This is a genomic window from Pseudidiomarina gelatinasegens (genome assembly GCF_004025325.1).
In the GTDB taxonomy this organism is placed as follows: Bacteria; Pseudomonadota; Gammaproteobacteria; order Enterobacterales; family Alteromonadaceae; genus Pseudidiomarina; species Pseudidiomarina gelatinasegens.
Genome location: NZ_RSFE01000004.1, coordinates 115,343 through 301,677 on the forward strand (window position 1 = coordinate 115,343; position 186,335 = coordinate 301,677).

168 protein-coding genes, 6 tRNA genes and 4 pseudogenes (1 of these 178 cut by a window edge) are annotated in these 186,335 nt (G+C 48.2%); 77 read left to right on the plus strand and 101 right to left on the minus strand.

The features are described from left to right. The 3 genes from pyrC to EGC76_RS06575 form a co-directional block, all read right to left on the minus strand. Positions 1–978: the 5' portion of a dihydroorotase gene (pyrC, locus tag EGC76_RS06565; protein ID WP_128352206.1), read on the minus strand. The gene continues 60 nt to the left of window position 1, outside the view; the window shows 978 of its 1,038 coding nt (coding positions 1–978); the start codon lies at positions 976–978; its stop codon lies off the left edge, out of view. A 40-nt stretch (positions 979–1,018) separates the two neighbouring features. Beyond that, positions 1,019–3,346, minus strand: coding sequence for a sensor domain-containing diguanylate cyclase (locus tag EGC76_RS06570; RefSeq protein WP_128352207.1), 2,328 nt, complete (start codon positions 3,344–3,346; stop codon positions 1,019–1,021). A gap of 121 nt (positions 3,347–3,467) precedes the next feature. Then, positions 3,468–4,046: a thymidine kinase gene (locus tag EGC76_RS06575; protein ID WP_128352208.1), complete on the minus strand. Its 579-nt coding sequence runs from the start codon at positions 4,044–4,046 to the stop codon at positions 3,468–3,470. Positions 4,047–4,171: 125 nt separating this feature from the next. Here EGC76_RS06575 and EGC76_RS06580 point away from each other — a divergent pair, with 125 nt between their 5' ends. Then, positions 4,172–5,401 (plus strand): adenosine deaminase family protein, encoded by a 1,230-nt coding sequence (locus EGC76_RS06580; RefSeq protein ID WP_128352209.1) that lies wholly within the window; start codon positions 4,172–4,174, stop codon positions 5,399–5,401. Between the two features lie 71 nt (positions 5,402–5,472). Here the strand turns inward: EGC76_RS06580 and ssb are convergent, their stop codons facing one another. Both ssb and EGC76_RS06590 read right to left on the minus strand, forming a co-directional pair. Next, entirely contained in the window at positions 5,473–6,045 is a 573-nt protein-coding gene (gene ssb, locus EGC76_RS06585) for a single-stranded DNA-binding protein (protein WP_128352210.1), read from the minus strand. 22 nt (positions 6,046–6,067) lie between these two features. After that, on the minus strand, positions 6,068–7,453 hold the full coding sequence (locus tag EGC76_RS06590; RefSeq protein WP_128352211.1) for an MFS transporter: 1,386 nt from the start codon (positions 7,451–7,453) through the stop codon (positions 6,068–6,070). A 117-nt stretch (positions 7,454–7,570) separates the two neighbouring features. Here EGC76_RS06590 and uvrA point away from each other — a divergent pair, with 117 nt between their 5' ends. Continuing rightward, positions 7,571–10,402, plus strand: coding sequence for an excinuclease ABC subunit UvrA (gene uvrA / locus EGC76_RS06595; RefSeq protein WP_128352212.1), 2,832 nt, complete (start codon positions 7,571–7,573; stop codon positions 10,400–10,402). Then, on the plus strand, positions 10,399–11,355 hold the full coding sequence (glsA, locus tag EGC76_RS06600) for a glutaminase A (protein WP_128352213.1): 957 nt from the start codon (positions 10,399–10,401) through the stop codon (positions 11,353–11,355). Before uvrA ends, glsA begins: the two co-directional genes overlap by 4 nt. Here the strand turns inward: glsA and EGC76_RS06605 are convergent. The 30 genes from EGC76_RS06605 to EGC76_RS06750 all read right to left on the minus strand — a co-directional run bounded on the left by EGC76_RS06605 (position 11,352) and on the right by EGC76_RS06750 (position 43,623). Then, entirely contained in the window at positions 11,352–12,116 is a 765-nt protein-coding gene (locus tag EGC76_RS06605; protein WP_128352214.1) for an ABC transporter substrate-binding protein, read from the minus strand. The genes glsA and EGC76_RS06605 overlap by 4 nt on opposite strands. A 270-nt stretch (positions 12,117–12,386) precedes the next feature. After that, positions 12,387–13,571: an elongation factor Tu gene (tuf, locus tag EGC76_RS06610; protein ID WP_128352215.1), complete on the minus strand. Its 1,185-nt coding sequence runs from the start codon at positions 13,569–13,571 to the stop codon at positions 12,387–12,389. A 59-nt stretch (positions 13,572–13,630) separates the two neighbouring features. After that, positions 13,631–15,754 carry an elongation factor G gene (fusA, locus tag EGC76_RS06615; protein WP_128352216.1) on the minus strand — a complete coding sequence of 708 codons (2,124 nt, stop codon included), beginning with the start codon at positions 15,752–15,754 and terminating at the stop codon, positions 13,631–13,633. A gap of 27 nt (positions 15,755–15,781) precedes the next feature. Beyond that, complete coding sequence (gene rpsG, locus EGC76_RS06620; protein WP_128352217.1) at positions 15,782–16,252, minus strand: 30S ribosomal protein S7; 471 nt, start codon at positions 16,250–16,252, stop codon at positions 15,782–15,784. A gap of 77 nt (positions 16,253–16,329) precedes the next feature. Further along, a complete protein-coding gene (gene rpsL, locus EGC76_RS06625) occupies positions 16,330–16,704 on the minus strand; it encodes a 30S ribosomal protein S12 (protein WP_128352218.1) in 375 nt (124 codons plus the stop codon). A gap of 226 nt (positions 16,705–16,930) precedes the next feature. Next, positions 16,931–21,175 (minus strand): DNA-directed RNA polymerase subunit beta', encoded by a 4,245-nt coding sequence (gene rpoC, locus EGC76_RS06630; protein ID WP_128352219.1) that lies wholly within the window; start codon positions 21,173–21,175, stop codon positions 16,931–16,933. Between the two features lie 35 nt (positions 21,176–21,210). Further along, complete coding sequence (gene rpoB, locus EGC76_RS06635; RefSeq protein WP_128352220.1) at positions 21,211–25,239, minus strand: DNA-directed RNA polymerase subunit beta; 4,029 nt, start codon at positions 25,237–25,239, stop codon at positions 21,211–21,213. A gap of 218 nt (positions 25,240–25,457) precedes the next feature. Further along, on the minus strand, positions 25,458–25,832 hold the full coding sequence (gene rplL / locus EGC76_RS06640; protein WP_128352221.1) for a 50S ribosomal protein L7/L12: 375 nt from the start codon (positions 25,830–25,832) through the stop codon (positions 25,458–25,460). A gap of 53 nt (positions 25,833–25,885) precedes the next feature. Further along, a complete protein-coding gene (rplJ, locus tag EGC76_RS06645) occupies positions 25,886–26,404 on the minus strand; it encodes a 50S ribosomal protein L10 (RefSeq protein WP_128352222.1) in 519 nt (172 codons plus the stop codon). 233 nt (positions 26,405–26,637) lie between these two features. After that, on the minus strand, positions 26,638–27,333 hold the full coding sequence (rplA, locus tag EGC76_RS06650) for a 50S ribosomal protein L1 (protein WP_128352223.1): 696 nt from the start codon (positions 27,331–27,333) through the stop codon (positions 26,638–26,640). 1 nt (position 27,334) lies between these two features. Then, positions 27,335–27,766 carry a 50S ribosomal protein L11 gene (gene rplK / locus EGC76_RS06655; protein WP_128352224.1) on the minus strand — a complete coding sequence of 144 codons (432 nt, stop codon included), beginning with the start codon at positions 27,764–27,766 and terminating at the stop codon, positions 27,335–27,337. A gap of 254 nt (positions 27,767–28,020) precedes the next feature. Beyond that, positions 28,021–28,560 carry a transcription termination/antitermination protein NusG gene (gene nusG / locus EGC76_RS06660; protein WP_128352225.1) on the minus strand — a complete coding sequence of 180 codons (540 nt, stop codon included), beginning with the start codon at positions 28,558–28,560 and terminating at the stop codon, positions 28,021–28,023. 3 nt (positions 28,561–28,563) lie between these two features. Continuing rightward, positions 28,564–28,944, minus strand: a complete 381-nt coding sequence (gene secE, locus EGC76_RS06665; protein WP_128352226.1) for a preprotein translocase subunit SecE — start codon at positions 28,942–28,944, stop codon at positions 28,564–28,566. 110 nt (positions 28,945–29,054) lie between these two features. Then, positions 29,055–29,131: transfer RNA gene (locus tag EGC76_RS06670), tRNA-Trp, on the minus strand. A 229-nt stretch (positions 29,132–29,360) separates the two neighbouring features. Beyond that, entirely contained in the window at positions 29,361–30,545 is a 1,185-nt protein-coding gene (gene tuf / locus EGC76_RS06675; protein ID WP_128352215.1) for an elongation factor Tu, read from the minus strand. A gap of 110 nt (positions 30,546–30,655) precedes the next feature. Beyond that, positions 30,656–30,731, minus strand: a tRNA-Thr gene (locus tag EGC76_RS06680). 15 nt (positions 30,732–30,746) lie between these two features. Then, positions 30,747–30,821 (minus strand) — tRNA-Gly (locus tag EGC76_RS06685). 64 nt (positions 30,822–30,885) lie between these two features. Further along, positions 30,886–30,970 (minus strand) — tRNA-Tyr (locus EGC76_RS06690). A gap of 17 nt (positions 30,971–30,987) precedes the next feature. Continuing rightward, positions 30,988–31,063 (minus strand) — tRNA-Thr (locus EGC76_RS06695). A gap of 89 nt (positions 31,064–31,152) precedes the next feature. Continuing rightward, on the minus strand, positions 31,153–32,451 hold the full coding sequence (locus tag EGC76_RS06700) for an adenylosuccinate synthase (RefSeq protein ID WP_128352227.1): 1,299 nt from the start codon (positions 32,449–32,451) through the stop codon (positions 31,153–31,155). A 76-nt stretch (positions 32,452–32,527) separates the two neighbouring features. Further along, positions 32,528–33,694, minus strand: a complete 1,167-nt coding sequence (locus tag EGC76_RS06705) for an aminotransferase class V-fold PLP-dependent enzyme (protein ID WP_128352228.1) — start codon at positions 33,692–33,694, stop codon at positions 32,528–32,530. A 93-nt stretch (positions 33,695–33,787) separates the two neighbouring features. Next, complete coding sequence (gene hflC / locus EGC76_RS06710; protein ID WP_128352229.1) at positions 33,788–34,675, minus strand: protease modulator HflC; 888 nt, start codon at positions 34,673–34,675, stop codon at positions 33,788–33,790. 3 nt (positions 34,676–34,678) lie between these two features. Next, a complete protein-coding gene (gene hflK, locus EGC76_RS06715) occupies positions 34,679–35,875 on the minus strand; it encodes an FtsH protease activity modulator HflK (protein ID WP_128352230.1) in 1,197 nt (398 codons plus the stop codon). 54 nt (positions 35,876–35,929) lie between these two features. Further along, a complete protein-coding gene (hflX, locus tag EGC76_RS06720; protein ID WP_128352231.1) occupies positions 35,930–37,225 on the minus strand; it encodes a ribosome rescue GTPase HflX in 1,296 nt (431 codons plus the stop codon). Between the two features lie 26 nt (positions 37,226–37,251). Continuing rightward, positions 37,252–37,503, minus strand: a complete 252-nt coding sequence (hfq, locus tag EGC76_RS06725) for an RNA chaperone Hfq (RefSeq protein ID WP_128352232.1) — start codon at positions 37,501–37,503, stop codon at positions 37,252–37,254. Between the two features lie 146 nt (positions 37,504–37,649). Further along, a complete protein-coding gene (gene miaA, locus EGC76_RS06730) occupies positions 37,650–38,606 on the minus strand; it encodes a tRNA (adenosine(37)-N6)-dimethylallyltransferase MiaA (protein ID WP_128352233.1) in 957 nt (318 codons plus the stop codon). Further along, positions 38,603–40,273, minus strand: a complete 1,671-nt coding sequence (gene mutL, locus EGC76_RS06735; protein WP_128352234.1) for a DNA mismatch repair endonuclease MutL — start codon at positions 40,271–40,273, stop codon at positions 38,603–38,605. The genes miaA and mutL overlap by 4 nt, the downstream gene beginning before the upstream one ends. A gap of 13 nt (positions 40,274–40,286) precedes the next feature. Further along, the gene (locus tag EGC76_RS06740; RefSeq protein WP_128352235.1) at positions 40,287–41,600 is read right to left on the minus strand and encodes an N-acetylmuramoyl-L-alanine amidase; all 1,314 of its coding nucleotides are present in this window, start codon (positions 41,598–41,600) and stop codon (positions 40,287–40,289) included. Continuing rightward, positions 41,600–42,079 carry a tRNA (adenosine(37)-N6)-threonylcarbamoyltransferase complex ATPase subunit type 1 TsaE gene (gene tsaE / locus EGC76_RS06745; protein ID WP_128352236.1) on the minus strand — a complete coding sequence of 160 codons (480 nt, stop codon included), beginning with the start codon at positions 42,077–42,079 and terminating at the stop codon, positions 41,600–41,602. Before tsaE ends, EGC76_RS06740 begins: the two co-directional genes overlap by 1 nt. Positions 42,080–42,117: 38 nt before the next feature. Continuing rightward, positions 42,118–43,623: an NAD(P)H-hydrate dehydratase gene (locus tag EGC76_RS06750; RefSeq protein WP_128352237.1), complete on the minus strand. Its 1,506-nt coding sequence runs from the start codon at positions 43,621–43,623 to the stop codon at positions 42,118–42,120. Positions 43,624–43,691: 68 nt separating this feature from the next. Here EGC76_RS06750 and queG point away from each other — a divergent pair, with 68 nt between their 5' ends. Then, positions 43,692–44,807, plus strand: a complete 1,116-nt coding sequence (queG, locus tag EGC76_RS06755; RefSeq protein ID WP_128352238.1) for a tRNA epoxyqueuosine(34) reductase QueG — start codon at positions 43,692–43,694, stop codon at positions 44,805–44,807. A 235-nt stretch (positions 44,808–45,042) separates the two neighbouring features. Here queG and EGC76_RS06760 read toward each other — a convergent pair whose 3' ends face one another. The 7 genes from EGC76_RS06760 to EGC76_RS06790 form a co-directional block, all read right to left on the minus strand. Further along, positions 45,043–47,721 (minus strand): cation-transporting P-type ATPase, encoded by a 2,679-nt coding sequence (locus tag EGC76_RS06760; protein WP_128352239.1) that lies wholly within the window; start codon positions 47,719–47,721, stop codon positions 45,043–45,045. 27 nt (positions 47,722–47,748) lie between these two features. Continuing rightward, the gene (locus EGC76_RS06765; protein WP_128352240.1) at positions 47,749–48,312 is read right to left on the minus strand and encodes a DUF1415 domain-containing protein; all 564 of its coding nucleotides are present in this window, start codon (positions 48,310–48,312) and stop codon (positions 47,749–47,751) included. Next, positions 48,309–48,719, minus strand: coding sequence for a VOC family protein (locus tag EGC76_RS06770; protein WP_128352241.1), 411 nt, complete (start codon positions 48,717–48,719; stop codon positions 48,309–48,311). Before EGC76_RS06770 ends, EGC76_RS06765 begins: the two co-directional genes overlap by 4 nt. 3 nt (positions 48,720–48,722) lie before the next feature. Next, the gene (locus EGC76_RS06775) at positions 48,723–49,085 is read right to left on the minus strand and encodes a DUF805 domain-containing protein (RefSeq protein ID WP_128352242.1); all 363 of its coding nucleotides are present in this window, start codon (positions 49,083–49,085) and stop codon (positions 48,723–48,725) included. A 104-nt stretch (positions 49,086–49,189) separates the two neighbouring features. Beyond that, a complete protein-coding gene (locus tag EGC76_RS06780; RefSeq protein ID WP_128352243.1) occupies positions 49,190–50,107 on the minus strand; it encodes a M14 family metallopeptidase in 918 nt (305 codons plus the stop codon). A 30-nt stretch (positions 50,108–50,137) separates the two neighbouring features. After that, positions 50,138–50,548, minus strand: a complete 411-nt coding sequence (locus tag EGC76_RS06785) for an MAPEG family protein (protein WP_128352244.1) — start codon at positions 50,546–50,548, stop codon at positions 50,138–50,140. Between the two features lie 67 nt (positions 50,549–50,615). After that, a complete protein-coding gene (locus EGC76_RS06790) occupies positions 50,616–50,849 on the minus strand; it encodes a YheV family putative zinc ribbon protein (protein ID WP_128352245.1) in 234 nt (77 codons plus the stop codon). 68 nt (positions 50,850–50,917) lie between these two features. Between EGC76_RS06790 and EGC76_RS06795 the strand changes: the two genes are divergently transcribed. Further along, a complete protein-coding gene (locus EGC76_RS06795) occupies positions 50,918–52,816 on the plus strand; it encodes an ATP-binding cassette domain-containing protein (protein ID WP_128352246.1) in 1,899 nt (632 codons plus the stop codon). Beyond that, positions 52,816–53,040, plus strand: a complete 225-nt coding sequence (locus EGC76_RS06800; protein WP_128352247.1) for a YheU family protein — start codon at positions 52,816–52,818, stop codon at positions 53,038–53,040. The genes EGC76_RS06795 and EGC76_RS06800 overlap by 1 nt, the downstream gene beginning before the upstream one ends. On the opposite strand, the gene cysQ is transcribed toward EGC76_RS06800, so the two are convergent. Together cysQ and nudE are read right to left on the minus strand one after the other, a co-directional pair. Next, entirely contained in the window at positions 53,015–53,860 is an 846-nt protein-coding gene (gene cysQ / locus EGC76_RS06805; protein ID WP_128352248.1) for a 3'(2'),5'-bisphosphate nucleotidase CysQ, read from the minus strand. The two genes, EGC76_RS06800 and cysQ, sit on opposite strands and share 26 nt — an antisense overlap. Continuing rightward, positions 53,857–54,405, minus strand: coding sequence for an ADP compounds hydrolase NudE (gene nudE, locus EGC76_RS06810; RefSeq protein WP_128352249.1), 549 nt, complete (start codon positions 54,403–54,405; stop codon positions 53,857–53,859). The genes cysQ and nudE overlap by 4 nt, the downstream gene beginning before the upstream one ends. A gap of 87 nt (positions 54,406–54,492) precedes the next feature. Between nudE and sthA the strand changes: the two genes are divergently transcribed. Further along, on the plus strand, positions 54,493–55,899 hold the full coding sequence (sthA, locus tag EGC76_RS06815) for a Si-specific NAD(P)(+) transhydrogenase (RefSeq protein ID WP_128352250.1): 1,407 nt from the start codon (positions 54,493–54,495) through the stop codon (positions 55,897–55,899). On the opposite strand, the gene envZ is transcribed toward sthA, so the two are convergent. From envZ to EGC76_RS06835, 4 genes are all read right to left on the minus strand, one after another. Beyond that, the gene (gene envZ / locus EGC76_RS06820; RefSeq protein WP_128352251.1) at positions 55,896–57,236 is read right to left on the minus strand and encodes a two-component system sensor histidine kinase EnvZ; all 1,341 of its coding nucleotides are present in this window, start codon (positions 57,234–57,236) and stop codon (positions 55,896–55,898) included. The two genes, sthA and envZ, sit on opposite strands and share 4 nt — an antisense overlap. Before the next feature lies 1 nt (position 57,237). Beyond that, entirely contained in the window at positions 57,238–57,975 is a 738-nt protein-coding gene (gene ompR, locus EGC76_RS06825) for an osmolarity response regulator transcription factor OmpR (RefSeq protein WP_128352252.1), read from the minus strand. Between the two features lie 81 nt (positions 57,976–58,056). Beyond that, a complete protein-coding gene (locus tag EGC76_RS06830; RefSeq protein WP_128352253.1) occupies positions 58,057–59,031 on the minus strand; it encodes a sensor domain-containing diguanylate cyclase in 975 nt (324 codons plus the stop codon). Then, entirely contained in the window at positions 59,028–59,825 is a 798-nt protein-coding gene (locus tag EGC76_RS06835) for an alpha/beta fold hydrolase (protein WP_128352254.1), read from the minus strand. The genes EGC76_RS06830 and EGC76_RS06835 overlap by 4 nt, the downstream gene beginning before the upstream one ends. Positions 59,826–59,976: 151 nt before the next feature. Between EGC76_RS06835 and greB the strand changes: the two genes are divergently transcribed. Continuing rightward, the gene (greB, locus tag EGC76_RS06840; RefSeq protein ID WP_128352255.1) at positions 59,977–60,456 is read left to right on the plus strand and encodes a transcription elongation factor GreB; all 480 of its coding nucleotides are present in this window, start codon (positions 59,977–59,979) and stop codon (positions 60,454–60,456) included. 84 nt (positions 60,457–60,540) lie between these two features. After that, complete coding sequence (locus tag EGC76_RS06845; RefSeq protein WP_128352256.1) at positions 60,541–62,865, plus strand: Tex family protein; 2,325 nt, start codon at positions 60,541–60,543, stop codon at positions 62,863–62,865. Positions 62,866–62,928: 63 nt separating this feature from the next. On the opposite strand, the gene EGC76_RS06850 is transcribed toward EGC76_RS06845, so the two are convergent. Next, positions 62,929–64,107: an acyl-CoA desaturase gene (locus EGC76_RS06850; RefSeq protein ID WP_128352257.1), complete on the minus strand. Its 1,179-nt coding sequence runs from the start codon at positions 64,105–64,107 to the stop codon at positions 62,929–62,931. Positions 64,108–64,293: 186 nt separating this feature from the next. On the opposite strand from EGC76_RS06850, the gene fabR reads away from it, so the two are divergent. Further along, complete coding sequence (fabR, locus tag EGC76_RS06855; protein WP_128352258.1) at positions 64,294–64,914, plus strand: HTH-type transcriptional repressor FabR; 621 nt, start codon at positions 64,294–64,296, stop codon at positions 64,912–64,914. Here the strand turns inward: fabR and EGC76_RS06860 are convergent. After that, entirely contained in the window at positions 64,883–66,661 is a 1,779-nt protein-coding gene (locus tag EGC76_RS06860; RefSeq protein ID WP_128352259.1) for an SLC13 family permease, read from the minus strand. The two genes, fabR and EGC76_RS06860, sit on opposite strands and share 32 nt — an antisense overlap. A 128-nt stretch (positions 66,662–66,789) precedes the next feature. Here EGC76_RS06860 and EGC76_RS06865 point away from each other — a divergent pair, with 128 nt between their 5' ends. From EGC76_RS06865 to EGC76_RS06875, 3 genes are all read left to right on the plus strand, one after another. After that, a complete protein-coding gene (locus EGC76_RS06865; protein WP_128352260.1) occupies positions 66,790–68,799 on the plus strand; it encodes a S9 family peptidase in 2,010 nt (669 codons plus the stop codon). 19 nt (positions 68,800–68,818) lie between these two features. Beyond that, on the plus strand, positions 68,819–69,919 hold the full coding sequence (locus EGC76_RS06870) for a GGDEF domain-containing protein (protein ID WP_128352261.1): 1,101 nt from the start codon (positions 68,819–68,821) through the stop codon (positions 69,917–69,919). A gap of 114 nt (positions 69,920–70,033) precedes the next feature. Continuing rightward, positions 70,034–71,758 carry a putative bifunctional diguanylate cyclase/phosphodiesterase gene (locus EGC76_RS06875; RefSeq protein ID WP_128352262.1) on the plus strand — a complete coding sequence of 575 codons (1,725 nt, stop codon included), beginning with the start codon at positions 70,034–70,036 and terminating at the stop codon, positions 71,756–71,758. A 13-nt stretch (positions 71,759–71,771) separates the two neighbouring features. Here the strand turns inward: EGC76_RS06875 and pckA are convergent, their stop codons facing one another. Then, positions 71,772–73,373 carry a phosphoenolpyruvate carboxykinase (ATP) gene (pckA, locus tag EGC76_RS06880; RefSeq protein ID WP_128352263.1) on the minus strand — a complete coding sequence of 534 codons (1,602 nt, stop codon included), beginning with the start codon at positions 73,371–73,373 and terminating at the stop codon, positions 71,772–71,774. 150 nt (positions 73,374–73,523) lie between these two features. Between pckA and EGC76_RS06885 the strand changes: the two genes are divergently transcribed. Further along, positions 73,524–74,849: a sodium-dependent transporter gene (locus tag EGC76_RS06885; protein ID WP_128352264.1), complete on the plus strand. Its 1,326-nt coding sequence runs from the start codon at positions 73,524–73,526 to the stop codon at positions 74,847–74,849. 8 nt (positions 74,850–74,857) lie between these two features. Here the strand turns inward: EGC76_RS06885 and coaD are convergent, their stop codons facing one another. Next, complete coding sequence (gene coaD, locus EGC76_RS06890; RefSeq protein ID WP_128352265.1) at positions 74,858–75,346, minus strand: pantetheine-phosphate adenylyltransferase; 489 nt, start codon at positions 75,344–75,346, stop codon at positions 74,858–74,860. A 127-nt stretch (positions 75,347–75,473) separates the two neighbouring features. Here coaD and EGC76_RS06895 point away from each other — a divergent pair, with 127 nt between their 5' ends. From EGC76_RS06895 to ubiA, 6 genes are read left to right on the plus strand one after another with little or no spacing between them, the layout of a single operon-like run. Continuing rightward, complete coding sequence (locus EGC76_RS06895) at positions 75,474–76,667, plus strand: glycine C-acetyltransferase (RefSeq protein ID WP_128352266.1); 1,194 nt, start codon at positions 75,474–75,476, stop codon at positions 76,665–76,667. Between the two features lie 24 nt (positions 76,668–76,691). Further along, a complete protein-coding gene (gene tdh, locus EGC76_RS06900; protein WP_128352267.1) occupies positions 76,692–77,717 on the plus strand; it encodes an L-threonine 3-dehydrogenase in 1,026 nt (341 codons plus the stop codon). A 28-nt stretch (positions 77,718–77,745) separates the two neighbouring features. Continuing rightward, on the plus strand, positions 77,746–78,069 hold the full coding sequence (gene glpE / locus EGC76_RS06905) for a thiosulfate sulfurtransferase GlpE (protein ID WP_128352268.1): 324 nt from the start codon (positions 77,746–77,748) through the stop codon (positions 78,067–78,069). Further along, complete coding sequence (locus EGC76_RS06910) at positions 78,070–78,909, plus strand: rhomboid family intramembrane serine protease (protein ID WP_128352269.1); 840 nt, start codon at positions 78,070–78,072, stop codon at positions 78,907–78,909. Between the two features lie 6 nt (positions 78,910–78,915). Continuing rightward, positions 78,916–79,521, plus strand: a complete 606-nt coding sequence (locus tag EGC76_RS06915) for a chorismate--pyruvate lyase family protein (RefSeq protein ID WP_128352270.1) — start codon at positions 78,916–78,918, stop codon at positions 79,519–79,521. After that, on the plus strand, positions 79,518–80,381 hold the full coding sequence (gene ubiA / locus EGC76_RS06920; RefSeq protein ID WP_128352271.1) for a 4-hydroxybenzoate octaprenyltransferase: 864 nt from the start codon (positions 79,518–79,520) through the stop codon (positions 80,379–80,381). Before EGC76_RS06915 ends, ubiA begins: the two co-directional genes overlap by 4 nt. Positions 80,382–80,390: 9 nt before the next feature. Here ubiA and plsB read toward each other — a convergent pair whose 3' ends face one another. Continuing rightward, a complete protein-coding gene (gene plsB / locus EGC76_RS06925) occupies positions 80,391–82,838 on the minus strand; it encodes a glycerol-3-phosphate 1-O-acyltransferase PlsB (protein WP_128352272.1) in 2,448 nt (815 codons plus the stop codon). Positions 82,839–82,984: 146 nt separating this feature from the next. Between plsB and lexA the strand changes: the two genes are divergently transcribed. From lexA to EGC76_RS06955, 6 genes are all read left to right on the plus strand, one after another. Continuing rightward, a complete protein-coding gene (lexA, locus tag EGC76_RS06930; protein WP_128352273.1) occupies positions 82,985–83,605 on the plus strand; it encodes a transcriptional repressor LexA in 621 nt (206 codons plus the stop codon). Then, a complete protein-coding gene (locus tag EGC76_RS06935) occupies positions 83,602–84,015 on the plus strand; it encodes an SOS-response cell division inhibitor (RefSeq protein ID WP_128352274.1) in 414 nt (137 codons plus the stop codon). The genes lexA and EGC76_RS06935 overlap by 4 nt, the downstream gene beginning before the upstream one ends. Before the next feature lie 303 nt (positions 84,016–84,318). Further along, positions 84,319–85,434: a cytochrome c oxidase subunit II gene (gene coxB, locus EGC76_RS06940; protein WP_246013928.1), complete on the plus strand. Its 1,116-nt coding sequence runs from the start codon at positions 84,319–84,321 to the stop codon at positions 85,432–85,434. A 12-nt stretch (positions 85,435–85,446) separates the two neighbouring features. Next, complete coding sequence (gene ctaD / locus EGC76_RS06945) at positions 85,447–87,033, plus strand: cytochrome c oxidase subunit I (RefSeq protein WP_128352276.1); 1,587 nt, start codon at positions 85,447–85,449, stop codon at positions 87,031–87,033. Positions 87,034–87,035: 2 nt separating this feature from the next. Further along, positions 87,036–87,629, plus strand: a complete 594-nt coding sequence (locus EGC76_RS06950) for a cytochrome c oxidase assembly protein (protein WP_128352277.1) — start codon at positions 87,036–87,038, stop codon at positions 87,627–87,629. Between the two features lie 11 nt (positions 87,630–87,640). Further along, a complete protein-coding gene (locus EGC76_RS06955) occupies positions 87,641–88,522 on the plus strand; it encodes a cytochrome c oxidase subunit 3 (RefSeq protein WP_128352278.1) in 882 nt (293 codons plus the stop codon). Positions 88,523–88,562: 40 nt separating this feature from the next. On the opposite strand, the gene EGC76_RS06960 is transcribed toward EGC76_RS06955, so the two are convergent. Next, complete coding sequence (locus EGC76_RS06960; protein ID WP_181950953.1) at positions 88,563–88,778, minus strand: DUF2909 domain-containing protein; 216 nt, start codon at positions 88,776–88,778, stop codon at positions 88,563–88,565. A gap of 38 nt (positions 88,779–88,816) precedes the next feature. Here EGC76_RS06960 and EGC76_RS06965 point away from each other — a divergent pair, with 38 nt between their 5' ends. The 5 genes from EGC76_RS06965 to EGC76_RS06985 all read left to right on the plus strand — a co-directional run bounded on the left by EGC76_RS06965 (position 88,817) and on the right by EGC76_RS06985 (position 92,702). Then, positions 88,817–89,542, plus strand: coding sequence for an SURF1 family protein (locus tag EGC76_RS06965; protein ID WP_128352279.1), 726 nt, complete (start codon positions 88,817–88,819; stop codon positions 89,540–89,542). 2 nt (positions 89,543–89,544) lie between these two features. Next, positions 89,545–90,087, plus strand: coding sequence for a hypothetical protein (locus EGC76_RS06970; protein ID WP_128352280.1), 543 nt, complete (start codon positions 89,545–89,547; stop codon positions 90,085–90,087). Between the two features lie 4 nt (positions 90,088–90,091). Further along, entirely contained in the window at positions 90,092–91,066 is a 975-nt protein-coding gene (locus EGC76_RS06975; RefSeq protein WP_128352281.1) for a COX15/CtaA family protein, read from the plus strand. Positions 91,067–91,134: 68 nt separating this feature from the next. Continuing rightward, entirely contained in the window at positions 91,135–92,058 is a 924-nt protein-coding gene (cyoE, locus tag EGC76_RS06980; RefSeq protein ID WP_246013929.1) for a heme o synthase, read from the plus strand. Positions 92,059–92,078: 20 nt separating this feature from the next. Then, positions 92,079–92,702, plus strand: a complete 624-nt coding sequence (locus EGC76_RS06985; RefSeq protein WP_128352283.1) for an SCO family protein — start codon at positions 92,079–92,081, stop codon at positions 92,700–92,702. A 3-nt stretch (positions 92,703–92,705) separates the two neighbouring features. On the opposite strand, the gene EGC76_RS06990 is transcribed toward EGC76_RS06985, so the two are convergent. After that, the gene (locus EGC76_RS06990; RefSeq protein WP_128352284.1) at positions 92,706–93,755 is read right to left on the minus strand and encodes a polysaccharide deacetylase family protein; all 1,050 of its coding nucleotides are present in this window, start codon (positions 93,753–93,755) and stop codon (positions 92,706–92,708) included. Here EGC76_RS06990 and EGC76_RS06995 point away from each other — a divergent pair. Next, positions 93,745–95,106: an MATE family efflux transporter gene (locus tag EGC76_RS06995; RefSeq protein ID WP_128352285.1), complete on the plus strand. Its 1,362-nt coding sequence runs from the start codon at positions 93,745–93,747 to the stop codon at positions 95,104–95,106. The genes EGC76_RS06990 and EGC76_RS06995 overlap by 11 nt on opposite strands. Here EGC76_RS06995 and EGC76_RS07000 read toward each other — a convergent pair. Together EGC76_RS07000 and nfuA are read right to left on the minus strand one after the other, a co-directional pair. Continuing rightward, positions 95,072–96,472: a DUF4397 domain-containing protein gene (locus EGC76_RS07000; RefSeq protein ID WP_128352286.1), complete on the minus strand. Its 1,401-nt coding sequence runs from the start codon at positions 96,470–96,472 to the stop codon at positions 95,072–95,074. The genes EGC76_RS06995 and EGC76_RS07000 overlap by 35 nt on opposite strands. A 100-nt stretch (positions 96,473–96,572) precedes the next feature. Beyond that, a complete protein-coding gene (gene nfuA / locus EGC76_RS07005) occupies positions 96,573–97,151 on the minus strand; it encodes a Fe-S biogenesis protein NfuA (RefSeq protein WP_128352287.1) in 579 nt (192 codons plus the stop codon). 151 nt (positions 97,152–97,302) lie between these two features. Here nfuA and EGC76_RS07010 point away from each other — a divergent pair, with 151 nt between their 5' ends. After that, the gene (locus tag EGC76_RS07010; RefSeq protein WP_128352288.1) at positions 97,303–99,927 is read left to right on the plus strand and encodes a M14 family zinc carboxypeptidase; all 2,625 of its coding nucleotides are present in this window, start codon (positions 97,303–97,305) and stop codon (positions 99,925–99,927) included. Here EGC76_RS07010 and EGC76_RS07015 read toward each other — a convergent pair. After that, positions 99,924–100,595, minus strand: a complete 672-nt coding sequence (locus tag EGC76_RS07015) for a ComF family protein (protein ID WP_128352289.1) — start codon at positions 100,593–100,595, stop codon at positions 99,924–99,926. The two genes, EGC76_RS07010 and EGC76_RS07015, sit on opposite strands and share 4 nt — an antisense overlap. A gap of 34 nt (positions 100,596–100,629) precedes the next feature. On the opposite strand from EGC76_RS07015, the gene bioH reads away from it, so the two are divergent. Then, positions 100,630–101,412 (plus strand): pimeloyl-ACP methyl ester esterase BioH, encoded by a 783-nt coding sequence (gene bioH, locus EGC76_RS07020; RefSeq protein WP_128352290.1) that lies wholly within the window; start codon positions 100,630–100,632, stop codon positions 101,410–101,412. Here the strand turns inward: bioH and mutM are convergent. Beyond that, the gene (gene mutM, locus EGC76_RS07025) at positions 101,409–102,224 is read right to left on the minus strand and encodes a bifunctional DNA-formamidopyrimidine glycosylase/DNA-(apurinic or apyrimidinic site) lyase (protein WP_128352291.1); all 816 of its coding nucleotides are present in this window, start codon (positions 102,222–102,224) and stop codon (positions 101,409–101,411) included. The two genes, bioH and mutM, sit on opposite strands and share 4 nt — an antisense overlap. Positions 102,225–102,367: 143 nt before the next feature. Between mutM and EGC76_RS07030 the strand changes: the two genes are divergently transcribed. Then, on the plus strand, positions 102,368–103,024 hold the full coding sequence (locus tag EGC76_RS07030) for a 2OG-Fe(II) oxygenase (RefSeq protein ID WP_128352292.1): 657 nt from the start codon (positions 102,368–102,370) through the stop codon (positions 103,022–103,024). A gap of 73 nt (positions 103,025–103,097) precedes the next feature. Here EGC76_RS07030 and rpmG read toward each other — a convergent pair whose 3' ends face one another. The 3 genes from rpmG to radC form a co-directional block, all read right to left on the minus strand. Next, on the minus strand, positions 103,098–103,253 hold the full coding sequence (rpmG, locus tag EGC76_RS07035) for a 50S ribosomal protein L33 (RefSeq protein ID WP_092857736.1): 156 nt from the start codon (positions 103,251–103,253) through the stop codon (positions 103,098–103,100). 11 nt (positions 103,254–103,264) lie between these two features. Next, complete coding sequence (rpmB, locus tag EGC76_RS07040) at positions 103,265–103,501, minus strand: 50S ribosomal protein L28 (protein ID WP_128352293.1); 237 nt, start codon at positions 103,499–103,501, stop codon at positions 103,265–103,267. A 158-nt stretch (positions 103,502–103,659) separates the two neighbouring features. Further along, entirely contained in the window at positions 103,660–104,337 is a 678-nt protein-coding gene (gene radC, locus EGC76_RS07045) for a RadC family protein (protein ID WP_128352294.1), read from the minus strand. Positions 104,338–104,526: 189 nt separating this feature from the next. Between radC and coaBC the strand changes: the two genes are divergently transcribed. Continuing rightward, complete coding sequence (gene coaBC / locus EGC76_RS07050; protein ID WP_128352295.1) at positions 104,527–105,765, plus strand: bifunctional phosphopantothenoylcysteine decarboxylase/phosphopantothenate--cysteine ligase CoaBC; 1,239 nt, start codon at positions 104,527–104,529, stop codon at positions 105,763–105,765. 36 nt (positions 105,766–105,801) lie between these two features. Beyond that, positions 105,802–106,386, plus strand: a complete 585-nt coding sequence (gene slmA, locus EGC76_RS07055; protein WP_128352296.1) for a nucleoid occlusion factor SlmA — start codon at positions 105,802–105,804, stop codon at positions 106,384–106,386. Positions 106,387–106,389: 3 nt separating this feature from the next. Here the strand turns inward: slmA and gpsA are convergent, their stop codons facing one another. Genes gpsA through EGC76_RS07070 form a run of 3 tightly spaced genes read right to left on the minus strand, consistent with a single transcriptional unit; the run spans position 106,390 to position 108,361 of the window. After that, entirely contained in the window at positions 106,390–107,391 is a 1,002-nt protein-coding gene (gene gpsA / locus EGC76_RS07060) for an NAD(P)H-dependent glycerol-3-phosphate dehydrogenase (protein WP_128352297.1), read from the minus strand. Positions 107,392–107,405: 14 nt separating this feature from the next. Beyond that, positions 107,406–107,903 (minus strand): protein-export chaperone SecB, encoded by a 498-nt coding sequence (secB, locus tag EGC76_RS07065; RefSeq protein ID WP_128352298.1) that lies wholly within the window; start codon positions 107,901–107,903, stop codon positions 107,406–107,408. Between the two features lie 29 nt (positions 107,904–107,932). After that, positions 107,933–108,361 carry a rhodanese-like domain-containing protein gene (locus EGC76_RS07070; protein WP_128352299.1) on the minus strand — a complete coding sequence of 143 codons (429 nt, stop codon included), beginning with the start codon at positions 108,359–108,361 and terminating at the stop codon, positions 107,933–107,935. A gap of 171 nt (positions 108,362–108,532) precedes the next feature. Here EGC76_RS07070 and gpmI point away from each other — a divergent pair, with 171 nt between their 5' ends. Genes gpmI through EGC76_RS07085 form a run of 3 tightly spaced genes read left to right on the plus strand, consistent with a single transcriptional unit; the run spans position 108,533 to position 111,986 of the window. Then, positions 108,533–110,068: a 2,3-bisphosphoglycerate-independent phosphoglycerate mutase gene (gene gpmI, locus EGC76_RS07075; protein WP_128352300.1), complete on the plus strand. Its 1,536-nt coding sequence runs from the start codon at positions 108,533–108,535 to the stop codon at positions 110,066–110,068. Continuing rightward, complete coding sequence (locus EGC76_RS07080; protein ID WP_128352301.1) at positions 110,065–111,198, plus strand: murein hydrolase activator EnvC family protein; 1,134 nt, start codon at positions 110,065–110,067, stop codon at positions 111,196–111,198. Before gpmI ends, EGC76_RS07080 begins: the two co-directional genes overlap by 4 nt. Next, entirely contained in the window at positions 111,198–111,986 is a 789-nt protein-coding gene (locus tag EGC76_RS07085) for a divergent polysaccharide deacetylase family protein (RefSeq protein WP_128352302.1), read from the plus strand. The genes EGC76_RS07080 and EGC76_RS07085 overlap by 1 nt, the downstream gene beginning before the upstream one ends. A gap of 39 nt (positions 111,987–112,025) precedes the next feature. Here the strand turns inward: EGC76_RS07085 and rpoH are convergent, their stop codons facing one another. The 4 genes from rpoH to ftsY form a co-directional block, all read right to left on the minus strand. Beyond that, positions 112,026–112,892, minus strand: a complete 867-nt coding sequence (rpoH, locus tag EGC76_RS07090; protein WP_128352303.1) for an RNA polymerase sigma factor RpoH — start codon at positions 112,890–112,892, stop codon at positions 112,026–112,028. A gap of 162 nt (positions 112,893–113,054) precedes the next feature. Beyond that, a complete protein-coding gene (gene ftsX / locus EGC76_RS07095; protein WP_128352304.1) occupies positions 113,055–114,035 on the minus strand; it encodes a permease-like cell division protein FtsX in 981 nt (326 codons plus the stop codon). 3 nt (positions 114,036–114,038) lie between these two features. Next, the gene (gene ftsE / locus EGC76_RS07100; RefSeq protein ID WP_128352305.1) at positions 114,039–114,710 is read right to left on the minus strand and encodes a cell division ATP-binding protein FtsE; all 672 of its coding nucleotides are present in this window, start codon (positions 114,708–114,710) and stop codon (positions 114,039–114,041) included. Next, the gene (ftsY, locus tag EGC76_RS07105) at positions 114,707–115,837 is read right to left on the minus strand and encodes a signal recognition particle-docking protein FtsY (protein WP_128352306.1); all 1,131 of its coding nucleotides are present in this window, start codon (positions 115,835–115,837) and stop codon (positions 114,707–114,709) included. Before ftsY ends, ftsE begins: the two co-directional genes overlap by 4 nt. A gap of 86 nt (positions 115,838–115,923) precedes the next feature. On the opposite strand from ftsY, the gene rsmD reads away from it, so the two are divergent. Then, positions 115,924–116,550 (plus strand): 16S rRNA (guanine(966)-N(2))-methyltransferase RsmD, encoded by a 627-nt coding sequence (rsmD, locus tag EGC76_RS07110; protein ID WP_128352307.1) that lies wholly within the window; start codon positions 115,924–115,926, stop codon positions 116,548–116,550. A gap of 23 nt (positions 116,551–116,573) precedes the next feature. Next, positions 116,574–116,867: a DUF1145 domain-containing protein gene (locus EGC76_RS07115; RefSeq protein ID WP_164876809.1), complete on the plus strand. Its 294-nt coding sequence runs from the start codon at positions 116,574–116,576 to the stop codon at positions 116,865–116,867. On the opposite strand, the gene EGC76_RS07120 is transcribed toward EGC76_RS07115, so the two are convergent. After that, the gene (locus tag EGC76_RS07120; protein ID WP_246013922.1) at positions 116,864–117,493 is read right to left on the minus strand and encodes a YjaG family protein; all 630 of its coding nucleotides are present in this window, start codon (positions 117,491–117,493) and stop codon (positions 116,864–116,866) included. The genes EGC76_RS07115 and EGC76_RS07120 overlap by 4 nt on opposite strands. Before the next feature lie 52 nt (positions 117,494–117,545). Here EGC76_RS07120 and EGC76_RS07125 point away from each other — a divergent pair, with 52 nt between their 5' ends. Further along, entirely contained in the window at positions 117,546–118,481 is a 936-nt protein-coding gene (locus EGC76_RS07125) for a threonine ammonia-lyase (RefSeq protein WP_128352310.1), read from the plus strand. A gap of 2 nt (positions 118,482–118,483) precedes the next feature. Here the strand turns inward: EGC76_RS07125 and EGC76_RS07130 are convergent, their stop codons facing one another. The 4 genes from EGC76_RS07130 to EGC76_RS07145 form a co-directional block, all read right to left on the minus strand. After that, positions 118,484–118,909 (minus strand): VOC family protein, encoded by a 426-nt coding sequence (locus EGC76_RS07130; RefSeq protein ID WP_128352311.1) that lies wholly within the window; start codon positions 118,907–118,909, stop codon positions 118,484–118,486. A gap of 33 nt (positions 118,910–118,942) precedes the next feature. Next, entirely contained in the window at positions 118,943–119,149 is a 207-nt protein-coding gene (locus EGC76_RS07135; RefSeq protein ID WP_128352312.1) for a hypothetical protein, read from the minus strand. A 90-nt stretch (positions 119,150–119,239) separates the two neighbouring features. Continuing rightward, complete coding sequence (locus EGC76_RS07140) at positions 119,240–120,403, minus strand: cystathionine gamma-synthase (protein ID WP_128352313.1); 1,164 nt, start codon at positions 120,401–120,403, stop codon at positions 119,240–119,242. A gap of 1 nt (position 120,404) precedes the next feature. Then, positions 120,405–121,376, minus strand: coding sequence for a PLP-dependent cysteine synthase family protein (locus EGC76_RS07145; RefSeq protein ID WP_128352363.1), 972 nt, complete (start codon positions 121,374–121,376; stop codon positions 120,405–120,407). A gap of 140 nt (positions 121,377–121,516) precedes the next feature. Between EGC76_RS07145 and EGC76_RS07150 the strand changes: the two genes are divergently transcribed. Next, positions 121,517–122,146 carry a hypothetical protein gene (locus tag EGC76_RS07150; RefSeq protein WP_164876810.1) on the plus strand — a complete coding sequence of 210 codons (630 nt, stop codon included), beginning with the start codon at positions 121,517–121,519 and terminating at the stop codon, positions 122,144–122,146. A gap of 46 nt (positions 122,147–122,192) precedes the next feature. Beyond that, complete coding sequence (ltaE, locus tag EGC76_RS07155) at positions 122,193–123,203, plus strand: low-specificity L-threonine aldolase (protein ID WP_128352315.1); 1,011 nt, start codon at positions 122,193–122,195, stop codon at positions 123,201–123,203. On the opposite strand, the gene EGC76_RS07160 is transcribed toward ltaE, so the two are convergent. The 3 genes from EGC76_RS07160 to EGC76_RS07170 form a co-directional block, all read right to left on the minus strand. After that, complete coding sequence (locus EGC76_RS07160; RefSeq protein ID WP_128352364.1) at positions 123,189–124,727, minus strand: YifB family Mg chelatase-like AAA ATPase; 1,539 nt, start codon at positions 124,725–124,727, stop codon at positions 123,189–123,191. The genes ltaE and EGC76_RS07160 overlap by 15 nt on opposite strands. A 202-nt stretch (positions 124,728–124,929) precedes the next feature. Beyond that, positions 124,930–125,253: a hypothetical protein gene (locus EGC76_RS07165; RefSeq protein ID WP_128352316.1), complete on the minus strand. Its 324-nt coding sequence runs from the start codon at positions 125,251–125,253 to the stop codon at positions 124,930–124,932. Between the two features lie 195 nt (positions 125,254–125,448). Continuing rightward, the gene (locus EGC76_RS07170; protein WP_128352317.1) at positions 125,449–125,910 is read right to left on the minus strand and encodes a hypothetical protein; all 462 of its coding nucleotides are present in this window, start codon (positions 125,908–125,910) and stop codon (positions 125,449–125,451) included. 180 nt (positions 125,911–126,090) lie between these two features. On the opposite strand from EGC76_RS07170, the gene EGC76_RS07175 reads away from it, so the two are divergent. Further along, entirely contained in the window at positions 126,091–127,191 is a 1,101-nt protein-coding gene (locus tag EGC76_RS07175; protein ID WP_128352318.1) for a hypothetical protein, read from the plus strand. A gap of 148 nt (positions 127,192–127,339) precedes the next feature. Here the strand turns inward: EGC76_RS07175 and EGC76_RS07180 are convergent, their stop codons facing one another. Both EGC76_RS07180 and EGC76_RS07185 read right to left on the minus strand, forming a co-directional pair. Continuing rightward, positions 127,340–127,762 carry a hypothetical protein gene (locus EGC76_RS07180; RefSeq protein WP_128352319.1) on the minus strand — a complete coding sequence of 141 codons (423 nt, stop codon included), beginning with the start codon at positions 127,760–127,762 and terminating at the stop codon, positions 127,340–127,342. Positions 127,763–127,913: 151 nt separating this feature from the next. Beyond that, the gene (locus tag EGC76_RS07185; protein ID WP_128352320.1) at positions 127,914–128,189 is read right to left on the minus strand and encodes a hypothetical protein; all 276 of its coding nucleotides are present in this window, start codon (positions 128,187–128,189) and stop codon (positions 127,914–127,916) included. 742 nt (positions 128,190–128,931) lie between these two features. Here EGC76_RS07185 and EGC76_RS07190 point away from each other — a divergent pair. Continuing rightward, a complete protein-coding gene (locus EGC76_RS07190; RefSeq protein ID WP_164876811.1) occupies positions 128,932–129,507 on the plus strand; it encodes a DUF4377 domain-containing protein in 576 nt (191 codons plus the stop codon). A gap of 32 nt (positions 129,508–129,539) precedes the next feature. Here the strand turns inward: EGC76_RS07190 and EGC76_RS07195 are convergent, their stop codons facing one another. Together EGC76_RS07195 and EGC76_RS07200 are read right to left on the minus strand one after the other, a co-directional pair. After that, the gene (locus tag EGC76_RS07195) at positions 129,540–130,835 is read right to left on the minus strand and encodes an NAD(P)/FAD-dependent oxidoreductase (RefSeq protein ID WP_128352322.1); all 1,296 of its coding nucleotides are present in this window, start codon (positions 130,833–130,835) and stop codon (positions 129,540–129,542) included. A gap of 20 nt (positions 130,836–130,855) precedes the next feature. Beyond that, on the minus strand, positions 130,856–131,596 hold the full coding sequence (locus tag EGC76_RS07200; protein ID WP_128352323.1) for a ferredoxin--NADP reductase: 741 nt from the start codon (positions 131,594–131,596) through the stop codon (positions 130,856–130,858). 127 nt (positions 131,597–131,723) lie between these two features. Here EGC76_RS07200 and EGC76_RS07205 point away from each other — a divergent pair, with 127 nt between their 5' ends. Beyond that, the gene (locus EGC76_RS07205; protein ID WP_128352324.1) at positions 131,724–132,437 is read left to right on the plus strand and encodes a hypothetical protein; all 714 of its coding nucleotides are present in this window, start codon (positions 131,724–131,726) and stop codon (positions 132,435–132,437) included. Between the two features lie 3 nt (positions 132,438–132,440). On the opposite strand, the gene EGC76_RS07210 is transcribed toward EGC76_RS07205, so the two are convergent. Beyond that, a complete protein-coding gene (locus EGC76_RS07210) occupies positions 132,441–132,686 on the minus strand; it encodes an accessory factor UbiK family protein (protein WP_128352325.1) in 246 nt (81 codons plus the stop codon). A 135-nt stretch (positions 132,687–132,821) separates the two neighbouring features. On the opposite strand from EGC76_RS07210, the gene rep reads away from it, so the two are divergent. Further along, the gene (rep, locus tag EGC76_RS07215) at positions 132,822–134,834 is read left to right on the plus strand and encodes a DNA helicase Rep (RefSeq protein WP_128352326.1); all 2,013 of its coding nucleotides are present in this window, start codon (positions 132,822–132,824) and stop codon (positions 134,832–134,834) included. Positions 134,835–134,841: 7 nt separating this feature from the next. Here the strand turns inward: rep and EGC76_RS07220 are convergent, their stop codons facing one another. Then, positions 134,842–137,442, minus strand: a complete 2,601-nt coding sequence (locus EGC76_RS07220; protein WP_128352327.1) for a sensor domain-containing phosphodiesterase — start codon at positions 137,440–137,442, stop codon at positions 134,842–134,844. Positions 137,443–137,664: 222 nt separating this feature from the next. After that, complete coding sequence (locus EGC76_RS07225) at positions 137,665–138,012, minus strand: c-type cytochrome (protein ID WP_128352365.1); 348 nt, start codon at positions 138,010–138,012, stop codon at positions 137,665–137,667. 173 nt (positions 138,013–138,185) lie between these two features. On the opposite strand from EGC76_RS07225, the gene dinB reads away from it, so the two are divergent. Further along, positions 138,186–139,256: a DNA polymerase IV gene (dinB, locus tag EGC76_RS07230; RefSeq protein WP_128352328.1), complete on the plus strand. Its 1,071-nt coding sequence runs from the start codon at positions 138,186–138,188 to the stop codon at positions 139,254–139,256. Here dinB and EGC76_RS07235 read toward each other — a convergent pair. From EGC76_RS07235 to EGC76_RS07245, 3 genes are read right to left on the minus strand one after another with little or no spacing between them, the layout of a single operon-like run. Then, entirely contained in the window at positions 139,226–140,077 is an 852-nt protein-coding gene (locus tag EGC76_RS07235; RefSeq protein ID WP_164876812.1) for a prephenate dehydratase, read from the minus strand. The two genes, dinB and EGC76_RS07235, sit on opposite strands and share 31 nt — an antisense overlap. A 37-nt stretch (positions 140,078–140,114) precedes the next feature. Further along, on the minus strand, positions 140,115–141,161 hold the full coding sequence (locus tag EGC76_RS07240; RefSeq protein ID WP_128352330.1) for a PepSY-associated TM helix domain-containing protein: 1,047 nt from the start codon (positions 141,159–141,161) through the stop codon (positions 140,115–140,117). After that, entirely contained in the window at positions 141,143–143,248 is a 2,106-nt protein-coding gene (locus tag EGC76_RS07245; RefSeq protein ID WP_128352331.1) for a TonB-dependent receptor, read from the minus strand. The genes EGC76_RS07240 and EGC76_RS07245 overlap by 19 nt, the downstream gene beginning before the upstream one ends. A gap of 137 nt (positions 143,249–143,385) precedes the next feature. Between EGC76_RS07245 and EGC76_RS07250 the strand changes: the two genes are divergently transcribed. Together EGC76_RS07250 and alr are read left to right on the plus strand one after the other, a co-directional pair. Continuing rightward, positions 143,386–144,759 (plus strand): Na+/H+ antiporter NhaC family protein, encoded by a 1,374-nt coding sequence (locus tag EGC76_RS07250; protein ID WP_128352332.1) that lies wholly within the window; start codon positions 143,386–143,388, stop codon positions 144,757–144,759. Positions 144,760–144,771: 12 nt separating this feature from the next. Then, positions 144,772–145,881 (plus strand): alanine racemase, encoded by a 1,110-nt coding sequence (gene alr, locus EGC76_RS07255; protein WP_246013924.1) that lies wholly within the window; start codon positions 144,772–144,774, stop codon positions 145,879–145,881. Here alr and EGC76_RS07260 read toward each other — a convergent pair. Both EGC76_RS07260 and EGC76_RS07265 read right to left on the minus strand, forming a co-directional pair. Further along, positions 145,878–146,378, minus strand: a complete 501-nt coding sequence (locus EGC76_RS07260; RefSeq protein ID WP_128352333.1) for a TIGR00645 family protein — start codon at positions 146,376–146,378, stop codon at positions 145,878–145,880. The genes alr and EGC76_RS07260 overlap by 4 nt on opposite strands. Before the next feature lie 83 nt (positions 146,379–146,461). After that, positions 146,462–148,549 carry a S9 family peptidase gene (locus EGC76_RS07265; RefSeq protein WP_128352334.1) on the minus strand — a complete coding sequence of 696 codons (2,088 nt, stop codon included), beginning with the start codon at positions 148,547–148,549 and terminating at the stop codon, positions 146,462–146,464. 177 nt (positions 148,550–148,726) lie between these two features. On the opposite strand from EGC76_RS07265, the gene EGC76_RS07270 reads away from it, so the two are divergent. Further along, positions 148,727–150,118, plus strand: coding sequence for an amidohydrolase family protein (locus EGC76_RS07270; RefSeq protein ID WP_128352335.1), 1,392 nt, complete (start codon positions 148,727–148,729; stop codon positions 150,116–150,118). Here the strand turns inward: EGC76_RS07270 and EGC76_RS07275 are convergent. Then, on the minus strand, positions 150,098–150,517 hold the full coding sequence (locus EGC76_RS07275; RefSeq protein ID WP_128352336.1) for a YqaA family protein: 420 nt from the start codon (positions 150,515–150,517) through the stop codon (positions 150,098–150,100). The two genes, EGC76_RS07270 and EGC76_RS07275, sit on opposite strands and share 21 nt — an antisense overlap. 130 nt (positions 150,518–150,647) lie before the next feature. Between EGC76_RS07275 and EGC76_RS07280 the strand changes: the two genes are divergently transcribed. The 5 genes from EGC76_RS07280 to EGC76_RS07300 all read left to right on the plus strand — a co-directional run bounded on the left by EGC76_RS07280 (position 150,648) and on the right by EGC76_RS07300 (position 155,585). Next, positions 150,648–152,042 (plus strand): cytochrome ubiquinol oxidase subunit I, encoded by a 1,395-nt coding sequence (locus EGC76_RS07280; protein ID WP_128352337.1) that lies wholly within the window; start codon positions 150,648–150,650, stop codon positions 152,040–152,042. A gap of 3 nt (positions 152,043–152,045) precedes the next feature. Next, the gene (cydB, locus tag EGC76_RS07285) at positions 152,046–153,047 is read left to right on the plus strand and encodes a cytochrome d ubiquinol oxidase subunit II (RefSeq protein ID WP_128352338.1); all 1,002 of its coding nucleotides are present in this window, start codon (positions 152,046–152,048) and stop codon (positions 153,045–153,047) included. Positions 153,048–153,168: 121 nt separating this feature from the next. Further along, on the plus strand, positions 153,169–154,251 hold the full coding sequence (locus tag EGC76_RS07290; protein WP_128352339.1) for a beta propeller repeat protein: 1,083 nt from the start codon (positions 153,169–153,171) through the stop codon (positions 154,249–154,251). Positions 154,252–154,274: 23 nt separating this feature from the next. Beyond that, positions 154,275–155,420, plus strand: coding sequence for a GGDEF domain-containing protein (locus tag EGC76_RS07295; RefSeq protein WP_128352340.1), 1,146 nt, complete (start codon positions 154,275–154,277; stop codon positions 155,418–155,420). 88 nt (positions 155,421–155,508) lie between these two features. Next, positions 155,509–155,585: transfer RNA gene (locus tag EGC76_RS07300), tRNA-Arg, on the plus strand. A gap of 602 nt (positions 155,586–156,187) precedes the next feature. Here EGC76_RS07300 and EGC76_RS07310 read toward each other — a convergent pair. Then, positions 156,188–157,263 (minus strand): IS3 family transposase gene (locus EGC76_RS07310; RefSeq protein ID WP_246013925.1). Its coding sequence is split into 2 segments (ribosomal slippage): positions 156,188–157,014 and positions 157,014–157,263, totalling 1,077 coding nucleotides; the frame shifts between segments, so codons are not numbered across the junction. 293 nt (positions 157,264–157,556) lie between these two features. Here EGC76_RS07310 and EGC76_RS12080 point away from each other — a divergent pair. Both EGC76_RS12080 and EGC76_RS07320 read left to right on the plus strand, forming a co-directional pair. Beyond that, positions 157,557–157,856 (plus strand): annotated as a pseudogene (locus EGC76_RS12080) (transposase); the annotation flags it as partial. Positions 157,857–158,149: 293 nt separating this feature from the next. Continuing rightward, a complete protein-coding gene (locus tag EGC76_RS07320) occupies positions 158,150–158,665 on the plus strand; it encodes a type 2 periplasmic-binding domain-containing protein (RefSeq protein ID WP_128352342.1) in 516 nt (171 codons plus the stop codon). 2 nt (positions 158,666–158,667) lie between these two features. Here EGC76_RS07320 and EGC76_RS07325 read toward each other — a convergent pair whose 3' ends face one another. Together EGC76_RS07325 and EGC76_RS07330 are read right to left on the minus strand one after the other, a co-directional pair. Beyond that, the gene (locus EGC76_RS07325; RefSeq protein ID WP_128352343.1) at positions 158,668–159,135 is read right to left on the minus strand and encodes a YybH family protein; all 468 of its coding nucleotides are present in this window, start codon (positions 159,133–159,135) and stop codon (positions 158,668–158,670) included. 29 nt (positions 159,136–159,164) lie between these two features. Then, positions 159,165–159,491: pseudogene (locus tag EGC76_RS07330) on the minus strand (YybH family protein); the annotation flags it as partial. 77 nt (positions 159,492–159,568) lie between these two features. Between EGC76_RS07330 and EGC76_RS07335 the strand changes: the two are divergent. From EGC76_RS07335 to EGC76_RS07350, 4 genes and pseudogenes are all read left to right on the plus strand, one after another. Then, entirely contained in the window at positions 159,569–160,075 is a 507-nt protein-coding gene (locus tag EGC76_RS07335; protein ID WP_034734407.1) for a transposase, read from the plus strand. An 86-nt stretch (positions 160,076–160,161) separates the two neighbouring features. Next, positions 160,162–160,419, plus strand: a complete 258-nt coding sequence (locus tag EGC76_RS07340; protein WP_128352345.1) for a helix-turn-helix domain-containing protein — start codon at positions 160,162–160,164, stop codon at positions 160,417–160,419. 60 nt (positions 160,420–160,479) lie between these two features. Then, positions 160,480–161,629 (plus strand): annotated as a pseudogene (locus EGC76_RS07345) (IS3 family transposase). A 113-nt stretch (positions 161,630–161,742) separates the two neighbouring features. Next, positions 161,743–164,076, plus strand: a complete 2,334-nt coding sequence (locus EGC76_RS07350; protein WP_072243341.1) for a heavy metal translocating P-type ATPase — start codon at positions 161,743–161,745, stop codon at positions 164,074–164,076. Between the two features lie 217 nt (positions 164,077–164,293). Here the strand turns inward: EGC76_RS07350 and EGC76_RS07355 are convergent, their stop codons facing one another. The 5 genes from EGC76_RS07355 to EGC76_RS07370 form a co-directional block, all read right to left on the minus strand. Then, positions 164,294–164,749: an integrase core domain-containing protein gene (locus EGC76_RS07355; RefSeq protein ID WP_128352346.1), complete on the minus strand. Its 456-nt coding sequence runs from the start codon at positions 164,747–164,749 to the stop codon at positions 164,294–164,296. Between the two features lie 43 nt (positions 164,750–164,792). After that, entirely contained in the window at positions 164,793–165,404 is a 612-nt protein-coding gene (locus EGC76_RS07360; RefSeq protein ID WP_128352347.1) for a Fic/DOC family protein, read from the minus strand. Next, complete coding sequence (locus EGC76_RS11900; protein ID WP_164876803.1) at positions 165,394–165,546, minus strand: hypothetical protein; 153 nt, start codon at positions 165,544–165,546, stop codon at positions 165,394–165,396. Before EGC76_RS11900 ends, EGC76_RS07360 begins: the two co-directional genes overlap by 11 nt. A 529-nt stretch (positions 165,547–166,075) precedes the next feature. Beyond that, a complete protein-coding gene (locus tag EGC76_RS07365; protein WP_157980884.1) occupies positions 166,076–167,038 on the minus strand; it encodes a HindVP family restriction endonuclease in 963 nt (320 codons plus the stop codon). A gap of 80 nt (positions 167,039–167,118) precedes the next feature. Continuing rightward, positions 167,119–167,304, minus strand: coding sequence for a hypothetical protein (locus tag EGC76_RS07370; RefSeq protein ID WP_006956204.1), 186 nt, complete (start codon positions 167,302–167,304; stop codon positions 167,119–167,121). Between the two features lie 210 nt (positions 167,305–167,514). Between EGC76_RS07370 and EGC76_RS07375 the strand changes: the two genes are divergently transcribed. The 6 genes from EGC76_RS07375 to EGC76_RS07400 all read left to right on the plus strand — a co-directional run bounded on the left by EGC76_RS07375 (position 167,515) and on the right by EGC76_RS07400 (position 175,356). Continuing rightward, positions 167,515–168,765: a TolC family protein gene (locus EGC76_RS07375; RefSeq protein WP_006956205.1), complete on the plus strand. Its 1,251-nt coding sequence runs from the start codon at positions 167,515–167,517 to the stop codon at positions 168,763–168,765. 3 nt (positions 168,766–168,768) lie between these two features. After that, positions 168,769–169,914 (plus strand): efflux RND transporter periplasmic adaptor subunit, encoded by a 1,146-nt coding sequence (locus tag EGC76_RS07380; RefSeq protein WP_055437779.1) that lies wholly within the window; start codon positions 168,769–168,771, stop codon positions 169,912–169,914. A gap of 11 nt (positions 169,915–169,925) precedes the next feature. After that, complete coding sequence (locus EGC76_RS07385; protein ID WP_092842010.1) at positions 169,926–173,123, plus strand: efflux RND transporter permease subunit; 3,198 nt, start codon at positions 169,926–169,928, stop codon at positions 173,121–173,123. A gap of 59 nt (positions 173,124–173,182) precedes the next feature. Then, the gene (locus tag EGC76_RS07390) at positions 173,183–174,070 is read left to right on the plus strand and encodes a cation diffusion facilitator family transporter (RefSeq protein ID WP_092857844.1); all 888 of its coding nucleotides are present in this window, start codon (positions 173,183–173,185) and stop codon (positions 174,068–174,070) included. A 299-nt stretch (positions 174,071–174,369) separates the two neighbouring features. Beyond that, positions 174,370–175,005: a cation efflux transmembrane domain-containing protein gene (locus EGC76_RS07395; RefSeq protein WP_034734464.1), complete on the plus strand. Its 636-nt coding sequence runs from the start codon at positions 174,370–174,372 to the stop codon at positions 175,003–175,005. A gap of 15 nt (positions 175,006–175,020) precedes the next feature. Further along, positions 175,021–175,356 carry a YnfA family protein gene (locus tag EGC76_RS07400; protein ID WP_126834663.1) on the plus strand — a complete coding sequence of 112 codons (336 nt, stop codon included), beginning with the start codon at positions 175,021–175,023 and terminating at the stop codon, positions 175,354–175,356. 51 nt (positions 175,357–175,407) lie between these two features. Here EGC76_RS07400 and merR read toward each other — a convergent pair whose 3' ends face one another. After that, positions 175,408–175,851 (minus strand): mercury resistance transcriptional regulator MerR, encoded by a 444-nt coding sequence (gene merR, locus EGC76_RS07405; protein ID WP_092857846.1) that lies wholly within the window; start codon positions 175,849–175,851, stop codon positions 175,408–175,410. Between the two features lie 74 nt (positions 175,852–175,925). Between merR and merT the strand changes: the two genes are divergently transcribed. Genes merT through merA form a run of 3 tightly spaced genes read left to right on the plus strand, consistent with a single transcriptional unit; the run spans position 175,926 to position 178,048 of the window. After that, positions 175,926–176,276 (plus strand): mercuric ion transporter MerT, encoded by a 351-nt coding sequence (gene merT, locus EGC76_RS07410; protein ID WP_034734507.1) that lies wholly within the window; start codon positions 175,926–175,928, stop codon positions 176,274–176,276. Positions 176,277–176,289: 13 nt separating this feature from the next. Then, positions 176,290–176,589 carry a mercury resistance system periplasmic binding protein MerP gene (merP, locus tag EGC76_RS07415; protein WP_126834662.1) on the plus strand — a complete coding sequence of 100 codons (300 nt, stop codon included), beginning with the start codon at positions 176,290–176,292 and terminating at the stop codon, positions 176,587–176,589. Between the two features lie 55 nt (positions 176,590–176,644). Then, positions 176,645–178,048, plus strand: a complete 1,404-nt coding sequence (gene merA, locus EGC76_RS07420; RefSeq protein WP_126772024.1) for a mercury(II) reductase — start codon at positions 176,645–176,647, stop codon at positions 178,046–178,048. A gap of 101 nt (positions 178,049–178,149) precedes the next feature. Here merA and EGC76_RS07425 read toward each other — a convergent pair whose 3' ends face one another. Both EGC76_RS07425 and EGC76_RS07430 read right to left on the minus strand, forming a co-directional pair. Further along, on the minus strand, positions 178,150–179,940 hold the full coding sequence (locus EGC76_RS07425; protein WP_128352349.1) for a GmrSD restriction endonuclease domain-containing protein: 1,791 nt from the start codon (positions 179,938–179,940) through the stop codon (positions 178,150–178,152). A gap of 222 nt (positions 179,941–180,162) precedes the next feature. Next, positions 180,163–181,101, minus strand: coding sequence for a hypothetical protein (locus EGC76_RS07430; RefSeq protein WP_128352350.1), 939 nt, complete (start codon positions 181,099–181,101; stop codon positions 180,163–180,165). Positions 181,102–181,205: 104 nt separating this feature from the next. Between EGC76_RS07430 and EGC76_RS07435 the strand changes: the two genes are divergently transcribed. From EGC76_RS07435 to EGC76_RS07450, 4 genes and pseudogenes are all read left to right on the plus strand, one after another. After that, entirely contained in the window at positions 181,206–181,976 is a 771-nt protein-coding gene (locus EGC76_RS07435; protein WP_128352351.1) for a competence protein CoiA family protein, read from the plus strand. A 27-nt stretch (positions 181,977–182,003) separates the two neighbouring features. Then, positions 182,004–182,345 (plus strand): annotated as a pseudogene (locus EGC76_RS07440) (IS30 family transposase); the annotation flags it as partial. Continuing rightward, the gene (locus tag EGC76_RS07445; protein ID WP_128352352.1) at positions 182,346–183,254 is read left to right on the plus strand and encodes an IS3 family transposase; all 909 of its coding nucleotides are present in this window, start codon (positions 182,346–182,348) and stop codon (positions 183,252–183,254) included. A 491-nt stretch (positions 183,255–183,745) separates the two neighbouring features. Next, the gene (locus EGC76_RS07450; protein WP_246013927.1) at positions 183,746–185,134 is read left to right on the plus strand and encodes an anti-phage deoxyguanosine triphosphatase; all 1,389 of its coding nucleotides are present in this window, start codon (positions 183,746–183,748) and stop codon (positions 185,132–185,134) included. Positions 185,135–186,335: the final 1,201 nt, after the last annotated feature.

Here is a 186,335-nt window from a genome sequence, read left to right on the forward strand (position 1 = left end):
AGTTGAGAGAGATTCTGGAACTCGCCAAGGTTTGCGCACCAAGGTTACTGTTGATGTTGCGCGCGCATAACCGTAAAAATCTGCACCAAAACCACTGGCAAAATTTTCCAGTTTATCCAGCGCATCCATTTGTTCAAAAAACTCTGCATACAACGGTAACGCTGCTGGGGCTGAGTAGCAACCAGCGCAGCCACAAGCGGTCTCTTTTTTCGACTGGGCATGCGGCGCAGAATCTGTTCCGAGAAAGAATTTAGGGCTTCCGGAAACTGCTGCACGACGCAGCTCTAGCTGATGTTCGCGACGCTTCAGTATCGGCAGGCAATAATTATGTGGGCGCACACCGCCCACCAAAAGATGATTACGATTCATCAGCAAGTGCTGCGGAGTAATGGTGGCGGCAACATTGTTACCGTGCTCTTCGACAAAGGCCACGGCATCGGCGGTGGTAATGTGCTCAAGCACCAGCTTTAAGGTTGAATGACGTTGTAAAAGAGGTCGTAAGTAATTGTCTATAAATACTTTTTCTCGGTCAAAAATATCAACGTCAGCTGTCGTTACTTCACCGTGAACCAATAAGGGCACCTGCAGTTTTGCCATTTCAGCAAATACCGCATCCAACCCATTTACATCGGTCACGCCAGCCGCAGAGTTTGTGGTGGCGCCAGATGGATAAAGTTTAAAGCCAATAACATGCGGATCGGCTGCAGCCGCTTGTACCGTTTCGATGTTGGTATCTTGAGTCAGATAAAGAGCCATCAGCGGTTCAAATGAATTACCGGCAGGCCGCGCGGCCTCAATACGTTCACGGTAAGCGCGAGCCTGCTCGACAGAGGTAACCGGTGGAACAAGATTAGGCATGATTACAGCACGCCCAAACACGGCTGCTGTGGCAGGAACTGTGGTGGCTAACAGCTCACCGTCGCGAAGATGAAGGTGCCAATCGTCGGGCGTTGGGATTGTTAGCTCAGTAACCTGCATATCTACCTCAAGTTGTGTTTCGATGGTTATTTCACCGCCATTATACCTCGTCTGCGGCAATACAGCGATTACGACCTTCAGATTTTGCTTGGTAAAGAGCCTTATCTGCGCGAGCGAACCATCTGTCTACATCATTATCGGTTGCCATCAGCTGCGCCACGCCGATACTAATCGATACCGGAATAACTTTGCCGTCCCATGAAAATTCAGTTTTTTCAATGGCATCACGAACACGCTCAGCAGCCAGCATGGCTTGATTGATATCTGCATGTGGCAGTAAAATACCAAACTCCTCACCCCCCTGACGCCCCAGCAAATCACCATCTCGTAGCACTTCTTTGGCAACGTCTGTGAATTGCTTTAGCACTTTATCGCCCGCGGCATGACCAAATGAATCGTTCACCTTTTTAAAATGATCCAAATCGATAATTGCAACGCTTACAGGCATGTCATAGCGCTGCTGTTCAACAAATCGCTGCTCTGCAGCTTCGATAAACACACGACGATTGGCAATTTGGGTCAGCTCATCAATGGTCGCCATACGGCGCAGTTCATCCACAGCGAACTGGCGCTCTTCGTCCATGCGCCGTATATGCATCAAGGTACCAAGCGTGTTCAGCATCGGTTTCAAGGTGGCTAACTGCTCACGTTGATAACCATTTTCTGAGTTTGCGAGCAGCAACATACCCACCACGTGTTGTTTGAAATAAAGCGGCAAAATAAGGGCGTTTTTCAACTCGGGTAATTCAAGTGGGTGAAAGACTGCTTCCTCGGGTTGCACGGGGTTGGGACACAATTGCGGTTCACCGCGCACTAAAACGTGCAGCGCCAATTCACCACTTACTTCAACATCGAGGCCTTGCTTAATTAATTTTTGGTAGGCTGAATTTTTTGTTTCGTCCTCGAGAATACGTAAGCCGTGTAACCACAACATATTTCGTGATCGCGAATTATCCGGTAATTCACCAATTAGCCCAGCTTTGCTGTCGGTTAATTCCATTAACTTTGGCAGGGCAACATCACAGACTTCACTAAAGTCGTTTACAAATAAAAACTCATGCTGCACCGAGCTGACCAAACTCAATACGGCTTCTTGCTGACGACGGCGCTGCTCATTCATGACTTCAGATGTAATGTCATGATGAATACCGACCATGCGCTGAGCTAAGCCTTGTTCATTTGTCTCGATAACCTTACCAATGCTGTGCAGCCAGATATAATGACCGTCTGCATGTAAAAGACGAAACCGCGACTCGAAACGCTCTGATTTGCCTTTGAGGTGTTGTTGCAACGCTGAACGCACACGTTGATAGTCTTGCGGATGAATGAGTTCAGCCCATTTGTTGTTGCGCGCATAAGTCTCATCGCGCCCCAACAGTTCCTCCCAGGTGTGGTCAACCTCGACCCACTGGTCAAACAAATACCATTCCCAGGTGGCTAAGTTTCCGGCTTCAAGCGCCATAGCAATGCTTTGATTGGCGTGCTGTAAACTCAATTCTAAATTTTTACGCTTGGTACTGTCATGCAAATAACCGCGCACTCGCACAATTTTCCCGCTGTGATCACGGTCAGCCCGGGCGAAATGATGCACCCAACGGATATCTTGTGATGGCGTAACCACGCGGTACTCAATTTCTAACGACTCTTGCTTACCATCAAGAACTGCTTGCATGCGTTTTAATAATTCTTGTCTATCGGCGCTATGCACGATGGTTTCATAGCGCACCTCGGGGTCGAGCAAATAAGTCTCTGAATAACCCAGCACCCGCTCAACATTCTCCGCCACGTAAATGAGGTGCGCTTCCGGTTCAACTTGCCAAACCACTGCTGCTACTGGACCTTGCGCCAATACCTGACGCTCCTGCTCGTAGTTACTCATAGCAAAGCGCCCGAGCAGCTCATTCTTGACCCACTCGGCTAAGGTTTCCAGCCATTGCTGTTGTTGCGCAGTAAATACATGCGGTTTTGAATCAATGACACAGAGCGTGCCGATATAAGTTTGGGGAGCTATCTCAATAGGAGCGCCAGCATAGAAACGTATCCCTCCACTGGCGGTAACAAGCGGGTTGCCAATGAAGCGCGGATCTTCTCGTGTGTCGTTGATAACCATGGTTGAACCCTGTGCTATGGCATGGGCACACATGGAAACTTCGCGCGGTGTTTCACTTGCGTTGAAGCCAACTTTGGATTTGAACCATTGTCTATCGCTATCAATCAGACTAATCAGTACCGTCTCAACACCGAATAACTGCTTGACCATCAGTGTTATTTTTTCAAATATCGGCTCCGGCTCGGTGTCTAAGATATCGAGCTCGTGCAGCAAATGCAGACGTTCCAATTCATTGTTTGGTACCGGTGCTGACTTCATCGACTCTCCGAACAGGTTGATTATTGTTCTGTATCAAATAGTAGCAGACTTTTATCTAGATCATTGACGTGATTACGCAAAGTAACTTTTTGATTTCGGGTAATTAGGGCACCGATAATGCTTACCAGTCGAGCTTTTCTTTCCAATGCTTACGGCAGCAAGAGATGTAACGATCATTGCCGCCAATGGCTATCTGGTCCCCTTCTTTTACGGCGTTACCTTGTGCATCAATACGCAGATTCATGGTTGCTTTACGCCCGCAAAAGCAGATGGTTTTCATTTCCGCAACTTTATCTGCCACCGCCAATAAAACACCGCTGCCCGGAAAAGCCTTGCCGAAAGCGTCGCTGCGAATGCCGTAACACATGACTGGAATATCCATACGATCAACCACTTCAGTGAGCTGCCAAACTTGCGCTTCGGTCAGAAACTGTGATTCATCAATTAGCACACAGTCTATAGGCTGACGTTGGTGCCGCGCGTCAATCAGCGCTGCTAAGTCGGTCGTATTTGAAAATGCCAATGCTTCACGGTCAATTCCGAGGCGCGATGCAATACGGCCATGCCCCGCCCGATCGTCAATCGATGGCGTTAATAGCAGAACGCGTTGGTCACGTTCTTCGTAGTTATGTGCCACTTGCAGCAATGAAGTGCTCTTGCCAGCGTTCATTGCCGAGTAGGTAAAATAAAGTGAAGCCATAGGTTCCGTTAATCGTTAGTTTAATCGTTATAAGTGTCTATGTTTTTGGAAGTAACGACAAGTGTTAGCGTTCGAATAACTGCAGTTAAATGGTATACTTCGTCAACTTAATCAAGGAGAAGTCAATGACCACAACATACTCCCACGCCTTTCTAAAAGCCATGCCAAAAGCTGACCTGCATCTGCATTTAGATGGCAGTTTACGCCCACAAGGTTTAATTGAAATGGCCAAGCGCAGTGGCGTTGAATTGCCATCCTACACGGTAGATGGCTTGTATGATCTGGTATTTAAAGAGTCCTACCAGAATTTAGGCGAGTACTTGAATGGTTTTCAGTACACCTGTGCGGTGTTGCGCGACATGGAAAACCTTGAACAAGCAGCCTACGAATTAGCGCAAGACAACCTTGCCGAAGGCGTTATTTACATCGAAGCGCGTTTCGCGCCACAGTTGATGATGGACCCAGCTCGCGGTATTGATTTTGATACGGTTATGCATGCCACTAACAAGGGCCTTGCGCGCGCTAAACATGAATACAATTCGCAAACAGCTGTGCGCGAAGGGCATAAGCCTCCGTTTGACTATGGCATCATTAATTGCGCCATGCGCATGTTCGGCAAAAAAGGCTTCTCACCTTATTACACGCAGTTATTTCAAATGTTGCGCGACCATGAGCCAAAGCAAGTTATCAAAACTGCTGCCATGGAAATGATTCGTGCCAGTGTGCGCTTACGCGATGAAGAAGGTTTGCCAATAGTTGGCCTTGATATTGCCGGACAAGAAATGGGCTACCCGGCGCACGATTTCAAAGAGGTTTATGAATATGCGCACCAAAACTTCTTGCTGAAAACGGTTCACGCTGGCGAAGCATATGGCGCCGAAAGTATTTTTGAAGCTTTAACACAGTGCTATGCCGACCGACTCGGCCACGGCTACTCGTTGTTTTCGCCCGAAATGATTCAAGACCCGAAAATATCTGATAAAGAAGACTATGCACGACGCTTGGCCTCGTTTATTGCTGACCGACGTATTGCCGTAGAAGTGTGTATTACCAGTAATTTGCAGACGAATCCGGATATCGGCGATGTTCGCAATCACAACTTCAAGCATATGTTCAATCACCGTCTTGCCACCGTTATTTGTACGGACAACCGATTGGTTTCGCGCACTACGGTTACCCAAGAGTATGAACTGGCGTTAAGCGCTGTGGATGTCCCGTTGAAGCGGCTAAAAGATATGGTTGCCTATGGCTTTAAGAAAAACTTTTTTGCTGGCGATTACATTGAAAAACGCGCTTACGCAAAAAAAGCGTTGGAATATTTTGATACTGTGGCAGCCGAGCACGGCATAAAATAATTTTCTCGGCGGCGCTCGCTTACTTTCTTCCCCCATAAAAAAAACCCCTAAAAAGGGGCTTTCGTAAAAGGCTAGAACGGGATATCGTCATCAAAATCTTGATCTGGGATGAACGGTTCTTGTTCTTGCTTCGGCTGTTGGGCCGGCTGTTGATTGAAGTTTTGCGCAGGCGCTTGGCGCTGTTGAGCACCCGGCTGAGCTGCTGGCTTCTGACCACCTTGTTGGCCGCCTTGCTGACCACCAAAACCGCCAGCTTGTTGTCCGCCACCATAGCCACCTTGGCCACCGCCTTGGCCGCCACCGGGACGCCCGTCTAACATTTGCAGATCGTTAATTACGATTTCAGTTGTGTAGCGCTCAACGCCGTCTTGGCCCTGCCATTTACGTGTCTGCAAACGCCCTTCTACGTAGACTTTTGAGCCTTTCTTCAAGTACTCACCAGCGATTTCAGCTAACCGGCGATACGCGACACAACGGTGCCATTCTGTTTGCTCGCGCGGCTCGCCGGTTTGCTTGTCTTTCCATGTTTCGCTAGTCGCAATTGACAAGTTTGCAATGGCAGTATTATTTTGTGTGTAGCGCACCTCTGGATCAGCGCCTAAATTACCGATGAGAATTACTTTATTTATACCGCGACTGGCCATGCCATCTGCTCCTTCAATATTCTTATGTTCTGTACGGCGCTAACTGCGCCTCTACGTCCGCATCATTGTAATCTGTTTTGTGTACTTTTAAATACACCGTATGTTCTGCTGCGACTATGCGCACTTCTTCCACGCCAGTAACGCGACTGAGCTGCTCGGCAAGCCCATCTGACTGTGCTGCCGACAACTTCGGCAAGGTATAACTGACACTTTGTTGCTGCGGTGGAGGCTGCATGCCAAAACTAACCACGAACCAGCATAGTAGCAGCACCACACAAAAAATCCCAACACCTAAAAGCCCAAAATGTTGGTAAATTGAGCCGCCGGCGGCACCGCCAATAAACGCCCCTAAAAACTGAAAGGTTGAGTAAATTCCACTGGCACTGCCCTTTCGGCCTGCAGGTGCGAAGCGCGTCAACGAAGACGGCAACGTTGCTTCAAGGAAGTTAAACCCAGTAAAAAATAATACAACAGCAATAGCCAAGTACGCCCAATGCGCCGGCACAAATGCGATAACACCTACCGCAATAGCAACCAAAGCAATCGCAACACGGAAATAGTGCGGCTGCTGACGTTGCCGCTCAGCTCTAATTAACATGGGTATCATTAAAGCAAACGAGAATAATAGCGTTGGCAGGTAAAGCCACGCATGTTCATCCGCAGCCAAACCACCGCGCATCAATTGCAGCGGTACCACCACGAAAAATGCGGTAAGTACGCAGTGCAATACCAGCACACCAAAATTAAGACGAGCCAGTTGCGGATTCTTAAAAAGTTGCCCTAATTCACTCGAAAGCGGGATTAAGTCGCCCCGCGCTGATTTCTGCGACACACTTGGTACGGCCGCCAATAACACCACAATACCGAACACTGCGCTCACAGCTGTAAAATAGAACAGGCCGGACAGCCCTATTTGTGCACCCAGTAACGGCCCGAGTACTAACGCCAAGGCAAACGATAGGCCAATAAACATGCCAATAGTTGCCATAACTTTTGGGCGCTGCGAGTCGCGCGTGATATCGGCCGCAAGTGCCAAAATAGCTGCAGCTATCGCCCCGGTGCCCTGCAACGCGCGACCAATGACAACGCCAACAAGGGTATCGGCCCATGCCGCCACTAAACTGCCTAAAGCGAATAGAATTAAGCCGCCGACAATAACAGGTTTGCGGCCGATTCGATCAGACAGCATGCCCAAAGGGATCTGCAGCAAGGCTTGGGTTAAACCGTATGCACCAATGGCAAGACCAATCAGTAACGGCGTGTAATCTGGGTACTGTTGGCCATAAATTGCAATAACGGGCATGATCAAAAACAGGCCCAGCATACGTAATCCAAACACAGCAGCTAAAGCACCGGAGGCGCGCCGCTCTATGGGTGTTAGTCGGTTGTCTTGGTTTTGCTGTCGCATGAAATTCTCATTGCTGCAGGAAAAAATCGCTGGCCATTGTACCAGAAGGTATCGGTTGTGCGATAATACTCGTTTCATTCAATCGCTTGTTATTGGCAACGGAGAGTTGTAGTTCTCATGGATAAAATAGAAATCCGCGGTGCCCGCACCCACAACCTGAAAAACATCAATGTGACCATACCGCGTGACAAATTGGTGGTTATTACGGGGCTGTCTGGCTCGGGTAAGTCGTCGCTAGCGTTTGATACTCTTTATGCTGAAGGTCAGCGTCGCTACGTTGAGTCCCTGTCGGCCTACGCACGTCAGTTTTTGTCACTCATGGAAAAACCTGATGTTGATAGCATTGAAGGGTTGTCACCCGCCATTTCCATTGAACAGAAATCAACGTCTCACAACCCACGTTCAACCGTGGGTACCATTACCGAAATTTATGATTACTTGCGCTTAATGTTCGCACGGGTCGGTGAACCCCGTTGCCCAACACACAATGTTGCGTTGGCGGCACAAACGGTTTCGCAAATGGTCGACCAAGTATTGGCTTTACCTGAAGGTGAAAAGCTGATGATTGTGGCCCCGATCATTCAGGAGCGTAAAGGGGAACACACCAAGGTACTTGAAAACCTTGCCGCGCAAGGTTTTATCCGCGCCCGCATTGATGGCGAGCTCTGCGACTTGAGCGATCCGCCAAAACTGGAGCTGCAAAAGAAGCACACCATTGAGGTGGTCGTCGACCGAATTAAAGTGCGTGAAGGCTTAGGGCTACGGTTAGCTGAGTCATTTGAAACGGCATTGGAATTAAGTGGTGGCACGGCCTTGGTGGTGCCCATGGAAACTGATTCAGATGTTGCTGATATTGTATTTTCGGCCAACTTTGCCTGCCCGCATTGCGGTTACAGTATGCAAGAATTGGAACCACGGTTGTTTTCGTTCAACAACCCGGCCGGCGCGTGCGGTTCGTGCGACGGGCTGGGTATTGAGCAGTTTTTTGACCCGGCAAAAGTGGTAACGAACCCGGAACTCAGTTTAACTGGCGGCGCAATTCGCGGCTGGGACAAACGTAATTTTTATTACTATCAAATGCTGCAGTCACTGTCGCGCCACTATAAATTTGACCTCAACAAACCTTTTGCAAGTATCAGTGAAGAACACCAAAAGGTTGTGCTGTTTGGCAGTGGCAAAGAGGAAATTGAATTCACCTATATGAATGACCGCGGCGACCGCGTTGCCCGCACGCACGCATTTGAAGGGATTATTCCCAACATGCAGCGCCGTTACCGTGAAACCGACTCCATGGCGGTACGTGAAGACTTGTCGAAATATTTAGCGTCACAACCCTGTAAGAGTTGTAACGGTGCTCGTTTGCGCCAGGAAGCGCGCCATGTGTATGTGAACGACACCACGTTACCTCAAGTGGTTGAGCGCTCAATAGGCGATGCCCTCGCCTTTTTTGAACAGCTTGAACTGGAAGGTCAGCGCGCACAAATTGCCGAAAAAATATTGAAAGAAATCAACGACCGGCTTGGCTTTCTTGTCAACGTCGGCTTGAACTACTTAAGCCTTTCGCGCAGCGCTGAAACTTTATCCGGCGGCGAAGCACAACGCATTCGACTTGCCTCACAAATCGGGGCCGGTTTGGTTGGCGTGATGTACGTACTGGACGAGCCGTCGATTGGTTTGCACCAACGTGATAACGAACGCTTGTTAGGAACCTTGACGCGTCTACGCGACCTCGGCAACACAGTCATCGTGGTCGAACACGATGAGGATGCGATACGCGCAGCCGACCATGTTATCGATATTGGCCCTGGTGCTGGTGTGCACGGCGGTGAGATCATTGCGCAAGGCCACTATGAAGATATCATGGCCAATGAAGCGTCACTGACCGGCGACTACCTGTCGGGTCGCAAAGCCATAGAGATACCTAAAAAACGCAATAAACCCGGTAAGCACTGGGTTCACCTTAAGGGCGCCTCCGGGAACAACCTGAAAGACGTCGACGCGAAGATTCCTACGGGATTAATGACCTGTGTAACGGGCGTTTCCGGCTCCGGTAAATCGACCCTGATTAACGACACCTTGTTCCGCATTGCACACCGTGAGCTGAACAAAGCAACAGCTAATGAGCCAGCACCATACGCAAGTATCGATGGCATGCAGTTCTTAGATAAAGTGGTGGATATCGACCAAAGCCCTATCGGCCGTACACCGCGTTCAAATCCAGCGACTTACACTGGCATTTTTACCCCCATTCGTGAACTCTATGCGGGTACGGAAGAAGCACGTTCGCGTGGGTATAAAGTTGGACGCTTCAGCTTTAACGTGCGCGGCGGACGCTGCGAGGCCTGCCAAGGTGACGGCGTGATTAAGGTTGAAATGCACTTCTTACCTGATGTGTATGTGCCATGCGATGTCTGTAAAGGCAAACGCTATAATCGTGAAACATTAGAAATTAAATACAAAGGCAAAAGCATTCACGAAGTGCTGGATATGACCGTTGAAGATGCGCGCGAGTTTTTCGCACCCATTCCAGCTATCGCGCGCAAGTTACAAACACTTATCGACGTAGGTTTGTCTTATATTCGTTTGGGGCAATCTGCAACGACCCTTTCTGGCGGCGAAGCACAGCGGGTTAAATTGGCGCGCGAACTGTCGAAACGCGATACCGGTAAAACTTTGTATATCCTTGATGAGCCGACCACCGGCCTGCATTTTCATGATATTCAACAGTTGCTTACCGTATTGCACCGGTTACGCGATCACGGCAACACCATTGTCATCATTGAGCACAATCTTGATGTGATTAAAACGGCTGATTGGATCATCGATTTAGGCCCAGAGGGCGGCTCAGGTGGTGGTGAGATTTTGACGGCAGGTGCGCCAGAAGATATCGTTGATTGTGAACGTTCGCATACCGCACGCTTCCTAAAACCATTATTGAAGGCGAAATGAGCAAAGATGTGATCAGCGGCGGGCAATCGATTCATGCCCCAGACAACCTGAAGCCCTTGTTGGAAAAGATTTTGCAGCAAGCCTTGAGCGTGAACGAAGGAAAAGTCGCTGATTACATTCCGGCTTTAGCTGAAGTGAATCCAGAGTATTGCGCGCTGACGGTAGCAACGCTCGACGGGAATGTCACTTCGGTTGGTGATACTACGACGCCCTTTTCTATTCAGTCGATTTCTAAAATATTCGGACTCATGTTAGCCATGGAACGTTTGGGCGATCCGCTTTGGGACCGCGTACAAATGGAACCCTCTGGCCAACCGTTCAACTCAATTGTGCAGTTAGAGTGGGAGAAGGGCATCCCCCGTAATCCAATGATTAACGCGGGTGCCATTTTAGTGAGCGACGTACTTGTCAGTCACTACTCCGCCAGTAAATCAGCCTTATTGAGCATGGTACGTAGCTTATGTGGCAGTGATAATGTATGTGTCGACTCGCGGGTTCACGAATCTGAACGCGAACACGGCTCACGCAACTCGGCTTTAGCCTATTTGATGAAGAGTTTTGGCAATATCGAATCGGATGTGGAAGAGGTGCTTGATCATTATTTTTGGCAATGCGCCTTGACCATGACCACAGAAGACCTGGCACGCAGTCTAGCGTTCTTAGCGAACCGAGGCGTGTGTCCGCGCACCGGCGCTCAGATAACATCACACAGAGACGCTCAGCGCGTTAATGCGCTATTGAGCACCAGTGGCATGTACGATCAATCAGGACAGTTCGCCTTTACAGTCGGGTTACCAGCTAAAAGTGGCGTTGGCGGAGGAATTATTGCGATTGTACCGGACTACGGCGTGATATGTGCCTGGAGTCCACCCTTGAATGCCTTCGGCAACTCGGCGCGCAGCATGTTTATGATTCGCGAGCTGGCCAATAAGTTAGGTTTAAGCGTCTATTAAGACAAGCCTGGTTCCGTTTTTACGTGAAAACGCTGAAAGATTTCCATCAATTTACCTTGTTGCTTCAATTGCTTGAGAAAGCGCTTAAACTCGCTCGGTTTTACCGTTTTCCCAGCACTAATCACAGCCCGTAACTTATAAACTCCATAAGGCTTGTCCGACAACAGCAGCTGTTCGCGTTCTGTTTCCGTCAACATGGTCTGAATAAAGTCATCTGCCAACATGATGAGATCAAGACGTCCATTCATAAGCATGCGTAAGTTTGCGTGGTGCGAATGGGTTAAGTAAATCCCGTATTGCTCTTCGAGTACACGGTTATCCTTTTCGTTGGCAGCAAATGGATAGTGATAGCCAACAATACCGCCGAATCGAAGCCCCTTAGTTTCAAAAAACTGCTGGCCTCTATTGATTTGCTTCATAGCAACAAAGCGTTCGCGACCTATCAATAAGGGTTCAGTAACTTCTACCGGATATTCAGCGTCCTGCCAGCCCCAACTTGGGTCTTCAAATAGCATCAAATCACAACAGCCTTTTTCGCTTAAAGCAAAATAGCGGCCGTTTGGCGCAACGCGCTCAAGTGTGAACAGGTACTTATCTTGAATATTGTTAAGCTCATTCAACACCTCGCCAATAAGATGGCTATCCATGGTGTCGGAATAATACGGCGGAAATTCAAACGCCGCTACACGTACATTGATGGGGTCTGCGATCGCTGGAAGGGCAAAGCCCAAAGCTATTATTATTTTAATTAGATGCTTCAACGGTAATTGCACTCCATTTTCATTGCAACTATCGTTTACGTTAACGGCAGTAATGTCAAGTTCGTTAATCGCTGTTCGTTATTCGTTATTCGTGCGCTACGCTGTTCGTCCGCTTCGCTGTTCGGCAAAATACTTCGAATAGTGAGGCGAAGCCGAACGGACGAACAGTGAACGCAGTGAACGCACGAATAACGTTTAACGCTTTTGCAATTAAAAAAGGGAGCCGAAGCTCCCCTTTCATCAATATCCGTAAACGGATACCTCTGCACATTAAGCGATGATCTTAGATACTACGCCTGCGCCTACTGTACGGCCACCTTCACGGATTGCGAAGCGTAAACCTTCGTCCATCGCGATTGGGTGAATCAGTTCAACAACAAATTTCAAGTTGTCGCCTGGCATTACCATTTCTACGCCTTCTGGCAACTGTACTGCACCAGTTACGTCAGTAGTACGGAAGTAGAACTGTGGACGATAGCCTTTGAAGAATGGAGTGTGACGTCCGCCTTCTTCTTTGGTCAATACATACACTTCTGCTTCGAACTGCGTGTGTGGAGTGATTGAACCTGGCTTCGCCAATACTTGGCCACGTTGAATTTCGTCACGCTTCGTACCACGCAACAACGCACCAATGTTCTCACCTGCACGACCTTCGTCAAGCAACTTACGGAACATCTCTACACCAGTTACGATTGTCTTCGTAGTATCTTGGATACCTACGATTTCTACTTCGTCACCAGTACGAACGATACCGCGCTCTACACGACCTGTTACTACTGTACCACGGCCTGAGATTGAGAATACGTCTTCGATTGGCATGATGAACGGCTTATCGATATCACGCTCTGGCTCTGGAATGTATGAATCCAATGCTTCTGCCAATTCTACAATCTTCGCTTCCCACTTCTCTTCGCCTTCCAATGCTTTCAATGCTGAACCTTGGATTACTGGCAAATCGTCGCCTGGGAAATCGTATTCTGAAAGAAGTTCACGAACTTCCATCTCTACCAATTCCAACAACTCTTCATCGTCTACCATGTCACATTTGTTCATGAATACGATGATGTATGGAACGCCTACCTGACGTGACAACAAGATGTGCTCACGCGTTTGTGGCATTGGGCCGTCAGTCGCAGCTACTACCAAGATAGCGCCGTCCATCTGCGCAGCACCGGTGATCATGTTTTTCACATAGTCAGCGTGTCCTGGGCAGTCTACGTGTGCGTAGTGACGTGCCGGAGTATCATACTCAACGTGTGACGTTGCGATGGTGATACCACGTGCTTTTTCTTCTGGTGCGTTATCGATTTGATCGAACGCACGTGCTGAACCACCGTAGGTTTTCGCCAATACCGTGGTGATCGCAGCGGTCAGAGTAGTTTTACCGTGGTCAACGTGGCCGATTGTACCTACGTTAACGTGCGGTTTGGAACGTTCAAATTTTTCTTTAGCCATGACTTTTCCTTAACTTAAGTTAAAAGTCCGGTCCCTTAAAGAACCGGACCAGACTCTACTTAATCTTTAGTTTGACGAGCAGAAATAACCTGCTCAGCAATGTTGTTTGGTGCTTCAGCGTACTTCAAGAATTCCATTGCATAAGATGCACGGCCCTGAGTCTGCGAACGCAGGTCAGTAGCGTAACCGAACATTTCTGATAATGGAACTTGTGCACGTACCTCTTTCAGTCCACCAGGGCCATCTTCCATACCCTCGATGATACCGCGACGACGGTTCAAGTCACCAACCACGTCACCCATGAAGTCTTCAGGGGTAACTACTTCAACTTTCATCATTGGTTCAAGAAGCGCTGGGCGAGCTTGTTGGGCACCTTTCTTAAATGCCATGCTACCTGCGATCTTAAATGCCATTTCTGATGAGTCGACATCGTGGTATGAACCATCGTACAAGGTCGCTTTCACGCCAAGTACTGGGTAACCAGCAATTACACCATTCTGCATTTGCTCTTGGATACCTTTATCTACCGCAGGGATGTATTCCTTCGGTACTACACCACCAACGATTTCGTTCACGAACTGATAGTTCGGCGCGTCATCATCGTTTGCGTCAAATTCCATTGGTTCAATTTTCAACCAAACGTGACCAAACTGACCGCGACCACCTGATTGACGTACGAACTTACCTTCAACTTCCACTGCTTGGCGGATAGTTTCACGGTACGCAACCTGTGGTTTACCAACGTTACATTCAACTTTGAATTCACGCTTCATACGGTCAACGATGATGTCTAAGTGAAGCTCGCCCATACCAGAAATAATGGTTTGGCCTGATTCTTCATCAGTTTTAACGCGGAACGATGGATCTTCTGCAGCCAATTTACCTAAAGCAATACCCATTTTTTCTTGGTCAGCTTTAGTTTTTGGTTCTACAGCAACAGAGATTACTGGCTCTGGGAACTCCATACGCTCTAGCGTGATGATGTTGTTCGGGTCACACAAGGTGTCACCGGTAGTTACATCTTTCAAACCGATAGCTGCTGCAATGTCGCCCGCCAAGATTTCTTTGATTTCTTTACGGTCGTTTGCGTGCATCTGTACCATACGGCCGATACGCTCGCGCTTGCTCTTCACTGGGTTATACACGGTGTCGCCCTGAGACAGAACGCCCGAGTAAACGCGCAAGAAGGTTAAAGTACCTACGAACGGGTCAGTTGCAATCTTGAACGCCAACGCTGAGAACGGCTCGTCATCAGATGACTTACGCACGCCTTCAGATTCGTCGTCAAGAATACCGCGGATCGCCTTAACTTCAGTTGGTGAAGGTAAGTATTCGATAACCGCGTCAAGCATTGCTTGAACACCCTTGTTCTTAAATGCAGAACCACATAGGCACAAAATGATTTCGTTGTTCAGAGTACGTGCACGCAAACCAGCTTTGATTTCAGCTTCAGTCAAATCACCTTCTTCAAGGTACTTGTTCATCAACTCTTCGTTAGCTTCGGCGGCTGCTTCAACAAGCTCTGCGTGATACGCATCTGCTTCTTCACGTAGTTCTGCTGGAATCTCTTCGTAGCTGAAAGTCATACCCTGGTCTTCTTCATTCCAGTTGATAGCTTTCATTTTGATCAAATCAATAACGCCTTTGAAGTGGTCTTCCGCGCCAATCGGTAAATGGATTGGTACAGGAACCGCTGCTAAGCGGGTTTTGATTTGGCCTACTACGCGCAAGAAATCTGCACCAGCACGGTCCATTTTGTTTACGAATACCATACGCGGTACTTCGTATTTGTCCGCCTGACGCCAAACTGTTTCAGTTTGCGGCTGCACACCAGAAGATGCACACAACACCACTACAGCGCCATCAAGTACACGCAGTGAACGTTCAACTTCGATAGTGAAGTCAACGTGTCCTGGAGTATCGATAACGTTGATACGGTGTTCAGGGAACTGCTGGTCCATACCTTTCCAGAAAGCAGTTACAGCAGCAGAGGTAATAGTAATACCACGCTCTTGTTCTTGCTCCATCCAGTCGGTAGTCGCTGCACCGTCATGTACCTCACCTAATTTGTGAGACAAGCCGGTGTAGAACAACACACGTTCAGTGGTGGTTGTTTTACCTGCGTCTACGTGAGCACAGATACCGATATTACGGTAGCGCTCAATCGATGTTTGTCGAGCCATAAATTCCTCTTTGGGTTAACTGTGAATTTACCAGCGATAGTGTGCGAACGCTTTGTTCGCTTCGGCCATACGGTGGACGTCTTCACGCTTCTTCACAGCAGAGCCTTTATTTTCTGATGCATCTAGCATTTCACCTGCCAGACGCTGAGCCATGGATTTTTCACCCCGAGTACGCGCAGCATCAACTAACCAGCGCATAGCCAGTGCATTGCGGCGAACAGGACGTACTTCTACTGGTACTTGGTAGGTTGAACCACCAACACGACGAGATTTAACCTCGACAGTAGGACGAACGTTGTCCAGCGCAGTTTCAAAAATTTCAAGGTGGTCTTTACCCGACTTCTCAGTCAGGATGTCTAACGCACCGTAAATAATGTTTTCAGCGACAGATTTTTTGCCGTCAACCATGACGACATTGATGAACTTAGCCAACAACTCTGATCCGAACTTAGGATCTGGTAAAATTTTACGTTGACCTATGACGCGTCTTCTTGGCATCTCAATATTCTCCGATTAATTCAGGTTATTACCCAAAACTTTCTAATGAACAGTTTGGCCTTACTAACGGAGAACCGTTAAGATTTTGGCCGTTTTGCGCCGTACTTTGAACGAGCTTGGCGGCGATCATTTACGCCTGCACAGTCTAAAGCACCACGAACTGTATGATAACGAACACCTGGCAAGTCTTTTACACGGCCGCCGCGAATCAATACGACAGAGTGCTCTTGCAGGTTGTGACCTTCACCACCGATGTACGAAGAAACTTCGAAACCGTTAGTCAAACGTACACGGCATACTTTACGCAGTGCAGAGTTTGGCTTCTTTGGGGTGGTTGTATAAACACGGGTACATACACCGCGTTTTTGTGGGCAAGCCTCAAGTGCCGGTACGTTGCTTTTCACAACCGGCTTTTGACGACCTTTGCGCACCAGCTGGTTAACTGTTGCCATTCATTACTCCTGACTTATGTTGATGTCGCTCAACAGAATGAAAAATCCAAATTTCCCCTTATTTTTGGCCTGCTAAAAGCAAACCACGGGCTTAACGCCCAAATATGGGGAGGCCGAATTTTAATGGTCAATAATTGGACTGTCAAGGAAAAGCGACGGAAATAAAAAGGCCAGTCGATGATTCGACCGGCCTTTTTCCATACTTTGGGTACTGCTAAGCGACTGCTTATTCAGACTTATCGCCGTTATCCGCTGCATCATTTCCTGCATTTAAAGCGTCAGCTAATTGCTGTTCTGCTTCTTCTGCAGTCAAACGCGGTGCTTCGATACTACCAGCCAGTGCTTCGGCACGCTTGCGCGCACGTTCGCGATGGTAGGCAAAACCGGTACCAGCAGGAATCAAACGACCCACAATAACGTTCTCTTTCAAGCCGCGTAGAGGATCTTGCTTGCCTTGTACAGCTGCTTCGGTCAATACACGTGTCGTTTCTTGGAACGACGCGGCAGAGATGAACGACTCAGTCGACAATGAAGCTTTGGTGATACCTAGCAATTGACGCTCATAGCTTGATGGTACTTTGCCTTCTGCTTCCGCTTTCACGTTCGCAGCAAGTACTTCTGAAAGCTCCATCATTTCGCCTTCCAGCAGCTCAGTTTCGCCTGGGTTCAAGATAATCGCCTTACGCAGCATCTGACGCACGATGGTCTCGATGTGCTTATCGTTAATCTTAACGCCCTGTAAGCGGTAAACTTCCTGCACTTCGTTCACGATATAGTTCGCTAATGCGCTTACGCCACGTAGACGCAAGATATCATGCGGTGCTTCAGGACCATCGGCAATAACTTCACCTTTAGTCACTTGCTCACCTTCGAAGATGTTCAGCTGGCGATACTTCGGAATCATCTCTTCGTAATGATCGCCACCCTCTGGACGGGTGATGATCAAGCGGCGCTTACCTTTGGTTTCTTTACCAAAGCTAACAGTACCTGAGACTTCTGCCAAAATAGCTGGCTCTTTCGGACGACGTGCTTCGAACAAGTCGGCAACGCGCGGCAAACCACCGGTAATATCGCGAGTTTTTGAACCTTCTTGCGGAATACGTGCAACCGTATCACCAACTTTCACTTCAGCGTTGTCTTCAAGGTTAATGATCGCGTTACCTGGCAAGAAGTATTGCGCTGGCATATCCGTACCAACGATGTTTACGTCTTTACCTTTCGCGTCGACCAATTTAACCATTGGACGCATGTCTTTACCGGCGCTGGTACGTTGACCTGTTTCAAGCACAACAATGCTTGAGAGGCCAGTCAGCTCGTCGGTTTGACGGGTCATGGTTACGCCATCGATTAAGTCGACAAACTTCAGACGACCCGCTACCTCGGTGATAATTGGGTGCGTGTGCGGATCCCAGTTAGCAACGATTTCGCCAGAGTCGACCGTGTCACCTTCATTTTTCTTGAGGATGGCACCGTACGGTACTTTGTAGCGTTCGCGCTCACGGCCGAACTCATCAATTAGCGTCAATTCTGTAGAACGCGAGGTGATAACCAAATGGCTGTCACTGTTTTCTACATACTTGGCGTTATGAAGTTTCAAAGTACCGTTGTTTTTAACTTGAATGTTGTTCGCAGCAGAGTCACGCGATGCAGCACCACCAATGTGGAAGGTACGCATGGTTAACTGTGTACCTGGCTCACCGATTGACTGAGCAGCGATAACACCAACTGCTTCACCTTGGTTAACCAAGTGGCCACGAGCAAGGTCACGACCGTAACAGTTCGCACAAACACCGAAATCAGTGTCACAGGTAATAACCGAGCGAACTTTAACTTGGTCAACAGAGTTTTGTTCCAACACGTCACACATTTTTTCGTCTAACAATGTGTTACGCGGAATCAGAACTTCTTTCTCACTGCCAGGCATCATCACGTCGTCACAAACTACACGACCCAATACACGTTCACGCAATGGCTCTACAACGTCACCACCTTCAATCAACGGTTTGATGAACAAACCATCTTCGGTGCCACAATCGTCTTCAACAATTACAACGTCTTGCGCAACGTCAACCAAACGGCGTGTCAGGTAACCTGAGTTCGCTGTCTTCAATGCGGTATCGGCCAAACCTTTACGCGCACCGTGAGTTGAGATGAAGTACTGAAGTACGTTCAAACCTTCACGGAAGTTTGCGGTGATTGGTGTTTCGATGATGGAGCCATCTGGCTTCGCCATCAGACCACGCATACCAGCCAACTGACGAATCTGCGCTGGGCTACCACGAGCACCAGAGTCAGCCATCATATAGACCGAGTTGAACGAGTCTTGCTGTTCTTCTTCGCCTTTCGCGTTGATAACAGTTTCTTTGGACAAGTTGTCCATCATTGCCTTAGAAACTTTCTCGTTCGCGGTCGACCAAATATCGATAACTTTGTTGTACTTCTCACCCGCGGTTACCAAGCCCTGCTCGAATTGTTCCTGAATTTCAGCAACTTCTTCTTCTGCAGCGTCGATAATGTGTTTCTTCGCAGCTGGGATAACCATGTCATCAATACCAACAGACGCACCCGCGATCATCGCGTAATGGAAGCCGGTATACATGATTTGGTCAGCAAAAATTACCGTAGGTTTCAAACCTAAGTCGCGATAAGAACGGTTTAACAAACGGCCGATCTGCTTTTTGCCCATTGACTGATTGATCATGTCAAACGGCATACCTAAAGGCAGAATCAGAGACAAAATTGCACGACCCACAGTTGTGTCATAAAGTTTTGTCGTCGTCGTTGTTACGCCTTCTTCATCAGTAAGCGTTTCAGTGATACGTACTTTTACGCGTGCATGCAATTCGGCACATTGGGTACGGTAAGCTTTTTCAGCTTCCTTCGCGTTTTTAAACGCCATACCTTCGCCTTTCGCATTGATTTTTTCACGCGTCATGTAGTACAGACCCAATACAACGTCCTGTGAAGGTACGATAATTGGATCACCACTTGCTGGTGACAAAATGTTGTTGGTTGACATCATCAACGCGCGCGCTTCAAGCTGCGCTTCTAGCGTTAATGGTAAGTGAACCGCCATTTGGTCACCATCGAAGTCGGCGTTATAGGCCGCACACACAAGTGGGTGCAACTGAATTGCCTTACCTTCGATAAGTACTGGTTCGAACGCCTGGATACCCAAACGGTGCAACGTTGGTGCACGGTTTAGCATCACCGGGTGTTCTTTGATTACTTCATCAAGCACGTCCCATACTTCTGGAATTTCGCGCTCTACCATTTTCTTAGCAGCTTTAATGGTGGTCGCTAAACCACGGCCTTCAAGCTTGCCATAAATAAATGGTTTGAAGAGTTCCAGTGCCATTTTCTTCGGCAAACCACACTGGTGTAAACGCAACTTAGGACCAACAGTAATTACTGAACGGCCTGAGTAGTCAACACGTTTACCCAACAGGTTTTGACGGAAACGACCCTGTTTACCTTTAATCATGTCTGCCAAAGATTTCAGCGGACGCTTGTTGGTGCCGGTAATGGCGCGGCCGCGACGGCCGTTATCCAACAACGCATCAACTGCTTCTTGCAGCATACGTTTTTCGTTACGCACAATGATGTCCGGCGCCGCAAGGTCAAGTAGACGCTTAAGACGGTTGTTCCGGTTAATCACACGGCGGTACAAGTCGTTCAAATCAGAGGTTGCGAAGCGGCCACCATCCAACGGTACCAAAGGACGCAAGTCCGGTGGCAATACTGGTAGCACTTTCAAGATCATCCACTCTGGCTTGTTGCCTGAGTTATGGAATGATTCAAGCAGCTTCAAACGCTTGCTGATTTTCTTACGCTTGGTTTCAGAATTCGTTTCTGGAAGCTCTTCACGAAGCTGTTTGATATCGCCTTCGATATCAATGTGTTGAAGCAGTGACAACACAGCTTCAGCACCCATCTTCGCTTCAAACTCGTCACCATGAGCTTCGAGCGCATCCAAGTATTCTTCTTCAGTAAGAATCTGGCCGCGTTCAAGATCAGTCATGCCCGCTTCGGTTACTACGTATGATTCGAAATACAGTACGCGCTCGATATCACGTAACGTCATATCAAGCATCAAGCCGATGCGGCTTGGCAATGATTTCAAGAACCAAATGTGAGCAACTGGGCTGGCCAGCTCAATGTGACCCATACGTTCACGACGTACTTTGGTCAGTGTAACTTCAACGCCACACTTCTCACAGATCACACCGCGGTGCTTCAAGCGCTTGTATTTACCACACAAGCACTCGTAGTCTTTTACCGGGCCGAAAATGCGCGCACAAAACAACCCGTCACGCTCTGGTTTGAACGTACGGTAGTTGATTGTTTCTGGCTTTTTCACTTCACCGAAAGACCAGCTGCGGATCATGTCCGGCGACGCGAGTCCGATGCGAATTGCATCGAACTCTTCAGTCTGGTTAGTCGGTTTTAAAAACTTTAATAAGTCTTTCACGATTTATCTCCTGGCAAATAGCGTCCGGTGGTGTCTCAGTCTTGGTCCAACTCGATGTTGATACCAAGCGAGCGGATTTCCTTCAGAAGTACGTTGAAGGACTCCGGCATACCTGCTTCCATGCGCAGATCGTTGTCGACAATGTTTTTGTACATCTTCGTACGACCGTTTACGTCGTCCGACTTCACTGTCAACATTTCCTGCAAGGTGTAAGCAGCACCGTAAGCTTCCAATGCCCACACTTCCATCTCACCGAAGCGCTGTCCACCGAACTGTGCTTTACCACCCAGCGGCTGCTGAGTAACCAAGCTGTACGAACCGGTAGAACGCGCATGCATTTTATCGTCAACCAAGTGGTTAAGTTTCAGCATGTACATGTAACCAACAGTTACATCACGCTCAAAACGTTCACCAGTACGGCCGTCGTACAAGGTAATCTGACCAGATTCAGGCAGATCAGCCAGTTTCAGTAGGTCTTTAATTTCACTTTCGATTGCACCATCGAATACAGGTGTAGCTGTCGGTAAACCTTTCTTCAGGTTTTCCGCAAGGCGCAACACTTCGTCATCGCTGAATTCGTTAATATCAACGGTTTGACGGGTTTCACCCAGAGCATAGACCTTCTGCAAGAATTCACGCATTTCAGCAACTTTCGCATGGCGCTTCATCATGTTTTCGATTTTGGTACCAATACCACGCGCAGCCATACCTAAGTGAGTTTCTAGGATCTGACCAATGTTCATCCGCGATGGTACACCCAGTGGGTTCAATACGATATCCACTGGCGTGCCGTGTTCGTCGTGCGGCATGTCTTCAACCGGTTGAATGGTTGAGATAACACCTTTGTTACCGTGACGACCAGCAAGTTTATCACCTGGTTGAATACGGCGACGTACGGCTAAGTACACTTTCACAATCTTAAGTACGCCAGGCGCTAAATCATCGCCTTGCTCAATCTTGCGACGCTTGTTTTCAAACTTATTGTCGAAGTCAGTGCGAATTTCTTCGTACTGATGCGCAATTTGTTCAAGCTGCTGTTGGGCACTTTCTTTCTTCAGGTTTTGCGTCAACCACTTGCTTTGCTCAAGGCCTGCAAGTTTCGATTCATCAAAACCATTTGCCAACAACAGGCTACGCGCCCGCTCAAAGATGCCTTTTTCAAGAATCTTAAACTCATCGGTTAAGTCTTTCTTAACTTGTTTGAGTTGCATCTCTTCGATTGACTTCGCGCGATGGTCTTTCTCAACACCGTCACGCGTAAACACCTGAACGTCAATTACAGTACCGGTGACACCATTAGGTACACGCAATGAACTGTCTTTCACGTCAGACGCTTTCTCACCGAAGATGGCACGCAGAAGTTTCTCTTCTGGCGTTAACTGGGTCTCACCTTTTGGCGTTACTTTACCAACCAAGATGTCGCCGCCTGAAACTTCAGCACCAACGTAAACAATACCTGCTTCGTCGAGCTTGTTCAGAGCCGATTCACCTACGTTAGGAATGTCAGAAGTCACTTCTTCTGCGCCTAGCTTGGTGTCACGTGCCACACAGTTCAATTCTTGAATATGAATTGTGGTTAAACGGTCTTCTTGAACAACGCGTTCTGAAATTAGAATCGAGTCCTCGAAGTTGTAACCGTTCCATGGCATGAACGCCACACGTAAGTTTTGACCCAATGCCAACTCACCCATGTCAGTTGACGGACCGTCAGCCAACACATCGCCACGCATTACCGGCTCACCAACATTTACTGTAGGTGTCTGGTTAATACAGGTGTTCTGGTTAGAACGGGTGTATTTAACAAGGTTATAAATGTCGATACCGGCTTCGCCAGGCAACATTTCTTCTTCGTTCACTTTTACAACGATACGGCTGGCGTCAACTTTCTCAACAACACCACCACGTTTCGCAACAACAGTAACACCTGAGTCGACCGCTACAGTGCGTTCAATACCAGTACCTACTAACGGCTTATCAGCGCGCAGCGTTGGTACGGCTTGACGTTGCATGTTCGAGCCCATCAATGCGCGGTTCGCGTCATCGTGTTCAAGGAACGGAATCAAGCTTGCTGCAATTGAAACGATCTGCTGCGGAGCAACGTCCATGTACTGAACTTGCTCTTTAGACATTAGGGTGAATTCGTTTTTATGACGACATGGAACCAAGTCTTCAATCAATTCACCTTTATCGTTCAAGGCAACGTTTGCCTGTGCAATCACGAAGTTTCCTTCTTCGATTGCTGACAAATAATCTACTTCATCGGTAACTACACCGTTGTCGATACGACGGTACGGCGTTTCTAAGAAACCATACTCGTTGGTACGCGCGAACGTAGACAATGAGTTGATCAAACCGATGTTTGGACCTTCAGGCGTTTCGATTGGGCACACACGGCCGTAATGCGTTGGATGTACGTCACGCACTTCGAAACCGGCACGCTCACGCGTTAAACCGCCTGGACCTAAAGCAGAAATACGACGCTTGTGCGTGACTTCTGACAATGGGTTGTTTTGGTCCATAAACTGAGATAACTGGCTTGAACCAAAGAACTCTTTCACCGCGGCGCTAATTGGCTTCGCGTTAATTAAGTCCTGCGGCATGGTGCCATCTAAATCGCCAAGGCTTAAGCGCTCTTTTACTGCGCGCTCTACACGAACCAAACCTACACGGAATTGGTTCTCGGCCATTTCGCCGACTGAACGGATACGACGGTTACCCAAGTGATCGATATCATCCACTTCATCTTGACCGTTACGGATCTCGATGAGCTTCTTCATAACTTCGACGATATCTTCTTTGGTTAATACGCCTGATCCGGTCAGGTCATCACGACCTAAGCGACGGTTGAACTTCATACGACCCACTGATGACAAGTCATAGCGGTCTTCACTGAAGAACAAGTTTTCAAATAAGGTTTCAGCCGCTTCTTTGGTTGGCGGCTCGCCTGGACGCATCATGCGATAAATTTCAACCAGTGCTTCTAAACGATTGCTGGTTGAGTCAATGCGCAAGGTTTCGCTCATGTACGGCCCATGGTCTAGGTCGTTCACGAACAATGTTTCAAACTTTTTAAAGCCAGCTTCACGTAACTTCGCAATTAACTCAAGCGTTAGTTCAGCATTTGCTTCTGCAATAACTTCACCGGTTTTCTTATCGGTGTAGCTTTTCGCCAATACTTTACCAACCAAGTATTCAAGCGGAACTTCCATTTCTGGTTGATTCAGGCTTGCGATTTGGTTGATATGACGCGCAGTAATACGACGGCCTTTCTCAACGATGATTTCACCATCGTCGTTCTTGATATCAAACTTCGCAGTTTCGCCACGTAAGCGTTCTGGCACGAGCTGCATGAAGATTTTCTTCGCACGGAATTGGAAATACGTGGTGTCGAAGAACATATCAAGGATTTCTTCAGTACCATATTCTAAGGCACGAAGAATGATTGACGCCGGAAGTTTACGACGACGGTCGATACGTACGAATACGTTATCTTTCGGGTCGAATTCAAAATCCAACCAAGAACCACGGTAAGGAATAACGCGTGCGTTATACAACACTTTACCTGATGAGTGGGTCTTACCTTTGTCGTGGTCAAAGAATACACCTGGTGAACGGTGCAACTGAGAAACGATAACCCGTTCAGTACCATTGATTACAAAGGTACCGTTTTCGGTCATCAATGGGATTTCACCCATGTAGACTTCTTGCTCTTTGATATCTTTAACGGTACCTGCCGCTGCTTCTTTATCAAAAAGAACCAGGCGCAGTTTAACCCGCAAAGGAGCTGCGTAGGTAATGCCGCGAATTTGACATTCTTTCACGTCAAATACTGGCGTACCAAGGTGATAGCTCACGTACTGCAGTTCCGAATTACCTGAATATGCGGTAATTGGAAATACTGAGCGAAATGCCGCTTCCAGGCCATTATTGCCTTCTGGATCCGGCTCGATGAATTTTTTAAATGAATCTAATTGGATTGACAGCAGGTAAGGCACTTCAAGAACGTGCGGCCGTTTACCAAAATCCTTGCGAATACGTTTTTTCTCAGAGTAGGAGTACGCCATGGGGTTCCTCAGCTAGCTGATTGATGACCCTAACCACCGGAGTAGGAGTCGATGGTTAAAAACAAACTAAATTAAGCTTGTCGTTCCCGTTTTTGTCACCGCGAGCATGCACCCCAATAACGGGCAAAAATGATACATGCTTTACAGCGCAAAAAGGCTGGTGGCTAAATTGCCACCAGCCCTAGGCCTAAAAGGCCAAGTTATGCAAGTTTGTTAACTTACTTAACTTCAACTTCCGCACCAGCTTCAGTTAAATCTTTAGCAAGTGCTTCTGCGTCTTCTTTGCTGATGCCTTCTTTAACAGCAACAGGTGCAGACTCAACCATGTCTTTAGCTTCTTTCAAGCCAAGACCAGTTGCGCTGCGAACTGCTTTGATAGCTGCTACTTTGTTAGCGCCAGCAGATTTCAATACTACATCAAATTCAGTTTTCTCTTCTGCAGCGGCAGCGCCGGCAGCAGCTGGAGCAGCAACAGCAACAGCAGCTGAAGCGTCAACACCGAATTTTTCTTCTGCAGCTTCGATCAATTCAACCAGTTCCATAACTGGCATTTCAGCGATCGCGTTCAAAATATCATCTTTAGTAAGAGCCATAACTCTAAACTCCTGGGTTATAAATTACAAAAAAATTGGTTAAAAAACCGCTTCTATTTAGCGTCTTTAATTGCCGACAACACACGCACAAACTTAGTAGGAACTTCGTTAATAGTACGAACGAACTTACTAACAGGCGCTTTGAAGGTGGCCAGCAATTTCGCCAATGCTTCGTCGCGAGTCGGAAGTGAAGCCACAGCGTCAAGCTTGTCTGCACCCATCAGGCCTGAGCCAATTGATAGAGCAGTAACTTTCAGATGCTTATTCTCTTTGGCAAACTCTTTAAATAAACGCGCAGCAGTACCTGGTGCGTCGATAGAGAAACCGTAGATCAAAGGACCTGTTAACGCTGTTTCCATGTCCTGAAACTTCGTGTCAACGAATGCACGTTTTGCCAGAGTGTTCCGAATTACCTTCAGATACACGCCTTGCTCACGCGCTTGACGACGAAGTTGGGTCATGTCCGCAACTTCCATACCACGATACTCAGCAACAGCGACGGATAGAGCGTTTGAAGCAACATCGTTAACTTCCTTAACGATTGCTTGTTTTGCTGCTAAACCTAGTGCCACTAGTATCACCTCTTTTTTTGGTCCGCCGTTAAAAAAACTTTGGACCGATCGTTACACATAGGTAGGCCATAATGCACCTACCACGTTGTCACGGTGAATCTCTTACCCAGAGAGTCTGAGTCGGATATCACCATCTGCGCAGGAAATTAAGTGTCGCTGATTATTCCTTCTCAGGAATCAGCCGCGATACACCTGCGGTCTTGGACGGGAGCAAAGCTCCAACCCACAAAACCTTATACAGCAGTCAATGAACCTTGGTCGATGGCAACGCCAGCGCCCATAGTGGTTGAAAGACTTACTTTCTTAATAAATTGGCCTTTTGCTGAAGAAGGTTTAGCTTTCTTCAGAGCAACCAATAATGATTCTAAGTTTTCTTTCAGCTTGTCATTATCGAAGTCAACTTTACCGATAGTTGCATGGATAATACCCGCTTTGTCGTTGCGATAACGAACCTGACCAGATTTTGCGTTTTTAACAGCAGTCGCAACATCAGGGGTTACAGTACCAGTTTTCGGGTTAGGCATCAGGCCACGTGGACCTAAGATTTGACCTAACATACCAACAACGCGCATAGCGTCTGGAGAAGCGATTACAACATCAAAGTTCATTTCGCCTTTCTTAACTTGCTCAGCTAAGTCTTCCATACCTACGATGTCAGCACCGGCTTCTTTCGCTTTTTCAGCGTTAGCGCCACTGGTAAATACTGCAACGCGTACGTCACGACCAGTACCATTAGGTAACACGGTAGCGCCACGAACGTTTTGATCAGATTTACGAGCGTCGATACCCAAGTTTACAGATACATCAACGCTTTCTTTAAATTTTGCAGTTGCTAATTCTTTTAGCAAGTTGATTGCTTCGTTGATTTCATAATCACGAGCTTCAACTTTCTCACGGATAAGACGTGCGCGTTTGCTTAACTTAGCCATCTTACAGACCCTCCACATTCAGGCCCATTGCACGGGCTGAACCGGCAATAGTACGTACCGCTGCGTCAAGGTCTGCCGCTGTTAAGTCTGGCTCTTTAACCTTCGCAATATCTTCCAGCTGAGCACGGGTAACTGTACCCACTTTCTCAGTATTAGGACGGCCTGAACCGCTCTTGATACCGGCTGCTTTCTTCAACAAGAAGGCTGCTGGAGGAGTTTTGGTAATAAACGTGAATGAACGATCTTCAAAAACGCTGATTTCAACTGGAACTGGCGCGCCTTTTTCAAGCTGGTCAGTTGCTGCGTTGAACGCTTTACAGAATTCCATGATGTTCACACCGTGCTGACCCAATGCTGGACCAACTGGTGGTGACGGATTTGCTGCACCGGCTGCTACTTGCAGCTTGATGATAGCTTTTAACTTCTTAGCCATGTTTAAGCCTCTTGGTTGTGGGTCAAACGCCTCGTAAATCTAAGAGATGACTTACTCTAACGGCTCCCCAATATAAAAAAGGAGGCGAATTATAGTCCTATTCGCCCCTCATTGCAACAAGCGAAGTGCGTTTTTCGTACGCTTCGCTATTCGTTGTTCGTACGCTCGCTTCGCTCTCTATTCGAAGGCTTCGCGAACAGTGCGAAGCACGGACGAACAGTGTAACGGACGAATAACGAAAAACGCTTTTATCTTTATGCTTTTTCGACCTGACCGAACTCTAGCTCGACCGGTGTTGCGCGACCAAAGATGGAAACCGATACAGTTAAACGGCTCTTCTCATAATCAACGCTTTCAACAGTACCGTTGAAATCAGCAAACGGACCGTCGTTAACACGAACAACTTCGCCTGGCTCGAATAATGTTTTCGGCTTCGGCTTGTCTACAGATTCCTGTAAACGATTCAAAATGGTGTCGGCTTCTTTTTGGGTGATTGGTGTTGGACGCTCTTGCGTACCACCAATGAAACCTAAAACGCGTGGAATGCTTTTAACGAGATGCCATGCATCTTCGTCCATCGCCATTTCCACCAGCACATAGCCTGGGAAGAATTTTCGCTCGCTTTTCGCGCGCTTGCCGCCTTTCATTTCAACGACTTCTTCAGTTGGCACTAACACTTCACCGAATTTGTCTTCCATGCCGTGCATTTTGATGTGCTCACGCAGTGAATCAGCTACACGCTTTTCATATCCAGAAAATGCTTGAACCACGTACCAGCGTTTTTTATCAGTCATAAATTAAAACTCCAGTCCGGTAAAGAAGCCCACAACGCGAACTAAAATCGCATCCATGCCCCACAGAATTAATGAAACAATCGCAGTCGCTATTACAACAATAATTGTTGTTTGCGTCGCTTCTTGACGTGATGGCCAAACCACACGGCGCGTTTCAGTGCGGCTTTCTTTAGCGAAATTACGGAAGCGGCGACCTTTACTTGTAAGGCCAGCAATAACACCTGCAATAACAACTAAAAGTACCACGGCAATAGCGCGGTATAGCACAGAGATTTGGTCACCATAATAATAGTTACCCAATACTGCGGCAGCGAGTAATGCAATCGCGACGATCCATTTTAAGCCGTCGAGTGAGCTGCTTTGCGTTTCGGTGTTTGCACTCATTATCTAATCCTGTTTGAAAAACCGTTACTCGTTATTCGTTATTCGTTAGTCGCTACATCCAGTAACGACAAGCGTAGCGGTCGATTAACGAATAACGCCTTTGATCTGTTTGGCAGGGGTGGAGGGATTCGAACCCCCAACCGTCGGTTTTGGAGACCGCTGTTCTACCAATTGGAACTACACCCCTGCATGTTCTGTTTATGTGACAGAAACGGACGCTGTATTATACCGATCAAAGACTGTAAAACAAGGGCGTTGCTCGTTATTCGTTAATCGTTATTGGTTATTCGTTATTGGTTATTGGTTAACGAATAACGACAAGCGCAGCGATCGAATAACGAATAACGCTTTTGCAATTAAAAAAGGGAGCCGAAGCTCCCCTTTCATCAATACCCGTAAACGGATACCTCAGCACATTAAGCGATGATCTTAGATACTACGCCTGCGCCTACTGTACGGCCACCTTCACGGATTGCGAAGCGTAAACCTTCGTCCATCGCGATTGGGTGAATCAGTTCAACAACAAATTTCAAGTTGTCGCCTGGCATGACCATCTCTACGCCTTCTGGTAACTGTACTGCACCAGTTACGTCAGTCGTACGGAAGTAGAACTGTGGACGATAGCCTTTGAAGAATGGAGTGTGACGTCCGCCTTCTTCTTTGGTCAATACATACACTTCTGCTTCGAACTGCGTGTGTGGCGTGATTGAACCTGGCTTCGCCAATACTTGGCCACGTTGAATTTCGTCACGCTTCGTACCACGCAACAACGCACCAATGTTCTCACCTGCACGACCTTCGTCAAGCAACTTACGGAACATCTCTACACCAGTTACGATAGTCTTCGTAGTATCTTGGATACCTACGATTTCTACTTCGTCACCAGTACGAACGATACCGCGCTCTACACGACCTGTTACTACTGTACCACGGCCTGAGATTGAGAATACGTCTTCGATTGGCATGATGAACGGCTTATCGATATCACGCTCTGGCTCTGGAATGTATGAATCCAATGCTTCTGCCAATTCGACAATCTTCGCTTCCCACTTCTCTTCGCCTTCCAACGCTTTCAATGCTGAACCTTGGATTACTGGCAAATCGTCGCCTGGGAAATCGTATTCTGATAGAAGTTCACGAACTTCCATTTCAACCAATTCCAACAACTCTTCATCGTCGACCATGTCACATTTGTTCATGAATACGATGATGTATGGAACGCCTACCTGACGTGACAACAAGATGTGCTCACGCGTTTGTGGCATTGGGCCGTCAGTTGCAGCTACTACCAAGATAGCGCCGTCCATCTGCGCAGCACCGGTGATCATGTTTTTCACATAGTCAGCGTGTCCTGGGCAATCTACGTGTGCGTAGTGACGTGCCGGAGTATCATACTCAACGTGTGACGTTGCGATGGTGATACCACGTGCTTTTTCTTCTGGTGCGTTATCGATTTGATCGAACGCACGTGCTGAACCACCGTAGGTTTTCGCCAATACTGTGGTGATCGCAGCGGTCAGAGTAGTTTTACCGTGGTCAACGTGGCCGATTGTACCTACGTTAACGTGCGGTTTGGAACGTTCAAATTTTTCTTTTGCCATGACAGCCTCTTTTTGGACAACGTACGGTGGTTAAACACCAACAATTGAAAATCATTAACCGACAATTATGCCGAATTTAGCGAGACAAGGGAAGAGTTGGACCGGATAAGTGGTGCTGATAGGCGGATTTGAACCGCCGACCTCACCCTTACCAAGGGTGCGCTCTACCAACTGAGCTATATCAGCACGAATACAGATTATTGGAGCGGGTAGTGGGAATCGAACCCACATCATCAGCTTGGAAGGCTGAGGTAATAGCCATTATACGATACCCGCATGCCTTGAATCGGGCCACCTCAAACCATTCTGGACTCACCGCATTCTACAGATAATGCAAAAATGGTGGAGGGGGCAGGATTCGAACCTGCGAAGGCTGAGCCGTCAGATTTACAGTCTGATCCCTTTGACCGCTCGGGAACCCCTCCATAACCATATTTTGAGTTGGTGCCGGCACCAAGAGTCGAACTCGGGACCTACTGATTACAAGTCAGTTGCTCTACCAACTGAGCTATGCCGGCACCCCGGTTAGGTGGAGCGCATTCTATTGTATCGATTTTGATGATGCAATAGTAAATACCAATTTTTTTAGGTTTCTTGGTCCGTTTGGTTAATTTGCGAACGGATGACGCAAAATAATGGTTTCGCCACGGTCCGGACCTGTCGAAATAATGTCCACAGGAACGCCAGTTAAAACTTCGATTCGTTTGATATAAGCCATGGCTGCAGTTGGTAAATCTTTATGCTCAGTGATACCCACTGTGCTGTCTTGCCAACCTGGCATTGACTCATAAATTGGCTCTACCGTGTCGTAGTCTTCAGCAGCCATTGGTGGATAGTTTACCACGTCACCGTTTGGCAGCTTGTAACCAACACAAATCTTCAGTTCATCTAACCCGTCTAATACATCAAGTTTGGTCAAACAGAAGCCGCTGACAGAGTTAATCTGCACTGCACGACGTGCTGCAACCGCATCAAACCAACCGGTACGGCGTTTCCGCCCAGTAGTGGCACCAAACTCATGCCCTTTAACACCTAAATGTTGGCCAACTTCACATTCCAGTTCAGTTGGGAACGGGCCACTGCCGACACGCGTAGTGTAGGCTTTTACGATACCCAGTACATAGTCGATATAACGCGGACCAAAACCAGCGCCCGTGGACACGCCACCGGCAGTAGTATTCGACGACGTCACATACGGATAGGTACCGTGGTCGATGTCTAATAAGGTGCCTTGAGCGCCCTCAAACATGATGTGCTGGCCAGCTTTACGGGCATCATCAAGCAAGGTTGGAATGTCTGCGATCATGTCTTTTAACTGGCCGGCGATTTCACGGCAGTAATTTAAAACGTCTTCAACATTTACCGCTTCTACTTTGTAGTAATTTACCAAAGTAAAGTTATGGAACTCGACCACTTCACGCAGTTTTTCTTCAAACCGTGCGAAGTTGAATAAATCACCAACACGTAAGCCACGGCGCGCTACTTTGTCTTCATAAGCCGGACCAATACCGCGCCCCGTAGTACCGATAGCTTTAGCACCTCGAGCAATCTCGCGCGCCTGGTCAAGTGCAATGTGGTAAGGCAAGATCAGTGGGCAGGCTTCGCTAATAAGCAAACGCTCGCGTACCGGAACACCACGCTTTTCTAGCATGGCCATTTCTTCCATTAACGCTTCAGGAGACAGCACCACGCCGTTACCGATAACGCATTTTACGTTATCACGTAAAATACCTGATGGGATAAGGTGTAATACGGTTTTTTCACCGTCAATCACTAAGGTGTGACCTGCGTTGTGCCCGCCCTGATAGCGAACCACAAGTGACGCTTTATCTGTCAGCAAATCAACGATTTTGCCTTTACCTTCGTCACCCCATTGTGTGCCTAGAATTACTACATTTTTACCCATGATCTCGTTACCAGCGGTTACTGTTGAAAAAACAGGCGGCGATTTTAACAGGTATTTGGCACCGGCGGTAGCCCGATCAGTCGCGACTCAATGCATTTTTTAGGCGTTGGTAGTCTGCCGCATCGTGATACATTGCGAATCCAAAACGCAATCGTTCGCCTCGATAATCAGTCTCGACACCCGCTGCACGCAAGCGCCCCGCCAACTCTTCAACAATTTCAGCATTTTTCAGCTTAAAGGTAAGAAAGTGGCCATGATGATCAAGGTTGTCGGCTAATAAATGCGTTCGATTAATCTGCGAGTGGTCAAGTTCATCCAACACGACAAGAAATTCGCTTTGCAACTGCTGCACATAGCGATGCATGGCTGCTACCGTCAACGCATCTCGCTGCCACCATAATAAGACACTCTCGAGCCGATATAGCGCTGAGAAGTCCATCGTTGCACCGGCAAAGCGCATGCCGTCGTTGGCGTAGCTAACGGTTCCAGTTTGTGGCTTTGCTAGGTTTGCAAAATCAGCAAACCATCCGGTGTATTCTGGGCGCAGTTGGCAGCCTTTAGGAACCGCCATAAAACAACACCCCTCCCCGGCCTGAAGGTATTTATAGGCGCCAGCTAAATAAAAAATACGGTTGGCATAAGGGCTTAAATCGGTCGGTATTGCGCCGCACCCGTGGTAGCCGTCCACAACGATTTGCGTGGCTGCAGGTACTTGGTCGATCCAAGTGCTTAAGTCCGGTGCCACAACGCCAGAATTGTAGAACACTTGGCTGGTAAATATTAGGTCAAATGTGCCTTGTTCAGTTGCTGCCAACCAGCGCTGCTCGAACGTTTCATAAGGTTCGGTTGGCACGGTTGTTAGCTCGACATTGTTACGCTCTTGCAGCCGCTTTATCTGGCGGGCGAAACTATGAAACTCGCTGTCGGTGCTCAGTACGCGCAACGGCTGCTTTGGGTCAAAGCTGGTAATCACCCGATACAGCAATTCATGTGTATTACTGGCAAATACAAATTGCTCCGGGTAAGGGTGATTCAGGAGCTTCGATAACAACTGCTGCACCGACGGCACACGTTCGCCGAAAATGATGTCCCATTTGTGATCCACGCCGCGGGCACTGTCGTCCCAATATTGCAACTGAGCATCGCGCGTTACATCAGGCCAATAGTGGTGGCTGTGCGGCGCACAATGCAATGTGTTTGGGTGTTGAGCTAGATAGCGGCTGTAGTGTTTTTTATAAGACATCTGTTTGTTACTCGTTGGACTTTTTTAGAAGACTATATACAAAAAACCCGCGGCACAACCGCGGGTTTTTATTAGCAATCACTAACTAGCTTTTTAGTTGGTTGCTGTTGAGTTCTTCAAGTATTTAAAGAAATCACTTTCCGGTTCAAGCACCAGCACATCGTTGCCAGTGGCAAAGCTTTTCTCGTAAGCTTGTAAGCTACGAATGAATGAAAAAAACTCGGGGTCTTTGCTATATGCGTCAGCATAAATTCCTGCTGCCGCTGCATCACCTTGACCACGTAGTTCTCGTGATTCACGCTCAGCGTCTGCAAGCATAACCGTTACACGTGCATCAACATCAGCACGAATAAATTCTGCTTGCTCACGACCTTCAGAACGGTGTTCCATGGCAACTGCTTGACGCTCTGCACGCATCCGCTGGAATATCGATTGACTGACTTCGGTTGGCAAGTTGATTTGCATCACCCGCACGTCGATAACTTCGATACCTAATTCTTGGGCACTATCGGCACCGCGAATTAGCGCTTCACGCATTAAGTTGTCACGCTCGCCAGAAACAATTTCTTTGATGGTACGGCTACCAAACTCAGCGCGTAAACCACTGCTAACCCGACGTGTTAACAATGCTTCTGCTTGAGCTTGGTTACCACCATTGGTCGACAAATAGTAAGTTGCAAAATCAGAGATTCGCCACTTCACATACGTATCAACGATTAAGTCTTTTTTCTCGCTGGTTACGAAACGGTCTGGATTACCATCAAGTGTTTTAAAACGTGCATCAAGGCGCTTAACGTCTTCGATGAACGGTAGCTTGAAGTGCAAGCCCGGTGTATAAACCGTCGCTTCACCAGTGTCCGCATCTCGCAATACTTTACCAAACTGAACCACAATGGCGCGTTGGCCTTCTTTCACAACAAAAATTGAGGAGAAGCCGAGCACCACAGCGACGATAACTAATACTGCTATAAAGTTTTTCATCGTTTACCCCCGGCCATCGTTAAAGCGATCGCTGGTGCGAACGCTCGTGTCATTGGTATTACTGCGCGACGAATTGCCATTTTGATTGTTACCTGAGCTTTGCGTCGGACGTGAGTTAGTACTAGACGCTTCACTACGCGCAGGCTCTACCGAACCGCGCTGCTTCTCAAGAATTTTATCCAGCGGCAAATACATCATGTTGTTGCTACCGTCTACATCCACCATAATTTTGGCGGTATTGCTGTAGAGTTTTTCCAATGTCTCAATGTATAAACGCTCACGCGTCACAACAGGTGCAGCTATGTATTGTGGCAACAGCTCTTTAAAGCGAGCAACCTCACCTTGAGCTTTCAACACAACTTGCTCACGATACGCTTGAGCTTCTTGCAGAACACGGCGAACCTGACCACGCGCCAACGGTTCAACCTGTCGTGCATAAGCTTCAGCTTCACGAATGAAACGTTGCTCATCTTCTTGCGCGGAAATAGCATCATCGAACGCGTCTTTTACTGCTTCAGGCGGACGCGCTGGCAGCAAGTTCACATCAACAACTTGAATACCTAATTGATAAGGCGCTATCACATTTTCCAGCAGCTCTAAGGTGTTCTGTCGAACACTTTCACGACCCACGGTTAAAACTTCATCCATGGTCGTGTGGCCAACAACGTAGCGCAATGCGCTATCGGTTGCTTGCGCTAAACTCCGGTCTGCGTTTTCTACTGCGAACAGGTAGTCGCGCGGATTCACGATACGGTACTGAACGTCAAGCTCTACGTGCACCACGTTCTCGTCTTGGGTTAGCATAAAACCTTCAGACTGGAACTGTTGTACGTTGCTCACGTCGACTGTTTCGACCGTATCGACAAAAAATGGACGCCAATGCAGGCCAGACTCGACCAAATTGTGGTATTGACCAAAACGCAATACAACGCCTCGTTCGGCTTCTTTGACCGTATAGAAACCGGCAATAAACCAGATAACTACGATTAAGATAGCGATAACGCCAAAACCACGTGATGGGAACCCACCACTGCTTTTTTTACCGTCACCGCCTTTGCCTTTGTTTCCGCCAAGACCTAACTTGCCAAGCAAGTTACGAATCGCTTCATCGAGATCGGGCGGGCCTTGATCGCGGCCGCCTTGGTTTTTCCATGGATCACGGTCATTGTTATTGCCGTTTCCCGGTTGATTCCAGGCCATTGATTACTCCAACTCTGGGTGGTTTATAAATACATTATTGTTAATTTGTTACAGCTATTCTACAAATCCTTGCAAGGTATCGCCATACTCTTTGGCGACATGTTTGCTTAAGCGTTGCCAATCAACAGCTGACATTCGTACTTTCAACGCAAGCTGCCCGTCTTCACGGGTTTCTTCTGCTGTAACACTCTTCATGGCGTAAAGCTTACCACGTAACTTACCCATTGAGGGTGGAATTCGTAAGGATACGTCAACCATCTGTGGGCGCAAGCGTTGCACTAACGCTTGTTGTAACAAATCTATTCCGGCTCCTGACTGCGCTGATAGCCATACGCGTATCGGCATCCCTTGGTCATCAGTATCTATACGCGCAAGCCCGTCATCCAGTTTATCAATCTTATTGCAAATGAGCAGTTGCGGTACTTCGTCGGCGCCAATTTCATGCAGCACTTCCTGCACTTGATGCATGTTTTCTGCTTGGCGCTCATCGGCCACATCAATGACATGAAGCAATAAATCTGCTTCTTGCGTTTCCTGCAACGTAGCTTTAAATGCTGCAACAAGCTCATGCGGTAAGTGCCGAATAAAGCCAACGGTGTCAGCCAAGATAATTGACCCTACATCAGCTAGCTCCAGCTTCCGCAATGTTGGATCAAGTGTCGCAAACAGCTGATCGGCAGCGTACACATGGGATTCAGTAATTTTGTTAAACAAGGTTGATTTACCCGCGTTGGTATAACCAACCAATGATACTGTTGGAATTTCAGCGCGCTGACGCGCCCGACGCCCTTGTTCGCGCTGCTTCTGAACCTTTTCCAAGCGCCCAAGAATGTTTTTGATGCGGCCACGGATAAGCCGTCGGTCAGTTTCAAGCTGAGTTTCACCCGGGCCTCGTAAACCGATACCACCTTTTTGGCGCTCCAAGTGGGTCCAACCACGCACCAACCGCGTAGAAATATGCCGCAACTGCGCCAACTCGACTTGCAACTTACCCTCGTGGGTACGTGCACGCTGCGCGAAAATATCAAGAATCAAACCAGTACGGTCAAGCACGCGGCATTGGCATAACTTTTCTAAGTTACGCTCCTGCGTTGGGCTTAAGCTGTGGTTAAAAATGACAATATTGGCGTCTAGCAACTTAACGTGATCAGCAATTTCTTCTGCTTTGCCTGAGCCAACAAAATATCGGGAACTTGGGGTGCTACGCGATGCTGTCACCACACCGAGGGTTTCAACCCCGGCGGATGACACAAGAAGTTTTAACTCAGAGAGATCTTCACGATCGATTTCGGCTGGGAAATCAACGTGGACCAGGATAGCACGCTCACCACTTTCAAACCTATCAAACAAGCTATCACTGCTCCTTCATCATAGTATTAGTCAATCGCCTCTTCGCTATTCTCTGCTACTGGCAGATAATTTTGCGGAATACGCGCTGGAACAACAGTTGAGATGGCATGTTTATAGACCATCTGGCTTACTGTATTTTTAAGTAAAATAACAAACTGATCGAACGATTCGATCTGGCCTTGCAATTTAATTCCATTTACCAAGTAAATTGACACCGGAACGCGCTCACGGCGCAGCGCATTCAAAAACGGGTCCTGTAATGTTTGCCCCTTAGCCATATTCTGTTTCCTTTTTTGTTATTGTTCGTGTCTGGCGGCAACATACTCAAACGCTATTACCAGTCACTTTAACTATAGTTTAAATGCCACCATTTCGCAGCTTTGTCTAATTTATTTCAGCTTATACTGAATATAAGGTGAATCTTTTAGTTTTCAAGGCTGCCCTGCGCAAATAACTGCGGTGGTTGCGCGCATAGTTCCAAGGCCTGTTCCAGCAAATTCGGTGACTCACTTTCAAGCCACTGCACACCAGGCCATTTTCGCAACCACGTTAATTGACGCTTGGCCAACTGCCGCGTGGCAAAGATACCGCGGTCGATAAACTCTTCATAATCGTAGTCGCCATCAAGGTATTGCCACGCTTGACGGTAACCAACACAGCGTATAGCTGGTAAATCGACATGTAAATCAGACCGTTGTCGTAGTTGTTCGACCTCATTAAGAAGACCTTGTTCAACCATTTGACGAAATCTTAACGCAATACGTTGGTGCAAGGTGGCACGATCACGTGGCGCAACGGCAATTTGAATTAAAGGGTAAGGCAAAGCGCCGTGACGTGCAGCCGTTAAATCCGTTAATGTCTTACCGGAAATGCGATATACCTCGAGCGCCCGCATCAACCGTTGAGGGTCGTTCGGATGAATTCGTGCTGCGCTCACGGGGTCAATTGCAGCCAATTCCGCGTGCAATTTGGCACTCCCGTGTTGCTCGAGCCCACGGCCGAGTTGCTGCCGAATATGTTCATCAGCTTCAGGCAGTTGCGACATGCCTTCTAGCAAAGCTTTAAAGTAAAGCATGGTTCCACCCACCAAGAGTGGAATACGCCCTCGTGCAATGATGGCGTCAATTTCACGCCGCGCATCTGCCGCAAACTGCGCCGCCGAGTAGCTCTCAGCCGGGTCACAAATATCAATGAGGCGGTGTGGCGCTTGTGCTAACTCTGCCGCAGTTGGCTTGGCTGTGCCAATGTCCATTCCACGATATATCAAGGCTGAATCGACCGAGACAATGTCACAAGGAAGCTGTTGTGTAAGTGCAATCGCCAAACCGGTTTTACCCGCCGCCGTTGGCCCATACAAACAAATAACAAAGGGCTCATTCATCGCAGCGGCTCCGGCATGGTTGGTAAGGTAATCGCGGTAAGCCACTGGGGATTCGAATTCAGCTGATCTTGCCAGCAGCGCAGCCAATGTTCCGCTTGCGTCAGTGAGTAGTCGGCTTGAACTTGATGAATTGCCAGCCAACTAAATACTTCTTTATTGGTTTGAAGACGCTCCACCAACGCTGCAATACTTGTGGCGATATCTGTTTGACGTAAAACTGAAGGCACATCCAGTATCGTCACTGCACGTTTGGACTGCTCATAACGCACACCCAGTCGCGCCAGTTGTTTGGCATCAATTTCGACCAGTGAGCGCAGTAGCGCGGTATCGGTCAATTTTACGGGAATCAGCAACGGCTGCCCAGCTAGCCCGACTTGTGCCTGCTGCTGCAGTTGCTGCTGCAAATACGCGTGTTGAACCCGCTGCAAATCAAGCAATGCCAATGGTTCTGATTCAATCAAAGCGAAGCGCTGAGCCACTACCTGCAGCACAGAGTGCGGTAACGATGGCTTTGGATGCGGCATTGTTGGCGCCGGTTCAGGCGGGGCCGTTCGCGTTGGGAATATTTCACGATGCTGTGGTTGCAGCTCTCTAACTTGCTGGGTCAACGCTTCGCTGCTGGCTGTATAGCCGTGCTGCGTTTGTTCAGCTTCGGTTGCTGCGGTAGCGCGCGCTGAGCTGAGCGCCTGGCGCGCGCAGTGCAATACAAAATCATGAATTTGCCGGGCCTGATGAAAGCGCACTTCGTGTTTTGCCGGGTGCACATTGACATCAACATCCTCGGCCGGTAATTCTAAGTACAAAACAAAACTTGGCGTTCGTTCATCGTTTAAAGTATCGCCGTAGGCTTGGCGCACGGCATGCCCAAGTAAACGGTCGCGCATCATGCGCCCATTCACGTAAAAATACTGAACATCGGCTTGATGGCGGCAGGCATGCGCGGGGGCTATCCAGCCCCACAAGCGTACCGGTCCGGTTTGCTCGTCTAACCCCAAGGCTGTGTCGGTAAAGCTGCTTCCGCACACCTGCGCAACACGTTTTATAGCGTGCTCCGGTTCTTGTACTGCATTGTATTGGCGCACAATTTTATCATTGTGCGTTAAACTAAAACGTACCCCAAAGCGCGCCAGCGCAATCCGCCGCAATACCTCATCAATGTGAGCAAACTCAGTTTTATCGGTGCGCAAAAATTTACGCCGCGCGGGTGTATTGAAGAATAAGTCCTGCGCATCAACGGTGGTGCCCTCAGGGTGACTCGCCGGTGCAAGTTCCGCTTGCATGTCACGCCCTTCTACCCACGCTTGCCATGCTTGTTCTTGGGTTGCGGTTTTCGATGTGAGGGTTAAGCGCGATACTGAGCTGATACTGGCTAAGGCTTCCCCCCGAAACCCGAGACTTTGAATTGCCTCCAGATCACTGAGCGAAGCAATTTTGCTGGTAGCATGACGACTGAGCGCCAGCCCAAGTTCTTCTTTAACAATACCCCCACCGTTATCGCGCACACGAATACGGCGCCGCCCGCCTTGCTCAATGTCGACGCTAATTTGCGAAGCACCGGCATCAAGGCAATTTTCAACCAGCTCTTTAACAACAGATGCGGGGCGTTCAATAACTTCCCCTGCTGCTATCTGGTTGGCCAGACTTATTGGCAGCAACTGAATCGGCATGTGTAAACCTAACTTAAGATGATGGAATTTCGAGCTTTTGCCCAACGTACAAAACGTTGCTAGACAAATCATTGCGCTCTTTTAGTGCTTTTATCGATGTATTATAGCGTTGCGCAATCACTGACAGCGATTCACCTGAGCGAACCACATGGGTGCTGTTACGATTGGTCGCAAATAAAGTGCCATCGGGTGGACGGCGTTGGAAATAATTCCGAATACCCTGATATATTGAACGCGCAAGTTGCTGTTGATGCTTGTTGCTAAGCAACTGCTTTTCTTCTTGATGGTTGGAGATGAAACCGGTTTCAACCAACATAGAAGGTACGTTCCCTGAAGTTAATACGGCCAAACTAGCATGCTGCGGTTCTGTTTTATGCATGTGCGCCACCCGCTTCATTTCGGCAATTACTTCACGTGCCATTTCATAACCGGTACTCATGGCGTGGCCCATAGTCATATCAATCAACGCTTTGTTGAGGTAACCGTAGGTGTCATCTTCTTCAATGCGCATGTCGACACCACCGAGCACATCCGACAGGCGTTCTTTGTCCTCGAGCAAGCGACCCATTTCGTTATTCGCCCGCCGTGTTGATAGCACCCATACTGAGGCTCCGCGTGGCTGTGGGCTGGTAAAAGCATCTGCATGCACAGACACGAGTAAGTCAGCTTTTATTTCTTCAGCCTTGCGAGTGCGCGCTTTTAAGCCCACGTAGTAGTCATCTGAGCGAATCAAATAAGCCTGCATCGCACTATCGCGGTTAATGATATCTGCCAGAGCTTTTGAGATTTTCATCACCACATGCTTTTCATAGGTACCGCTGGGACCTATTGAGCCTGGGTCGTCGCCACCATGTCCGGGATCGATTGCAATCGTGACTTTACGCTCCTCGAGCTGGTCAGCGCGCAGAGGTTCGTTTTTGCGCGCAATTGAACGCCCGGGCAAATCGATGACTAACCGCTCCCCGTAGCGGTCATTAGCCGCTAATGGGAATACATTGGCATCAATTTTATCTGACAGCTCAATCACAATTCGCGTGGATTGTTTATTTTTAGGGGTACTGGTGCGAATTTTTTTAATCAGCAACGAATCGTTCTGCACCTTGTTGAGATCAAGACCTAACTGGGTACCATCAAAATCGATGACGAGTCGGTATGGCGTAGCTTGATAGAGCGTGAAATAACTAAATTCCGGGCTGTCGCTAAGATCAAATACCACACGTGTGTTGTCCGGTGCTGGCCACACCCGAACATTCACAATCTCATTGGCATGAGCCGCGCCACTGAAGAGCACGCACATGAACACCACTGCAGCATAGATATTTCGCATTACATTGTATCGAGCAATACTCGACCCCGTTCTGTTCGCGCATTTAAAGTGATTGATCGCGCTGTACCCGCATAATCAATCGTTATAATTATATCTGGCTGTGGAAGATACCCTTCACCGCGTTGGGGCCACTCCGCTAAAATAATCTTATGAGGTCCAAGGTAATCACGGATACCCATAAATTCAAGCTCTTCTGGGTCGGCCAAGCGATACAAATCAAAATGGTTGATTTGCCAAGGTGCCAAATCATAGCTTTCTACCAGCGTATAGGTAGGGCTTTTTACGTGCCCTTGATGCCCTAGCGCTTGAATAAAACCACGGCTGAACGTTGTTTTTCCCGCACCCAACTCACCTAATAAATACACCGTCAATGCGCTATTGCATAGCTTTTTTTCTTGAGCTGACACCGCTTGAGCCAAGCGCTTTGATAACGCCAGCAATGCCGCTTCATTTTCCAAATAAAGAGTCTGACTTTGCATCAATTTTCCACTGTAAAAATCTTAGCTGCCACCGTTGGCTACCCAGGCTGTTGGGTCGGGTTTACCAACGCGCGCAACTGCATCAACAAATCGCTCGCTAGTGTACCACGTTCTCCGTTTTGCGCAGCATTCTCACCCGCCACAGCATGCAACCACACACTAACTGGCAATACATTTTCAGCATCAACGTGCTGCGCAATCATTGCCCCGACAACGCCGCTTAACACATCGCCACTGCCACCCGTAGCCAATGCTGGGCTGCCGCGACGACATACCCAGCGCATGTCGCTGCCGTAATTCTGTATTAATGTACCTGAACCTTTGAGTAACACATGTGCATGAAAGTTCTGACAAAGTTTTGTAAGGGCCTGCATCCGGTCGGATTCAACGTGTTTTGCACTACTTTGCAGCAAACGCGCGGCTTCGCCAGGGTGCGGTGTAAAATACCAGGTGGCCCCTTCAGGTTTACGGATGGGTTGCTGTGCAAAAATGTTAAGCGCGTCGGCATCCCAAACTACCGGGCCTTCCCAACAACCCACCTGCTCGACCAGTTTTTGCGCCCATTCCGTTTGGCCAAGTCCAGGTCCAATGACGACCACCGATGCGAGCGTCAATAAACGACTTAGATCATCATCAACATGATGCACCATGAGCTCTGGCTGGCTAACGGCCACCGCTAATTGGGATGACCCATGGGTCGCCACCGAGACCTTGCCGGCTCCACATCGCAGTGCAGCGCGCCCAGCAAGGTTTACCGCGCCACTCATGCCAGGGCCACCACCGACGATTAGCACATGACCGAACATACCTTTGTGAGATGCAGCTGCTCGAGTTGGTAAGCACTCACGTACAACATTATGACTTATCGCTCTTAACGCGGGCTTGGCTCTATAAAATGCACCAGCCACGCCTAAATCGGCAAGCTCAATGGCGCCGCAGAAATTTGCCGCCTGACCGGTCACCAACCCAACTTTCATTGCAATCATGGTTACCGTTTTATTGGCGTGTACGGCTATCGGTTTGGGGCAGCCGGTGTCGCTGTCTAACCCTGTGGGAACATCAATACTGAGTACCCAACAGCCTCGTGCTTTATGATTCAATAACTCAACAACACGCTGATAGAGGGCGTCTAAATCACGGGCAAGACCATTGCCAAGCAAGGCGTCCACGACAATGTCGACCCCTTCAAAATGCTGACTTTGCACATCTGTGAGCACAATCGACGAGCCGCCATGATCATGCCATGCTTGCGCGGCTTCTTTAGCGAGCTGCGAACTGGGTTTTGCGCCAGCTACACGCACACGGTAGCCCGCTTGCTGGGCAAGTCGTGCTAGTACCCAGCCGTCGCCGCCATTATTGCCCGGCCCACAAAGTATCAGCAGTTGCGCGCCCACGGGATGCTGTTGCTTAATTGCTAGCAGGCAAGCCTGCGCGGCGCGCTGCATCAGCTGCGCCATACTCACATCATGTTCTGCAGCTGCATTTGCTTCGCCGCTGCGAACTTGTTCGGTGGTATAAATCATCGCACTGAAATCTTTAAGCATCGGTGCATCCTTGTAGGTTTTTTGCTATGTTAGCGCTGCGCTCTATCCTAGAGGATAAATCGAATTGTATGGATTATCATCAACTCGCTGAAGATATTAAACGTTGGGGTACCGAACTTGGCTTTCAAAAGGTCGGTATTACTGATGTTGATTTAAGCACCGAACGCGAACATTTGCAGCGTTGGCTTGACCAAGGCATGCATGGCGACATGGAATGGATGGCGCGTCATGGTGACTTGCGTACCCGCCCCGATCAACTGCATCCAGGCGCTGTGCGAGCTATATCGGTGCGCATGAATTATTTACCGGCCGAAGCTGGTTTTGCTAAAACACTTAAAAATCCTCGTCTTGGCTACATCAGCCGTTACGCCTTAGGTCGCGACTACCATAAACTCATGCGAAAGCGCCTCAAACAGTTGGGCGATAAAATTCAATCAGCTTGTGCCGAGTTGGATTTCAGGCCATTTGTTGATTCCGCACCCATTATGGAAAAACCACTGGCTATAAAAGCCGGACTCGGTTGGCGCGGCAAACACACTTTGGTACTCGATGAAGGCAGCGGGTCTTGGTTCTTTCTTGGCGAATTGCTGGTCAATCTACCGCTACCTATGGATACTGAAGTTGAGGAAAAGTGCGGTACGTGCAGCGCTTGTATTACCATCTGCCCCACGCAAGCAATAGTAGAACCGTACGTGCTTGATGCCAGGCGCTGTATTTCCTACTTAACGATTGAGTTGCGTGACAGCATTCCGGAACAGTATCGGCCGCTGATGGGTAATCGCATTTATGGTTGTGATGACTGCCAGCTCATTTGTCCTTGGAATCGTTATGCCCAGCTGACCGGTGAAGACGATTTCGCACCACGCAAGGATTTGCACGCACCGGAATTACTTGAATTATGGCAATGGGATGAAGAACAGTTTCTGAAGCGTACCGAGGGCTCGCCCATTCGGCGTATTGGCTATGAGTGCTGGCAACGTAACTTAGCCGTTGCCTTCGGTAATGCGCCAACAGATACTGATATTATTGCGGCGCTCGAACAGCGATACCCGAGCAGCACGCCAATGGTTCAAGAGCACATCGAGTGGGCATTAGCACGGCAGCGCTCAGGCGCAGTTAAAGTTGAAAAGCAGGTGATTCGACTTGTGCGCGCGGTCGAGAAGGGGCTAAAGCGTGATGCGTAGAGCCTTTATTTGATTGTTGAACGCTAGGAAGCTCTTTCACAAAGCTTTCTTGCTCCTGCGGACTGCAGGCGACTAAAACCACCATGGTACTCATAATCAAACCCAGTAAAAACTTGTACATGATGCCGCTCCCCCACAATCAACGTTACGGCAGCTATGGTAGCGAGCGACATGACGCCGCTCAACACGTTAAATGAAAGGATTTAGTAAAAGCTCCATAAAAAAGGTCGGAAAATTACAAGCGCCAATTAAATAAACGAATACGTACCTGCTTTTCTGCCTCAACAACCAGCAACAATGCGACACCTATAGCGAGTACCAGCAGCCCATCGCGCCAACCAATTGCCGCTGTACCCAACAACTTTTGTAGCGCGGGCACGTATGTCACGGCCGCTTGCGCCAGCACGATCAACACAACTGCAATCCATAGCGGGCGCGTACCGCGAAGTGAATGCAGTGTCAGAGATGTGCCATAAATATTACGAATAAAAAACAGATGAAATATTTCTAATACCACCGCGGTATTTAGGGCCAAACTGCGCGCCAAATCAAGTGTGTAACCTTGCCCCAGTGCATATTGGAAAATACCAAATATACCCACCATAAAGAGTACTGAAACCAGCACAATGTGCCAAACCAGTGAGGCGCGCAATAATGGCTCGGAGCGCTGCCGCGGCGGCCGTTGCATGCTGTAAGCTTCGGTAGGTTCAAATGCAAGCGTCAGCCCCAAAGTGATGGCAGTAACGAGGTTAACCCACAATAACTGAACTGGGGTTATCGGTAATGCCATGCTCATGAGTAAAGCAACAATGATGGTCATGGATTCGCCCACACTGGTGGGAATATCCCAACTAATCACTTTCTTCAAATTATCGTATACCGTGCGGCCCTGGCGAACCGCCGCCACAATGGATGCAAAGTTATCATCCGTTAGCACTACGTCTGCCGCTTGTTTCGCCGCCTCGCTGCCGCGAATACCCATTACAATACCCACGTCTGCCCGTTTCAAAGCGGGCGCGTCATTCACGCCATCACCTGTCATGGCAACGATATGCTGTTGCGCTTGCAGTGCTTTCACTAACCGCAATTTGTGCGCGGGGCTGGTTCGGGCAAACACATCGGTTGTCGCCAAAACTGCATTAAATTGCTGGTCGTTTAACTTATCCAAATCAGCCCCAGTGAGCACTTTATCCGTATTGATAATACCAACTTGCTGCGCAATTGATCGAGCGGTGCCTGGGTGGTCACCCGTGATCATTTTCACGCCAATCCCTGCTTGCTGGCATTCTTTCACTGCAAGCACTGCTTCAGCACGTGGCGGATCGACAATGCCGACCAAGCCTAACAACACTAAATTTTCAAGACCATCTGACGAGTCCAGCAATACCGTGTCTGGCTCTATACGTCGCTGGGCGAGGGCCAAAACCCGCAGGCCTTGTTGGGCCATATGTTCAGCTTTTTGTTGCCAATAGTTTAGGTTCAAGGGTTGGATATCATGGAGCATTTGCTGCTGTGAGCACATCGATAACACTTGTTCAGGCGCACCCTTTACATGAACGAAACCTTGTCCATCGTGGCTGTGGTTCAGGGTTGCCATGTAACGATATTCAGCATCGAACGGGCGTAAGTCGTCCCGTCGCCATTGCTTCCTTGCGTGTTCAGCTGAGCAGCCAATCTTTGCAGCCAATACCACCAAAGCCCCCTCCATTGGGTCACCGCTTACTGCCCAGTTGTCCTCTTGTTGCTGTAATTCTGCGTCATTACACAACACCGCAACCCGCGCAAGTTGCTGTAGCACGGGATCGGTTTCAATCGCATTAACGTCGCTAATTTCACCGGCCGGATTATACCCCTCGCCCGTAACGTCAAACTGTTCATCGGCAATCACAACTGCCGTCACCACCATTTCGTTTCGGGTAAGCGTTCCGGTTTTATCGGTACAAATGACTGAAACTGCACCTAAAGTTTCGATACTTGGCAAATGACGCACTATGGCATTGCGCCGCGCCATGGCTTGCACCCCAACCGCCAGCGTAATCGTCATAACTGCCGGTAGCCCCTCTGGAATAGCTGCTACCGCTAAACTCACCATTACCATGAACAATTCGGCGAACGGCAGTAGCTCTAGCAGGCTCGCATAAATGAGTAGCAACAATGCCAACGCCAATATGATCAGTGTTAACCATTTGGAAAACCGCGCGGTTTGCACCACCAACGGCGTAGTCAACCGCGTTACTTCCGTTAGCATGACACCAATTTCGCCAAACTCAGTTGCTGTCCCTGTTGCCACCACAACGCCTTGCGCCTGTCCGGTGGTCACCCAGGTACCCAAATAAGCCATGCTAGCGCGGCTGCCCAACGGGGTGTTCACTGCGACTGGTTCAGTTTGCTTGCTCACAGCCTCCGACTCACCGGTAAGCACAGCCTCTTGTACTTGTAGGTTGTGACAGGTAAGCAACCGCACATCTGCTGGAATTCTTGCACCGGGTTCAAGTAAGACAATGTCGCCAACAACCAACTTTTCAGCGGGTACTTCAATGCGGTTACCGCTGCGTAAAACAACGGCTGTTGGCGCCAACATGTGTCGCAAACTCGCTAGTGCTGACTCGGCTTTACCCTCTTGTACGTAACCAATAATGGCATTGATTAGTACTACAGCGAAAATCACCACAGCATCCACATAGTGCTGTAGCATCAAAGTGATAGCCGTTGCGCCTAAAAGTACATAGATAAGTACGTTATGGAACTGCCGAATAAAGCGTTTGAGCGTTGAGGGTGGTGGTGGCTCAGGAAGTGCATTTGGCCCATTGTTCGCCAGACGAAGTGCTGCCTCAGCTTCACTTAAGCCTATTTTAGACGAGTTAACAGCTCGCAAGATTACGGCTGCGTCTTCAGCGTGCCAATTGGAAAGCATGAGGCCCCCAAAAAACTTGGTTGTGCGCTAAGCGTTGCCGTTTAACGCCTTAATATTCGCCAAAATTTCTTCAAAAAAGGCCGCGCCCTTTTTGGTTGCGAACTCAATGTTTCGCTCAGGAATACGTTCTGGTTTAGCATAACTCGCTAACGCTGCACTTAACCCGTCCTCGCGCAACAAATGTAACATTGGGTACGGCGACCGATTGGTATAATTTGCCGCATCATCAGCATCACAACCGGCAAACTGATAGTTTGGATGAAAAGTCGCGAGTTGATAAACTCCCGTATAACCTTCCAGCTCGAGTAAACGCTCTGCGTAATCAACAAGTTCCAGATAGTCATGAAAATCGTCAACCCCCGAAGGTAATAGAAGCAGTGCGGTGGCAATGTCTTGGTTATCATCAAGCTTTTTGCAAAGGTTTAACAAGCTTTGTAATTGCTCTGCGGAAGCATCGCTTGGCTCAACCTGATAATCAATGCTTTGCCGCTCAACTTCTTGCCGTGCAAATGGGCACAGATTAAATCCAACGATGACTTGTTCTACCCACGCTGCAGTTTGCGCAATTAATTTTTCAGAGTTTTGATTCATAGTTTCGGGTTGTAAACCACTTCCCATAAATGTTGTTCGGGGTCCATAAAGTAACCGGCATAACCGCCCCAAGCGGTTGCTTTCGCCGGTTTAATCCACTGTGCACCTGCTGCCTGAGCTTCTTTCAGCACGGCATTAACTTCGGCTTCAGAAGCCACATTATGGGCTAGCAATACATGGGTTGGCGAGGCTGGGGTTACTGGTAGCCCAGCGTCGTTCGCTAAGCTATCACGCGGCCACAATGCGAACATTAGCCCACCATCGAGTTTAAAAAAAGCCACGGCGCCATGTTCATATTCTTTACCAACGATTCCTTCTGTCGCCCAACCGAGCCCGTCGCGATAAAACGCGACGGCTCGCTCCAAATTACTTACTGTAAGTGTAATAAAGGAGATATGGGGACGCATGAGTTAGCCCTTAGGGTTCGGGCCAAAGCGGTTCTCGCCTGGTGTGCCGTCTAACACAAAGAATACTAACAGCACGATGCCACCAATCAGCGGAATAAGGCTAATTAACAACCACCACCCTGACCGATCGGTATCATGCAACCGCCGAACACCAACTGCAATTGATGGAATTAAAACAGCTAAACCGTAGATAACACTTAGCAGACCAACACCAGCTTCTGGATCACCGAGACCCAAAAAGCCATCGATAAAGCCTAAAACTAAAGAGATGATCACGTTGAATAATATGAAAAACCAATATTCAGAGCGGCGCGCACGGCCAGTAAACACAGCATATTTCTTGAGTACGGCAATATACCAATTCATGTTATTTTCCTTTTTATAATGCCCTTATTGTTATCGGTCCGGCGCATTGTTGGGCTCGATACGCCAGTACTGCATTCCGTTTGCAAAAAATAACCTAAATACTCTTACTTGTGCTTGCGCAGATAGTCAATCGCGCCTGTTACGGCAGCAACTTGTGCATCAATACATTCTGCTGGCGAAGCGTTGTCGCTATCGGGATAAACCTCGGTTGTGCTGACATATGGCGCATCGGTTAACCCCATACATAACCCCAGCTGTTTACCGGCGTAATGAATAACGCCTTCTTGCTCAATGGGTGCTCCAATCAATTTGCCATTTTCATCAGCTGGCGCAATGTGGGTAACTTTTCGCACTGAATCAATGATTGCTTTTTGGAAGTCAGGCGTCGGTTGTTCAGAATTACCGACAGTATAAAATCCGTCTGGAATATTCCAATTGGTGTTCACCGTGCCGTCGCGCGCAGCTAAGGCGGGCCTAAATTCAGAGTTATCTGTATCGGTTGTTTCATGCAAATCAATGTGCATTAGAAACTCTAAGTTGTGCCGCGCAAGGTAGTCCATAATGGCTGCGCATTCACCCGCAGGGCTGTCTTGCTTAAACGAACGATTTGGATCAATAGCGAATGGATTCCAACGATTAATCGTTTCGTAGCCCCAAGGACTGATGCACGGTGCGACGAGAATATTAAACCACTGACTGTAATGTTCTGCCTGCTGTTTAACAAACGCCAATGCACCATGTACGCCTGAAGTTTCGTAACCGTGAACGCCACCAGTGACCAGAATGTTCGGTTTAGTGCTGTCCCATTGGCGGGTTTTAACTAAAAACAACGGGAACGTATTGTTGGAATAATCCAAGGCACCGTATTGCTCAACATCAAAACGATCGTGCAATGTATTAATTTGGCTGACAACATCTTCGAAGTAAGAACGCTTCGCTTCTTGTGCGGCAAGCCACTGTTGCTTTTCTTCCGCTCCCCAAGGCTTTCCTGGAGTTCCAATTGGATACTGCTGGTCTGTCATGCATTTACCTTTTGCGTCACGCTGAATTTATTAAGCCACTAAATCAATGGCGATTTGCACCAAAACGACAATATTGGCAATGACACCAATAATGAAAAAATAGCTGCGGGGGCTTGGGTTGCGTTCCGTCGCAATGCCGTAATACAACAACATGTGTACGATGCGTGCGAAGGCAAACGCCCATACCGATATGGCAAACCATTGCGAATCAACGCCAACGAAAATCGCTAAAAATGCCGCAGCAATAAAAAACGGAACGTTTTCGAGGCTGTTATGGAACGTGCGATGTGCACGAAAAACGAACGAATCGTGACTGAGAGTTTCATCAATCTTACCGGGCACGGCGCCTGCTTGTTTTGCTTTTGCGCCACTGGCAATAATCCATTGCACCATTACCGTGGTTAAAATAACCCACAAACCACCATACACTAAATGACTCATAACTCGCCCTTACAGTGAATAAAGTTAACCTAACAGTAGCGGGTTAGCGGGTAAGGTGCAATATTAGCTACTCGGGTTTGAAAATCCCGATAAGCCCTTCCTGATTCACGGTGCTGGATGGCTTTTTGGCGTCGGCTTTGGATGCCGCAGGTGGCTTGGCGCCACGCTCCGAGAACTCATGCCCACATTGCACACAACTCACTTTCTCTTGCTCACCTTGGATGGTTAACATGAGGGTGTCTTGCGCATGACACGCTGGGCATTCTGCGCCAGCGATAAAACGTTTACGAGCTTGAGTCATATTCACCTCTGTTGCTATCAGGTATAATTGTCGCAGAAACTTAGCAGAACACCAAGTCAGGGCTTTCTATGATAAACATTCGCGCGATGTCGTTAATGCGCGGCGGCAAATTGTTGCTCGAAAATGCAGATATTACCATTTTCCCAGGCCATCATGTGGGTTTGGTTGGCCGTAATGGCACTGGTAAGTCGTCATTGTTTGCCTTACTTCGCCATGAGTTAAGTGTTGAGCAAGGCGATTGTGAGGTACCGCGAGGCTGGCGTATTGCGAGTGTAAAACAAGAAACACCTGCGCTTGAACGCTCAGCACTTGAGTATGTGCTTGACGGTGACGAAGAGCTAAGAAGTCTTGAAGCGCAACTCGCACAGGCCGAACAAAGCAATGACGGCCATGCCATTGGTGCCTTGCATGACAAACTTGCCACCATCGGTGGCTATGATGCACCTTCAAGGGCCGCAGCGCTGCTGAATGGCCTTGGCTTTCAGCCAGAACAAATTTACCACCCCGTTAAAGCTTTTTCCGGGGGATGGCGCATGCGCTTAAACCTTGCCCAAGCGCTGATCGCTCGCGCTGACCTGTTGCTGTTGGATGAGCCCACTAACCATTTGGACGTCGATGCAATTTTCTGGTTGGAAGACTGGCTACAGCGCTTTCCCGGAACATTAATGGTCATTTCGCATGATCGGGATTTTCTCGACGCCGTTGCCCAGCAAATTATTCTCATTGAGCATCAAACCGCGACCACCTATAACGGTAATTACAGCAGCTTCGAGCGCCAGCAAGCCGAACACTTGGCCCAGCAAGAAGCACAGTTCGAAAAAGAACAGGCTCAGCGCAAGCATTTACAGACTTATATTGACCGGTTTCGTTACAAAGCCAGCAAAGCCAAACAAGCACAAAGCCGAATTAAAGCATTGGAACGGCTGCAGGCAAGTGCGCCATTGCGCGCCGCTAGCGGGTTTAATTTTAGTTTCCGTGCGCCCGAGCAGCTACCAAACCCGCTGTTAACACTCGAGAAAGTACAAGCGGGTTATGGCGATACGGTTATTTTAAAAGGCATCAAATTCAACTTAGTCCCCGGCAGTCGTATCGGCTTGTTGGGCCGAAACGGCGCCGGTAAGTCCACCTTGGTTAAATTATTAGCGGGTGAACTTAAGGCGCAAGCCGGGGTGGTAGAACTCAACCCGGGCGTTAAACTTGGCTATTTTGCCCAGCATCAGTTGGAAATGCTCGATATTAATGCCTCACCACTTATGCATGTTCAACGGCTTGATCCAACCGCAACGGAACAAACCTTGCGAGACTTTATTGGTGGTTTTGGCTTTTCGGGTGACGCCGCAACCGCGAAAGTTGCCCCCATGTCTGGCGGCGAAAAAGCACGCTTAGTATTGGCTTTAATTGTTTATCAAAAACCCAATCTATTGCTGCTGGATGAGCCGACCAACCATTTGGACAGCACCATGCGCGAAGCGCTGGTTTATGCCCTGCAAGACTTTACCGGCGCGATGGTTATTGTGTCGCATGATAGGCATTTGCTACGCACCACTGTGGACGAGTTTTATCTGGTGGCAAATCAGCATGTCGAACCCTTTGCTGGTGACCTAGACGCTTATCACGACTGGTTGAAAAAGCACACCCAAGCTGCCGCAATAGCTGACAACGCCAGCAGCGGGAAAGCCGACCGCAAAGCTGAGAAACGGCAGGCCGCCGAACAACGCCAAGCGTTGAAGCCGCTAAAAGACCGTGTGCTCAAAGCAGAAAAGACGATGGCTCAGCTCGAGCAAAAATTGGCTGACTTGAACACGAAACTTGCCGACAACGGACTTTACGAAGAAGCTCGCAAAAACGAACTGACCGATTTGCTCAAACAACAGGCCTCCACACAAAGTCTGTTAAATGCTGCGGAAGAAGACTGGATGGCCGCTGAAGAAGCACTACAAGAAGTACAGAATGAGGCAAGCAACTAATGGAAATTCCGTGGCAACAAGTAAACCCAGAAACATTAACCGGCATTATTGAAGCTTTTGTACTGCGCGAAGGCACAGACTACGGTGACCACGAAAAATCACTGCAGCAAAAAGTTGACGATGTTCGTGCACAATTAGAGCGCGGTGAGGCGGTATTAGTCTGGTCAGAACTGCACGAGACGGTGAATATACTCCCAGCTAATCACCGTTTCGATGATGAATGAAAACACTCTGCCACGGCACCGCCGGGTCACCTAAAATAATGAAATTTGGGTTGCCTAAATCAGCTTCTTGGTTGTAGGTAAGTGGCTTAAAGTTCTCATCAACAATGCGCCCCCCGGCTTCACCGACAATAACTTCCGCGGCGGCTGTATCCCATTCGCCTGTTGGCCCTACGCGTAAGAAGCAATCCGCTTTACCTTCGGCGATCATGCACGCTTTGAGCGAACAACTGCCGGCAGGTAGCATGGCTAATTCGCGGTCCCCGGTCATGCGCTGCAACACGCGCTCACGCGGCTGACGGCGGCTAATTGCCATATGAATCACATCTTGATCAGGGTCCGCAAGACGCCGTATGTGAATTCGCTGCTTGCCATGCACATCTTCACGATACGCACCCTGCCCGCTTTGGGCCGTATAGAGCACATCGCCTGCTGGCCAATAAATCACACCCAGCACGGGCTGATTGTGCTCCACCAACGCAATAATCACGCCAAAATCCCCACTTCTGGCAATAAATTCCTGGGTACCGTCGATTGGGTCAATAATCCAGTAGCGCGGCCACTTCTTGCGTTCCTCAAACGTCAGGTGGGTGCCTTCTTCTGACAAAATGGGAATATCTGGCGTGAGCGCTGCAAGGCCATCAACAATCAATCGGTTGGCGGCAAAATCGGCACTGGTAACCGGTGAGTCATCTGCTTTTTCGTAGGTTTCGTAGGCTTGTTCTTCGTACAATTCAAGAATTAAATCGCCTGCCTTCAGTGCCACCTCCGCGGCTCCTGTTAACCATTGGTGCAACTGCTCAACGGAACTGTTGTCATTCATCGTTGCAATTCCCTTAAGGTCATCAGAAGCGCGGCGATACTGCGCGCTTCGGTAAAGTCTTCTTGCTCAAGCAGCGCATCCGCTTTACTAATTAACCATGGCACCGGCTCTAACGGTTCAGGCTCATCACCGGGTAAGCTCTCTGGATACAAATCACGCGCTATAAAAATATGCATGGTGGCCGAAAAAAATTGCGGCGCCATCGTTACACTTTTCAGCGGTATCAATTGCTTCGCACCATAGCCAATTTCTTCTTTTAACTCGCGGTTTGCTGCTTCTTCAGGTGTTTCACCAGGGTCAATTAAGCCTTTGGGGAAGCCAAGTTGGTAGTTATGCAGGCCTGCCGCGTATTCGCGGACCAACATTAATGTGTCGTTATCAACAAATGGAACAATCATCACAGCACCGCGGCCACTGCTGGCCATGCGCTCAAATTGCCGCTCAACGCCGTTACTAAAACGAAGATCGATCGCCTCAATACGCAACAGCCTGCTGGTTGCTACAATTTGTCGAGTCAAAATTTCTGGAATGGGTTTGTACGCCATGACGATTCCATTAAACTGGCTGAATACATCATCTTTCCGTTACTATAACGGCAAAGAAGCAAGCGGTACAACCAGAAGGAGCAGTTGATGAGCCCAACAGACCTGCAATTTGACGCAGTTGTTATTGGAAGTGGCCCCGGCGGCGAAGGCGCAGCGATGCAATTAGCTAAAAACGGGCGCAAAGTAGCAATGGTTGAAAAGCACAGTTCAATTGGTGGTGGTTGTACCCATTGGGGTACCATTCCTTCGAAAGCTTTACGCCACTCGGTCAGTCGCCTTATCGAATACAATGCCAACCCATTATTTGCAGCGGAGCGCATTCAGCGCGGGTTAACCTTTGCCGAAATACTCCGCCACGCGCAGGGTGTCATTCGTAAACAAGTGGGGTTACGCAGCAGTTTTTATGAACGTAACGGTGTTGACGTGATTCATGGCACCGCAGAGTTCGAAACACCGCACCGCTTGAAAATCACGCAAACTGACGGCACCACAGAATACATCACGACGAAACAGGTCGTCATCGCGACTGGCTCGCGCCCCTACCATCCACCTGATGTTGATTTCAGCCATGAACGCGTTTACGACTCGGATACCGTACTGAACTTAACCCACGAGCCGCGCAGTATTATTATTTACGGCGCTGGCGTAGTGGGTTGTGAGTACGCCAGTATATTTCGTGGTCTTGGCGTTAAAGTCGACTTAATTAACACACGCAGTCGCTTACTGAGTTTTTTGGATGCCGAGATTTCTGACGCTTTGAGTTATCACCTGCGTAATAGTGGTGTGGTGATTCGTCATAATGAAGAATACGAGCGCATCGAAGGCCACGAAGATGGCGTGACCTTATATACACAATCGGGTAAACGTATCGATGCCGATTGCTTGCTATTTGCTAACGGTCGCTCCGGCAATATTGAGCAGCTCAAGGTGGATAATGTGGGTTTGAAACCAAACCATCGCGGGCAACTTGAAGTGAATAAGCATTATCAAACCAAAGTCGACTCTATTTATGCCGTGGGCGATATTATTGGTTACCCTTCTTTGGCTAGCGCGGCCTACGATCAAGGCCGTATTTGTGCAACCGCGATGTTATTTGATGAATGTGATCAGCGGTTGATCAGTGATATTCCAACTGGGATTTATACCATTCCAGAAATCAGCTCCGTGGGTAAAACAGAAGAAGAACTGACAGAACAAAAAGTGCCGTATGAAGTGGGCCGTGCGCAGTTTAAACATTTAGCGCGCGCTCAAATTTCAAATATGGCCGTAGGTAACCTGAAAATTTTGTTTCATCGTGAAACCAAAGAAGTGTTGGGTATTCATTGTTTTGGTGAGCGCGCCTCTGAAATTATTCACATTGGCCAGGCCATCATGGAACAAAAAGGTGAAGGCAATACCATTGAGTATTTCGTAAATACCACGTTTAACTACCCGACTATGGCTGAAGCCTACCGGGTAGCAGCATTGAATGGTCTGAATCGAGTGCGCGGTTAACGCGCACTTTCGGCTTTTATCTCTAGCGGCAATTCGACACGCACACACAAACCGCCAAGTCGCTGGCTGCTGCCAAACAGCACGCGACCGTGGTGCCGTTCCACAATGCGCTTCACAATCGCTAAACCAAGGCCAGAGCCCTTAGTGGATCGTGCTTTGTCACCTTGCGTAAAGGGTTGCAACACGTGCTCAATTTGATTTGCTGGAATGCCCGGCCCATCATCACACACCTTAAACCAAGCCATTTTCCGCTGGTTGTCATAGCCAGTTTCAACAAGTACTTTTTCATGCCCATAGCGCTCGGCATTTTCCAGTAGGTTTATGAGAACCCGCTTGATGGAAATTTCCCGTACCGGCACGTCCGGCATCTCGTTATAGATAACTTCTATTTTGGAATGCCATGAATCTGGAACATGCGCAACCACGTCTTCCACCAAGTAGTTCAGATTCTGCTGGTCATTGTCGGCTGACGTGTCGCTGCGAATGTAATCAATAAATTGATCGATAATGGCGTTCATATCGTCAATGTCGCTGATGATTCCTTCGGCCAAATAATCTTCATTCGGTGGCATCATCTCAGTCGCCAAGCGAATACGTGTCAGCGGTGTACGCAGGTCATGCGAAACCCCAGCCATCAACAGCGCCCGATCTTGCTCGAGTTGCTTGACCCCTTGACTCATCTGGTTAAAAGCTCGCGTTACAGCAATCACCTCGCTGGAACCGCGTTCTGGTAGTTGGTCTGGATAGTCACCTTGGCCAATCTGCTTGGCGGCGGCCTCGAGCGCTTTAAGTGGCCGATTTTGCCAATTGGTGAAAACCATGCCGCCGAAAACGCTGAGTGCACCAATTAGTACTAAGTAAAACAACAAAGGTGAGAACCGGGCTTCGTCAAAGCTATCCAGCTCTATCACCAACCAATAGCCGGGCAGGTTTTCCGTGCGCAACCACACTTTATAGACTGCGCCTTGCGAAATTCGCACTTCGGTATTGGCTTGCAAGAGGTCAGATAATTGAGCAGAGAGGAAGTTATAGGTCGTGGTGTCTGCCAACCCTTGCTGAACGGCATCGTTAATACTAACACCGCGAATTCCCGTTGCTTCGGTGTAACTTGTTACCAGTGTCTGTTGTTGTTCCGCGGTCAGTTCAACCTGATCAATCCACTGATCAAGTGCCAAAATACCCTGCACCTGCCGCGCGACCACACTGCTAATTTGTTGCATGCTTGGTTTCACCACATACAAACCAATCATAATGTAGGACACGATTTGATTGATCAGTAACAACGCGGCAATTAACGCGACCGTACGGGCAAATGCCGAACGCGGAAATAAATGCATATTAGTTTGATTTACCTGCTGCCTGTTTACCGTCTGGAACAAACACGTAACCCAGCCCCCACACCGTTTGAATATAGCGTGGGTTGGCCGGATCGGTCTCAAGCATGCGGCGCAAGCGTGAAACTTGCACATCAATGCTACGTTCTAAAGCACTGTAGTCACGGCCGCGTGCTTGGTTCATCAGCTTGTCGCGTGACATTGGCTGACGCGGGTGTGTAACCAACGCTTTCAATACAGCAAACTCACCGCTGGTGAGTGGCATCGGTTGATCACCACGGAACATTTCCCGTGTGCCTAAATTAAGATGAAACTCACCAAAGGAAATTTCTTGGTCTTCTGCGCTTGGTGCGCCAGGAATTTCTTTGCCGCGACGGCGCAGCACCGCGCGGATGCGTGCCAGCAATTCGCGTGGGTTGAACGGCTTGGCCAAGTAATCGTCGGCACCAAGCTCAAGCCCAATGATACGGTCTACTTCATCGCCCTTTGCGGTTAACATAACAATTGGAATGTCATTGTTTTGCTGACGCAAACGGCGACAAATCGACAAGCCATCTTCGCCCGGCAACATCAAGTCGAGAACCAGCAAATGAAAGTTTTCACGTTCCAGCAAACGATTCATCTGCTCGCCTTCGCCTGCGGAGCGCACGTAAAAGCCTTGTTCTTGCAAGTATCGATCAAGCAAACTGCGCAACCGCGCATCATCATCTACAACGAGAATTTTAAAGGTTTCTTGGCTCATAATTTTATGCTCAGTGAAGCTAACTTTTGCACTATATGCGATGCAAACTAGTTTGCCAACAAAGGCTTGTAACGAAAGGTTTCAGGCGTACTCAATCCGGTTACGACCATTGTGTTTGGCTTGATACAACGCTCGGTCTACCCGGCTTAAGATACGCTCTCGATCGTCGCCTTCCTTAAGCATGGTTACCCCGATACTCACGGTTACTTGGCCGTGTTTAAAGGTATGCGCTTGCACGCTATGACGAATTCTCTCTGCGGCGGTAAACGCGCCTTCACTACCAACATTTGGCATAATAACAGCAAACTCTTCGCCACCCACCCGTGCGGCTGTATCAATGTCACGTGTAAGGCCGCGCAATAATTTCCCGATACTTCTCAGCACCTCGTCGCCCTTGCTATGCCCATGACTATCATTAATTGCTTTAAAATGATCCACATCAAGCAGTAGTAAGCCCCCTGTGCTTGCGTTGCGTTTCACCAACGCCAAATGCTTTTCGAGTGAGGCTTCAAAACTTCGGCGGTTATCTAATTGGGTCATTTCATCTGTGGTGGCAAGTCGCTGTAGTTGTTCGTTCAGTGCAAGTAGCTGTTCTTGTTTCGCTTCTAAATCTGCTTGTGCTAATTCCAGAGCATCGGTGGCCTCGCGCTCCGCGGCGAACGCCTGCTCTGCTTCTTTACGGGCGCTGAGCAGTTGGTCTTCAAAAATAAATCGCCGCTGAATCGGCATCATCGCGAACATATAGACTAAGCTGCCATCCGTTTCAACCGCAGTGGCGTTCATTAGCACAGGAACTTCGTCGCCTTTTTTATCACGCAGCCGCAAATACATTTCTTCCACATTGCCATGGTGTTGCAATAAGGGAAAAACGTGTGTGAGAAAGAACAACTTACCCGAACGAGTAAATAGCGAATTAATGCTTTGCCCAATCAATTCGTTGCGTTGATACCCAAGCAAATTCAGCAGCATGTCGTTAATTTCAACAACATGATGATTATTGTGGATGGCCATTAGTCCAACCGGCGCGTGACCGATCCAATGCTCAGATTTGATCATAAATTTGCCAGTATCTCCTGACTAACGTTTTCCGGGGCGCTTAAATGCGGGTAATGCCCGATGGCATCGAGCCGAACTAGCTTTGCTTGTGGAATGTGTAGCGCCATGAAATGAATCACCTCAAGCGGCACAATAACATCAACGTCGCAGTACAGTAAGGTGATGGGCACAGGTATCTGGCTGAGTTTGTCACGGTTGTCCGACAAAAACACTGCCTCGGCAAACTTACGCGAAATAACCGGATCGGAATTCGCAAAGCTTTTTCTTAATTCGTCAGCAAATTCTGGTCGATGGCTGTTTTTCATTACTATTGGGGCCAAATAACCAGCCCACTCAAAATGATTGCGCTCCATCATGGATAACAACTCGAGAATATCTTCGCGCTCGAATCCGCCTTCGTAGTCACAATCATTGACGTATCGAGGCGAGGGCCCAATTGCGATAAGTTTTGAAAATAAATCAGGTCGCTTAATTGACGCCAGCATAGCCATCATACCGCCAACAGAATGCCCAACAAAGTCGATAGCACCGTAATTGAGGGCCTCAATGACTTCGATGAGATCATCAACATACCCGTCTAGATCACTGTATTTCTTGAGCGTATAAGCACTAAAATCCGAACGTCCGCACCCGACATGGTCGAACGTTATCGGCGCGATAGTAGCGGGCATGTAAGATATGACCGGCTCCCAAATTAATTGGTCACACCCAAAGCCATGCCCAAATAGCACTGGGCGGCCCTGTTTGCGGTGCTCTATAATATGATTCCGTCGGCGTACATCGACTTTCGGCATGGTTTACTCCGCAGCTGCAATTGATTGAAAATAGGATCTTCGAACCTGTATTTCCAGTCTTTTCTTGCCACAATAGCGTTTGAACGTCACTCTAGTCTTCGATTTTTTTAGTAATAACGCTTAACTGAGCCAAAGAGCAACCAAATAACCGATGAAAACAAATCTAATTAGCCGTACGGGTTATCTTAAACTTCAACAAGAGTTGGACCACTTGTGGCGCGTAGAACGTCGTGAAACCACTGAAAAAGTAACTTGGGCAGCCAGCCTTGGCGATAGAAGTGAAAACGCGGATTACAAATACAATAAGCAGAAGTTGCGTCAAATTGATCGCCGCATTCGGTTCTTGCGCAAACGCCTTGAGCAACTAAAAATTGTCGACTACTCCCCGCAGCAAGAAGGCAAAGTGTTCTTCGGTGCCAGTGTTGTCGTTGAAGACGAGCATGGTGAACAACGTAGCTTTACGATAGCTGGCCCCGACGAAATTTATCAACGCGACGATGTTATTTCGATTGATGCCCCCATGGCACGTGCAGCACTTGGCAAGCAAGTTGACGATGAGTTTGTGGTGCAAACCCCCAACGGCCCCAAACTTTGGTTTGTGAACCAAATAACTTACCACTTTACGCGATAACAACACCTAAACGCACACAAGCCAGAATCAGCCTGATATACTTGGGCACATTTTTTGGTTCACAAGGACAACATGAGAGAAGCTATGAGCTCGATTACTCAGCAAATCGCGAACGAATTAGCGGTCAGTTCGCAGCAAGTACAAGCTGCTATCGCGCTACTTGACGACGGTGCTACGGTGCCTTTTATTGCCCGTTACAGAAAAGAAGCAACGGGCGGTTTAGACGACACGCAACTGCGTAATTTAGCCCAGCGCTTAACTTACTTGCGTGAGCTGGATGACCGGCGCGCAGTGATTTTGGCAAGCATCCGTGAACAAGATAAGCTGACGGCTGAACTCGAGCGGTCGATTTTATCAACCGAGTCAAAAACCGAGTTAGAAGATTTATACCTCCCGTTTAAACCGAAGCGTCGCACTAAGGGGCAAATTGCTATTGAAGCAGGTATCGAGCCACTTGCCGATGCTTTATTTGCTGACCCGAGCTTAACCCCTGAAACAGAAGCGCAACAGTTCATTAATGCCGACGCTGGTTTTGCTGATGAAAAAGCCGTGCTTGATGGTGCCCGTTTTATACTGATGGAACGCTTTGCTGAAGATGCCGCGTTGCTGAAAAAAGTGCGTGACTACTTATGGAATAACGCAGAAATCACCAGCACACTGGCACCCGGCAAAGAAGCTGAAGGCGCAAAATACCGCGACTATTTCGAATTTCATGAAGCCATTAAGAAAATACCTTCGCACCGCGCATTGGCATTATTTCGCGGCCGTAACGAAGGTATCTTGCAGCTCAAACTCAACGCTGACCCGCAGCAAGAGGACCCTAAAGCTCACAGCCACGGCGAGCACCTCATTGCTGCGCACATTGGCTGGCATGATCAAGGCCGCGCTGGCGATGCTTGGTTACAGCAAACGGTTCAGTGGACATGGCGCATTAAAATACTGCTGCACATGGAAACCGAATTATTCGGTTCAGTGCGCGAGCGCGCCGAGACCGATGCCATTCAAATTTTTGCCAACAACTTAAAAGATTTATTGATGGCGGCACCTGCCGGCGACAAGGTCACCATGGGCTTAGACCCAGGCGTTCGTACCGGCATTAAAGTTGCAGTGGTGGACTCAACCGGTAAAGTGCTTGGCACCAATACGGTATTTCCATTCCAGCCCCAAAACCAAGTCGATAAAGCCATGCGTACCTTGGCTGGCATGTGTAAGCAACACAAAGTAAAACTCATTTCGATTGGCAATGGCACGCATTCGCGCGAAACCGACAAGCTAGTTGGCGAAATGCTAAAAGCCAACCCGGAAATAAAAGCCGCAAAAGTGATCGTTAACGAAGCTGGGGCATCTGTTTATTCTGCTTCTGAACTTGCTGCCAACGAATTCCCAGATTTGGATGTGTCACTTCGTGGCGCCGTATCGATTGCTCGCCGATTGCAAGACCCGCTGGCTGAGCTGGTGAAGATAGAACCTAAATCAATCGGTGTCGGCCAATATCAGCACGATGTTAGCCAAGCGCAACTCGCGCAAAGCCTTGATGCTGTCGTGGAAGACTGTGTAAACGCTGTCGGAGTGGATATTAATACCGCTTCAGTAGCGTTGCTGGCACGCGTTGCGGGTTTAACCAAAACGCTCGCGCAGAACATTGTTACGCATCGGGATAGTCACGGTCGCTTCACGGCACGCAAGCAGCTTCTGAAAGTTGCCCGCATGGGGCCTAAGTCATTTGAACAAGCGGCTGGCTTCTTGCGCATCATGAACGGTGAGCAGCCGCTTGACGGTTCTGCGGTTCACCCAGAGGCCTACCCGGTTGTTGAGCGCATTGCTGCCGCTAATGCGCGCGAAGTGAACGACATCATTGGCGATTCAAGCTTCTTGAAGAATTTAAACGCCGCTGATTATACCGATGACACGTTTGGGCTTCCGACCATACAGGACATCTTGCGTGAGCTTGATAAACCGGGTCGTGACCCACGCCCTGAGTTTAAAACAGCGAGCTTTAAAGATGGCGTAGACGACATCAAGGATTTGAAGCCTGGCATGACACTCGAAGGCGTCGTCAGTAATGTTGCTGCCTTTGGTGCCTTTGTGGATATTGGTGTTCACCAAGACGGTTTAGTGCACGTATCGGCTTTGGCAGATAAGTTTGTCAGTGACCCGCGCGAAATTGTCAAAGCTGGCGATATTGTGAAGGTTAAAGTGCTTGAAGTTGACGTACCACGCAAACGTATCAGCTTAACCATGCGCTTGCATGATGAGCCAACAGCTCAAGCGCCCGCTGCAACGAACACAAAATCCTCAGGTAAGCCACAACAACCAGCTTCAGCAAAACCAAAGGGCAAAGCTGCGGCGCCAGCGAACTCAGCTATGGGATCAGCCTTTGCTGATGCCTTTGCCAAAGCAAAGAAATAGCACCCACAAAAAAGCCGACCGTAGCATTGTGACTGCGGTCGGCTTTCAATTCTTATTCATCAATTAAACGCTTTGTGTACCTTGCATATTGCCTTGAATTGTTCGTTGCAATAGTTGGTGGAACTCGCGTTTATGCGCGACGAATACCTCACGCATTGCATCCGCTTTAGCCTGCAGCTCTGCTAAGGTGGGCACATGCACACTGTCTACGAGTGCTTTCGTTTTAATGTCTAACAATTGCTTGCGTACCTGATAGTACTCACGCAACTTGGCAACCATAACGTCAAATTCATCATGCAGTTTCGCCATGGTTGTTTCGCACGAAACTTCTGCTTTTGCAGTGGCTTTCTTAAACTGCATTTCTAAGCGCGCTTTTTCAACTTGGTAACCGTTAGTGCGTTTTAAGTTGCGCGTTAAACCAACCCACGAGCAAGCACGAATCAACCACTTGGTTGGGTCAAACTGCCACCAGCGAATGCCATTGCGGTAATCCGCCGAGAAAATATGGTGGTAATTGTGGTAGCCCTCGCCAAAGGTCAAAAATGCTAACACACCATTATCGCGGGCCGTGTTGCGATCCGTATAAGTTTGCTTACCCCATATGTGCGCCAGCGAGTTAATAAAGAATGTTGTGTGGTGATTAATCACTAAGCGAGCAAACCCCACTAAAATTATTGCACCCCATACATCGCCAAGCATCAAACCTAGCGCGACAGGCCAACCGAAGGTGGTTAGTAACGTCAGGGTTAAATAATTACGATGTTGCCACATCACAATTGGGTCTTTTTGAATGTCTTTCACGTTGTCGTAGTTGGTGTACCGCGACGCTTGATATTCACGCAGCATCCAACCGATGTGCGAATACCAAAACCCGCGTTTCGCTGAATACGGATCTTTGTCGTTGTCGTCAACATGCTTATGGTGTTCGCGGTGATCAGACGACCAATGCAATGCACTGTTCTGCACTGCAAGCGCGCCACCTAATGCGAATAGTATGCGCAATGACCAATGTGCATCATAGGTACGATGCGCCCATAACCGATGGTAACCGGCGGTAATTGAAATACCAGCAAAGCCAATGGTCGCAATTAAGCCAACGATGAGCCCCGTAGAAAAACCATGGGTGAAGCCGTACCAAGGTACGCCAATAGCGGCAACCAAAAAAGTAATAGCAAAAACACTTAGGTTAAGCCAAAGAATCGGGGGTTTTTCAGCGGCAGCTGAATTTTGATGTGACGACATAAATATAAACCAACTTAACTACGTAAAAGAAATACACATTCATTTCAGTGAACACTTGTTCGCTCAATTTACCTACACCAATCGCTCAACGCAAGCATTATCGCTCAAAAAACGATGAATTGCGTGAACACACGTTCACTGACATAATCACCTTTGACGACATTTAGAGCAGAGAGTTCCATCACTATGGCAGGCGTTCGAGCAGCCCAAAAAGAAAAGACCCGACGCGCACTTATTCAAGCGGCCATGAACCAGTTAAGTGCGGAACATGGATATGCCAGCTTAAGCTTACGCGAAGTTACGCGCGAAGCCGGTATTGCGCCAACGTCTTTTTACCGCCATTTTCAAAACATGGAAGAGCTCGGCTTAACGTTAGTCGACGAAGGCGGCTTAACCCTGCGCCAATTATTGCGCCAGTCACGCCAACAAATCGCTAAAGGTGGCTCAATCATTCGAGCCTCAATAACCACCTTTATGGAATTCGTCACCAATAATACCGCTATTTTCCGTCTGCTGCTGCAAGAGAAGTCTGGGAACTCAAGGGAGTTTCGACTCGCGGTAACACGCGAAGTTGAGCATTTCACCGCTGAGTTGGTCGATTATTTAGTGGATGAACAAAATTTTGAACGTTATCTTGCTGAGCTGCAGGCTGACGCGATTGTTCGCATTGTGTTTAGCGCAGGCGCCGACGCACTCGATGCCGATGCAAAAGAAAGGCATCGACTTGCTGAACAAACAATTGCGCAGTTACGGATTATTGCACTTGGCGCAGAAGCTACCCGTACAGCGGCCAAAACCAGAGAATAAGGGGCACGGTGGCAGCGGTTAAAACCATAGTCAGCGGTAACCCTAACTTCCAGTAATCGCCGAAAGCATACCCACCAGGCCCCATAACTAAGATATTCGACTGATGCCCAATGGGGGTGATAAATGGTAGTGCAGCGCCAACCGCAACCGCCATTAGGAATGGATCTGGCGCAACACCCAAGCTTTCCGCCATGTTTAAACCGATTGGTGCCATCAGCACCGCTGCGGCGGCGTTATTTACAATATTCGACAAACTAATCGTCACCACCAGTAGAATTGTCATTGCAACCGCCGCCGGTGCGTCACTACTCACAACGAACGCCCATTCCGCTAGCGTATGCGCCGCCCCACTTCGCTCTAAGGCACCACCAAGTGGTATGGTCGCACCAAGTAACACAACGATTGGCCAGTCGACGTTCTCATACAGTTCGCGCAACGGAATGATATTCGCTAACACCATCGCGCCCGCAGCGGCAGTAAAAGCTACCGGCACTGACAATAGCCCCAACGCACTGGCTAAAATAGCAACCGCAAAAATGGCTAACGGCGTGAACAGCTTTTTTACGCCACCAATGCGCATACTGCGCTGCGCTAACGGAAAGCATCCAAACCGACGGAATACATCCGTTAGAATTTCGGCGTCGCCTTGCAACAGCAATACATCGCCCGGCTTGAAACGAATATTGGCTAAATTTGGTTTTACCGGTTGCCCTTGCCGTGCAACGGCCAGCACATTCACGCCAAAACGGTGGCGCAAGCGTAAATCAGCAGCCGAACGGCCAATGAGTCGTGAATCAGGACCCACAACCCCCTCTACCACTTGCACTTCGGCGGAAATTAAAAATCGGTCAGCGAGTTCTTCGTCAGCATTGAGCTCCAGACCGGTCGCATCAATAATTTGTTGCAATGTTTCAGTATCGGCCTCTACAATAAGCACATCTTCCGCCTTGATACGATAATAACGTGGCGGCGCAGTGGTAACTGCCTTTCCGTGTTTCACCGCAACAATGGCAAAGTTGTCTTTGATTTTGCTTTCGAGTTCAAACAAGGTTTGCCCGACACAATTGGCCTCTTCGGGAACCCACAATTCGGTTATATACGAGCTCATGTCATAAGGTGAGTTGGCTGCGTCACGGCTGGTGGTATTCGGCACCAACCAACGGCTGGTAACCCACATAAATACCAAACCAATTGCCGCCAAACTCAAGCCTACCGGGGTAAAGTCAAAAATACCGAAGCTACTACCCAGAGCTTCGTGACGAATGTCCGCAATGATAATGTTTGGCGGTGTACCTATCATAGTAATGGTACCGCCCAGCAATGAACCAAAGGCCATCGGCATTAACACTTTAGAAGCGTGACCAAGGCCGCTACGTGATAACTGCAGCGCCACCGGAATCATAATTGCCATGGTTCCCGTGTTGCTAATAAATGCGGAGCATATGGTGGTAATAGTGGTTAACGCGATCATTTGAATCCACGCTTTATCACCAACCCGCTTCATTAGCGACGCTAGCGCGTCGACCACCCCAGATCGCCACATGGCATGGCTAATCACCAATACTGCTGCAACCGTAATAACGGCGGCATTACCAAAACCAGCAAAGACCTCTTGGGCAGGAACCAACCCCAATGCCGCTGCAATTAACAGCGCCAGCATTGCGACAATGTCGTAGCGCCATTTGTCCCAGACAAATAGCACCAGCGCTCCGATTAAAATTGCGCCTATTAATAGTTGGTCTAGCATGGGGTACCCAAAGCTTAAAATGTTGTTAACAGATTGGCGTTATTTCGTGGGAAGTCAATAATTTTACTGGTAGTATTAACAAAATTATACGAATAAATCTTGAACAACAAAGCAACGAGGAGTTCATTATGCTTCGCAGCATTGGCGTCATTTTAGTCGCTGCGGTATTAACCGTACCCAGTTTTGCGCGTGATATCACGTTGCAAGAAACGGTTACCGTAAAATCAATTAATAGTGCGGCTCTTGCCGCCGACGGCCAGTTGGCAGCATTTACCCGCGTGGTTCCACGTACTCCGTATAAAGATGAAGACGGTGGTGCCTACATTGAGCTTCACACCGTACATGGCGATGCCACCAGCGTGCCATTCATTACCGGTAAAGAGTCAGTGCGCTCGGTGAGCTTTAATGGCCAAACAATTTATTTTTTGGCTAAACGCGACGATGCGAAGCACACCAGCTTATACAAAATGGCAACTACCGGTGGCGAAGCGCAGCTCGCCCTGAGCCATGACGCAGCTATTAGCAGCTATGCGGTTAGCAATAACGGCCGCTATATTGCTTTTCGCGCTCGCTCTAAAGCCGATGAAACCAAGAGTAAACTAGCCAAAAAAGGCTTCAAAGCAGAAATTTATGAAGAACAGAACGAGTTTACACACCTTTGGCTTTACGACACGCAAGCTGATGACGCGAAGCCTGTTCAGTTAAGCACTGACACGCAAGTATTGTCCGTTGCATTTCGCCCAGAGAACGACCAGCTGTTGGTTCGTGTCGCGCCAACAGCCCTGGTTGACGACAATTACATGAGCACACAGTATCAACTGCTCGATTATGACGGCAAACAAGTCAGTGCCTTTGAATCAGTTGGTAAGCTCGGCAAAGCTGAGTTCTCGCCTGATGGCCGTTATTTGGCGGTGATTGGTGCTGCGGATTATAACGACCCAGCCTCGGGCCGGTTGTACGTGTATGACACCAGTAAAGAAAATGAAAGAACCAACCTGCTGCCTGATTATCAAGGTCATGTGCAAGACATCGCTTGGCGTCGCAATGATGAACTTATTTGGTTAGGTCATCGTGGCACACAAAGTGAAGTGCAAGCGTTGACTATGCAGTGGTTTGAAAGCCGCATGCTCATGGAGCCAAGTAAACTGGTTGCGGTCGACATTGAAGTTGCACCCGGTAAAAACGATGTCCTGGTTCGGGCGCACAGCAGTGCACATCCAACAGAGTTATTTCGCATTAGTGGACAAAACATCACGCGCCTAACCAATTCTAATCCATGGTTAGACGATGTCACTATGCCCCGCCAAGAAACCATCAGTTACAAGGCCCGTGACGGCCTAGAGCTTGAAGGTGTGGTGGTTTACCCAACGGATTATACCGAAGGCAAACGTTACCCACTTATCATGGTGGTGCACGGCGGACCAGAAGCCCATTACAGCAATGGTTGGCTTGATCGTTATGGCAGCCCGGTAAAATATGCTGCGCAACAAGGCTATGCGCTGTTTTTCCCAAATTACCGTGGCAGCACGGGGCGTGGCGTCGAGTTTTCTAAGCTCGGCCAAAATGACTACGCAGGTAAGGAATTTGACGACCTTGTTGATGGCAAAAATCACTTGGTAGAAATGGGGCTTGTTGACGAAACCAAAGTGGGCATCACCGGTGGCTCTTACGGCGGCTTTGCTTCAGCTTGGGGCGCAACTGCTCTGACGGAACATTTCGCAGCAAGTGTGATGTTCGTTGGTATCAGTGACAACATTTCAAAATTCGGTACCACCGATATTGCCAAAGAAATGCACGCGGTTCATGCACGCAGTTATCCGTGGGAAAAGTGGCAATGGTACCTTGAGCGCAGCCCGATTTATCATGCTGAAAAAGCCCGTACACCTATTTTGATCATGCACGGCAAAGAAGACACGCGTGTGCACCCAAGCCAGTCCATGGAACTATACCGTTATTTGAAAACCCACGGTAAGGTTCCGGTGCGCTTGGTATTATACCCAGGTGAAGGGCACGGCAACCGCCGCGTTGCCGCACAGCTGGACTACTCCATGCGCCTAATGCGTTGGATGCAGCACTTTTTGGTTGAAGGCAACAAAGAAGCTCCAGCGCATGAGTTACCTCACGCTGAACAGCTTTAGTTCAAGCTGGTAACCACGCATGAGCTGGCAAGTTTTGCGTACGTTAGTTCATCAAGGGTGGTGGGTTATCCACCACCCTTTTGAACGTCAAGACCCACGCTACTGGCGTGTACAATTAATGCAAAGCTTGCTGCTTATTTTGCAAGTCTACTCCGGCGCCTTTGTACTACTAAACCTGACGTTATTTGGCTATTTCGACATGGCGATAGCCAACTTATGTGTGTTCGCAGCTATTTTGGCCATACAAGTCGACTTGCGTAAGAACCTGAACTTAGACCGCAGCGCTATAGCTCTTACCGGCACAATTGTGGTTTTTTTGGGCATCTATTTAGCAATTGCGCAAGGCCGAAACTATTCATTTATTTGGTTAAGCTTAGTACCAACAATTTCATTTTTCTTATTAGGCATTCGCCGTGGGCTATACGTTAGTGTGTTGTTTTTGACAGCCTCTATCGTGTTTATTGTCGTTTTCTCCTCAGGCTGGCCCAGTTACGAACTAAATATTCCGAGTTACTTTAACATCGCGCTTTCGTTGTTCGCCTTGCTGACGATTAGCCGTCACTATGAAAAATCCCGTACCGAAGCCTTCGCATTTTTGGCCAAACGTAATCAAGAGCTGGAGATTTTAGCGGTTACCGACCCGCTAACTCAATTATTCAACCGCTCACATCTTGATGCCATGCTCGAAATTGAATTGCAGCGCGCCAAACGTGACAAAACTGATCTGTCTGTGTTGATTATTGACGCCGACCAATTCAAAACGCTCAATGACAGTTATGGGCACGTCGTTGGTGATGAAGTGCTGGTTGAGCTGAGCAGCCTCTTGCAGAGCTGCGCGCGCGCAACCGATGTACTGGGTCGCTGGGGCGGTGAGGAGTTCCTGATTATTGCACCAAAGACCGGTGAAGATGGTGCAGTGGAGTTGGCAGAAAAGATCCGCGTAGCTGTTGGTCGGCATCGTTTTACTGATGAAGATTTACACCTAACCTTAAGCATTGGCTCGGCAACACTTTCCCCAACCGACACACAAATATCAATCATTCAACGGGCCGATGACGGCCTTTATCAAGCCAAGCACGATGGACGCAACTGCACACGCCTTGGAAAATCTACGGCTTAACTCGCAGATACTTGTTGTTACATTACCTTTACATTAGTATATTCCAGTGTACGTAGTTCATGGGATTCATCTGTGAGCTTTTTAGTCAGGTAATCGTCGTTTGCAGGCAGCCGCATGGATGTAGACAGAAATCGTTTCACGGAATCTCAACCACTTGAGTACAGTCAGGGTTACTTGCTTGAACGCGCCGTTCAGTCAAGTATCAACAGTATTGTCATTATTGACGCACTGGTTAGCGGGCGCCCCTTAGTTTATGCCAATGCCGCTTTTTATCGCACCACAGGCTATCACCCAACGGAAGTTCTCGGTAAGAGTCTTCATTTTCTGCAGGGGCCTGACTCTGACCCGGCGGCAGTAAACTCGGTAATCCATGCACTTGAGCACCATCAAGAGTTAAAAACCTCGATACTCAATTACCGAAAAGACGGCACCAGCTACTGGAATGAAGTGCATATTTCCCCTGTCCTTGATGCGACCAATAAAGTGACTCACTTTATCGGGGTACTATTAGATGTTAGTGACAAACGCGCCATTGAAGAGCAGCTAATTTATAATCAAACACATGACCCTTTGACTGGCTGTTTAAATCGGAGCCATCTTGAAGAACGGGTTACGCATGATTTAGTGCTCGCAAAGCGGCAACGCCAAATGCTTGCGCTGTACTATATTGATCTGGATAAATTTAAAGCCATCAACGATGCTTTCGGCATCAACTGCGGCGACAACCTGCTTAAGCAAGTTGCTTCACGCATCCTTGCGCTGCTTGACCCGGGTGACACCTTGGCACGGGTTAACGCCGACGAGTTTGTATTGCTGGTACCTGAGGTGGACGATGCCGATGAAGGGCATCGAATTGCGCAGCGGCTTCAGTCTGTATTCGCACAGCCATTTCAACTCGGCGAATACTCCATTACAGTTACCGCAAGTATTGGTATTGCGGCCTATGAGCCACAGCACAAAGTCAACGTGTTACCGGCGGCAGAGTCGCTGATTCAGCACGCGGACATGGCCATGTATCAGGCTAAGTTAGCCGGTCGTAATACGGTGCATTGGTTCTCCCAACAGATATCTTCGCAACTCAGCGAGAAATTGTTACTGCGCCAGCAACTGCATGATGCGTTAACCCAAGAGCAGCTCGAACTTTACTATCAACCGATTCTTTGTTCCGACAAGCAGTCGGTGTGCGCGCTTGAGTGTTTGTTGCGCTGGCACCACCCTGAACGCGGTATGGTTTCGCCAGCTGAGTTCATTCCACTTGCGGAGGAGTCAGGACAGATTGTGCCTATCGGCAATTGGGTTCTTGAGCAAGCCTGTCGTGACATCATGACGATAAACAAAGGCCGCGAAATACCGCTCTCGGTTGCAGTTAACATTTCCGCCGTGCAGTTTACTCAAATAACATTCCTGCAAACTGTGCGCGACATTATGGCGCGCACGGGAATAGATCCCGAATGCCTTGAGTTAGAAATCACTGAAAGCGTATTAATGGCCGACGAAGATCGCGCTATTGATACCATTCATACGCTCGATAGTATGGGAGTGCGCGTGTCGCTAGATGACTTTGGAACAGGGTATTCCAGCCTTGCATACTTGCGTTTTCTACCGGTACATAAAATTAAAATCGACAGAAGTTTTGTACGCGAAATTGCCCACAATAAACGCGACAATGCGATTCTGTCGGGCATCGTGTCGATGGCGCATAAGTTGAATTTAATTGTGGTTGCCGAGGGTGTTGAAGACGAAGTACAAGCGCAGCTGCTGCGCGAGTCAAACTGTGATTTGCTGCAAGGGTTCTTGTATGCAAAGCCCCAGCCGCTCGCGCGGCTGGTTCTTAAGTAACGTTTAGCGTTGGTTACAACTGAGGGCCAGCAGCAACCAAAGACTTGCCTTCTTCGTTATCGGTGAACTTTTCGAAGTTCGCGACGAAGCGATTAGCAAGATCTTGTGCTTTCACATCCCAATCACCCGCGTCTGCATAGGTGTTGCGTGGGTCCAAAATATGTTGCTCTTGAACGCCTGCAAGTGCCGTTGGCATGGCGAGATTAAAGTATGGCAACTGGACAAACTCAGCGTCTTCAATGCTACCGTCCAGAATAGAGTCAATAATGGCTCGGGTTGCCTGAATAGAAATACGCTTGCCCGTACCGTTCCAGCCAGTGTTCACCAAATAAGCTTCCGCGCCGGCTGCTTCCATACGCTTGACCAAAACTTCAGCGTACTGGGTTGGGTGCAAGGTCAGAAATGCCGCACCAAAACAGCTCGAGAAGGTTGGCGTTGGCTCAGTGATACCACGTTCTGTGCCGGCAAGTTTTGCCGTGAAGCCTGACAGGAAGTAGTACTCAGTTTGCTCTTTCGTCAACTTGGAAACTGGCGGTAAAACACCAAAAGCGTCGGCTGTTAAAAAGATAACCTTTTGCGCGTGACCCGCTTTAGAAACCGGCTTCACAATATTGTCGATATGATAAATCGGGTACGAAACACGGGTGTTTTCAGTTTTTGATCCATCATCGAAATCTACGCTGCCATCTGCACGTACGGTGACGTTTTCAAGCAACGCATCGCGACGAATCGCATTGTAAATATCAGGCTCTGCTTCAGCGGATAAATTAATTGTTTTCGCGTAGCAACCGCCTTCGAAGTTGAATACGCCGTCGTCATCCCAACCGTGCTCGTCATCACCAATGAGTTGGCGCTTTGGATCGGTTGAAAGCGTGGTTTTACCCGTACCTGACAAACCAAAGAAAATTGCCACATCACCGTCTTTACCAACGTTTGCAGAACAATGCATGGATGCAATGCCTTGCAATGGCAGGTAGTAGTTCATGATGGAGAACATGCCCTTCTTCATTTCGCCGCCGTACCAGGTACCACCAATTAACTGGATGCGTTCAGTTAAGTTGAAAGCGACAAAGTTTTCAGAATTCAGACCGTGCTCTTGCCATTTATGGTTGATGCATTTTGCACCATTCATAACCACAAAATCTGGTGTAAAGTTTTCCAGCTCTTCTGCAGAAGGACGGATAAACATGTTTTTCACGAAGTGGGCTTGCCATGCAACTTCGGTAATGAACCGAACGGCCAAGCGTGTGTCTTCGTTTGCACCGCAGTATGTATCCACAACAAACAAACGTTTGCCTGATAACTGGTCGGTAACAGTTTCTTTTAAATCAGCCCAGATTTCCGGGGTAATCGCTTTGTTATCATTTTTACCCTGATCAGCCCACCACAGCGTGTCTTTTGTGGTGTCGTCACGCACAATGTATTTGTCCTTTGGCGAGCGACCGGTAAATATACCTGTATCCACTGCAACAGCACCTTGGTCAGTCACAACGCCTTTTTCATAGCCTTGCAAATCAGTGCGTGTTTCTTCTTCAAACAATTGTTCGTAAGAAGGATTATGGACAACTTCAGTGACGTCTGTGATGCCGTAATGGCCTAGATCCAGATCAGTCATGTAACGGACTCCTGCGGGTCTGGTTTGAGCATAAAATTTGAAAAGTAAACTTGGGGCGCGATTCTAACTTGAAATCGTCAAAAATAATAGTCTTACGTACCCGTTAGAGGCTAGAATGGCGGCTTTTACCGCAAAAATAATGGCTTAATTATGCGCGATAGTTTTCATACACGACTCGGTTTTATCCTCGCTGCGGCGGGTTCTGCAATTGGGCTAGGCAATATTTGGGGGTTCCCAACTCAAGTTGCAAACCACGGCGGCGCAGCGTTTTTGCTCGTGTATTTGGTGGTGATTGTGGTACTGGCTGTTCCCGCTCTTTACACCGAGTTAAGTATCGGCCATGCCGCACAGGCAAACCCAGTTAAAGCCCTCACCATGCTGAGTCAAACCAGTCGGCCCATCACTGCCGCAAGCGGAAAAACCATTGGTTACCTCAATGTTATTGGCGCGGTGTTGATGCTTAGCTTTTATCACTTAGTTGCCGCTTGGATGGTGGCTGAAGGCTTAACCTCACTGCTCACCGCGCTTAACTTAACAGCACTAACACACTGGACAGATACGCCATCAATCCTGCGCGACATAATCCTATTGTTGGTATTTGTCGCCTTTACCTTCGGAATTGTGATTAATGGCGTACAAAATGGTATCGAACGTTGGGCGCGCCGACTAATGCCGCTGCTGGTTGTTTTGTTACTTGGGCTAATTGCCTTTATTGGCACCTTGCCGGGTGCAAGCGATGGCTTTCGCGCTTACCTGGTGCCAGATTTTAGCAGCATGTGGAGCGCTGATCTGATTGTTTCAGCCATGGGGCAAGCATTTTTCTCGCTCTCTATCGGCTTGGGCGGCATGATGATTTATGGCAGCTATTTAAGCAAAGGTACGCGCTTAGGCCGACTGACGTGGAGTGTTGCGGCGCTTGATACCTTGGTCGCTTTTCTTGCCGGTCTACTTATCATTCCCGCACTTTATGTCGCGATGGCGCAAGGTCTGTCAGTTACCGAAGGTGAACAACTGATTGGCGAGGGCCGCCTGATTTTCCAAGTACTACCTGACTTGTTCGAACAGCTCGGTGCGGCTGGCGCCTGGCTTGGGTTTGGTTTCTTTGCTCTGCTCAGTATCGCAGCATTAACATCAACCATTGCCACAGCCGAAGTGCCTATTGCCTATGCCATTGAAACGCACCAGATATCGCGCCGCAAGGCAGCAGGCATCATTGCAGGCTGTATCAGTTTGATTGGTTGTGCATTAGTTATTTGGTTTGAGCCGCTGTTTAATTGGGTTGTTACGTACGTCACTCAATTTCAGCTGCCGCTATCCGGGTTGTTCTACTTTATTGTGCTGGGTTGGTTTTGGCAGCGCAGTAATCGTGTGCGTGAACTGGCAGGCACGCAGTGGCGCTATCGCCTATTATTTTGGCACTTACGCTTGGTGTGCCCGCTGCTGTTAGCTTGGGTATTCGTTGACGTCGCGCTATGAGTTTCAGCTCATTCGCGCGACTTGATCTTAGCCTCTAACGCAGCTGCAACTCGCGTGTCGGTAAATTGGCGCACGTCACCGTGATGAATGGCAACCTCTTTGACCAGCGTGGATGAGATAAACGAATTTTCCTCGGCGGGCGTTAAAAACACGCTCTCCAGCACCGGGTATAAACGTCGATTCATATTGGCGAGTTGAAATTCGTATTCAAAATCCGATACAGCCCGCAAACCACGTATAAGCACCGTTGCCCCTTGCTCCTTGGCAAAGTCCACCAGCAAACCACTAAAGCCAACGACGGTAACGTTGGGGAGGTTAGCCGTTACTTCGCGAACCAACTCAACGCGTTCATCCAGCGTAAACATTGGCTTTTTGCTTGGGCTATTGGCAACACCAACCACAATTTCACTAAATAAATTGGCAGCACGCTCAATTAAGTCGGCATGTCCGTTGGTAATCGGGTCAAAAGTGCCCGGATAAATAGCGCGTTTATGCATGAAATTTCTCCAGCCGTAGAAATGAGGATGCGCAGCCCCCCGCTGATCAGGTAAACTATGCAGTATCTTAACGGCTTAAGTGCATTAGCTTAAGTCTACCCGCAGGGTCCGAAGCACGGAGAATTACATGAAGCAAGATTTTTATCAACAACTTGAAACGCAGCTAGACGAGCTTAAACACGAAGGTTTGTACAAAAATGAGCGGATCATTTTAGGCGACCAAGATGCCGAAATTGAAGTCGGTGACGGTGAGTCAGTACTTAACTTCTGTGCCAACAACTACCTCGGTTTGGCGAACAGTCCTGAACTTATCAAGGCAGCGAAGCAAGGGCTTGATGAGCATGGCTTCGGCACTGCATCGGTGCGCTTTATCTGTGGTACACAAAACATTCATAAAACGCTTGAAGCAAAATTGAGCGCGTTTTTAGGCACCGAAGATACTATTTTATATTCATCATGTTTTGACGCGAACGGCGGCCTTTTTGAAACATTAATGGGTCCGGAAGACGCGATTATCAGCGATGAGCTGAACCATGCGTCAATTATTGACGGCATTCGCTTAAGTAAAGCCAAGCGTTATCGCTACAAAAACAACGATATGGCTGACCTTGAAGCGCAACTCAAACAAGCCAAGCTTGACGGTGCGCGCAATATCCTGATTGCCACTGACGGCGTTTTCTCAATGGATGGCGTTATCGCAAACCTGAATGGCGTATGCGACTTAGCTGACGAATACGGTGCGTTAGTCATGATGGATGATTGTCATGCCACCGGATTTTTAGGCGAAAACGGGAAAGGTACCCACGAATACTGCAACGTACTGGGCCGCGTAGATATTATTACCGGCACATTAGGTAAAGCGTTAGGCGGCGCATCAGGCGGCTATACTTCAGGTAAAAAGCCGGTGATTGACTGGTTACGCCAGCGTTCACGTCCTTATTTATTCTCAAATTCTGTGGCGCCAGCAATCGTTCAGGCTTCTATTCGCGTATTAGAAATGCTGGAAAACGGCCACGAGTTACGCAAAAAGTTGTGGGACAACGCCAACCATTTCCGCACTGAAATGACCAAGGCTGGCTTTACCCTGAGTGGCGCGGATCATGCCATTATCCCGGTGATGATTGGTGATGCACGCTTGGCATCAGAAATGGCTGAGCGGATGCTCAAAGAAGGCATTTATGTGGTCGGCTTTTCATTCCCTGTGGTACCACGCGGCAAAGCGCGGATACGCACACAAATGTCAGCTGCGCACACACGCGAACAACTCGACCGGGCAATTGATGCGTTTACTCGCATTGGTAAAGACCTTGGAATTATTTAACGTCGTCTCTGAAGGTAACGAATCATGAAAGCACTCGCGAAATTACATGCAGAACCTGGTATTTGGATGACCGACGTTGAGAAACCTGAATACGGTTACAACGACTTGCTCATCCGCATTAAGAAGACTGCGATTTGCGGCACCGATGTACACATCTACAAGTGGGACGAGTGGTCACAAAAAACCATTCCTGTACCCATGGTTGTTGGTCATGAATATGTGGGTGTTGTTGAAGCGATGGGCGAAGGCGTTCGCGGCTTTGAACAGGGTGATCGTGTTTCAGGTGAAGGCCACATTACCTGTGGCCATTGTCGTAACTGCCGCGCCGGCCGTCGACACTTGTGTCGTAACACGGTTGGGGTTGGCGTCAACCGCCCAGGTGCTTTTGCCGAGTATTTGGTGATTCCTGCTGACAACGCATTCAAATTGCCAGACGACATCAGTGATGATTTAGCGGCTATTTTTGACCCGTTCGGTAATGCCGTGCACACCGCGTTAGCCTTTGATTTAGTGGGCGAAGACGTACTGATCACCGGTGCTGGCCCTATCGGTATAATGGCCGCAGCGGTGGCCCGTCATGTTGGCGCGCGCCATGTGGTGATCACTGATGTGAACCAATACCGCTTAGATTTAGCCAAGAAAATGGGCGCAACACGCGCTGTTGACGTCAGTAAAGAAAACTTAAAAGACGTGATGAATGAGCTTGGTATGAAAGAAGGCTTCGATGTGGGCCTCGAAATGTCTGGCGTGCCGTCAGCTTTTGCACAAATGCTAGAGACCATGAATCACGGTGGCAAAATCGCTATGTTGGGTATTCCCCCACAAAGTGTCGCAATTGACTGGAACCAAGTTATCTTTAAAGGGCTAGTGATTAAAGGCATATACGGTCGGGAAATGTTTGAAACCTGGTACAAAATGGCAAGCTTGTTGCAATCAGGGCTCGATTTAACCCCAATTTTGACGCACAGTATGCCTGTAGATGATTTTCAGAAAGGCTTTGATATTATGACTTCAGGCCAATCCGGCAAAGTGGTGTTGGACTGGAGCTAATACAGCTCGACAAGTAAGGACACAAAGAATGGCTGATTTTAAACGCATTAATCCAACGACCGCGCACAGCGTGTGGCAACAAGGCAACGCGCGTTTTGTCGACATTCGTGACCAGCGTTCATTCGAAGCGGGCCATATTCCTGGCTCGCTGCGCTTAACCGATGCGAACGTGCAAGAGTTTCTGGCTGACCTTGACGACAACGTTGAAGTGGTGGTTGTTTGTTACCATGGCAACAGCAGTCAGGGAGCGGCGCAGTACCTTGCCCATCAAGGGGTAGAGCCGGTAAGCAGTTTAGATGGCGGAATGACAGCCTGGGCGCAGTCGTTTCCCGATGCGGTGGAGCGCGGCTAAATGCAAAAACTACTGACCACCCGCGATGCGGATATGATGGCAAACCTTTATCGCTACTTACAGCAAAACGGGGTTCCAGTCACGGTCAGTGAACATGGTAATCAGTTGGAGTTGTGGCTGACAGTTTCAAGCTACCATGCCCATGCAAAAGCGCTTATTCAAACCTTCAAAGAAAACCCACAACTGGCTGAGTTAACGGTACAAGAGAACGCACAACACGAAGCCGATACTGTGGCGCCGCCCGTCAGTTTTTTCAGCACGCTACTGCAACAAGCAGGTTGGTTCACGGCCAGTTATGCGGCTGCAGTAGTCCTCGTGTTTATTGGCTTAATGACGCCACTGGCTGAGTCAATTCTGAGTATTCTACTGTTTAATCCGAATAATTTCGAAGCCCTACCATGGACACAGCCGTGGCGATTTATCACACCTGCCCTGCTGCATTTTAGCGTTTTACATATCGTGTTTAACGTTTTTTGGTGGTGGTATCTAGGCGGGCGGTTTGAACGTTACTATGGCAGCAAATGGCTTATTTTAGCCTTCTTGTTTTGCGCGGTTATGTCAAACACGTCGCAATTTATTGAAAGTGGCCCCTACTTTGGCGGCTTATCTGGCGTGGTGTACGGTTTGTTCGGTATCGCCACCGTGGTGGGCTGGAATAATCCACGACACCCCTTGTTCTTACCCAAAGGTTTAATCATTTTTATGCTGGCTTGGTTGGTGCTCGGCTACACTGGCCTACTGTGGGTTAACATTGCTAATACCGCGCATACCGCGGGCTTAATTGCTGGCTTGTTAGTTGGCGCTGGCATTCGAACTTTAACCAAATACAGTCAATCGTAACGGCTTATGCGTTTTCCTGAGTTAGCGAACTTCGACTTTCCTATTGTGAGCCAAGGCCAGCAAGCTGATTGGCAGCTGGCCGATGTTGACAGCTTGCCCGACAATTCGATTATTCGACAATGGTTACTTGACCCAGATTCACTCACAGCAAAGCTCAAACGCCATTGCCAAACATTCAGCGTTGAGGTTCTGGGGCAACACCCGGGGGTTATTCGCCCGGATGAAGCGCGCTGGTTAGGCAACGTTAGCGAGGCAACCATTCGCGAAGTTATCTTATGTTGTGATGGCCAACCGTGGGTATTTGCGCGTAGTGTATTTCCGCAAAGCGCACTTGACGAACAGGCGTTGAAGTTGGGGCAATTGGGAAATCAACCGCTGGGGGCACACCTCTTTGCCCAACCTGATTTGACGCGCAGCGACATTGAAGTTTCAGCCTTTACACCGCAGTCTCGCATTAGTCAGTTGCATCAGTGTTTGAATTATCCACCGCAAACGCTGTGGGGCCGTCGCAGCTGTTTTACTGCTGCGGGTCAGCGCGTACTGGTTGCTGAAGTGTTTATCGGCGAATCCGTGCCAGCACAACTTACACGCCTAAAGGAACAACACCTATGATACGAGCAGGTCAATTTATTAGCGCGTGTTGGCGCTTGATGCGTGCTGATCGTCCTATCGGCAGCTTACTACTTGGTTGGCCGACATTGGTCGCCTTGTTGATTGCTGGTAACGGCAACCCGCCGCTACGCACGGTGGTGTTGTTTATGCTCGGGGTTTTTGTGATGCGCTCAGCCGGCTGTGTGATTAACGACTATGCCGATCGCAATATTGACGGGCATGTGGCGCGCACGAAATTACGACCATTGGCGACGGGCGAACTGAAGCCTTGGCATGCGCTAGCACTATTTGCCGTGTTGTTGTTGCTGGCATTTATTATTGTGCTGCAGTTTAACCAAGCAACCATTTTATTAAGCTTCGCGGCGGCGGCTGTTGCCACTTTGTACCCGTTTAGTAAACGCTTTACGCAACTGCCGCAAGTCATACTTGGAATAGCATTCAGTTTCGGTATTTTAATGCCCTTTACGGCACTCGACCAAGGCTTACCGCTGGTAGCTTGGATACTGTTTTTCGCGAATATTGCGTGGACTGTGGCATATGATACTGAGTACGCAATGGCTGATCGCGCGGATGATTTGAAAATAGGGGTGAAATCCACCGCCATTTTATTCGCGGGGCACGACACCTTCGCTATTGCGGTGCTGCAGTTGGTTGCGCTTGCACTATTGGGTTGGCTTGGGTATTTGTTGTTATTTAGCTGGCCCTATTGGGCCGGGCTTGGCGTTATTGCGTTGTTGTTCTTATGGCAACACTACCTTATCTGGTATCGCGAGCCACAGCGCTGTTTTCAAGCCTTTTTGCACAACAACAACGTGGGCTGGGTACTCACCCTTGCTGTTGCTGCGCATTATTGGTTTTAATAGCTTGGCTTAATTCGCCGCACTCACGAGTTGCTGCACCGACTGCCTAATGGTCTGCAACACGGCTGGTTCCAGCAACAAGTCAACCGCGTCGCTAAGTTCACCAACGCGATGGTCGGCCACCATTTCACCTGAGTCTGACACGGTAAAGTAGCCTTCCGATTTTAGCGTACCAATGAGTGTGCTAAGTACTTTCTTGTCAAAAAATTCCGGCGCATTCACGCCGTGAACCGCACTGAGACGTTCCGCGAGCTGTACCGAATTCTGCTCAAGCTCACTGCGAGAAATCGGTTGTGCTTGTTGCAGTAACTCCAAAACAATTGCGTAACGCTGTGCCGTTTCACCCGCGCTTCGGGCTAATAAAACAAGCTGTGAGTAGGCTTGTGAGTCGCGTTTGGCAACCATAAATTCGCCAGTTTCAGGCTCACTGAGCAAGCCGCATTGCACATATTGTTCCAGCAATGCACTTACCCACAGTTTCATATCCGCCTGAGAATGACTGATAAATAATTCACTGCGCAATAACGGATGCAACTGGGCTAACAACTGGCTCGCCTGTTCCCCGCTAAAGCGTTTATGCCCCAATGCAAAGGCCGCCAAAAGTGCTGGCACAATAACCATGTGCATAATATTGTTACGGTAGTAGGTCATAGCGATAGCGTTAGTACCATCAAGGCGAATCAGCTCGCCAATACCGTCTGATTCAACAATGAATTTGTCGTGTTTTTTAGCCAGCTGCCACAGTGCCTCGCCGTCTTCCTCTGGCACATACGCGTCTTTGCTATATGGCACTTCGCCTAAAATCTGCGTGTAGAGGTTTAACTGACTCACCAGCTCTTCGCGCGTTAACGCGTGCTGCTCCGAACTCAAAATAGCTAATGCCGTGAGGTTTACACTGTTTAGTGCCGCTGAGTTATTGATCCGACACATAATTTCATCAGCCAATAAATTAACGGTTGGCGTTAACCATTTTGGCCGCTCCGGCTCTTCTGCTCCGGTGGTGATCGCTTCACGCCAATTCGGCTGCAGTTTTTCAAGTGCTTCGCCTAGGTTAATCGGCTCGCCAAAGCTCACATAGCCTTGGCCAAAGTTGCGTAAGTGACGCAAGCTTCCTATCACCTTCCACACCGATTCTTTTTCTTTTGATTTGCCTTTGAGTTCTTTTAAGTAAGTACCCACTTCCATGACATGTTCGTAGCCAAGGTAAACCGGTACCAACGACATTGGGCGTTGCTGACCGCGCAACATTCCCTGAACGGTCATCGCAATCATACCGGTTTTGGGTGCCAACAAACGACCCGTTCGGCTACGCCCACCTTCAGTAAAGTATTCAACCGGGTAACCTTTTTGGAATAGCCGGTTAAGGTATTCGCGAAACACCGTGGAGTACAGTTTGTTGCCGCGAAAGCTGCGACGAATGAAGAATGCGCCACCGCGTCGGAATAGGGGGCCGGCCGGGAAAAAGTCCAGATTCACACCGGCTGCAATATGCGGTGGAACGAGGCCTTCTTTATAGATTACATAGCTTAATAGTAAGTAGTCCATGTGCGAACGGTGGCAAGGTACGTAAACAATCTCATGGCCTGCTTCAGCCAATTCGCGGATACGCTCACCGCCTTCAACATGAATACCGTTATAAATACGACTCCAGCACCATGACATAAAGCGGTCGAGCAAACGAACCAGGGTATCGCTGTAACTCGCCGCAATCTCGTGCAGATACTTTTCCGCGACTTTGCGTGCCTGCTGCTCGGTTATTTTCTTGCTACGCGCTTCGTCGGCAATGGCTTGTTGTAACGCTGGCGTGTCGAGCAGATCTTGAATAACCACTGCACGCTCGGTCATTTTAGGGCCAGCAATTGCATGCCTTAGCCGTACGAAGTGTACCCGCGCAACGCGCGCTAGCTTGTGCGCCAGGTCTTGCGTGGAGCCACGCTGCTCGGCCATTTCGCGCAATTGCACCGGTAAACTGGCGCGCAACAAAATATGCCGACCTGAAAACATAACCAGCCAAAATTTTCGCCAATGGCCTGGGTTATCAATATCAGACACCATGGTATGCCCTTGGCGAGGCTCTTGTCCGGGCTTACGCCCCCAAAATAAGCCAATGGGCACAACCTTAATGTTTAACTGGCTGTCTTTTTGATGCGCTGCAATCAGCTTCTCAAAGTCTGCGATAGCCTGTTGGGCTGAGCCATGGTCAGTTTGATCAAGAAACATGACGCGCGCCAGCTGCTGACCATTAATAAAGAGTTCATCCGCGGGGTCTGGCAATCCAGCTTGTTTCAGCGCCCGCTGCGCCACCAACATATCGGTGGTTGAGGTAGAACGCATCACATACACAACATTGTTGTCACCGACCACTTGCTGGGCAGTGTCATCCAAAATAATTTCGAAACGCGTTAACCAACGTACAGGCCAGTACATAATCGCGCGCCAAAAGCCTCTTAGACTCATCGAATATCCCCACTAATTACAGACGTATAAAGCATACCACTAATGATAAAAATTGTCTGACTGAAAAATTTTTGAACAAAAAAGTTGCGAAACCAAAACGCCTGTATATACTCACAGTATCACTGTATAGATAAACAGGTATTCAGATGCGTCCATTAACACCGAGACAGCAAGAAATTTTGACCCTTATTAAAGACAATATCGATGCGACCGGCATGCCGCCTACCCGTGCTGAAATTGCCCAGCGCTTAGGATTTAAGTCGGCAAATTCTGCCGAAGAGCATCTCAAGGCGCTCGCTAAAAAGGGTGTGATTGAAATGATGCCTGGCATGTCGCGCGGTCTCCGCTTAATCGGTGTAGACGTCGAAGAGCTGCCAGAAGGCCTCCCATTAATCGGGCGCGTTGCCGCTGGTGAGCCTATTTTGGCGCAGGAACATATCGAAAGTCACTACCAAGTTGATCAGAATTTATTCAAGCCACATGCCGATTTTTTACTTCGCGTAAACGGCATGAGCATGAAAGACATCGGGATTCTTGACGGCGACCTGCTCGCTGTACATAAAACACAAGAAGCACGTAATGGCCAAATCATTGTGGCACGCGTTGAAGATGACGTCACAGTCAAACGTTTTGAGCGACGCGGAAACATCATTTTATTGCATCCGGAAAACGAAGAGTTTTCCCCCATTCAAGTCGACCTTACCCACCAGTACTTCACCATCGAAGGTTTGGCTGTTGGCGTCATTCGAAATGGAGCATGGTTATGAGAAACGAATTCACAAAACAATTTAACGACCTTGGTTTTGACGTATGGTCAGCCGTTCCAGCGCTGGAAACAACCACGAATAATTTAGACGATATATTGCCGCGGTTGCATGCTCTGTCATTACGTACAAATCAGTGGATTACCGTCATTGGCGCGCGTCGTGATCTTATTGAGCAGCTGGTCAGCGCGGGTATTAGCCGCTCACGCATTCGTTGGGTTCATGGTCGCAGTCAAGATGAACGTGAATGGGCAACTGAGCAAGCTCTGTTAGCCGGAACCAGTAGCCTTGTATTAAGTTGGCTCGGTGAATTATCACCGCGTATGCAACAACGTTTAAAAATGGCTAGCAAGGTTAGCCAAACGCACAGTTTCGTGTTTAATGATTTACCTTCACTCACCCCACTCCACTAAACCTGCTTGTGAAGGTTGTCAGTTAGGGCTGCAGTTGCAGCCCTTTTTTTATACTTAGATGTAAAAATTCTTCGAATAGGCGGTTTCTTTTTCACCAGAAAATGGTATTTTGAATGCGCATTAACTGCTAACACAATAAACAAAAATAATATTTGATACATAACAACAAAGGGTTAGTGGGAAAAAGATTTTCATTTGAAAAGCTGTTCCTTTTTCTACTCACCTCGTTGTTCTTCAGGCTCGCACTTCGGTGTATTCGCGGCCAACCCGCGTCGGAAGAATGAGAGGAGATTTCGCGTGAGCATTAGACTCATCACTGCGCTAATAGCAAGTATTCCTTTTGCTGCTAGTGCGCAATCGCAGTTGAACCTGACTCAAGGTGTTACCGAGATCAGTCAACGCGTTTACGACCTTCACATGACGATTTTTTATATCTGCTGTGTGATAGGTATTATCGTTTTCGGTGTCATGTTTGTTTCCATGATTGTCCACCGCAAGTCCAAGGGTCATAAGCCTGCGACGTTTCATGAAAACGTGAAGGTTGAAATACTTTGGACCGTTATCCCGTTCCTGATTCTGGTTGGTATGGCGATTCCAGCAACTAAGACGCTATTTGCCATGGAGGACGCGTCCGAAGCTGAAGTCACTGTTCTGGTTACCGGGTCACAATGGAAATGGCACTACAAGTACTTCGAGCACGACGTTGAGTTCTTTAGTCTACTGGCCACACGCCAAGACCAAATTAACAACCGTCTCGACAAAGGTGAAAACTACCTGCTTGAAGTTGACCGCCCATTGGTTATTCCAACAGATACTAAAGTTCGGTTCTTGGTCACGTCAGATGATGTTATCCACTCGTGGTGGGTTCCTGATTTCGCCGTGAAGAAAGACGCGAACCCAGGCTTTATTAACGAAGCTTGGACCAAAGTTGATGAGCCAGGAATTTATCGCGGCCAATGTGCTGAGCTTTGCGGTAAAGACCACGGCTTTATGCCGGTCGTTGTTATCGCGAAAGAACCTGCTGAATATCAAGCATGGATAAGCGAACAAGAAGCCATTGCCAAACAAGCTGCTGAAGAAGAGCAACGCTTGCTGTCTATGTCGATGAGCAAAGACGAGCTCATGGAGCTAGGCGAGCGCGTATATCTTGGTAGCTGTGCTGCATGTCACCAACCTAGCGGTGAAGGTATTCCTGGCGTATTCCCAAGCTTGAAAGGCACCGAAATGGTCTTAAATGACCAAGCGGGCCACATCAATATCGTTGTCAATGGTAAAGCAGGTACAGCCATGCAAGCATTTAGCAATCAGCTAAGTCTGCGTGAACTGGCGGCTGTTATTACCTATGAGCGAAACGCTTGGGGCAATGACACTGGCGACCTGATTCAGGCCGCTGATGTAAACGAATTTTTGAATCAGTAAGGGAGACCCGATATGAGCACAGTTGCTGGCGAGATGGATCATAACGATCATCACCACCACGCGCCATCGGGTATTACCCGTTGGTTCTTCACGACAAACCACAAGGACATCGGTTCGATGTACCTTTGGTTTAGTTTTATTATGTTCTTGGTTGGCGGTTCAATGGCAATGGTTATTCGTGCCGAACTATTCCAACCTGGTTTGCAATTGGTTGAGCCGCATTTCTTCAACCAAATGACCACCGTTCATGGCCTCATTATGGTATTCGGTGCAGTTATGCCAGCCTTCACCGGCTTGGCGAACTGGATGGTACCTATGATGATTGGTGCGCCAGATATGGCGCTGCCGCGGATGAATAACTGGAGCTTCTGGATTCTGCCATTTGCGTTTGCAATCCTGCTGGCTTCATTGTTCATGGAAGGTGGCGGCCCAGCGTTTGGCTGGACCTTCTATGCACCACTTTCAACCACCTACAGCAGTGATTCCACGGCACTGTTCGTGTTCTCGGTTCACATCATGGGTATTTCGTCGATTATGGGCGCAATTAACGTGATCGTGACTATTATGAACATGCGTGCACCTGGCATGACTTACATGAAGATGCCGCTGTTTGTGTGGACATGGTTTATCACAGCCTTCCTGTTAATCGCTGTAATGCCTGTATTGGCCGGCGCCGTAACCATGGTGCTCACGGATAAATACTTCGGCACCAGCTTCTTTGACGCGGCCGGTGGTGGTGACCCCGTATTGTTCCAGCATATTTTCTGGTTCTTCGGGCACCCCGAAGTGTACATCATGATTTTACCGTCCTTCGGTATCATCTCAGCGATTATTCCAGCGTTTTCCCGTAAACGACTGTTTGGTTATTCGTCGATGGTTTACGCCACGGCGGCCATTGCTGGTTTGAGCTTTATCGTTTGGGCGCACCACATGTTTACCACCGGTATGCCTGTGGCGGCAGAAATATTCTTTATGTACGCCACCATGCTGATTTCGGTGCCCACCGGGGTGAAAGTATTTAACTGGGTAGCCACTATGTGGCGCGGTTCAATTAGTTTTGAAACACCCATGTTGTTTGCCTTGGCGTTCGTGATTTTGTTCACAATCGGCGGTTTCTCTGGATTAATGCTTGCGATTACCCCAGTTGACTTCCAGTATCACGACACCTACTTCGTGGTCGCGCACTTCCATTATGTGCTTGTTACGGGTGCCATTTTCTCGATTATGGCAGCTGCGTACTACTGGCTACCGAAATGGACTGGCCACATGTACAACGAAACCTTAGCGAAATGGCACTTCTGGACCTCGCTGATCTCGGTCAACGTGTTGTTCTTCCCAATGCACTTTGCAGGCTTAGCCGGTATGCCACGCCGTATTCCGGACTACTCGCTACAGTTCGCTGACATTAACCAAATTGTTAGTATCGGTGGCTTCGCGTTCGGCTTATCACAGCTTATCTTCTTAGCGGTTGTGATTAAGTGTGTACGCGGTGGCGAAAAAGCATCTGCGAAACCATGGGAAGGTGCAGAAGGTTTAGAGTGGACAGTACCGTCACCGGCACCGTACCACACCTTCGAAACACCGCCTGAGGTGAAATAAAAATGACTGATAATAATCCGACTCCTAACCCGCGCCCAGATAACGCGCGGGTCATTCGTCGCCTACTGTTTGTTGTTGTAGGCATGTTTGGTTTCGGGTTCGCATTGGTGCCATTGTACGAAGTGTTTTGCGACATTACCGGGTTTAACGGCCGCACAAAAAACGAACAAGCGGCTGTTAACACACGCCAAGTCGATACTTCGCGCACCATCAATGTACAGTTTATTACCCGGGTCAATACAGGAATGCCGTGGGGGTTCAAGCCGGAAGTTACATCCGTGCGTGTGCACCCCGGTGAAACAAAAGTAGTTAACTTTTTGGCAAACAATCCAACTGGTCAAAACATGGTGGCGCAAACTGTGCCTTCAGTCGCGCCAGGTGAAGCCGGTTTGTATTTGAATAAAACCGAATGTTTTTGCTTTAACCAGCAGCCGTTGGCGGCTGGTGCTAAAACAAAAATGCCAATGCAGTTCTACCTAGATCCGGATATTCCTAAACATATACATACGTTGACTTTGTCATACACGATGTACGATATGACAGCCAATGCTCAACCTGATGTTCTCGCAACCTTTGAAGCAACATCAGCAGACTGAGGATTAGTTTTATGGCACAACAACACGAAAAATATTACGTACCTGCTTCAAGTCCGTGGCCGATAATTGGCGCTATCGCCTTAGGCTTAATCGCTTTTGGTGCAGGCCACACAGTTATCGACATGAAGAATGAAGCCACTGACGGCTGGGGTGTCAATGTACTCCTAGGCGGCATTGCCGTGCTTCTGGTTATGTTGTTTGGTTGGTTCCGCGACCAGATTAACGAATCGATGGCCGGCATGTATAGCAATCAGTTGGGGCATTCGTACCGTCAGGGTATGAGCTGGTTCATCTTTTCAGAAATCATGTTCTTTGCGGCGTTCTTTGGCGCATTGTTCTACGCCCGTGTGATTGCGGTTGAATGGCTCGGTGGCGCCGGCAACAACGCGATGACCAACGAGGTGTTATGGCCAGCTTTTGAAGCCCATTGGCCACTCACGCAAACCCCAGGTGGCACAGAGTCTGGTGCAATGGGATGGATGGGTTTACCGCTATACAACACCATTATTCTGATTGTATCGAGCGTCACGTGTCACTTTGCGCATGTAGGGCTAGAAAAGAACAACCGTAAGCAGCTGACTATTTGGCTGGCTATTACCATTATTCTAGGCTGTATCTTCTTATACCTTCAGGTTGCAGAATACATTCACGCTTATGAAGAACTGGGACTAACGCTCGACTCCGGTATTTACGGAAATACGTTCTATCTGCTTACCGGGTTTCACGGTATGCACGTAACACTCGGTACCTTGATGTTAATCATCATGTTCCTGCGTGTTATCAAAGGTCACTTCACCCCAGAAAAGCATTTTGCCTTCCAAGCAACCAGCTGGTATTGGCACTTTGTTGATGTGGTTTGGGTGTGCTTGTTTATCTTTGTTTATATTCTATAACGCTGTCGCGGCCGTATTGACGTTCCTGATTACGAGAACATCAATACGGTCGTGGATTTGGTGTCAACACCCCAGATGCCAGTAGTAGTACGATCACCACAATGGCTATAGCGGAAAACAACACCCGCTGCCCCAAGAATTTGGTCATGGAAGGTTTGGTCGGGTCGTCGCGGAGCATGGCAAATAATGCTCGAAACAAGTTTACGACCATAAATAACATGAGTAGTACCAATATGATTTTTGCAGTAATAACCATCACAGATTCCTATCGAAAAGTTTCGTACGGAGCTCGACATGCGTAAAGGCAAACTCCTTGCTACGCTGCTCACTGTGCTGGCAATTGCAATTTTGGTCAAGCTTGGATTTTGGCAACTTGATCGTGCCAACGAAAAAGAACAACTATTTGCAGATTACGCTAACCGCTCTACCCCAACACTTTCGTTAAACACGCATCGCGCACCTGCAACCGAGATACCTCGCTTTGCCGAAGTTTCAGTGCAAGGCGAACTGCTTGAAAGTTACCTATTGCTCGACAATCAAATCATGGATGGCCAACCCGGCTATCATGTAATCGGCTTGCTTGAAGCGAATCTATCCGACGCCACTCAACATATTGTGATGATCAATATGGGCTGGGTACCCTGGGGCGAAACGCGGCAACAACTACCAGAACTTCAATTGCCCACGGGAAAAGTAACCATAAACGGTTACTTTTATGAGCCCAACATCACCAAAATTTGGGGCATGGGCGATACCTTGGTGGAAAACGACCAATGGCCGGTGCGCGTGCAGCAACTTGATGCCGACGCAATTCGCACAGCAACACAACTTCCCATTCAACCCTATGTGGTGCTACTCTCAGAATCTGCTGAACTGGGTTGGCCGCGCCAATGGCAACCGCAAGTTATGAAACCAACCAAGCACCGTGCTTACGCATTCCAATGGTTTTCTCTCGCCATCGCATGCTTGTTAGTTTTCTGGTTTGCCAGCCGTTCCAAAAAAATAAAAACAGAGGAATGACCATGACCACTATCAAAAAATCGCGCGTTACCCTTGTTGGTGTTGTGCTCGCGTTTTTAATTCCTGTCATCGGTGCTAAATTAGTGCTGGACCAAAATTGGTACCAAGGTGCAGCGACCAACAAGGGCACCATGATGGTGCCACCGGTTGAGCTGCGCCAACTTAGCGACAGCTTACCTGAAGGTTGGCGCGTCGCGTTGCGTGACGACGGCAATTGCGATCAGGCATGTGTGCAAGGCTTGTATGCAATCAATCAACTTGATATTGCCTTGGGTAAAGAAACCGACCGCGTCAGCCCTATCCTAATTAGTGCCAACGGGACCCAACTCGACTTGAATCAAGTGCCATTGGTTAAGCATGTGCAGGACCTGGCGCTGGCTCAAGCCGTTGCCGATATTCCAGCACATCACTTATTCATTATTGATCCACTCGGTAACGTCGTTCTTTATTATCCAACGTATGAAAATGAAGAAGCGATGCGCGCAGAAGCGAAGAATCTACTTTCTGACCTGCGCACTTTGTTAAAGCTTTCTAAGATAGGTTAGTCGCATGCGCACATTCGTTAAGTTAACTGTTGTTTTAGCTTTTGTGGTGATTGTTTTGGGTGCATATACGCGCCTAACTGACGCTGGTTTAGGCTGCCCGGATTGGCCTGGTTGCTACGGCGAGTTGACCGTTCCAAAAGATTCCAACAAGGTGGCCGCGTTATTTCCTGATGCCCCATTGGAATCCCAAAAAGCCTGGAACGAAATGATTCACCGCTATGCGGCGGGCACACTGGGCCTATTCATTTTAGCCCTTACTGTATGGGCCTTTATTCGCAAGCGTAAACACCCTGAACAACCGGTATTATTGCCTGTTGCGCTGCTGTGTTTGGTGACCTTCCAGGCAGCACTAGGTATGTGGACCGTAACCATGAATCTGCAACCCTTAATCGTTATGGGGCATTTGCTCGGCGGTTTTACCACGATATCGTTGTTGTACTTGTTATCACTTCGGCTCAAGCGCGTACACATGCCGCTTGGCGATGCCAAGATGAGAACGCTGTCGGGCTTTGCGTTGTTTGCTTTACTGGTCGTGATTGGACAAATTGCCTTGGGTGGCTGGGTTGCTGCCAATTATGCGGCAATGGCATGTACCGACTTACCATTTTGCGAGGGCAATTGGAGCGAACGCCTCGACATAGCTGGCGCATTCTCGGTACCGGAAGCAAACACCTATCAATATGGCGCTCACGACTACGCTGAACGCATGACCATGCATGTCGCGCATCGATTTGGCGCATATTTCACCGCCATTGTGGTGGGTTTGTTACTCTGGTTTGGATTTAGACGCACGCAAACCAGCGTAATTCGCAGCAGTTTGAACTGGGTTACATTATTTTTAGTTATTCAACTGGCGTTAGGCTTCAGCAATGTAATTTTCATGCTGCCGCTTGGCGTTGCAGTAGCGCACAATGCTGTGGGTGCGCTTTTGTTACTTAGTTTAGTTGGGTTAAATTACAAGATCGCCCGCAACGCGTAATGACGTATCACCGCGTGAAGTACATAATGACAACGGCGAGGTAAATTCGAATGTCAGAACAAGCTCAAATGTCAGGCGCCGACAAGGCGCTTGCTGAAACCTATAAAAAACATGCCAGCTGGCGTGACTACTTAACCCTGACCAAACCCAATGTGGTGCTATTGTTGTTACTGACAGCATTGGTTGGAATGTGCCTCGCCACGCCTACTTGGGTACCTTGGCAAATCATGGTTCCAGGCCTTATTGGTATTGGTTTAATGTCAGGCTCAGCGGCAGCTGTTAATCATCTGGTTGATCGCCATATTGACGCCCGCATGGCTCGCACGCTGCGTCGCCCCTTACCGTCGGGGGCCTTGTCGCCTAAGCGCGTACTCACCTTTGCTGCTGTTATCGGTGCGTTAGGGTTCGCGGTTCTGGCGCTTTGGGTCAATATGCTCACCGCTTGGCTGACGTTCGCCAGCTTGATCGGTTACGCCATGGTTTACACCATGTACTTAAAACGCGCCACCCCACAAAACATCGTTATTGGCGGTTTGGCTGGTGCTGCACCACCGCTGCTTGGTTGGACCGCTGTAACCAACGAAATCCACCCATTTGCAATTTTATTGGTCATGATTGTGTTCACCTGGACACCACCTCATTTCTGGGCGCTTGCCGTTCACCGCGCCAAAGATTATGCGAAGGCCGAGATTCCAATGTTGCCGGTAACTCATGGTATCGAGTTCACTAAAACCTGTATTTTGCTGTATACAGTGTTACTCGGGGTTATTTGTTTATTACCATATATTGTTGGCATGTCCGGCGTTATCTATTTAGTCGGCTCGAGTATTTTGAGTATTTGGTTTTTGGTTTACGCTTGGAAACTGAAGTTCGCCCCAACCAAACGCACTGCGTTTAACATGTTCAAATTTTCAATCTGGCAGTTATTCGCGCTGTTTATTTTGTTGCTTGCAGATCACTACTTAGTCTCACCCGCATTGGTCGGGTTATAGCCACAGAAGGGAGTTCTACAATGCAAAAGCTACTGATTAGCATCGTCGCATTAATTGCTTTGGTATTTGGTGTTGTTATTTACAACAACTTACCAAAGCCAGAGCCGCAAGCACTGGTATACGACCCGCCACGTACCTTGGAGTCGTTCACGCTAGAGAGCTCGCTTGGCAACGACGTGACCAATAGTAATTTACAAGGGCAATGGACGCTGCTATTTACCGGCTACACCTTTTGCCCGGATATTTGCCCCACAACCATGGCCAACCTTCGCAAAGCCATGCCTGATTTGCAGAAGCAAGCTGAACATCCGGTAAACGTGTGGATGATTTCAGTAGACCCGCAGCGCGACACCGTGCAACGGGTGACTGATTACGCAGGTTTCTTTGGCCCTGAATTTGTTGGCGTGCGTGCCGAGCATCCGCAGCTGTACCCGTTCGTAAATGGTTTGGGTTTGATGTATTCAATACCTGACGAAGGCGCTACTGATTACCTCGTGAACCACAGTGCAGCCATTGTTTTGGTGAATCCTGATGGGCAGCGCCAAGCTATTTTCAAAGCCGAACACGTGATGGGTGAAATTCCTTCGGTAAACATGACGCAATTGATCACCGATTTCGCAATCATTGCGTCACAATTTGATTAACGATTAGTCCGGCCAGCGTCCGCGTTCATCAGCGCGGACAAACGGGTGCGAATACCAATAAAAACGGCCGGATTGCGATTTACTCGGCACCGTACAGTTTACCCGCGACCGGCCAATCGGCAACGGCTGCTCAAGTTGCACCGTAAAGGTATTCCCGTCCCACTCAGGTTGCAGCACTTCCCCCCCTGCAAAACAGTTCATTTGGCCTGGGTTAAAGTCTTCGGTTGTAGCAACGCTAACCGTGAAGCTCGGAGTGGTTTGCCCTTCGGAAACTAACATTTCCTCTGGCTCATAATCAGTTATCGGTAAGCCTAAACTCTTCATCTTTGTACGCAACGTTTCTAAATTCGCATACTGGGCTGACGCTGGAAACCGCGGAATTGCGGTGGCCGGGCTGTGCGAAGTCCACGGCCCGGAGTGCTGGCCAAATGCTATAAAATCATGCTTTTGCAACAAGGTCTGCAATGCCACATCGTATTCACCGTACGGATAGGCAAGATGACGAGGCTGCTCGCCGAGGTTTTCGTCAATCTCGCGTTGCGCATCAAGCACATCGGCGACCACCCGCTCACGCCACTGCTGTTCGGTTTCATCTTCATAGCGCCACGTCATGTGCCAATGACTATTGGTATGGTTCGCGATCTGCGCACCATGTTTCTGCAGCTCACGCAATTGTTCCCACCCCATATATTGGCTCGAGGCTTCTCGCATGAGTTTTGGGTTCACAAAAATGGTGAAGGGATAATTGTATTCTTTGAAAATCGCCAACCCTTCGCGGTAAACATTGCGCCAGCCATCATCGAACGTTATTGCCGCGGTGTATTCCGGCAACGATTCGCCAGCGGCAAATCGGCGTTGTATTTCAGCAATGGACAATACCGTAAAATCGTTCTCTTTTAACCACGCAAAGTGCGCCTCGAGCTCTTCGGCTGTCACTGAAGTCACCCGCGGTGTATCATCCCCAATGTGGTGGTATTGCAACACAGCAACACTGCCCGGTGCAGCCCAAGACACACAGCTCATTAACCCAAGAACAATAAGCATGAAACGCATAAACAAACTCCCGTTCAATTTTGGTAAGCGCGCTGATCATCGCACTATTTTTGCGATTGCTTTGCCCATGATCATATCAAATATTGCCGCACCTTTATTGGGTTTAGTGGATACGGCAATTATTGGGCACTTGCCCCAATCGATTTATCTCAGTGCTGTTGCGCTTGGCGCCATGATTGTCAGTTTTATTTATCTACTCGCCATTTTCTTGCGCATGACAACCACAGCCGAGATTGCGCACGCGTTTGGCGCTAAAAATCATGCCGCCGCGCAGCAAGTGGTGGTGCATGGCATGGTACTGGCGGTAGGCATCGGGCTGTTACTGCTGCTGGTTACCCCGTGGATTATTGATTTTTCGTGGTGGGTCATCAACCCCAGTCCTGACCTGCAGCGCTACGCGTCACAATATATTGGTATCAGGCTTTGGGCGGCACCCGCTGCATTGATAAACTTACTGGTACTGGGTACCTTGCTCGGCCGCCAGCAAAGTCGCGCGGCAATGGCCTTGGTGATATTTACCAATGCCGTGAATGTTATTGCTGACGTTGTTTTAATTTTAGGCTTAGGAATGAATGTTGCCGGTGCTGCATGGGCATCGGTGCTGGCCGAAGTATCCACCGCGTTGCTTGGGCTTTGGTTAATTCGTGATGTGTTACCCGCACCGCACTTATGGCGCATTACACCAAGCTATCTTAAACGCTTTGCGGCAATGAACCGCGACGTGTTTATTCGCTCACTATTATTACAGCTGTGCATGGCCACAATGACCGGTTATGCCGCGCGCTTCGGCACCGTGGTGGTAGCTGCCAATGCGGTACTGATGCAGTTTCTACTGCTCATTTCACTGGGCTTAGACGGCATTGCCTATGCCGTGGAGGCACTGCTTGGGGCCGCGCGCGGACGTAAAGACACCGCTAAAATTCGTTACTGGATGCATCTCACGCTGTTCTGGTCGATGCTGTTCGCGCTGGTTTATAGCCTGATATTTTTTGTGCTCGGCGATTGGATAATTCGCATGCTGACCGATTTACCCGACGTCATTTCAGTTGCGCAACGTTACTTGCCCTGGCTAATCGTCTTACCCCTGCTAGGGCACTGGAGTTACTATTACGACGGCGTATTTATTGGTTTGGGCCTCACACATGCCATGCGCAATACCATGGCGGTAAGTGCCATTGGCGTGTTTGTGCCGGTTTGGCTGCTTTCCCAGTGGTGGCTTCCAAATGAAAACGCCAACCACGGCTTGTGGTTGGCGTTAAGCTTATTTCTACTGGCCCGTGGTTGCAGCCAGTGGGTTTACTTACGTCAGCGCGGGCTTACATCGCTGGTGCAAGATCATCCATCAGAATAAGTTGTGGCGGCAAGCCACCGCCAGTAGCGTCCACCGCAACAGCAGTGTAAACGCCAGCGCCTTCTAAGGTTAGTTCAATTGGGCCAATCGCAGCGGTTTGAGTACCTGCCGCAGTAACGGTCACAAAGTAGGTGCCCGGCACCAATGAAACATAACCGGTTGATACTAATGCAGCCGCGTCAAAAGTCACATCGGCAAAGGCTGGTGTTGCTTCACTAATGTCGCTGGTTGCTGTTACATAAATATCTACTGGACCCGCACTTGGCGATGCATGCACCAATTGCACTTGGGCTTCGGTGGCAATGCGACGCGCGTCGTCTTCTACCACAGCAAGAGTCAGCGAGCTGTCACCTAAAGCGCCTACAGCATAAACACTAACGCGTTGGCTTTCGGCCAATGTTAAGGCTGCATCGTCGATAACCACAGGGTCACCGCCGGCTGCTGCAACATCAACCAAATAGTCATCGCCCGGCAAGTTAATAAAGTCGGTGAATTCTAAAAAGGCTAAGTCTGCGACTGCTGGCGTTGCAGCGTTATTGACGGTGATATCTACCGCCGGCGCGTCGGCGCTGGCATGGACAATACGTAGTTCACCGCCAGCGTCTGCTGAAGCAATGAGTTGCGCGCCTTCACCGTCCGCCACTTGCAACATAATTGGTGATGGGCCAGTTCCAGTATTGGTCACTGCGGCAACGACGAGGTCTTCACCTTCGGCAAACTCGGCAGTGCCACTGTCAAATACCACCGCACTCGGATCACCAGCCGCAGTAACGCGTACTTGATACGCACCAGCAGGTACATCAAGTTGCGCCGTGTAGTCGGTGAATTCTAATGTGGCCGCAGGTTGTTCTGTAGATAGGTCTGCGTCTACTTCAGTCAAGTAAACATCAACCGCAGGAGCGCTCGGTGCAGCATGAACAACTTGCAGTCGGAAGTTCCCTGCCGCAATGTCACTGACAGGATTTTCAATAATTAACGGGGCAATCGTTTCGTCAGCAACAGTGCCCACCGCGAAGATTTCATAGCGTGTATCTGCGGCGAAATCTAAATCAGCAGGCCCAATGACCGTCGCAACGCTTTCGTCGGGTAAAATGCCGTCTACCTGAATGCTGTAACTGCCTTCATCAAGCTCGAGTACGCCTGAAGAGGCGCCAAAAGGTACAGCTTCGAGGGTTGCCGAACCATCTACCAGTACATTTACGTCAGGCGCATCCGCTACGGAATGATGCACGCGCACGAAAGTAGATGCTGGTGTAACGGGTGGCGTCACGGTATTATTGTCGCCAGTGGAGTTATTATCGCTATCGCAAGCAGAAACGAAAATCGCTGCCGACATAGCGAGACCAAGTTTAGTGATCCCATTCATAATGTGTTCCTCATTGTGTGTATTCGCAAATCACACTACGAAAGAACATTTAGGATGGGATCACTCCCTCGATCTATACAAGGTTAAATTTTACACAACTTTAATAGTATGAATGTTCGCCAGCTTGGTGCTCTGTAACGTCTCGAACGCCATTGAGCTCACCTGGGAAACGTTGTACAAGTTCCTTTTCGATGCCCTCTTTCAGAGTCACATCCACCATACTGCAGCCGTTACACCCGCCACCGAACTGCAACACTGCAATACCGTCGTCGGTAATGTGGTTCACAGAAACCTTACCACCGTGGTTGGCCAACTGCGGATTGATGTCAGCTTGAATAACGTATTCAACACGCTCAATTAATGGCGCATCGTCAGCCACTTTTCGAGCTTTTGCATTGGGTGCCTTCAGCGTGAGCTGCGAACCAAGATCTTGCTCTTCAAAATCAATTGCAGCGTCTATCAAGAATGGCGCGCTGCCAGAATCGACTACCGCATCAAACCCGCTAAATGGCAATACTTCATCGTCCGGCTCAATCGCGTCGGGCGGACAATATGAAACACCACATTCGGCCGACGGCGTACCCGGGTTCACCACGAACACGCGAATATTTGTGTTATCCGGTTGTTCGGCAAGCAACTTGCGAAAATGTGCTTGCGCACTTTCTGTAATACGAATCATGGGTTAACCACCTCACTGCTATACCTGAGTAATTTAGTAAGGTATATCTTATCGCAAATTTCACGCATTGCATAGTAATCAGCTTGGGCATTGTAGCTAAGTTTGCTAGCGTGGCAGCACTTAGTTTGGCTATGCAACACAGGATAACGTCATGGTTCGTATTATATCGATTGCCCTATTTTGGTTAATCACTTCAGCAGCGGCGCAAGCCACTACGCTAGAAGACTATTTACCAAAAGATGTGACTTATAACCCAGATATTCCAACACCGAAAGAAGTACTTGGCTACGAAGTCGGTGAATGGCATGTGCGCCCAGAGCAGTTAGCGCAATACATGGAAATTTTGGCGGAAAAGTCTGACCGCTTTACGCTAGAGCGCACCGGTTACACGCATGAGCGTCGTCCGCTGTTGCTGGCAACGGTTACCACGCCAGAAAATCATAAAAATATAGATAGCCTGCGTGACCAACACCTTGCGCTTGCTGATCCAAACCGCAAAGGTGACCCTGAAAGCGCACCTTTAGTGCTTTATATGGGTTACAGCATTCACGGCGATGAGCCGAGCGGCAGTAACTCTGCACTGTTGTATGCCTATTACTTAGCTGCTGCAGAAGGTGACAAAATTGAACAGGTATTACGTGATTCAATCATCTTACTTGATCCAAGCTATAACCCAGACGGTTTAGCGCGGTTTGCACAGTGGGCGAATCAGCACAAGAGTCAAAACCTTGTTGCCGATACCCAACATCGCGAACATGTGCAGCCCATGCCACGCGGTCGTGTTAACCATTACTGGTTCGACTTAAACCGTGACTGGTTGTTATTACAACATCCTGAGTCACGCGCACGCATCGCGAACTTCCAAAAATGGAAGCCGAACGTTTTAACTGACTTCCACGAAATGGGTACTGACAGCACGTTTTTCTTTCAGCCTGGTATTCCGTCACGGAAAAACCCGAATACGCCTGACGAAAACGTTAAGCTAACCCAAACATTGGCTGAAGGCCATGCTGCTGCATTGGATGAACAAGGCCGTTTGTATTTTACCGAAGAAGCCTTTGATGACTTTTACGTTGGTAAAGGTTCAACCTATCCAGATGTGCAAGGTGCTATCGGCATTTTGTTTGAGCAGGCGTCTAGCCGCGGTCACGCGCAAGATTCAATTAATGGCTTGGTTGAATTCCCGTTCACCATTCAAAACCAGTTCACCACATCACTGACCAGCATGTACGGTGCACATGCGAACAAACGCTGGTTCTTAGACTACCAGCAGCGTTTTTATGACAACGCATTGGCTGCCGCGAAAAAGGCCGGTTTCAAAGGCTATGTGGTGAGTGACCCAACTGACCCTGCGCGTGTTCAAGAAATGCTAAACATTCTTGCCCAACACGGCATTAAGAGTTACGCATTGGAAGACTCCGTAAAACTTGACGGCGTTACCTACCCTGCCAACGAAAGCTATTACGTACCGCTTGAACAAGAGCAGTATGTGTTGATTCGCGCAATCTTTATGGACCAACAGAGCTTCAAAGATAACACCTTCTATGATGTCTCAGCGTGGACATTCCCGCATGCTTTCAACGTTAACTTTGCCAAGTTCGACGGTTGGAGCATCGACACCGCAAGCGAAGCTTGGCAAGCACCACAACCGAAGCAAATCAGCTTCGCTAAAGACGCCTATGCTTACGCGTTCGAGTGGAACAATTACTTTTCCCCGCGTACGTTAAACCGCTTACTACAAGCCGGCATTCATGTGCGCCAAGCGAACCAAGAATTTACCGCGAAAACAACGAATGGCGAATACAAATTCAGCCCTGGCACCGTGGTTGTAACGCGCGCCTATCAAGATCATGATTGGGCCGACGTGCAGGCGAAATTGTCTGAAATTGCCAACGTAAATCAGGTTGACGTGCACGCTATTACCTCAGGCCTTACCCCAAGCGGTATGGACTTAGGCAGCCGAAACTTGTCACCAGTTGAGCCAGTTAATGTCATGATGGTGGTTGGTACTGACGCCAATATGTACGAAGCGGGTGAGGCTTGGTACTACCTTGACCGCCATGTTGGTATTCCAGTGTCTATGGTTGATACTGACCGTTTGAACTCAGCGGATCTGTCACGATATACACACATTATTATGGTTGATGGCCGGTATTCAAAACTGAATAAACACAGTGCCGAACGCCTGCGCAATTGGGTTAACCAAGGCGGCGTAATTATTGGTCAGCAAGGCGGTTCAAAGTGGCTGAGCAACAACGATATTTTGGCGGCCAAATTTGTTGAAGACGAAACCTTCCGCGAAGCCTTCGAAAAAGAAGAGCTTACGTATGGCGACATGGATGATTTTTATGGTCAACGTCGTTTAGCCGGCGCAATTTTCGAGTTACAGCTGGATACCTCGCACCCGCTAACCTTCGGCTACCCGCGCGCTACGCTGCCAGTATTTAAAGATAGCGTGAATGCGATGGTGGTACCCGAGCAGCCGTTCGTAACCGTTGCGACTTACAGCGAAAAAGAACCGCTGCTTGCCGGCTTTACCGCCGCAGCAAACCGCGAAGTATTGGCTGACAAAGCGGCAATTATTGCGCATCGCCAAGGTCGTGGCCGGGTTATCGCGTTTACCGACGACATGAACTTCCGCGCGTTTTTCTGGGGCAGCGCCAAACTACTCAGTAATGCGATTTTCTTAGCGCAAGAAGTTCGTCCAACAATGAGCGATGAAGAAAACGTAGAAGCCGCAGCTGCCGAAGCAGCTGAGGCCGCTCACGCACATTAATCGCTAACCACCGGTTGGTGCGGCTCGGCATACGCCAGCGTCCACGCATCAACCGCTCGTGCCCCACGGCGCAGCAAGGCATCTGCAGCAGCAGATATTGATGCGCCCGTGGTCAGCACATCATCAATAATCGCTAACTTCAAACCACTTACATCACGGCTGCAATGCATGCTGCGGTGCATATTTTGCCAGCGCTGCCCTGCTGCCGCATGGTGTTGTGCCCCGTCGTCATCCCTAATACGACGCAACAAGCCAGTAGCCACCGGCAGTTGTACCAACTCAGCCACCTGATGGGTTAACAAACCAGCCTGGTTATAGCCACGCTGGCACCAGCGTTTATAGGTCATCGGCATTGCCACCAACATATCTGGCCAAGCGTCATCACGTTCACGGTAGCAATGGTGCACTTGTGCCGCCAAAAATGGCGCCAAGATACCGGCCAGTTCTGGGCAACGTTGAAATTTAAAGCGGTGAATAAGGTGTTGTATGTCGGCTTGCCAGCGGAACGCCGCAAACCAATAGCGCCCTTGTGCCCGATCGGGACGTTGGCAACGCCAGCGCAAACACGAAGGTGGTAACCGCGGTAAATCATGTAAACACACGTGGCAGAGCCCACTTGATTCAGCGATTCGTAATGATTGATCACATAGCCAGCAATACCCTAACATAGACGCATCCTTTCGCAGTGATAGAGAATCTAAAATGGTAGCTTCGGTTTGGCGTGCCGTCAGGGGCACAGGGACGGATATTGTTGTACTCCATGGCTGGGGCTTGAATGCCAATATCTGGACCCCCGTCATTACGCCACTCGCGCAGCTTGGCACCTTGCACCGACTGGACTTGCCGGGCTATGGCGAGTCGCCGTGGCCGGATAATCACCCAGTTGACTTCAATAGCCTGTGTGAACTCACTCTGGCAGCCTTGCCTGAGCGCTGCCACTTGATTGGCTGGTCGTTAGGTGGGTTGGTCGCAACCGAGTTGGCACTGCGCCACCCTGAGCGCTTTCATAGCCTGACCACTGTTGCGTCATCGCCATTTTTTCCCGCGCAAGCAGACTGGCCTGGCATTGAACCGCATGTACTCAACACCTTTGCCAAGCAGCTCAGCAAAGACTTTAAGCGCACGGTTGAACGCTTTTTGGCGTTACAGTCGATGGGCTCTCCGCACGCGCGTGACGACGTAAAGCAGATTAAAGAATGGTTATTTGCCAAGCCGATGGCTTCCGTTGAGGTGTTGGATGCAGGGTTGGATATGCTAGCTACAGTTGATTTGCGCGAACGTTTAGCGGGGCTTGAAGTGCCGCTGTTACGCATTTACGGGAAGTTGGATGCGCTCGTGCCAACAACGGTCGCCGAGAAAGTCAGCGCGATTTTACCGTCAAGCATCGCGCACATCGCACCCAAATGCAGTCATGCTCCCTTTATCAGCGACCCGCAAGGCTTTATCGCAGCCATCACACCGTTTTTACGCCAGCACACGCCTTAGCGTTGGCAACTGGGGCAATAGACCGTGCTGCGTTGCCCCAGCCGTATTTCTTTCAAACGCCCTGAGCATTGCATGCACAACTTGCCGCCACGGCCGTAAACCATCAGCTCTTGTTTAAAATAGCCCGGCTGACCGTCCGCTTGGGTGAAGTCTTGCAAGGTGGTGCCGCCTTGTTCAATCGCTTTGGCGAGCGTGGCCTTAATAATGGGCACCAATTGCTCATAACGGCGCTGACTTATCTTCCCCGCCGCACGTTTTGGATGAATACCGGCCTTAAACAGCGCTTCGTTGGCATAGATGTTACCCACCCCAACCACCACATGGTTATCCATAATAAAGGTCTTAATGGCCTGCTGACGCCCTCGTGACGCTTTGAACAAATAGGCCTCGTTAAACGCATCGGTTAACGGTTCAGGCCCCAACGCGCGCAATAGCGGATGGTTCTCGCTTGGGTGCTCTTTAGAATACAACCAGCAGCCAAACCGGCGCGGATCGTTAAAACGCAAGCACTTACCTGATTCCAGCACCAAATCGATGTGATCATGCTTTACCGCAGGTGTGTTGGCTGGCACCACGCGCAGTGCGCCTGACATACCAAGGTGAATAATCAAATGCCCCGCCGCAGTATGCACAATTAAGTACTTGGCGCGCCGCTCCACCTTGGTAATTAACGCGCCAACAACGCTATCAATCTCTTCAGGCACAGGCCAACGCAGGCGCCGATCGCGCACAATAATTTGGGTTATTTTTTGCTGCTGCAGGTGCGGTGCTATACCACGGCAACTGACTTCTACTTCTGGCAACTCAGGCATAAAATTTCACTCATTGGTTACGGCTTGCGTGAACGAATAATTGTATGAAAATTAGTGCATGCACACTACTTGTGTTTCACTGTAGCCTCATCTATATTCGCGCCACTTCGTACGAATTTGGCTTTTGGGGTTAAATACAGGCAATGCAGGCAGCTCCATCGACGCTTGATCATACAGTTTTTAAAACCTCAGCGATCGACTTTGCGCAACTCGCTGAACGCGGCTATGTGGTCGTTCCAAACTTTCTCGCACCGCACTACTGCCAACTGCTTTTCGACTATGCCCAAAACTTAGCTGCCACCGACTGGCAACAGGCGGGAATTGGGCGTGCTGATCAATACACCACAAATACGGCGGTGCGCCAAGATAAGATCCGTTGGTTGCAGCGTGATTTTGCGCCTGAGCGTGCCTACCTTGATATGATGGATGGCTTGCGGGTGCAAGTGAATCGCGAATTGTTTATGGGGCTATTCGATTATGAATGCCATCTTGCCCACTATCCGCCCGGCGCTTTTTATCGTAAGCACCTCGACGCCTTTAAAGGGCGCAGCAATCGCATTCTCACCACGGTATTTTATTTAAACCCACACTGGCAGGAAGCCGACGGCGGTCAACTTGTCATGTACGACGAGCGCGGTCGGGTGTTAGAAACTATTTTACCGGAAGCTGGCAAGTTGGTTATTTTTCTTAGCGATGTGTTTATGCATGAAGTGCTGGCAGGTAATCGCGATCGGTTTAGCATTACCGGTTGGTACCGTCATAACACCAGTATTAACGGCGTGATTGACCCCACGCGCTAACTATTTCAAATAATTCGGTGCTACAGATACAAAAAAACCCAGCCAGGCTGGGTTTTTTGTGCTCAGAAGAAGCTTACTTAATTTTAGCTTCTTTGAAAACCACGTGCTTACGAACCACTGGATCGTATTTTTTGATTTCCATTTTTTCTGGCATGTTGCGCTTGTTCTTATCGGTAGTGTAGAAGTAACCAGTACCGGCAGAAGAAACTAGACGAATCTTATCACGCATGGTTCAGCTCCTTACACTTTTTCGCCACGAGCGCGCAAATCTGCGAGCACCGCGTCGATACCATTTTTATCAACAATACGCATACCTTTAGTAGAGATACGCAACTTAACCCAACGCTTTTCTGATTCTACCCAGAAGCGGTGAGATTGCAGGTTCGGCAGGAAACGACGCTTGGTCGCATTGCGCGCGTGTGAACGGTTGTTTCCGCTAACCGGACGCTTTCCTGTAACTTGACATACTTGTGACATCGTTTATTTACTCCAAAATTGCTTCAAGCTCGCCTGTCGCCCATCGCGGCCTTGCCTTGAATCCGAGGGCGCATTTTATACAGCAAATTGGCCCGGCAATCAAGTGATCGCTGATATTTTTTGATCATTATGATCCTGTAAACGGCGGCGCTACTTTACTACAAGAGCCCCCGTTCGGCAAATGAAACTGGTGTTCCCGAGCCAATAACGAAATGATCCAATAGAGCAACGTCGATCATACCTAGGGCCCGTTTTAAGCGCTCTGTTACACGCTGATCTGCCTGACTTGGTTCAGCCACGCCAGAGGGGTGATTATGCGCTAAAATCACCGCGGCTGCATTATGTTGCATCACTAATTTTATTATTTCTCGCGGATATACTGGGGCGGCGTTGATTGTTCCTTGAAATAACTCAACATATTTTAATAGTCGGTGCTGGCTATCAAGCAACAACACCACAAAAATTTCGCGTTGCTGATGCCGTAACTGCGCCGTCAGGTAGTCGCGCACCATGGCCGGTTGTGTAAAACCATCATCACGACGTAATTGCCACGCCAAATAGCGGCGCGAAATTTCCATCACCACTTGCAACTGCATCACCCGCGCTGGCCCAAGCCCAGGTTGCTCCAATAAGGTTTCCGCGCTGGCGGCCAGCATGCCACCTAAACCATCAAATGCACCCAGTAAGTCACGCGCATAGGCCACCACGTCTTTGCCGCGAATGCCGGTACCGAGTAAAATAGCGAGCAGTTCAGCATCGGTTAACGTTGCCACCCCAAGCTCTGCCATTTTTTCGCGGGGCCGTTCGGTTACGGGCCAGTCTTTTACACTCGTCATGATCGCTCCTTGATCCTTGCTGTTGCTCATTAAGAATGAAAATTTAGCATACGGCGGTGCGGCATGACTTAAATTGCGCTGTCGCCTCGGCTTAAGCGCGGCAATAACGCACCCCTGTATAAAATTTCTATATCGCGAAAATCGGGTCTTCGTGGTATTGTAAAAATAGTTAAAAGGTAAGGACTTACTATGAGTACAAGCCCCAAGAAGCCATTAAGCGGCCGACGCATCGTGCTCGGCATAACCGGTGGTATTGCCGCCTATAAAATGCCCGATTTGGTGCGCCGGTTGAAAGACTACGGTGCCGATGTTCGCTGCGTAATAACACAAGGCGGTCAGGCGTTTATTACCCCGCTAACACTGCAGGCGGTTTCTGGCAATCCAGTTCACCATGATTTGCTTGACCCAGCTGCAGAAGCGGCGATGGGCCACATTGAGTTGGCTAAATGGGCTGACTTTGTGCTCATTGCACCCGCGTCTGCCAATACCATTGCGCAACTTGCCCATGGGCACGCCCCTGATTTGCTAACAACCCTTTGTCTTGCAACGGCGGCCCCGGTAGCTGTTGCACCAGCAATGAATCAACAAATGTGGGCACACCCAGCGGTACAGGCGAACTGCGCATTACTGCAAAGTCGTGGCGTAACCGTTATAACTCCAGCGAGCGGCGCACAAGCGTGCGGCGATGTTGGCGCGGGCCGCTTACCGGAACCGCTTGAATTACGCGAAGCTGTCACCAAATTATTAACGGTAACCTCGAACGAGCTAGCAGGTAAACACCTTGTTATTACCGCTGGCCCCACGCGGGAAGCCATTGACCCTGTGCGTTATTTAAGTAACCACAGCTCGGGCCGCATGGGGTTTGCCCTGGCCACAGCTGCACAACGTATGGGCGCGCACGTCACCTTAGTGGCCGGCCCCTGCCAATTGCCAACGCCCGCGGGCGTAACTCGTATAGACGTGGTGAGCGCAGAGCAAATGAATACTGCCGTGATGGGTGTTATTGCCGAGGCTGATATTTTTATTGGCTGTGCCGCCGTGGCCGATTATCGCCCCACGCATGTTGCCGATAATAAGATCAAAAAAGATAATGACGCTATGCACATCGCATTGGTTAAAAACCCCGACATACTCGCCAACGTTGCAGCGCTTGCCAAAGCGCCCTTTACAATTGGCTTTGCTGCCGAAACCAACGATGTTGCACACTATGCGCAAGACAAATTACAGCGCAAAAAGCTCAACATGATTGCAGCCAACGACGTCAGCGATACCAATATCGGCTTTAATAGCGAAGACAACGCGATGCTCCTATTTTGGCGTGACACAAACAACACCGTGCAACAGCAAGCACTCGCACGCGCCAGCAAATCAGCCATCGCCCAACAGATCCTGCAACAAGCAGCAAAGCTTCTATCGAATAACCAATAACGATTAACGATTAACGACAAACAGAAGGAGTTTTGCGTGGCCGCGAAACAAGACCGCAAACAAGAAATTTTAGCTGCCTTAGCAACCATGCTAGAAACCAGCCCCGGACAACGCATTACCACGGCGCGTTTAGCCACTGAAGTTGGGGTGTCAGAAGCCGCACTTTATCGTCACTTCGCATCGAAGGCGAAGATGTTTGAAGGGCTCATCGACTTTACGGAAGATGCCATTCTGTCGCGCATCAACCAAATTCTGGAAAACGAAAAAGACACCGTAACCCGCTGTGAAATGATTGTACGTTTAATACTTACATTCGTTGAGCGCAATCCAGGCATTACCCGTATTTTAACGGGCGATGCCTTGCTGGGCGAACACGAACGTCTGCGTGCACGTGTGCAGGGGATTTTTGAGAAAGTTGAAGCGAACTTAAAACAGGTATTACGCGAGCGTCGATTGCGTGAACAGGTTCGTGGCGCACTTGACGAAGGCATGCTCGCCAACCTCGTGATGGCCTATGCCGATGGCAAGGTCACGCAGTTCGTACGTTCTGAGTTTAAACGGGCACCTACTGAACATTTTGATGAGCAATGGCAAACCATCGCTCAGCAGTTATTAAGTTAACAGTTATTCCGATGTGCGGGCGCGGCTCAACAAGTTAATCGCAGCTTGTTGAGGCGTGGTGTCGCCGTAGAGTACGTCGTAGAGTTGTTCGCAGATGGGCATTTCTACGCCGTGCCGTTTTGCTAACGCAACCACTTCACGGGTATTGCGATAGCCCTCAACCGCTTGACCAATTTCTTTCATGGCTTGGTCAACGCTTTTACCCTGCCCCAATGCCAATCCAAACCGTCGATTACGGGATTGATTATCGGTACAGGTTAGTATCAAATCACCTAAACCTGCCATGCCGGTAAAAGTTTCAGGTTTTGCACCAAGCTTCAAACCCAGCCGCGTGAGTTCCGCTAAGCCGCGCGTAATCAACGCGGTTCTCGCATTCGCACCGAAGCCGATGCCATCGGCCATTCCTGCACCAATTGCGATCACGTTTTTAACTGCGCCACCAAGTTGCACACCAATGAAGTCATCGTTGGTATACACCCGGAAACTGCGGTCGCAGTGCAACAACTCAGACAGTTCGTCAACAAACTGTGGGTCTGTTGATGACATGGATATAGCAGTGGGTAGGCCCTTGGCCATTTCCATGGCGAAGGTTGGCCCTGACAACACAGCCAGTGCGTGTGAGTCACCTAAAATTTCTTGAGCAACTTCAAACAGGAGCCGCCCCGTTTCAGGTTCTAACCCTTTGGTTGCCCATGCAACCCGCGCGTCTTCGCGCAAATGCGGCCGCATGTCTTTTAGCACTTGGGCAAACGCACTGCTGGGTACCACCACCACAATATTATGGCTATCAGCTACCGCTTCAGCCAAATTGGCAGTGACATGCAAAGTATCAGGAAGTTGAATGCCTGGTAGGTAGCGCGCATTTTCGCGTGAGCTAGCCATTGCTTCGACTTGCTCAGCATCGCGGCCCCACAAACAGGTATGCGTACCCTTACGGGCAAAACAAAGCGCTAGGGCGGTTCCATAAGAACCGGCACCCAGCACTGTTACTTGCGAATTACGCATTGATGGCGCTTAGATTATGCGTCAGCTTGCTCAGCAGCTTGTTGCTGGTGCTGCTGTACGTGTTGCGCGAACACCGCGTCAAAGTTAACTGGCGCTAAGTTCAATTGCGGGAATGTTGCGCGGCTTACTAAGCTAGACAAGCACTCGCGAGCATATGGGAACAAAATGTTCGGGCAGAATGCGCCAAGTAATTGGGCACGTTGACCTTCTTCAATTGCGTCAGTAATTGTGAAAATACCTGCTTGATGAACTTCACCAATAAAGGCTACCGTTTCGCCAACTTTATTTGTTGCAGTTACTTTCAGAACCACTTCGTAAACACCGTCTTCAATCTTGGTGTTTTTAACGTTTAGATCAAGGCTAAGCTCTGGTTTCCACTCTTGGCGGAAAATATCTGGAGCATTTGGCGCTTCAAACGAAACGTCTTTGGTATAAATGCGTTGAATCTGGAAAGCTTGCTGTTGTTGCGCGTCGTTTTGAGCGGCGCCGTTTACTTGCTGTTCGTCAGCCATTTTTTACGTCCTATTGCTAAAAGTTATACTTATTTTTTAACCAGTGGGAAACTGGCGCCCTGCCAGGCTGAGATTCCACCTCGAAGTACGGCAACGTTCTCAAAACCAGCTTTACTGAGCGCAGCTGCTGCTGAACGCGCAGTCATGCCTGTTGCACATACAACAACGATGGGGGCAGATTTGTATTTCTCAAGAGCCTGCACCTCATTTTTTCGAATCTTATCGGCAGTTACATGAATAGCATCTTGAATGTGGCCTTTACGGTACTCGTCCGTTGAACGAATATCAACAAACACACCGTCGTTACGGTTAGTCAGTAGGGTCGCTTGTTGCGGCTCTAATAGCTTAACCTTAGAAGTTACGCCTTTCAGGTAGCTTACGATAATCGCAATCAAAAGGATGACCCACAACAGGCTCATAAAGTAATGGTCCATCGCGAAAGCGAGAAGTTGATCCATGGGGTTGCCTACTCCAGTTGAAAAAAACAAGCCACAGAGTATACCGACTGAAACCTGTGTTGCCAGTAAAATTTTGCCATAAGCGCGAAGTTAGAAAGGATGCGTTGTGCGTCAAAATCGCATAAAATAAGGTCAATTTTCTGAATTTACTGAAAAACCACTGAGGATGTTATGGCAAAGCCACATACACCATTGGCTCTTTTAATTTTAGATGGCTGGGGCCACCGTGAAGCCACCGCTGATAATGCAATTGCTGCGGCGAACACACCAACCATGGACAAACTATGGGCAACCTACCCACACACCTTGGTGGACGGCTCAGGTATGGCCGTTGGCTTACCTGACGGGCAAATGGGAAACTCTGAAGTGGGCCACGTGAACTTAGGCGCTGGCCGCGTCGTTTATCAAGACTTTACCCGTATCAGCAAAGCCATTGCCGATGGCGACTTTTTCGATAACGCCGAGCTTACCGCTGGCGTTGATGCGGCTGTGGCCAAGCAAAAAGCCATTCATATTATGGGTTTGTTATCACCAGGCGGCGTACACAGCCATGAAGATCACCTCATTGCAATGGTGAATTTAGCAGCGCAACGCGGAGCCAAGAAAATTTATTTGCACGGGTTTCTGGATGGTCGCGACACCCCGCCGCGCTCTGCAGCGCCTACTATTGAGCGGTTTGAAAAGCTCTTTAGCCAACTTGGTGTTGGTCGCTTTGCCACTGTTTGTGGGCGTTACTTTGCAATGGACCGTGACAAACGCTGGGACCGCGTTGCACAAACATGGAATGCCATGATTCATAACAAAGCAAGCTATCACGCTGATAACGCAGCTCTCGCCCTGACCGCCGCGTACGAACGTGATGAAAGCGATGAGTTTGTGAAGCCAACACTGATTGCTGATGCCGCGCCCATTCAGGACGGCGATAGCGTGTTTTTCATGAACTTCCGCGCCGACCGCGCTCGCGAGCTAAGCCACGCATTCTTAGACCGTGACTTTGATGAATTCGAACGTGGCAAAGTACCGCAGTTATCGGCTTTCGTGATGCTCACAGAATACGCAGCTGATCTAAAGGGCCCTATCGCGTTTCCACCGGAAAGTCTGACCAACGTGTTGGGTGAGTGGTTGGCGAAAAACAACTATACGCAACTGCGCATCTCAGAGACCGAAAAATATGCCCATGTAACCTTCTTTTTTAGTGGCGGGCGTGAACAGGAATTTGACGGCGAAAAACGCGTTCTGATTCCATCACCGAACGTGGCCACTTACGATCTGCAACCGGAAATGAGTTCTGAGCAACTCACTGACGCGCTCGTTGAAGCAATTCATAACCGCGAGTTTGACGTTATTGTGTGTAATTACCCGAATGGGGACATGGTTGGCCACACCGGTAATTTTGCTGCCGCTGTGAAAGCCGTTGAGGCGGTTGATAGCTCGATTGCTCGCGTGATTGAAGCCTTGCAAGAGGTCGGCGGTGAATGTTTGATTACAGCCGATCACGGCAATGCTGAACAAATGCAGGACCACAGCACCGGCCAGTCACACACAGCACACACCAGTGAATTGGTACCTTTCATCTATGTAGGGCGTGAAGCGAATGCCCGCGACGGGGGCACGTTGTCAGACGTCGCACCAACCATGCTGCATTTGCTCGGCCTTGAGCAACCCGCTGAAATGACCGGCAAACCCATTGTGACGCTGAAGTCGTGAAGCACTGGCTGCTTGTTCTCATCTGTTTGATGTTGGCTCCAGTTGCCTGGGGCCAGCAACCGAGTGCCGATGAACAGGCAGCAACCGAAGCACAGTTAGAGCAAATAGCAGCCGAGTTAAAACGTCGCGAGGCCGCTATTGGCCAGCGCGCTGAACAGCTGAGCTTGACTGAACGGGAGCTAAAACAGCTTGAACAGCAGATGGCTTCGGTTGCCAGTGAATTGAACACAACAACCAATCAACTTGCCGATATCCGCGCACGCATTACTGATTTACAGCGCCAAGAACAACAACTTGAAAGCGATTTACAACAGCAACTGCATTTACTGGAACAGCAGCTGGATATGGCCTACCGCATGGGCAAGCACGATTACCTTAAGCTGATATTAAAGCAACAAGACCCCGCCAAATTTGAGCGTCTACTGGGCTACTATGGGTATTTTAATCGTGCGCGTATTTCAGAGCTTGCAACCATTCGCGCAACCCAACAGCAACTTGAGCAGGTGCGTGCAGACGTGCTTGACCAACAACAACAACTTGAACAGCGGCTGCAACAGCAACGCCAACAACAGGGTGTGTTAAAAGCGCAACAAACCGAACAACAACAGCTGGTGAAACGCTTGCGTCGGGAGCAATCGGCTGATCAACAACGCATCAGTGAACTGAAACGCGACCAAGAATCGCTTGAGCAAGTTCTCGCCGCCATTCAAGCCGCGATGCGCGACGAGCCTCGGCTTGAGGGGCTGGCCGCACTGAAGGGCAAAATGAACTGGCCAGCCGCAGGCCGCGTACAGCGGGTATTTGGACAACAACGCAGCGGTGGTGTTATTTGGAAAGGCGTTGTTATTAAAGCTGAGTCTGGCGAACCGGTAAAAGCAATCGCCGATGGCCGCGTGCTTTTTGCCAACTGGCTAAGGGGTTACGGCCTCATCATAGTGCTTGACCATGGTGACGGCTACATGAGTCTTTACGGGCACAACCAAACCGTTTTACCTGCAGTTGGTGACACAGTGCGCGCCAATGAGACCATCGCATTAGTTGGTCAGAGTGGTGGTCGTGAAGATCCTGCTGTATATTTTGAGGTTCGTGTCAAAGGTGATGCGGTGAACCCTGTCAATTGGTGTCGTTAATGCGTGTCTGGTTAAAGGTAGTTGCTAGTCTAATACTCGGCCTCATGGCTTTTTCTGCACAGTCAGAAGAAGGCGCTTTGCCGCGCATTGCAATTGTTATCGATGACCTTGGTAATAGCCGTTTCCAGCAAGAGTTTGCCAAATTACCGGGCGCACTGACGTTAGCCATGTTGCCACACACGCCTTATGCCGAGCGCATTGCCCGTAATGCGCAAGAAACCGGGAAAGAAGTCATTATTCACATGCCCATGCAACCGGGAAGCAATGCCAACGCCGGTATTGGTATGCTCACTACGGATGAAGACAAAGCACAGTTTATAATGCTGATGGAACAAGCCTTTGTGCAGTTGCCGCAGGCCGTGGGCATGAACAATCATATGGGTAGCCAGTTAACCGCCCTTATTGAGCCCATGCAATGGGTTATGGAACAACTTGCGCTGCGTAACTTTTATTTTCTGGATAGCCGCACAACGGCCGCCACCCAGGCTGAAAACGTTGCCCGCGAATTTGGTATTCCCGTTGCAAGGCGTCATGTGTTTTTAGACAACGACCCGCAGGCCGATGAAATAGAGCTGCGCTGGCGTGATCTTATTCGCCACGCGCATAAACATGGTGAAGCCATCGCTATTGCACACCCGCACCGCTCTACCCTAGAGTTTTTAAAACACGTGTTACCTGACTTGGCAAACCAATACGGTGTTGAACTTGTCGTTGCTTCCGCACTTGCAGAACCGCGCACCGCCCAACCAATTCAACTTACTGAGCATAAAAAAACGCCGGCGAATTAGGCCGGCGTTTTTTTATTCGAATTTATTCGAAGTCGGTGTTTAAGACATCGCCATACGAAGTTTCTTCATGGCATTGGCTTCAAGTTGACGAACACGCTCAGCGGATACCTGATATTTATCGGCAAGTTCTTGCAGCGTGGTTTTGTTGTCATCGTCTAACCACCGTGCGCGCACGATATCTTGGCTACGCTCATCAAGGGTGTTAATCGCCGACAACAAACGTTTTTGGGTATGCGATTCCCACTGCTCGTTTTCAACTTCTTCAGCTAAGTCTGAACGTTTATCTTCTAAATACTGAGCTGGAGAATAAGTGCCACCATCTTTGGCGTCATCGTCATCTGAACTGAGTTCAAATGCTTGGTCGTGGGCACTCATACGAGCTTCCATCTCCATTACTTCTTTTGTGCTTACGCCCAAAGTTTCAGCAACAGTGCTCACTTCTTCATGCGTAAACCAACCCAAGCGCTTTTTCATTTTGCGCAAGTTAAAGAACAACTTACGTTGCGCCTTGGTCGTCGCAATTTTGACCATGCGCCAGTTTTTCAGCACATACTCGTGAATTTCAGCTTTGATCCAATGCACCGCGAATGAAACCAATCGTACACCCACTGATGGGTCGAAACGACGGACCGCTTTCATCAGACCAATATTTCCTTCTTGAATCAAATCAGCTTGAGGCAGGCCATAACCTGAGTAGCCGCGGGCAACATGCACAACAAAACGCAGGTGCGACATAATGAGCTGACGAGCAGACTCTAGGTCGTCCTGTTCTTGTAAACGCGTAGCCAGTTCGCGCTCTTCCTCAGCCGACAGCATAGGAATGCGATTTACTGTTGAAATATACGCTTCTAGGCTGCCACCCGACTGCGGGACAGCTAACGCCATACTGGTAATCTCAGAGCTCATGCAACAACATCCTCTCTTACTGGTGTCTACACAACATTATCCAGACACTCATCAGACCTTTTTTCGGTCTGGAAGTTCCCTCATTCTAGCAAAACTGGCGCTGCTGACAATGACTGCTTTGGGATGATTTTTTTGTCTCACTATTACCCATATGGGGATAGTTTATTGTGGTTCAATAGTACGTACATGTTTTCTTACTGCAATGTACGAACCCAATAATCCCAAACCAATCGCCAGCAACCATAACACCAGCATTTCATTAAAAGTCAGCCCTACTAAGGAAAATTGACTCTCATACAATTCACTAATATCGGTCACTGCGCCAGAAATCCATAAAATCATTACGGCTGTCGCCAACCAAGCGATCAACCCACCGACAAAACCATACCACACTCCGGTGTATAAAAACGGCCGTTGAATGTAACCATCCGTTGCGCCGACTAATTTCATCACCATGATTTCGTCGCGCTTACTGTTAATATTGAGCCGAATAGTATTGCCAACAATTAAAACCACCGCAATACACAACAATGCAGCTAACGCTAACAACCCGTCACGTACCAAATTTAAGAGCGCTTCAAGCCGTTGCAACCAGTCTAAGTCAAGCCGAACTTGCTCAACTTCGCGCTCATTGCGCATTTGCTGCGCCAGTTGCTGGGCTTGCGCTGTACCGCGTTTATTGGCTACCGGAGTAACTAATAAAACATCAGGTAGCGGGTTATTGCTCAGCGCATCTAAGGCCTCGCCAAAACCTGATTCCTCACGAAATTCTTGCAAAGCCTCGTTTTTGTCTATCCAGCGAACACGTTCAATGTCATTCGACAAACTAAGTCGTTTATGAAACGTCGATACTTCTTGCTGGCTTAAATTTTTACGCAAAAATAAGGTTATTTCTGAAGCGTGCTGCCAATCGGCACCAATGGCTTCGGTATTTTTAACCACAACATACAAGGTTGCCGGTAAGGTCAGACTCAAACCAAGCACTGCCATCGTCATCAAACTTGCCATTGGATAACGGGCCAGCTCGCCTAAGCTTGCCACAGCTTGTTGCACATTATGCACCCAGAACATGACAAAACGGCGAAAGCCAGAAATTTTTACCTGTTTGGCGCCTTGCTGACGTGAGCGGAACAGTAAACTCATGGTTTAACTCTCCTGCAAGCCATCGTTGATCATCCGTCCGTCACGCAGAGTTAGCGTGCGATAACGCAGCCGCGCAATCAAACCCAAGTCGTGGGTCGCAATCAGTACCGACACGCCCACCCGGTTAAATTCTTCGAACAAGCGAATGATTTCCATCGACAACTTCGGATCTAAATTACCGGTTGGTTCGTCGGCCAACAATAACGGCGGCTTATTCACCACCGCGCGGGCAATGCCAACGCGTTGTTGTTCGCCCCCAGAAAGCATCATCGGGTAATGGCGCAACTTGTCGCCTAACCCTACTTTTTCGAGCGAAGCTTGCACACGCTTGCGCGCTTCTTGCATGCTATACCCTTCAATTAGCAGGGGCAGCGCTACATTATCGAGAACGGTTTTATCCATTAACAGGCGGTGATCTTGAAAAATCATGCCAATGTCACGGCGGGCATAAGGAATCTGGCGCGCGTTGATGCGCTTCAAGTCGTGGCCGTTAATTAACACGCGCCCAGCCGTTGGCCGTTCCATCATGCTTATTAGTTTAAGCAGGGTACTTTTACCCGCTCCAGAGTGGCCGGTTAGAAAAGCCATTTCGCCACGCTCAAGGTGAAAACTCACGTTGTTGAGTGCTTGAAATCCGCCTGGGTACGTTTTACTAACCTGCTCAAATTTAATCATGACGATTGCGTCTCGTTAAGTTCGCGTTGGAACAAGGCGTCAACAAACTCACGTGCCGCAAACGGCCTTAAGTCATCAATGCCTTCACCCACACCAATATAGCGGATTGGAATGTTAAATTGATCAGCAATTGCAAAAATAACACCGCCTTTTGCAGTGCCATCCAGTTTGGTAAGGGTAATTCCACTTACACCCACGGCTTCAGTAAATAATTTCGCCTGACTAATCGCATTCTGTCCAGTGCCAGCATCCAGGGTCAGCATCACCTCATGGGGTGCGGACTCATCAAGTTTGCGCATAACGCGCACAACTTTTTTCAACTCGTCCATTAAATGCGCTTTGTTTTGCAAGCGCCCGGCCGTATCCGCAATCAATACATCAACACCGCGCGCACGCGCTGCTTCAACGGCGTCATAAATAACCGACGCGCTGTCTGCACCTGTATGCTGCGCAACAACTGGAATATCATTGCGCTGCCCCCACACTTGCAACTGTTCCACCGCTGCGGCACGAAAGGTGTCGCCTGCAGCCAGCATTACTGACTTTCCTTCACGTTTAAATTGCTGAGCCAGTTTCCCAATGGTGGTGGTTTTACCCACACCATTCACACCCACCATAAGAATAACGAATGGGCCTTTCTGGTCACGCGGAATTGCAAGCGGTTGCGCAACGGGCGTTAAAATTTCGGTCATGTTTTCTTGCAATAGCTGATACAGCGCGCTGGCATCGTGCAGTTGCTTACGGCCGGCTTGTTCGGTCAAGCGTTCAACTATTTTTAATGTGGTCGGTACACCAATGTCTGCTGTTAGTAACTGCGTTTCTAGCTCTTCAAACAGTTCATCATCAATTTTTTTATCTTTGAATATACCCCACAGGCCATCACCTATTGCAGAAGAGGTTTTGCGCAGGCCCGAGGTAAGACGGTTCCATAAATTTGCTTTCGGCTTAACTTCCGCAGCCTTAGACTCAGCAGTTACCTGTGCACAAATTTCTGCAGCATCCGGCGCGGCAACTTCCGCCATAGAGGGTTCTTCTGGCAATGGGTGGGCGGAGTCAGTTTCAGCCTGCTGTTCGGTGTCATTGGACTTGTTTTTACGAAATAGAGAAAAGAAAGATCCTTTGGCCATGCCTGCTTTACCTTTGGAAGTTCGCTGCTGCTCGGTTTACAATGCGCACAGTTTAACACGTCAAATAAAAGAAGGCTTACTTTAGCATGCCGCGAAGCTCGTACAAGCAGAAAAGCAAAGCTGCCAGTTCACGCACCCCCAACGTTAATAAAGGGCGCGGCGAATTGCGAATTATTGGTGGCCAATTGCGCGGCCGCAAGCTGGCTATCGCCGATGTGCCTGGGCTGCGACCCACAACTGACCGAGTGCGAGAAACCGTGTTTAATTGGTTGCAGTTTGAGCTCGCTCAGCAGCGTTGCCTTGATTTGTTTGCCGGTAGTGGTGCACTTGCCTTTGAAGCACTTTCTCGTGGCGCCAGCGAAGTGATTTTGATAGAACAAGATAGCCAGGCCGCACGGTTATTGGCGCATCATGCACAAATACTATCTGCTGCGGTTGCCGGACAGGCGCTGGTGCAATGCGCTGACACCTTAGCTTTTTTGCAACAGCGCCCAAGCTCACCGTTTCAGGTGGTATTTATTGACCCGCCCTTCGGAATAGGCCTCGTCGACCGCAGTATAGAGCTACTTGAGCAAAACAATTGGTTGGCTGCTGGTAGCTGGGTATACATTGAAAGCGAACGGGATTTAACACCCACCGTGCCCAGTCATTGGCACTTGCACCGCGAAAAAAACGCGGGGCAAGTTACCTTCCGATTATATACGGTTTCATAGTTTAACAATTTGAGGTAATGCATATGGGAACTGCCGTTTGGCTTGGCCGACTCGTTTTCGCAATTATTTGGGGCGTTATGCTAGCCAATTTGGTGGCGCCATTTCCGGATAAGCTATTCGCTTTCTTTCTATTCTTAATGGTGCTGTTGATTGCGCTGCATTTGATTCAGTTGCTGATGTTCGCAACCGTTTATAAAGACCACATGCAATGGCGTCGTGGCGACTATTGGCAGATTGTGCTGTTCGGTGTAATTGGTTGGCTTGCTATAGTGCGCGCGCAGCCGGCACGCACACAGCAGCATGCACCAAAAACTTAGTCTTCTGAGACGTTTTCGTCTGACATATTCACGCCGATGTTGGACACGCCTTCATCGGTAACCATTGCGCGCGCTTGGCTCACCAATTCTTTGGTGGGTTTGTCCGTGGCTGCGGCAACGGTTTCAAGATAATTAAGTATCGCTTGCTGCACTTCTATTTCGTATTGCACCAGCTCATGCTCGCGCAATAGTTTACGGCGTTCTTGAGCATCAAGCTCAGCACCTTCAGTGAGCTCGAGAAACTTAGCAACTCCGGCTTGAGAAACCTTAGCAACACTCACCAAGTCGGCACTATTTTGGTCCAGCAAGCCCTGCAGTAAGGTACTTATTGCCGTACAGGCATCCATAGCGGGATACACGCCCAGCATATCGTGTCCGTGTTCGCTTGGGGTTACGTCATCTACCTTTTCTTGCCAGCGCGCAAAGTTAACTTTCACGCTTTTTTCCTGCCATACCCAGTCCCAGCACGCATTGAGTGCGCCGTGCAGTGGCTTTGGATCACCGAAACCAGTAACATGGTGAAATAGCTCATAATTAGGCACCATGCGCTGGCACAGGTACAAGGCCATCACGGTTTGGTAGGCCATGGGCAGAGCACGAATGCGATCGAACGTGTTTAAAACCATAATAACCCCAAGTTCGTTAGTCGTTTTTTATCTTTGAGGTAGTATACGCTTTATGACTTCGCAACTCGACTATTCTCACATTGTAACAGCCGCTGAGCGCCTTGCGCCTATGGTGCGACGCACCACGGTGCTTGTCAGCTTAAAGCTCAACGAGGCATTGAACGCGCAAGTGTGGCTCAAATGCGAACATTTGCAGCACACCGGTGCATTTAAGTTTCGTGGCGCATGCAATGCCCTGTTGCAACTCACTGATGAAGAACGCGCACGTGGCGTGTATACGGTGTCTTCCGGTAATCACGGCGCCGCGCTTGCTGCTGCCGGTAAACAGTTAGGTATTAAGGTTCGGGTTGGCGTGGCGGCAAATGCCTCTCCCGTAAAGCGTGCCAATATGGCCAAGTATGATGCTGAACTGATCACCATCGAACCCGGCATGGCAGCCCGCGAAGCTTTTGTGGCTGCGCAACAGTCAACCGGCAAAAGCTTCGTGCCGCCCTACAACCACCCGCACATTTGGCAGGGGCAAGGCACTGCGGCGCACGAACTCTTAAACGAACAACCTGATCTTGATTGTATTATTGCGCCATTAGGTGGCGGTGGGCTGCTTAGTGGCACCGCTATTGCGGCGCAAGCTAACGGCGTTAAACGGGTTTATGGCGTAGAACCGGAGCTGGCAGCCGATGGCCAGGCGTCGTTCCAAACCGGTGTGCTGCAACCTGCTATGCCACCGATGAGTATTTGCGATGGCTTACTGACCAGTGTTGGTGACAAGACGTTTCCGATTATTCGTGCGTTAGTGAATGATGTGTTGGTGGTTTCTGACAGCGAGGCTTTGGCTGCACAAAAGTTGGTTTTTGAATTGACTGAGCAGTGGATTGAGCCTTCATCAGCAACTGTGATTGCCGCGATAAAACGCTATCCAGAATTATTTGCGAAGCAACGTATTGGGGTAATCATTAGCGGCGGCAACATTGCGCCACCAGCCGCTTAAAGCTATTTTGCGAACAACTGGCCAAGATCATGAAAGGCTTTGAATTCAAGCGCATTACCGCTGAAGTCATAAAAGAACATGGTGGCTTGTTCGCCGGGTTGGCCTTTAAAACGAATATGCGGCTCAATCACAAACTCTATACCTGCGGCTTGAACGCGTTCCGCTAGCTGGTGCCAGTCGTTCATGGTTAATACCACGCCGAAGTGCGGTACCGGCACGTCGTGACCATCCACCGGATTGCGATGCGCAACCCCTGCCCGTTCAGGTGCTAAATGCGTCACAAACTGGTGACCGAAGAAATTCCAGTCTACCCATTGTGCGCTGCTGCGCCCTTCTGATAAACCAAGAATATCACCATAAAACTGACGGGCCTTGCCAATGTCATGCACTGGCACGGCCAAATGAAAGGGTTGTAATGTGGTTTGCATAAACGGCTTCGCAAATTCCTAATCAGATAATGTTTATTTAACGGCTACCATCGGTGCTGACTTGCGCCACATGCGCATTCCAACTGTAACCATTAATATCATCCAGTTCAGCGGTGGTACCAGACCACACGCCAATACGGCAAGCATATTCCACAATGGTTGGCGCTGATACTGCCCGACCAACACATAGAACAACAACGCCGCCAATAACCCTTGTAGTAGAAAAAGGCTTATAGGCATATTATGTTCCCTGTACTTTTGTTTTTGTTGTGGGAATTAGCCTACCGTATCTTCATGAAATTGTAAAAGAGTGTTAATGCGCCTGAAATATCAGGCGCTTAGAGCACAATCTAAGTCCGCGATCAGGTCCTCAATGTCTTCGATACCTACCGAAATACGCACAAAGTTATCCAAAATACCCAACTTTTCGCGATTTTCTTTAGGAATGGACGCGTGTGTCATAATCGCTGGATGTTCAATCAAGCTTTCCACCCCACCCAGACTTTCTGCCAACGCAAAAATTTCAACGGCTTCTAAGAAACGGCGCGCTTTTTCAAGATCACCCTTCAACAAAATTGAAATCATGCCACCAAATCCGCTCATCTGCTTTTTGGCAAGTTCATACTGCGGATGGCTTGGTAAGCCGGGATAGATAACTTTTTCTACTTGCGGATGTTGTTCCAGCCACTGGGCTAACTGCAACGCCGCTTCGTTGTGGTGCTTCATACGTAATGCCAGCGTTTTAACGCCCCGCAAAGCCAAATAACTGTCAAATGGCCCTGCTACTGCGCCCACCGAGTTTTGCAGGAAGAGCATTTTTTCTACCAGCTCATCATTATCACCAACAACCGCGATGCCGCCGACCATATCTGAATGGCCGTTCAAGTATTTGGTGGCCGAGTGCATGACAATGTCAGCACCAAGCTCTAACGGACGCTGATTGAATGGCGTAGCAAAGGTGTTATCGACCACGACAATAATATTATGTTTCTTCGCAATTGCCGCAACTGCTGCGATATCAACCAACTTCAACATTGGGTTGCTTGGCGTTTCAATCCATACCATACGGGTTTTCGGTGTGATGGCGGCTTCAACAGCAGCGAGATCAGTTAAATCCACGTACGAAAACTCAAGCCCTGCGGAACGGCCCCGCACCTTGTCGAATAACCGGAACGTGCCGCCATAAAGGTCATCCATGGCAACCACATGATCACCACTGTCGAGTAATTCCATGATTGTCGACGTTGCAGCCATGCCCGACGCAAACGCCAAGCCTTGCTGGCCACCTTCTAAATTTGCTACCGCACGCTCCCAAGCAAATCGTGTTGGATTGTGTGAGCGCGAATATTCAAAGCCTTTATGTACGCCTGGGCTTTCCTGAATATAGGTTGAGCTGGTGAAAATTGGCGGCATAACGGCGCCAGTTGCCGGTTCAGGTGACTGGCCGCCATGAATGGCGCGTGTTGCGAATTTCATATTTTTTGCATCTGCCATGTTACTTCTCCAGCAAGTTTTGAGCGGCCATCCACTCATCGTTATAAAGTTTTGAAAGGTAGCGATTGCCGGTGTCGCACGCGAGAGTTACAACGCGCTTCGGCTCCGTTTGCTCGCGGCAGTAACGCAATGCGGCAGCAATCAGGGTGCCACTTGATGAGCCGACCATAACGCCCTCGTTCACCAATAATTCACGGGCGGTATTGAAGGCTTCTTTGTCGCTTATTGCATAGGCTTTGTTGGCAAGTTTGATTTCACAAATATCTGGCACAAAGTCTTCACCGATGCCCTCAACCAACCAGCTGCCCGCTTCGACTGTTTCGTTGCGGTTAATCATGGGCTCGAGTATTGAGCCGTCAGGGTCCGCCAGCACCAAATCAATGTTGGCATTGTGTTCGCGCAAATAACGACCGATACCGGTGAGCGTGCCCCCTGAACCTACACCGCAAACAAAGGCATCTAAGTTGCCTTCCATTTGCTGCCAAATCTCTGGCCCTGTACTGGTGTAATGCGCTTCAACGTTGGCTGGGTTGGTGAACTGGTTGACATAAAAGTAACCATTTTCTTCCGCCAAACGCGCGGCCATATCCTGATAGTATTCTGGATGCCCCTTTTGCACGTCAGAGCGCGTGCGCACCACGTCTGCACCCATTGCTTTAAGGTTATTCACTTTTTCGGCGGACATTTTATCCGGCATGACAATTTTTAACGGGTAGCCCTTGCTGCCCGCCACTAAAGCAAGGCCCAAACCGGTGTTGCCAGCCGTTGCTTCAATAATGGTCATGCCCGGCTTTAACGCACCTGACTTTTCGGCCGCTTCAATCATACTCACTGCAATGCGGTCTTTAATGGAACCACCTGGATTCATCAGCTCAAGCTTCAAGTACAGCTCGCAGGGGCCGGTGTCGGTGTTGGTGACTTTAACCATCGGTGTGTTGCCGATCATTTCCAGAACATTTTGGTAAACATGCATGATTATCGCGTCCGTTTCTTTAAATTCGTTAAAATTTGCGCTCAATGGTCGCCATTATCGCACGATGCCCTGTTTTATAGCAAAGAGACCTGTGGCAAAGTAACTACACATTTTCGAATATCAAATAACAGGAAAGCATGATGATACGCACTCCTTTTGCAATTGGTTCAACGGGTATGGCCACACTAGCAATGAGCACATTGTTACTGGCGGCATGTGCACCAGCAGAGCAAACACCCGCAGCGCAGGACTATGTTGCCGAGCAAACGGCGTTCATGGATGCTTTTCGCCCTTACTGCGGGCAAGCTTTCGCTGCTACGATTGTCGAAGATAACCAACCCAGCGCGGCTTGGGATTATCCATTAGTTGTACACGTGCGTGATTGCGAAGACAACGTGGTGCGTATGCCATTGCATGTGGGTGATGACCGTTCACGCACTTGGGTGTTGACGCAGCATGGCGGTTATATCGATTTTCAACACATTCATTTGCATGAAGACGGCAGCGCAGACGCCGTTTCGCCTTATGGCGGACAAACACTTGCCGCTGGCAGCGCAACCATGCAGGCATTCCCTGTTGACGAAGCAAGCAAAAAGCTATTCGTTGAAAATGGCCTTGATGTGTCCATCACCAACACTTGGACCATAAGCTTTGTTGACGATCAAACCATGAGCTATAAACTCTCGCGCCCGGGCCGTATATTTGAAGTGCATGTGGACTTGAGTCAGCCCATTGATGTTCCGCCACCAGCCTGGGGCTATCAGCAATAGCTTGGTATACGTTTAAGCATGAATTTGAACCTAGGAACCCTTTTGTATGATCGATTTACGCAGTGACACGGTAACCCGGCCAACGGCCGCAATGCGAGCCGCCATGGCTGCTGCACCGGTTGGCGATGATGTGTTTGGTGACGACCCCACAATTAATGCGTTGCAACAGCGCATGGCTGCATTGGCCGGAAAGGAAGCAGCGCTTATTGCCAGCAGTGGCACGCAAACCAATTTATTAGCACTACTCAGTCACTGTCAGCGGGGCGAAGAATATCTGGTTGGTCAGGAGTACCACACCTACCGCTACGAAGCGGGCGGGGCTGCAGTGCTTGGCGGTATTGTGCCGCAACCGTTTGAGGTAGAAGCTGACGGTACTTTAAATTTGGCGGCCGTAGAAAAGCGGATTAAACCGGATGACCCACATTTTCCAATCACCCGTTTGCTGTCGCTTGAAAATACGCATACAGGCCGCGTCATTCCGCAAGACTATATGCTTAAAGCGCGTCGCTTATGTGACAAGCACGGGCTAAAATTACACCTTGATGGCGCACGTGTATTTAACGCCTGTGTTGCAACGCAACAGCCTTTAGCTGAACTGGCGGCGCCCTTTGATAGCGTGTCTATTTGCTTTTCAAAAGGTTTGGGCACACCCATAGGGTCGGTTCTGGTTGGCTCAAAGAAATTTATTGAGCGCGCGCACCGCTGGCGCAAAATGCTTGGGGGCGGTATGCGTCAAGCGGGTATTATCGCAGCGGCAATGGACTATGCCTTGGACCATCATATTGAGCGTTTAGCTGATGATCACAAGCATGCCCAGTTACTGCATGACGGTTTGAGCCAACTTGACGGTATTCGCGTTGAACCTGCACAAACCAATATGGTTTACGTGAATTTCGACTCGCTAGAACAAGCCTTAAAAGTGAGTGATTACTTACTTGAGCATAACGTAATAACTGCACGCTCAGCGCGGATGCGCCTTGTCACCCATCTCGATGTGCAGTCCGACGACATTGGCCACATTGTCACGCTGTTTAAACAAGCTCTACAACGTATTTAATTGATGCAGCAACCGGTCCAGCGCTCGAAAACTGAGCGCTTCGGCCAAATGTTGACGTGAAATCGTATCCACTTCCGCCAAATCTGCAATGGTTCGTGCCAAACGTAACAACCGGTGATAAGCGCGGTGTGAAAGTTTAAACTGCTCAATGGCTGCGACCAAAAAACTGTGGTCGGCGTCTTCTAATTGGCAGAATTCTGCCAATTGAGAGGGCTTTAATTCGCTGTTCAAGCAGCCCTGCCGCTCGAGTTGTGTTGCCCGAGCTTCATCAACCCACCCCCGCCAGGTTGGTGTTAAGGGCTCTTGCTGCTGGTGTTGTTGCCTCAACACATCCGGTTGGCGCGGCACCTCCACTTGCATGTCGATACGATCTAACAACGGCCCGGAAAGCTTGCCAAGGTACTTAGTAATTTGGTCGGGTGTTGCCCGTGCACTGGCTAAGTTGCCATCAAAATGTCCGCATGGTGACGGATTCAAAGCGCATACCAGTTGAAACTGCGCTGGATACGTTACTTGATGACCAGCGCGGCTAATGGTCACTACGCCTGACTCAAGCGGCTCGCGCAAGGAGTCCAGCACATGACGGGCAAATTCGGGCAACTCATCAAGGAATAACAGCGATCGGTGCGCAAGTGATATCTCGCCCGGTTGCGGCGGCGAGCCACCACCAACCAGTGCTGCAGCTGAACAGGAATGGTGCGGCGCTCGCAAAACCCGTTGTTGCCAATGGGTGCTGCGCAAGGTGCCACTAACCGAACGAATTGCTGCTACCGCAAGCCCATCGCGCTCATCCAGTTGCGGTAACAGCCCGAGCAAGCGCTGCGCGAGCATCGTTTTCCCGGTACCCGGCGGCCCCACAAATAATAAATGGTGCCCACCGGTTGCAGCCAACAGCAAGGCGCGTTTGGCCTGCTCTTGCCCGATAACGTCAGCGACATCGCCACAAGAAAGGTTCGGCTCTTGTTTCGGTTGTGCTTGAATGTACGGTAATTTAGAGGGGCTGGTTAGGTGCTCGAAAACATCGCGCAAACTAATGGCTGCAACACATTGCTGCACGCTGAGAACCGCAGCTTCTTCAGCATTGTCGAGCGGAATAACCGCTTCACGCCCTTCGTCGCGACAGCTCAGCACGGCCGGAAGTATCCCCATCACTTCCCGCAAGTCGCCGTTGAGTGTCAGTTCACCATAGAATTCACGCCCAGCCACTGAGCGCTCTGAAATTTGACCATCAGCAACTAAGATTCCTATCGCGATAGCTAAGTCATACCGAGCTCCGTATTTGGGTAAATCCGCCGGTGCTAAGTTCACCGTGATTTTTGTCGCTTTGGGAAAACTATACCCGCTAGCCAGAATTGCAGAACGCACCCGATCACGTGCTTCACGCACCCCTGCTTGCGGCAACCCAACCACAGCAAACCCCGGCAATCCGCCTGCCAAACAAACTTCTACCGTCACTAACGGCGCATCAATGCCTTGTGTAGCGCGTGTAAACACACGCGCTATTGAAACAGCTTTACCTGCCATCACGGCCCTCCTTGGCTTTACTAGTAAAACTATAGCAGTGAACGAGAAACGGGTTGTATTGGTGATGTCACAATGTGGTGTACGATGTTGGATGATTCATCGCTATAACCTAGGGCATCGGCAAGATAGTGAGTTTTACGAAGTTATACGTTATAAAAAGCAAAAAAAACGTACGAGCGAGGCTTTCTGTTCAAATTAACTTTTACCACCAACCTAATAATCCATCCCCGATAACTTTGCCTCGTTCCTTGGGTGAAAGTGCATAAAACTTCTTTTCGTCATCCTTAGTTTTAAGAGAAAGTTTATGCATTGTGAAGCAAAGACAAAAATAAGGTATGAACAAGCCAATTGAAATTGCCACGAAAAAGGTAGCTTTTTCAATACCAGTGCCTTTCACACCAAAAATAACAATAGGTAAACCTATACCAACCAAGGGCCAAAGCAGGTTCTTATACGCGGTAAACAATGCTGACACTAGCACCTGCTTGTTCAAAAAGTTCCTTGAAAAATAGCTACCTTCACTCATCAACAGCCTCCATCTTTTTTAATACATGTACTATTACTTTGAGTACTTTCAGATTGTTGGTTCAAATACTCCATACCTTTTTGAGCCATTGTTCCTGCTGGTACTGGACTAGTAACACTATCAACGACTTTAGCGTGACCTGCTGCCATTCTGCGCGGTGCTATTGAGTTTCCCGCTGCTGAGTGGCTGCAAGATTTAGTGGTTTATAAGATCGCACCTAACCGTTGAAATGAATTTGTTCGCAAATTTTGCATCAGAAAAATAAACTTCAAAATACGTTGTATCGAAGAGCCTTACTTCGAACAGAGCGCCTTCATTTTCCGAATATGGCATGTCCTCGGTAAAATGCTTAGCTTTGAAATTTTTGGGCAAATTCCTCTTTTCAAAGCCTAATAATATTCCAGAGAAAAATTGATCGATGCCACTCAGTACTTCTACTGTTTTAACTTCGTCCCCCAAATACATTGGGGTTCCAGGTTCTCCAACAACGCCGGTACTCCAAACTAAGTCCGAGGCGTACCATACTGTACCAGTATGAAGTTCGTTCAATTTCTGCAAAAGTAAAGCTGTTTGTCTTCCAGTACAGCATACTTCACTTCCGTCCAGCTCGTGTCCCACCACCCGAAAGCCCAACTGCGGTCTTTTATCAATATTCATCTTTTAATTCCTAACAAGTAGATTTTTTTATTCGACTAAGGGCTTTGTGTACCAACGACGCTTTAACCACACAAGATTCGTTCGATTGACCAACTTCCATACCAATGGTTCTCATATTAATTGCATTAATAATATTGTAAATAACATTGAAATAACAAACGGTTGGCTATACGGTTCCAGATGCTATTGTTATCTGCCAAGGACGATGAGGTTGCTTCAACGTTAGGCGGCCACGAAACACATAAAGGATTATTCATGCTAAGAATTTTTTTATTTATTTTTTCAATAGCTCTCATCTCTGGATGCGGTGCTGGCGATGAAGATAAGCCTGACGAGCGCCCGCCAACGATCGAGGTCGTCGATCGCGATGTCCAATATCTTGATTCCTACTGGCTGCCGGGCGGTCGAAACTATGCAGTTCACGAGAACTCCCTAGCTATCAGCCACAATGCTGGTGTCAGCCTATTAGATATCAACGAATCCGGATTGGTTGAAAGCGAAATCCAGGTATCCTCAACTGGATCCATTAATATTGCCACGTTAGAAAATGGCGATATTGCAACCTTGATGGTCAACCATGTGCGTGTTAACCGCATAGAAAGCGATATGTTTGATGTCATCTACATGACTGAAGACTCCCCTGATTTAAGCGCTGTGATATTCGAGTCATTTGGCAATTGCGCTTACTGGGTGGACAAGAGTTCTCCAGACGAAGTGCAGCGTTATACAATCAAGGAAGTATGTGTTGACAGTCAAGGGCTCACCACTCAGGACATTAGGTATCAAACGGAAAACTGGATTAATAATGTTTATGCTTTAGAAGATGGTTCCATAGTGGTTTTTGAAAGCCTTGGAGGCCCTCAAAAAATAAGCTTACTCAGTAGCGAGTTTGAGCTCCTCGATGAATATACTACGACAGATAAGCTCTATGGATTTGATATCGAGTTGCGTGATGACACGCTATTTTTTACAGGTTTTGCTACTGTCTGGAAGATGGGCGTTTCTTTCAACGGACTTTCCGAGCCAAAACTTTTTCATGAAACAGTCAACCCAACAAGTTCGAACGGAACAAACAGAGTTGCGGTTCACGATAAAGGCGTACTCCTCGCCAACAATAACTTCATTTATGCATACAACCTCAACGGCGACGACGTTACAGAAATATATCGAATTGACGTTGAGAAAACTATTGAAGCTCTCGTTGTGTATAAGAACTTTTTGATTGTTTCCTATTGGGATAACGTCGACTTTGAAATATACAGGATAAGTGACCTTATTTAGTTAAGAGAGCTAATCACAGCCTTTAATTACTGAACAAATTAACTACCCACGAACTTAGAATACAACCGGTGGTGATGTACCCATTACGCTAGTGCAGTGGAATTGATTACAACACCCTCCGCAAGAGCCGAGCTTTCTAGTCAACAAATTAAGGAAGCTCGAAATTCTTTCTATGCCTGTGAATCTTGCAAAGCTTATCGTCGCAGAACTCAAGCTTAAGTACATTGTTAAAAGAAGCTCTGAAATAAAACTCCCAAGTGTCCTTTCGTGCAAACTCTCCAAAACCCTCCTCATGAAATAAGGGGCTTACCATTACGTCAAAATCAGGCGAAGTAGCCACATAAGGCGCAATACTTTCATTAGATTTGATTTGAATGAAAATATTACCGTTTCCCTTTAATTGTGAAAGAGCTTTTGGAAGTGACTTATATACTTCTTGCTTTGAACTCCCAATTTCAAAATTGTACGCGCTGCCTTTGACCACTGTAGTATCAATATAAGTGAACCACAGATATGCTGGGTACATTAAAGCTAAACATATTAAAATAACTATCCCTGTTTTAATTGTCATTGATTGTCCTCTTTAAACTTACCTCCATTATGGACACTTGCTCCCGGTTGCCTTCTATCATTGTCTAAAGATGGCGAACCCCGTCAGCTTTATTAGCGCTCTCTATGGAAAACGGCATTTATTAGTTGAATTCAAGTTACCTTAATTTAGATCAAAATTTAGAGTTCCTTTCACGAAATACCCACGACATGTCTGCCCTTGTTGATAAGTCATCTTTCGTTTGAAATACTTTATTTACCTCTTCAACAGCAAAAGGCAATGAGGACATGCCGTTCATTCCAATTATTTCATTGGGATACATCAGCAATATTTGATGGCATTGTTCACCTGACTTTAGCTCAACACTTACTACACTTACATCTTGTTTAAACTCATCAAAAGGCCCATCCCGTTTTATTAAATCTAGATCTAAATATGAAGTCTTCATTTTTTAGCCTTTGTCGTTGTCGCGCATATTTAATCAACAGCTATTTCTTTTTATTCTGCTCCCAATACAAGTAACTTTTTTATTTTGATTCGACGGCTTTCATATGGCTATTGAAGAAGATACACAAATCACCAACCCTATGAAAAAATGTACAACTCTTAAAGATTTGTACTTACCACTGTTTGCATATAACGGCTCGCCAACATACAAAGTGTACATATTCTTATTCAAGATGAATAAATAAACCCATTGATAGCCAATCAAAAACAATATCCCCGCCCAGATCCAATCTTCTGACATCGGCCTTTCAGCTATATACACGCCAGCCGAAACGAAGAATAAAAGTGAAAATGAAATTAGTGCTAGTGCCTTCAACTTAATTACCTTCTTCTTTTTTATCTTGATACGTTTGTAGCTGCACCTCGTTGGGCCGATTCTGCAACATTAACTACTGTTAGGCAGCATGATGCAATGACTGCTTACTGGAGATTGACGCTTTCGCTGTTGATCACCCGCTACAATTATGGAAGTTCGAAATACTGTCTGTACCTTTCAATTTTACAAAGTTCTTTATCGCAAAACTCTAGCGTTAAACTATCAAGAAAATAATTAAATCCTCAGCAACTACTCTGCTTGACACTTTTCTAATTTTCTATAGCCTTAAATTTATACCTTTTTGCAACGAATCCATACGTTTTTCGTTTTAATGAACAGCTGTAAGTCTCTCAAGGATGAACAAAATATGAAATTAAAGATATCAACTAACCTATTATCAGTCGTTGTTGCCACAGTGTTTTTGGTCAGTTGCGGGGGTTCAAGTGATTCGGATGAAGGTACTGAATTCAATGTCTCCGTCGAGTCGACACCTGCCTATTATGGCCTGGGAATTCAATTCACGCCGCCATTAGCTGCTACCGCGACATCGGATAGCGGTCGAGAAATGTTTACCGACAGTATTATTGGGTTCGAACATGAATTTGGTACATCTTATGAACTGCGTGTTGTAGAAAAGGATGTCGATACGAACAATGTCGCTGATGGCAGTGCAACATCGATAGAGCTCGTTGAAGTTATTAGTTCACAACCCGACGCAATTGGCACAAGTTACGTTTACAACGAAGTGACACTAGAAGGAAATCCATTCACCGCGAACGAGCAAACAGCTGGCGTGTATGCATTTTACCAGTATGAATTTCTGTGTGCCGAAAACGTTGACTGTGATGGGCTTGTTGCCATTGCCGATAGTGGCGGTCTGGTGAGTGTTGAATTTGAATACACCGGCGGTGATGTACCCATTACGCTAGTGTGGTGGAATTAATCACAAAGCTTACAGTCGCGGTCTTATTTAAATCAATGCAGTTTAAGGCGCGGGCGTAAACGTCGGTTAATGCCCTGCGCCAGCATATACAAAAAGGTTTTGAAATAACCGTGCAAGGCCACTTGGTGCATACGATACAATGACTTGTACATAAACCGTGCCATCATGCCTTCAATCATCATGGAGCCGCGGGTTAAATTTCCCATCAGGCTGCCCACGGCCGTATAGTTTGACAAGGACACAAGCGAGCCGTGATCTTTGTAAGTAAAGCGTTTCAGCGACTGACCTTTCAAACTGCGCACAATATTTTCATAAACACAGTCGGCCATTTGATGTGCAGCCTGCGCGCGAGGCGGAACCCTGCTGCCGTTCGCTTGCGTAAATGCTGCGCAATCGCCTAACGCAAAAACATTTGCGTCGCGGGTGGTTTGCAGAACATCCGTCACCACCAATTGATTACCGCGATTCGTTTCTAATCCAGCAAAGTTTGCTAGAAAGTCAGGTGCACGCACTCCGGCGGCCCAAACTTTGATGGATGCCTCAATAAAATCACCCGAGCGCGTGACAAAACCTTCTTTGCTGACACTCTCGACTGCAGTATTAACGCAAATTTTAACACCGAGTTTAGCCAGCTCGCGACTTGCGGCAGCGGCGATTCGCTCGCTTAACGCTGGCAAGATACGTTCGCCAGCTTCTATTAGTACTATTTCAAGCTGCGTTAATTCGAAGTCGTCAAAGCCATAACTACGTATTAATTCCGCCGACTTATGAAGCTCTGCTGCAAGCTCAACACCGGTTGCGCCCGCGCCAACAATGCCAACACGAAGTGGCCGTGGGTAACGTTGTGCCTGCAACGCCAAAAAAGTGTTCATGAGGGTGTGGTGAAATTTCTTGGCTTGCTTCACGCTATCCAAAAAATAGCAGTGTTCTGCGGCACCGGCGGTACCAAAGTCGTTCGTCACCGAGCCGATGGCTAACACTAAGTGATTATACTCAAGGGTTCGCGCCGCGACGATTTCATGACCCGCATCATCACAAATGGGGGCTAAGGTGAGTGTTTGTGAATCGCGGTCAACCTGAGTCAGTTCGCCGGGCTGAAACCGAAACCCAGCCGCGGCAGCCTGCACACGATAGTCAACACCATCCATATCTGCATCGAGCGCACCCGCAGCAACTTCATGAAGAAGCGGCTTCCAAATATGGGTTAAATTTCTGTCAACGAGTGTGACTTTTACGGCTCTGCTTGAGCCGTATTTGCGCCCTAGTTTACTGGCTAATTCCAAGCCACCGGCACCGCCACCAACTACGACAATATGGTGTTCTGACATACGTTCATCCTTTCGTAGTATTACCAATAATGTTCCACGGTGACATTGCCGGGTTTGCGGCGTAGGTTTTTCGGTAAGCCCATGTCGTTCAACAATACTTTGGCATCACGAATCATTTCCGGATTGCCGCACAACATAACCTGTGCCCGTTCGTCGAGCACATCGCCAACGGCGCGCTGTAAGTCGCCAGACTTAATTAGGGCAGGAATACGACCACGCAATGCGCCCGCATGATCTTCACGGCTGACAACCGGTTGGTAAGTCAGTTGACCAGGGTGTGCTTTAACCCACTCGAGAATTTTAGCGCTGTAGGCAAGGTCTGCAGCGAACCGTACAGCATGAATCAGGTGTATCCGTTTAAAGCGCTGCCAAGGAATATCCGTACTTAACATCGACAGGTAAGGGCCAATGCCGGTACCCGTTGAAATGAGCCACAGGCTGTCGCCGTCGGGCACTTCGTTGAGGGTAAAAAAGCCACTGGGCGGCTGCGAAACTTCTATCGATTGCCCGGCGCGTAAATCATGCAACATGGGCGAAAACAGGCCGTCGTGAACCCGATTCACAAGAAAGTCTAACACCCCTTCATCGGGCCCATTCACCAACGAATAAGCGCGTTGTATGCGCCCGCCGTCATGCTGAAGACCAAGCCGAACAAATTGCCCTGCAATGAATTCAAACGGTTGGGTGCGCACGCGCACACTGAATAGCTCCTGATTCCAAGCATAATTCTCGATAACTTCACCCGTTATCCATTGCGCCATTTACATTCTCCTTGCACCATCAGTGATGTGTTCATAGTACGGGCTGTGTATGATTATTTCTAGTTATGCCGCTGCATTTACCGCAAAGCAAGTGTTACACTCGGTGTACATTTTGAGGAGCTTGTTTGTGTCAAAAAATTTTAGCCCACGCCGACCAATTCTAGCCGTGCTTATGGGTTTTGTTGCGCTATTTACGTTAACTGGCTGCGACAAAACGACACCGCAAGGCATTGAGACGGTATCTGAAAGCGCGGCCGCACCGCTGAGCGATGTGCGCGTATGCAACTTTGCCCAACGCTTAGCCGCATTGCCACAGCAGCCGATTGATACGGCAGAATTGCGCTATTTGAATGAGCAGTGGCGTGAGTTAAACCGAACCGACGATGCCTTTAGTGTCGCCGAGGCTGCAGCCAGCCGCGCTATTTTGTCAGCTCTGAATATTGAGCTTGCCCACGAGTCTGCACAACTAATTGAGCAAGCCATTGAAATTACTGATGAAACTTATGATCAAATTGAGGGGCTGCGGCGTTACGCAAGTGACCCTGACAATATGAAGGTACCGGATTCAATTACGCGCACTTTGGTGAACCGCTTAAATGACTGCTGCCTCAATCAACTGAACGGCAATGCCACCGCGTTGGTCCGTGAAGAAAAGTACTCACCGTTGTATAACATTGGCAGTATCGCTTATTTTATTAATCGCGATGTGAATCAGATTCTGCGTAATGAACTTGAGCTCGACAGGTATCGAGCCAGCGTGGCTGCGGCGAAAGCGGCATTGCCGGCACCACAAAACGTTTCAACAGCAGCAACGTGGGCGCAATGTAAACCCGATGCTTAGTGCTTAACTGTCTTGATCACGCTTCATTGCTGCGAGTTCTTGCTCGAGCTGATCAACACGTTGGCGTAAGCGCAACAAGAGCTGATGCTGTACATCAAGTTCTTCGCGGCTTACCACATCAAGTTTACCAAGCTGTTGCTGCAAAACGGTTTTGATGCGCTGCTCAAGATTGCCAGCGAAGTCTTTGACACCCGCTGGAATGCTGTCATTAATTTGGCGGGCGATGTCTTCAATTTTTTTGGCGTCCATTTTTACATCCATCACTGATTTTAAGATAAGTTTTAATTGCCTTTTAGCTTAGCAGGACTTTACGGTAAAATCTGCGGCCAAGTTTAGGGGCTCCATTTTATTTAAACGCTTCATTGCGAAAGGTCATTCAATTTCATGTTACTCAATCCGCGCCAACAAGAAGCTGTGAAAGCAATTGAAGGGCCAGTGCTTGTGCTGGCCGGCGCTGGCAGTGGTAAAACACGTGTAATTACCGAAAAGATTGCCCACCTGATTCAGCGCTGCGGTTACCCAGCGCGGCATATCGCTGCAGTAACCTTTACCAATAAAGCGGCGCGCGAAATGAAGGAACGGGTTGGGCAAACGCTGGGCCGTCAATATACGCGCGGCCTCACGGTATCAACCTTTCACACACTTGGGTTGACGATTATTCGTAAAGAAGTCACGAAATTGAACATGAAGCCGGGCTTTTCGTTATTTGATGACCAAGATTCGTTTGCGTTGTTGAAAGCGCTGACCGAACCCGAACTTGATGGCGACAAAACCCTATTAAAGCTACTGCAAAGCCAAATCAGTAACTGGAAGAATGCCATGCTCAGCCCTGAGCAAGCACTTGCCCAAGCGCAACAGCCAGACGACCAAATGTTTGCTGAATTTTACCGGCGCTATCAGCAAAATATGAAAGCCTGCAATGCGATAGATTTTGATGATTTGATTCTATTACCAACCTTGTTACTGAAAACGGATGAGCAGTCGCGAACCCGCTGGCAAAACAAGTTTCATTATCTGCTGGTTGACGAATACCAAGACACCAACACCAGCCAATATGAGTTAGTTCGGTTACTGGTGGGTGAGCGGGCTAACTTCACTGTGGTGGGTGACGACGACCAATCGATTTATTCGTGGCGGGGTGCGCAGCCACAGAACTTAGCGTTGCTGCAAAAGGACTTTCCGAAGCTGAAAGTGATCAAGCTTGAACAAAATTACCGCTCGCACGGCCGCATTCTGAAGGCGGCCAATATTTTGATTGAAAACAACCCGCACGTGTTCGATAAGAAGCTATTTTCTGAAATGGAATACGGCGTACCACTGCGGGTCATCTATGGCCGCAATGAAGAACACGAAGCTGAACGTGTGATTGCGGAAATTGTACGCCGCCGCTTTTTAGAGCGCACCCCGTACCATCAATTTGCGCTGCTGTATCGTGGCAATCACCAAGCTCGTGTGTTTGAAAAGGCGCTGATAAGCAACCGTATTCCATACCGCATGACCGGCGGGCAAAGCTTTTTTGCGCGCGCAGAAATTAAAGACATCATGGCGTATTTGCGGTTATTGGTTAATCCAAGCGACGACACGGCTTTTATTCGCATCATCAACACCCCCAAACGCGGCATCGGCCCGCACACGGTAGAGCGTATTGGTGATCTTGCCCATGAGTTGCACGTTGGTTTGTATGAAGCGGCTGACCACCAAGCTTTAAAAACACGCTTGGGCGCACGCGAATACCAATCCGTGCAGTACTTTGTCGACTTCATGAAGCGCGCGGCACGCCGATGCGACCATGGCGCCGATGCGGCTTCAGCTTTATTCGACTTACTAAAACTGATTGGCTACGAAGAATGGCTGTATGAAAGCAGCCCAAGTGTGAGTGCGGCCGAAATGCGTTGGAAAAACGTCAACGAGTTAATGCGCTGGATAACCGAAATGCTCAAAGGTGACGATGATGCTGAGCCACTGACGCTTGAACAAGCCGTTGCCAAGTTATGTTTGCGTGACATGCTGTCGCGCAATGAAGAAGAAGAACAAGGCGACCAAGTGCAACTAATGACCTTGCACGCGTCTAAAGGACTGGAATTTCCCCACGTGTTTATGGTTGGCATGGAAGAAGGTTTATTGCCGCACCAGTCAAGCATTGATGAAGGCATGGTTGAAGAAGAACGCCGCCTAGCATACGTCGGTATTACCCGCGCACAACAGTCGTTAATATTCACGATGGCAAGAGAACGGCGCCAATATGGTGACGTTATACGGCCCGAACCGAGCCGTTTTCTGTATGAGTTACCGCAAGATGATCTCGAGTGGGAAGAGCAAGCCAAGGCTAATGAAGCGGCCCGCGAAAACGCCCGCGCAAGTGGCCTTGAACTGCTACGTAAAGCAATGGAAGATTAAGAAGAGGTTACGCTGTTCCGGCCGACTGCATGTGCGCCGGTTGTGCCTGCAATAGTGACTTTACCTGCTCGGGTTCTCCAAACAGTATGCCCTGCCCGACATTGACCCCGTTATGCACCAACGCTTTTTGTTGATCCAGGGTATCGATTCCCGCCGCTGAAATTTCGATGCCAAGATCGCGGCATAAATGCACCACATTCCGCACCATGGTTTGCGCGCGCTGACTGGTGGCAATATCGGCCACAAAGCGCGGGTCTAATTTCACATGCGTAAATGGGTAGTTGAGTATATATTGCAGCGCCCCAGCGCTACGGCCAAACTCATTCAGTGCTAAGCCGACACCAAAATCAGCAAACTGGCGCAAGCAGCTCAGTTGGCGTTTGGAGTTGTCGTTGAGCTCGGTTTCACTGAATTCAAGAATCAGGCGCTCTGGCGCAACACCTGATTTGGTGATAATTTCCTGCAAGGCTTTCACTGCAGCCAACTTAAACAAATGCTTGGCGGAAATGGCCACATAAACTGGCAAAGCATTTTCGTCGTTGGCGAGCAACTCGCAGCAACGGGTCAGCATCCACTGATCAAGTGCCATGGTCATGCCGGTTTTTTCAGCGATGGCCAAAAACCGATCTGCAGGCAATAAAGTATCGTCACGTTGCCAGCGCAATAACAGTTCTTGCGCGATGGGTTTGTTTTTGCCCAATTCATGCACATCGAACTTTTGCAGAATAAAGTCTTGATCAAACTGCGCATGCCGCAGTTCGGTCTCGCGGTTTAATGAAGCGACCAAGTCTTTGTGAATACTTTCATCGAACACCACATAGCGGCCGCGGCCCATGCTCTTGGCTTGATACATGGCGGCATCAGCATCACGCAACAAGCGTTCAGCCGAATCATTGCGTGATTTGCACTCTGCGATACCGACACTGGCGCCAGAGTAATGTTCACTTTCACCGAACACAAATGGCTGCTTCATTTGTTCAATAATGCGTGATGCAATATCGCAGGCGTCATCAACATGACGAATCATGTCGAGTAAAATAACAAATTCGTCACCGCCCAACCGCGCTATGGTGTCGTTATCGCGAATGCATTCGCCAATGCGACGGCTGGCTTCTAACAAAAACTCATCGCCAGCTGAGTGACCAAGGGTGTCGTTGATGTCTTTGAAACGGTCAAGATCAACAAACAACACGGCAAAATTATGATGCGGATAACGGCGTTTATGTTTTAGGGTTTGTTGCAGGCGCTCAGTAAACATTGAGCGGTTCGGTAACCCGGTAAGCGCGTCATGGTGCGCGTCATAGAATAATTTTTCTTCAACCTTTTTACGGCGTTCAATCTCACTCACCAGTTCTTCCGTGCGCTCGGCAACTTTGCGCTCGAGGTATGCGTTGACGCGTCGCACTTCATCCGCGTTGCGGCGGCGTTCAATTGCAACGGCCACATGCTGGGAAACGAAATTGAGGAGTTCCAGGTCATCTTGTTTATAGGTGGTTTCTTCGCTGTACGTTTGTACGGACAATACGCCGATGACTTCATCGTCAACCAATAGTGGTGAGCCGAGCCACTGCGTTGGCTGAGTACCATAATAACTCGTAGCACCTTCCACTTCGCCAGATTCAATCAACCCACCGTAGGTGTAGCGATCAATGAATACGGGCTTTTTATGGCGAATAACGTATTCCGTCATGCCACGCGCAATCGGCCTTTTCTTCTGCAAATTGTTGTCGAAGGCATCAACGTAATATGGGAATTCCAAGAACTTTTTGTCGTCATCTAATAATGCGACGAAGAAGTTATCATTATTAATGAGCTGCCCAATGTGCCGATGCAATTGCTGATAGAAACTCTGCATAGAGTCTGAAGTATTGGTAACTTCAGAAATGGCGAATAACACCGAGCTAAGTTGTTGCGCCCGCTCGCGTTCAGCAATTTCTACCTTTAAGTCATCATTAATAAGCCGCAATTTTGCGGTTTGATGTTCAATTTCAGCCTGCATGAGTTCGCGCTGACGCACACGTTCCAATGCGTTAACAATATGCTGTGAAACGAACATGAACAGTTCTTTATCCGCTTCGCTGTAGCGCACGTCTTCGGTATAACTTTGAACAACCATAGCCCCGATGACACGATTATCGGAATGCAGCGGCACCCCAAGCCAATCAACTGGCGCTGCACCTAAATCGCGAATCTCACCGCTTTTCAGCAAGCGCTCAAAAATTTGTGCGTCATACAAAAAAGGCTTTCCGGTACGCATTACGTAGCCAGTTAACCCTTTACCCAATAACTCTGCTGGGATTGCTTCAAGCGACGGGATATCGTCATATTCATCGACAAAGTAGACAAACTTCACCATATCTTCGGTTTGGTCGTACAAACAAATGAAGAAGTTCTTCGCCACCATTAAATCGCCAATAATGTTATGCACCGATTGATAAAACTGCTGCATATCGGTTACCGACGACGCCAGTTCAGAGATTTTGAACAGCGCTTTTTGGATTACTTCCGACTGGCGATATTTGAGGGCGAGTTCTTGCAGGCGTGCAACAGCCTTGCGCAGGCGCGCAATTTCTTTTTGCTTTTTAACGAGCTCAGTAGGCTGATGCATTATTGTGAATGTGTTCGCGCTTTTATTATTTAAAAAAATATGTTCGCGTACTTTTAGAACAGCTTGTTTAGTACAAGACAATGTAAACTTTTAGTAAACTCAACGCCCGAGTATATCTTTCATAAAAGATTTAGAAAAGCATTTTGCTTAAATTACGCGCACAAAAAAACCGCCGAAGCGGTTTTTTCAATATAAAGCTTATGAATAGTAACGAAAAATTCGTTATATTTCAGCGACCATATAGTCAATTGCAGCTTGAATTTCTTCTTCGCTACAGTCATTACATGTGCCTTTCGGTGGCATTGCGTTATAACCTTCTACAGCATGCTTCAATACAGTATCCATGCCCTGTGCTAAACGCTCTTCCCAATCGGCCGCATCATTGATTTTTGGTGCACCTAACACACCCGAAGTGTGGCACGCAGCACAAAACTTGTTGTACACCTCATCACCCGCTCGGGCACTTGCACTGTCACCGCCACTTTGCGATGCATTTGCGCCAGCAACACGTACTTGTGCAACCGGTGCAATACGTTCTTTTATGTCATCGTTGCTTTGTTGTGGCAGCATTGCGGCGCTTGCGCTACCAACAGACAATGCTAATGCAGCAACCCATATACGGCTAGATTTTACTACTTTCAGTACGTTCACAGTGGACTCCTGTATAAGCTGTTGAGCTTGCTTGCTCAGTTAGTTGTTGCGATTATAGCCAGATTCCGTCCAAGGTTAAACACTTCTGTGCTATGTCTGATACTACGCGTAAAATAGCCCTTTTAGATCTCGATGCTTTTTTTGCCAGCGCCGAGGTTTTACGCGACCCCGCCCTGCGCGAGCGGCCCTTTGCTGTGGGCGGTGGCGGTGAACGCGGGGTTGTCGCAACCGCAAATTACCTTGCCCGGCAGTACGGTGTGCGCAGCGCAATGAGCGGTGCACATGCACGCCGACTGTGTCCCGAACTTCATTTTGTCACGCCTGATCACGGCTACTATCGTGACATTTCCAAAAAAGTGCTCAACATCTTACAAGAAACAACGCCTTTGGTTGAACCGGCTTCCATTGATGAATTTTATTTGGACTTAACCGACAACACAAAGTACCACGGCAGTGCCAGCGTAACCATGGAGAGCATTCGGCATGCGCTTCGAGCGTTTGGTTTAACCGCGTCCGCAGGCATTTCGAACCAAAAAATGGTGGCTAAAATAGCCAGCGAAGAAAATAAACCTGACGGCCAATTTGTGGTGCCCCCAGAGCGCGTCTTAGATTATTTGGCCCAGTTAAAGCTTAAGCGCATTCCGGGCGTTGGCCCGAAAAGTTTAGAACGCCTCAATTATGCAGGGTTCTTTTTAGGTCGCGACATTCAACACGCTTCAATTGAACGCTTGCAAGAATTGCTGGGAGACAAATCGGGTTGGTTACTCTATCAACGCTGCCAAGGTATCGACCCCCGCCCAATAGTGACCGAGCGGGTGCGAAAAAGTGTTGGCGTGGAGGAAACATTGCCTAGCGACTTCAGTCAACTGCGCCAAGTTGAGCAATTTGTTGATGAAGTATTACTACCGCAGTTACTACGCCGAATGCGCGTTGCACGCTGGCAACAAACTCATATTAAAAGCCAAACCGTTAAATTGAAGTTCAGCGATTTTCAGCAAACTACTGTATCGCGAACCACGCCAACGGCATCACCAAGTTTGTTTTATCATTTGATTCGTGAAGCCTGGGACCGCAGGAATCATCGCGGCATTCGGCTTATCGGTATTAGCGTGGCGCTACCTGACCCCGATGATCAATTGCAGCTTGAATTAGAGCTGGAATAGGCATAACTGCCAAGCTCAATCACGCGATTACGTAATTTAATTGCACTTAATGCGGCCTGTACTTGGCTATGCTGTAAGTGACCTTCAAATTCGATAAAGAAATGATATTGCCCAAATTTTTGACCCGTTGGACGTGATACCAAAGACAACAAGTTGACTTGATGCACGGCAAACGCCTGCAAGTGCTCAAGGAGCAGGCCGGGATGATCCGCATCGTCGACGATAACAACTGCAGATTTGTATGCAGTTGCATGGTTTGGCAATGCGAGCGGTTGCGCTGCTTGTAACGCCACGAACCGCGTCACGTTATGGGCGACATCCGTCACATCGTGCACAACCTTCGCATAATGCTGCGAGCCTGCGTTTTCATTGGTGAGCAAATGCTCAGGTATAAGCGCAGCGGCGGGTTCATTACTCGCCAACAATAACGCCAGTGCCTCGGTATTGCTTGCGGTTGTCACCACATCTGACGCATGACCGGCTAACCATTCACTGCATTGCCCCTGTGCCACAAATTGCGCGAAAAGTCGCTGCGGCTCAGGGTGGTTCATGACAACCGAAAAACGCACCGGAATAGCAACTTCTGCAATAATCTGCAACGGCCGACGCACAAACCTATCCACCACCGGTGCGACAATTCCCTCTACGATGTTCTCGATGGGCACCACGGCAATCTCGGCGCCCTGATCAAGCGCATCAATGGTGCGGCGAAGCGTCGGATAAAAAAGAACATCGCTGCTTTCAAAGCGTTTTGAAAAATCGCGTGCAGCAAGTTCAGAAAATGTGCCGGCGGGCCCGAGAGTGGCAATTTTAGTGGTCACTACGTACGTCTCATTATTCAATTAGTGTCAGGGTTTCTTACAACCTACAGCGTTTTTTATAATGACGCCAGCACCAAAAGTAAATGCCACTTAGCGGCAAAATAATTAATGCTAAACCACCTAACAACACCGCCATTAACCACGGCAAGCCGCCCACCGCCGCAACGTGAACAGGAAAGATCATCTGGCTTACTTGGTACCCTTTGCTGTCATAACGCAAATCGTAAACACTGCGTACCCTGCCGGTTTCGGCATTAAATTGCACATGGCTACGGCCATTTGGGTGCCATTCGCCCGGAAATGTCATTCTTAAGCTTAAGTTGGATAGCGAAATAAGCTGGGGTTGATGTTCAGGCAATAGTTGCTTAGCCCGCGCGAAGCGCTGCTGCCAGCTTTGTGCAGGCGCCACTTCAAGCCATTGTTGCTCCGTGACAGGTTGGGGTTGTTGCTGCGGCGCCAGCGCTGTCAATGCGGAACCGACCGCCGCGGAATACATAATGGCTACCCCTGTAATCATGCCAATGAGTACCGGCACAAACAGCACGCTGCCAACAACCTTATGTAACTGAAATAATGTAGCCGCAAAGCCGCGTTGCCATGGCCACGCCCAACGAATGGTTAGTAAGCGCCGCGACCAATGTCGTGGCCACCAACGAAGAATGCCGGTTATAAGCAGGGCTAAACCGGCGATACCGATGTAGCCAAGTAACTCTTTACCTAGATCTTTGAGCAACAGGTGGTGATGAAATTCCACCATAATGCCAACCAAATCGCTCAAATAGGGCCGCTCTAATATTCGCTCGCCGGTCGCATTGTAATAATGCCGAGTGCCATCGGGGCGCACCACTTCAAGCCACGGATTCGCCTCACGCGGCATATACGCATAGCCGTCATGGTAACGGTCAAATACTTGTGCGGCAGTTTGCTTAGTGGGTAACTGTTGCAGCCGCAATTGTGGGTAGCTTAACTGCAACAGCTCAACTTTGTATAAAAGCATCGTGCCCGTCAAAGCGACGAGCACGAGCCAGATACCAAAGAATAAACCGAACCAGCGGTGCAGCTTGGTTAGAATTGATAGAACCAATTGATGCTCACTGTACGGCCACGACCAGCAAAGTTAGTGCGGTCAGCACCAGCGGTTTGCGCATAATAGGTCAGGTAATACTCATCAAGAAGATTCTCGATGCCTACGGTAAACAAACCGTAATCTGGTGAATCGTAGTTCATTTGCAAATCAACCGTTTGATAGCCTTCAAAGTTGTTGATGGCTTGTTCGCCAGTATAAATATCCCGATCGAATAAGTGGTTGAGTTGCAAGCGTGTATTGACCATGTCAGTCCATTGCTGCTGCCAGCTAAAATTCATACGGCGCGGCGCAATGTTGCGCCCACCAAGCTGAGTATCAACCACATTATCTGCGTTGCTGTCGTATTCGCCGTCGGTATCGGCGTAGTTCAGATCAAAGCTGGTGTTATTTGACAGCGCATAGCTCGCAGAAAACTCGATACCATCAATTTCAGTGCGTTCACGGGCAACCGAGAAAATACCTTCATCGTTTGGCTGCAAACGTGCGCCCAAGTCTGACTCAGAGCTGAAGTAACTGAGACTTGCACGCAGCGCTTTGCCACGATACTCAATACCAACTTCACGGTTGTCTGCAATTACTGGCTGCAAATCTAAGAAGCTATCAACACTCAAGTCAGGTGTATTAATACCACGCAACACACGGCCGACATCGGGCATGCTGAAACCTTCAGAATAACTCGCAAACGCTCGCAGCGAATCAGTAAAGGCATAAACCACACCTAAGTTTGGCAGAAGCTCATTAAATGATGGCTCACCACCTTCAACAAAGGTGCTGTTATAAGTATAAAGGGTGGTGAAGTCGTCCACTTTAAGTTTGCCGTATTCATAACGTAGCCCACCACTTACGGTTAACCCGTCTTGTTGGTAACGCAATTGCGCAAACGGCGCCCAGTTATTAAACGTGGTTTCTGGTACCCAATTGCGATTGGTCTGAGCCAACTCCTGGAACGTGGTGTCACGCAAATAATCCACACCAGCGCTCAAATCAACGGGCAGATCAGCTAGTGCACTCCAGTTCATGGTTAAACGCGAACCAAATTTATTGGAGTCATTACGCGACTGGTCGAAAATGTCGTCGCCATATGCTGGATCTTGGAACGTGGCATAGCGGCCGCCACCATACAATGCGGAGAAGTCTTGCAGAAACACCTGCCAGTTCATGTCAGCACCCAATACCGATTTATTCTTGTAGGTTACCGTGGCCGTAGTTACCTTGTTTTCTGCAGGATCACCTTCGCTTGGCTGCTTCACAGAAATTGCGGCAATGCCTTCTGCACGATTACCGGTAACCGGAGAGAAATCGCCGTTACCTTGCAAATTGAAGTGATTCACCATCAATTCAACGTGCTGCTCGCTATCGATGCTGTAACCAACTTTAGTGAACAAGTCGAAACTTTCAGAGTCTTGCGTATCGCCTTGGGTCACATCAGTACCGATAAACTCGCCGTTACCGTCAACATACATGCCCGTGCTACGTAATTGCGCTCCAGCAACAACTTGCCAATCACCCGATACATGACGCGTTAAATAGCCAGCACGGTAACTTAAGCCATCGCTAAGTTCTTCGGGCGATGTGGTTAACCCGGCAACAAATTCTTGTTCAGAGCCGTTGCTCGCTGATTTCGTGACAATATTGATAATACCGCCGCTGGCACCCATACCCTGAATAGCGCTGGCGCCATGGATAATTTCAACGCGTTCAATCATCAGTGGGTCAATGGTATAGCTTGCGCGCGAACCATTTCGTAATGGATTGGACTGCGGTACGCCGTCAATCAAATACAAGGGTTCGCGACCACGTAAAGTTTCACCTGCGCTGGTGAGTTTTTGGCGTGATGGCGAAAATGCAGGCACTAAATTACCAAGCACGTCTGATAACGAGTCTGCAACTGCTAACTGCTCACGAATGTCTTCACCATCAATCACGGTTACGGTGGCAGCTATGCTACTTGCAGGCTGTGATGTGCGTGTAGCTGATATTTGAATTACTTCATCGACTGCAGTCGATGTGTCTTGCGCAAAGGCACTCTGTGATGCGGTTATCAGAGCGGCGGTGACAGCAATAGTTAATGGCTTAAGGCGCATTTGTTCTCCCCAAAGTAAGCTAGCCTAATTGATATCGCTAATGATAACGATTCGCATTTGGATTGCAATAGGGTTAGGGAATTTTCTTGCTTAATGTCATAATTAATCTCAAACAATAACAACAAAAGGCCATTCTTATGGGTTGGATGTCTGTGTTACCGCCACTCGTTGCCATTTTGGTAGTTTTCTGGCGTAAAGAAGTCATTGTTGCATTGCTGCTTGCCATTGTTACCTCCGAGTTATTGCATACCTGGCAAGGTGGCGAGCCCCTCATTTATACCTTCGTGGCGACAATAGAGCGCATCATTGCGGTGTTTGGCTCGGCCAGTAACACGCGCATTCTAGTATTTAGCTTGATGGTTGGCGCGCTGTTGGCCTATATCCGTGAGTCTGGCGGCGTTGCAGCTACTGTTGAAGCACTGTTGTCGCGTGGGCTTGGTAAAACCAAACGCAGCGCCAGCTTAATGACGGTATTCACCGGCATTTTCGTATTTATCGAATCGAATTTAAGTGTGCTCACCGCAGGTATTTTGTCGCGCGGGCTGTTTGAAAAGCTCGGCATGAGCCGTGCTCGGTTGGCTTACCTTATTGATAGCACTAGCGCCCCCATTTGCATTTTAATTTTGCTCAATGGGTGGGGCGCATACGTACTCGGCATGATTGAGCAACAAGGTCTGCCGGGTTCATCTGTGAGCACCTTGTGGGCGACAATACCTTTTAACTTTTACGCGCTTGTTACATTAAGTATCGTGTTTTATACAGCCTTTTCGGGCAAAGTATTTGGGCCCATGCGCGCCGTTGAAGAAAAGCCGCAACCGCATCAAGATATTCCAGAACATGTACCCAGTAACAGCAAAGCCCGCTACATGCTGGTGCCCTTAAGTGTCATGGTGTTTGGCATGGTGGCCTTTATGTTTGGCACTGGCGGCGGCGATATCACCCAAGGTGATGGTTCAAAATCAGTGCTGTATGCCACGGCTTTAGCCTGTGTTGTTGCCTACATTATGTTGCTAATCAGTCGGCGCAAAAGCCACCAGCAATTGGTTGATATTGGCTTTAAGGGCATGAGCGAGTTGCTACCGTTGGTGAGTATCGTATTATTGTCATTAGCACTTGGCAGCAGCTTACGTGAACTTGGCACTGGGGTGTTCTTGGCAAACTTAGTTGGTGACTTTTTGCCGCTATTTATGATTGCCCCCATGTTATTCTTAGCGGGCGCGCTCATTTCGTTTACGACCGGTACCTCTTGGGGCACATTTGCAATATTGATCCCTATTGCGGCGCCAATGATTATCGCGCTGGATTTACCGGCGCCATTACTGCTTGCAGCGGTGCTTGGCGGGGGCGTATTTGGGGACCATTGCTCACCAATATCAGACACCACAGCGGTATCCGCGCTGGCGTCAGGTTGTGACTTGCTGGAACACGTGCGCACGCAGTTGCCGTACGCCTTAACGGCCGGCGGAATTACCTTGGTGCTCTATATAGTCACCAGCCTCATTATGATTTAAGGAACGGATTTTATGGCTAATGGTGTGCACTTTCGCCCCACTCGCGCTGAAATTAATCGCGACGCTTTAAGCCACAATGCAAAAGTAGCACGTCAGCTGGCTGGCAAATCGCATCTGCTCGGCGTGATAAAAGCAGACGGCTACGGGCATGGTGTATTGACTGTTGCCGAGGCTATCAGTGCGCATGTTGACGCCTTTGCTGTCGCGTTTATTGATGAAGCTATTACCATTCGAAATGCTGGTTTTCAGCATCCTATTGTGTTGCTTGAAGGCTGCTTTAGTGAGGCTGAACTGCCTGTTTGTGCCCATTACAATTTTCAACCGGTAGTGCACCAACAGCAACAACTTGATGCGATTTTAACCGCACGCATGGTGCGCCCTTTATCGGTTTGGTTGAAAGTCGATACGGGTATGCACCGCCTTGGTTGGCCAAAAGGTCAGGTGCAATCGGTTTATAATCAACTCAAAGCATCCGCACAAGTCGGCAGTGTAACCATGATGTCGCACTTCGCAAATGCTGAAAATCAAACTCACCCATTAAATAACCACCAATTGGCGCTGTTCGAAGAAGTTTGTGCGCAAACAGAGTCCAAGTTGGACACAAGCCTTGCTACCTCAGCGGCCCTGGTTAGCTCTGCAATCGACATGACGCAGAATAACGGCCACTGGATACGTACAGGTATTTTAATCTACGGTGACAATCCAGTCGGTAACCCAAAACCTTTGCCTGAACCTTTAATTGCTGCAATGCGCTTGGTTGCGCCGATTATAGCGCTGCGTGAAGTCAAAGCAGGTGAATCCGTGGGCTACGGTGGCACGTGGACCGCAGGGCGGCCAAGCCTTATTGCAACAGTTGCTATCGGCTACGCTGACGGCTATCCGCGCCACGCGCGCAATGGCACACCGGTGATGATCAATGACCAAGAAGCACCTTTGGCGGGCACGGTGTCGATGGACATGATCACCGTGGATGTGACGGACCTGAATGCGGTTGCTATTGGCGACGACGTTGAGCTTTGGGGACCCAACTTAAGTGTTGCACGGGTTGCCGAGCACGCCGAAACCATTAGCTATGATTTGCTAACCAGCATTACTGCTCGCGTACCTAGGGTTACCACTTAGTCTTCTTTGGATTTGCGCGTTACTTTATCTAGATAGCCCATAGCGAACGCTGACCCAACAAAAGTTAAGTGCATAATCACGTACCACTTAATTCGGGACTCATCCAAATTTTCGGCATTCATGAATACTTTCAGTAGATGAATTGAGGATATTGCCACAATTGAAGCGGCGACTTTATTCTTTAAGCCACCCGAATCAATTTTACCTAACCAAGCAAGTTTCTCGGTATCGTTATTAATATTTAATGTGGACACGAAGTTTTCATAACCGCTCAACATGACCATAACCAACAGGCCACCCACTAACGCAATGTCGATAAGCGTTAAAGTTAAGAGAATTAAGTCGACTTCTTTAATCGATAAAATTTCAGGAAAGACATGGTAAATTTCTTGGAAAAACTTAATCCCCAGCAACAACACAGCCAAACTCAAGCCCAAGTATATTGGCGCAAGCAACCAGCGTAAGCTGTACATCAAATTTTCTAGAATTCTTTCCATGGTTAAAACCTACCGTTAGAAACACACTAAAGTTGCGGCATGATATCAATAATTATCTTGCCGCAACCAGTGTTTCTTAGTTCTTAATTGCTATTGGCCTCTTTGTGGTAAAGCTTAAACCACGCCAAGGTGTGCTCAATTTTTGCAATCATATTCGATGGCCGTGCCGTTACACCATGCGATGCATCAGGTACGCGTACCATGGCGGTATCCACTTTTTGCAATTGCAGCGCTTGATAGAATTGCTCAATTTCAGACATTGGCACGCGGCGGTCGTTTTCGCCACTAAACAACATCACCGGAGTTTTCACGTTACCCGCCATCGATAGTGGCGAACGCTTCCAGTAGTGCTCGTAGTCTTCCCACGGCTTCGCTGGAAACTGGTTATGAATTTGCCCTAAGTAGCTATCGGCGGTGAGTGTTTTGCTAATCCAGTTAATCACCGGATTGGTTGCTGCTGCCGCGTTGAAGCGATCCGTTAAACCGACCGCATAAGCCGTGGCGATGCCGCCCGCTGAACCGCCTGCAATAAACAAGTTGTTCTCATCGACCATGCCTTTATCAATCAACACATCAATACCCGCCATGTGGTCGGCATGATCGCGCTCTGACGAATAGAAACCATCAAGCTTCAAGGCATGCTCAGCACCGTACGAGGTACTGCCACGGTAGTTGTTGTAAAACACGATATAACCTTCGGCTGCATAGCGTTGTTGCTCTGCGGCAAACATTGGGCCATAAGCTAAATGTGGACCACCGTGAATTTCTAACAACAGCGGGTATTTTTTGTTCGGATCATAATTAGGTGGCGTGATGTACCAGCCGTGAATTTCGGTGTCATCAAAGCTCGAGGTGTAGGTAAATTCATGAACTTCACCCAATTGACGATGACCAAGCACGTCGTCATTTAATGCGGTTAAGGTACTTACTTTAGCGTTACCGCGTTTCGGTACGTCAAACACCGCGACATCGGCTGGACGGTAGCTACTACCTTGCGTATAAGCCACTTTGCCACCCTGACGGGCAACCGAGTACATGCCGCTCATATAAGGACGACTGACCGATACGCCACCCACATCATTTATCCAGTCGGTTTTTTTGCCGCTCAATGTCACTTCCGCCAACTTGTAGCGGCCGCGATCAGCGTATTGAATGCTTAAGCTGTCGTTGCTTAACCACATTGGACTGCCGACAGAGCGGTCGAAATCGCTCAACAGTTCACGCTGCTTTTGGTTACCCAATTGCATAATACGAAGCTTCGAATTGTGGTACGGAATGGCTGCATTGCCGCGGTGCAAGAATGCCAATTGCTTGCCGTCTGGTGAAGTTACCGGTGCATATTCACGGCCCGGTAAATCTGTCACTTGTTCCAGTTCGCTGGTTTGTACAGCAACTTTCCACAAGTCAGATTCATTCACCTGGTATTCCCAATCGGTGTTGCGGTTGGCGCTAAATACCAATGCGCTGTCGTTTTCAACCCAAGCCAGTGGTCCGCTGTGGCTAAACGCGCCCTCTGTAAGTTGACGGGCGTAGCCGCCGTCGCTAGGCACAGCAAAAATCTGACTGTAGCTGTCTGGCAATACGCCCGCGCCATCACGCTGATAATAAGTGCGCTCGACCACGATAGCTGGCTTCGCCCACTTTGCATCTTTTGGTTTTTTAGGTTTTTTGACGGCTTTTGCGTACGCAGTTTTCTCCGCGGCAACATTCATTAAAAATGCCAGTTGCTTGCCATCGTTTGACCACGAAAACTGCCGTGGGCTTTCAGTCACCTCAGTGATTGCACTCGAGGTTTTAGTCGCTAAATGGTACACATGAATTTGATTGCGCCCATCACGATTTGAGCTAAAGGCTAAGCGCGAGCCGTCTGGTGACCAGGTTGGATTGCCATAACTATGTTGGTCATCAAACAACGGGGTATGGCTGCCAGTTTTGGTGTCCACCAACCATAGGCTACGGTGCGTATTGTCCTTCATGATGTCAAAACCATGACGCACATAAACCACGTAACGTCCGTCTGGAGAAATCTGTACGTCGTTCGCCCATTCAAGCGCGAAAATATCTTCGGCTTGCAGGGTCGTCGTTTTTTCGACAGCCACCGCAGGCGCTGAGGCAAATTGCAAGGCTACTGCCGACACACCAATGAGTGCGGGAATAAGCAAATGTCGCATGTTTTGTACCTTTTATAGTTGTTCTGCTGTTCTGAATTTATTATTACCTAGCCTAAATCATTTTTACGGTCGTGCGTGAGTTAATCCGACTAGGACGTCAGTTTGCGCGATAAACAACCCGACGCCTGGTTCAAAATTAAACTACAATTGGGCAATATTCGTTCATAGGGTTTCGTTATGTACAAACTAATATCGATTGTTCTTGCTGCATTGGTTGCCACCGGCTGCGGCCCGCGCACCGAAAATACGGCCAATGCCGAGCCAGCTAATGCTGCACCACCCAAAGGTTACGCATTTCATAATGTGAATGTCGTGCATCTAACCAAAGACGATGCCGAAATTACCGCTGGGCAAACGGTGGTAGTGGTTGGTGATCGTATTACTGCAGTTGCGGATACTGCGGCGATTACTGTGCCCGCAGATTATGTGCATGTTGATGGCACCAATAAATACATCATGGCAGGCATGGCCGAAATGCATGGACATGTGCCGCCAGCCAATGGTTTGGGCCAGTTCCCTGATCGGTATTTAGATGATGTACTGTTTTTGTATGCCGCCAACGGCGTAACAACAGTGCGCGGCATGCTCGGCTACCCGCATCAATTGCAACTCAAACAAGATATTGCCGCCGGCAAACGTATTGGCCCTACCCTTTATTTGGCTGGGCCAAGCTTTAACGGCAATAGCATTGAGTCACCCGAGCAAGCGACGCAACGGGTTATCGACCAGCGCAGCGAAGGCTGGGACTTACTCAAAGTGCATCCGGGCCTTACCATGGCCGAATACCAAGCCATGGCAACAACTGCCAACAATGCGAATATGGACTTTGGTGGCCACGTGCCCAGCGACGTTGGCCTTGAGGCCGCTTTGGCAGCAGGACAGCGCACCATTGATCACCTTGACGGCTACCTTGAAGCCATTGATGCAACGGATCGCCCAGCGTCACGTTATGAACTGGATTACTTAGTGGATTTATCGTTGCGCCATGATGTTGCAGTGGTGCCCACGCAAGCGCTTTGGGCCACCATTATTGGCGCCTCCGATGCGGATGCTTTGCGCGCTTATCCTGAACTTGTGTACGTGCCACAAAGTGTGCGTGACGGGTGGCTGGGGTACCTTAATGAGCCGACGTTAGGTTACTTCAATGCAACTAACGCTGCGGTGCAGCAAGACAACCGCCAACGCCTTGTAAAAGCACTCTTTGATGGCGGTGTGCCGATGATATTTGGCACCGATGCGCCACAACTGTTTAGTGTGCCAGGCTTTTCTGCGTTGCATGAAATTCGCATGCTGCGTGATGCGGGTATTCCCGTGGCGGGCATTTTACATAGCGCCACTGTGGCTGCGGGTGACTACTTCGCAGACCGCGATAGTTTTGGCAAAATTGCCGAGGGTCAGCGTGCCGACTTCCTGTTACTTGGCGCTAACCCACTGATAAACCCGGAGGTTATTCGCTCACATCACGGCGTAATGGTTGCCGGTAAATGGTTAAGCCGAGAAGCCATTGATGCCCACTTGCAGGAAATTCGCCAGGCCTACGCTGAGCCCTCAGCTGAACCCGTGCAGTAACCCTAGAATAAGTGCATAGCGAGCGGCTTTACCGAGTGTTGTTAGTATTAAAAATACGCCAACGTGAAGCCGCATGATGCCAGCCAGCAGTGTAATCGGATCGCCCACCACCGGCATCCACGCCAATAACAAGCTCCACTTCCCGTAGCGACTAAACCAGCGCTGGCCTTTTTCAAGTTGCGCCACAGACACAGGAAACCAGCGGCGATTTTGCCAATGCAACGCGTAACGCCCCAGCGCATAGTTCACGCACGAACCTAGCGTGTTACCAAACGTTGCCACAGCCCAAAGCGCCATCATATCGTGGCCCTGCATTTGCAACGTAACCAGCAATACCTCGGACGAACCGGGTAACAAAGTTGCCGATAAAAATGCTGCCACAAAAAGTGTCATCAACATGGTTTAATCTCATTGCCATACTTTTTGTATGGGCGCTATTAGAAATGGTCTTAAAGAAACCGAGTAATTTACCCAAAATACTGATCAAAACGACCTATACTGTAAAAAATTACTGCTAACGAGGTTCGTCATGTTCGAAACGTGGTTCTCTCAAGCCGACGCGATATTATTGGCACGTTTTCAGTTTGCCTTCACCATCGCATTTCATATTATCTTTCCAGCATTCACTATCGGTTTAGCCAGTTACCTTGCTGTGCTTGAAGGGTTGTTCCTAAAAACCCGTAACCCAGTGTACCAAAAGCTTTATCGCTACTGGCTGAAAATATTTGCCGTGGCGTTCGGTATGGGTGTGGTGTCTGGCATTGTTATGAGCTATCAGTTCGGCACCAACTGGTCGGTGTTTTCAGATAAAGCCGGCCCTGTTATCGGCCCGCTCATGGGTTATGAGGTGCTAACAGCGTTCTTTTTGGAAGCTGGTTTCCTGGGTGTCATGCTGTTTGGCATGAACAAAGTTGGTGAGCGCTTACATTACTTTGCAACCTTAATGGTTGCAGTGGGCACCGCCATCAGCGCCTTTTGGATTTTATCCGTGAACAGTTGGATGCAAACCCCAGCGGGCTTTGCCATGAATGAGCAAGGCCAATATGTCGTTACCAGCTGGATGGAAGCCATCTTCAACCCATCTTTCCCATACCGGCTTGCGCACATGCTCCTGGCCGCTTACTTAACAACGGCATTTGTGGTGGGTGCAGTGGGCGCCTGGCACTTGCTGAAAGATAAGAGCTCACAAGCGGCGCGCAAAATGTTCTCTATGGCAATGTGGATGGCGTTGATTGTGGCGCCGTTACAAGTGTTTGTGGGTGACTTACACGGCCTGAACACACAAGAACACCAGCCAGCGAAAGTTGCTGCGATGGAGGGGCACTTTAAGTCTGAAGCTCAAGCGCCGCTATACTTATTCGGCTGGCCCAATGAAGAAGAAGCTAAAGTGGACTACGCCATAAAAATCCCAGGCTTAGCCAGTTTCATTTTAAAACACGATGTGAACGCGACAGTCACCGGCCTGGATGCTTTTCCGCGTGACGAGTGGCCGCCTGTGCCCATCGTGTTTTGGTCGTTTCGTATTATGGTTGGCATCGGCTTGCTGATGGTGTTCATTGGACTTTGGTCGGGCTATTTGAGGCTACGCAAGCAGCTTTACGATAGGCCGCTGTTGCATCGCGCCGCAGTGCTGATGGGCCCGCTTGGTTTCGTTGCCGTTATAGCTGGTTGGGTTGTCACTGAAGTGGGTCGGCAACCTTGGGTGATTCATGGGCTGTTACGAACCAGTGATGCAGCATCGCCGATTGATGCGGTAGGTGTTGGTTCCAGTTTAGTTGCCTTTATTGTCGTTTACTTTTTAGTGTTCGGCGCTGGCACCGTTTATATGCTCCGCAAAATGGCGGGTAATCCGGAATCGACGCATATTCCAAACTACGCCCGCGTGCCAATGGCCGCAGAGCGCCTTTATCACGAGGAGGGTTAACGTATGGATTACGCACTGATTTGGGCAATTCTTATTGCTGTTTCGGTATTTGCTTATGTTGCTTTGGACGGCTTCGATCTGGGTATGGGCATATTGTTCCCATGGATTAAAGAAGAAACGTACCGCGATCGCATGGTGAATAGTGTTGCCCCCGTTTGGGATGGCAACGAAACCTGGTTAGTTCTTGGCGGTGGCGGCTTACTCGCCGTGTTCCCATTGGCGTATTCGGTATTAATGCCGGCGCTCTATATGCCAGTAATTGCCATGCTGCTGGGGCTCATATTTCGTGGTGTGGCCTTTGAGTTTAGGTTTAAAAGCAAAGCCAACAAACACTGGTGGGATCGTGCCTTCATGCTTGGCTCTATGGTTGCAGCCTTTAGCCAAGGCGTGATGCTTGGCGCCATGTTGCAAGGTATTGAGGTAACCGACCGTGCTTATTCTGGCGGGTGGTTTGACTGGCTGAGCCCCTTTACTATTTTTGCTGGCCTGTCTGTGTGCGTCGGTTACGCTTTGTTGGGTGCAAGCTGGCTGGTCATGAAAACTGATGGGCCATTGCAACAACGCGCATACGAATACGGTCGTAACAGCGGAATTCTGCTGATCATGGCCATTGCAGCGGCCAGCGTGTATTTAGTTTCGTCGTTCGAGAACGTTGCCGAACGCTGGTTAACCTGGCCGGGCTCAGCGGCACTGTGGCTGGTTCCTTTTGTGTTAGCTATTGTCGGTGGCGGTTTACTCACCTCACTCACAAAACAACAAGAAGGCCGGCCTTATTTGTGGGCGTTGGGTGTGTTCTTGATTGCATTCGTAGGCTTTGGCGCCAGCATTTTCCCGTACCTTATTCCCTTTGAAATCAGCATTTGGGAAGCAGCTGCACCTGACAATAGCTTGGCATTCTTGCTGGTTGGTGCGGTGATTCTCTTACCAATAATTTTCGCTTATACGGGCTACACCTACTGGGTATTTCGTGGCAAAGTAAGTGAAGATAGTGGCTATCATGAGTAATTCGACATGGCGACGTTGGCTATGGTTTGTCGGATTATGGGCCGCCGGCGTGCTGTGCGTGACTTTAGTGGGTTTGTTGATACGTGCAGTGATTATGTAATGCGAACCGGAAGATTTAACAATGTTCAAACTCATGCAAATTGGAATTGCGGTAGCTGTATTGTTGTTAAGTGGGTGTGGCGGCAGCTCGTCTGATAGTAATCCACCCGACGGCGGCGAACCGCCCGTATCAAATAAATTAGAAACTGTGCTAAGCGGTGATTATACCGTCGAATATATCCGGCAAGACGGTAGCGCCCAAATAGCGGGAACTACCGCAGGTGTGTACTGGCGCGCAGATACCAGCGCTGATTGGCAGTTACGCTCGCCCACAACCACCGCGGTAACTGGCATTATTGTGCTGAGTGAAGGCCACTATTTGATGGCTACTGAACCGACAAGCGGTGATGCAAGCGAGCCGTACCTGCTATTTAGGAGTCAGGACAATGGCGCAACGTGGGAACCGATAACACACAATTTTGGCCGCGAGTTTAACACTAGAATATTTAACCTCGCCTATGATCATCGCACCGATCAGGTTTATGCGGTGGGTAACGCAGCAGTCGCTGTGGCAAGTCCAGCCGTCGAAGACTGGCAACTTGTAACAGGCAGCTGGGACGCGTTTGCTGCTGGCCTGCACCTGCTACTCGTTGATGACGTAAATCAAAGCGTCTGGTTTGGTGGGCAAGGCCCCATTGAAAACGGCTATTTCGGTCGGTATGACCAAACAACTGAAAATATCACCGAATGGCATGACCTATTACCCCGCCCTTCAACGTATGTAGATGGACTGATTCACCCCTTAGATACTTCAACAGTAATTCTCGGTGGTGAAGGCGGCATTGTGCTGAGCACCGACTATGGTGAAACCTGGAGCACACCCATGGGGGACGTTAACTACCGGTTTTACCGAGATATTGTTAGCACGGATGCGGGTATTTTATACACAGCAGGTTACGATAAGTTAAGCGCCGAGCAACCTCTGATCATTGAATGCAGTATCGACAATGGTCAAACATGGCTAAAGCATGACTTCTCACATGAAACGTCGCGTGGCGGCGTGCGTAGTCTCATGCTTGTATCCGATGGCGATCGCGAACTGCTTTATTTAGGTTTGCGTGACAATGGTATCAAGGCTATCGCGCTAAACGATTTAGATTGCTGACAAGAGGCACGGCCGAGCAACACATGTACATTCATCTGCCAACTGTGATCATTACGACCATTTTGCTCAACCTGCTGTTGGGCGCAGCCATGTTTGTTATCTTCAATGCTTTAAAATCACAGAAGAGCTTTCGCACCTGGGGCATCGCGTGCTTTGTTTTCGCTATAGCAAATATTTTGGCAGGGCTTCGGTTTTCTTTGGATGCGCCTTGGTTGACGGTTTTTGTTGCTGACTTGCTCATTATTCTGGTGCCCTTGCTAGCTTTGCATGGCCTACGCCAATATCAACTGCAACGCTCGGTATCAAACCGCTGGACAGCGCGCATCATGATTATCAGCGCGGTGCCATTATATTTTTTGTACCAAAATCCACTGCAAGCACAAGTGCTGACAGCATCCATTTGCGCCGCATTGTACATCTACTCCGGTGCCTACGTTCAAACCATTAAGCCAACCCCTAAATTTACCCGCCGAGCCTTGTCGGTTTTATTTCTCGTTCATGGCGTTTTACTGTTCGCTACGGCCGTTGTGGTTGCGATTGAGTCAAAGGCGTCACTGGTTATCAGCAGTGAGCAGCTCATTACGGTGCTATTAATTGCACACCTGCTGCTTACCACCGCGACCACAGTATTGTTCCCTGTATTCGTGTTTTCCCTGAACGAGCGCCGGCTACTTGAAGTGGTTAACATTGACGAACTCACGCAACTGTTTAACCGCCGCGGGTTCTTCGAGTTAGGCAGTGAGTTATTAGTTAAAAACCAGGCGCAAGCGCGGCCTTCGTGCGTCCTTATGCTTGATTTAGACAGGTTTAAGTCGATTAATGATCGCTACGGCCACGCCGCCGGTGACGCTTGTTTGCGCGATGTGGCCCGTATTATTCGCAAGCACATGCGCGAGCATGATATTGCCGCACGAATTGGTGGTGAAGAGTTTGCAATTGCCTTGGCCGATGTAGACCGCATGCAAGCCGAACAAGTGAGCCGCAGGCTCGTTGAACGCGTGGCGCAGCAAGCCTTTGAGTTTGAAGGTGAACGTATTGATTTAACGGTTAGTGTTGGCGGCATTGTCACCACCGCCAACCAGCGCGATTTAAGCGAGCTTCTCAATGATGCGGATTCTGCACTTTACGAAGCAAAATCCAGCGGTCGCAATCAATTCCGCTTCGTTTAATCGCAACACTAGGGCCGTTTGCACTAGACAATGAACGCGATTTTACCTAGAATCCCCGCCTGCTTATTCATAAGCACTTTCCCAATTAGCACCCGTAGCTCAGCTGGATAGAGCGCTGCCCTCCGGAGGCAGAGGTCACAGGTTCGACTCCTGTCGGGTGCGCCATTTTTAATGGTTCGTAGAGAAGTAGTGCTTGCTAACTAAATATTTTATGGGACCAAAATGGGACCATCTTGGGACCAAGCCATTATAAAATAAATATCTATTATAAAATTCTGACTCTTAGCTCAATCAAGCCGATAATACAGAGATACCTTTCGATTCGATAAGGCAAGTAACACTATCGTTTTTTGTCGTTTATATCTGAAAAGGAACTGATGAATTTGAGTCTACATCCAGGGCACGATGAAGCATTTTATGTATTTTGAAATGGCTCGAACGCTTAACCTCGCCTTTACTTACACTAGCTTGATCGATGTGTGACCACAAAAAAGTGTCTAATGAGCTAATTTTTAGTCCCACGGCCCCCACTTTGTATAGGCATTGAAGAACAACATACAAGACATCGGCTTCTTTTGTCCCTTTCCGCTCAAAATATGCATGAACTGATCTAACACACGGGTCATAGTTCTTAATTTCACTCAGAGTAATCATAAGCTCGTTCAATCTTTCTTGATTAATTGCGGATCGAGTAAACTGCGACGGAAGTCCTCTCAGAATTTCAACTGTAAATATCCCATTTCTAACACAGTCATCTCGTAGAGTATTTATGCCGCATTTCGGTACTCGAATGGTGTCATGTCATTGAGTGAATCGTGCGGTCGTTCGTTGTTGTATAGCTCAATCCAATCTTCGGTTATTTGCTTCACTTCGTTCAGGTTGTTGAAGATGTAGCAATCGAGTACATCATCACGATAAGTTCGGTTAAATCGTTCAATGTAGGCGTTTTGATATGGGCAACCAGGTTTAATGTAATCAATCATAATGTCATGTGCTCTTGCCCAATTTACAAACACTTCCGAGGTGAATTCGCTGCCATTATCAACCCGAATTTTCTCAGGGTAACCATGCCACTCAGCAAGTTGGTCAAGATAGCGTATGACGCGCAACGACGGCATGCTGGTTGCAATATCAATACCTAAAACTTCGCGATTAAAGTCGTCAATCACGTTAAATGTGCGGAACCTGACTTTGTTGTGCAAGCTGTCACTCATAAAGTCCATTGACCAAGACTTACCCAATGCATTCGGTGCAGCCAATGGCTCTGGGTTGCGGTTTGGCAATCGCTTTTTACCTTTGCGACGCAGGTTCAGTTTTAGCTCAGTATAAACGCGATAAACACGCTTGTGGTTCCAGCGGTGGCCTAGCTTACGAAGGCGTTTGAAGCATTTTGGGAACCCCCAACGATGATGTCTTTCAATTAACGCATTCAAGGCATCAATGATTTCATCATCATCGTTCAATTTCGGCTCGTAATAGTATGCAGTACGGCTGATGCCGACTACATCACAGCACTTTACAACGCTTGCGTCATACTGCACCTGTAACTCGCGTGCCCAGACTTTCCGTTCTGCCACAGGCGCTAAAGGTTTTTTATGATGTCTTCTTGCATCTGTGACTTGAGGCTCAACTCAGCATACATCTGCTTAAGTCGACGGTTCTCTTCTTCCAGTTCTTTTAAGCGGCGCACATCAGACGCTTCCATGCCGCCGTATTTTTCGCGCCACTTGTAAAACGTTGAATTACCGATACCGTACTTACGGCAGATATCTTTCACCGGCATACCGGCCTCGGCTTCTTTTAAAATCGCCACAATTTGGCTTTCAGTCATGCGTTTGCTCATCGTAAAACTCCTTTGCTTTAGTTTAAAAGAAATTCTACGAGCGAGCTGTATTATTTTACGGGGTAGTTACAGCCGCCCGGAGCGCTGGTCAGGCAACACAAGAAACTGGACGCCCGTTGGTGACGTTGCGCTGAATCCCTCCAATGTTGAGGAAATTAAGCGTAATACGGCGGTTGCTTAAAACAGTTTTTTTGGACAACTCGGTTGAAAAACACCGCCCACTATGTCAACCTTGTTGTCCAGTTGGCAATTTCGCCATTAGTTAATAAACAGTGGGCGGCATAGGTTCATGTATGCCACGTTATTCTGAAGAGCGTAAAGCTGCAACGCTCAAAAAATTATTACCGCCACAGAGTCGTTCTGTAAATTCTGTGGCTGATGAGGATGGGATCAGTCCGCAAACCTTGTATCATTGGTTAAAACAATGTCGTGAGCAAGGAGTTGCAGTGCCCGGACATCAAAAACAGGCTGACCAATGGTCCGCTGAAGACAAGTTAGCCATCGTTATCGAAACCGCCGGCTTATCGGAAGCCGAACTGTCGGCTTATTGCCGTGAAAAAGGGTTATTTACCGCGCAGGTCAAACAGTGGCGTACCGATTGCCTGCAGGGCTTTGGCCGCACTGCTGACAGTGAGCGCCAGGTAAAACAAGAGCGTAAAAAAACGACCAAAGAAATCAAAAAGCTTAAAGCCGAGGTTCGCCGCAAAGATAAAGCGTTGGCCGAGACCAGTGCCCTGTTGGTGCTTTCAAAAAAGCTCGAAGCCTTATACGGGGACGAACCGGACAACGAGGACGACTAACGCCGCAAAGCGAGCGTATAAGGCTACTCGATTACTTTAACGAAGCGGTTAATAACGGCGCATCCCGCCATCAGGCAGCGCATGTTATGTGCATAAGCCAACGCACGTTAAAGCGCTGGGCTAACAATCCGACGCCGGATAAACGGCCCCCTGCAACTATACCTAACCCCGATTCATTTATTTCAAGTAAGCCTATAAATATCACAAAAGCCTACATTTTTTCTCTCACCACTTATCAGTCAATTCAAGAATTTGAAGGCAAAAGATTAGCTATTCGTCGAGGGCTATCTATTGGAAATATTAGAAAAAAATTTAATGCACAATATATAAATATTGACTCTGATACGGCTTTAATTAAGTTTTTACATAAAAATAGAACGGATGGAATTATTGCGTACATAGCAGATATAAATTCAGCGTACAAAGCTCTAGAGTTGCCTCTAGATTATTACAATCAAGAGAATCCAATTCATGCATCTTTGGACGCTTTTGTCTGTCACAAAACCGAAATAAACGATAAAAAAATGAAAGAGATTAATAAAAAGATAAAAGAACTAAGCTCATCCGGAAAACTTAGTTCTTTATTAAAGTCAGTTAAATAGCTTTATTTCCTATTTCTACTAGAAGAATGGGTATGAAGCACTTTCCAATCACCATCTACTTTCTTAAATAGAAACGTTTGGAAGCCTGTTTTATCGAAGGTTTTTCCTGATTTTCTCACCTCACCCTTTACCGCTGTATCGGCAAGCGCCCAAGCAAACTCATCTTCAATATGAATTTGGATATTGGAGAAATCCAAGTTCAAGAAAACCAATGCGTCTTTTTCTGGTTCAACGTGGTGCTCTACTAAATCTGTTAAACCAACATTTTGACCGCCCGACTCAAAATACCTTGCTCCTTTGAAATCAAGAAAGTGCTTGCGAAAAGGCTTACCATCGCCATTTTCCCAACCATATTTAATTTGATGAATGATGTGAGTAATTTGCTTCTCGTCATTCATATGGCTTTTATCATGTGCATTCGAAGAAAATGCCAGCATACACAACATCGTTATTGCTACAAATTTAGTCATTTGTTGTTCTCCGTTGTTTGACCAATAAATTAATGTGACCAATGAATGTGCTTGATTTTCCATTTACCGTTTTGTTTTTCCAGCACCATTGTTTCCATGCCTTGATAGTTGCGCTCTTTACCTTTGTAAGTGCCCTTGGTGTGACTGCGCGAAGCAGAGATAGCCGTATTTCCAAGAATCGTTACTTGATGCTCAAGTGTTTCGCTCTTCATAGCTGCTAAATATTTCATATCCGACAACATATGGTGATGAGCATATTCATCAGCACTTCTTTCAACGCGGCCTCCCTCATAAATCATCACGTCACTAGCTAGTTGTGCCCTTGCAAGTTCCTTATCGCCAGTTTGAAGGGCATGACCCACTATGTCAACCTTGTTGTCCAGTTGGCAATTTCGCCATTAGTTAATAAACAGTGGGCGGCATAGGTTCATGTATGCCACGTTATTCTGAAGAGCGTAAAGCTGCAACGCTCAAAAAATTATTACCGCCACAGAGTCGTTCTGTAAATTCTGTGGCTGATGAGGATGGGATCAGTCCGCAAACCTTGTATCATTGGTTAAAACAATGTCGTGAGCAAGGAGTTGCAGTGCCCGGACATCAAAAGCAGGCTGACCAATGGTCCGCTGAAGACAAGTTAGCCATCGTTATCGAAACCGCCGGCTTATCGGAAGCCGAACTGTCGGCTTATTGCCGTGAAAAAGGGTTATTTACCGAGCAGGTCAAACAGTGGCGTACCGATTGCCTGCAGGGCTTTGGCCGCACTGCTGACAGTGAGCGCCAGGTAAAACAAGAGCGTAAAAAAACGACCAAAGAAATCAAAAAGCTTAAAGCCGAGGTTCGCCGCAAAGATAAAGCGTTGGCCGAGACCAGTGCCCTGTTGGTGCTTTCAAAAAAGCTCGAAGCCTTATACGGGGACGAACCGGACAACGAGGACGACTAACGCCGCAAAGCGAGCGTATAAGACTACTCGATTACTTTAACGAAGCGGTTAATAACGGCGCATCCCGCCATCAGGCAGCGCATGTTATGTGCATAAGCCAACGCACGTTAAAGCGCTGGGCTAACAATCCGACGCCGGATAAACGGCCCACAACAGCGCCGGTTAAACAACCGCGGCAGTTGAGCGAAGACGAAGAGCAGCGCATCCTGATGGTCTGTAATTTACCGCAGTATGCGGATTTACCGGCCTCACAAATCGTGCCGTTACTGGCCGATAAAGACGTTTATATTGGCTCTGAATCAACGATTTACCGGGTGCTGAAAAAGCACCGGCAATTAACATGATCCGTACCAGTACTTTTGGACACCGAGCTAAGTGAGTAAAATCACTTAACTCGGTGAATCATGAAAGCAAATAAAACACGCAAAGTCCACACACAAGAATTTAAAGCAGAAGCCCTGAAATTAGCTGAAAGAATAGGCGTTGCAGCGGCGGCTAGAGAACTGAAAGTCTACGAATCCCAGCTGTACAGTTGGCGGACTGCGGCGCAAAAAAAATCTAGCACGAGCGCCAGAGAAGCAGAGCAAGCCGCTGAAATTGCTCGATTAAAACGTCAATTAGCTGAACAGGCAGAGGACCTGGCCATATTAAAAAAGCAGCCTTCTTCGCGAAAGAAATAAAGTAAAGTTTGAATTCATCAAGGTCGAATCTGGCAACTACCCAATCAGGGCTCTGTGTCGGGTTATGAAGGTCAGCAAGTCGGCTTACTATGACTGGTGCAAGCGCCCGGGCAAGCTGATTGGCGCTCAAGAGCTGCAGCTTCGCCGCCGGATCAAGGAACTGTTCAAAGCGAGCAGATCCAGCTTGGGCAGCCGGAAAATGATGAAGGCACTTCGCGCGGAAGGCTTTGAAATTGGCCGATACCGGGTTCGCCGGCTTATGGATCAAATGGGCTTGAAGGTGACGCAGCGCGTGGCTTACAAAGTAACCACCAAGCGCAAACACAGCGACAGCGTAGCGGGCAATTTGCTGAATCAGAATTTCAACCCAGTGGGCCCGAATCAGATCTGGGCGGGCGATGTGACCTACTGCCGCACCGGCGAAGGCTGGATGTATCTGGCGGTTGTGATGGACCTGTATTCGCGGCGCATCGTGGGCTGGGCAATTGATAAAACGATGACCACCAGTTTGGTGCTGCGGGCTCTGATTACGGCTTACAACCTGCGCAGGCCGAGCAAGGGGCTGGTGTTCCATAGCGACCGCGGGTCGCAGTACACCAGCAAGCGGTACCGGAAGCAGCTTCAGCGTTTTGGTATGCGAGCGAGTATGGGCGACGTTGGCGCCTGCTGGGACAACGCAGTTGTTGAACGATTTTTTGGCAGCCTGAAACATGATTGGCTCTTTAAAGTGTCACAACCGACACGTGAACATATGAAAAGGGATGTGGCCGCTTACATCCGTTACTACCACCTGGAGCGACTACATTCGGCCAACGGCGGCAGGTCGCCAGTTAACCATGAATTATTGTTTAAAAATGTGTCCGGATTTAGTTGACCAGTACATCCAATGGGGTAAAGTGGTGCTGAAAAGAAGTAAATGTATGCAGTCATGAGGCTATACGCACGCGTATACGGAATTTGGCACATACCTCGAGAGGATTAGTTGTTATGAGGCAGAATCAATCAGAACATCCACACCACGTGGATCCGTCGCACACAGATGCGCCGCTCTCAGATCCCGTGTGCGGCATGCGAGTTACAGAGAATTCATCCCATCACATGGAGCATGAGGGTAAGTCTTTCTATTTTTGTAGCACCAAGTGTTTGGGTAGATTCCGTGATGACCCGGAAAAGTACCTCGATCCCACCAAGTCGGAGGAACATACAACGCCGCATGAGCCCGGCACGACGTACACTTGCCCTATGCATCCGGAGATCCTGCAAGATCACCCGGGAACCTGTCCAAAGTGTGGCATGGCTCTTGAGCCATTGATGCCCAGTCTGGATGATGATAACAATCCAGAGTTGAAAGATTTTTCACGCAGGTTCTGGTGGACGCTGCCGTTTACTGTCATCGTGACAATACTTGCTATGTTCGGCCCGCAGCTTGGCTGGTTCAGCATGAGCGTGCAAACATGGATCGAACTCGTTCTTTCAATACCGGTAGTGTTGTGGGCAGGGCAGCCATTTTTTGTACGGGGCTGGCAATCAGTAGTGAACCGCAGCCCGAACATGTGGACGCTGATAGGCCTTGGTACTGGAGCGGCGTTTATCTATAGCACTATCGCGACGATAGCACCGGGCATATTCCCTGAAACTTTCATGTCGATGGGCCGCGTTTCAGTCTATTTTGAAGCAGCAGTTGTCATTATTTCGCTGACATTGTTGGGTCAGATGCTTGAGTTGAGGGCACGCTCGAAAACATCAGCTGCCATCAAGTCCTTGCTCGGTCTGGCGCCTAAGACAGCACGGCGGATCAACAAGGATGGCACTGAGGAAGATGTGCCTTTGAATCACGTACATGAAGGTGATCGCTTGCGCGTTCGCCCTGGTGAAAAAGTCCCGGTTGACGGCACGGTAGAGGAAGGTAATAGCTCATTGGATGAGTCGATGTTGACCGGAGAGCCACTCCCCGTAAGCAAGCGGCCCGGAGACAAGGTGATTGGCGCGACGATGAATACTTCAGGCGCTCTTGTGATTCGGGCAGAGAAAGTGGGTTCTGCCACAGTGCTCTCTCAGATTGTGCAGCTCGTAGCGCAGGCGCAGCGTTCGCGCGCTCCCATGCAGCGCATGGCTGACTTGGTTGCCGGTTACTTCGTTATGGCTGTAGTGGTCATCGCCATAACAACTCTGTTCGTTTGGGGATTCTTCGGTCCGCAACCGAGCTGGGTGTACGGTTTGATAAATGCTGTTGCGGTGCTGATTATCGCTTGCCCGTGTGCGTTGGGGCTGGCCACACCCATGTCCATCATGGTGGCAACCGGCAAAGCCGCTACGCAAGGCGTGCTGTTTCGCGATGCCGCCGCGATTGAGAACTTCCGCAAAGTCGATACTCTGATTGTTGATAAAACCGGCACATTGACTGAAGGACGTCCGGCTTTTGAACAAGCAATTCCGGCAGGTGACATAACTGCCGATGAAGTACTACGTCTTGCAGCGAGCCTCGATCAAGGCAGTGAACATCCACTTGCCGACGCTATTGTGAACGCGGCGCGCGAGCGCGGCCTCACACTCAGTGCAGTCGACGATTTTGAATCAGGTAGCGGCATCGGCGTTCGTGGCCAAGTCGATAGTAAGTCGCTGGTCCTGGGCAATACAGCTCTGATGCAGCAAGACGGGATTGATGTTACCCACCTGACAAACATCGCCGACTCATTGCGCGAAAAAGGTGCGAGTGTCATGTATCTCGCCTCGGATGGCCAACTTGCAGGCCTGTTGGCTGTCTCCGACCCGATCAAACAGAGCACGCTGGAAGCAGTGCGAGATCTCCAGCAAGCGGGGATTCGTATCATCATGGCAACCGGCGATGGTATTGCAACGGCTAACGCTGTTGCCAAGGAATTGGGAATCGACGAAGTGCACGGCGAAGTCAAACCTGCTGACAAGCTTGACCTCGTCACACAGCTTCAAGCTGAAGGTTGTATTGTAGCTATGGCTGGGGACGGGATTAACGATGCCCCGGCTCTCGCAAAGGCTAACGTAGGTATCGCCATGGGGACGGGTACAGACGTTGCCATGAACAGCGCTCAGGTAACCCTGGTCAAAGGCGACTTGCGTGGAATCTCCACCGCACGGCACCTTTCCGATAGTACCGTCGCTAATATGAAGCAAAATCTGGGTTTCGCGTTTATCTACAATGCGCTTGGCGTCCCGATCGCAGCCGGTGTGTTGTATCCCCTCACGGGTATTCTGCTCTCACCCATGTTCGCCGCACTCGCAATGAGTCTCAGCTCGGCATCGGTGGTTTTCAACGCTCTCCGGCTTCGTGGCTCACGCGATTGAATGGGGCGATAACCCACGGAATGATGCTCTGATAACACAAGCTGCTGAAGAACAGATGTTTCAGCAGCTTGTGCCCCCTCATCCACCATCCGTTGATTAACGAGGCCTTAATCGATGCTGTTTCACCAGCGTATAGAATACCGGGATGACAATGAGTGTGAGGATAGTGGAAGAAATGTAAATACCCCATTTCTAACACAGTCATCTCGTAGAGTATTTATGCCGCATTTCGGTACTCAAATGGCGTCATGTCATTGAGTGAATCGTGCGGTCGTTCGTTGTTGTATAGCTCAATCCAATCTTCGGTTATTTGCTTCACTTCGTTCAGGTTGTTGAAGATGTAGCAATCGAGTACATCATCACGATAAGTTCGGTAAAATCGTTCAATGTAGGCGTTTTGATATGGGCAACCAGGTTTAATGTAATCAATCATAATGTCATGTGCTTTTGCCCAATTTACAAACACTTCCGAGGTGAATTCGCTGCCATTATCAACCCGAATTTTCTCAGGGTAACCATGCCACTCAGCAAGTTGGTCAAGATAGCGTATGACGCGCAACGACGGCATGCTGGTCGCAATATCGATACCTAAAACTTCGCGATTAAAGTCATCAATGACATTAAATGTGCGAAACCTGACTTTGTTGTGCAAGCTGTCACTCATAAAGTCCATTTGTAATCCCCCCAAAAATAGGAGTAGTTATGCGTAGAAAGTGCTAGTACTGATTGAACTCTGCTCTTGTCTTCATGGCGCTCGAAAAAATATCGACAAGTGGCTGAAGATCGAGATTCACACCAGAAACATTGGCATCGACCCACTCTTGCTGCGATATTTCAGGCCACAATACATCATAACCAAGTGCAAATAGCATTTCTTCAAAAAAGAATCGTTGCGCACGCCCATTACCTTCCCGAAATGGATGTAATAAATTAATCTCGCAGTATAAATCAGCCACATCACGCACGAAAACTTCAGGTGTTTTTGCATGTTCTAACAAAGGAATTTGGCGAAATAACCTATCCGCCTCAGCTTTGATTCTTGATGCCGTACAGAATCGAGTTGCACCTTTTGAAATATCAATTGTTCGTAACTCGCCAGCCCAATCGTATACATCCTGAAATAAATGCAGATGTAAACGCTGTAGATGCTCGAGTGTGAATTCCTGACTGCCTAATGTAGTAGCTGTGTAGGATTTATAACGTAGGGTAGTAAATTCTATTTCGGCAGCGACAAGAGTTTCCTCATCGCGAATGTTTAGCTTGTTAACCAAAACATCGGAGTCCGGGTAACAATACGGATCTTGACCAGCGCCGTACTTATTTCGCATATTTACGTTTTAAAGATGCGATAGACTGCTTTTCAAAAGACTCTTTCATTTTGAGACCTTCGTACCCAAGACTGGTCTTGAAGTTCTCAATATTAGGAACAAAGCGCTCTTGTTTATCTGAGCTGTTTTTTGTGCGTTTCATTATCATGTACCCTTAGGATGAGCCGCATAAATTATAACCTATGCAGCGCGCCTAAGCCACGTTCGAAATGGTGGAATTTTTTCCACCTAAAAACTCAGGTTTTTCCGAATATTCAGAATTTTTTGTCGCGAGGCAAAGGTCAAAAATTTAAATTTCCACGTCGGTTTTCTGTGACCACTTTTGTCATTAAATGATCTCAAAAGTGTCAATTTCGACACCAAATAAAAAATCAAAACACCGTTTAAACCCTTACCACACCTAGATTTAACGATTTACCACCGAACCCACGACTGCCCTCCGGAGGCAGAGGTCACAGGTTCGACTCCTGTCGGGTGCGCCATAATTCTATAGCCTGACATTGATAGCAAGTACTAACTTTGAGGCTTTTGTGCCGATTCTGTGCCAAAATTGTGACTTGTTAAGGTTTTGCCTCCAAGTTTCATGACCTTCGCACAACATTCTTGCTCTTAATCGATTTAGGAAGCAAATTCTGTCGTTTTCTCTTAAGCATAAACAACAATATTCAATTTTAAGCATCGTCTTTAAATAATTCCTGTGCTGTATAATACAAGCTTTGATCAAAACGACGTTCTGGACTTAACTCTTTGTGCCCGCCATTCATAATCACATTTGTGATGCTAGATAATTTCATAATTGGATTATAACGTCGAGGATGATTCATAAATCTACGAGTCATTTTACCATTCAGAGCAAATTCTTTGTCAGTCTGCAGGTTGAAAGCCATTTGAGTATAAATATTATGAATATTTACCTTATCTGTTTGTGTTAGTTCGTAAAGAATCCTTGCAAGCCTTAGCGTTGATCTATAAAGCCTTGTAACTTTCCCCACATCTCGCTCTCTTGATGCGCAATCAATAAAGGTACGGCAAATAGCAAAGTCGCTCCAAACAAAAATATCATATGCATTACCCTTATCAATAATCGGTGACTTACCCAATGTCTTCCATATTGGATGTAATAAAAAAGGTTTTTGGTAGTCTTTAAACTCTGTAAATATTTTATTTAAACACCCAATGATTTCCTCCCTTTTACTCAACATTTCAACAGTATTATCCCAATGTTGAATTGTCGAACAGGTAGGCTCTAAGATTTCCTTTAGTCTCGCTCTAAATGGTTTTATCGAATCAAAAATACCTAGCGCGGCGTAAGAAGTACTTGCAGGTCTAATCACCAACTCGGTACCCCAGTCAGACTCTCTGTCGTTTGCAGTGGTATTGTCCGGAATAACTGTAAGCTTAACTTCCAAGGCTCGAATAAATGAGTCACCGAGTTTTAGTACGAGATCAATTCCTTTAATGTCTGTCCTTGAATATTCTTGGTAAGGCTCGAATTTTGACTCGAATAAAAAACTCAATTCATTATTTGCCACATCGGTACCAAATATAAAATCAAAACCTTCTTCTCGCGCTTCTACCTGAAGCTCTTGATTCGTGCATAGGTATACAGCAGAAGTATTTGTGTGAATCGCCACTAGTTGAAAACTATTTTTAATTAATGTACCATTAAGCTGCTTATTTAGAACTGTAGGTAATGATGCTTAGACTAGGATTTTTAATACTGGTGCTTGTTGCTGTTCTGACTCAAATCAGTCAGGCGGTTGCTGATGTGCATCAATCTCACCAATCCTCTTCTGAGCAACACCTCAATTTTGAGCATGACGAATCCCACATCGATAAGCGCAATCTCCCTAAAAGTGGCGAAATCAGCTTTGACTACCATCATTGCTGTCACTGCCATGGTTCATTTCATTTATATGCCATGAAGGCTGAAAAAACTCTCGCGTTACCACGAATGGGCACAATACGTCTTGGGTATACTGAGTTTTACACTAACCCTCTATCATCTCCGCTGTTCCGGCCTCCCATCTCCTCATAACTGCCTAATAAGCTGCGTTAGCAGCGCAAGAAATCATTATTTTACGCAGTAATATGACTGAGGAGTCTATCTATGGGTCCGTTTTCGACACATAGCAAACGCTTGTTTGTTGCCGTAAGTCTGGCAATAAGTTCAAGCTACGCCAATGCACAACAGTTGCCCGAGCAATGGCAAAAAACTGTGCAGCAACACCCCAGTGTTGAAGCCGCTCAACAGCAGGCTGAAGCGCTGATCCAACAGGGCAAACAATTAAATCAGCCTTTGTACAACCCTAGCTTATCGTCACGCTTAGAGCGCGAGGGTGACATCAATAATTACGCTGTTGGTCTAAGCCAGACGCTGGACTGGAGCACTCGCAATGAAGCAAGGGCCAGTCAGAGTGACGCCATGACGGCTATGGCAGTGAGTATTTATCGCCAGTCGGCGACATCGCATGCTAAAACTTTGTTGAATGCCTATGTGCAATGGCTGGACGCAAAACAGCGTTACGCACTGGCTGAGCAGCAAGAGAAAATCGTTAAACAGGCGATAAGCCTGGTTGCCGAACGACGTAAAGCCGGTGACTTAGGTGCCGTCGACGAACAACTGACGGTACTCGCGCTAAGTCGGCAACTGCAACAAACGGCAGCGGCTTATCAACAACTGCAATCCGCTGAAGCAGAGTTAAACGCTCTGCTAACAACGTCTGATGTCGGTCAACTCTCCATTAATGAGGAGCTATTTAACGTTGAACCTGCGTTAACGGCTCGTTGGCAACAACATCCAGCGTTAAAAGCCGCTTACCTGCAATGGCAATTAAAGCGCGCCGATGTCGACTGGAAACGCTCGTTAACCACCGCCAACCCAACCGTAGGCGTCGAAGCGGGCGAGAGCGATAACGAAACAGTAATTGGCTTATCATTCAGCATTCCACTACAGGTTCGCAATAACTACAGCGATGCGGTGCGCGCAGCCAATAGCGAAGCTGTTGCTGAAGAAAAACGTTTGATTGCACTAAGGCAACAATGGCAAGCAGCACTGAAATCGTCTCTTAACAATTATCGTTTTGTGAAAAAACAGTGGCAAAGCTGGCAAAGAGACTTTCAATCTCGGCAGGATGAGTCGATGCAGGTGATTGAGCAGTCCTGGCTCGCCGGTGACCTATCCACCACAGACTACCTCACCGCTGTGCAACAGCAGCTCGATAGCCAATTTGCAGGGATAGCGCTGCAAACACAATATCGGTTGGCCGCCATTGAATGGTTGTACCGTTCGGGCGAACTCAGTAAAGCACTGACGTTATCGCCGTTAAGCCAGCCAACAAACGCAGAGATTGGAGAGTAAACGATGTCAGTAAAACCTTTATACGCAGCAATAGCACTTGCGCTGAGCTTTTCGGTTATGGCGCAGGATGAACACGGACACGACGAAAAAGAAGATACCCACAAGGAAGAAGGCAAACACGAGCAAGGTGAACATAAGGAAAGCTCAGGCGTGGAGCTATCCAGCAAGCAGCTATCCATGGCAGATATCACCACGCGAACCTTGCAAACTCAAGTCATTGAATATCCGGTTTATGCCCCGGGCGAGGTGGTTGCTAACGACTTTAATAGCTATATCGTGAGTCCGCGCATCGATTCGACCGTTCTCAAACGTTTTGTCAGTATTGGCGATCACGTCGAAAAAGGTGAGCCACTGGCAACCCTCTTCAGCGCCACCATGGCGGAGGCGCAAAGTCAGTATTTGGTCACACTTAACGAATGGCAACGCGTGCAGTCACTCGGTGAGTCAACGGTGGGTGAAAAACGCTTTGTCGAAGCGAAAAACGCCTTTACCTCAGCGCAAGCGCAACTCAAAGCATTTGGTATGTCAGCCAGCGACATTAAGCGTTTAAGTAAAGCTAACTACCCTATCGGCGAATACCAACTGACCTCAGAAATTGGCGGGATTGTGGTTAGCGATAACTTCAAGCAAGGCCAGCAAGTTAATGCCGGTAATCACTTGGTTGAAGTGCTGCAAGAAGAAACCTTGTGGGTTAATGCTCGTCTACCAGGCTCAGCTGACCTTAGTGTGCAGTTTGGTGATCCTGTTACAGTGAGTGTCGACAATCAGCGCTTTGCGGCAAAAGTCATTCAGGAAGGCCACACAATAGACCATAAAACCCGCACCCGAACGGTACGACTTGCGGTAAATAACGAAAAGGACCAATTACACCCTGGTTTATTTGCGGATGTTTATTTCTCAGTCAAGTCGGATGGACCGGTGCTTGCAGTTAAGGACTCAGCCTTAATGCGGGCCCCTGATGGTGACTGGCAGATATTCATTGAGCACGAACCCGGAAAGTTTGAACCGAAGAAAGTCGAATTGGTTGATGAAAAGGGTCCGTGGAAAGTTATTCGAGGCGTTAACGAAGGCACAAAATACGTAGACAACGGCGCGTTTTTCGTTCGCTCACAAATCGCTAAAGGCGGTTTTGACCCACATAACCACTAACAGGAGGTTGTATGTTTCAGCGCATTATTCAGTTTGCTGCCGCCAATCGCCTGTTATTGGTATTGGCTTTATTCAGCATCAGCATTGCGTCATTTTTTATTATTCCCAAACTTAATCTGGATGCCTTTCCCGATGTTACCAACGTTCAGGTAACGGTAAATACGGAAGCACCAGGATTAGCAGCGACCGAAGTCGAGCAGCTTATTACCTATCCGATAGAGTCGGTGATGTATGCCCTGCCCGACGTCAAAGAAGTTCGGTCAATCTCAAAAACAGGTTTATCGGGCATTACCGTGGTATTTGACGAGAGTGTCGATATCTACTTTGCCCGGCAACTGGTATTCGAGCGGCTGCAAGCGGCAAAGGAGTTGATTCCAGAGGGAGTCGGCACGCCCGAAATGGGCCCTAACTCTTCCGGTCTCGGCCAGGTTTATCAGTATCTGCTACTTGCCGAGCCGGGCTCTGGTGTCAGTAGCATGGAGCTACGCAGTCTTAACGACTATGTGGTTAAACTGCTACTGATGCCCGTTGAGGGAATTACCGAAGTCTTGTCCTTTGGCGGTGAAGTTAAGCAATATCAGGTTAACCTCAATCCCGCCAAGCTGCTGTCTTACGACCTTACCCAGCAAGACGTCATGGGCGCGGTCAACAAGAATAACGGTAACGTTGGTGGTTGGTATATGCCCCGCGGTCAGGAGCAGTTGGTTATTCGCGGCACCGGCTGGTTGGATAGCGGTAAAAAAGGCCTGCAACAAATACGACAAATACCGCTCAAAACCGTTGACGGCGTTTCCGTAACACTGGGACAGGTTGCCGACGTCGAAATCGGCAGTGAAATTCGCCAGGGGGCGGTCTCAATGTCGCGTAAAGTCGACGGCGAGGTCAACCAGTTGGGCGAAGTGGTGTCGGGTATTGTGCTCAAACGCATGGGCTCGAATACCAAAGCCACCATCGACGGTATTAAAAAGCGCATTCCGCTTATTCAGCAAGCATTACCCGAGGGTGTTACCTTTGAGCCGTATTATGATCAGGCCGATTTAATACAAAAAGCCGTATCTACGGTCGCGTATTCACTGCTCATTGCCTTTGTGTTTATTATCGCAGTATTAGCACTGTTTTTGCTCAACATACGCGCTACTTTTTTAGTGTTACTGTCCATTCCCGTTTCTATCGCCATTGCCCTGATGGTAATGTCCGCGATGGGCATGTCGGCTAACCTGATGTCGCTGGGCGGGATTGCTGTTGCCATTGGTATGCTGGTCGACGGCTCCGTGGTGATGGTTGAAAATATCTTTAAGCACTTAAGTCGTCCGGATAGTGAACACCAAGACGACGCCGAGCAACGCACAGAGCACCGCGACCCGGATCCTCAGGCAGCCAAACTCGATAGTCATGGTATCAAGCTGCGAGTTAAGGAAGCGGCTAACGAAGTGGCACGACCGGTATTCTTTGCCGCCATGATTATCTTGGTGGTCTTTATGCCACTGTTTAGTTTTCAGGGTGTTGAAGCTAAATTATTTGAGCCCATGGCTATCAGTATTATGCTGGCCATTATCTCCGCGGTTTTTGTGGCCATCATGGTTGTACCGGCATTAGCCAGTTACTTTTTCAGTCGGGGTATTAAGCCTCGTGAAAATAAGCTGCTTAAACCACTAGATAATGGTTATAAAAGACTATTATCGGTGGCGTTACGCAGTAAAAAGGCTGTTATTGCCCTGGCCGGTGTGCTGTTTGTCGGCGCTTTGGTGTTAGTGCCTCGTCTCGGCACAGAGTTTGCGCCCGAACTGGAAGAAGGCACGATTAATATTCGCGTGACATTAGCCCCCTCCTCTAACCTTGAAACGGCCTTAGAGGTGGCTCCGAAGCTTGAAAAAATCCTGATGTCGTTCCCGGAAACCACCTACGCACTCAGCCGCATTGGACGAGCCGAAGTGGGCGGCGATCCAGAGCCTATCAGCAACATCGAGATATATGTGGGTCTTAAGCCGCAGTCTGAATGGACAACAGCATCGGATCGCTACGCCTTACAAGAAAAAATGGAGGCAAAACTAGATGATCACCCAGGCTTGTTGTTTAATTTTTCACAACCTATTGCAACACGGGTTGATGAACTGCTCTCAGGTGTAAAATCGCAGCTAGCCATCAAACTATTTGGACCCGAGCTTGACGTGTTGGCCCGTAAAGGCCAGGAAATAGAAAGTGCCGTCAAGCAGGTTGACGGGGCCGTTGCAGTAGCGATGGAGCAAATAAAAGGTGAAGCACAACTGGTGGTTTCGCCGAAACGCCAACAACTCTCACGCTACGGCTTAAATGTCTCCGATGTACTTAGCGTTGTCGACAATGGCTTGGGTGGCGCTTCGGCAGGCCAGATCATTCGCGGTAATGAGCGCTATGATATTTACGTGCGGTTGGCCAAGCAATTCCGCGATACGCCGGAGTCTATTCGCTCGTTACGCTTGTTAACTCCCTCGGGGGCCTGGGTAACCTTAGGCGAAGTCGCCAACGTTGCAATTGAATCAGGACCACCGCAAATCCGTCGTGATGATGTACAGCGTCGCGTTGTAATTCAATCGAACGTTCAGGGTCGTGACATGGGCAGCGTGGTTGCCGATATTAGGAAGGCGATTGACGAGAAGGTGGATTTACCAACCGGTTACTCAGTCGACATTGGTGGCCAGTTCGAAAGTCAACAACGAGCACAGGAGCGCTTGTCCATTGTCGTTCCCATATCGCTGGCACTCATCGCCCTGCTGCTTTATTTTGCTTTCGGCACCATGGGTCAAGCCATGTTGATTTTGGTGAATGTACCGTTGGCAGTCATCGGTGGTATTGTGGCACTCTATGTGTCAGGACAGTACTTATCGGTGCCCAGCGCCGTGGGTTTCATCACACTGTTTGGTGTGGCGGTACTAAACGGTGTGGTTCTGGTCGAAAGTATAAACCAGAGAATAACCGATGGGCATGCAGTTAATGATGCCGTGTTTGATGGCGCATGGTCTCGACTACGCCCGGTATTAATGACGGCAATAACCTCAGCGTTAGGACTCATTCCCATGCTGTTTGCAACCGGCGCAGGCGCTGAAATTCAGCGTCCATTGGCCACCGTCATTGTTGGCGGTTTGGTGTCTGCGACATTGCTAACACTGGTTATCTTACCCGTGCTCTATCCTTGGTTTTCGAAACAAAAAATTAAGGATCTGAGCCGTTAGGGTTCAGCACTTAAGGGGGCGGTTATTGCCGCCCCTTCTACTACAAAGAGGAACGTATTATGGGGCATCACCATAACCATGATCACTCAAAGGACATGCCGTCCAACCGATTAGGGTGGGCATTTGTTCTTAACTTTGTTTTCACCATTATCGAGTTTATTGGTGGCTTTCTTACCAACAGTACCGCCATTTTAGCTGATGCCGTTCATGATCTTGGCGATAGCTTGTCGCTTGGCCTGGCGTGGGTACTTAATAAGCTGGGCAAAAAACAGGCTAACCAACACTTTACCTACGGTTATAAGCGACTCAATCTTGCCGGTGCATTTATTAATGCCGTTGTTTTAATCGCAGGCTCTGCCTGGGTACTTGTGGAAGCGATTCCCAGACTCTGGAACCCTCAAATGCCCATCGCTGATGGCATGATCGCTTTAGCCGTCGTTGGCATTACAGTTAATGGATTTGCCGCTTACAAATTGTCAGAGGGCAAAACGTTAAACGAACGCGTTATTAACTGGCACTTGCTGGAGGATGTTCTCGGCTGGGTTGCTGTACTTATCGTTGGTATTGTTTTGTTGTTCGTAGACTGGCCAATTCTCGACCCTATATTGTCGATTGGCTTTACTCTATTTATTTTAGTGAATGTGCTGCGCAACCTGTGGGCAACGCTGAAACTCTTCATACAAGCAACTCCGGACAAAAAAACCTACAGACAAGTCGCTGACGCTTTACTGGAGCTACCTCATGTTGCTGACCTACACCATTTGCATTTTTGGTCACTAGACGGCGAGGAGCATGTATTAACCGTTCATTTGGTGTTAACTGAAAATCTTGATATCGAGGCCCGTAGCGACTTAAAACAGCACATCGATAACGTCCTTGCGCCCTATGCTCTAAGCCATACAACGGTAGAACTCGAAGATCCTGATGAAGCGTGCCGGGACAACTGATAATGAGTGCATTATTTTTGTTCAAGACGAGCCAGTAATACACCAGATGTGCGCATGAAATTGATGCTCGATATCATATTCTCCAAACACAACATCGACACTTTGGTGACCCGAGTCTTAAATATGGAAAGAAGCAGATGCAGAGGTAAAAAAGCTGTGTGTTAATAAGACCAATATGAGCAACCAATATATTTTCGTAACGGCCACTTTATCTAATAATCCACCATAAAACCAGCGCTGAAACTCGTGTTAACGTGTGATAAACTGTAGGTATATCGAAATCGTTTTAGGTTGTTCCAATGTCATCATGTTGCGGAAGTTCAGCGCAAGCCGAAATGGATAACTCTCAACGCAGGTTGTTATGGACGGTTCTAGTCCTTAATGGCGTCATGTTCTTTGTTGAGTTCATTGCGGGTTGGATGGCTGAATCCAGTGGTCTTATTGCTGATTCGCTGGATATGCTTGCCGATACTTTGGTTTATGCTGTGAGCTTATACGCTGTTGGCAAAGCCATTAAATATAAAGTCAATGCCGCTATTTTAAACGGCATACTGCAAACATTATTAGCTCTGGCGGTGTTATTGGATGTCATCCTTAAACTGGCATTTGGTAGTCAGCCCGAAACCTTTGTCATGCTCTCAATAGCGGGGCTTGCATTACTGGTAAACATCGTTTGCTTTGCCCTTCTATATCGCTCCCGAAACGGCGATATTAACATTCGCGCCAGCTGGATTTGTTCACGCAATGACATGATCATGAATGTCGGTGTTATTGTCTCTGCGATGCTCGTCGCCCAGCTCCATGCGGCATGGCCTGACTTACTCATCGCAACTGTCATAGCCATCATTGTACTGCACTCTGCTATTCGCATCATCAAAGACGCGATAGCTGTAAAGACAGGTGAAAAAGACGATATTTCTGGGTGTTGCGGGTAATCACCAGGATTCGTAATGAGCTCAATATTTTTAATAAAGACACTCGGGTTATTTATCGCAACCGCAATTGCAGAAATTGTCGGTTGCTATTTACCCTACCTATGGCTCAAAGAGGGTCATTCCGTTTGGTTGCTCATTCCGGCAGCAATAAGCTTAGCCTTATTTGCTTACTTATTAACACTTCATCCGGCGGAAAGCGGGCGCGTTTACGCAGCCTACGGCGGTATTTACGTGTTAACTGCCATAGTCTGGCTGCGAATTGTCGATAAATCGCCTTTATCCAGCTTCGACTTGATTGGGGCGGCGTTTGTGCTAACCGGTATGGGGATTCTTGTGTATGGCTGGCGTTAGCTATAAAGCAATTCAGTTAAAGAACTACGCTCAAAAGTTTTACTACACAGACTAACGCACCTTATGTTTGTCCGTGGTAGCGTCCTCAACCCCGTCATTAAGCGACGCCATCAGTGGACAATAGACATCTCCGTGTCCGGAGCTGCATTTTTGCACCAGCTCATTCAACGCTCGTTCAATTTGCTGTAAGCGCGATATCTTTCGACGAACACTGGTGAGCTTTTGCTCTCCAAGCTCCCGTGCTTCATCGCAATGAGCGCCATCTTGCAGAGTTAATAGCTCACCAATTTCATCCAGACTAAATCCGAGCCATTGAGACGCGCGAATAAAATGAAGCCGAGCAAGCGCTTGTTCGTCGTAATGTCGGATCCCCCCATACGGCTTCTCCGGCTCGCTCATTAGCCCTCGGCGCTGATAATAGCGCACCGTTTCCACGCCCACGCCGGCTGTTTTGGCCAGCGTGCCAATTGTCATTACGTTGCGTTTTTTTAACATAGCTATTGCTTCCGTAGTGAGGTACGGGTCTAAGATTAACACATTAAAGCAAAATGCCCGAAGGAGTTACTCTTATGTCAAATTCAAAATCTGGTCGGGGCTCTCTTCTCGCGGGAGGGATCGCAGCGACTCTGGCATCTGCGTGTTGTCTGGGTCCCCTCATATTACTTGCACTCGGTGTATCCGGGGCCTGGATTGGGAGCCTCACAGCACTTGAGCCTTATCGACCCATTTTTATTGCCATTGCATTGATTGCCATATTCTTTGCCTGGCGTCGAATATACCGGCGTGCTGATGACTGCAACCCTGATAACACCTGCGCAACGCCAAATGCTCGTAAGAGCTACAAAGTGATGTTTTGGCTCGTTGCGGTGCTTACTTTAACAGCATTGGCTTACCCCTATGTTGTTCCTTTCTTTTACTAGGAGGCAATACACGATGAAAAAAACAATGATAACAACCATTTTATTTTTACTGTTTAGCATGCCCACATTGGCGGTTGAGAAAACGGTTACGCTATCAGTACCCGGTATGACATGCGTCACCTGCCCAATTACTGTCAAAGCTGCACTTGGCCAAGTTGCAGGTGTGAGCGCCGTCGATGTCCGTTTTGAAGAGCGGGATGCAACCGTGACATTCGACGACGAAAAAACGTCAGTTAAGCAGCTCACTGAAGCAACGACAAATGCAGGATACCCATCAACACTGAAAGCAACGGCACCAAAAAATCAGTCATGAAACATCACAATGCCTTATAGCTGCTGTAAAACTGAAAGACCAAGGAGTAACCGTTATGAGTAATAACAATTTACACATTGCTGTCATTGGTAGCGGCGGCAGTGCGATGGCTGCGGCACTCAAAGCGACCGAGAGAGGTGCCCGAGTGACGCTCATTGAGAGAGGTACTATTGGCGGAACTTGTGTCAATATTGGCTGTGTCCCGTCTAAAATCATGATCCGAGCGGCTCATATCGCCCAACTGCGGCGAGAAAGCCCTTTTGATAAAGGCTTAAGTACTCATACTCTTAAGGTAAATCGATCAGCTCTCCTCGAGCAACAACAGGCTCGGGTAGAAGAACTCCGTGAATCCAAATACCAGAGTATTCTTAGAGAGAATTCCGCCATTACCGTTATTAACGGCGAAGCCCGCTTTATAAACGATGAAACTCTTTCCGTATCACTTCGCGATGGCGGTGAGCAAACGGTTTACTTTGACCGTGCTTTTATCGGCACCGGGGCCCGACCCGCACAACCCCCCATCCCCGGCTTAGCTGAAACCCCTTACCTTACTTCGACAAGCGCATTAGAGCTAAGTAACATTCCTAAACGCCTCGCTATTATTGGAGCCTCGGTCGTTGCTCTTGAATTAGCACAGGCCTTCGCGCGTCTCGGTAGTGAAGTTACTGTTTTGGCTCGCAGTCGGGTGTTATCCAAAGACGAGCCTGCCATTGGTGAAGCAATAGCGACTGTTTTTGATCGCGAAGGCATCAATGTGCTTGAGCATACAGAAGCCAGCGAAGTGCGTTACGACGGACAACACTTCATTCTCAAAACCAATGCCGGAACATTAAAAGCAGAACAACTGCTCGTGGCCACAGGCCGTACGCCCAATACGGAAAACCTCGATTTAAAAACCATCGGTGTACAAACTGAACGCGGTACAATAACGATTAACGAGCGCATGCAAACCTCTAACTCAAGAGTATATGCGGCAGGCGACTGTACGAATCAGCCGCAGTTTGTCTATGTCGCCGCCGCAGGCGGCAGCCGAGCCGCTATTAACATGACGGGCGGTGATGCGCATCTTGATCTCAGTGCAATGCCCGAGGTTATCTTTACTGATCCACAAGTCGCCACGGTGGGTTTATCAGAAGCTGATGCTAAAACTGGTGGTTACGTCACCGAAAGCCGCACGTTGAGCCTTGAAAATGTCCCACGGGCATTGGTTAACTTCAATACCCAAGGGTTTATAAAAATTGTCGCAGAGAGTGGCAGCGGCCGACTGCTCGGTGTTCAAGTCGTCGCAGGAGAAGCCGGTGAGTTGATTCAAGCTGCTGTAATGGCGATAAGAGCAGGAATGACAGTCAATGAGTTGGCTGATGAGCTCTTCCCATACCTTACGATGGTAGAAGGCTTAAAATTATGCGCTCAAACGTTTACTAAAGATGTTAGCCAATTATCTTGCTGCGCTGGGTGAGATAACCTAGCTGAATCGACACTGATTTGCTAGACACCTTGCCGCCATTGAGTTTTAAATAGATTGAAGACAATCATGTATAAGTTTTCTCATCTTTAAGATCAAAGGCTGTCATAATACTCTTTGATCATTGTTGCCATTAAAAAACGGCGTCCCGCTAGGAACTCTTTGTAATTTTCTGCGGTAGTATTGAATATGAGCTCAGGAATAGCATTTTCGGCTAAATTTCTCTGTAAATCTTCTCGATCACAAATTTCGCCAAGTCTTAAATTTCCGGATTCAATCTGTTCAAGAACCATTAACATGTATTCTTTCGGTGGTAGGTCTTTAATCGCGATGTTGATTGCTGTTTCTGTCAACGCAAAGTTTGCAATCTGGTTGTAATCTCCCTGTTTCGGGAATCCATGACGAATAAGGTGATTCTTGGGAATTATGTGGTGCATATCGCCATGCCCCTCGATCATCTGTGCGATATTAATCGACTTTGAAAGGAATCCCCGCCCTCCTTTTGCAACTCTTGCTGCTAAATATGTTTGGAATGCAGGACTACGCTTGCTTGGTGACTCGAGCTCCTGAACTAAAGTTACATCCCAAAAACTATCACTTAGAACTGAGGCTTCAAGAGTGCGTAAGTATTGTTCCGCACCGTGGTCCTTAATACGACGTAAGTCAGTTTCCCACGTGGATTCAAAGCTTCCCACGGCTCTTCCGGTCAGTAATGTCATAACGAACCAGCGTTTTACAATTCTTGCTCTCTCTCCCTCATTCAGCTGATCGTCCAACCGAAGGCGCAGGTAAAGTGCATATGCGAAATTCAATGCATTCTTTGACCCAATCATGCTGGCATCGATATACCCAGCAGACTTGATCATCATTACAAATCGCTCGAGATGCGTCTTACTCACAAGTAGATCTAATGCTTCCGCAAAACGAGAATACGCGGCTGGAATAAGATTTTCATCAATTTTTCTCGTTTGTGGGTCAAGCCCGGATAGCTCACTAACAATTGCTCCGGCTTTACCACGACTAAATCCAACTAGACCGGCAATACGAATGACATCGGTATAGTCAGGTTGAAATAACTCGTCCGTTTGATTACTTAACCACTGAATTTTCCTAATATGCTCTGATTTTGCGAACTCTTCATCGTTCTCTTTAATATCATCAAAAGCATGTCCAGAAACCGTCAGGTGACAGAAGTAATCAATTAGCTTCCTAAGATTGCGCCCTTCATTGCCGTACGTGGCAATTTTACTCATTACAAAATCAGCACTTGATAGCGGAACACCTTTGGCATTGATCCGAACAAAGATCTCTGCAACCGTTTCTACATCCAAATCGTCTGCCAATGAAATGACACCTACTTGCGCGTGCTCAACAGCGGCGAGTCTCGCCGAGGCTCGTTCAACTTGGTCTTGATCAACATCTGGATTTTTAGCGAAATAATTTCTCAAAAAGCTCAGCTGACTGGATCCGGAAAGAAACTCACTAATATCGTGAATCCATTGGGGGCTATTGGTAATCGCTGGCGTTCTCGTCGCAAACTCTTCCGTTACAGGATTAAACGAAATAGCGATCCGCTTTTTTTCATAACGGTTACCAATCACCGTTTGTCCCGCAATTGCGGCCTTCAACGCTGTTACTCGTTGTTGGCCATCGATTAGTATTTGTTGATGTGCTGCGACAGCTCCACCCTTTAATTTGGCGCCAACAGATTGCCACGTTATCAGATAACCAACCGGATAACCGTTGTAAAGTGAGTCAATTAAATCCCTGACCTGAGATGTTTTCCAAACAAATGGTCGTTGTAGTTCCGGAATTGCTATTTTATCGCTACGAACGTCAGCAAGAATTTGACTGATCGCTGTTTGCTTTACTTCATATTTTGCCATGTCGTCCCACAGTTCCTAATTTTAATCGTTAACTTGTGTGAAGAGTCCATTTGTTGAAGGACACTATTTCACAGTAAGATGGCTTATATTTGATAATTTCTAATTAAGTTGAGGGTTACACTTTCCCTCTCAATACATAAAGTATTAACGATCTAGTTATTCCTGAAAAAATTTTCGTGCTTCTTTATCGAATCCCATTATCACTTCTCGTTATTTGTGTTTTCAGTCCGCCAAAACCTTCCCTAGCATATTTGTATAATCAAACGTAAATCGATGCTCGGTTGGATGTCTGTTGCACGCCCCGATAACACGATAGCGATAATGAGATTCCTTGCGTAAAAATACTGTGCCATCACACAACAAACAATCGGAACTGGTCGCCATTACATGAACAACTGGCCAGCGCTTATCCTTTTCACGACGCATGACTAACGCGGTAGGTGGCTGCTCAAGCGGTGTTAATTGAATAGGAAGCATCATAATTTTACGGTCATGGAAGTACCAAAATTCGTAAAGGCCTCGCAGAACAAAAAATTCAACGCAGATTACACCGACGAATACCGATACATTCCAAATAGTGGGATGATAATAAGTCAGGAAACCCAGCGCTACCGCATATATTAGGGCTACAATCGGCACTAGTAAAAATATGGCAGCCAACAACAAGTGCGTACCAACACCCATATCGCGATTTAACAACCGCTGCTGCCAGCGCGGCAGTGCCTTACGCTCCCACACAGTATAACGAATATGCCCTTGAGGAATTTTGTCTTTGGAAACTGTAGCAACACTATCAACTTCCCGAACATGTAACTCTAGAACATTATGCTTCGCGGGCTGTGAAAGCTTACCTGTGAGATAAACTCTAAATTCGTTATCAATTGCAGATTCATTGAAACTCTCTGCCCAACTTTCAAGAATCTTGCCAAACCTCCTGAACTCTTTATTGAGCTGGCTACCTGAATTCTGATCCGTTTCCGACTGGCAGATATCCTTAGCAATAAACGAACTTCTATCGCCATTACTTTTTATAACAGCATTACAAAGACGCCTTAAAATCTCATGTTTCCACTGGCCAGCGCTCTTTCGCTCAGCTTGAACCTCAAGCCATTTCAAGCCGCAACGCGCGGCTTCAACAAGTTTCTGTTTATCTGAATCCATAAAGACTCCCTGTGACTCCCTCTCACTCTCTGGCCTTTAGCAACCATTTCGCAAATGATGACCTTAGCTCATACTTTATTGGTTTGGTACTCGGAATAAAATATATGAACAGCGTCAAAATACCATTTGCAAAAGACCGCGCTACAGGTCAATTAGTAGCCGTTGATGAAGTCGAAAAAGGATATGCTTGTAACTGCATTTGTCCATCGTGTGACGAGCCGCTCATAGCACGACAAGGAAATGTAAATACCTGGCACTTTTCTCACTACCTAACTACAACTAAAGATAATGAATTTGTCACTCAGCCGTGTGACTACTCCTTAGATCACTCCGTTCGCTTAATGATTCTCCAACTTTTCGAGGAATTGAGAAGCTTGACAGTCCCCGAGTTAAAGATAGCCCACAGAGTCGTTTCCAAAGCAAGAATGCTTAATCTTGATGACGTTGAGTTGCGGTGTGATTTTGAAGGGCAGCTAGTCGACATTAAATCTTCAGTTCAAAGCGTTCCATTAATCATATATATCGTTCATAAAGGACGCAGACTTCCGATGAACCTCCTCCATCCCGAAGTTCAGCGCTGCGGCGTTATTCAGCTCAACATCGAATCTTTATATAGAGAGTTTGAGCGCCGAAATAAACCTTTCCGAGAAATAGTAATTAACTATCTAAAGCATGAAACAACTGGGAAGAAGTGGGTATATCATGTGAAGCAAAATTTACCGGAGCAAGTCGAACGAAATTCACCTCAAAGGCCATCGATTATTTATCAGTTTAAATGCTCAGAATGCAGTTCTAGCTGGTCGGGCTATGTGAACGATAATATGTGCAAAACCTGTAAGTCGCCACTCTACGTGTTCCCTGAGGCCAAACAATGAACCCGTGTGGCTGGTTAGTGCTGTCCGGTCTATCGGGGGCTGTTAAAAATATTTAAGCAGATGCCGGCAGAATACCGGAAATCGCTCACCTGGGATCGCGGTATGGAACTGGCTAAGCATGCTGATCTAACAAAAGAAATTGGTATACCCGTTTACTTTTGCGACCCCCAATCACCATGGCAACGAGGCACAAACGAAAATACTAATAGTTTGGTTCGGCAATACTTCCCAAGAAAAACTGATTTATCTGTTCATTCACAGGAAGTTCTTAACAACGTAGCGACCCAATTAAACGAGAGACCGAGAAAAACATTGAACTTTATGACACCGTCACACATGATTGATAAGGGTGTTGCGTTGATGACTTGAATCTACAGCGGTGTTCTTTGCCGGCGAGTCAAAGAACGGTACCGGTTCATAAAATCTCGTAGTTCACGTTATCCCGTGAGAGTTTTGTGCCGAACGTTAGACGTTCACCCCAGTGGCTATTATGACTGGCTTAAATCGCCAGTCAGCAAGCGAGAGCGTGAAGACCAACAACTCGCGCAAAAAATTAAGCAGTTTTGGATAGAGAGCGGTGGTTTTCATGGCTACCGCACTATCTATATGGACTTTCGTGATGCCAACCAATATTGCGGCCGAGATCGGATCTTACGCTTAATGCAAAAAGAAGGCATCCGTGCACAGCAGGGTTATAACACGCCCAGAGGCTACTACGGCGGTAAGACCGATATTGTTGCCGATAACGCGTTAAATCGCGAGTTTAACGTCGAACATCCTAATCAATGGTGGGTGACGGACATCACTTACATTAAAACACATGAAGGCTTTCTTTTTTTGGCAGTCGTCATGGACTTATTTGCACGTAATATCGTTGGTTGGTCGATGAGCGACCGAATGACGGAAGACTTGGCCATGCAAGCCATTACAGCCGCTTATTGGCGACGAAAGCCGCAGCAACAAGTCAGTTTGCACTCCGATCAGGGATCTCAGTATTCCAGTCGGCAGTTCAGAAAGTTACTCGATGCATACAATATTAAAGCCAGTATGAGTCGACGTGGTAACTGTCATGATAATGCGGTTGCTGAGAGCTTCTTCAGCAATTTAAAGAAGGAAAAAATACGCCGTCGTATTTATCCAAACCGGGCTGAAGCCAAGCAGGCAGTGTTTCATTATATTGAGATGGTTTACAATCCAACTCGACGCCATACAAAAAATGAAAGAGTGTCGCCAAACAACTTCGAGCGTGAATATTTTAAACGGGTAGAAGGTGTCTAGAAAAATCAGGCCTTACCAGATTAGTGGAAACTTCAGATCGGCCATGTATGATTCTATGTTGGAGTCCATCTGGTAAACGGAAATGGTTTTTTAGAAACGCAATTCTGCCTGAGTCGGTCTGGCCCTATGACATGCTGCCCAAAAGAACATTTACCCAGACCAATGCTGTTGAAGTAGATGCCGACAAATGGATCGACAACATAGCCGTGGCGAATTACACATTGATTGAAAGCCAAATTTATAATGGCTACGAATATATAACATTATTATGGTGGAAAGACGAATCTTCACTAGAGGAAGATTACTAGTAAGTGAGGTGACAGCAATAGTTTCTTCTGTTACGGGACTTTTTGAACACGATATAACATTAGTACCTGGACAAGTTTCCTATAACTCTTGCGAAATCAGCATGCGTAAACTATTTGTTTTAAATGATATAAATAAACCTAAATAATAATTACCGATTTAATCCAGAAAAGGGATTAGTCACAATGGATCTTGTAGCCTTCAACCAAGTCATGTCAGAACGTCGAGACCCAACAGATCAAAAATACGTAACGGATATTCGACACGAAGATGAACGAGACAACGCTCGAATTATTCACTCTGCTGCATTTCGAAGGCTTCAAACAAAAACTCAAGTGTTGGGTTTAGGCGAAAGTGATTTCTACCGAACACGTTTAACGCACTCTATGGAAGTTAAGCAGGTCGGGATCGGCATACTGAAATTTTTGGAAAGAACAGCCAAATCTACTCCGACTATTCTCGGTTCGTTGCCAGTCGATTACTTGCCAACATCTTCCCAACTTTCAACCATATGCTTAGCTCATGACATCGGCCATCCACCCTTTGGGCATGGTGGAGAAGTTGCTCTCAACTACTGCATGAGAGGCGCTGGAGGTTTTGAGGGTAACGGGCAAACATTAAAAATTCTGGGTAAACTGGCAAAATACCGAGCTGAGTACGGATTGAATGCCACACGAAGAACACTATTGGGCGTACTAAAATATCCAATTGCTTATTCTCAAACAAAATTCGACCTTTTAAAAGAGCCTCAGCCGGTAGACCCAAACTGGTTATTTAACACGAATGAATATAAGCCTCCAAAATGCTACTTCGATGATGATTCCGATATCATCGAATTTATATTAAAGCCATTTTCACCAAGCGACCGGGAGCTTTTTCAGAAGACCAAACCGAAAGACAAAAGTGCCCGCAGCATTTTCAAATCATGTTACCACTCCTTAGACACGTCGATCATGTCTTTAGCTGATGATATTTCTTATGGTGTACATGATCTGGAAGATGGTATTTCTCTCGGCTTTATTACACGTCAAGAATGGGATGAGTATTTAGATAAATCCGAAAATCTCTCTTATTTTAAAGCACATGTAAAAAAATCCATCAATGTTGATTTTTTTCAGCTGGTTGACGAATTATTTAGCGGTGAAAGCCACCGTCGTAAGCAAGCGATAGGTAAACTGGTTCATTTAATGGTTTCAAGTATTTCAATATCGGTTCAAGACGACAATTTTAAGTCACCGATTGTGAGATATGTTGCCAAAATGTCTGACGAAAGCAGCCAACTATTGGATTTTTTTCAATCTATTGTTCGCGAAGAAGTCATCAGAGCAAGCAAGGTGCAGCAACTTGAATTTAAAGGTCAAAAAATAGTTTTCGAATTGTTCCAAGCAATAGCCTCAGACCCGAAACGATTTATGCCAAAATCTAGCTATAAGAAGTATGAAGATGCTAGTAATCTGAAGGAGCAGAGAAGAGTCATTTGCAACTATATTTCTGGGATGACTGACGACTATGCGATCAGAATGTATGAAAAAATCTTTGTTCCACGCAAAGGCTCTGTATTTGACCAGTTGTAATTGAGACGAGCGCAGTGAATCAAAGGTCGTCAGTTTAGAATTAGTTACATTGCTAATCAAATCGCCTAAAGGCCGACCGTCACTGTCTGAATCTTAGCAACCATTTCGCAGATGATGACCTTATTTCATACTCTATTGGTTTGGTACTCGGAATAGAAAATATGAATAGCGTAAAAATATTTATTCTATTTCCCTAAGTTTACTCTAGAGACTGAAATACCGGCGTACCGGTATCGAGCAAAGACGCAACCGCTCTCTTCATCCCAGCCAGATGGCATCTTTGAACGAAGACCCAAAGAACTCAATAGCTTATCTTCGGCTTTAGTGATTCTACATATCACATAATATTTTTTGATTATTGATAAGATATCGCAGTTCGTAGGACAATCTAGACTAAGCAACTTACCCATAATTATTTTATGAGGCACAACATGCTCATGTATCACTTCGTTTCGAAAAAGACCTCGTGCGTTTTCTGAGATGTAAAAATTCATATCTCTGAATTCATCCAGTGCATACCTCAAATATTGGGAGTAGATTCTAGTGGGATCGCCCACTCGCATATGCTCTTGAGCATTAAAAATCACTTTCTTTAGGCAATTAAGTTTTTCTTCTTCCCCTCGCATGTCACAAATCCTAGAGCATAGAGTTTAAAATTAACTATTGATTCTCGAACCACTCCACCGCCGATTCGTAGAATACCGCTACCTAAAACAAGGGAGTTTTGTGGTGATAATATGCATGACTAAGTAGTCGCTTTGGAAAGTTCATACAGCGATCTCTCGTTAGAGGTAATTAATTTAAATATTTTTGTTATGGCCGTAAGTTTTAAAAATATCAGGCTCGTAGCTACATTTCCGCTTTCCGTGTTTGCGTTCTTTGATACTTTTTATAAAACTTTTATACCCACTATATAGAGCTGTTGAGTAGGTCTAAACTCAACAGTCTTTGTAGTTTTTTCGTACGCACTCACGCGCAAGACGTTGAGCTTCGGCAGTCTGCTCGCGAGTCATAATCCGCTCTACTAGACTCCTTCCCACTATCGCTTCTTCGCTTCCACCCGCGGCAGCGATGTTGTAGTGGTCAAGTAATATTGGCCACGGTTTTGTAGTTATTCCAGTACCGTTTTTCCGACTCAGATGGTGTCAATCCACCGTTGTACGAATGCGGTCTCCATCGACTGTAATAACCGAGAATATAA

What these genes read in the sequence shown, in the direction of transcription:
- EGC76_RS06760 (WP_128352239.1), bottom strand. Translation starts at nt 47,721, where the DNA reads ATGCTTTCCAATTGGCACGCTGAAGACGCAGCCGTAATCTTGCGAGCT.
- EGC76_RS06910 (WP_128352269.1), top strand. Translation starts at nt 78,070, where the DNA reads ATGCAAAAACTACTGACCACCCGCGATGCGGATATGATGGCAAACCTT.
- lexA (WP_128352273.1), top strand. Translation starts at nt 82,985, where the DNA reads ATGCGTCCATTAACACCGAGACAGCAAGAAATTTTGACCCTTATTAAA.
- hflC (WP_128352229.1), bottom strand. Translation starts at nt 34,675, where the DNA reads ATGAAAAACTTTATAGCAGTATTAGTTATCGTCGCTGTGGTGCTCGGC.
- coaD (WP_128352265.1), bottom strand. Translation starts at nt 75,346, where the DNA reads ATGCATAAACGCGCTATTTATCCGGGCACTTTTGACCCGATTACCAAC.
- EGC76_RS07375 (WP_006956205.1), top strand. Translation starts at nt 167,515, where the DNA reads ATGGGTCCGTTTTCGACACATAGCAAACGCTTGTTTGTTGCCGTAAGT.
- queG (WP_128352238.1), top strand. Translation starts at nt 43,692, where the DNA reads ATGGATTATCATCAACTCGCTGAAGATATTAAACGTTGGGGTACCGAA.
- EGC76_RS07010 (WP_128352288.1), top strand. Translation starts at nt 97,303, where the DNA reads ATGGTTCGTATTATATCGATTGCCCTATTTTGGTTAATCACTTCAGCA.
- sthA (WP_128352250.1), top strand. Translation starts at nt 54,493, where the DNA reads ATGAGCCCAACAGACCTGCAATTTGACGCAGTTGTTATTGGAAGTGGC.
- EGC76_RS07200 (WP_128352323.1), bottom strand. Translation starts at nt 131,596, where the DNA reads ATGGCGCAATGGATAACGGGTGAAGTTATCGAGAATTATGCTTGGAAT.
- EGC76_RS06990 (WP_128352284.1), bottom strand. Translation starts at nt 93,755, where the DNA reads ATGCGTTTCATGCTTATTGTTCTTGGGTTAATGAGCTGTGTGTCTTGG.
- EGC76_RS07000 (WP_128352286.1), bottom strand. Translation starts at nt 96,472, where the DNA reads ATGAATGGGATCACTAAACTTGGTCTCGCTATGTCGGCAGCGATTTTC.
- EGC76_RS07395 (WP_034734464.1), top strand. Translation starts at nt 174,370, where the DNA reads ATGTCATCATGTTGCGGAAGTTCAGCGCAAGCCGAAATGGATAACTCT.
- EGC76_RS06750 (WP_128352237.1), bottom strand. Translation starts at nt 43,623, where the DNA reads ATGCTTAAAGATTTCAGTGCGATGATTTATACCACCGAACAAGTTCGC.
- EGC76_RS07180 (WP_128352319.1), bottom strand. Translation starts at nt 127,762, where the DNA reads ATGACAATTAAAACAGGGATAGTTATTTTAATATGTTTAGCTTTAATG.
- EGC76_RS07350 (WP_072243341.1), top strand. Translation starts at nt 161,743, where the DNA reads ATGAGGCAGAATCAATCAGAACATCCACACCACGTGGATCCGTCGCAC.
- ltaE (WP_128352315.1), top strand. Translation starts at nt 122,193, where the DNA reads ATGATCGATTTACGCAGTGACACGGTAACCCGGCCAACGGCCGCAATG.
- ftsX (WP_128352304.1), bottom strand. Translation starts at nt 114,035, where the DNA reads ATGAGTTTACTGTTCCGCTCACGTCAGCAAGGCGCCAAACAGGTAAAA.
- rpoB (WP_128352220.1), bottom strand. Translation starts at nt 25,239, where the DNA reads ATGGCGTACTCCTACTCTGAGAAAAAACGTATTCGCAAGGATTTTGGT.
- EGC76_RS07425 (WP_128352349.1), bottom strand. Translation starts at nt 179,940, where the DNA reads ATGGCAAAATATGAAGTAAAGCAAACAGCGATCAGTCAAATTCTTGCT.
- EGC76_RS07135 (WP_128352312.1), bottom strand. Translation starts at nt 119,149, where the DNA reads ATGCCTATAAGCCTTTTTCTACTACAAGGGTTATTGGCGGCGTTGTTG.
- EGC76_RS06700 (WP_128352227.1), bottom strand. Translation starts at nt 32,451, where the DNA reads ATGGGTAAAAATGTAGTAATTCTAGGCACACAATGGGGTGACGAAGGT.
- EGC76_RS07225 (WP_128352365.1), bottom strand. Translation starts at nt 138,012, where the DNA reads ATGCTGCCACAACAAAGCAACGATGACATAAAAGAACGTATTGCACCG.
- EGC76_RS07160 (WP_128352364.1), bottom strand. Translation starts at nt 124,727, where the DNA reads ATGGCAGGTAAAGCTGTTTCAATAGCGCGTGTGTTTACACGCGCTACA.
- EGC76_RS07435 (WP_128352351.1), top strand. Translation starts at nt 181,206, where the DNA reads ATGAACAGCGTCAAAATACCATTTGCAAAAGACCGCGCTACAGGTCAA.
- EGC76_RS07295 (WP_128352340.1), top strand. Translation starts at nt 154,275, where the DNA reads ATGTACATTCATCTGCCAACTGTGATCATTACGACCATTTTGCTCAAC.
- EGC76_RS07280 (WP_128352337.1), top strand. Translation starts at nt 150,648, where the DNA reads ATGTTCGAAACGTGGTTCTCTCAAGCCGACGCGATATTATTGGCACGT.
- EGC76_RS07125 (WP_128352310.1), top strand. Translation starts at nt 117,546, where the DNA reads ATGACTTCGCAACTCGACTATTCTCACATTGTAACAGCCGCTGAGCGC.
- tuf (WP_128352215.1), bottom strand. Translation starts at nt 13,571, where the DNA reads ATGGCTAAAGAAAAATTTGAACGTTCCAAACCGCACGTTAACGTAGGT.
- merP (WP_126834662.1), top strand. Translation starts at nt 176,290, where the DNA reads ATGAAAAAAACAATGATAACAACCATTTTATTTTTACTGTTTAGCATG.
- radC (WP_128352294.1), bottom strand. Translation starts at nt 104,337, where the DNA reads ATGACGAGTGTAAAAGACTGGCCCGTAACCGAACGGCCCCGCGAAAAA.
- envZ (WP_128352251.1), bottom strand. Translation starts at nt 57,236, where the DNA reads ATGCATTTATTTCCGCGTTCGGCATTTGCCCGTACGGTCGCGTTAATT.
- nudE (WP_128352249.1), bottom strand. Translation starts at nt 54,405, where the DNA reads ATGGCGTACAAACCCATTCCAGAAATTTTGACTCGACAAATTGTAGCA.
- EGC76_RS06960 (WP_181950953.1), bottom strand. Translation starts at nt 88,778, where the DNA reads ATGGTTATTACTGCAAAAATCATATTGGTACTACTCATGTTATTTATG.
- EGC76_RS07450 (WP_246013927.1), top strand. Translation starts at nt 183,746, where the DNA reads ATGGATCTTGTAGCCTTCAACCAAGTCATGTCAGAACGTCGAGACCCA.
- EGC76_RS07070 (WP_128352299.1), bottom strand. Translation starts at nt 108,361, where the DNA reads ATGGATCAACTTCTCGCTTTCGCGATGGACCATTACTTTATGAGCCTG.
- secB (WP_128352298.1), bottom strand. Translation starts at nt 107,903, where the DNA reads ATGGCTGACGAACAGCAAGTAAACGGCGCCGCTCAAAACGACGCGCAA.
- EGC76_RS07385 (WP_092842010.1), top strand. Translation starts at nt 169,926, where the DNA reads ATGTTTCAGCGCATTATTCAGTTTGCTGCCGCCAATCGCCTGTTATTG.
- EGC76_RS07320 (WP_128352342.1), top strand. Translation starts at nt 158,150, where the DNA reads ATGTGCATAAGCCAACGCACGTTAAAGCGCTGGGCTAACAATCCGACG.
- EGC76_RS07340 (WP_128352345.1), top strand. Translation starts at nt 160,162, where the DNA reads ATGTGCATAAGCCAACGCACGTTAAAGCGCTGGGCTAACAATCCGACG.
- EGC76_RS11900 (WP_164876803.1), bottom strand. Translation starts at nt 165,546, where the DNA reads ATGAAACGCACAAAAAACAGCTCAGATAAACAAGAGCGCTTTGTTCCT.
- tuf (WP_128352215.1), bottom strand. Translation starts at nt 30,545, where the DNA reads ATGGCAAAAGAAAAATTTGAACGTTCCAAACCGCACGTTAACGTAGGT.
- hflK (WP_128352230.1), bottom strand. Translation starts at nt 35,875, where the DNA reads ATGGCCTGGAATCAACCGGGAAACGGCAATAACAATGACCGTGATCCA.
- EGC76_RS06705 (WP_128352228.1), bottom strand. Translation starts at nt 33,694, where the DNA reads ATGTCTTATAAAAAACACTACAGCCGCTATCTAGCTCAACACCCAAAC.
- rsmD (WP_128352307.1), top strand. Translation starts at nt 115,924, where the DNA reads ATGCCGCGAAGCTCGTACAAGCAGAAAAGCAAAGCTGCCAGTTCACGC.
- EGC76_RS07250 (WP_128352332.1), top strand. Translation starts at nt 143,386, where the DNA reads ATGGGTTGGATGTCTGTGTTACCGCCACTCGTTGCCATTTTGGTAGTT.
- EGC76_RS06870 (WP_128352261.1), top strand. Translation starts at nt 68,819, where the DNA reads ATGAGCTGGCAAGTTTTGCGTACGTTAGTTCATCAAGGGTGGTGGGTT.
- tsaE (WP_128352236.1), bottom strand. Translation starts at nt 42,079, where the DNA reads ATGCAAAGTCAGACTCTTTATTTGGAAAATGAAGCGGCATTGCTGGCG.
- EGC76_RS07120 (WP_246013922.1), bottom strand. Translation starts at nt 117,493, where the DNA reads ATGGTTTTAAACACGTTCGATCGCATTCGTGCTCTGCCCATGGCCTAC.
- EGC76_RS06795 (WP_128352246.1), top strand. Translation starts at nt 50,918, where the DNA reads ATGATAAACATTCGCGCGATGTCGTTAATGCGCGGCGGCAAATTGTTG.
- EGC76_RS07245 (WP_128352331.1), bottom strand. Translation starts at nt 143,248, where the DNA reads ATGCGCCTTAAGCCATTAACTATTGCTGTCACCGCCGCTCTGATAACC.
- cydB (WP_128352338.1), top strand. Translation starts at nt 152,046, where the DNA reads ATGGATTACGCACTGATTTGGGCAATTCTTATTGCTGTTTCGGTATTT.
- cyoE (WP_246013929.1), top strand. Translation starts at nt 91,135, where the DNA reads ATGTCAGGCGCCGACAAGGCGCTTGCTGAAACCTATAAAAAACATGCC.
- EGC76_RS06955 (WP_128352278.1), top strand. Translation starts at nt 87,641, where the DNA reads ATGGCACAACAACACGAAAAATATTACGTACCTGCTTCAAGTCCGTGG.
- rplL (WP_128352221.1), bottom strand. Translation starts at nt 25,832, where the DNA reads ATGGCTCTTACTAAAGATGATATTTTGAACGCGATCGCTGAAATGCCA.
- ctaD (WP_128352276.1), top strand. Translation starts at nt 85,447, where the DNA reads ATGAGCACAGTTGCTGGCGAGATGGATCATAACGATCATCACCACCAC.
- fabR (WP_128352258.1), top strand. Translation starts at nt 64,294, where the DNA reads ATGGCAGGCGTTCGAGCAGCCCAAAAAGAAAAGACCCGACGCGCACTT.
- gpmI (WP_128352300.1), top strand. Translation starts at nt 108,533, where the DNA reads ATGGCAAAGCCACATACACCATTGGCTCTTTTAATTTTAGATGGCTGG.
- EGC76_RS06580 (WP_128352209.1), top strand. Translation starts at nt 4,172, where the DNA reads ATGACCACAACATACTCCCACGCCTTTCTAAAAGCCATGCCAAAAGCT.
- EGC76_RS06570 (WP_128352207.1), bottom strand. Translation starts at nt 3,346, where the DNA reads ATGAAGTCAGCACCGGTACCAAACAATGAATTGGAACGTCTGCATTTG.
- miaA (WP_128352233.1), bottom strand. Translation starts at nt 38,606, where the DNA reads ATGAATGAGCCCTTTGTTATTTGTTTGTATGGGCCAACGGCGGCGGGT.
- EGC76_RS07220 (WP_128352327.1), bottom strand. Translation starts at nt 137,442, where the DNA reads ATGCATCAGCCTACTGAGCTCGTTAAAAAGCAAAAAGAAATTGCGCGC.
- bioH (WP_128352290.1), top strand. Translation starts at nt 100,630, where the DNA reads ATGGTAGCTTCGGTTTGGCGTGCCGTCAGGGGCACAGGGACGGATATT.
- EGC76_RS06970 (WP_128352280.1), top strand. Translation starts at nt 89,545, where the DNA reads ATGACCACTATCAAAAAATCGCGCGTTACCCTTGTTGGTGTTGTGCTC.
- EGC76_RS06830 (WP_128352253.1), bottom strand. Translation starts at nt 59,031, where the DNA reads ATGATCAAATCTGAGCATTGGATCGGTCACGCGCCGGTTGGACTAATG.
- EGC76_RS07115 (WP_164876809.1), top strand. Translation starts at nt 116,574, where the DNA reads ATGGGAACTGCCGTTTGGCTTGGCCGACTCGTTTTCGCAATTATTTGG.
- EGC76_RS06765 (WP_128352240.1), bottom strand. Translation starts at nt 48,312, where the DNA reads ATGAATCAAAACTCTGAAAAATTAATTGCGCAAACTGCAGCGTGGGTA.
- EGC76_RS07370 (WP_006956204.1), bottom strand. Translation starts at nt 167,304, where the DNA reads ATGGCAGTGACAGCAATGATGGTAGTCAAAGCTGATTTCGCCACTTTT.
- nfuA (WP_128352287.1), bottom strand. Translation starts at nt 97,151, where the DNA reads ATGATTCGTATTACAGAAAGTGCGCAAGCACATTTTCGCAAGTTGCTT.
- glsA (WP_128352213.1), top strand. Translation starts at nt 10,399, where the DNA reads ATGAGCAAAGATGTGATCAGCGGCGGGCAATCGATTCATGCCCCAGAC.
- dinB (WP_128352328.1), top strand. Translation starts at nt 138,186, where the DNA reads ATGTCTGATACTACGCGTAAAATAGCCCTTTTAGATCTCGATGCTTTT.
- EGC76_RS07015 (WP_128352289.1), bottom strand. Translation starts at nt 100,595, where the DNA reads ATGTTAGGGTATTGCTGGCTATGTGATCAATCATTACGAATCGCTGAA.
- greB (WP_128352255.1), top strand. Translation starts at nt 59,977, where the DNA reads ATGAAAACAAATCTAATTAGCCGTACGGGTTATCTTAAACTTCAACAA.
- plsB (WP_128352272.1), bottom strand. Translation starts at nt 82,838, where the DNA reads ATGAGTCTAAGAGGCTTTTGGCGCGCGATTATGTACTGGCCTGTACGT.
- EGC76_RS06850 (WP_128352257.1), bottom strand. Translation starts at nt 64,107, where the DNA reads ATGTCGTCACATCAAAATTCAGCTGCCGCTGAAAAACCCCCGATTCTT.
- ompR (WP_128352252.1), bottom strand. Translation starts at nt 57,975, where the DNA reads ATGAGCCAAGAAACCTTTAAAATTCTCGTTGTAGATGATGATGCGCGG.
- EGC76_RS07170 (WP_128352317.1), bottom strand. Translation starts at nt 125,910, where the DNA reads ATGAATATTGATAAAAGACCGCAGTTGGGCTTTCGGGTGGTGGGACAC.
- EGC76_RS06590 (WP_128352211.1), bottom strand. Translation starts at nt 7,453, where the DNA reads ATGCGACAGCAAAACCAAGACAACCGACTAACACCCATAGAGCGGCGC.
- EGC76_RS06885 (WP_128352264.1), top strand. Translation starts at nt 73,524, where the DNA reads ATGCGCGATAGTTTTCATACACGACTCGGTTTTATCCTCGCTGCGGCG.
- EGC76_RS07140 (WP_128352313.1), bottom strand. Translation starts at nt 120,403, where the DNA reads ATGGCAGATGCAAAAAATATGAAATTCGCAACACGCGCCATTCATGGC.
- tdh (WP_128352267.1), top strand. Translation starts at nt 76,692, where the DNA reads ATGAAAGCACTCGCGAAATTACATGCAGAACCTGGTATTTGGATGACC.
- cysQ (WP_128352248.1), bottom strand. Translation starts at nt 53,860, where the DNA reads ATGAATGACAACAGTTCCGTTGAGCAGTTGCACCAATGGTTAACAGGA.
- rpoH (WP_128352303.1), bottom strand. Translation starts at nt 112,892, where the DNA reads ATGAGCTCTGAGATTACCAGTATGGCGTTAGCTGTCCCGCAGTCGGGT.
- EGC76_RS07270 (WP_128352335.1), top strand. Translation starts at nt 148,727, where the DNA reads ATGTACAAACTAATATCGATTGTTCTTGCTGCATTGGTTGCCACCGGC.
- EGC76_RS06785 (WP_128352244.1), bottom strand. Translation starts at nt 50,548, where the DNA reads ATGAGTCATTTAGTGTATGGTGGTTTGTGGGTTATTTTAACCACGGTA.
- EGC76_RS07275 (WP_128352336.1), bottom strand. Translation starts at nt 150,517, where the DNA reads ATGTTGATGACACTTTTTGTGGCAGCATTTTTATCGGCAACTTTGTTA.
- rplA (WP_128352223.1), bottom strand. Translation starts at nt 27,333, where the DNA reads ATGGCTAAGTTAAGCAAACGCGCACGTCTTATCCGTGAGAAAGTTGAA.
- ubiA (WP_128352271.1), top strand. Translation starts at nt 79,518, where the DNA reads ATGATACGAGCAGGTCAATTTATTAGCGCGTGTTGGCGCTTGATGCGT.
- ftsY (WP_128352306.1), bottom strand. Translation starts at nt 115,837, where the DNA reads ATGGCCAAAGGATCTTTCTTTTCTCTATTTCGTAAAAACAAGTCCAAT.
- fusA (WP_128352216.1), bottom strand. Translation starts at nt 15,754, where the DNA reads ATGGCTCGACAAACATCGATTGAGCGCTACCGTAATATCGGTATCTGT.
- EGC76_RS07185 (WP_128352320.1), bottom strand. Translation starts at nt 128,189, where the DNA reads ATGAAGACTTCATATTTAGATCTAGATTTAATAAAACGGGATGGGCCT.
- EGC76_RS07030 (WP_128352292.1), top strand. Translation starts at nt 102,368, where the DNA reads ATGCAGGCAGCTCCATCGACGCTTGATCATACAGTTTTTAAAACCTCA.
- EGC76_RS06875 (WP_128352262.1), top strand. Translation starts at nt 70,034, where the DNA reads ATGGATGTAGACAGAAATCGTTTCACGGAATCTCAACCACTTGAGTAC.
- mutM (WP_128352291.1), bottom strand. Translation starts at nt 102,224, where the DNA reads ATGCCTGAGTTGCCAGAAGTAGAAGTCAGTTGCCGTGGTATAGCACCG.
- merT (WP_034734507.1), top strand. Translation starts at nt 175,926, where the DNA reads ATGTCAAATTCAAAATCTGGTCGGGGCTCTCTTCTCGCGGGAGGGATC.
- EGC76_RS06950 (WP_128352277.1), top strand. Translation starts at nt 87,036, where the DNA reads ATGACTGATAATAATCCGACTCCTAACCCGCGCCCAGATAACGCGCGG.
- EGC76_RS07130 (WP_128352311.1), bottom strand. Translation starts at nt 118,909, where the DNA reads ATGCAAACCACATTACAACCCTTTCATTTGGCCGTGCCAGTGCATGAC.
- EGC76_RS06965 (WP_128352279.1), top strand. Translation starts at nt 88,817, where the DNA reads ATGCGTAAAGGCAAACTCCTTGCTACGCTGCTCACTGTGCTGGCAATT.
- secE (WP_128352226.1), bottom strand. Translation starts at nt 28,944, where the DNA reads ATGAGTGCAAACACCGAAACGCAAAGCAGCTCACTCGACGGCTTAAAA.
- EGC76_RS06835 (WP_128352254.1), bottom strand. Translation starts at nt 59,825, where the DNA reads ATGCCGAAAGTCGATGTACGCCGACGGAATCATATTATAGAGCACCGC.
- rpmG (WP_092857736.1), bottom strand. Translation starts at nt 103,253, where the DNA reads ATGCGTGATAAGATTCGTCTAGTTTCTTCTGCCGGTACTGGTTACTTC.
- EGC76_RS06800 (WP_128352247.1), top strand. Translation starts at nt 52,816, where the DNA reads ATGGAAATTCCGTGGCAACAAGTAAACCCAGAAACATTAACCGGCATT.
- ftsE (WP_128352305.1), bottom strand. Translation starts at nt 114,710, where the DNA reads ATGATTAAATTTGAGCAGGTTAGTAAAACGTACCCAGGCGGATTTCAA.
- rpmB (WP_128352293.1), bottom strand. Translation starts at nt 103,501, where the DNA reads ATGTCACAAGTATGTCAAGTTACAGGAAAGCGTCCGGTTAGCGGAAAC.
- EGC76_RS06780 (WP_128352243.1), bottom strand. Translation starts at nt 50,107, where the DNA reads ATGACAGACCAGCAGTATCCAATTGGAACTCCAGGAAAGCCTTGGGGA.
- EGC76_RS06865 (WP_128352260.1), top strand. Translation starts at nt 66,790, where the DNA reads ATGCTTCGCAGCATTGGCGTCATTTTAGTCGCTGCGGTATTAACCGTA.
- EGC76_RS07210 (WP_128352325.1), bottom strand. Translation starts at nt 132,686, where the DNA reads ATGGACGCCAAAAAAATTGAAGACATCGCCCGCCAAATTAATGACAGC.
- rep (WP_128352326.1), top strand. Translation starts at nt 132,822, where the DNA reads ATGTTACTCAATCCGCGCCAACAAGAAGCTGTGAAAGCAATTGAAGGG.
- EGC76_RS06895 (WP_128352266.1), top strand. Translation starts at nt 75,474, where the DNA reads ATGAAGCAAGATTTTTATCAACAACTTGAAACGCAGCTAGACGAGCTT.
- EGC76_RS07175 (WP_128352318.1), top strand. Translation starts at nt 126,091, where the DNA reads ATGCTATTGTTATCTGCCAAGGACGATGAGGTTGCTTCAACGTTAGGC.
- EGC76_RS06995 (WP_128352285.1), top strand. Translation starts at nt 93,745, where the DNA reads ATGAAACGCATAAACAAACTCCCGTTCAATTTTGGTAAGCGCGCTGAT.
- EGC76_RS07390 (WP_092857844.1), top strand. Translation starts at nt 173,183, where the DNA reads ATGGGGCATCACCATAACCATGATCACTCAAAGGACATGCCGTCCAAC.
- merA (WP_126772024.1), top strand. Translation starts at nt 176,645, where the DNA reads ATGAGTAATAACAATTTACACATTGCTGTCATTGGTAGCGGCGGCAGT.
- glpE (WP_128352268.1), top strand. Translation starts at nt 77,746, where the DNA reads ATGGCTGATTTTAAACGCATTAATCCAACGACCGCGCACAGCGTGTGG.
- EGC76_RS07360 (WP_128352347.1), bottom strand. Translation starts at nt 165,404, where the DNA reads ATGCGAAATAAGTACGGCGCTGGTCAAGATCCGTATTGTTACCCGGAC.
- nusG (WP_128352225.1), bottom strand. Translation starts at nt 28,560, where the DNA reads ATGACTGATAAAAAACGCTGGTACGTGGTTCAAGCATTTTCTGGATAT.
- EGC76_RS07290 (WP_128352339.1), top strand. Translation starts at nt 153,169, where the DNA reads ATGTTCAAACTCATGCAAATTGGAATTGCGGTAGCTGTATTGTTGTTA.
- pckA (WP_128352263.1), bottom strand. Translation starts at nt 73,373, where the DNA reads ATGACTGATCTGGATCTAGGCCATTACGGCATCACAGACGTCACTGAA.
- EGC76_RS07260 (WP_128352333.1), bottom strand. Translation starts at nt 146,378, where the DNA reads ATGGAAAGAATTCTAGAAAATTTGATGTACAGCTTACGCTGGTTGCTT.
- EGC76_RS06575 (WP_128352208.1), bottom strand. Translation starts at nt 4,046, where the DNA reads ATGGCTTCACTTTATTTTACCTACTCGGCAATGAACGCTGGCAAGAGC.
- EGC76_RS06985 (WP_128352283.1), top strand. Translation starts at nt 92,079, where the DNA reads ATGCAAAAGCTACTGATTAGCATCGTCGCATTAATTGCTTTGGTATTT.
- EGC76_RS07335 (WP_034734407.1), top strand. Translation starts at nt 159,569, where the DNA reads ATGCCACGTTATTCTGAAGAGCGTAAAGCTGCAACGCTCAAAAAATTA.
- EGC76_RS06860 (WP_128352259.1), bottom strand. Translation starts at nt 66,661, where the DNA reads ATGCTAGACCAACTATTAATAGGCGCAATTTTAATCGGAGCGCTGGTG.
- ssb (WP_128352210.1), bottom strand. Translation starts at nt 6,045, where the DNA reads ATGGCCAGTCGCGGTATAAATAAAGTAATTCTCATCGGTAATTTAGGC.
- EGC76_RS06790 (WP_128352245.1), bottom strand. Translation starts at nt 50,849, where the DNA reads ATGACTCAAGCTCGTAAACGTTTTATCGCTGGCGCAGAATGCCCAGCG.
- rplK (WP_128352224.1), bottom strand. Translation starts at nt 27,766, where the DNA reads ATGGCTAAGAAGTTAAAAGCTATCATCAAGCTGCAAGTAGCAGCCGGT.
- EGC76_RS07265 (WP_128352334.1), bottom strand. Translation starts at nt 148,549, where the DNA reads ATGCGACATTTGCTTATTCCCGCACTCATTGGTGTGTCGGCAGTAGCC.
- EGC76_RS06975 (WP_128352281.1), top strand. Translation starts at nt 90,092, where the DNA reads ATGCGCACATTCGTTAAGTTAACTGTTGTTTTAGCTTTTGTGGTGATT.
- EGC76_RS07355 (WP_128352346.1), bottom strand. Translation starts at nt 164,749, where the DNA reads ATGGACTTTATGAGTGACAGCTTGCACAACAAAGTCAGGTTTCGCACA.
- rpsG (WP_128352217.1), bottom strand. Translation starts at nt 16,252, where the DNA reads ATGCCAAGAAGACGCGTCATAGGTCAACGTAAAATTTTACCAGATCCT.
- alr (WP_246013924.1), top strand. Translation starts at nt 144,772, where the DNA reads ATGGCTAATGGTGTGCACTTTCGCCCCACTCGCGCTGAAATTAATCGC.
- EGC76_RS06770 (WP_128352241.1), bottom strand. Translation starts at nt 48,719, where the DNA reads ATGCGTCCCCATATCTCCTTTATTACACTTACAGTAAGTAATTTGGAG.
- EGC76_RS06915 (WP_128352270.1), top strand. Translation starts at nt 78,916, where the DNA reads ATGCGTTTTCCTGAGTTAGCGAACTTCGACTTTCCTATTGTGAGCCAA.
- merR (WP_092857846.1), bottom strand. Translation starts at nt 175,851, where the DNA reads ATGTTAAAAAAACGCAACGTAATGACAATTGGCACGCTGGCCAAAACA.
- uvrA (WP_128352212.1), top strand. Translation starts at nt 7,571, where the DNA reads ATGGATAAAATAGAAATCCGCGGTGCCCGCACCCACAACCTGAAAAAC.
- EGC76_RS07085 (WP_128352302.1), top strand. Translation starts at nt 111,198, where the DNA reads ATGCGTGTCTGGTTAAAGGTAGTTGCTAGTCTAATACTCGGCCTCATG.
- rpsL (WP_128352218.1), bottom strand. Translation starts at nt 16,704, where the DNA reads ATGGCAACAGTTAACCAGCTGGTGCGCAAAGGTCGTCAAAAGCCGGTT.
- EGC76_RS07145 (WP_128352363.1), bottom strand. Translation starts at nt 121,376, where the DNA reads ATGCATGTTTACCAAAATGTTCTGGAAATGATCGGCAACACACCGATG.
- coaBC (WP_128352295.1), top strand. Translation starts at nt 104,527, where the DNA reads ATGAGTACAAGCCCCAAGAAGCCATTAAGCGGCCGACGCATCGTGCTC.
- mutL (WP_128352234.1), bottom strand. Translation starts at nt 40,273, where the DNA reads ATGCCGATTCAGTTGCTGCCAATAAGTCTGGCCAACCAGATAGCAGCA.
- EGC76_RS06935 (WP_128352274.1), top strand. Translation starts at nt 83,602, where the DNA reads ATGAGAAACGAATTCACAAAACAATTTAACGACCTTGGTTTTGACGTA.
- EGC76_RS07165 (WP_128352316.1), bottom strand. Translation starts at nt 125,253, where the DNA reads ATGAGTGAAGGTAGCTATTTTTCAAGGAACTTTTTGAACAAGCAGGTG.
- EGC76_RS07400 (WP_126834663.1), top strand. Translation starts at nt 175,021, where the DNA reads ATGAGCTCAATATTTTTAATAAAGACACTCGGGTTATTTATCGCAACC.
- EGC76_RS07325 (WP_128352343.1), bottom strand. Translation starts at nt 159,135, where the DNA reads ATGACTAAATTTGTAGCAATAACGATGTTGTGTATGCTGGCATTTTCT.
- hfq (WP_128352232.1), bottom strand. Translation starts at nt 37,503, where the DNA reads ATGGCTAAGGGGCAAACATTACAGGACCCGTTTTTGAATGCGCTGCGC.
- EGC76_RS07150 (WP_164876810.1), top strand. Translation starts at nt 121,517, where the DNA reads ATGATACGCACTCCTTTTGCAATTGGTTCAACGGGTATGGCCACACTA.
- EGC76_RS07380 (WP_055437779.1), top strand. Translation starts at nt 168,769, where the DNA reads ATGTCAGTAAAACCTTTATACGCAGCAATAGCACTTGCGCTGAGCTTT.
- EGC76_RS06740 (WP_128352235.1), bottom strand. Translation starts at nt 41,600, where the DNA reads ATGCGAAATATCTATGCTGCAGTGGTGTTCATGTGCGTGCTCTTCAGT.
- EGC76_RS06775 (WP_128352242.1), bottom strand. Translation starts at nt 49,085, where the DNA reads ATGAATTGGTATATTGCCGTACTCAAGAAATATGCTGTGTTTACTGGC.
- EGC76_RS07190 (WP_164876811.1), top strand. Translation starts at nt 128,932, where the DNA reads ATGAAATTAAAGATATCAACTAACCTATTATCAGTCGTTGTTGCCACA.
- EGC76_RS07195 (WP_128352322.1), bottom strand. Translation starts at nt 130,835, where the DNA reads ATGTCAGAACACCATATTGTCGTAGTTGGTGGCGGTGCCGGTGGCTTG.
- EGC76_RS07430 (WP_128352350.1), bottom strand. Translation starts at nt 181,101, where the DNA reads ATGGATTCAGATAAACAGAAACTTGTTGAAGCCGCGCGTTGCGGCTTG.
- EGC76_RS06845 (WP_128352256.1), top strand. Translation starts at nt 60,541, where the DNA reads ATGAGCTCGATTACTCAGCAAATCGCGAACGAATTAGCGGTCAGTTCG.
- gpsA (WP_128352297.1), bottom strand. Translation starts at nt 107,391, where the DNA reads ATGCGTAATTCGCAAGTAACAGTGCTGGGTGCCGGTTCTTATGGAACC.